This window comes from Actinoplanes sp. NPDC051494, from assembly GCF_044454705.1.
Lineage (GTDB): Bacteria > Actinomycetota > Actinomycetes > Mycobacteriales > Micromonosporaceae > Actinoplanes.
Genome location: NZ_JBITDZ010000001.1, coordinates 601,132 through 826,455, shown reverse-complemented (window position 1 = coordinate 826,455; position 225,324 = coordinate 601,132). Strand labels below are relative to the sequence as shown.

Annotated in this window: 215 protein-coding genes and 2 pseudogenes (1 of these 217 only partly in view); 131 read left to right on the top strand and 86 right to left on the bottom strand. The window is 70.8% G+C overall.

The genetic code is table 11. The annotated features are described in order from the left end of the window. From tsf to ACIA6A_RS03750, 6 genes are all read left to right on the top strand, one after another. Positions 1 to 691: the 3' portion of a translation elongation factor Ts gene (gene tsf / locus ACIA6A_RS03775; protein ID WP_396095848.1), read on the top strand. It extends 140 nt beyond the left edge of the window; only the last 691 of its 831 coding nucleotides appear in the window; its start codon lies off the left edge, out of view; the stop codon is at positions 689 to 691. A 101-nt stretch (positions 692 to 792) separates the two neighbouring features. Beyond that, positions 793 to 1,557 carry a UMP kinase gene (gene pyrH, locus ACIA6A_RS03770; RefSeq protein WP_396095847.1) on the top strand — a complete coding sequence of 255 codons (765 nt, stop codon included), beginning with the start codon at positions 793 to 795 and terminating at the stop codon, positions 1,555 to 1,557. Between the two features lie 56 nt (positions 1,558 to 1,613). After that, positions 1,614 to 2,171 carry a ribosome recycling factor gene (frr, locus tag ACIA6A_RS03765; protein WP_396095846.1) on the top strand — a complete coding sequence of 186 codons (558 nt, stop codon included), beginning with the start codon at positions 1,614 to 1,616 and terminating at the stop codon, positions 2,169 to 2,171. After that, positions 2,171 to 3,328, top strand: a complete 1,158-nt coding sequence (locus ACIA6A_RS03760; RefSeq protein ID WP_396095845.1) for a phosphatidate cytidylyltransferase — start codon at positions 2,171 to 2,173, stop codon at positions 3,326 to 3,328. Before frr ends, ACIA6A_RS03760 begins: the two co-directional genes overlap by 1 nt. A gap of 34 nt (positions 3,329 to 3,362) precedes the next feature. Beyond that, entirely contained in the window at positions 3,363 to 4,541 is a 1,179-nt protein-coding gene (rlmN, locus tag ACIA6A_RS03755; protein ID WP_396095844.1) for a 23S rRNA (adenine(2503)-C(2))-methyltransferase RlmN, read from the top strand. Positions 4,542 to 4,581: 40 nt separating this feature from the next. Continuing rightward, entirely contained in the window at positions 4,582 to 5,832 is a 1,251-nt protein-coding gene (locus ACIA6A_RS03750; RefSeq protein ID WP_396095843.1) for a DivIVA domain-containing protein, read from the top strand. A 71-nt stretch (positions 5,833 to 5,903) separates the two neighbouring features. Here ACIA6A_RS03750 and ACIA6A_RS03745 read toward each other — a convergent pair whose 3' ends face one another. Further along, a complete protein-coding gene (locus tag ACIA6A_RS03745) occupies positions 5,904 to 6,131 on the bottom strand; it encodes a DUF2631 domain-containing protein (RefSeq protein WP_396095842.1) in 228 nt (75 codons plus the stop codon). A 175-nt stretch (positions 6,132 to 6,306) separates the two neighbouring features. Here ACIA6A_RS03745 and ACIA6A_RS03740 point away from each other — a divergent pair, with 175 nt between their 5' ends. Beyond that, positions 6,307 to 7,854, top strand: a complete 1,548-nt coding sequence (locus tag ACIA6A_RS03740; RefSeq protein ID WP_396095841.1) for a Rieske 2Fe-2S domain-containing protein — start codon at positions 6,307 to 6,309, stop codon at positions 7,852 to 7,854. A gap of 527 nt (positions 7,855 to 8,381) precedes the next feature. Here the strand turns inward: ACIA6A_RS03740 and ACIA6A_RS03735 are convergent. Then, the gene (locus tag ACIA6A_RS03735) at positions 8,382 to 9,977 is read right to left on the bottom strand and encodes a phytoene desaturase family protein (RefSeq protein ID WP_396095840.1); all 1,596 of its coding nucleotides are present in this window, start codon (positions 9,975 to 9,977) and stop codon (positions 8,382 to 8,384) included. Positions 9,978 to 10,077: 100 nt separating this feature from the next. On the opposite strand from ACIA6A_RS03735, the pseudogene ACIA6A_RS03730 reads away from it, so the two are divergent. Further along, positions 10,078 to 12,033 (top strand): annotated as a pseudogene (locus ACIA6A_RS03730) (MMPL family transporter); the annotation flags it as partial. On the opposite strand, the gene ACIA6A_RS03725 reads toward ACIA6A_RS03730, so the two are convergent. After that, positions 12,032 to 12,964: a YhjD/YihY/BrkB family envelope integrity protein gene (locus ACIA6A_RS03725; protein ID WP_396095839.1), complete on the bottom strand. Its 933-nt coding sequence runs from the start codon at positions 12,962 to 12,964 to the stop codon at positions 12,032 to 12,034. The pseudogene ACIA6A_RS03730 and the gene ACIA6A_RS03725 overlap by 2 nt on opposite strands. A gap of 85 nt (positions 12,965 to 13,049) precedes the next feature. On the opposite strand from ACIA6A_RS03725, the gene dxr reads away from it, so the two are divergent. From dxr to ispG, 3 genes are read left to right on the top strand one after another with little or no spacing between them, the layout of a single operon-like run. Next, positions 13,050 to 14,261, top strand: coding sequence for a 1-deoxy-D-xylulose-5-phosphate reductoisomerase (gene dxr, locus ACIA6A_RS03720; RefSeq protein WP_396096440.1), 1,212 nt, complete (start codon positions 13,050 to 13,052; stop codon positions 14,259 to 14,261). Continuing rightward, positions 14,261 to 15,508, top strand: a complete 1,248-nt coding sequence (locus ACIA6A_RS03715; RefSeq protein WP_396095838.1) for a M50 family metallopeptidase — start codon at positions 14,261 to 14,263, stop codon at positions 15,506 to 15,508. The genes dxr and ACIA6A_RS03715 overlap by 1 nt, the downstream gene beginning before the upstream one ends. Before the next feature lie 7 nt (positions 15,509 to 15,515). After that, positions 15,516 to 16,688 carry a flavodoxin-dependent (E)-4-hydroxy-3-methylbut-2-enyl-diphosphate synthase gene (gene ispG, locus ACIA6A_RS03710; protein WP_396095837.1) on the top strand — a complete coding sequence of 391 codons (1,173 nt, stop codon included), beginning with the start codon at positions 15,516 to 15,518 and terminating at the stop codon, positions 16,686 to 16,688. A gap of 267 nt (positions 16,689 to 16,955) precedes the next feature. Here the strand turns inward: ispG and ACIA6A_RS03705 are convergent, their stop codons facing one another. Further along, on the bottom strand, positions 16,956 to 17,795 hold the full coding sequence (locus ACIA6A_RS03705; RefSeq protein WP_396095836.1) for a GNAT family N-acetyltransferase: 840 nt from the start codon (positions 17,793 to 17,795) through the stop codon (positions 16,956 to 16,958). 135 nt (positions 17,796 to 17,930) lie between these two features. Between ACIA6A_RS03705 and ACIA6A_RS03700 the strand changes: the two genes are divergently transcribed. Further along, positions 17,931 to 18,524, top strand: coding sequence for a PadR family transcriptional regulator (locus ACIA6A_RS03700; RefSeq protein WP_396095835.1), 594 nt, complete (start codon positions 17,931 to 17,933; stop codon positions 18,522 to 18,524). 48 nt (positions 18,525 to 18,572) lie between these two features. Here the strand turns inward: ACIA6A_RS03700 and ACIA6A_RS03695 are convergent, their stop codons facing one another. Continuing rightward, a complete protein-coding gene (locus tag ACIA6A_RS03695; protein WP_396096439.1) occupies positions 18,573 to 19,535 on the bottom strand; it encodes an LLM class F420-dependent oxidoreductase in 963 nt (320 codons plus the stop codon). A 212-nt stretch (positions 19,536 to 19,747) separates the two neighbouring features. Between ACIA6A_RS03695 and ACIA6A_RS03690 the strand changes: the two genes are divergently transcribed. From ACIA6A_RS03690 to ACIA6A_RS03680, 3 genes are read left to right on the top strand one after another with little or no spacing between them, the layout of a single operon-like run. Then, positions 19,748 to 20,428 carry an ATP-binding cassette domain-containing protein gene (locus ACIA6A_RS03690; RefSeq protein ID WP_396095834.1) on the top strand — a complete coding sequence of 227 codons (681 nt, stop codon included), beginning with the start codon at positions 19,748 to 19,750 and terminating at the stop codon, positions 20,426 to 20,428. Further along, positions 20,425 to 22,569 carry a YhgE/Pip family protein gene (locus ACIA6A_RS03685; protein ID WP_396095833.1) on the top strand — a complete coding sequence of 715 codons (2,145 nt, stop codon included), beginning with the start codon at positions 20,425 to 20,427 and terminating at the stop codon, positions 22,567 to 22,569. The genes ACIA6A_RS03690 and ACIA6A_RS03685 overlap by 4 nt, the downstream gene beginning before the upstream one ends. 5 nt (positions 22,570 to 22,574) lie before the next feature. Further along, entirely contained in the window at positions 22,575 to 23,162 is a 588-nt protein-coding gene (locus ACIA6A_RS03680; protein ID WP_396095832.1) for a TetR/AcrR family transcriptional regulator, read from the top strand. Positions 23,163 to 23,202: 40 nt separating this feature from the next. Here ACIA6A_RS03680 and ACIA6A_RS03675 read toward each other — a convergent pair whose 3' ends face one another. From ACIA6A_RS03675 to ACIA6A_RS03645, 7 genes are all read right to left on the bottom strand, one after another. Then, positions 23,203 to 24,270, bottom strand: a complete 1,068-nt coding sequence (locus ACIA6A_RS03675) for an ABC transporter permease (RefSeq protein ID WP_396095831.1) — start codon at positions 24,268 to 24,270, stop codon at positions 23,203 to 23,205. Next, complete coding sequence (locus tag ACIA6A_RS03670; protein WP_396095830.1) at positions 24,267 to 25,160, bottom strand: ABC transporter ATP-binding protein; 894 nt, start codon at positions 25,158 to 25,160, stop codon at positions 24,267 to 24,269. The genes ACIA6A_RS03675 and ACIA6A_RS03670 overlap by 4 nt, the downstream gene beginning before the upstream one ends. Positions 25,161 to 25,241: 81 nt before the next feature. Continuing rightward, positions 25,242 to 25,895 carry a response regulator gene (locus ACIA6A_RS03665; RefSeq protein WP_396095829.1) on the bottom strand — a complete coding sequence of 218 codons (654 nt, stop codon included), beginning with the start codon at positions 25,893 to 25,895 and terminating at the stop codon, positions 25,242 to 25,244. After that, positions 25,892 to 27,172 carry a sensor histidine kinase gene (locus tag ACIA6A_RS03660; protein WP_396095828.1) on the bottom strand — a complete coding sequence of 427 codons (1,281 nt, stop codon included), beginning with the start codon at positions 27,170 to 27,172 and terminating at the stop codon, positions 25,892 to 25,894. Before ACIA6A_RS03660 ends, ACIA6A_RS03665 begins: the two co-directional genes overlap by 4 nt. A gap of 26 nt (positions 27,173 to 27,198) precedes the next feature. Further along, complete coding sequence (gene yidC / locus ACIA6A_RS03655) at positions 27,199 to 28,038, bottom strand: membrane protein insertase YidC (RefSeq protein ID WP_396095827.1); 840 nt, start codon at positions 28,036 to 28,038, stop codon at positions 27,199 to 27,201. 86 nt (positions 28,039 to 28,124) lie between these two features. Beyond that, on the bottom strand, positions 28,125 to 28,406 hold the full coding sequence (locus tag ACIA6A_RS03650) for a DUF6412 domain-containing protein (RefSeq protein ID WP_396095826.1): 282 nt from the start codon (positions 28,404 to 28,406) through the stop codon (positions 28,125 to 28,127). 23 nt (positions 28,407 to 28,429) lie between these two features. Next, positions 28,430 to 29,107 (bottom strand): DUF998 domain-containing protein, encoded by a 678-nt coding sequence (locus tag ACIA6A_RS03645; protein WP_396095825.1) that lies wholly within the window; start codon positions 29,105 to 29,107, stop codon positions 28,430 to 28,432. A gap of 70 nt (positions 29,108 to 29,177) precedes the next feature. Here ACIA6A_RS03645 and ACIA6A_RS03640 point away from each other — a divergent pair, with 70 nt between their 5' ends. Further along, positions 29,178 to 29,999 (top strand): SDR family NAD(P)-dependent oxidoreductase, encoded by an 822-nt coding sequence (locus ACIA6A_RS03640; RefSeq protein WP_396096438.1) that lies wholly within the window; start codon positions 29,178 to 29,180, stop codon positions 29,997 to 29,999. Here ACIA6A_RS03640 and ACIA6A_RS03635 read toward each other — a convergent pair. After that, positions 29,996 to 30,319, bottom strand: coding sequence for a MerR family transcriptional regulator (locus tag ACIA6A_RS03635; protein WP_396095824.1), 324 nt, complete (start codon positions 30,317 to 30,319; stop codon positions 29,996 to 29,998). The two genes, ACIA6A_RS03640 and ACIA6A_RS03635, sit on opposite strands and share 4 nt — an antisense overlap. A gap of 428 nt (positions 30,320 to 30,747) precedes the next feature. Between ACIA6A_RS03635 and ACIA6A_RS03630 the strand changes: the two genes are divergently transcribed. The 6 genes from ACIA6A_RS03630 (at position 30,748) to ACIA6A_RS03605 (ending at position 38,110) form a co-directional block, all read left to right on the top strand. Next, a complete protein-coding gene (locus ACIA6A_RS03630) occupies positions 30,748 to 32,277 on the top strand; it encodes an amino acid permease (protein WP_396095823.1) in 1,530 nt (509 codons plus the stop codon). A 72-nt stretch (positions 32,278 to 32,349) separates the two neighbouring features. Further along, complete coding sequence (locus ACIA6A_RS03625; protein ID WP_396095822.1) at positions 32,350 to 33,696, top strand: glutamine synthetase family protein; 1,347 nt, start codon at positions 32,350 to 32,352, stop codon at positions 33,694 to 33,696. A gap of 36 nt (positions 33,697 to 33,732) precedes the next feature. Continuing rightward, complete coding sequence (locus ACIA6A_RS03620) at positions 33,733 to 35,094, top strand: aldehyde dehydrogenase family protein (protein WP_396095821.1); 1,362 nt, start codon at positions 33,733 to 33,735, stop codon at positions 35,092 to 35,094. A gap of 11 nt (positions 35,095 to 35,105) precedes the next feature. Further along, positions 35,106 to 35,870, top strand: a complete 765-nt coding sequence (locus tag ACIA6A_RS03615; RefSeq protein ID WP_396095820.1) for a 3-oxoacyl-ACP reductase — start codon at positions 35,106 to 35,108, stop codon at positions 35,868 to 35,870. 644 nt (positions 35,871 to 36,514) lie between these two features. Beyond that, on the top strand, positions 36,515 to 37,216 hold the full coding sequence (locus ACIA6A_RS03610; protein WP_396095819.1) for a gamma-glutamyl-gamma-aminobutyrate hydrolase family protein: 702 nt from the start codon (positions 36,515 to 36,517) through the stop codon (positions 37,214 to 37,216). Positions 37,217 to 37,354: 138 nt separating this feature from the next. After that, on the top strand, positions 37,355 to 38,110 hold the full coding sequence (locus ACIA6A_RS03605; RefSeq protein WP_396095818.1) for a gamma-glutamyl-gamma-aminobutyrate hydrolase family protein: 756 nt from the start codon (positions 37,355 to 37,357) through the stop codon (positions 38,108 to 38,110). Positions 38,111 to 38,123: 13 nt separating this feature from the next. Here ACIA6A_RS03605 and ACIA6A_RS03600 read toward each other — a convergent pair whose 3' ends face one another. Beyond that, positions 38,124 to 38,678 carry an HD domain-containing protein gene (locus ACIA6A_RS03600; RefSeq protein ID WP_396095817.1) on the bottom strand — a complete coding sequence of 185 codons (555 nt, stop codon included), beginning with the start codon at positions 38,676 to 38,678 and terminating at the stop codon, positions 38,124 to 38,126. Between the two features lie 99 nt (positions 38,679 to 38,777). Here ACIA6A_RS03600 and ACIA6A_RS03595 point away from each other — a divergent pair, with 99 nt between their 5' ends. The 3 genes from ACIA6A_RS03595 to ACIA6A_RS03585 all read left to right on the top strand — a co-directional run bounded on the left by ACIA6A_RS03595 (position 38,778) and on the right by ACIA6A_RS03585 (position 43,979). Beyond that, complete coding sequence (locus tag ACIA6A_RS03595; RefSeq protein ID WP_396095816.1) at positions 38,778 to 42,296, top strand: SpoIIE family protein phosphatase; 3,519 nt, start codon at positions 38,778 to 38,780, stop codon at positions 42,294 to 42,296. A 130-nt stretch (positions 42,297 to 42,426) separates the two neighbouring features. Beyond that, positions 42,427 to 43,284 (top strand): type I methionyl aminopeptidase, encoded by an 858-nt coding sequence (gene map, locus ACIA6A_RS03590; protein ID WP_396095815.1) that lies wholly within the window; start codon positions 42,427 to 42,429, stop codon positions 43,282 to 43,284. After that, entirely contained in the window at positions 43,281 to 43,979 is a 699-nt protein-coding gene (locus ACIA6A_RS03585) for a VIT1/CCC1 transporter family protein (RefSeq protein ID WP_396095814.1), read from the top strand. Before map ends, ACIA6A_RS03585 begins: the two co-directional genes overlap by 4 nt. Here the strand turns inward: ACIA6A_RS03585 and ACIA6A_RS03580 are convergent. Genes ACIA6A_RS03580 through ACIA6A_RS03565 form a run of 4 tightly spaced genes read right to left on the bottom strand, consistent with a single transcriptional unit; the run spans position 43,976 to position 45,401 of the window. After that, positions 43,976 to 44,341, bottom strand: coding sequence for a hypothetical protein (locus ACIA6A_RS03580; RefSeq protein WP_396095813.1), 366 nt, complete (start codon positions 44,339 to 44,341; stop codon positions 43,976 to 43,978). The genes ACIA6A_RS03585 and ACIA6A_RS03580 overlap by 4 nt on opposite strands. Before the next feature lie 6 nt (positions 44,342 to 44,347). After that, on the bottom strand, positions 44,348 to 44,521 hold the full coding sequence (locus tag ACIA6A_RS03575; protein ID WP_396095812.1) for a hypothetical protein: 174 nt from the start codon (positions 44,519 to 44,521) through the stop codon (positions 44,348 to 44,350). Positions 44,522 to 44,532: 11 nt separating this feature from the next. Next, entirely contained in the window at positions 44,533 to 44,955 is a 423-nt protein-coding gene (locus ACIA6A_RS03570) for a DUF4439 domain-containing protein (protein WP_396095811.1), read from the bottom strand. Continuing rightward, positions 44,952 to 45,401, bottom strand: a complete 450-nt coding sequence (locus ACIA6A_RS03565) for a hypothetical protein (protein WP_396095810.1) — start codon at positions 45,399 to 45,401, stop codon at positions 44,952 to 44,954. Before ACIA6A_RS03565 ends, ACIA6A_RS03570 begins: the two co-directional genes overlap by 4 nt. A gap of 259 nt (positions 45,402 to 45,660) precedes the next feature. Between ACIA6A_RS03565 and rimP the strand changes: the two genes are divergently transcribed. The 11 genes from rimP (at position 45,661) to truB (ending at position 56,590) form a co-directional block, all read left to right on the top strand. Then, the gene (gene rimP, locus ACIA6A_RS03560; RefSeq protein ID WP_396095809.1) at positions 45,661 to 46,332 is read left to right on the top strand and encodes a ribosome maturation factor RimP; all 672 of its coding nucleotides are present in this window, start codon (positions 45,661 to 45,663) and stop codon (positions 46,330 to 46,332) included. Continuing rightward, positions 46,329 to 47,345, top strand: coding sequence for a transcription termination factor NusA (gene nusA / locus ACIA6A_RS03555; protein WP_396095808.1), 1,017 nt, complete (start codon positions 46,329 to 46,331; stop codon positions 47,343 to 47,345). The genes rimP and nusA overlap by 4 nt, the downstream gene beginning before the upstream one ends. Positions 47,346 to 47,397: 52 nt before the next feature. Further along, positions 47,398 to 47,721: a YlxR family protein gene (locus ACIA6A_RS03550; protein ID WP_396095807.1), complete on the top strand. Its 324-nt coding sequence runs from the start codon at positions 47,398 to 47,400 to the stop codon at positions 47,719 to 47,721. A 93-nt stretch (positions 47,722 to 47,814) separates the two neighbouring features. Further along, positions 47,815 to 50,877, top strand: coding sequence for a translation initiation factor IF-2 (gene infB / locus ACIA6A_RS03545; RefSeq protein ID WP_396095806.1), 3,063 nt, complete (start codon positions 47,815 to 47,817; stop codon positions 50,875 to 50,877). A 66-nt stretch (positions 50,878 to 50,943) separates the two neighbouring features. Further along, positions 50,944 to 51,969: a TRM11 family SAM-dependent methyltransferase gene (locus tag ACIA6A_RS03540; RefSeq protein ID WP_396095805.1), complete on the top strand. Its 1,026-nt coding sequence runs from the start codon at positions 50,944 to 50,946 to the stop codon at positions 51,967 to 51,969. A gap of 33 nt (positions 51,970 to 52,002) precedes the next feature. Beyond that, entirely contained in the window at positions 52,003 to 52,302 is a 300-nt protein-coding gene (locus ACIA6A_RS03535) for a DUF503 domain-containing protein (protein WP_396095804.1), read from the top strand. A gap of 154 nt (positions 52,303 to 52,456) precedes the next feature. Beyond that, a complete protein-coding gene (gene rbfA, locus ACIA6A_RS03530; protein ID WP_396095803.1) occupies positions 52,457 to 52,921 on the top strand; it encodes a 30S ribosome-binding factor RbfA in 465 nt (154 codons plus the stop codon). Next, the gene (locus ACIA6A_RS03525) at positions 52,918 to 53,955 is read left to right on the top strand and encodes a bifunctional oligoribonuclease/PAP phosphatase NrnA (protein ID WP_396095802.1); all 1,038 of its coding nucleotides are present in this window, start codon (positions 52,918 to 52,920) and stop codon (positions 53,953 to 53,955) included. Before rbfA ends, ACIA6A_RS03525 begins: the two co-directional genes overlap by 4 nt. Positions 53,956 to 54,096: 141 nt before the next feature. After that, entirely contained in the window at positions 54,097 to 54,309 is a 213-nt protein-coding gene (locus tag ACIA6A_RS03520) for a hypothetical protein (protein WP_396095801.1), read from the top strand. A gap of 56 nt (positions 54,310 to 54,365) precedes the next feature. Beyond that, complete coding sequence (locus ACIA6A_RS03515; RefSeq protein ID WP_396095800.1) at positions 54,366 to 55,685, top strand: MATE family efflux transporter; 1,320 nt, start codon at positions 54,366 to 54,368, stop codon at positions 55,683 to 55,685. After that, positions 55,658 to 56,590 carry a tRNA pseudouridine(55) synthase TruB gene (truB, locus tag ACIA6A_RS03510; RefSeq protein ID WP_396096437.1) on the top strand — a complete coding sequence of 311 codons (933 nt, stop codon included), beginning with the start codon at positions 55,658 to 55,660 and terminating at the stop codon, positions 56,588 to 56,590. The genes ACIA6A_RS03515 and truB overlap by 28 nt, the downstream gene beginning before the upstream one ends. 27 nt (positions 56,591 to 56,617) lie before the next feature. Here truB and ACIA6A_RS03505 read toward each other — a convergent pair whose 3' ends face one another. Further along, entirely contained in the window at positions 56,618 to 57,025 is a 408-nt protein-coding gene (locus tag ACIA6A_RS03505) for a response regulator (protein ID WP_396095799.1), read from the bottom strand. Beyond that, positions 57,022 to 59,676, bottom strand: a complete 2,655-nt coding sequence (locus ACIA6A_RS03500; RefSeq protein ID WP_396095798.1) for a response regulator — start codon at positions 59,674 to 59,676, stop codon at positions 57,022 to 57,024. The genes ACIA6A_RS03505 and ACIA6A_RS03500 overlap by 4 nt, the downstream gene beginning before the upstream one ends. An 81-nt stretch (positions 59,677 to 59,757) precedes the next feature. On the opposite strand from ACIA6A_RS03500, the gene ACIA6A_RS03495 reads away from it, so the two are divergent. From ACIA6A_RS03495 to dapB, 6 genes are all read left to right on the top strand, one after another. Further along, a complete protein-coding gene (locus tag ACIA6A_RS03495; protein ID WP_396095797.1) occupies positions 59,758 to 60,681 on the top strand; it encodes a bifunctional riboflavin kinase/FAD synthetase in 924 nt (307 codons plus the stop codon). Between the two features lie 100 nt (positions 60,682 to 60,781). After that, complete coding sequence (gene rpsO, locus ACIA6A_RS03490) at positions 60,782 to 61,051, top strand: 30S ribosomal protein S15 (RefSeq protein WP_125807096.1); 270 nt, start codon at positions 60,782 to 60,784, stop codon at positions 61,049 to 61,051. A gap of 193 nt (positions 61,052 to 61,244) precedes the next feature. Then, the gene (locus ACIA6A_RS03485) at positions 61,245 to 63,572 is read left to right on the top strand and encodes a polyribonucleotide nucleotidyltransferase (protein WP_396095796.1); all 2,328 of its coding nucleotides are present in this window, start codon (positions 61,245 to 61,247) and stop codon (positions 63,570 to 63,572) included. A gap of 8 nt (positions 63,573 to 63,580) precedes the next feature. Further along, positions 63,581 to 64,918, top strand: a complete 1,338-nt coding sequence (locus ACIA6A_RS03480; protein ID WP_396095795.1) for a M16 family metallopeptidase — start codon at positions 63,581 to 63,583, stop codon at positions 64,916 to 64,918. 11 nt (positions 64,919 to 64,929) lie between these two features. Continuing rightward, complete coding sequence (locus ACIA6A_RS03475) at positions 64,930 to 65,904, top strand: phosphatase PAP2 family protein (RefSeq protein ID WP_396095794.1); 975 nt, start codon at positions 64,930 to 64,932, stop codon at positions 65,902 to 65,904. Further along, a complete protein-coding gene (dapB, locus tag ACIA6A_RS03470) occupies positions 65,901 to 66,647 on the top strand; it encodes a 4-hydroxy-tetrahydrodipicolinate reductase (protein ID WP_396095793.1) in 747 nt (248 codons plus the stop codon). The genes ACIA6A_RS03475 and dapB overlap by 4 nt, the downstream gene beginning before the upstream one ends. On the opposite strand, the gene ACIA6A_RS03465 is transcribed toward dapB, so the two are convergent. Then, a complete protein-coding gene (locus tag ACIA6A_RS03465; protein WP_396095792.1) occupies positions 66,644 to 67,213 on the bottom strand; it encodes a GNAT family N-acetyltransferase in 570 nt (189 codons plus the stop codon). The two genes, dapB and ACIA6A_RS03465, sit on opposite strands and share 4 nt — an antisense overlap. 67 nt (positions 67,214 to 67,280) lie before the next feature. On the opposite strand from ACIA6A_RS03465, the gene ACIA6A_RS03460 reads away from it, so the two are divergent. The 6 genes from ACIA6A_RS03460 (at position 67,281) to ACIA6A_RS03435 (ending at position 73,495) form a co-directional block, all read left to right on the top strand. Continuing rightward, positions 67,281 to 68,501, top strand: coding sequence for a winged helix-turn-helix domain-containing protein (locus ACIA6A_RS03460; RefSeq protein ID WP_396095791.1), 1,221 nt, complete (start codon positions 67,281 to 67,283; stop codon positions 68,499 to 68,501). 17 nt (positions 68,502 to 68,518) lie between these two features. Next, positions 68,519 to 69,043, top strand: a complete 525-nt coding sequence (locus tag ACIA6A_RS03455; protein WP_396095790.1) for a DUF2752 domain-containing protein — start codon at positions 68,519 to 68,521, stop codon at positions 69,041 to 69,043. Between the two features lie 50 nt (positions 69,044 to 69,093). Then, the gene (dapA, locus tag ACIA6A_RS03450; RefSeq protein ID WP_396095789.1) at positions 69,094 to 69,981 is read left to right on the top strand and encodes a 4-hydroxy-tetrahydrodipicolinate synthase; all 888 of its coding nucleotides are present in this window, start codon (positions 69,094 to 69,096) and stop codon (positions 69,979 to 69,981) included. A 17-nt stretch (positions 69,982 to 69,998) separates the two neighbouring features. After that, positions 69,999 to 71,687, top strand: coding sequence for a ribonuclease J (locus tag ACIA6A_RS03445; RefSeq protein ID WP_396095788.1), 1,689 nt, complete (start codon positions 69,999 to 70,001; stop codon positions 71,685 to 71,687). A 164-nt stretch (positions 71,688 to 71,851) separates the two neighbouring features. Further along, positions 71,852 to 73,066, top strand: coding sequence for a S1 family peptidase (locus ACIA6A_RS03440; RefSeq protein WP_396095787.1), 1,215 nt, complete (start codon positions 71,852 to 71,854; stop codon positions 73,064 to 73,066). 66 nt (positions 73,067 to 73,132) lie between these two features. After that, complete coding sequence (locus ACIA6A_RS03435; RefSeq protein WP_396095786.1) at positions 73,133 to 73,495, top strand: DUF2784 domain-containing protein; 363 nt, start codon at positions 73,133 to 73,135, stop codon at positions 73,493 to 73,495. Here the strand turns inward: ACIA6A_RS03435 and ACIA6A_RS03430 are convergent. Then, positions 73,466 to 73,882 (bottom strand): YbjN domain-containing protein, encoded by a 417-nt coding sequence (locus ACIA6A_RS03430; protein WP_396095785.1) that lies wholly within the window; start codon positions 73,880 to 73,882, stop codon positions 73,466 to 73,468. The two genes, ACIA6A_RS03435 and ACIA6A_RS03430, sit on opposite strands and share 30 nt — an antisense overlap. An 85-nt stretch (positions 73,883 to 73,967) precedes the next feature. Here ACIA6A_RS03430 and ACIA6A_RS03425 point away from each other — a divergent pair, with 85 nt between their 5' ends. From ACIA6A_RS03425 to ACIA6A_RS03395, 7 genes are all read left to right on the top strand, one after another. Further along, a complete protein-coding gene (locus ACIA6A_RS03425; RefSeq protein WP_396095784.1) occupies positions 73,968 to 76,496 on the top strand; it encodes a DNA translocase FtsK 4TM domain-containing protein in 2,529 nt (842 codons plus the stop codon). 137 nt (positions 76,497 to 76,633) lie between these two features. Continuing rightward, positions 76,634 to 78,136, top strand: coding sequence for a 30S ribosomal protein S12 methylthiotransferase RimO (gene rimO, locus ACIA6A_RS03420; protein WP_396095783.1), 1,503 nt, complete (start codon positions 76,634 to 76,636; stop codon positions 78,134 to 78,136). Next, positions 78,133 to 78,729: a CDP-diacylglycerol--glycerol-3-phosphate 3-phosphatidyltransferase gene (gene pgsA, locus ACIA6A_RS03415; RefSeq protein ID WP_396095782.1), complete on the top strand. Its 597-nt coding sequence runs from the start codon at positions 78,133 to 78,135 to the stop codon at positions 78,727 to 78,729. Before rimO ends, pgsA begins: the two co-directional genes overlap by 4 nt. Then, positions 78,726 to 79,202 (top strand): CinA family protein, encoded by a 477-nt coding sequence (locus ACIA6A_RS03410; protein WP_396095781.1) that lies wholly within the window; start codon positions 78,726 to 78,728, stop codon positions 79,200 to 79,202. Before pgsA ends, ACIA6A_RS03410 begins: the two co-directional genes overlap by 4 nt. A 191-nt stretch (positions 79,203 to 79,393) precedes the next feature. Further along, the gene (locus tag ACIA6A_RS03405) at positions 79,394 to 79,861 is read left to right on the top strand and encodes a helix-turn-helix domain-containing protein (protein ID WP_396095780.1); all 468 of its coding nucleotides are present in this window, start codon (positions 79,394 to 79,396) and stop codon (positions 79,859 to 79,861) included. A gap of 299 nt (positions 79,862 to 80,160) precedes the next feature. Then, a complete protein-coding gene (locus ACIA6A_RS03400) occupies positions 80,161 to 81,015 on the top strand; it encodes a PspA/IM30 family protein (RefSeq protein WP_396095779.1) in 855 nt (284 codons plus the stop codon). A 78-nt stretch (positions 81,016 to 81,093) separates the two neighbouring features. After that, a complete protein-coding gene (locus ACIA6A_RS03395; protein ID WP_396095778.1) occupies positions 81,094 to 81,855 on the top strand; it encodes a hypothetical protein in 762 nt (253 codons plus the stop codon). A 20-nt stretch (positions 81,856 to 81,875) separates the two neighbouring features. On the opposite strand, the gene ACIA6A_RS03390 is transcribed toward ACIA6A_RS03395, so the two are convergent. Continuing rightward, positions 81,876 to 82,661 carry a DNA-formamidopyrimidine glycosylase family protein gene (locus tag ACIA6A_RS03390; protein WP_396095777.1) on the bottom strand — a complete coding sequence of 262 codons (786 nt, stop codon included), beginning with the start codon at positions 82,659 to 82,661 and terminating at the stop codon, positions 81,876 to 81,878. 29 nt (positions 82,662 to 82,690) lie between these two features. Beyond that, a complete protein-coding gene (locus ACIA6A_RS03385) occupies positions 82,691 to 83,479 on the bottom strand; it encodes an S-adenosyl-l-methionine hydroxide adenosyltransferase family protein (RefSeq protein ID WP_396095776.1) in 789 nt (262 codons plus the stop codon). 83 nt (positions 83,480 to 83,562) lie between these two features. Between ACIA6A_RS03385 and ACIA6A_RS03380 the strand changes: the two genes are divergently transcribed. Further along, positions 83,563 to 84,492: a TIGR03560 family F420-dependent LLM class oxidoreductase gene (locus ACIA6A_RS03380; protein ID WP_396095775.1), complete on the top strand. Its 930-nt coding sequence runs from the start codon at positions 83,563 to 83,565 to the stop codon at positions 84,490 to 84,492. 60 nt (positions 84,493 to 84,552) lie between these two features. Then, a complete protein-coding gene (locus ACIA6A_RS03375) occupies positions 84,553 to 85,074 on the top strand; it encodes a GNAT family N-acetyltransferase (RefSeq protein WP_396095774.1) in 522 nt (173 codons plus the stop codon). Here ACIA6A_RS03375 and ACIA6A_RS03370 read toward each other — a convergent pair. Together ACIA6A_RS03370 and ACIA6A_RS03365 are read right to left on the bottom strand one after the other, a co-directional pair. Beyond that, positions 85,046 to 85,192, bottom strand: a complete 147-nt coding sequence (locus ACIA6A_RS03370; RefSeq protein WP_396095773.1) for a hypothetical protein — start codon at positions 85,190 to 85,192, stop codon at positions 85,046 to 85,048. The two genes, ACIA6A_RS03375 and ACIA6A_RS03370, sit on opposite strands and share 29 nt — an antisense overlap. 53 nt (positions 85,193 to 85,245) lie before the next feature. Next, positions 85,246 to 85,500 (bottom strand): annotated as a pseudogene (locus ACIA6A_RS03365) (transcriptional regulator); the annotation flags it as partial. A 424-nt stretch (positions 85,501 to 85,924) separates the two neighbouring features. Here ACIA6A_RS03365 and ACIA6A_RS03360 point away from each other — a divergent pair. Next, on the top strand, positions 85,925 to 86,419 hold the full coding sequence (locus ACIA6A_RS03360) for a zinc-binding dehydrogenase (protein ID WP_396095772.1): 495 nt from the start codon (positions 85,925 to 85,927) through the stop codon (positions 86,417 to 86,419). Here ACIA6A_RS03360 and ACIA6A_RS03355 read toward each other — a convergent pair whose 3' ends face one another. Continuing rightward, positions 86,420 to 90,958, bottom strand: a complete 4,539-nt coding sequence (locus ACIA6A_RS03355; protein WP_396095771.1) for an ATP-dependent helicase — start codon at positions 90,956 to 90,958, stop codon at positions 86,420 to 86,422. 118 nt (positions 90,959 to 91,076) lie between these two features. On the opposite strand from ACIA6A_RS03355, the gene ACIA6A_RS03350 reads away from it, so the two are divergent. The 8 genes from ACIA6A_RS03350 to ACIA6A_RS03315 all read left to right on the top strand — a co-directional run bounded on the left by ACIA6A_RS03350 (position 91,077) and on the right by ACIA6A_RS03315 (position 100,044). Continuing rightward, positions 91,077 to 91,910 (top strand): DUF4397 domain-containing protein, encoded by an 834-nt coding sequence (locus tag ACIA6A_RS03350; RefSeq protein ID WP_396095770.1) that lies wholly within the window; start codon positions 91,077 to 91,079, stop codon positions 91,908 to 91,910. Positions 91,911 to 92,071: 161 nt separating this feature from the next. Beyond that, positions 92,072 to 92,545: a class F sortase gene (locus tag ACIA6A_RS03345; protein ID WP_396095769.1), complete on the top strand. Its 474-nt coding sequence runs from the start codon at positions 92,072 to 92,074 to the stop codon at positions 92,543 to 92,545. Between the two features lie 25 nt (positions 92,546 to 92,570). Continuing rightward, entirely contained in the window at positions 92,571 to 94,409 is a 1,839-nt protein-coding gene (locus ACIA6A_RS03340) for a serine/threonine-protein kinase (RefSeq protein WP_396095768.1), read from the top strand. A 45-nt stretch (positions 94,410 to 94,454) separates the two neighbouring features. Then, complete coding sequence (locus tag ACIA6A_RS03335; RefSeq protein WP_396095767.1) at positions 94,455 to 95,969, top strand: M28 family peptidase; 1,515 nt, start codon at positions 94,455 to 94,457, stop codon at positions 95,967 to 95,969. A gap of 150 nt (positions 95,970 to 96,119) precedes the next feature. Next, positions 96,120 to 97,442, top strand: a complete 1,323-nt coding sequence (locus tag ACIA6A_RS03330) for a hemolysin family protein (RefSeq protein ID WP_396095766.1) — start codon at positions 96,120 to 96,122, stop codon at positions 97,440 to 97,442. Then, positions 97,439 to 98,506: a hemolysin family protein gene (locus ACIA6A_RS03325; protein ID WP_396095765.1), complete on the top strand. Its 1,068-nt coding sequence runs from the start codon at positions 97,439 to 97,441 to the stop codon at positions 98,504 to 98,506. The genes ACIA6A_RS03330 and ACIA6A_RS03325 overlap by 4 nt, the downstream gene beginning before the upstream one ends. 16 nt (positions 98,507 to 98,522) lie before the next feature. Continuing rightward, positions 98,523 to 99,278 (top strand): sporulation protein, encoded by a 756-nt coding sequence (locus ACIA6A_RS03320; RefSeq protein WP_396095764.1) that lies wholly within the window; start codon positions 98,523 to 98,525, stop codon positions 99,276 to 99,278. A gap of 304 nt (positions 99,279 to 99,582) precedes the next feature. Next, a complete protein-coding gene (locus ACIA6A_RS03315) occupies positions 99,583 to 100,044 on the top strand; it encodes a DoxX family protein (protein ID WP_396095763.1) in 462 nt (153 codons plus the stop codon). A gap of 33 nt (positions 100,045 to 100,077) precedes the next feature. Here ACIA6A_RS03315 and ACIA6A_RS03310 read toward each other — a convergent pair whose 3' ends face one another. Continuing rightward, a complete protein-coding gene (locus ACIA6A_RS03310) occupies positions 100,078 to 101,343 on the bottom strand; it encodes a bifunctional pyridoxamine 5'-phosphate oxidase family protein/GNAT family N-acetyltransferase (protein ID WP_396095762.1) in 1,266 nt (421 codons plus the stop codon). Between the two features lie 47 nt (positions 101,344 to 101,390). Between ACIA6A_RS03310 and ACIA6A_RS03305 the strand changes: the two genes are divergently transcribed. The 8 genes from ACIA6A_RS03305 (at position 101,391) to rny (ending at position 111,586) form a co-directional block, all read left to right on the top strand. Further along, a complete protein-coding gene (locus ACIA6A_RS03305) occupies positions 101,391 to 102,737 on the top strand; it encodes an aminotransferase class I/II-fold pyridoxal phosphate-dependent enzyme (protein WP_396095761.1) in 1,347 nt (448 codons plus the stop codon). 57 nt (positions 102,738 to 102,794) lie between these two features. Beyond that, positions 102,795 to 103,460 (top strand): UdgX family uracil-DNA binding protein, encoded by a 666-nt coding sequence (locus tag ACIA6A_RS03300; RefSeq protein ID WP_396095760.1) that lies wholly within the window; start codon positions 102,795 to 102,797, stop codon positions 103,458 to 103,460. A gap of 80 nt (positions 103,461 to 103,540) precedes the next feature. After that, complete coding sequence (locus tag ACIA6A_RS03295; protein WP_396095759.1) at positions 103,541 to 103,741, top strand: DUF3046 domain-containing protein; 201 nt, start codon at positions 103,541 to 103,543, stop codon at positions 103,739 to 103,741. A gap of 198 nt (positions 103,742 to 103,939) precedes the next feature. Next, the gene (recA, locus tag ACIA6A_RS03290) at positions 103,940 to 104,986 is read left to right on the top strand and encodes a recombinase RecA (RefSeq protein ID WP_396095758.1); all 1,047 of its coding nucleotides are present in this window, start codon (positions 103,940 to 103,942) and stop codon (positions 104,984 to 104,986) included. A gap of 214 nt (positions 104,987 to 105,200) precedes the next feature. Continuing rightward, complete coding sequence (locus tag ACIA6A_RS03285) at positions 105,201 to 105,983, top strand: regulatory protein RecX (protein ID WP_396095757.1); 783 nt, start codon at positions 105,201 to 105,203, stop codon at positions 105,981 to 105,983. A 1,237-nt stretch (positions 105,984 to 107,220) separates the two neighbouring features. After that, complete coding sequence (locus tag ACIA6A_RS03280) at positions 107,221 to 107,889, top strand: hypothetical protein (RefSeq protein ID WP_396095756.1); 669 nt, start codon at positions 107,221 to 107,223, stop codon at positions 107,887 to 107,889. Positions 107,890 to 108,753: 864 nt separating this feature from the next. After that, the gene (locus ACIA6A_RS03275) at positions 108,754 to 109,386 is read left to right on the top strand and encodes a hypothetical protein (protein ID WP_396095755.1); all 633 of its coding nucleotides are present in this window, start codon (positions 108,754 to 108,756) and stop codon (positions 109,384 to 109,386) included. A 508-nt stretch (positions 109,387 to 109,894) separates the two neighbouring features. Continuing rightward, positions 109,895 to 111,586, top strand: coding sequence for a ribonuclease Y (gene rny / locus ACIA6A_RS03270; RefSeq protein ID WP_396095754.1), 1,692 nt, complete (start codon positions 109,895 to 109,897; stop codon positions 111,584 to 111,586). Between the two features lie 54 nt (positions 111,587 to 111,640). Here rny and ACIA6A_RS03265 read toward each other — a convergent pair whose 3' ends face one another. The 4 genes from ACIA6A_RS03265 to ACIA6A_RS03250 form a co-directional block, all read right to left on the bottom strand. Next, complete coding sequence (locus ACIA6A_RS03265; RefSeq protein ID WP_396095753.1) at positions 111,641 to 112,534, bottom strand: amino acid ABC transporter permease; 894 nt, start codon at positions 112,532 to 112,534, stop codon at positions 111,641 to 111,643. After that, positions 112,531 to 113,205, bottom strand: coding sequence for an amino acid ABC transporter permease (locus ACIA6A_RS03260; protein ID WP_396095752.1), 675 nt, complete (start codon positions 113,203 to 113,205; stop codon positions 112,531 to 112,533). The genes ACIA6A_RS03265 and ACIA6A_RS03260 overlap by 4 nt, the downstream gene beginning before the upstream one ends. 83 nt (positions 113,206 to 113,288) lie before the next feature. Further along, positions 113,289 to 114,140: a glutamate ABC transporter substrate-binding protein gene (locus ACIA6A_RS03255; RefSeq protein ID WP_396095751.1), complete on the bottom strand. Its 852-nt coding sequence runs from the start codon at positions 114,138 to 114,140 to the stop codon at positions 113,289 to 113,291. Positions 114,141 to 114,220: 80 nt separating this feature from the next. Then, positions 114,221 to 114,967, bottom strand: coding sequence for an amino acid ABC transporter ATP-binding protein (locus tag ACIA6A_RS03250; protein ID WP_396095750.1), 747 nt, complete (start codon positions 114,965 to 114,967; stop codon positions 114,221 to 114,223). A gap of 140 nt (positions 114,968 to 115,107) precedes the next feature. Here ACIA6A_RS03250 and ACIA6A_RS03245 point away from each other — a divergent pair, with 140 nt between their 5' ends. The 3 genes from ACIA6A_RS03245 to ACIA6A_RS03235 are packed head-to-tail and all read left to right on the top strand — an operon-like array spanning position 115,108 to position 117,534. Next, positions 115,108 to 115,587: a hypothetical protein gene (locus ACIA6A_RS03245; RefSeq protein ID WP_396095749.1), complete on the top strand. Its 480-nt coding sequence runs from the start codon at positions 115,108 to 115,110 to the stop codon at positions 115,585 to 115,587. Beyond that, the gene (gene miaB, locus ACIA6A_RS03240) at positions 115,584 to 117,056 is read left to right on the top strand and encodes a tRNA (N6-isopentenyl adenosine(37)-C2)-methylthiotransferase MiaB (protein ID WP_396095748.1); all 1,473 of its coding nucleotides are present in this window, start codon (positions 115,584 to 115,586) and stop codon (positions 117,054 to 117,056) included. Before ACIA6A_RS03245 ends, miaB begins: the two co-directional genes overlap by 4 nt. A gap of 16 nt (positions 117,057 to 117,072) precedes the next feature. Beyond that, complete coding sequence (locus tag ACIA6A_RS03235) at positions 117,073 to 117,534, top strand: group II truncated hemoglobin (protein WP_396095747.1); 462 nt, start codon at positions 117,073 to 117,075, stop codon at positions 117,532 to 117,534. A gap of 60 nt (positions 117,535 to 117,594) precedes the next feature. On the opposite strand, the gene ACIA6A_RS03230 is transcribed toward ACIA6A_RS03235, so the two are convergent. Beyond that, entirely contained in the window at positions 117,595 to 118,803 is a 1,209-nt protein-coding gene (locus tag ACIA6A_RS03230; RefSeq protein ID WP_396095746.1) for a DUF349 domain-containing protein, read from the bottom strand. Between the two features lie 180 nt (positions 118,804 to 118,983). Here ACIA6A_RS03230 and miaA point away from each other — a divergent pair, with 180 nt between their 5' ends. From miaA to ACIA6A_RS03215, 3 genes are read left to right on the top strand one after another with little or no spacing between them, the layout of a single operon-like run. Then, on the top strand, positions 118,984 to 119,907 hold the full coding sequence (miaA, locus tag ACIA6A_RS03225; protein ID WP_396095745.1) for a tRNA (adenosine(37)-N6)-dimethylallyltransferase MiaA: 924 nt from the start codon (positions 118,984 to 118,986) through the stop codon (positions 119,905 to 119,907). An 8-nt stretch (positions 119,908 to 119,915) separates the two neighbouring features. Continuing rightward, positions 119,916 to 120,761, top strand: a complete 846-nt coding sequence (gene dapF / locus ACIA6A_RS03220) for a diaminopimelate epimerase (protein ID WP_396095744.1) — start codon at positions 119,916 to 119,918, stop codon at positions 120,759 to 120,761. Beyond that, positions 120,761 to 121,522, top strand: coding sequence for a glycerophosphodiester phosphodiesterase (locus ACIA6A_RS03215; RefSeq protein WP_396095743.1), 762 nt, complete (start codon positions 120,761 to 120,763; stop codon positions 121,520 to 121,522). Before dapF ends, ACIA6A_RS03215 begins: the two co-directional genes overlap by 1 nt. Here the strand turns inward: ACIA6A_RS03215 and ACIA6A_RS03210 are convergent. Further along, positions 121,483 to 122,946, bottom strand: coding sequence for an NAD-dependent malic enzyme (locus ACIA6A_RS03210; RefSeq protein ID WP_396095742.1), 1,464 nt, complete (start codon positions 122,944 to 122,946; stop codon positions 121,483 to 121,485). The genes ACIA6A_RS03215 and ACIA6A_RS03210 overlap by 40 nt on opposite strands. A gap of 172 nt (positions 122,947 to 123,118) precedes the next feature. On the opposite strand from ACIA6A_RS03210, the gene hflX reads away from it, so the two are divergent. Both hflX and ACIA6A_RS03200 read left to right on the top strand, forming a co-directional pair. Then, the gene (hflX, locus tag ACIA6A_RS03205) at positions 123,119 to 124,513 is read left to right on the top strand and encodes a GTPase HflX (RefSeq protein WP_396095741.1); all 1,395 of its coding nucleotides are present in this window, start codon (positions 123,119 to 123,121) and stop codon (positions 124,511 to 124,513) included. Positions 124,514 to 124,663: 150 nt separating this feature from the next. Beyond that, on the top strand, positions 124,664 to 127,048 hold the full coding sequence (locus ACIA6A_RS03200) for a hypothetical protein (RefSeq protein WP_396095740.1): 2,385 nt from the start codon (positions 124,664 to 124,666) through the stop codon (positions 127,046 to 127,048). Positions 127,049 to 127,621: 573 nt separating this feature from the next. Here ACIA6A_RS03200 and lexA read toward each other — a convergent pair. Then, positions 127,622 to 128,419, bottom strand: coding sequence for a transcriptional repressor LexA (lexA, locus tag ACIA6A_RS03195; protein WP_396095739.1), 798 nt, complete (start codon positions 128,417 to 128,419; stop codon positions 127,622 to 127,624). Positions 128,420 to 128,666: 247 nt separating this feature from the next. Between lexA and ACIA6A_RS03190 the strand changes: the two genes are divergently transcribed. The 3 genes from ACIA6A_RS03190 (at position 128,667) to ACIA6A_RS03180 (ending at position 134,034) form a co-directional block, all read left to right on the top strand. Further along, positions 128,667 to 129,014, top strand: coding sequence for a LysM peptidoglycan-binding domain-containing protein (locus ACIA6A_RS03190; protein ID WP_396095738.1), 348 nt, complete (start codon positions 128,667 to 128,669; stop codon positions 129,012 to 129,014). 994 nt (positions 129,015 to 130,008) lie between these two features. Beyond that, positions 130,009 to 130,536 carry a transcriptional regulator NrdR gene (nrdR, locus tag ACIA6A_RS03185; protein ID WP_396095737.1) on the top strand — a complete coding sequence of 176 codons (528 nt, stop codon included), beginning with the start codon at positions 130,009 to 130,011 and terminating at the stop codon, positions 130,534 to 130,536. A gap of 615 nt (positions 130,537 to 131,151) precedes the next feature. Further along, on the top strand, positions 131,152 to 134,034 hold the full coding sequence (locus ACIA6A_RS03180; RefSeq protein WP_396095736.1) for a vitamin B12-dependent ribonucleotide reductase: 2,883 nt from the start codon (positions 131,152 to 131,154) through the stop codon (positions 134,032 to 134,034). Positions 134,035 to 134,163: 129 nt separating this feature from the next. Here ACIA6A_RS03180 and ACIA6A_RS03175 read toward each other — a convergent pair whose 3' ends face one another. Then, positions 134,164 to 134,694, bottom strand: a complete 531-nt coding sequence (locus ACIA6A_RS03175) for a TIGR03086 family metal-binding protein (protein WP_396095735.1) — start codon at positions 134,692 to 134,694, stop codon at positions 134,164 to 134,166. A 30-nt stretch (positions 134,695 to 134,724) separates the two neighbouring features. Here ACIA6A_RS03175 and ACIA6A_RS03170 point away from each other — a divergent pair, with 30 nt between their 5' ends. After that, positions 134,725 to 136,290 (top strand): peptide-N4-asparagine amidase, encoded by a 1,566-nt coding sequence (locus tag ACIA6A_RS03170; RefSeq protein WP_396095734.1) that lies wholly within the window; start codon positions 134,725 to 134,727, stop codon positions 136,288 to 136,290. A 9-nt stretch (positions 136,291 to 136,299) separates the two neighbouring features. Beyond that, on the top strand, positions 136,300 to 137,484 hold the full coding sequence (locus ACIA6A_RS03165) for an MFS transporter (protein WP_396095733.1): 1,185 nt from the start codon (positions 136,300 to 136,302) through the stop codon (positions 137,482 to 137,484). An 837-nt stretch (positions 137,485 to 138,321) separates the two neighbouring features. Here ACIA6A_RS03165 and ACIA6A_RS03160 read toward each other — a convergent pair. Further along, positions 138,322 to 139,248 carry an alpha/beta fold hydrolase gene (locus ACIA6A_RS03160; protein WP_396095732.1) on the bottom strand — a complete coding sequence of 309 codons (927 nt, stop codon included), beginning with the start codon at positions 139,246 to 139,248 and terminating at the stop codon, positions 138,322 to 138,324. Next, positions 139,245 to 139,709: a hypothetical protein gene (locus ACIA6A_RS03155; RefSeq protein ID WP_396095731.1), complete on the bottom strand. Its 465-nt coding sequence runs from the start codon at positions 139,707 to 139,709 to the stop codon at positions 139,245 to 139,247. Before ACIA6A_RS03155 ends, ACIA6A_RS03160 begins: the two co-directional genes overlap by 4 nt. A 50-nt stretch (positions 139,710 to 139,759) precedes the next feature. Here ACIA6A_RS03155 and ACIA6A_RS03150 point away from each other — a divergent pair, with 50 nt between their 5' ends. Then, positions 139,760 to 139,993 carry a DUF5522 domain-containing protein gene (locus tag ACIA6A_RS03150; protein ID WP_396095730.1) on the top strand — a complete coding sequence of 78 codons (234 nt, stop codon included), beginning with the start codon at positions 139,760 to 139,762 and terminating at the stop codon, positions 139,991 to 139,993. Between the two features lie 65 nt (positions 139,994 to 140,058). After that, positions 140,059 to 140,616: a hypothetical protein gene (locus tag ACIA6A_RS03145; protein ID WP_396095729.1), complete on the top strand. Its 558-nt coding sequence runs from the start codon at positions 140,059 to 140,061 to the stop codon at positions 140,614 to 140,616. Between the two features lie 39 nt (positions 140,617 to 140,655). On the opposite strand, the gene ACIA6A_RS03140 is transcribed toward ACIA6A_RS03145, so the two are convergent. Next, positions 140,656 to 141,345 carry a metal-dependent transcriptional regulator gene (locus tag ACIA6A_RS03140; RefSeq protein ID WP_396095728.1) on the bottom strand — a complete coding sequence of 230 codons (690 nt, stop codon included), beginning with the start codon at positions 141,343 to 141,345 and terminating at the stop codon, positions 140,656 to 140,658. A gap of 209 nt (positions 141,346 to 141,554) precedes the next feature. Between ACIA6A_RS03140 and ACIA6A_RS03135 the strand changes: the two genes are divergently transcribed. From ACIA6A_RS03135 to ACIA6A_RS03125, 3 genes are all read left to right on the top strand, one after another. Further along, positions 141,555 to 142,739 carry an acetoin utilization protein AcuC gene (locus ACIA6A_RS03135; protein ID WP_396095727.1) on the top strand — a complete coding sequence of 395 codons (1,185 nt, stop codon included), beginning with the start codon at positions 141,555 to 141,557 and terminating at the stop codon, positions 142,737 to 142,739. Between the two features lie 5 nt (positions 142,740 to 142,744). Further along, positions 142,745 to 145,288: a GNAT family N-acetyltransferase gene (locus ACIA6A_RS03130; RefSeq protein WP_396095726.1), complete on the top strand. Its 2,544-nt coding sequence runs from the start codon at positions 142,745 to 142,747 to the stop codon at positions 145,286 to 145,288. A 128-nt stretch (positions 145,289 to 145,416) separates the two neighbouring features. Then, on the top strand, positions 145,417 to 146,208 hold the full coding sequence (locus ACIA6A_RS03125; protein ID WP_396095725.1) for a sulfite exporter TauE/SafE family protein: 792 nt from the start codon (positions 145,417 to 145,419) through the stop codon (positions 146,206 to 146,208). 57 nt (positions 146,209 to 146,265) lie between these two features. On the opposite strand, the gene sigB is transcribed toward ACIA6A_RS03125, so the two are convergent. Then, positions 146,266 to 147,222, bottom strand: a complete 957-nt coding sequence (gene sigB, locus ACIA6A_RS03120) for an RNA polymerase sigma factor SigB (RefSeq protein ID WP_396096435.1) — start codon at positions 147,220 to 147,222, stop codon at positions 146,266 to 146,268. A gap of 301 nt (positions 147,223 to 147,523) precedes the next feature. On the opposite strand from sigB, the gene ACIA6A_RS03115 reads away from it, so the two are divergent. Further along, positions 147,524 to 148,309 (top strand): sporulation protein, encoded by a 786-nt coding sequence (locus ACIA6A_RS03115; protein WP_396095724.1) that lies wholly within the window; start codon positions 147,524 to 147,526, stop codon positions 148,307 to 148,309. A gap of 6 nt (positions 148,310 to 148,315) precedes the next feature. On the opposite strand, the gene dtd is transcribed toward ACIA6A_RS03115, so the two are convergent. Genes dtd through ACIA6A_RS03095 form a run of 4 tightly spaced genes read right to left on the bottom strand, consistent with a single transcriptional unit; the run spans position 148,316 to position 152,071 of the window. Next, a complete protein-coding gene (gene dtd, locus ACIA6A_RS03110) occupies positions 148,316 to 148,738 on the bottom strand; it encodes a D-aminoacyl-tRNA deacylase (RefSeq protein WP_396095723.1) in 423 nt (140 codons plus the stop codon). Beyond that, the gene (locus ACIA6A_RS03105) at positions 148,735 to 149,370 is read right to left on the bottom strand and encodes a phosphotransferase (RefSeq protein WP_396095722.1); all 636 of its coding nucleotides are present in this window, start codon (positions 149,368 to 149,370) and stop codon (positions 148,735 to 148,737) included. The genes dtd and ACIA6A_RS03105 overlap by 4 nt, the downstream gene beginning before the upstream one ends. A gap of 14 nt (positions 149,371 to 149,384) precedes the next feature. Then, positions 149,385 to 149,684, bottom strand: coding sequence for a hypothetical protein (locus ACIA6A_RS03100; protein ID WP_396095721.1), 300 nt, complete (start codon positions 149,682 to 149,684; stop codon positions 149,385 to 149,387). Continuing rightward, positions 149,681 to 152,071, bottom strand: coding sequence for a putative bifunctional diguanylate cyclase/phosphodiesterase (locus tag ACIA6A_RS03095; RefSeq protein ID WP_396095720.1), 2,391 nt, complete (start codon positions 152,069 to 152,071; stop codon positions 149,681 to 149,683). The genes ACIA6A_RS03100 and ACIA6A_RS03095 overlap by 4 nt, the downstream gene beginning before the upstream one ends. 81 nt (positions 152,072 to 152,152) lie before the next feature. Between ACIA6A_RS03095 and ACIA6A_RS03090 the strand changes: the two genes are divergently transcribed. Further along, positions 152,153 to 152,731, top strand: coding sequence for an HhH-GPD-type base excision DNA repair protein (locus tag ACIA6A_RS03090; protein WP_396095719.1), 579 nt, complete (start codon positions 152,153 to 152,155; stop codon positions 152,729 to 152,731). Here the strand turns inward: ACIA6A_RS03090 and ACIA6A_RS03085 are convergent. Further along, positions 152,685 to 155,087: a putative bifunctional diguanylate cyclase/phosphodiesterase gene (locus ACIA6A_RS03085; protein ID WP_396095718.1), complete on the bottom strand. Its 2,403-nt coding sequence runs from the start codon at positions 155,085 to 155,087 to the stop codon at positions 152,685 to 152,687. The two genes, ACIA6A_RS03090 and ACIA6A_RS03085, sit on opposite strands and share 47 nt — an antisense overlap. A gap of 74 nt (positions 155,088 to 155,161) precedes the next feature. Here ACIA6A_RS03085 and ACIA6A_RS03080 point away from each other — a divergent pair, with 74 nt between their 5' ends. Then, positions 155,162 to 155,518 (top strand): DUF3099 domain-containing protein, encoded by a 357-nt coding sequence (locus ACIA6A_RS03080; protein WP_396096434.1) that lies wholly within the window; start codon positions 155,162 to 155,164, stop codon positions 155,516 to 155,518. Positions 155,519 to 155,522: 4 nt separating this feature from the next. Here the strand turns inward: ACIA6A_RS03080 and ACIA6A_RS03075 are convergent, their stop codons facing one another. Further along, positions 155,523 to 156,398, bottom strand: coding sequence for a carbohydrate kinase family protein (locus tag ACIA6A_RS03075; RefSeq protein ID WP_396095717.1), 876 nt, complete (start codon positions 156,396 to 156,398; stop codon positions 155,523 to 155,525). Between the two features lies 1 nt (position 156,399). Then, complete coding sequence (locus tag ACIA6A_RS03070; protein ID WP_396095716.1) at positions 156,400 to 157,392, bottom strand: pseudouridine-5'-phosphate glycosidase; 993 nt, start codon at positions 157,390 to 157,392, stop codon at positions 156,400 to 156,402. A gap of 125 nt (positions 157,393 to 157,517) precedes the next feature. On the opposite strand from ACIA6A_RS03070, the gene ACIA6A_RS03065 reads away from it, so the two are divergent. From ACIA6A_RS03065 to ACIA6A_RS03055, 3 genes are all read left to right on the top strand, one after another. After that, a complete protein-coding gene (locus ACIA6A_RS03065; protein ID WP_396095715.1) occupies positions 157,518 to 157,736 on the top strand; it encodes a DUF3039 domain-containing protein in 219 nt (72 codons plus the stop codon). 16 nt (positions 157,737 to 157,752) lie between these two features. Then, positions 157,753 to 158,367: a trimeric intracellular cation channel family protein gene (locus tag ACIA6A_RS03060; RefSeq protein WP_396095714.1), complete on the top strand. Its 615-nt coding sequence runs from the start codon at positions 157,753 to 157,755 to the stop codon at positions 158,365 to 158,367. Between the two features lie 95 nt (positions 158,368 to 158,462). Beyond that, positions 158,463 to 160,199 (top strand): DEAD/DEAH box helicase, encoded by a 1,737-nt coding sequence (locus ACIA6A_RS03055; protein ID WP_396095713.1) that lies wholly within the window; start codon positions 158,463 to 158,465, stop codon positions 160,197 to 160,199. Between the two features lie 777 nt (positions 160,200 to 160,976). Here the strand turns inward: ACIA6A_RS03055 and ACIA6A_RS03050 are convergent. Both ACIA6A_RS03050 and ACIA6A_RS03045 read right to left on the bottom strand, forming a co-directional pair. Continuing rightward, a complete protein-coding gene (locus ACIA6A_RS03050) occupies positions 160,977 to 161,216 on the bottom strand; it encodes a hypothetical protein (RefSeq protein WP_396095712.1) in 240 nt (79 codons plus the stop codon). A gap of 349 nt (positions 161,217 to 161,565) precedes the next feature. Further along, entirely contained in the window at positions 161,566 to 163,086 is a 1,521-nt protein-coding gene (locus ACIA6A_RS03045; protein ID WP_396095711.1) for an RNA polymerase sigma factor, read from the bottom strand. Between the two features lie 254 nt (positions 163,087 to 163,340). On the opposite strand from ACIA6A_RS03045, the gene ACIA6A_RS03040 reads away from it, so the two are divergent. Continuing rightward, positions 163,341 to 164,147: an inositol monophosphatase family protein gene (locus ACIA6A_RS03040; RefSeq protein ID WP_396095710.1), complete on the top strand. Its 807-nt coding sequence runs from the start codon at positions 163,341 to 163,343 to the stop codon at positions 164,145 to 164,147. A 33-nt stretch (positions 164,148 to 164,180) separates the two neighbouring features. Here ACIA6A_RS03040 and ACIA6A_RS03035 read toward each other — a convergent pair whose 3' ends face one another. After that, positions 164,181 to 164,720 carry a LytR C-terminal domain-containing protein gene (locus ACIA6A_RS03035; RefSeq protein ID WP_396095709.1) on the bottom strand — a complete coding sequence of 180 codons (540 nt, stop codon included), beginning with the start codon at positions 164,718 to 164,720 and terminating at the stop codon, positions 164,181 to 164,183. Between the two features lie 392 nt (positions 164,721 to 165,112). On the opposite strand from ACIA6A_RS03035, the gene ACIA6A_RS03030 reads away from it, so the two are divergent. Continuing rightward, positions 165,113 to 165,409: a DUF4193 domain-containing protein gene (locus ACIA6A_RS03030; RefSeq protein WP_396095708.1), complete on the top strand. Its 297-nt coding sequence runs from the start codon at positions 165,113 to 165,115 to the stop codon at positions 165,407 to 165,409. A gap of 130 nt (positions 165,410 to 165,539) precedes the next feature. Further along, on the top strand, positions 165,540 to 166,397 hold the full coding sequence (locus ACIA6A_RS03025; RefSeq protein ID WP_396095707.1) for a hypothetical protein: 858 nt from the start codon (positions 165,540 to 165,542) through the stop codon (positions 166,395 to 166,397). A 103-nt stretch (positions 166,398 to 166,500) separates the two neighbouring features. On the opposite strand, the gene ACIA6A_RS03020 is transcribed toward ACIA6A_RS03025, so the two are convergent. Then, positions 166,501 to 167,007 (bottom strand): DUF3093 domain-containing protein, encoded by a 507-nt coding sequence (locus tag ACIA6A_RS03020; protein WP_396096433.1) that lies wholly within the window; start codon positions 167,005 to 167,007, stop codon positions 166,501 to 166,503. Between the two features lie 86 nt (positions 167,008 to 167,093). Between ACIA6A_RS03020 and dut the strand changes: the two genes are divergently transcribed. The 4 genes from dut (at position 167,094) to ACIA6A_RS03000 (ending at position 169,573) form a co-directional block, all read left to right on the top strand. Then, complete coding sequence (gene dut / locus ACIA6A_RS03015) at positions 167,094 to 167,537, top strand: dUTP diphosphatase (RefSeq protein ID WP_396095706.1); 444 nt, start codon at positions 167,094 to 167,096, stop codon at positions 167,535 to 167,537. A 31-nt stretch (positions 167,538 to 167,568) separates the two neighbouring features. Then, the gene (locus ACIA6A_RS03010) at positions 167,569 to 168,306 is read left to right on the top strand and encodes a DUF3710 domain-containing protein (RefSeq protein WP_396095705.1); all 738 of its coding nucleotides are present in this window, start codon (positions 167,569 to 167,571) and stop codon (positions 168,304 to 168,306) included. 107 nt (positions 168,307 to 168,413) lie between these two features. After that, on the top strand, positions 168,414 to 168,794 hold the full coding sequence (locus tag ACIA6A_RS03005) for an OB-fold nucleic acid binding domain-containing protein (protein WP_396095704.1): 381 nt from the start codon (positions 168,414 to 168,416) through the stop codon (positions 168,792 to 168,794). Further along, positions 168,791 to 169,573, top strand: a complete 783-nt coding sequence (locus ACIA6A_RS03000) for a DUF3159 domain-containing protein (protein ID WP_396095703.1) — start codon at positions 168,791 to 168,793, stop codon at positions 169,571 to 169,573. The genes ACIA6A_RS03005 and ACIA6A_RS03000 overlap by 4 nt, the downstream gene beginning before the upstream one ends. 141 nt (positions 169,574 to 169,714) lie before the next feature. Here the strand turns inward: ACIA6A_RS03000 and ACIA6A_RS02995 are convergent, their stop codons facing one another. After that, positions 169,715 to 170,395 carry a potassium channel family protein gene (locus tag ACIA6A_RS02995; RefSeq protein ID WP_396096431.1) on the bottom strand — a complete coding sequence of 227 codons (681 nt, stop codon included), beginning with the start codon at positions 170,393 to 170,395 and terminating at the stop codon, positions 169,715 to 169,717. Next, complete coding sequence (locus tag ACIA6A_RS02990; RefSeq protein WP_396095702.1) at positions 170,392 to 171,057, bottom strand: potassium channel family protein; 666 nt, start codon at positions 171,055 to 171,057, stop codon at positions 170,392 to 170,394. Before ACIA6A_RS02990 ends, ACIA6A_RS02995 begins: the two co-directional genes overlap by 4 nt. A 112-nt stretch (positions 171,058 to 171,169) precedes the next feature. On the opposite strand from ACIA6A_RS02990, the gene ACIA6A_RS02985 reads away from it, so the two are divergent. The 10 genes from ACIA6A_RS02985 to ACIA6A_RS02940 all read left to right on the top strand — a co-directional run bounded on the left by ACIA6A_RS02985 (position 171,170) and on the right by ACIA6A_RS02940 (position 183,803). Beyond that, positions 171,170 to 173,206 carry an APC family permease gene (locus ACIA6A_RS02985; protein ID WP_396095701.1) on the top strand — a complete coding sequence of 679 codons (2,037 nt, stop codon included), beginning with the start codon at positions 171,170 to 171,172 and terminating at the stop codon, positions 173,204 to 173,206. After that, complete coding sequence (locus ACIA6A_RS02980) at positions 173,203 to 174,453, top strand: class I SAM-dependent RNA methyltransferase (protein ID WP_396095700.1); 1,251 nt, start codon at positions 173,203 to 173,205, stop codon at positions 174,451 to 174,453. Before ACIA6A_RS02985 ends, ACIA6A_RS02980 begins: the two co-directional genes overlap by 4 nt. 39 nt (positions 174,454 to 174,492) lie before the next feature. Continuing rightward, complete coding sequence (dxs, locus tag ACIA6A_RS02975) at positions 174,493 to 176,421, top strand: 1-deoxy-D-xylulose-5-phosphate synthase (protein ID WP_396095699.1); 1,929 nt, start codon at positions 174,493 to 174,495, stop codon at positions 176,419 to 176,421. A gap of 33 nt (positions 176,422 to 176,454) precedes the next feature. Continuing rightward, positions 176,455 to 177,774, top strand: a complete 1,320-nt coding sequence (locus tag ACIA6A_RS02970) for a PQQ-binding-like beta-propeller repeat protein (RefSeq protein ID WP_396095698.1) — start codon at positions 176,455 to 176,457, stop codon at positions 177,772 to 177,774. A gap of 7 nt (positions 177,775 to 177,781) precedes the next feature. Continuing rightward, a complete protein-coding gene (locus ACIA6A_RS02965; RefSeq protein WP_396095697.1) occupies positions 177,782 to 179,098 on the top strand; it encodes a PQQ-binding-like beta-propeller repeat protein in 1,317 nt (438 codons plus the stop codon). Positions 179,099 to 179,159: 61 nt separating this feature from the next. Then, positions 179,160 to 180,317 (top strand): hypothetical protein, encoded by a 1,158-nt coding sequence (locus tag ACIA6A_RS02960; RefSeq protein ID WP_396095696.1) that lies wholly within the window; start codon positions 179,160 to 179,162, stop codon positions 180,315 to 180,317. A gap of 74 nt (positions 180,318 to 180,391) precedes the next feature. After that, positions 180,392 to 181,072: a response regulator transcription factor gene (locus ACIA6A_RS02955; RefSeq protein WP_396095695.1), complete on the top strand. Its 681-nt coding sequence runs from the start codon at positions 180,392 to 180,394 to the stop codon at positions 181,070 to 181,072. After that, the gene (locus ACIA6A_RS02950) at positions 181,069 to 182,298 is read left to right on the top strand and encodes a sensor histidine kinase (RefSeq protein WP_396095694.1); all 1,230 of its coding nucleotides are present in this window, start codon (positions 181,069 to 181,071) and stop codon (positions 182,296 to 182,298) included. The genes ACIA6A_RS02955 and ACIA6A_RS02950 overlap by 4 nt, the downstream gene beginning before the upstream one ends. Positions 182,299 to 182,495: 197 nt before the next feature. After that, positions 182,496 to 182,891, top strand: a complete 396-nt coding sequence (locus ACIA6A_RS02945; protein WP_396095693.1) for a cell division protein SepF — start codon at positions 182,496 to 182,498, stop codon at positions 182,889 to 182,891. 39 nt (positions 182,892 to 182,930) lie between these two features. Then, complete coding sequence (locus tag ACIA6A_RS02940; RefSeq protein WP_396095692.1) at positions 182,931 to 183,803, top strand: SLATT domain-containing protein; 873 nt, start codon at positions 182,931 to 182,933, stop codon at positions 183,801 to 183,803. Positions 183,804 to 183,873: 70 nt separating this feature from the next. Here ACIA6A_RS02940 and ACIA6A_RS02935 read toward each other — a convergent pair whose 3' ends face one another. The 4 genes from ACIA6A_RS02935 to ACIA6A_RS02920 all read right to left on the bottom strand — a co-directional run bounded on the left by ACIA6A_RS02935 (position 183,874) and on the right by ACIA6A_RS02920 (position 189,805). After that, positions 183,874 to 184,926, bottom strand: coding sequence for a hypothetical protein (locus tag ACIA6A_RS02935; protein ID WP_396095691.1), 1,053 nt, complete (start codon positions 184,924 to 184,926; stop codon positions 183,874 to 183,876). Between the two features lie 158 nt (positions 184,927 to 185,084). Next, complete coding sequence (locus ACIA6A_RS02930) at positions 185,085 to 187,154, bottom strand: 3-hydroxyacyl-CoA dehydrogenase NAD-binding domain-containing protein (protein ID WP_396095690.1); 2,070 nt, start codon at positions 187,152 to 187,154, stop codon at positions 185,085 to 185,087. Continuing rightward, complete coding sequence (locus tag ACIA6A_RS02925) at positions 187,151 to 188,347, bottom strand: thiolase family protein (RefSeq protein ID WP_396095689.1); 1,197 nt, start codon at positions 188,345 to 188,347, stop codon at positions 187,151 to 187,153. Before ACIA6A_RS02925 ends, ACIA6A_RS02930 begins: the two co-directional genes overlap by 4 nt. 105 nt (positions 188,348 to 188,452) lie before the next feature. Next, positions 188,453 to 189,805, bottom strand: a complete 1,353-nt coding sequence (locus ACIA6A_RS02920; protein ID WP_396095688.1) for an HRDC domain-containing protein — start codon at positions 189,803 to 189,805, stop codon at positions 188,453 to 188,455. Between the two features lie 258 nt (positions 189,806 to 190,063). Here ACIA6A_RS02920 and ACIA6A_RS02915 point away from each other — a divergent pair, with 258 nt between their 5' ends. Further along, entirely contained in the window at positions 190,064 to 191,041 is a 978-nt protein-coding gene (locus tag ACIA6A_RS02915) for a S1C family serine protease (protein WP_396095687.1), read from the top strand. Between the two features lie 75 nt (positions 191,042 to 191,116). Here the strand turns inward: ACIA6A_RS02915 and ACIA6A_RS02910 are convergent, their stop codons facing one another. Beyond that, the gene (locus ACIA6A_RS02910) at positions 191,117 to 191,686 is read right to left on the bottom strand and encodes a DUF3000 domain-containing protein (protein WP_396095686.1); all 570 of its coding nucleotides are present in this window, start codon (positions 191,684 to 191,686) and stop codon (positions 191,117 to 191,119) included. An 86-nt stretch (positions 191,687 to 191,772) separates the two neighbouring features. Between ACIA6A_RS02910 and hemE the strand changes: the two genes are divergently transcribed. After that, positions 191,773 to 192,801 (top strand): uroporphyrinogen decarboxylase, encoded by a 1,029-nt coding sequence (gene hemE / locus ACIA6A_RS02905; RefSeq protein WP_396095685.1) that lies wholly within the window; start codon positions 191,773 to 191,775, stop codon positions 192,799 to 192,801. Here hemE and ACIA6A_RS02900 read toward each other — a convergent pair. The 6 genes from ACIA6A_RS02900 to ACIA6A_RS02875 all read right to left on the bottom strand — a co-directional run bounded on the left by ACIA6A_RS02900 (position 192,785) and on the right by ACIA6A_RS02875 (position 195,609). After that, on the bottom strand, positions 192,785 to 193,249 hold the full coding sequence (locus ACIA6A_RS02900; RefSeq protein WP_396095684.1) for a dihydrofolate reductase: 465 nt from the start codon (positions 193,247 to 193,249) through the stop codon (positions 192,785 to 192,787). The genes hemE and ACIA6A_RS02900 overlap by 17 nt on opposite strands. Beyond that, positions 193,246 to 194,043 (bottom strand): thymidylate synthase, encoded by a 798-nt coding sequence (locus tag ACIA6A_RS02895; protein ID WP_396095683.1) that lies wholly within the window; start codon positions 194,041 to 194,043, stop codon positions 193,246 to 193,248. The genes ACIA6A_RS02900 and ACIA6A_RS02895 overlap by 4 nt, the downstream gene beginning before the upstream one ends. A gap of 64 nt (positions 194,044 to 194,107) precedes the next feature. After that, positions 194,108 to 194,356, bottom strand: coding sequence for a hypothetical protein (locus ACIA6A_RS02890; RefSeq protein ID WP_396095682.1), 249 nt, complete (start codon positions 194,354 to 194,356; stop codon positions 194,108 to 194,110). A gap of 43 nt (positions 194,357 to 194,399) precedes the next feature. Then, the gene (locus ACIA6A_RS02885; RefSeq protein ID WP_396095681.1) at positions 194,400 to 194,606 is read right to left on the bottom strand and encodes a DUF397 domain-containing protein; all 207 of its coding nucleotides are present in this window, start codon (positions 194,604 to 194,606) and stop codon (positions 194,400 to 194,402) included. Between the two features lie 48 nt (positions 194,607 to 194,654). Further along, entirely contained in the window at positions 194,655 to 195,260 is a 606-nt protein-coding gene (wrbA, locus tag ACIA6A_RS02880) for an NAD(P)H:quinone oxidoreductase (protein WP_396095680.1), read from the bottom strand. Between the two features lie 73 nt (positions 195,261 to 195,333). Then, a complete protein-coding gene (locus ACIA6A_RS02875) occupies positions 195,334 to 195,609 on the bottom strand; it encodes an isoamylase early set domain-containing protein (RefSeq protein WP_396095679.1) in 276 nt (91 codons plus the stop codon). Positions 195,610 to 195,682: 73 nt separating this feature from the next. Between ACIA6A_RS02875 and ACIA6A_RS02870 the strand changes: the two genes are divergently transcribed. After that, complete coding sequence (locus ACIA6A_RS02870) at positions 195,683 to 196,126, top strand: GNAT family N-acetyltransferase (RefSeq protein WP_396095678.1); 444 nt, start codon at positions 195,683 to 195,685, stop codon at positions 196,124 to 196,126. Here ACIA6A_RS02870 and ACIA6A_RS02865 read toward each other — a convergent pair. After that, positions 196,123 to 196,572 carry a MarR family winged helix-turn-helix transcriptional regulator gene (locus tag ACIA6A_RS02865; protein WP_396095677.1) on the bottom strand — a complete coding sequence of 150 codons (450 nt, stop codon included), beginning with the start codon at positions 196,570 to 196,572 and terminating at the stop codon, positions 196,123 to 196,125. The two genes, ACIA6A_RS02870 and ACIA6A_RS02865, sit on opposite strands and share 4 nt — an antisense overlap. A gap of 84 nt (positions 196,573 to 196,656) precedes the next feature. On the opposite strand from ACIA6A_RS02865, the gene ACIA6A_RS02860 reads away from it, so the two are divergent. Continuing rightward, on the top strand, positions 196,657 to 197,523 hold the full coding sequence (locus ACIA6A_RS02860; protein WP_396095676.1) for an NAD-dependent epimerase/dehydratase family protein: 867 nt from the start codon (positions 196,657 to 196,659) through the stop codon (positions 197,521 to 197,523). A gap of 25 nt (positions 197,524 to 197,548) precedes the next feature. Here ACIA6A_RS02860 and hemQ read toward each other — a convergent pair whose 3' ends face one another. After that, positions 197,549 to 198,253, bottom strand: a complete 705-nt coding sequence (hemQ, locus tag ACIA6A_RS02855) for a hydrogen peroxide-dependent heme synthase (RefSeq protein WP_396095675.1) — start codon at positions 198,251 to 198,253, stop codon at positions 197,549 to 197,551. Next, positions 198,253 to 199,656, bottom strand: coding sequence for a protoporphyrinogen oxidase (gene hemG / locus ACIA6A_RS02850; RefSeq protein ID WP_396095674.1), 1,404 nt, complete (start codon positions 199,654 to 199,656; stop codon positions 198,253 to 198,255). Before hemG ends, hemQ begins: the two co-directional genes overlap by 1 nt. Positions 199,657 to 199,801: 145 nt before the next feature. Between hemG and ACIA6A_RS02845 the strand changes: the two genes are divergently transcribed. Beyond that, entirely contained in the window at positions 199,802 to 199,975 is a 174-nt protein-coding gene (locus ACIA6A_RS02845) for a hypothetical protein (protein ID WP_396095673.1), read from the top strand. Here ACIA6A_RS02845 and msrB read toward each other — a convergent pair. Continuing rightward, entirely contained in the window at positions 199,956 to 200,360 is a 405-nt protein-coding gene (gene msrB / locus ACIA6A_RS02840) for a peptide-methionine (R)-S-oxide reductase MsrB (RefSeq protein ID WP_396095672.1), read from the bottom strand. The two genes, ACIA6A_RS02845 and msrB, sit on opposite strands and share 20 nt — an antisense overlap. Before the next feature lie 68 nt (positions 200,361 to 200,428). On the opposite strand from msrB, the gene ACIA6A_RS02835 reads away from it, so the two are divergent. The 3 genes from ACIA6A_RS02835 to ligD all read left to right on the top strand — a co-directional run bounded on the left by ACIA6A_RS02835 (position 200,429) and on the right by ligD (position 202,558). Next, the gene (locus ACIA6A_RS02835) at positions 200,429 to 200,902 is read left to right on the top strand and encodes a hypothetical protein (RefSeq protein ID WP_396095671.1); all 474 of its coding nucleotides are present in this window, start codon (positions 200,429 to 200,431) and stop codon (positions 200,900 to 200,902) included. An 89-nt stretch (positions 200,903 to 200,991) separates the two neighbouring features. Continuing rightward, positions 200,992 to 201,468, top strand: coding sequence for an LPXTG cell wall anchor domain-containing protein (locus tag ACIA6A_RS02830; protein ID WP_396095670.1), 477 nt, complete (start codon positions 200,992 to 200,994; stop codon positions 201,466 to 201,468). Positions 201,469 to 201,535: 67 nt separating this feature from the next. After that, positions 201,536 to 202,558 carry a non-homologous end-joining DNA ligase gene (gene ligD / locus ACIA6A_RS02825; protein ID WP_396095669.1) on the top strand — a complete coding sequence of 341 codons (1,023 nt, stop codon included), beginning with the start codon at positions 201,536 to 201,538 and terminating at the stop codon, positions 202,556 to 202,558. Here ligD and ACIA6A_RS02820 read toward each other — a convergent pair. After that, complete coding sequence (locus ACIA6A_RS02820) at positions 202,548 to 203,027, bottom strand: GNAT family N-acetyltransferase (RefSeq protein ID WP_396095668.1); 480 nt, start codon at positions 203,025 to 203,027, stop codon at positions 202,548 to 202,550. The genes ligD and ACIA6A_RS02820 overlap by 11 nt on opposite strands. Between ACIA6A_RS02820 and ACIA6A_RS02815 the strand changes: the two genes are divergently transcribed. Then, positions 203,026 to 203,484, top strand: a complete 459-nt coding sequence (locus ACIA6A_RS02815; protein ID WP_396095667.1) for a potassium channel family protein — start codon at positions 203,026 to 203,028, stop codon at positions 203,482 to 203,484. The genes ACIA6A_RS02820 and ACIA6A_RS02815 overlap by 2 nt on opposite strands. On the opposite strand, the gene ACIA6A_RS02810 is transcribed toward ACIA6A_RS02815, so the two are convergent. Then, the gene (locus ACIA6A_RS02810) at positions 203,435 to 204,997 is read right to left on the bottom strand and encodes an alpha/beta hydrolase (protein ID WP_396095666.1); all 1,563 of its coding nucleotides are present in this window, start codon (positions 204,995 to 204,997) and stop codon (positions 203,435 to 203,437) included. The two genes, ACIA6A_RS02815 and ACIA6A_RS02810, sit on opposite strands and share 50 nt — an antisense overlap. Before the next feature lie 75 nt (positions 204,998 to 205,072). Between ACIA6A_RS02810 and ACIA6A_RS02805 the strand changes: the two genes are divergently transcribed. Together ACIA6A_RS02805 and ACIA6A_RS02800 are read left to right on the top strand one after the other, a co-directional pair. Further along, the gene (locus tag ACIA6A_RS02805; RefSeq protein ID WP_396095665.1) at positions 205,073 to 206,140 is read left to right on the top strand and encodes an ATP-dependent DNA ligase; all 1,068 of its coding nucleotides are present in this window, start codon (positions 205,073 to 205,075) and stop codon (positions 206,138 to 206,140) included. Positions 206,141 to 206,170: 30 nt separating this feature from the next. Further along, the gene (locus ACIA6A_RS02800; protein WP_396095664.1) at positions 206,171 to 207,121 is read left to right on the top strand and encodes an SDR family NAD(P)-dependent oxidoreductase; all 951 of its coding nucleotides are present in this window, start codon (positions 206,171 to 206,173) and stop codon (positions 207,119 to 207,121) included. Between the two features lie 66 nt (positions 207,122 to 207,187). On the opposite strand, the gene ACIA6A_RS02795 is transcribed toward ACIA6A_RS02800, so the two are convergent. Genes ACIA6A_RS02795 through ACIA6A_RS02785 form a run of 3 tightly spaced genes read right to left on the bottom strand, consistent with a single transcriptional unit; the run spans position 207,188 to position 209,000 of the window. Next, positions 207,188 to 207,874: a hypothetical protein gene (locus ACIA6A_RS02795; RefSeq protein WP_396095663.1), complete on the bottom strand. Its 687-nt coding sequence runs from the start codon at positions 207,872 to 207,874 to the stop codon at positions 207,188 to 207,190. After that, positions 207,871 to 208,680, bottom strand: a complete 810-nt coding sequence (locus ACIA6A_RS02790; RefSeq protein WP_396095662.1) for an ATP-binding cassette domain-containing protein — start codon at positions 208,678 to 208,680, stop codon at positions 207,871 to 207,873. The genes ACIA6A_RS02795 and ACIA6A_RS02790 overlap by 4 nt, the downstream gene beginning before the upstream one ends. After that, on the bottom strand, positions 208,677 to 209,000 hold the full coding sequence (locus ACIA6A_RS02785) for a PadR family transcriptional regulator (protein ID WP_396095661.1): 324 nt from the start codon (positions 208,998 to 209,000) through the stop codon (positions 208,677 to 208,679). Before ACIA6A_RS02785 ends, ACIA6A_RS02790 begins: the two co-directional genes overlap by 4 nt. Positions 209,001 to 209,089: 89 nt before the next feature. On the opposite strand from ACIA6A_RS02785, the gene ACIA6A_RS02780 reads away from it, so the two are divergent. Together ACIA6A_RS02780 and ACIA6A_RS02775 are read left to right on the top strand one after the other, a co-directional pair. Continuing rightward, positions 209,090 to 209,938 (top strand): MerR family transcriptional regulator, encoded by an 849-nt coding sequence (locus ACIA6A_RS02780; RefSeq protein ID WP_396095660.1) that lies wholly within the window; start codon positions 209,090 to 209,092, stop codon positions 209,936 to 209,938. Continuing rightward, positions 209,938 to 210,798: a transglutaminase domain-containing protein gene (locus ACIA6A_RS02775; RefSeq protein ID WP_396095659.1), complete on the top strand. Its 861-nt coding sequence runs from the start codon at positions 209,938 to 209,940 to the stop codon at positions 210,796 to 210,798. Before ACIA6A_RS02780 ends, ACIA6A_RS02775 begins: the two co-directional genes overlap by 1 nt. A 180-nt stretch (positions 210,799 to 210,978) precedes the next feature. Here ACIA6A_RS02775 and ACIA6A_RS02770 read toward each other — a convergent pair whose 3' ends face one another. Continuing rightward, positions 210,979 to 211,173: a hypothetical protein gene (locus ACIA6A_RS02770; RefSeq protein WP_396095658.1), complete on the bottom strand. Its 195-nt coding sequence runs from the start codon at positions 211,171 to 211,173 to the stop codon at positions 210,979 to 210,981. Positions 211,174 to 211,178: 5 nt separating this feature from the next. Continuing rightward, positions 211,179 to 211,760: a TetR/AcrR family transcriptional regulator gene (locus tag ACIA6A_RS02765; RefSeq protein WP_396095657.1), complete on the bottom strand. Its 582-nt coding sequence runs from the start codon at positions 211,758 to 211,760 to the stop codon at positions 211,179 to 211,181. 82 nt (positions 211,761 to 211,842) lie between these two features. Here ACIA6A_RS02765 and ACIA6A_RS02760 point away from each other — a divergent pair, with 82 nt between their 5' ends. Continuing rightward, a complete protein-coding gene (locus tag ACIA6A_RS02760) occupies positions 211,843 to 212,946 on the top strand; it encodes an NADH:flavin oxidoreductase (protein ID WP_396095656.1) in 1,104 nt (367 codons plus the stop codon). A gap of 17 nt (positions 212,947 to 212,963) precedes the next feature. Here the strand turns inward: ACIA6A_RS02760 and ACIA6A_RS02755 are convergent, their stop codons facing one another. The 5 genes from ACIA6A_RS02755 to ACIA6A_RS02735 are packed head-to-tail and all read right to left on the bottom strand — an operon-like array spanning position 212,964 to position 216,789. Further along, positions 212,964 to 213,341, bottom strand: coding sequence for a DUF3037 domain-containing protein (locus ACIA6A_RS02755; protein WP_396095655.1), 378 nt, complete (start codon positions 213,339 to 213,341; stop codon positions 212,964 to 212,966). Continuing rightward, the gene (locus ACIA6A_RS02750) at positions 213,338 to 214,084 is read right to left on the bottom strand and encodes a HipA family kinase (protein ID WP_396095654.1); all 747 of its coding nucleotides are present in this window, start codon (positions 214,082 to 214,084) and stop codon (positions 213,338 to 213,340) included. The genes ACIA6A_RS02755 and ACIA6A_RS02750 overlap by 4 nt, the downstream gene beginning before the upstream one ends. A 10-nt stretch (positions 214,085 to 214,094) precedes the next feature. After that, positions 214,095 to 214,631, bottom strand: coding sequence for a hypothetical protein (locus tag ACIA6A_RS02745; protein ID WP_396095653.1), 537 nt, complete (start codon positions 214,629 to 214,631; stop codon positions 214,095 to 214,097). Positions 214,632 to 214,676: 45 nt separating this feature from the next. Then, on the bottom strand, positions 214,677 to 216,161 hold the full coding sequence (locus ACIA6A_RS02740) for a deoxyguanosinetriphosphate triphosphohydrolase family protein (RefSeq protein WP_396095652.1): 1,485 nt from the start codon (positions 216,159 to 216,161) through the stop codon (positions 214,677 to 214,679). A 49-nt stretch (positions 216,162 to 216,210) separates the two neighbouring features. After that, the gene (locus ACIA6A_RS02735) at positions 216,211 to 216,789 is read right to left on the bottom strand and encodes a hypothetical protein (RefSeq protein WP_396095651.1); all 579 of its coding nucleotides are present in this window, start codon (positions 216,787 to 216,789) and stop codon (positions 216,211 to 216,213) included. Between the two features lie 94 nt (positions 216,790 to 216,883). On the opposite strand from ACIA6A_RS02735, the gene ACIA6A_RS02730 reads away from it, so the two are divergent. Further along, a complete protein-coding gene (locus ACIA6A_RS02730; RefSeq protein WP_396095650.1) occupies positions 216,884 to 218,008 on the top strand; it encodes an MBL fold metallo-hydrolase in 1,125 nt (374 codons plus the stop codon). A 294-nt stretch (positions 218,009 to 218,302) separates the two neighbouring features. Here ACIA6A_RS02730 and ACIA6A_RS02725 read toward each other — a convergent pair whose 3' ends face one another. The 3 genes from ACIA6A_RS02725 to ACIA6A_RS02715 form a co-directional block, all read right to left on the bottom strand. Beyond that, positions 218,303 to 218,533, bottom strand: coding sequence for a hypothetical protein (locus tag ACIA6A_RS02725; protein WP_396095649.1), 231 nt, complete (start codon positions 218,531 to 218,533; stop codon positions 218,303 to 218,305). Positions 218,534 to 218,649: 116 nt separating this feature from the next. After that, a complete protein-coding gene (locus ACIA6A_RS02720) occupies positions 218,650 to 219,561 on the bottom strand; it encodes a diacylglycerol/lipid kinase family protein (protein WP_396095648.1) in 912 nt (303 codons plus the stop codon). An 18-nt stretch (positions 219,562 to 219,579) separates the two neighbouring features. Continuing rightward, on the bottom strand, positions 219,580 to 220,158 hold the full coding sequence (locus ACIA6A_RS02715) for a GAF domain-containing protein (protein WP_396095647.1): 579 nt from the start codon (positions 220,156 to 220,158) through the stop codon (positions 219,580 to 219,582). Between the two features lie 149 nt (positions 220,159 to 220,307). Here ACIA6A_RS02715 and ACIA6A_RS02710 point away from each other — a divergent pair, with 149 nt between their 5' ends. After that, positions 220,308 to 221,216, top strand: coding sequence for a PfkB family carbohydrate kinase (locus ACIA6A_RS02710; protein WP_396095646.1), 909 nt, complete (start codon positions 220,308 to 220,310; stop codon positions 221,214 to 221,216). 160 nt (positions 221,217 to 221,376) lie between these two features. Here ACIA6A_RS02710 and ACIA6A_RS02705 read toward each other — a convergent pair whose 3' ends face one another. From ACIA6A_RS02705 to bioD, 3 genes are all read right to left on the bottom strand, one after another. Further along, positions 221,377 to 222,186, bottom strand: a complete 810-nt coding sequence (locus tag ACIA6A_RS02705) for a hypothetical protein (protein ID WP_396095645.1) — start codon at positions 222,184 to 222,186, stop codon at positions 221,377 to 221,379. A gap of 20 nt (positions 222,187 to 222,206) precedes the next feature. Then, positions 222,207 to 223,490, bottom strand: coding sequence for a hemolysin family protein (locus ACIA6A_RS02700; RefSeq protein WP_396096430.1), 1,284 nt, complete (start codon positions 223,488 to 223,490; stop codon positions 222,207 to 222,209). A 109-nt stretch (positions 223,491 to 223,599) separates the two neighbouring features. Then, positions 223,600 to 224,304 carry a dethiobiotin synthase gene (gene bioD / locus ACIA6A_RS02695; RefSeq protein WP_396096429.1) on the bottom strand — a complete coding sequence of 235 codons (705 nt, stop codon included), beginning with the start codon at positions 224,302 to 224,304 and terminating at the stop codon, positions 223,600 to 223,602. Between the last annotated feature and the right edge of the window lie 1,020 nt (positions 224,305 to 225,324).

The following is a 225,324-nucleotide window of genomic DNA, read 5'->3' as shown; positions in this document are numbered from 1 at the left end:
GGACGTCGGCAAGCGTGCCGGCCGGACGGCCGCCAACGGCATCGTCAGCCACTTCGGCAACGCGCTGCTCGAGCTCAACTGCGAGACCGACTTCGTCGCCAAGACCCCCGACTTCGTCGCGCTCGGCGCGCAGCTGGTCGAGCACGGCGTGCAGAACAAGCTCGCCGACGCCGCCGCGCTGCTCGCCTCGACGCTGGACGACGGCAAGTCCGTCGCCGACCTGATCCAGGACTTCTCCGCCAAGATCGGCGAGAAGATCGTGGTCAACCGCTTCGTCGAGCTCGACGGCACCGTCGCGGTGTACCTGCACCGCAAGGCGCAGGACCTGCCGCCGCAGGTCGGTGTCCTCGTGCAGTACACCGGCAAGACCGACGAGGCCGGCGACGACGACGCCCGCGCGGTCGGCATGCAGATCGCCGCGATGCGGCCGAAGTTCCTCACCCGCGAGGAGGTGCCCGCGGAGACCGTCGAGTCCGAGCGCAGCATCGCCGAGCAGACCGCTCGCGAAGAGGGCAAGCCCGAGCAGGCGCTGTCCAAGATCGTCGAGGGCCGGGTGAACTCCTTCTTCAAGGACTTCGTGCTGCTGGAGCAGCCGTCGGTCACCGACAACAAGAAGACGGTCAAGCAGGTCGCCACCGCAGCCGGCATCGAGGTCACGCGCTTCGTCCGGTTCGAGGTCGGCCAGGAGTAATCCAGCCACAGCGCACTGCGCGGGAGGTCGGGACGCGAGTCAAGCGCCCGGCCTCCCCGTCACATAAGGTCTCTTGTTAGCGAAGGAAGGGCGGGGTCGGCATGACTATGGTGACCGAACAGACTGCCACGGTGGGCGAGGTTCCCTCACCGCGGCCCGAACGGCCCAAGCGGGTCGTCCTCAAGCTCTCCGGCGAGGTCTTCGGCGGCGGAGCGGTAGGCGTCGACCCCGACGTCGTGCAAGGCATCGCCCGGCAGATCGCCACCGTCACCAGGCGCGGCGTGCAGGTCGCCGTGGTGGTCGGCGGGGGCAACTTCTTCCGTGGCGCGGAGCTGCAGAAGCGCGGCATGGACCGCAACCGTGCCGACTACATGGGCATGCTCGGCACCGTGATGAACTGTCTCGCCCTGCAGGATTTCCTCGAGAAGGAAGGCATCGAGACGCGGGTCCAGACCGCGATCACGATGGCCCAGGTCGCGGAGCCGTACATCCCGCTGCGCGCCATCCGTCACCTCGAGAAGGGCCGGGTCGTGATCTTCGGCGCCGGTGCCGGCATGCCGTATTTCTCGACCGACACGGTCACCGCTCAGCGGGCGCTGGAGATCCACGCGGATCTCGTGCTGATGAGCAAGAACGGTGTCGACGGTGTCTACACCGCGGACCCGCGGACCGACCCCGACGCCCGCAAGATCGAGCACATCACGTTCGCGGGTGTTCTCCAGAAGGGTCTGCGGGTCGCCGACCAGGCCGCTTTCAGTCTCTGCGAAGAGAACAACCTGCCGATGCTCGTCTTCGGGGCCCAGGGCGACGACACTATCGTTCGTGCCGTCAGCGGCGACAAGATCGGTACCTTGATCACCGCCTGATCCGCGCCACATCCACCACCGGTTGAGTTTTCTAGGAACAAGGAGGCGACGGAGCGGTGATCGACGAGATCCTCTTCGAGGCCGAAGAGAAGATGGAGAGCGCGGTCGAGCACGCCAAGGAGGAGTTCGCGGCGATTCGCACGGGCCGTGCCAACGCGGCGATGTTCGCCAAGATCGTCGTCGACTACTACGGTGCGCCGACCCCGGTGCCGCAGATGGCCTCCATCGGTGTGCCCGAGCCGCGCATGGTGATCGTCAAGCCTTACGACGCCTCCCAGATCGGCCCGATCGAGCGCGCTATCCGTGACTCCGACCTGGGTGTCAACCCCAACAACGAGGGCACGCAGCTGCGTATCCACCTCCCGCAGATGACGGAGGAGCGGCGCCGCGACATGATCAAGATCGCGCGCGGCAAGTCCGAGGAGGGCCGCGTCGCGATCCGCAACGTGCGGCGCAAGGCCAAGGAGCAGCTCGACCGCCTGGTCAAGGACGGCGAGACCGGCGAGGACGAGGGCCGCCGCGCCGAGAAGGAGCTGGACGACACCACGCAGCGGTACGTCGCCGTGGTCGATGAGCTGGTCAAGCACAAGGAAGCCGAGCTGCTCGAGGTCTGATGTCGTACCTCGAGCCCCGCGGTGGGCATCCCTCGACCGGTGGGAGTGCGTCCGGACCCTCCGACGCCCCGCACCCCTACGCCGGATACAACCCGCCCACCGAGCGGATCGTGGACCAGCCCGGTCGCGGCGCGCAAGCTCCGCGACCGGAAGATCTCTCCTGGGGTACGCCCGCAGCGGCACCGGGTCCCGCCGTGCCGGAGCCCGCTTGGGCGGCACCCGCGGCGGCCACCTCGACATCGCAGGCGGAGTGGGAGTTGACCACCGCGGAGGCCGCCGCCGAGGCCGTTCGTCGGGGGCCGGGCAAGCGCCGGGCGGGGCGCGACGGCAAACCGGCCAAGCCGAACGGTCGCGCGGGCCGCAACCTGCCCGCCGCGATCGCGGTCGGCACCGGCATGGTCCTGGTCGTGTTCGTGTCCCTGTTCGTCTGGCCGCCCGCGTTCCTCGGCGTGATCGGGGTCGCGGTCGGCGTCGGCATCTGGGAGATGGTCCGGGCGCTCAAGGCGGCCGGGGCGAACCCACCCCTGATCCCGTTGCTCGCCGGTGGCCTGCTGATGGCCGGACTGGCCTGGTTCGAGGGCCCTGATGCGCTTCAACTGGGACTGATCGCCACATTGCTGGCGACGCTCGTGTGGCGCTTCAGTGAGCACAAGGCCGGATTCCTGCGGGACATGGGCATCGCGGCGCTCATCACGGTGTACGTACCGCTGCTGCTCGGATTTGGTCTGTTGCTCGTCAAGCCGGACGACGGGGCTTCTCGCGTACTGTGCACGTTGCTCGCGGTTGTGCTTTCCGACACTGGTGGCTATGCCGCCGGGGTGTTCTTCGGCAAGCACCCGATGGCCCCGGCGATCAGCCCCAAGAAGTCGTGGGAAGGCTTCGGCGGGTCGGTCCTCGCCGCGTCGGCCGGCAGCTCACTGCTGCTCTATTTCCTGCTCGATGTCCCGTTCTACTGGGGTGCGCTGTTCGGTGCGGTGATCTCCGTCGCCGCTGTGATCGGCGATCTCGCCGAGTCGATGCTCAAGCGCGACATCAAGATCAAGGACATGAGCAACCTGCTTCCCGGGCACGGTGGCCTGATGGACCGGCTCGATTCGATCTTGTTCGCCGTCCCCGCGGCATACCTGCTGCTCTCGATCATCGCGCCGCCGGGGTAGGCATGTGTACCGGACGTGGGAGACTTGACAGGCCATGACGATTCTTCCGGTCATCCCGACCAGCCCCGACACCCCTGACGCGGTCAAGACGCGCCGCCGTCCCACCATGCCTCCGCGCCACTTCGCCGACCTGGACCTGGCCGGGCGCAAGGCCGCTGTGACCGAGCTCGGGCTGCCCGCGTTCCGTGCCAAGCAGCTCTCCACGCAGTATTACGGCCGCCTCGTGCGCGATCCCGAGGCGATGACCGACCTTCCGGCCGCCGCTCGTGAGCGGCTCGCCGGTGACCTCTTCCCCCCGCTGCTGACCCCTCAGCGCGAGATGGCCTGTGACGACGGCGCGACCCGCAAGACACTGTGGCGGCTGCACGACAACGCCATGGTCGAGAGCGTGCTGATGGGCTACCCCGACCGGATCACCGCCTGTGTCTCCAGCCAGGCGGGCTGCGGGATGGCGTGCCCCTTCTGCGCCACCGGCCAGGCCGGCCTCACCCGCAACCTCTCGGTCGCCGAGATCGTCGACCAGGTCGTGTATCTCGCCGGGGTGGCCGCCTCCGGCGCGGTCACCGGTTCCCCGCCGCGGTTGTCGCGGGTCGTGTTCATGGGCATGGGCGAGCCGCTGGCCAACTACCCCCGGGTGATCGAGGCGGTCCGCCGCCTCACCACACCCGCTCCGGAGGGGCTGGGGCTCTCACAACGGCACATCACCGTCTCCACCGTGGGGCTCGTGCCCGCTATGCGCCGGTTGATCGCCGAAGAGCTTCAGGTGACCCTTGCGCTGTCCCTGCATGCCCCCGATGATGATCTGCGCGACGAGCTGGTGCCCGTCAACCAGCGTTGGAAGGTGGCCGAGGTGCTCGATGCCGCGTTCGAGTACGCGGCGCGGACCGGGCGTCGGATCTCCATCGAATACGCCATGATCAGGGACGTGAACGATCAACCCTGGCGTGCCGACCTGCTTGGCAAGCTGCTTCGGGGCAAGCTGGCGCATGTGAACCTGATCCCGCTGAACCCGACGCCGGGCAGCAAGTGGGACGCCAGCCCGAAGCCGGTCGAGCGGGAGTTCGTCCGCCGGCTGCGCGAGGCCGGCGTGTCGACCACGGTCCGCGACACCCGGGGCCAGGAGATCGACGGTGCGTGCGGCCAGCTGGCCGCGAGTGAGCTCACGGCGGTGGACGCAGGCGGCTCCACCGCCGACGCGGAGGTGGCACGATGACTGGGCTCAGGACCCAGCGGACGCGAATTTGGGAGACGTTGTGACGAGTCAGGGGCAGCGTTTCCGCCGTCGCGCACTGCGCCGCGGCTACAAGGTGGACGAGGTCGACGCCTTCCTCGACCGGGTCGAAGCCACCCTCGCCGGTGAGCAGTCCGGCGCGCCCGTCGGTGCCCAGGAGGTGCACGACGTCGTCTTCCGCGTGCGCTTCGGCGGCTACGACGAGTGGCAGGTCGACCTGCACCTCGACCGCGTCGAGCGGCAGCTCGCCGAGTTCGAGGACCGCGGCGGCCGGCCCGCCGAGGCCCGCATGCAGCCCGACTCCCTGCGCGGTGGCCCCGACCCGATGCGCGGTGGACCCGAGCCGATGCGTGGCGGTCCTGACCCCATGCGTGGCGGTCCCGAGCCGATGCGTGGCGGCGTCGCCGAGCGGATGAACCCCGACCGCATGAGCCAGGCGATGGGCCGCAACGTCGCGCCGCCCACCGAGCGCCTGCAGGCGCCGGTGCGCGGGGACGACCGCCAGTTCGCGCAACAGGACCAGTACGCCCAGCACGATCAGTACGCGCCCCAGGACCAGTACGGCCGCGAGGACCAGTACGCGCCCCAGGACCAGTACGCACCGCAGGACCAGTACGCACCGCAGGATCAGTACGGGCGGGACCCGTACACGCAGGAAGAGCGCATGCAGCCGCAGCAGATGCAGCAGCGTCCGCCCATGCCCGCGCCCGACTCCTACGGTCGCTACGAGGAGCCCGGCTACGGCCAGCAGATGCCGCAGCGTCAGCAGCCGCAGGCCCCGCAGGCGTACGACACGGGCGGCTACGACCAGTTCGAGCCCGGCCGGCACGGCAAGTCCGAGATGACCAGCGAGATGCGCCTGCCCGAGCGCGGCGGTTTCGGTGGCCCGCCGATGAGTGGCCCGCCGATGAGTGGCGGCCCGGGCATGGGTGGCCAGCAGGTCAGCGGCCCGCCGATGGGTGGCGGTCCCGGCATGGGTGGTGGCCCCGGCATGGGTGGTGGCCCCGGCCCCGGCGGCAGCCCCGAACTCCAGCGGGTCGACCAGTTGCGCCGCACGTTCCAGCCGCGCCGGTTCGGCAGCGGCTACGACCCCGCACAGGTCGATGGGCTGTTCGCCGGCATCCTGCAGGCCATGACGGGACGCGGCCCGATGCCGGTTCCCGAGAACGAGCTCGACACGCTGCAGTTCGGGCTGGTTCCGGGTGGCTACTTCGAGGCCGAGGTCGACGCCGCGCTGCGCGAGGTCAAAGACATCCTGCTGCGCCGCCGCTGAGCGCGTACAGAAGCAGCAAGGCCCGCCCTCTCACGGAGAGGGCGGGCCTTTGTGCTGGGGTGACGCCGGTCTTAATGGTCTTCGGGCTTGAGGCCGTTGCGGCGCAGCACGACGTCGACGAGGACGACCAGGATCAGCGCCGCCGCGGAACCGATGAGGTACACGTTCTCCGTGTTGCCCTCGTGGTTACCCCACAGCATCAGGAGCAAGATGCCGGCGGTGACCAGGGCACCGGTCCGGGCCTGCCTGCGGTTGCCCGGCTTGAGCTGGTCAGGTGCGTACACCGGCTCTTCTGCCACGACTCGGTCCTCCTGAGGAAACGATCACTCTGAGCGCCTCCAGTCTCGCACGAGGCCCGCACGCCGGATCGGCAAGGCCCGGTTATCCACAGGGATGGGCCACCGCGCGCGCCGTCCTCAGCCGGACCCGGTACCTTCGAAGCCGTCGGATTTGGACAGCCGAGGGAGTAAAACGGTGCGGATCACGGGCACGGGCCACGCCAGCATGCGAATCGACACGGGCGCGGGCAGCATCCTGTGCGATCCGTGGGTCAACCCGGCGTTCTTCGCGTCGTGGTTCCCCTTCCCCGACAACTCCCTGCTCGACTGGGAGACGCTGGGTGACGTCGACTACCTCTACGTCTCCCACCTGCACCGGGACCACTTCGACGCGGCGCACCTCACGCAGTTCGTCAACAAGAAGGCGACGGTGCTCCTGCCGGAGTATCCGACCAGCCAGCTCGAGGACGAGCTGCGTGCCCTGGGCTTCACGAGCTTCCTGCGCACCAAGACCAACCAGGTGCACGAGCTCGACGGCGGCCTCAAGGTCATGATCCAGGCCCTGATCAGTCCGACCGACGGCCCGATCGGTGACTCCTCGCTCTGGGTCGAGCACGACGGCATCCGGGTGCTCAACCAGAACGACGCCCGCCCGTCCGACCTGTCCGTCTTCGCGGAGCTGGGCCACGTCCACGCCCACATGCTGCAGTTCTCCGGCGCCATCTGGTATCCGATGGTCTACGAGCTGCCCAACGCCGCCAAGACCGCGTTCGGCAAGCAGAAGCGGGACCGTCAGTTCGACCGCACCTGGCGCTACATCGACGACCTGAAGGCCGACCACGTCTTCCCGATCGCCGGCCCGCCGTGCTTCCTCGACGACGACCTGTGGCAGTTCAACGACATCCACGGCGACGAGGGCAACATCTTCCCCGACCAGTCGGTCTTCATGAGCGAGTACGCCAAGGTCGGCGGCACCAACGGCGTCGTCCTGCTGCCGGGCAGCGTGTCCGAGCTCACCACCGGGAGCATCGAGACCACGCACCCGACCGACGTCGACGAGTTCTTCGCCAACAAGACGGCCCACCTCGAGGAGATGCGCGAGCGCAAGGCCCCGATCATCGCAGCCGAGAAGGCCTCGTGGCGGCACCCCGAGATCGACGTCCTCGGCGCGCTCAAGAAGCGGATCGAGCCGCTGCTTGAGGAATCCATCTACATGGCCAAGGGCGTCGGCGGCCCGGTCCGCTTCGACCTGGTCAGCTACGACGGCGCCTCGGTCGAGTCGATCGTCGTCGACTTCCCCGGCAAGCAGGTCCGCCCCTACGCCGACGAGAAGGTCCGCTACCGCTTCCGCACCCAGCGCGAGCTGATCGAGCACCTCATCTTCATCGACGAGGGCGACTGGGTGAACTCTCTGTTCCTCTCCTGCCGTTTCTCCGCGGCCCGCATCGGTCAGTACAACGAGTTCGTCTACGCCTTCTTCAAGTGCCTCAGCGAGGAACGCCTCCAGTACGCCGAGGGCTGGTACGACGAGCACGAGAAGGAGGTCGAGGCCGAGGACACCCAGTTCGGCGACTGGACCGTCCAGCGCCGCTGCCCCCACCTCAAGGCCGACCTGAGCCGCTTCGGCATCGTGGACGGCAACGTCCTGACCTGCCAGCTCCACGGCTGGAAGTTCGACCTGCCCAGCGGCCGCTGCCTGACCAGCGTCGGCCACAAGATCCGAGCCGAGAAGACCGAATCCTGACGCGTACGGCGTAACGGGTTGAGCGTCGCACCCAGCGACAGACGACATCCGCCTCAGCCCGTTCGACGTCGCACAGCCTCATGCGAGCGCGAGGTGCGGCCTGAGCGCTTGCCCATGCCATGCCGGCCGAGCGGGAGGCCGGCGGTCTGGACGGCGCGCAGCCGGGCCGACGCCCGCGGTGGCCGCCCGCCCTCGCCCGCTCGCCCGCCCGCCCGCCCGCGCCCGCCCGCGCTTGCGTGGCGGCCCCGCGGTGGCGGTGGCAGCCCAGGCTTGCGCAGGCAGCCCACGCGGGGGCTGGAGGCTTTGCGGCCTGCGGTCGGGTTGGGCTTGGCGGCCCGCGCGTGCGTTGGGGCTCGGTGGCTGGCGGATCTGCTGGGAGCGCAGCAGTCCGCTGTTGGTCTGCCGGGTCCGGGCACTCGACGCTTGCTGCCTGGCCGCCGCGGGATTCCGGCCGCGGACCGGGCTGGTGGTCCGGCTGTTCGGGTGGGCGCTGCGGTCAGCTGGCTGGGCGGTTCTGAAGCTCGGTGTCAGCGGCCGAGGTCGGCCAGGATGCGCTGGGCCGCGTTGTGGCCGGCCGCTCCGATGACGCTGCCGGCGGGGTGGGCCCCGGCCGAGCCCGCGTAGAGGCCGTCGAGGCCGGTGGCGTACGGCATGCGGTCGTTGAAGGCCACCGTGTTGTCGACGTGGTGGATGTGGCCGCCGGTGATGCCGAAGTGTTTCTCGATCCCTGGCGGGGTCAGCGGCATGATGTCCGCCACCAGCGCGGATGTGCCGGGGGCGTAACGGTCGACGAGGTCCAGGAGCCGGGCGACGTAACCCGGCAACGCCTCGTCCCAGGTGGTGCCGTCGAGGGTGTACGGCACCGACTGGACGAACAACGCCGACGAGTGGTGGCCGTCGTCGTCCTGCAGGGACGGGTCGATGGTGGTGTGCAGATACCACTCGATGGTGGGCTCGTCGGGGAGGCGGCCCGCCTGGACGTCCGCCCACATGGCTCGCAGGGCCGCCATGGGGGAGTCGGTCTCGGCCAGGCCCGCGAGCCCCGCCGAGCCGGGCAGCAGGTGGATGGTCGATCCGAACGGGGACGGCGAGCCCGGCGGCAGGCAGGAGAAGGACGGCAGGCCGGACAGGGCCATGTTGAGCTTGAGCGTGGTGCCCGGGCGGCGGACGGACTCCATCCGATCGGTCAGCTGGGCGGGGAGAACTCCTGAGGGCACCAGCGACATCAGTTGGTACGGATCGCAGGCTCCCAGCACGACCCGCGCCGAGACCGAGCGGCCGTCGGCGAGCACCACACCGCTGGCGGCTCCCTGGTCCACGGTGACCGCGCTGACCGGCGTACCGGTGAAGATCTGGGCTCCGGCGGCCCGGGCGGCCGTGGCGAAGGTCTGAGAGACCGTGCCCATGCCGCCCTGGGCGATCATCCAGGTGCCGTCCGCGCCGGGCAGGCGGCACATGTTGTGGACGAGGAAGTTGTGACCGGTGCCCGGGTCGTCGGGGCCGGCGTTGAGGCCGGAGAGGCCGTCGGTCACGGCGTACATGCTCATCAGCAGTTCGCTCTTGAAGCCGAACCGGGCCAGGTAGTCGGCGACCGAACCGCGTACGAGATCGATGAAGGTGCTCTGGAGCTGCGGCCGGATGTAGCGGTCGGCGGTCTCCTCGACGGAGCCGGGCTCGCGCAGCCAGGCGGGCGCGAGGTCGGCGCGCAGTGCGGCGATCTCGACCTGGAGCGCTTCGTGGGCCGTGATGTCGCGGGGTGAGAAGAATTTCTTCATCTGGGCGCGGGTCGCGTCGCGGTCCGTCCCGAACAGCAGATAGGGCGAGCCGGGGCCGCCGGGTGTCGGCAGGAAGTAGTGCGGGTCGCGGCGCAGCACCGGGATGTCGACGTCGAGCGTTCGCAGCAGTTCGGGCGGCATGAGGCCGAGGAGGTAGGAACCGGTGGACTGGCCCAGCCCGGGGACTTTGGTGAACGGGTGTTCCGTGCGGGTGGCGCCGCCGAGCATGGCGGCGGCCTCGAGGACCACGACGGAGAGGCCGGCGCGGGCGAGCAGCACCGCGGAGACCAGGCCGTTGTGGCCCGAGCCGATGATCACAACGTCAGCACGCGACGGCAGAGCGTTCATGAGGGCCGACTTTAGCGCGCTCCTGGGCCACGCGTTCCCGGCTAAAAGGACTTATGAGACCGACTCGCGTGCCAGGCTTCCGACCGTGTAAGACAGACACGTGTTCGGTTGGTGGGGCAGAGCGGTCGTCCGGGCCCGTCGGTGGGTCCTCGGTGCTGCCTGCGTTCTTGTGGTCGCCGGTGCGACCTGGGGCGCGGGCGTTTTCGGCGCGCTCACCGGCGGGGGTTACGACGACCCCGGCAGTGAGTCGAATCGGGCCGCGGCGGCCATCGCGCGGGAGTTCGGTCGTAGTGACCCGGATCTCATCGTGCTGTGGTCCAGCGACGCGGAGACGGTCGACGATCCGACATTCCGGAGCGCCGTCGATGCCGCGATCGCCAGGATCGGGGCTCTCCCCGAGGTGGGGCAGGTCGTCGAGCCCATGGTGAGCACCGATCGGCGTGCCACCTTCGCCGGTGTTCAGCTGCGGGCGGACGACGAGGACGACAAGGTCGCCGCCTATCACCGCATCGAGCCGGAGCTGGCCGCGAGCGGGCTGACCACCGAGGTCGGCGGCCTGGTGGCGTTCACGGACGAGGCCAACACGCAGACCGAGAAGGACATCACCCGGGCGGAGATCTTCTCGTTGCCGGTGCTGTTCGTCCTGCTCGTGCTGATCTTCCGGGGGCTGGTCGCGGCGCTGTCGCCGCTGCTCATCGGCGGGATCGCGATCCTCGGGGCGTTCGTCGCCGTGCGGGCGCTGACCTATGTCACCGACATCAGCGTCTTCGCGATCAACGTGATCACCCTGCTCGGGCTCGGCATGGCGGTCGACTATTCGCTGTTCGTGGTCAGTCGATTCCGCGAGGAGCTGGCCCGGGGGCGGGATGTGCCGGCCGCCATCCGGGTCACGGTCGCGACGGCCGGTCGTACGGTCATGGTGTCGGGTCTCACGATCGTCCTGGCTCTCTCCAGCCTGTTGATCTTCCCGCAGCCGTTCCTGGGCGGCATGGCGATCGGTGGCATGGCCGCCGTGCTCGTCGCGATGCTGGCCGCCCTCACCGTCCTGCCGGCCGGGCTGTCCCTGCTCGGGCACCGGATCGACAAGCTGCGCATCCCCCTGCCCCGGCGCGAGCACCCGGAGGGTTCCGGCGCGTGGGCGCGGGTCGCGCGCAGCGTCATGAAACGACCCATCCTGTACGCGGTGAGCGTGCTCGTCGTCCTCGCGGCGTTCGCGGCGCCCTTCCTCAAGGTCGAGTTCGGTGGTTTCGACGAGCGCGTCCTGCCCGCCGGCAGCCCGGCCCGGGTCGTGGGGGAGCGGATCGCCGCGGAGTTCCCCGGTGGCGGCGAGAACCCGATCAGCGTCTTCCTCCAGGCGCCGGCCGACGGTCTGGCGGAGCGGATCGCCGCCCTGCCGGACGTCACGGGCGCGACCGTCACCGCGCAGCAAGGAGCGGCCTCGCTGATCACGGTCACGTACCCGGGCACACTCCCGGGCGCGGAGGCGCGCGAGATCGTCTCCGGGATCCGGCACCTCAACCCGGAGGCCTTGGTCGGTGGGCGCCCGGCGGTCGATCTCGATCTGCTGGACAGCCTCTCGGCCCGGCTGCCGTGGATGGCCCTGATCATGGCGGTCGCCACCATGGCGCTGCTCTTCCTCGCTTTCGGCTCGGTGCTGCTGCCGATCAAAGCGGTGCTGATGAACGCGGTCTCGATCGGGGCCTCGTTCGGCGTGGTCGTGTGGATCTTCCAGGACGGGCACCTCGAGGGGCTGCTGCGCTTCGAGTCGACCGGCTTCATCGAGCCCAGCAACATGATCCTGGTGCTGGCGGTGCTGTTCGGGCTGGCCACCGACTACGAGGTGTTCCTGCTCTCCCGCGTCCGCGAGGAATGGGATCGCACCGGGGACAACACCGCCGCGGTGGCGAGCGGCCTGCAGCACACCGGCGGCATCATCACGGCCGCCGCGCTGCTGCTCATCACCGTGGTCGCGGGCTTCGCCACCGGCGGGGTGACCGTCATCAAGACCATCGGCGTCGGCATGATCGTGGCCATCGTCGTGGACGCCACCCTGGTCAGGGCGCTGCTGGTGCCGGCGACGATGCGGCTGCTGGGCCGGTGGAACTGGTGGGCCCCGGGGCCTCTGGGCCGGTTGTATTCCCGCTACGGGATCCGTGAGGACCAGGAGTCCGATCTCGTGCGCGTCTAGCCCTCTGATAGGCGCTGGCGCTCTGCGTGGCCGCGTACCCGGCGAGCACGATCACGTGGAAGAGATACAGCCAGAGCCCGACCGCGACCGTGCCACCGATCTCGGTGAAACCGCCGAACGGCACCCCGAGATCGAGCGGCAGCGAGCAGAAGAGCACAAAGCCGTGCAGGAACCCGGAGAGGTTCGCGGCGGTGAACGAGCCGACCAGCACGGTCGACAGCCACTCGGGCCGGCCGGGCGCGACGCCGCGGTACACCCAGATCACCACGGGGGTCAGCACCAGCCAGGCGGCCAGGAACGACAGGACCACCCCGGCCACGGCGTACCACCCACCGCGTACCCAGAGGCCGCTGGTCACCGGCAGCGCCATGAACAGGCTGAGCAGCAGTGCCGGGGCGGCCGCCAGCAGGGGCAGCCAGAGCACCCGGCCGCGCCAGCCGACCAGGGACTCACCGGGTTCCCGCAGCGAGACGAAGGCCCGGCGCAGACCCTCGCCGTAGAGAGTGGCCGGCAGCAGGCTCGCCAGGGCCAGCATCGGGGTCAGGTGCAACCCCGCGTCGATGAGCCGCGCCAGGGCCTGCGGCGCCCCGATGGCATCCGGCAGGGCGTCGATCGTGCGCCCGGTGAGCCGGCGTACCCGGTCCGGCCCGGCGATCAGCCCGGTGATCCAGATGGCGAGCAACGCCACCGGGACCACCGCGATCCCGGAGTAGAACGTCACAGCGGCGGCGTGCAGCGCCAGGTCACGCCCCCGCAGTGGGCGAAACGGCAAGGCCAGGGTCCGGCGCAGATTACGCATGCGCCTCACATACCCCATGCCGGGTCATCCACAATCCGCCGTTGTCCACAGCCTCGGCTCCGGCGGCGTGCGGGCGTCCGGGAAGATGGCAGCCATGCGTGAGCTAGTCCTTCTAGGTTCCACCGGGTCCATCGGCACCCAGGCCATCGACATCGTCCGGCGCAACCCCGACCAGTTCCGGGTCGTTGCGGTCGGCGCCGGCGGGGGCAGCATCGAGCTGCTCGCCGCCCAGGCGCTCGAGCTGGGTGTCGACGTCGTCGGCGTGGCCCGGTCGAGTGCCGTCCAGGATCTGCAGCTGGCCTTCTACGCGGAGGCGCAGAAGCGGGGCTGGGCCACCGGGGACTTCAAGCTGCCCAAGATCGTCGCGGGGCCGGACGCGATGACCGAGCTCGCCCAGTGGCCCTGCGACGTCGTGCTCAACGGGGTGGTGGGGAGCCTCGGGCTGGCTCCCACGCTGGCGGCCCTGCGCGCCGGGCGGACCCTGGCCCTCGCGAACAAGGAATCGCTCGTGGCCGGCGGCCCGCTGGTCAAGGCCGCGATGACCCGGCCCGGGCAGATCGTGCCGGTCGACTCGGAGCACTCGGCGCTGGCCCAGTGCCTGCGCGGGGGCAGCGATCGGGAGGTGCGCCGCCTGGTGCTCACCGCCAGCGGGGGCGCTTTCCGTGACCGGCGGCGCAGCGAGTTGACGAACGTCACGCCGGAGGAGGCGCTCAAGCACCCGACCTGGGACATGGGCCCGGTTGTCACGATCAACTCCGCCACCATGGTGAACAAGGGGCTCGAGGTGATCGAGGCGCACGAGTTGTTCGACGTGCCGTACGACGACATCGCCGTGATGGTGCATCCGCAGTCGGTGCTGCACTCGCTCGTCGAGTTCACCGACGGTTCCACGCTCGCGCAGGCCAGCCCGCCCGACATGCGGCTGCCCATCGCCCTGGCGCTGGCCTGGCCCGACCGGGTGCCCGGCGCGGCCGCGGCCGTCGACTGGACGCTCGCGCACAATTGGGAGCTGCGTCCGCTCGACGCCGAGGCGTTCCCCGCGGTCGAGCTGGCCAAGGCCGCCGGGCGCGAGGGCAACTGCCGGCCCGCGGTCTACAACGCCGCGAACGAAGAGTGTGTGGCCGCGTTCGTCGCCGGTCGGCTACCTTTTCTGAGCATCGTCGACACAGTGGCGGCGGTGCTCGCGGCGGCCCCCGATTTCGGCCCACCGGGTACCGTCGACGAGGTGCTCGCCGCGGAGGCGTGGGCTCGGGCCCAGGCACAGCGGATGATCGTGACTGCGGCTGAAGGAGCCTGATGCTGTATTGGTTGGGAACGGCGGCGTTCGCGCTCGCGATCCTGATCTCGGTGAGCCTGCACGAGCTGGGTCACATGATCACGGCCAAGCGGTTCAACATGAAGGTCACGCAGTACTTCGTCGGCTTCGGCCCGACGATCTTCTCGTTCCACCGGGGTGAGACGGAGTACGGCCTCAAGGCCATCCCGCTCGGTGGTTTCTGCAAGATCGTGGGGATGACGCCGCAGGACGAGGACATCCTGCCCGAGGACCAGCCGCGTGCGATGTGGCGCTTCCCGGTGTGGAAGCGGACGATCGTGATGTCGGCGGGCTCCATCACCCACTTCATCCTCGCGGTCGTCGCCATCTGGTTCGCCGCGGTCTTCGTCGGTCTGCCGAACCCGGCACTGCCGACGACCGCCGCCGAGCAGCGGGCCATGCCCGCGATGGTCACGGTCGGTGACTGTGTGCAGACGGTGATCAACGAGGCCGGCTGCCAGGCGACCGATCCCAAGGCGCCGGCGGCCCTGGCCGGGCTGCAGGACGGTGACGTCATCACCCGCGTCGGCACCGCCACGATCCAGAACTACGGTCAGCTGACCGACGCGATCCGGGCACTGCCCGCCGGTCCGGTCGCGGTGGAATACACCCGTGCCGGTGCACCGCAGACCGCGACGGTCGACCTCGTCACCGCCGAGCGCACCCCGATCGACGACCCGGACGGGCCGGTGACCAAGGTCGCCGTCGCCGGCATCGGGCCGGACACCGACGAGCCGGCCCTGGTCACGTACGGGCCGGGTGGCGCGTTCGGAGCCACCGCGGACTACAGCTGGACCATCGTGAAGGGGTCGTTCGAGGCGCTCGGACGGATCCCCGAGAAGGTCCCCGCGCTCTGGAACTCCATCACCGGCGACGAGCGTGACCCCGACACCCCGATCAGTGTGGTCGGCGCCAGCCGGCTCGGCGGTGAAGCGATCGAGCGGGGTGTGCCCGAGGTCTTCCTCATGATCTTCATCTCGCTGAACATCTTCATCGGGCTCTTCAACCTGCTGCCGATCCTGCCGGTGGACGGCGGTCACATCGCGATCGCCTGGTTCGAACGCGCCCGTTCGTGGCTCTACGCCCGGCTGAAGAAGCCCGATCCCGGGCGTGTCGACTACTACAAGCTGATGCCGTTGACCTACGCCGTCATCCTTATCGGTGGCGCGTTCACGGTGCTGACGATCACCGCCGACGTCGTCAACCCGATCTCGATCTTCTCCAGGTGAGTGTGAAATGACCGCAATCAGTCTCGGCATGCCCGCAGTGCCCCCGCCCCCGCTGGCGCAGCGCCGGCAGAGCCGCCAGATCAACGTCGGCGGGGTCCTCGTCGGAGGTGGCGCGCCGGTCAGTGTCCAGTCCATGACCACGACGCTGACCTCGGACGTGAACGCGACCCTCCAGCAGATCGCCGAGCTCACCGCGTCCGGCTGCCAGATCGTCCGGGTCGCGGTGCCCTCCCAGGACGACGTCGAGGCGCTGCCCGCGATCGCCCGCAAGTCGCAGATCCCGGTGATCGCCGACATCCACTTCCAGCCGAAATACGTCTTCGCGGCGATCGACGCCGGCTGCGCGGCGGTCCGGGTCAACCCGGGCAACATCCGCCAGTTCGACGACAAGGTCAAGGAGATCGCCAAGGCGGCCTCCGCGACCGGCACCCCGATCCGGATCGGCGTCAACGCCGGCTCGCTCGACAAGCGGCTGCTGCAGAAGTACGGCAAGGCGACCGCTGAGGCGCTCGTCGAGTCGGCCCTCTGGGAATGCTCGCTGTTCGAGGAGCACGGCTTCCGCGACATCAAGATCTCGGTCAAGCACAACGACCCGGTCGTGATGATCCGCGCTTACCGTCTGCTCGCCGAGCAGTGCGACTACCCGCTGCACCTGGGCGTGACCGAGGCCGGTCCGGCGTTCCAGGGCACGATCAAGAGCGCGGTGGCGTTCGGTGCCCTGCTCGCCGAGGGCATCGGCGACACCATCCGGGTCTCCCTCTCGGCCCCGCCGGTCGAGGAGATCAAGGTCGGCCAGGGCATCCTCGAGTCCCTCGGGCTGCGCGAGCGCGGCCTCGAGATCGTCTCCTGCCCGTCCTGCGGGCGCGCCCAGGTCGACGTCTACACCCTCGCCGAGCAGGTCACGGCGGCGCTCGAGGGCTTCCCGGTGCCGCTGCGCGTCGCGGTCATGGGCTGCGTCGTGAACGGCCCGGGTGAGGCCCGCGAGGCCGACCTCGGGGTGGCGTCCGGCAACGGCAAGGGCCAGATCTTCGTCAAGGGCCAGGTCATCAAGACCGTCCCCGAGTCGATCATCGTGGAGACCCTGGTCGAGGAGGCCCTGCGCCTCGCCGACGAGATGGGCGCGGACCTGCCCGAGGAACTGCGGGACCTCGTCCCCGGCCCCCGGGTGACCGTGCACTGACCCGTACTCGTTTCGTTCAGCCCCGTCCGGTCCCCGGGCGGGGCTGAACGCGTTCCAGGCCCGGGACACGCCGGGCGCACAGGGCTTCCGCTGGGGCCCGGCTTTCGCCTGCGCGGGGGCCGGGCCGCGGTGATCCCGGACGCCAACCACGCTCAGAGCGGGAGGGCCGAGGGCGGAGGCCGACGTGGAGCAGGCCGCTCTTCCATCGGGGAGTCGGCTCAGAGCGGGCGGGGCTCAGAGCGGGCTGGGCTCAGGGGTGGGCTGGGCTCAGAACAGGACGGTGGCGAAGCTGCCCTGCTGGACGAATCCGCAGCGGGCGTAGACCCGGCGGGCGGGGGTGTTGTAGTCGTTCACGTAGAGGCTGACGGTTGGTGCGACCCGGCGGAGGGCGTCGCGGACGACGGCGGCCATCGCTGCGGCGGCCAGGCCTCGGCCGCGGTATTCCGGGTCCACCCAGACGCCCTGGACCTGGGTTGTGCGGCTGGTCACGATGGCCAGCTCGGCCTTGAAAACCACCCTGTCCCCGACGAATCGGGCGTACGCGCGCTTGCCCCGGACCAGCTCGGCGATGCGGCGCCGGTAGCCGCGGCCGCCGTCGTCGAGCAGGGGTGAGACTCCCACTTCCTCGGTGTACATGGATACCGCGGCTGGGAAGAGCTGATCCACCTCGGTCGACCGGACGAGCCGTACCTCCGGGTCGGGTGGGATGGGTGATTCCCGGTCGGCGACGAGCAGGGGCTGGTTGGGGCGTACGTCGCGGGCCGGGCCCCAGTGGCCGCCCAGGCGTTCCCACAGGTCGAGTACCGCCTCGGACCGGCCGATGATCGACGAGCAGATCCGGGGGTCGGCGCCGAGCAGCTCAGCGAAGGCCGCGACGGCCGGGGGAGTGGCGCACACCGGGACCAGGTGCGCACCGGACCAGCAGAGCGACTCGACGCGCCGGCCTGATCCGTACCCGTAGATGCGGCCGTCGGATCGCCACCAGTTGAGCCCATGGGCTGCCACACGCTCGGCGATCTGAGCGCCGGCGTACGGGTCTTGGTCGAGGATCCGCTCGACCGTGGCCCGCTCGGACTCCCCGAGTTGGCGGATGGGCACAGTCAGCACAGGTAACAGATTGCCAGATGCGGAGCGTCTGACACCCCACCCGCCCCGCCGGATCCAAAAACCTGCCTCGGGAGACTTGTCGTCGACACGTTGCCGATATATCGTCTAACTATCGACAACAGATCGGAGAAGATCATGAGGCACGAACACATGCGTCACTTGCACGAGGGTCGGATGCGCGGCTTCGGGTTCCCGCCCGGATTCCCGTTCGGTGGACCTGGGCGAGGCGGCTTCGGTGGCTGGGGTCCGGAAGGTCCCGGCGGCCCGCGAGGTCCCCGCCGCGGAGGCCGCGGCAGCCGGCCCAACGTCCGCCCGGCGCTGCTGGCGCTCCTGCTGGAGCGTCCGATGCACGGCTACGAGATGATCCAGGAGCTGGAGAGCCGCACGGGCGGCATCTGGCGCCCCAGCCCCGGCTCGGTCTATCCGACGCTGCAGCTGCTGGAGGACGAGGGGCTCATCGAGGCGGAGGCCACCGGCGGCCGCAAGCGTTTCACGCTCACCGAGGACGGGCGGGCGGAAGCGCAGACCGCGGCGGAGAACCCGCCCTGGGCGCAGTTCAGCGATGACACGATGTCGCAGGTCGCGGACTTCCGTGACGCAGCGGTCGGCATCATGGACGCCCTGCGCCAGGTCGGTTTCAACGGCACCCCGGAGCAGCGCCAGAAGGCGCTCGAGGTGCTGAACGAGACCAAGCGCAAGCTCTACGCCATCCTGGCCGACAGCGAGTGACCCACCTTGGCAGAAGGCGCACCCCGCAGGGGGTGCGCCTTTTTTGTTTCAGCGGCCGAGGGTGGCGATCAGTTCCTTGAGGGCGGTTGCCCCGCCGGCCTCGAGCTCGGGCGTGGGGAGCAGGGCCATGACCGGGACGGTGACCCCCGCGTCGGCGTACCGGGTGACGTGGGCCCGGCATTCCGCGGGGGTGCCGTGGACGATGAGGTCGTCGACCACCTCGTCGGGGATGGCGGCGAGGGCGGCTCGCCGGTCGCGTGCGGCCCAGGCTTTCCACATCGGGGCCAGGGCCGGTTCCCGGCCGAGCCAGCGATGGAACTCGGCGTACGCGGGGACCGTGAGGTAGGCGGCGATCATGCGCCGGCCGACCGTACGGGCGTAGTCGCGGTCGTCGGTGGGGCAGACGAAGATGCGGGCCACGATGTCGAAGTCGGGTTTGCCGGTCTTGGCCTCGCCGAGGGCCTGGGCGACGTCGGTGGCGGCGAGCCAGTTGAGGATCACCCCGTCGGCCTCGGCGGCGGCCAGCCGCAGCATCCCCGGTCGCAGCGCGGCGAGCAGGAGCTGCGGGGGCACCGCCGGCGGACGTTCGAGCCGGAAGCGCCGGACCTGGAACGTCTCGTAGGCCTCGTCGACCGTCTCGCCGGCCAGCGCCGCCCGCAGGAAGCGGAGCATGTCGCGGCTGCGGGCGAACGGCTGGGTGAACTCCGCCGCGTTCCAGTCGTGGACGACGACCGGGGACGAGGCGCCGATCCCCAGCTGGAAGCGGCCCGGTGCGGCGTCGGCCAGCGCGGCCGCGGTCATCGCCAGCAGGCCGGGGCCCCGGGTGAAGACCGGGGTGATCGCCGTGCCGAGCCGAGCCTCGGGCTCCCAGACCGAGGCGAGGGTCAGTGGGGTGAAGGCGTCGGCGCCGTTGACCTCACTGGACCAGAGGTCGGTGAACCCGGCCTGGCTCAGCGCCGCATAGACCGAAGCGTGCTCGGCCAGCGAAACCCCACTCAGCGGAACGGTCATGCCCCATCGCGTCACCATGCCCCCGATCCTGCCCTCTGCCGGAGGCCGGGTCCACCGGGGAAAGTGAGGTCCGCCACCCGATCCATCGATCGATGGACATCAGGAGTAAGTTTTTGAACTGACCAGTCAGTTTAAAGTGGGTGAACAGCATGCCGGTTCTGACCGCGAGCGGTGCGGGCGTCCGCCACCGCCGCCGATGGCTCTTCCGTGACGTGCACGTCGAGGCATCCCCGGGCGAGGTGGTCGCGATCGTCGGGCCGCCCGGCAGCGGACGCACCACGGTCCTGCTGGCGCTCGCCGGGCGATTCAAGCTCTCCGCCGGCCGCGTGGACCTCACGGGTGCCGCCGCGCTGGGCTATGTGCCCGATGTCTCCGAGCCGGAATCCGTGTTGACCGTCGCTGAACACCTCCGGGAAAGGCTTCTGCTGGTCGGCCGCAGCCCCGCCGCAGAGGTCGACTGGCACGGTCTCGATCCGGCGATGCGCGGTTTCGAGTTGAGCCCATTCCAGCGGCAGGTCCTGGGTCTGGTGCTGGCCCGCGTCGGGGATCCGCGGCTCATCGCGCTCGACGTCACCGACGAGGGCATGAACGCCGATGAGCGCGAGCGGCTCTGGGAGCTGATCGCCGAGGTGGCGGCCGGCGGTGCAGCGGTCCTGCTGACCGCCCGCGAACTCGACGAATCCCGGGTCTCGACAGTCATCAGACTCGGCGGCTCCGAGCCGGCCGAGCCGGTCCAGGTGGCCGAGCCGGTCCAGGTGGCCGGGCCGGGCGAGAGGGATGGCGTGGCCGGGCCGGGCGAGAGGGATGGCGTGGCCGGGCCGGGCGAGAGGGATGGCGTGGCCGGGCCGGGCGAGAGGGATGGCGTGGCCGGGGAGAAGGGTGCGAGGAAATGACGGGATTGTCCAGTGTGCGCTTGGCGGGCTATGAGCTGCGCCGATTCCTCCGCGGCCGGCTGCCGGTTGCCGCGCTCGTTGTCATCTGTGTGATCCCGCTGCTCTACGGCGCGCTGTATCTGTACGCGTTCTGGGATCCGTACGGGAAGCTCGATCATGTCCCGGCCGCGCTCGTGGTCGAGGACACCTCCGCCACGGCGACCGACGGCACGCAGGTGCACGCCGGGAAGGATCTTGCCGACAAGCTGATCGAGCGGGAGGTCTTCGACTGGCACGTGACCGATGCGGCCGGCGCGGAGAAGGGGCTGGCCGACGGGCGGTACCAGTTGTCGCTGCGGATCCCGGGTGACTTCTCCAGGAACCTGACGAGCGGGCCCGATCAGGATGCCACGCCGCGGCCCGCGCAGCTTGTCGTCGTCAACGACGATGCCACGAACTACCTTGCCGGCGTCTTCTCGCGGACCGCGTTCGAGGAGGTCCGGGCCGCCGCCGCGCAGTCCGCCCAGTCCGGGTACTTCGACAAGATGCTCATCGGGTTCACCGATCTGCAGTCGCAGACCGCGCAGGCCGCCGACGGTGCGAAGAAGATCGACAACGGGCTGGTCGACGCGGAGAACGGTGCCGGCAAGCTCACCGACGGGCTGTCGGACGCGGAGAACGGCGCCGGGCGGCTCTCGTCCGGGCTCGGGACGGCCGCGAAAGGTGCCGACGATCTCGCCGACGGGCTCGCGTCGCTGCAGGCGGGGGCGGCTCAGCTTGCCACGGGTACGCGGCAGGCGGCGGCCGGGGGACGGCAGCTCGCGACCACGGTAGATGCCGCCGCCGACAAGGTCGAACCGGTGCTGCGCCAGAACTCGAGACTCATCCAGGATGCCGCCGACCAGATCGCCGACGGCGCGGAGCTGCTCTCCCGCAACGTGAACCGGCTCGACGCCGCCGCCGATGCCGCGGTCGGCAACGCGACCCGGCTGCAGAAGTACCTCGACGGGCTGCCGGACGAGACGCCGGGGATCGCGCCGGCTCGCTCGTACGCGAAGCAGCTTGTGGTCGACGCGAAGCGGGTGCGGTCGACGATCGACGGCTCGGACCTGACCGCCCTGAGCAAGCGTCTCCGGGCTGTCTCCGCGGATGCGCGCAAGGTCGCCGCCGCCGCGCCTCGCCTCGCCGACGACGTCGCGGCGGCCCGGGCGAGTGTGGACAAGCTGGCGTCCGGGCTCGGTGACCTGGCAACCGGGGCCGAGAAGCTCGACAACGGCACGGCGGAGGCCGCGTCCGGCGCGCGGGACCTGCGGGGCGGGATCTTCCAGCTCGCGTCGGGGGCGCGGGAGCTCGACAACGGGCTCGGGACGCTCGAGAGCGGCGGCCGGCAGCTCGCCGGTGGGCTCGGTGACCTGCAGAACGGCGCGGCCAAGCTCGCGTCGGGGCTCAGTGACGGCGCCGGCGAGATCCCGTCCTACGGCGACGACCCGTCGAACCGGGCGGATCTGCTGAGCAACCCGGTGCAGCTCGATCGCACGGTCCGGCACCCGGCCGCGACGTACGGGGTGGGCTTCGCGCCGTACTTCCTGGCCCTGGCGCTGTGGGTGGGCGCGATGATCACGTACATGGTGCTGCGGCCGCTCAACCGGCGCTACATCGTGTCCGGTGCGCCCGCGTACCGGGTCGCACTGGCGGGTCTGCTGCCGGCGGTGGCGGTCGGTCTCGCGCAGGCCCTGCTGTTGTTCGTGGTGGTGGTCTTCACGCTCGGTCTCAGCCCGGTGCAGCCCGTGCTCACGCTGGCTCTGCTGATGGCGACCGCGACGGCGTTCGCGGCGATCATGCAACTGCTCGGTGCGGCGCTCGGACCGGCCGGCCGCATCCTCGCGCTGGCCCTGCTGATGCTGCAGCTCACCTCGTCGGGCGGCACCTATCCGGTGCAGACCACGCCGGGCTTCTTCCAGGCGATCCACCCGCTGCTGCCCATGACGTACGTGGTGCAGGCGCTCCGCCACGCGATCGACGGAGGCCCGGCGGGTACGGTGGTGACCGGCTTCCTGGCGCTGCTCGGGTACGGCCTCGGCGCGCTCGCGCTCACGGTCGTCATGGCGCACCGCAAGCGTCGCCTGACCCCGTCCGACCTGCATCCGGAGCTGGTGATCTGACAACCGTGGACGGCCGACGGCAGAGACGTCTGGAGACCCGCAACCGGCTGTACCAGGCCGCGGTGGAACTGATCGCCGAAAAAGGCTTCTCCGCCACCTCTGTCGACGACATCGCCCAGCGTGCCCGGGTCGCCAAGGGCACCATCTACTACAACTTCGGCTCCAAGACGATGCTGTTCGAGGGGCTGCTGAAGCACGGCATCGACCTGCTCACCGAGGCGTTCCGGGAGGCGGTGGAGGGTCTGCCGCCTCAGGAGGCGGTGGCCGCGCTGGTCCGCGCCGAGCTGGAGTACATCCGCAAGTACCAGGCGTTCGCGCAGCTGCTGCTCTCGGAGATGTGGCGGACGAACCGGGAGTGGCAGCAGACCCTGGTGCTGCTGCGGGAACGGGCCATCGGGGTGATCGCGGAGACCGTCCGGGCCGGCGTCGAGTCCGGTGACCTCCCGGACGACCTGGACGTGCGGGTGGCGTCGTCCGCGCTGTTCGGGGTGGGTCTGGTGGTCGCGGTCGACTGGCTGGTCTTCCAGCCGGAGCGCCCGATCGAGGACGTCGAGCAGTCGCTGCTGGCGATCGTCCGCCGCCGCGTCGCCTGACCCGGCTTTCCGGGGGCGACGCGGCGGGCTCACGGACGGGTCAGCTCGACGTCGAGCGGCTGCGCCAGGCGGTGGCGAACGAGGTACGCCCGTTGGTGCGCAGCAGGGAGCCCTCGTACACCCGGGCGCCGATCCAGAGGAACACCGCCGCGGAGGCCGCCAGGACCACCAGCGCCACCAGCGGTTCCCAGACCGCGGTGTCGCCGTTGAAGATCCGGACCGGCATGGCGATCGGCGACGAGAACGGCACGTAGGACAGGATCCGCATCACCGGGTCGTTGTCGGTGAGGAACAGCACCGCGAAGAACGGCAGCATGACCGCCATCTGCAGCGGGGTGGACGCTCCGGCGATGTCCTCCTGCCGGGCGGCGAGCGCGCCGACACCGGCCCACAGTGTCGCCAGCATGACGAAGCCGAGGACGAAGAACGGCAGGAACCAGCCGATCGCCGGGCCCACGAGGCTCACCACCTTGGTGTCGACGTCGGCGATCTGCATCCCGGCGAACGCCACCAGCGCGATCAGCGCGATCTGGCCGAACGCGAGCAGTGTCATCGCGGCCACCTTGCCGGCGAGCAGGGCGCGCACCGGGATGCTGGACACGAGGATCTCGACGATCCGGGTCTGTTTCTCCTCGGTGACGCTCTGGGCGATCTGCATGCCGAAGGTGAACGACGTGATGAAGAAGAGGAACGCCAGCGCGAACGGCACGACGAACTTGAGGAACGGGTCGATCGCGTCCGGGTCGAGCAGCTGTACGGGCGGTGCGACGCTGAGCGCCCCGACCACGTCGGAGGGCTCCTCGTCCAGGGCGAGCACCGTGGGCCCGGCCACCACGGCCGCGTCGACGTCGCCGTCACGGACGAGGCGTTCGGCCCCGGCGTCGTCGGTCGCCGGGGTGACCTCGAAGCCGGCCTGCTGCAGCGCGGCCGCCACGGTCGGGTCGGCGGCCGCGACGGTGGTGGCGCCGCCGCTGAGCACGGCCGGCAGCACGGTGCTGGCGATCGCGATGAACAGGAAGAACACGGTGCTGAAGATGAATGTCTTGTCGCGCAGCTTCACCCGTACCTCGCGGGCGGCGACCAGTCTGGCGGCGGCGAACGTGGTCACTGGTTGACCTCCCGGAAGATCTCGGTGAGCGAGGGGGACACGGGGCCGAACGCGTGGACCCGGCCACGGGCCAGGGCCGCGCGCAACACCTCCTGGTCGTCGGTGCCGGGCGCGAGGTCGAAGACCGCCTCGGCGCCGTCGAGGTCGATGAGCGTCAGGCCGGGCTGGTCGCGCAGCCAGCCCGCGTCGGTGTCGACCTCGATGCGGAACCGTGGCATCGCGTGGTCGGCCCGGAGCTGGTGGCGGCTGCCGGCGGCCCGGATCGTGCCGTCCGCGATGATCACCAGGTCGTCGCAGAGCCGTTCCACCACGTCGAGCTGGTGGCTGGAGAACAGCACCGGCGCCCCGGCCGCGGCCCGGTCGCGCAGCACGCCGAGCACGACGTCGACGGCGAGCGGGTCCAGGCCGGAGAACGGCTCGTCGAGCACGAGCACCTCGGGGTCGTGCACGAGGGCGGCGGCGATCTGCACCCGCTGCTGGTTACCGAGGGAGAGCTTCTCCACCGGTTCGCCGGCCCGTTCGGTGAGGCCGAGGCGTTCCAGCAGCGCGGCGGTGCCGGTGGCGGCCGCGGTGGCGGTCATGCCGTGCAGCCGTCCCAGGTAGACGATCTGGTCGGTGACGGTCATCTTCGGATAGAGGCCGCGTTCCTCGGGCATGTAGCCGAAGCGCTGTCGCAGCTCGCGGGTCAGCGGCCGGCCCTGCCAGCGCACCTCACCCGTGTCCGCGGCCAGCACGCCGAGCATGATGCGCATGGTGGTGGTCTTGCCGGCGCCGTTCGCCCCGACGAAACCGGTCATCCGTCCGGCGCCCACGTCGAACGAGACGTCCTTGAGCACCTGGCGGTCCCCGAAACTGCGGCTGACGGCGTCGACACTCAGCACGTTGGTCATACCCCAACGCTAGAGCTGATCTTGGTCGGCCGCGTCCGGCTCGCGAAGGACAAGCCTGGTCCTCCGCCAGGAGGACGACGGTCAGGGCAATCCGGGACGAACCACCCCGAGCTCGTACGCGAGCACGACCGCCTGGGTCCGGTCCCGCGCGCCGATCTTCATCAGGACCCGGCTCACATGCGTCTTCACGGTCGTCTCCCCGAGTCGCAGCGCCGTCGCGATCTCCGCGTTCGTCGCACCGCCGGCCAGTAGCACGAAGACCTCGTTCTCACGCGGGGTCAGGTCGTCGAGGCGGGCCGGGCGGTGCCGGGGTGACCCGGAGGTGGCGAACGTGGCGATCACCCGGCGGGTGACCGCGGGCGTCAGCAGCGCGTCCCCGGCGGCGACCACGCGTACGGCCTCGACCAGCTCCTCGGGCGTGCCGTTCTTGAGCAGGAACCCGCTGGCGCCGGCCTGCAGTGCGGCGAACAGGTAGTCGTCGCGGTCGAACGTGGTGAGGATCAGGACCGCGGGGCCGTTCTGCTCGGTGATCGCCCGGGTCGCGGTCAGACCGTCCATCCCGGGCATCTCGACGTCCATGAGGATGACGTCGGGCTGGAGCCGCCGGGCCAGGTCGACGGCCTGGTGCCCGTCGGAGGCCTCGCCCACGACCTCGATGTCGTCCTCGATCTCGAGGATGACCCGGAAACCGGTGCGGACCATCCGGTGGTCGTCGGCGAGCAGCACCCGGATCATCGGGCGTCCCCCGCGAGCTCGGTCCGGGCGATCGGCAGCCGGGCACGGACCCGGAAGCCACCGCCGGTGCGCCGGCCGCTCTCCAGCGTGCCGTCGTGCACGGCGACCCGTTCCCGCATCCCGATCAGCCCCATGCCCGTTCCGGTGCCCTGGCCGGCCGGTCCGGTCCCGTCGTCGGCGACGTCGACCTCCAGTTCCCCGGCGAGGTAGCGGACGCGGATGTCGACGGTGGTCGCGGACGCGTGCTTCAGGGTGTTGGTCACCGCTTCCTGCGCGATCCGGTACGCCGCCTGGGACACCGAATCGGGCACCGGGGCGGGGTCGCCGTACACCGCGTACCGGGCTTCGAGGCCGGCGCCGCGGACCCGGTCGGCCAGGCCTGCCATCCGGTCCAGGCCGGCCGCCGGGATGTTCTCGTCCGGCGGGCTGTCGGGGGAGCGCAGGGCGCCGAGCATGCGGCGCAGCTCGTCCACGGCGGTCCGGGCACCGTCCTCGACCGCCGACAACGCGGTGCGGGCCCGGTCCGGGTCCCGGTCCAGCACCCGACGGCAGGCCGACGCCTGGATGCCCATGACCGAGACGTGGTGGGCCACCACGTCATGCAGGTCACGGGCGATCCGGAGGCGTTCCTCGGCGACCGCCCGCCGCCCGGCCAGTTCCTGCGCGGCGAGGAGTTCTGCCGCCTGGACCTCGAGCTGGTGCTGACGGCGGGTGGAGTGCCAGATGGCCTCACCGAGCAGGTAGGCGAACCCGAACACCACCACATTCGCGGCGAGGGTGTGGATCAGCGTGGCGAGCAGCGGCGGCAGCTCACCCGAGGCGCCCTGGGGCTGATCGTCGATCAGGTGGTGCGAGATCGCCCAGGCGATGCCCAGCCACGAGAACATCGCCCCGATGATGACGAACCGGATGAGCTGGGACCGGCGGTGCTGCCGCCCCCACGCACCCAGCGTGTAGATCATCGCCAGCATGGCCCACGCGGTGACCTGCTGTTCCTGCACGCCACGCACCTGGGACCCGATGAACAGCGCCGCCATGATCAGCGCGACGGCGTCCGGCCACCGTCTGCGCACGCCCAACGGCAGGGTGAGCGCCAGCACCCAGACGACCTGTTCACCCGGGCCCGGCAGGTCTTCCGCGGCCAGGAGGCCGGCACTGCGGGCGAGGAACAGATTGAGTACGGCGAAAGCAGCCACCGCCACCCCGAGCGCCACGTCCCGGCGTTGTTGCCGGCGGGTGGGCCCGGGGCGCTGCCACCGCTCGTCCACAGATCGCATGGCTCGACGATCGCACGACGGCTGCCTCAGGTCAGGCCCGGGCCCGCGGGCTGGACGGCCGGGGCCGGCGGCGGATAGGCGTGCAGGATCCAGGTCTGCTGTCCCAGGGCGAACAGGTTCTGCGTCACCCAGTAGATGATCACGCCGAGCGGGAAGATCAGGCCGGAGATCAGCAGTGAGAACGGGATGCCGTACAGCATCAGGCGCTGGATCATGCGCTGCTGCGGGTCCTGCGCCCAGCCGGTCCGCAGGATCATCTGCCGGCTCGTCAGCCAGGTCGTCACGACCATGACGGCGATCAGCACCAGCGTCACCGCGCGCACGGTGCCGGCCTGGGCGCCGAGGACCTGCAACTGGGCCGCGCCCGAGCGGAACGTCGCCGCGATCGGGGCACCGAACAGCTCGGCGTGGGCGGCACTGTCGAACTGACCCAGCGTCCAGCCGTACAGGGTCCGGGCGTGTTCGCTGGTGATGCTCGGGCGCAGGTGGCGCAGCACGTGGAACAGGCCGATGAACACCGGGACCTGCACGAGCATCGGGATCAGGCTGGTGATCGGGTTGACGTTCTCCGAGCGGTAGAGCTCCATCGTCTCGCGCTGCAGAGCGGCCGGATCGCCGCGGTGCTTCTCCTGCAGCGCCTTCATGCGCGGTTGCAGCGCCTGCATGGCGCGCTGCGAACGGACCTGCTTGACCACGACCGGGAACAGCAGCACCCGGACGGTCAGCACCAGGAAGATGATGCCCAGCACCCAGGACCAGGAGGTGCCGAACGCGGTCGCCTCGCCCAGGAGCCGGTCCCAGGCGGCGTGCCAGAAGAGCAGGACGGCCGAGATGGCCGAGTAGACAAGCCCCATCAGTGAGCTCATGCGGATTTCCTTCGCGGATCGGACTGCGTGACGACAGGGACGGGTCATCAGCGGCCGGACTCAGCGATGGTGCAGCGGAGAGGTGCTCAGGCGGCCGCGAGGGCGCCTGTCGGTCCTCTCGGCCGGGTGCGGCCCGCGGCATCCGGGTCGCGGTGGCGGGGAACCCGGGTACGAGCGGCCCGCGCGTGCAGGCCGGCACCGGGAACCACGGCTTCCGTGGCGGTGGTCCGTCGCCCGGTGAGCGTCGCGGCGGCCAGCACAGCCATGAGCAGCACCGCACCGACAGCCCCGGTGCCCAGGAAGAGATCAGCGGAGTTCGCCCCGGTCAGCAGACCGACCAGGTGCCAGAACGCGGCGGACCAGAGCACACCGGAACTGTAACGCCTCAGCGCTATCGGCTCCGAACCGGATTTTTGTCTCGGTCCGCCTGCCGCGCCTCTTCGGCGGCCGGGGACAGGACGGTCAGCTGCGCCGCACCGGTCAGCCAGCTGACCGCGATCACCAGCACGACCCGTTCCAGGTACGCCCCGAGTGTTCCGCGTCCCACCAGCAGCATGGTCAGGGCCAGCGCGGCCCCGGACGGGACGATGAGGGCGGCGGACGCCGCGGCCAGCCGTCGCTGCGCCGGCCGGAATTCCGGTGACCAGGCGATCAGGGCCATCGCACCGGCGAGCAGGACCAGGCCGGCGACGGCGGCGGCGGAGTGCACGACGTCCGCCACGGTGGTCGGCTCGAACGGGGGCAGGGCGCACGTGGTGGCGCAGGGCACCACCGCGGAACCCGCCGCGAACACCGCGGCCGCTCCCAGCACCGGTGCGACCCGGCCGCTGAGATGCCGCAGAGCCCCGCCGAGCAGCGCAACCCCGCAGGCCAGGGCGATCAGTCCCCAGCGGTACGGGCTCGCGAGCGGCATCCCGGTGACCCCGGCCTCGCTGACGTAACCGGCCAGCCAGGAACCCGGCGCGGCGACCAGCCCGGCGAGCATCGTGACCGCACCGGCCGGGACCAGGAGCAGGGCGGCCACCGCGGCGAGCCGCCGAGTTCCCGGGGCGTTGGTCGGCTCAGGCATGGTCCCCACGCTAACCGGCGCCGTGACCTACGACGGCGGCCCGTGGTCGAATGATCGGATGAGCCGGACAGTGGTGATCACGGGAGCGAGCTCCGGCATCGGGCTCGCCGCGGCGGTCGCGATGGCGCGCGACGGTGACGAGGTCGTCCTGCTCGGTCGCGACCCCGGGCGGCTCCGGGCCGCGGTGGACCAGGTGCGCACGGCCGCCGGGCGCACCCCGGCCGCGTACCGGGCGGATTTCGCCGTGCTGGACGAGGTGCGCGAGGCCGGCCGCCGGGTGTCCGCCGAGCACGAGCGGATCCATGTGCTGGTCAACAACGCGGGCCGGCTCGCCCCCGCCGGCCGCCGCACCGTGGACGGGTTCGACCTGAGCCTGCAGACCAACCACCTGGGCGGGTTCCTGCTGGCGAACATGCTCACCGACCGGCTCCGGGCGGCGGCGACGGCGGACGAGCCCGCGCGCGTCGTCACCACCGGCTCCCTGGCCGAGGCCTGGGGCACGCTCGACGTCGCCCGCCCGGGCCGCCGGCAGTTCAGCCGGTGGCTGGCCTACGGGGCCGGGAAACAGGCGAATCTGCTGTTCACCGTCGAGGCGGCGCGGCGCTGGAGTCCGTACGGGATCGTGCCGACCTGTTTCTTCCCGGGTCTGATCCGCAGCGGTTTCGGTCTGAGCAGTCCGCTCTTCGCCCTGGGCCGGGTCCTGCCGATGGTGTTCCGCACCGCGGAGCAGGGGGCCGAGACGCTCCGCTGGCTCGCCGATGATCCGGCGGCGCTGGTGCCGGGCGGCTATTTCGCGTGGCGGCGGCCGTTCGCCGCGACCGGACGGTCGACGGATCCGGAGCGGGCCCGGCGGCTCTGGGACGCGAGTCTCGACGCGGTGGGCCTGTCCTAGGGGTGGGTCGTCGTCGGGATGTCGGCGTCGTCCTCGGGCGTGATGGTGCCGCCGAGCTCCAGGATGTGCCGGTGCGCCGCGGCCAGGCGGTCCTCCAGCGTGACGATGCGGCAGGCCGCGGCCAGCAGGGTGCCCTCGTCGAGCAGCTGGCGGACCCGGGCGGCCAGCTGGAGCTGGTGGCGGGAATACCGGCGGTGACCGCCGCCGGAGCGTTCCGGCTCGATCAGCCCGGCGGTGCCCAGGCTGCGCAGGAACGCGGGCGTCACGCCGATCATGCTCGCCGCCCGGCCCATGGTGTACGCCGGCCGGTCCGCGGACATGGTCCAGGGCCCCGGCGGGTAACCGGGGCCCTGGCTGTTCAATTCTGGTGCCGACCGCCGTCGGCTCGGTCATTCCGCCTGCGTGCCGCTAACGGATGGCCTGGGTGATGGGCATCGGCTGCGATCACCTCTCGTCGGGTCGGGGACGGTGCGATGACGCGTTGCTGCGGTATCTCGTCCTCCTTAACCAACACAGGTTCTGTACTGCTTGCCTGTCGGCGGTGCGTCGCCGACTCCCATGATGTTAGGCCGGTCACAGGCCGATTTCTAGAGTCGCCGCTGTAGATTTTTTGGACTATTCGGGCTCGTCGATGGAACTCACTCCAGCGCAATTAACCCTGTGCATTGACGGCCGTAACACAGCGGGTAGATCCTCATCGCACGGCAGTGGCCAAGGTCACCGCTGACCCTCGGTCTAGGGAGCCTTCATGAGTGCTGACCCTGTCCCCAGTACCGACGAAGAGCGCCTCGCGGAGCTCGGCTATGAGCAGGAACTACATCGCCGGCTGTCCGGGTTCTCGAACTTCGCGGTCTCCTTCTCCATCATCTCCGTCCTGGCCGGCGCCATCACGTCGTACGGGATCGCCATGACCGCCGGCGGACCGATCGCCATCACCCTCGGGTGGCTGTTCGTCGGTGTCATGGTCACTTTTGTCGCGCTCGCCATGGCGGAGGTCTGCTCCGCATACCCCACCGCGGGCGCGCTCTACTGGTGGGCCGCCGCGCTCGCCAAACGCAACAAGGCCGCCTGGGCGTGGTTCGTGGGGTGGTTCAACTTCCTCGGCGAGGTCGCGGTCACCGCCGCCATCGACTTCGGCGCCGCGATCACCACCGCCGCGTTCCTCAGCCTGAGCTTCGACATGGAGGTCACCACCGGGCGGACCTTCCTGATCTTCCTGGTCATCATCGTCGCGCACGGGCTGCTCAACACGTTCGGCGTGAACCTGGTCCGGATGCTCTCCGACGTGAGCGCGTGGTGGCACCTGATCGGGGTCGCGGTCATCGTCGGGGTGCTCGCCATCGTCCCCGACAGCCACAAGCCGATCTCGGAGGTCTTCTTCGAGGTCCGCAACGAGACCGGGTTCACCTTCGCGGGTGCGGGCGCTTACGCCGTACTCATCGGACTGTTGATGGCGCAGTACACCTACACCGGGTACGACGCCTCCGCGCACGTCGCCGAGGAGACCCACGACGCGGCGCGGGCGGCACCACGCGGCATCGTGATGTCCGTCGTGGTCTCGGTCATCGCCGGGTTCGTGCTGCTGGTCTCCATCACCTGGGCGATCCAGGACTACGACGCCCAGCGGACCACCGAGCTCGGCCTGCCGCCGGCCCAGATCTTCATCGACGCGGTCGGGCACGACCTCGGGACGGCTCTGCTGCTCATCTGCATGGTCGCCCAGTGGTTCTGCGGGATGGCCTCGGTCACGGCCAATTCCCGGATGGCGTACGCGTTCGCGCGCGACGGTGCGCTGCCCGGCTCGCGGCTGTGGAAGCAGGTCAACCCGCGCACGGGTACGCCCACCAACTCGATCTGGCTGTGTGTGACCATCAGCACTCTGCTGGTCCTGCCGTCGCTGTGGAACACGACCGCGTACCTCGCGGCGACGTCGATCGCGGTCATCGGCCTCTACATCGCGTACGTCGGCCCGGTGCTGCTGCGCCGGCTCAGCTCCGACTTCCAGCCCGGCCCGTGGAACCTCGGGAAGTGGAGCGCGCCGATCGGCTGGATCGCGATCGCCTGGGTGGTGCTCATCTGCGTGCTGTTCGTGCTGCCCACGGCCAGTCCGATCACCGCGGGCACGTTCAACTACACGATCGTGGCCGTGGCGGTCGTCGTCGGCGCCGCGACCGTCTGGTGGTTCGTCAGCGCCCGCAAGTGGTTCACCGGGCCGAAGCAGAACCTGATCGAAAAAGCCGCGCACGGCGAGCAGACCCTGCCTGCCCCACCGGAGTGATCTTTCGTCGCGGGGGCCGGGCGTTTCGCCCGGCCCCCGAAATCTGTCGGACCCCTGCGATAGGACTTCTCCATGGAACTCGAGGACCTCGACGTAGCCGTCGACAACGGCAGCATCGACACCGTCCTGCTCGCGCTCACCGACATGCAGGGCCGCTTGCAGGGCAAACGCCTGCACAGCCGCTACTTCATGGACGAGGTGGTCTCCGGTGGCAGTGAGGGCTGCAACTACCTGCTCGCCGTCGACGTCGACATGAACACCGTCGACGGCTACGCGATGTCGTCGTGGAACAGCGGTTACGGCGACTTCGTCATGAAGCCCGACTTCAGCACCCTGCGACCGGTCCCGTGGCAACCCGGCACGGCCATGGTCCTCGCCGACCTCGAGACCACGGACGGTCAGGCGGTCTACGCCTCGCCCCGGCAGATCCTGCGGCGCCAGCTCGATCGCCTCGCCGCGCACGGGCTCACCGCGTACGCGGGCACCGAACTTGAATTCGTCCTCTACAAGGACAGCTACGAGCAGGCGTGGGAGAAGAACTACCGCGACCTCACGCCGGCCAACCAGTACAACGTGGATTATTCGCTGCTCGGCACCGCCCGGGTCGAGCCGCTGCTGCGCCGCATCCGCAACGAGATGGCCGGCGCCGGGCTGGTGCCCGAGAGCGCCAAGGGCGAGTGCAACCTCGGCCAGCACGAGATCGCGTTCCGCTATGCCGACGCGCTCACCGCCGCGGACAACCACGTCGTCTACAAGAACGGCGCCAAGGAGATCGCCGCCCAGGAGGGCATGGCGCTGACGTTCATGGCCAAGCCGAACGCACGTGAGGGCAATTCGTGCCACATCCACTTCTCGCTGCGCGACGCCGACGGCCGTTCGGCGATGCTCGGTGACGGGCCCGCCCACCTGTCGGAGATCGGTCAGCAGGTGCTTGCCGGGCTGCTCGCCACGATGCGCGAGTTCAGCCTGCTGTTCGCCCCGAACATCAACTCCTACAAGCGCTATCAGCACGGGTCCTTCGCGCCGACCGCGCTGCGCTGGGGGGTCGACAACCGGACCTGCTCGCTGCGCATCGCCGGCCACGGCCAGGGCATGCGGGTGGAGAACCGGGTGCCCGGCGGCGACGTGAATCCCTACCTGGCCATCGCGGCGCTGATCGCGGGGGCGCTGCACGGGATCGAGAACGGTCTGTCGCTGGAGGAGGAGTTCCGGGGCAACGCGTATGACGACAGATCGGCGCCACGGGTCCCCACCACCCTGCGGGAGGCGCATGACCTGTGGGAGGTCGGGCCGGTCGCCGCGGCGGCGTTCGGTGCCGAGGTGGTGTCGCACTACGCGAACATGGCGAAGATCGAGTTGTCCGCCTTCGACGCCGCGGTCACCGACTGGGAATTGCGTCGCGGCTTCGAACGGCTGTGACGGCTCGGCGTGTGATGATCATCGGGGAGGTGGATCGTGGACAGCTTTGACGTGATCAATCCCGCGGACGCGACGGTGCTGCAGGCCGTACCCATGAACGGGACGGCCGAGACCGACGCCGCGATCGAGCGGGCGCAGCAGGCGTTCCTCTCCTGGCGGCAGGTCGCCCCGGGGGACCGGGCGAGGTTGCTGCGCCGCTTCGCAGCCGTGGTCGACGACCACCTCGAGGAGCTCGCCCAGCTGGAGGTGCGCAACGCCGGGCACACGATCGGCAACGCACGCTGGGAGGCGGGCAATGTCCGCGACGTCCTCGACTACTACGCCGCGGCGCCGGAACGGTTGACCGGCCGGCAGATCCCGGTGGCCGGCGGCCTCGACGTGACGTTCCACGAACCGCTCGGCGTCGTCGGCATCATCGTCCCCTGGAATTTCCCGATGCCGATCGCCGGCTGGGGATTCGCGCCCGCGCTCGCCGCCGGCAACACCGTCGTGCTCAAACCGGCCGAGCTGACGCCGCTCACCGCGCTCCGGCTCGGCGAGCTGGCCCTGGCGGCCGGGCTGCCGGAGCACGTGTTCACCGTCCTGCCCGGCCGCGGCGACGTGGTCGGGCAGCGGTTCGTCACCCACCCCGCGGTGCGCAAGGTGTGCTTCACCGGCTCCACCCGGGTCGGTAAATCCATCATGGCGGGCGCCGCCGACCAGGTGAAACGGGTGACACTCGAGCTGGGCGGCAAGAACGCCAACATCGTCTTCGCCGACGCCGACCTCGAGAAGGCCGCCGCGAGCGCCCCCGGCGGCGTCTTCGACAACGCCGGACAGGACTGCTGCGCCCGGTCCCGGTTGCTCGTCCAGGACTCCGTGTACGACAAGTTCCTCGCGTTGCTGGAGCCCGCCGTCACGTCCTTCCGCGTGCAGGATCCCGGGCTCGAGACCGCCGAGATGGGTCCGCTGATCTCGGCGGCGCACCGGGACAGGGTCGCGTCGTACACCACCGAGGCCGACGTGGCGTTCACCGGCGCGGCCCCCGGCGGCGACGGCTGGTGGTTCCCGCCCACGGTGCTGCTCGCGAAATCCACCAGCGACCGGCACTGGCGCGAGGAAGTCTTCGGGCCGGTGCTGTCGGTGCTGCCCTTCCGCGACGAGGCCGAGGCGATCGCCCTGGCCAACGACACCGAGTACGGCCTGTCCGGCTCCCTCTGGACCCGGGACCTGGGCCGGGCGTTGCGGGTGTCCCGCGGCGTCGACGCCGGCAACCTCAGCGTCAACTCGCACTCGTCGGTGCGCTACTGGACCCCGTTCGGCGGCATGAAACAGTCCGGGATCGGGCGCGAACTCGGCCCCGACGCGGTGCTGGGCTTCACCGACGTCAAGAACGTATTCATCTCAACCGAAAGCTGAGAGGGCCGGCTGTGGAGCGTTTGCAGGATCGGGTCGCGGTCATCACCGGGGCCGGGAGTGGCATCGGGCTGGCCACCGCCCGCCGGTTCGCGGCGGAAGGCGCCAAGGTCGTCTGCGTCGACATCTCGGAGGATGCCGGCAAAGCGATCGCCGACGAGGTGGGCGGCGAGTTCATCGTCTGCGACGTCAGCGACGAAGACTCGGTGAAAGCCCTGTTCGACGGCGTCGCCGAACGCCACGGCCGGGTCGACATCGCCTTCAACAACGCCGGCATCTCCCCACCCGACGACGACTCGATCCTGGTCACCGGCCTGGACGCCTGGGAACGGGTGCTCAAGGTCAACACGACCAGCGTCTTCTTCTGCTGCAAATACGCGATCCCGCACATGCAGCGCCAGGGCAAGGGCTCGATCATCAACACCGCGTCCTTCGTGGCCCTGCTCGGCGCGGCGACCTCCCAGATCGCATACACCGCGAGCAAGGGCGGAGTGCTGGCCATGACGAGGGAGTTGGGCGTCCAGTTCGCCCGCGAAGGCATCCGCATCAATGCCCTCTGCCCCGGCCCGGTCGCCACCCCGCTGCTGATGGACCTCTTCGCCAAAGACCCCGAACGAGCCGCCCGTCGCCTCGTCCACGTGCCGATGGGCCGCTTCGCCGAGCCGTCCGAGATCGCGGCGGCCGTAGCGTTCCTGGCCAGCGACGACGCGTCCTTCATGACAGCCTCCCAGTTCGTCGTCGACGGCGGCATCACCGGGGCGTACGTGACCCCGCTCTGACCGTGACCCGCGCTGACCGTGACTTCACACGGCTGTGGGAAGAATCTCGATTGTTTGTTTAGGACGATCAAGCGGCGGGCACCCGAAGTGAACGCTCCCCATAAAGGAGCGAAGGGGTCGAATCCTCGCCGACGCAAGCTTCGATCGCTGCGCAGGTGGGCAGCAAGGACCCGGGCGCGGCGTCAGCCCTGCAAAGGGCGGCGCCGCGCGCCCGTGTCGGTCTGGCGCCCGTGTCGGTCTGGCGCCCGTGTCGGTCTGGCGCCCGGGCCCGCGTTGGACCCGGCTCCGGGCGAAACCCTGGCGACGGTATACGGAATCGACCACATAACCGACCTCGAGGCCCTCGCGCCTTTGTTCGCTCGGCGCCCGCGTGCTGGCCCTCGCTCATTCCTTCCGGTGTCGCGCGATCCTTTCCTGCCGTTGTCCGGGTCATCGGCGTTGTGGCGTAGCGCGTTCTGGGGGCTTGGGTGCGGCCTCGGCGACGGCCGTGGATGGCTGCGGCGCGATGGGCGTTTTATCGCTGGTGCTTGCCCCCTGCGTAGGGCCCCTGCACAGGTGTATTGCTCGGGGTGGGCTCTGCTTGGCGTCCGGGACCGGGGAGTGGTTGGGCTTGATCTGAAGCGCTGAGTGGTTAGGTTGGGATGATGCGTCCGGTCATCGGTATCACCACCTATGTGGAGCCCGCGACGTGGGGGGTTTGGCATGATCTGCCCACCGCGCTCGTTCCGCAGGACTATGTTGCCGCGGTGACCGCAGCGGGTGGGCGTGCCCTGTTGATCCCGCCCGATGATGTCGATGCCGATGTGCTGGACCTGCTCGACGGGCTGTTGCTGTCGGGCGGCGCTGATCTTGAGCCGGAGCTCTACGGCGCCGAGCCGGGGCCGTTGACGGTCACCCGGCCTGAGCGGGATGCCGCGGAGATGCTTCTTGCCCGGGGTGCGCTGGCCCGGGATCTGCCCGTGCTGGGGGTGTGCCGGGGGATGCAGCTGCTCGTCGTCGCCGCCGGGGGGAGTCTGCACCAGCATCTTCCCGACGTGCTGGGGCATGAGGCACATCGACCGGAACCCGCTGTGTACGGGCGGCAGGAGATCACGTTCGTACCCGGAAGCCGGATCTCCGCCCTCATGGGTGCGGACCGCGAGGTTCGGTGCTATCACCATCAGGGTGTCGCCGATGCCGGGTCTCTGGCGGTCGGCGGCCGGGCCGGGGACGGGCTGGTCGAGGCGGTGGAAGACCCCGCCAAGAGGTTTGTCCTTGGCGTGCAGTGGCACCCTGAGGTGGTCCGGGACAAACGTATCTTCGGCGCTCTGGTGGCAGCCGCGGGGACGAGCGGCACCAACGGGTGAATGGCGTCGCCGCCGGGATTATCGCCGGGGCCGATGGCCTTGACGCCGGGTGAGAGCGACCGAAAGCCGGGATCGCGCTAAGGGTTCGCGATTCGTGGCCGATGTCGGAGATCTGGAGACCGAGGAGGATCGCACCGTATGCGCAGGCCCTTGATCGGACTGACCTCGTACGAGCAGAACGTCCAGTACAACGGCACTGACCTGCTGGCCGGCATGCTCCCCATGTCGTATGTCAAAGCCGTGCACGCGACCGGCGGCCGGGCTGTGCTGATCACGCCCGATGATCCTGGCACCGATGTCATCGAGTCGCTCGACGGCATCGTGTTCGCCGGGGGTGGGGACGTCGACCCGGCCAACTGGGGGGCCGCGCCGCACCCGGCCACGGAGGCGGACGTCGTACGGGATGTCTCCGAGCTGATGCTGATGCGGGCCGCGCTCGACGCCGGTCTCCCGGTGCTCGGAGTGTGCCGGGGTATGCAGCTCATGGCCGTGGCTACCGGTGGCTCGTTGCACCAGCATCTTCCCGACCTTGTCGGCCATGAGCGGCACCGGGCCGCTCCGGGCACCGACCCGCTCGCCGCGGACGCGTCCTCGTTCGGGCGGCATGACGTGGTGCTGCAGGAGGGGTCGGCGGCGCGGTTCCTGCTGGGGGAGCGGTTGACGGTCAACTCGTTCCATCATCAGGCGATCGATGATCCGGGCACGTTCACCGTCAGTGGCTGGTGCCCCGACGACCGGATCGTGGAGATCATCGAGGACCGGGACCGGGAGTTCGCGCTGGGCGTGCAGTGGCACCCGGAGCGCACCGGCGACCTGCGGGTCTTCGCCGCCCTGGCGCAAGCCGCGGCCACCCGGTCCGGCCTGAGCCTCAACCGCACCCAACTGGCCGCGTAAACGCGCGGTCGGGTCAGACGGGGTGGGAGTACTGGAAGGCGAGCCGCTGGTCGGCGTCGGTGACCAGGTCTCGCAGGATGTCGTCCAGCAAGAGAGACGGGGCGCCGCCGAGCTGGGCGGCCACGAGATCTTCGAGGTCGCGTACCCGGACGCCCTTCCAGATCTGGTCGGCGAGGCTGACCAGCAACTCTTCCAGGTCTGCGGACCCGTCCCAGGAGCCGTGGCCGCCGGCGAAACGGGCCAGGTCGGCCGGGACCCCGTACGAGATGAGCAGGTCTCGCCCCGCGGCCTCGTGCCGGCGGCCGGGTCGGGTGAGTTCTTCCGGGTGGATGGTCTTGCCGATGTCGTGGGTGGCCGCGCCGAACAGCGTCGCCGTGGTGTCGAAGTCCAGGTCGGGGCGGGCGCGGCCGAGCCGGTCGGTCAGTGACCAGGCCACGTCGTGGACGGCCCGCAGGTGGGCGCCGAGCCGGGCCGGTGCGTCCAGTGATCGCAGGAGTTCGGCGGCGAGCTCCGGCAGTGGCCGTAGGGACGATTCGGTCAGCGCCTGATCGAGGGCCGAGGTTGTCACGCCGGCAAGAGTAGCTACGGTTACGGGGCGAATCAGGCGGGCGCATCAGGCGGGGCGCATCAGCGCTGGGCGCATCAGGGCGGCGAGGATGGAGGACGCATGGATGACGTTCTGCCCCAGCTGCTCCGGACCGCCTTCGACCGGGGCGGCGAGATGGGCCGCCGGATGCGTGATCTCGACTGGGCCGCGACCCCGCTGGGTGATCCCGCGGGCTGGCCGGCCGAGCTGGTGCACGTGGTCGCGACGATGCTGGCGTCCCGGGCGCAGATCGTCATCTTCTGGGGGCCGGAATTCTGCACCCTCTACAACGATGCCTACATCCAGACGATGGGCAGCAAGCATCCCGATCATCTCGGCCGTCCGGGCCGCGAGATGTGGACCGAGGCGTGGGATGTGCTGCAGGGGTTCTTCGACCGTGTGGTCGAGGACGACGAGGCGTTCACCGCCGCCGATTTCCCGTTCCGGCTCGAACGTCACGGCTTTGCCGAAGAGACGTATTTCGACCTTTCGTATCAGCCGATCCGGCGTCCGGACGGTACGGCCGGCGGGGTGTTCTGCATCGTCAGTGACACCACCGGGCGGGTCCTGGCCGAGCGCCGCGCGCGGACGGTGAGCCGGCTCGCGTCCGAGCTGGCCGACGCTCCCGACGAGGCCACGCTCGGCGCCCAGGCGGCGCGGGTGCTCGCCGGGAATGCCGCCGATGTGCCGTTCGCAGCGCTCTACCTGGACGATCCCGGCGGCCTCACGCTTGTGGGGTCCTATGGCGAGCCACCGTCGGGGAGCTGGCCGTCGGTGCCGCCGGCGGACGCCCGGGTCCTGCCGGTGGGGCAAGGGACGCTCGTGGCGGGCGTCAGCCGTTTCCTGGCCATGGACGAGAAGTACCAGGACTTCCTAATCCTCGCCGCCGCGCAGATCTCCCGGGCGGTCACCCACCTGCGGGCGTACGAGCACGAACGCAAGCGGGCCGCGGAGCTGGCCGCGCTCGACGCGGCGAAGACGAACTTCTTCTCGAACGTCAGCCACGAGTTCCGGACTCCGTTGACATTGATCCTCGGCCCGCTGGAGGAACTGCTGGAGAGCGCGGGGCTCACCGCGGACCAGCGGGAACGCCTGGCTCCGATGCAGCGCAACGGGTTGCGCCTGCTGAAGCTGGTCAACACCGTGCTCGACTTCTCCCGCCTGGAGTCCGGGCGGATGCGGGCCGCCTACCGGGCCACCGACCTGGCCGAGTACACCGCGCGGCTGGCGAGCACGTTCCGGCCGGCCGCCGAGCGGGCCGGGTTGTCGCTGGTGGTCCGGTGTCCGCCGCTGTCCGGTCCGGTGCACGTCGACCGGGAGATGTGGGAGAAGATCGTCTTCAACCTGCTGTCCAACGCGGTCAAGTTCACCCCGGCCGGCACGATCACCGTCCGGCTGGGCGAGCGGCATGGCAGCGCGGTGCTCGAGGTCGAGGACACCGGTGTCGGCGTCACCGCCGCCGACCAGGGGTTGCTCTTCGATCGTTTCCACCGGGTCACCGGTTCCTGGTCGCGCAGCCACGAGGGTACGGGCATCGGCCTCGCCCTGGTCCGTGAGCTCGCCGAGCTGCACGCCGGCACGGCCACCGCCACCAGCGAGTCCGGTGCCGGCAGCACGTTCCAGATCACCATCCCGATGGGTACGGCGCATCTGGCCGCCGAACGGATCGTCGAGGAGACCGCCTCCCCGGTCCCCGTCGAGTCCGGGGTGTTCGTGGAGGAAGCGCACTGGTGGCTGGGTGAGAGCGAGCCCGATGCCGCCGGCCCGCTGCCGTCCGGTGGGGTGCGGCCCGCGCGCCGGGGACGGGTGCTGGTCGCCGACGACAACGCCGATCTGCGTGATCACGTGGTGCGGCTGCTCCGGCCGTACTGGGACGTCACGGCCGTGGTGGACGGCCAGGAGGCGCTCGACCGGGCCCGGGCCGAGGATTTCGATCTGGTGCTGACCGACGTCATGATGCCCCGCCTCGACGGGTTCGGCCTGATCAAGGCGTTGCGGGCCGACGAGCGGCTGCGGGAGCTGCCGATCCTGGTCCTGTCCGCCCGGGCCGGCGAGGAGTCCTCGGTCGAGGGTCTCGACGCGGGCGCCGATGACTACCTGATCAAGCCGTTCTCGGCGCGGGACCTGACCGCCCGGGTCCGGGTCAACCTGGAGCTGGGCCAGCTCCGGCGGCAGGTGATCAGCCGGTTGCGTGGGCTGGTCGACGCGGCCGCGGCGGTCAACACCGTGCGCACCACCGCCGAGGTGCTCGATGTCGCCGCCCGGCACGTCCGGGCGATGACCGGCGCGGGCCGGGTCGTGGTGACCGCGCCGGGGGCCCGGGCCGAGGTGGACGGTGGCGCGGCGGTCGCGGCGAAGCCGGGCGCGGTGCTGGCCCTGCCGGACACGTCCGGGGCGGCGCTGGGCGAGCTGAGCGTGTGGTCCGGCGAGTCCGGGCCGCCCGAGCCGGTGGTGCTGACCCAGCTGGCCCGGCTGATCGGGCTGCGGCTGGAGAACGCCCGGCTGTACGAGGCCGAGCACCGGATCGCGACCACGTTGCAGCACAGCATGTTGCCGCAGTCGCTGCCGAAGGTGCCCGGCGCGATCGTCGCGAGCCGTTACCTGCCGGGCAGCGGCGAGGCCGAGGTCGGCGGCGACTGGTACGACGTCATCGTCGTACCGGGTGATCAGCTGTTCCTGGTCATCGGCGACGTGGTGGGCAAGGGTGTGCAGGCCGCGGCCGTCATGGGGCAGCTGCGCAACGCGCTCCGCGCGTACATCCTGGAGGGTTTCGACTGCGGTGCTGCCCTGAGCCGCCTCAACCGGCTGGTCGACAACCTGGGCCGGCGGCAGTTCGCGACCGTCGTCTGTGTGCGTTTCGATCCGCGCACGCAGGAGCTGCACTATTCCTCGGCGGGTCATCCGCCGCCGGTGATCGCCGGTCCGGGTGAGGAGGGCGAGTTCCTCTACACCTCCGCGCTCGGGCCGCCGATCGGGGCGCTGGGCAATACGGAGTATCCGACCCTGCGGACCACGCTCACCCCGGGCCGCCGGCTGCTGCTGTACACCGATGGCCTGGTGGAGGACCGCCGGCAGGGCATCGACACCGGCCTCGCCGAGGTCCGTACCGATATCGCCGAGCCCGCCGACCATGTCGAGGATCTCTTGGACAACCTGCTCGGCAAGGCCGCCCAGCGGCCCCGCCGCGACGACATCGCGCTGCTGGCGCTGCAGGCCACCGAACCGCGGGAGTTCGTGCTGCGCCTGCCCGCCGACCCGACCCGGCTCAGTGTGCTGCGCCGCCGGCTCGAGGACTTCCTCACCGGCAACGACGTGCCGGAGAACGACATCTTCGACGTGATGGTGGCGGTGTCGGAGGCGGCGGCCAACGCCATCGAGCATCCGATCGACCCGGCCGAGCCGGTGATCTGCGTGGAGGTGTCGCTGGACGACGCCGCGATCACCGCGACGGTCCGTGACACCGGCCGGTGGCGACCGGCGACCGGGCCGGGTTTCCGGGGGCGCGGCCTGGAGCTGATCGGCGCGCTCTCCGAGCTGTCGGTGGACCGGTCGGAAGCGGGCACCTCGGTGACGCTGCGCAGGCTGATCAGCCGGGATTGAGCCAGGGCTGGGTGGTCAGCCCTGAGATGTCGAGCACACGGTGCACCTGGGGGGAGGGGACGACCTCCGGCGGCAAGAATCGACGCAAGCTCGGCTGAGGCGCCCGGGCCACCGGCGATAGGCTGGGGACATGACCGTTCGTGCCCCGCTGACCCCGGGAAAGTCCTCGCCATGGCGGGCGGTGCCGCCGCAGATCCCCCGCCCCGAGTACGTCGGCAAGAAGCGCCCGAAAGAGTGGCGCGGCTCGCACGTGCAGACGCCGGAGACGATCGAGAAGATGCGGGTCGCCGGCCGGCTCGCGGCGCAGGCCACCCAGCTCGCCGGTGAGCACTGCAAGCCGGGTGTCACCACGGACGAGATCGACCGGGTGGTGCACGAGTTCCTGGTCGACAACCACGCCTACCCGTCGACGCTGGGTTACAAGGGCTTCCCCAAGTCCAGCTGCACCTCGCTCAACGAGGTCATCTGCCACGGCATCCCGGACTCGACGGTGCTCGAGGACGGCGACATCATCAACGTCGACGTCACCGCGTTCATCGACGGCGTGCACGGCGACACCGACGCGACGTTCCTGGTCGGCGACGTCGCCGAGGAGAACAGGCTGCTCGTCGAGCGGACCCACGAGGCGATGATGCGGGGCATCCGGGCGGTGGCGCCGGGCCGGCCGATCAACGCGATCGGCCGGGTCATCGAGGCGTACGCCCGCCGGTTCGGCTACGGCGTGGTCCGCGACTTCACCGGCCACGGCATCGGCGAGACGTTCCACAGCGGGTTGTACATCCCGCACTACGACAACCCGCGGCTCGACGCGGTGATGGAAGAAGGCATGACCTTCACCATCGAACCGATGATCACCCTCGGCACCCATGAGTACGAGATGTGGGGCGACGGGTGGACGGTGGTCACCCGGGACCGGAAATGGACGGCCCAGTTCGAGCACACCCTGGTGGTGACCGAGGACGGGTACGAGATCCTGACCCTCCCGTGACGGCCGGCTACGCCGTGGAGCCCCACCACCACGCGGACGTCTCCGGTGGCTGGTTGCGCGCGGCCACCTTCGGCGCGATGGACGGGCTGGTCACCAACATCGCCCTGATCGCGGGCGTCGGGGGTGGCGGGGTGAGCCGGCACACCCTGATCCTCACCGGGGTGGCCGGGCTGGTCGCCGGCGCGATCTCGATGGGCATCGGCGAGTGGACCAGCGTCCGGACGCAGAACGACCAGGTCGCCGCCGAGCTCGCCAAGGAGCTGCGCGAGCTGCGGCTCAACCCGGACGGCGAGGCGGCCGAGCTGGTGGCGATGTGGACCGCCCGGGGGCTGCCCGAGGACCTGGCCCGGCAGGTCGCCGAGGTGCTCAAGCACCACCCGGAGCAGGCGCTGCGGGTGCACGCCCAGGAGGAGCTCGGCGTCGTCCCGGACGAGCTGCCCAGCCCGTGGACGGCCGCCTCGTCGTCGTTCGTGTGCTTCTCGGCCGGGGCAGTGATCCCGCTGCTCACGTACCTGCTGGGCTTCGATTCGCTGTGGCTGGCGCTGGCCGTCGGCGGCATCGGCCTGTTCACCGCCGGGGTGATCGTGGCCCGGTTCACCCGGCAGAGCTGGTGGCGCAGCGGCCTGCGGCAACTCCTGCTGGGCGCCGCCGCGGCCGCGGCGACCTACGGCATCGGCCTGCTCCTCACCGGTTAGTCCAGGAGCGCGCTCAGCGGGCCGTCGACCGGGCGGCCGCGGGCGGACAGTTCCGCGGCCTGGCTTCTCAGCACCGCGCCGAGCTCGGTCATGTCCGCGCCGGCCAGTCCGGTGCGTTTCACCGCGTCGGCCCGGCCGCGGAAGTACGTGCGGTCGAGCAGGCCCGCGACCAGCGCGGCGTGCAGCCGGGCCTCGGCCATCAGGACCAGCGCGGCGCCGGTCTCGTACCACTCGGCCAGCCGCCCGGCCCGGGTGTGCGCGGCCGACGCCAGGCACCAGTTGCGCCGGGCCGGGCCGCTGAATTCGGCGGGCCGGGCGGCGGCGAGTTTCGCCTGGTGGGCGTCGCGCTGGGTGGCGAACACCTGACGTTACGTGACGACCGACATGTTGATGTCGCTGCCGTCGGTGTCGTCGCCGTGGGCCATCGAGCCGTGCACGCCGATCGCCCTGATCTCGGCCGGCCAGCGCTTGAGCAGAACGTCCCGCAGCCGGGTGGCCAGGGACCATCGTGGGTTGGCCAGGTCGATCTCGTCCGGCGCCATGGCCTGATTGTTCAGGGCCGCCCGGGCCACGCCAAGGTCGCCGGGGTGACCGTGCCGAGCCGCCGCCACCGGGCCGCCCGGACCGCGGCGTCGGTCAGCGCGCTCAGCGCCGTCGCACGGTCGGTGTCCACGCTCACCGGCAGCACCGCCCGCCACGCCTGGGCGACGCCGTCCTCGACCTGGATCGCCAGCTTGCGGGCACTCTGCGGGTCGGTGACCTCGAACGGGAGCTGGTAACCGGCCGGCGCCGGGGCGGCGCTCGCCTTTAGCGCCGCGAGCCGCAGCACCAGCGCGTCGCGACGGTCGCGGTGGATCGCCTCGGCCGACCGGGCCTCGGTGATCTCGGTGCCGGCGGTCAACTTCACGCCCAATATCCCGTACGCGTAGATGGCCGCTTCTTCCGCGGCCAGCGCCGCGGTCATCCGGTCGCTCATCGCAGCGCCTCGGCGTGAGCGGCGCGGGCGGCGGCGATCGAGCCGGCCAGGGCGGCGCGTTCGGCCGGGGCGACCCGGCAGGCGGCTGTCGCGGTCTTCTGCGCGGCCTGTTCCGCCTTGCGCAGCTCGGCCACCGTGGACCCGGCCGATGCGGCGGGTGCGCTGGACGCGGCCGCCGGGGGCAGCGCCGCCCCGAACAGTCCCGCCAACTCCGCCGCGTGCTTGCGATGATTCCCGGCCAGCTCGGTGAGCAGGGCCGACCGTGCCGGATCGGCCGGCGCGGCCCGGTCGTACGAGGCGGCCAGCGCCAGCGCCTCGTCCAGCACCGGCTGCAGGGCGTCCGGTGGCGGGACCGGCTCGGGGTCGTCGTCGAACAGGCCGCAACCGGTGAGGGCGGCGAGGCCGGCGGCGCCCGCGGCCGTGCCCAGGAGCTGACGTCTTCGCACCCGGCCATCCAACACCATGGCTGCCCACCCGCGTGGTCCACCGCTGATCATCACGGTCCGTCCCGGTTCGGCGGCCGGGCCCCGGTCGCTGACCTGCACGTGGCACGGATTCGGTGCGGCGGCGGTCGGTGACCTCGTGCGGCGCGTTACGCTCTGCGTCAGCCTCCGGGGAATTGCCCCGGTGGCATGCCGGTGTTCCCGGCGATCGACCGGCGGGCGGTTCGCCACCCGTCGTACTCCAAAAGAAGGGTTGGGCCCGATGACGCAGCGTGATCGCGCCGGTGCCCGGCCGGTGAACCGTCGTTCCGGCGGTGGAGGCAAGCGTGAGGCCGCCGCGGAGACGCCGGCGCCCGCGGCACCGCGCATCGACCTGGTGGCCGCCCGGGCCCGGGTCCGCACGGTGATCGAGCCCGTCGTCGTCGCCGCCGGGTTCGACCTCGAAGAGGTGAATCTGTCGAGGGCGGGGCGCCGGCACGTGGTGCGGGTGCTCATCGACGCCGATGGTGGTATCGGTCTGGACGACGTCGCGTCGGTCTCGCGGGAGATCTCCGCGGCGCTCGACGCGGCCGAGGAGTCCGGCGCCGAGGTCGTCGCCGGGGAATACCAGCTGGAAGTGGGCTCGCCCGGTGTCGACCGGCCGCTGACCCTGCCCCGGCACTGGCGGCGCAACGCGGGGCGCCTGGTCACGGTCACGGTCGCGGGCAAGTCGCTGACCGGCCGGATCACCTCCGCCGACGAGTCCGGTGTCGTGCTGGACGTCAAGGGCAAGGCCACCACGGTCACGTTCGACGATCTCGGCCCCGGCAAGGTACAGATCGAGTTCAAGCGTCTGGACGAGGCCGTCTTCCCCGATGAGGACGAGGACGCCCCGGATGATGACGACGAAGATGATGATGATGACGACGAGGATGGGGAGGGCGAGGACAAATGAACATCGACCTCGCGGCGCTGCGCGCCCTGGAGCGCGAGCGGGAGATCCCGTTCGAGACGATCCTCGCGGCGATCGAGACCGCGCTGCTGACGGCTTACCGGCACACCGATGGCGCGGAGTCGCACGCCCGGGTGCAGATCGACCGTAAGAACGGCGCGGCGCTCGTCTACGCGCAGGAGCTGGACGCGGAGGGCACCCTCGTCCGGGAATGGGACGACACCCCTCACGACTTCGGGCGCATCGCCGCGATGACCGCCAAGCAGGTCATCCTGCAGCGGCTGCGCGAGGCGACCGACGAGGCCCACTTCGGTGAGTACGCGGGACGCGACGGTGACCTGATCACCGGCATCGTGCAGGCAGACGCCGCGCGGGCCGAGAAGGGCATCGTGATCGTCGACCTCGGCAAGATCGAGGCGGTGCTGCCGCAGGCCGAGCAGGTGCCCGGGGAGTCGTACGAGCACGGTTCGCGGATCCGGGCGATCGTGGTGCACGTGGCCAAGGGCTTCCGCGGGCCGCAGATCACCCTGTCGAGGTCGCACCCGGCACTGGTGAAGAAGCTCTTCGCGCTCGAGGTGCCGGAGATCGCCGACGGTGTGGTGGAGATCGCGGCGATCGCCCGTGAGGCTGGTCACCGTTCGAAGATCGCGGTGCGCTCGACCGTGCAGGGCGTGAACGCCAAGGGCGCCTGCATCGGCCCGATGGGGCAGCGGGTGCGCGCGGTCATGAGCGAGCTGCACGGCGAGAAGATTGACATCATCGACTGGTCCGACGACCCCGCCAAGTTTGTCGGAAACGCGCTCTCACCTGCGAAGGCACTGCGCGTCGAGGTCGTCGACCTGGCGGCCCGCGCGGCCCGCGTGGTGGTCCCCGACTTCCAGCTCTCGCTGGCGATCGGGCGCGAGGGGCAGAACGCCCGGCTCGCCGCCCGGCTGACCGGATGGCGCATCGACATCCGGCCCGACAACGAGCCGGCACCGGCCGCGGCGCGCGGCGCCGCGGAGACCGGAAGCTGACCGGATACGCGGGATCGGCGTGCGAGGAGTAGACTTTTCTGAGGCTGGCCCGATGCGAACGTGCATCGGCTGTCGCTTGCGCGCGCCAGCCACCGATCTGCTGCGGTTCGTCGCGGTCGGAGCGGGAGATGTTTTCCGGCTTCAACCCGATCCGAAACGTCGGCTGCCGGGTCGAGGAGCGCATTTGCACCTTGATCCGGCCTGCTTCGCGCAAGCGGAGCGGCGTCGCGCCTTCGGGCGTGCGTTGCGTCTCACCGGTGTTGCTGACACCGGCTTGCTTGCCGAGCACATCCGCACGGTCATGCCGCGCGGAACGACCGATGACAAGGCGTCGGCGCCTTCGTCACGACCCAGCAAGGTAGGACGACCGCAATGAGCACACGATGAAGTCCCTGAAATGACCAGGCTTCTAGTGCACGAGTGAGGTCGCTGCGGGTTTGGCTCGCACGACCTCAAAGTGAGGAGTGCAGTGCCAGGCAAGGCCCGCGTACACGAGCTCGCAAAGGAGCTCGGGGTCGACAGCAAGACCGTTCTCGCCAAGCTCAAAGAGATGGGCGAGTTCGTCAAATCCGCTTCCAGCACGGTTGAGGCCCCTGTGGCCCGCCGGCTGCGTGGAGCTCTCGACGCCGACACCAGTGGCGCTTCCGCGTCCGCTGCTCCGGCCCCGAGTGCCCCCGCGCCCAGCGCACCCCGTGCCAACCCGATGACCGCGCGGCCCCAGCCGCCGCGGCCCACGCCGGTTCCGGGGGCGCCCACCGCGGCACCCACGTCACCGGCTCCCACGCCGGGCGCCGCCGCGCGTCCCGGTCCGAAGCCGCCGGTTCCCGGCCGTCCCGGCCCCCGGCCGGGCCCGGTCGCCAAGCCGGCGAGCGCCCACGACATCGAGGTGGCGGCCGCCGAGGCCCGCGCTTCGGCCCTCAAAGCCGAGCAGGAGGCCGCGGTGAAGGCAGCTCAGGCTGCCCGTACCCGCGACGCCGAGCGCCGGGCGCAGCAGCCCCCGGCCGACCCCACCTCCCGCCCGCGTCCCGCGGGTCCGGGTCCTGGTTCGGTTCCGCCGCGTCCCGGTTCGCCGGCCGCGACGCGTCCCGCGCCGGGAGCGCCCGCGGCCCCCGGTGGCCGTCCGGCACCGGGCGGCAGCCCGCGTCCGCCGGCCCGTGGCCCGGGTAACAACCCCTTCGGCGTCTCCGGCGGTGGCGCAGGCCGTCCGTCTCCCGCGTCGATGCCCCGTCCCAACACGCCCGGCATGCCGCCGCGGCCGAGCCCGGCGTCCATGCCGCCGCGGCCCAGCCCCGCGTCCATGCCCTCGCAGCGTCCCGGCCGTCCGGCCGGACCCGGTGCGGGTCGTCCCGGCGGCCCCGGTGGCGCCGGCGGCGGTCGTGGTGGTCCCGGCGGCGGCGGTGGCGGTTTCCGTCCCGGTGGCGGCGGCGGTGCCGGTGGCGGTTTCCGTCCCGGTGGCGGCGGCGGTGCCGGTGCCGGCGGCGGTTACCGCGGCGGTCCCGGTGGTGGCGCTGGTGCCGGTGGCGGTTTCCGTCCCGGTGGCGGCGGTCCCGTCGGCGGTGCCCCCGGACGTCCGGGTGGTGGCGGTCGCGGTCGTGGCGGCGGTGCCGCGGGTGCCTTCGGGCGTCCCGGTGGCCGGCCGACGCGTGGCCGCAAGTCGAAGAAGCAGCGGCGTCAGGAGTTCGACAACCTGTCGGCTCCGCAGATGAGCTCGGGTGCTCCGCGCGGTCAGGGTCAGGAGATCCGGCTGTCGCGTGGCGCCTCGCTGTCCGACTTCGCCGACAAGATCAACGCGAACCCCGGTTCGCTGGTCCAGGAGATGTTCAACCTGGGCGAGATGGTCACGGCGACGCAGTCGTGCTCCGACGACACCCTGCTGCTGCTCGGTGAGCACCTCGGCTTCACGGTCTCGATCGTGAGCCCCGAGGACGAGGACCGTGAGCTGCTCGCGCAGTTCAACATCAACCTCGACGCCGAGGTCGCCAAGGACCGCCTGGTCGTCCGTCCGCCGGTCGTGACCGTCATGGGTCACGTCGACCACGGTAAGACCAAGCTGCTCGACGCGATCCGCAAGACCAACGTGGTCGCCGGCGAGGCGGGTGGCATCACCCAGCACATCGGTGCCTACCAGGTCTCGTTCGAGCACAACGGGGTCGACCGCGCGATCACCTTCCTGGACACCCCCGGTCACGAGGCGTTCACCGCCATGCGTGCCCGTGGTGCCCAGGCGACGGACATCGTGATCCTGGTCGTCGCGGCCGACGACGGCGTCATGCCGCAGACGGTCGAGGCGCTCAACCACGCGAAGGCCGCCGAGGTCCCGATCGTGGTCGCTGTCAACAAGATCGACAAGCAGGGTGCCAACCCGGACAAGGTTCGTCAGCAGCTGACGGACTACGGCCTGCTCGCCGAGGAGTACGGCGGCGACACGATGTTCGTGAACGTGGCCGCCAAGCCCGGGATCGGCATCGACGAGCTGCTCGAGGCCGTGCTGCTCACCGCCGACGCGTCGCTGGAGCTCACCGCTCCGATCGACGGACCGGCACAGGGCGTCGTGGTCGAGTCGCACCTGGACAAGGGCCGCGGTGCGGTCGCCACCGTCCTGGTGCACAAGGGCACGCTGCGGGCCGGCGACTCGATCGTGGCCGGTGGCGCGCACGGACGCGTCCGGGCCATGCTCGACGAGAACGGCAACACCGTGGCCGAGGCCGAGCCGGCTCGTCCGGTCCTGGTCCTGGGTCTCACCTCGGTTCCCGGCGCGGGCGACACGTTCCTCGCCGCCGAGGACGACCGCACGGTGCGGCAGATCGCCGAGCAGCGGCAGGCTCGCCGTCGTGCGGCGAGCTTCGCCAACTCGCGTGGCCGGGCCACTCTCGAGACGCTCATGGAGCAGCTCAAGGAGGGCGAGAAGACCTCGCTCACCCTGCTCATCAAGGGTGACTCCTCCGGTTCGGTGGAGGCTCTCGAGGACGCGCTGTTCAAGCTCGACATCCCGGAAGAGATCCAGCTCAAGGTCATCCACCGCGGCGTCGGTGCGATCACGGAGAGCGACGTCAACCTGGCGTCGGCCTCCTCCGACCAGACGGCGACGATCATCGGCTTCAACGTCCGGGCGTCGAACAAGGTCAAGGAGCTCGCCGACCGCGCCGGCGTGGAGATCCGCTACTACAGCGTGATCTACCAGGCCATCGAAGAAATCGAGGCAGCGCTCAAGGGCCTGCTCAAGCCGGAGTTCGAAGAGGTCGAGCAGGGCACGGCGGAGATCCGCGAGGTCTTCCGCTCGTCCAAGATCGGTCTCATCGCCGGTACGATCGTCCGGTCGGGCCTCATCAAGCGGAACTCCAAGGCGCGGGTCCTGCGCGAGGGTGTCGTCGTGGCGGAAAACGTCACGATCAACTCGCTGCGCCGCTTCAAGGACGACGCGACCGAGGTCCGCGAGGGCTTCGAGTGTGGTGTCACGTTCTCGGGCTTCGGCACGCCGCAGATCGGCGACGTGTTCGAGACCTTCGAGATGCGTGAGAAGCCGCGCGCATAAGGTAAAAGCGACATGAGAACGGCCCCCGGTGCATCAGCGCCGGGGGCCGTTGTCTTTACTACTCTGATGTCCCGCTACGCCCTGCTGCTCGCACCGTCCGCCAATCGTGTCTACGCCGACCAGGCCGGCCGCCTCTCCCTGGCCGAACTGGCCGCGTTCTCCCCGGTGCTCTCGGCCCCCGTCGCCGACCTGGAGGAGACCACGATCGGTGGCGTCGGCTACCTGACGTTCACCGGTGAGCTGACCCCGCGGGACGTGGCCTACCTGTCGAACCTGTCGGCCGGCTACGCGCTGTTCGAGCGCACCGCGGACGAGCTGCTGCGCCCGGTCACCCTCGAGCCGCTGGCCCGTTACGACAGCGACCTGATCACCATCCCGAAGTACGCGGGCAAGACCAACGAGCAGTTCACCAAGATGCTGCTCAACCTCACGGTGCTGGCCTCGGCCTCGGCGCCGCGGATGCTCGACGGCCACCTCACGGTCTGCGACCCGCTCGCGGGCCGTGGGACGACGCTCAACCAGGCGCTGATGTACGGCTACGACGCCCTGGGCGTGGAGATCGACGGCAAGGACGTCGAGGCCTACAAGCTCTTCCTGCAGACCTGGCTCAAGCGCAAAAGACTCAAGCACACCGCGGACCTCGTTCCGGTACGCCGCCAGGGGCGCAAAGCCGCCCGCCGGCTCGAGATCACGATGGCGGCGTCCAAGGAAGATCACAAAGCGGGCGACGTCCAGAAGCTGACGGTCCTCAACACCGACACCACCCAGCTCGACGGCCTGCTCAAGAACAACGTCGCGGACATCCTCGTCGCGGACCTGCCCTACGGCGTGGCCCACGGCAGCTACGACGACGAGGGCGGCATGTCCCGTCGCCCGCTCGACCTGCTCGAACGGGCGATGCCCGAGTGGGTCCGGGTGCTGCGCAAGGGCGGTGCCGTCGGCCTGTCCTGGAACACCAAGGTCGCCAAGCGTGAGCTCGCCGAGGACATCCTGCTGGCCAACGGCCTCGAGCTGGTCGAGCACGACAACCTCAGCCACCGCGTCGACCAGGGCATCGAGCGGGACGTGGTGGTGGCCCGGAAACCCGGCTGACCACCGTCCCCGCCGGGCGTAGAATCCTCGCCGATGTACACCGAAACCGCGGTATTCGACCTGCTCCTGCCCGGCGACTCGCAGTCCCTCAAGGCGAAGCGTTCCTATCTCCGGCCCATCATCGCCATGCTGCGAAAATTCGAGGTCAGCGTGGCCGAGGTGGGCCTGCACGACCTGCTGGGCCGGGCCCAGATCGGCGTGGCGGTGGTGGCGGCCGAGGCGGCCCAGGCCCGCGCGGTCCTCGACACCTGCGAGAACCAGGTGGCCGGCCGCCCCGAGATCGAGCTGCTCTCGGTGAAACGCCGCCTCTACGGCCGCGACGACGACGAGTAGGCCCCGGCCCGCCCGCCGGGCCTGTTGTGGCAGGTGGTGCGCTCCGGGTGCCGCCGTCGGGTGGTGCGGGCGGGGGTCCGCCGGCACCTGGGTACGCTCAACACGTAAGGCGGGGCCCAGATCCCCGTGGAACATGGTTGTCGGAGGTGGGCATATGTCGGATCCGGCCAAGACGCGACGGCACGCGGAGCGGATCAAGGAGCTGGTGGCCTCGCTGGTACGCGAGATCAAGGATCCCCGGCTCGGCATGCTGACCGTCACGGACGCCCGGATCACGGGCGACCTGCGCGACGCGCACGTCTACTACACGGTGCTCGGCGATCAGACCGAGCAGGCTTCGACCGCCGCGGCGCTGGAGAGCGCCAAGGGCATGCTGCGGACCCGGGTCGGGCACGCGTTGAAGCTGCGGCACTCGCCCAGCCTCACGTTCGTGCTGGACAACGTCCTGGACCACGCCAAGGAGATCGACGACCTGCTGGCCGCCGCGCGGCACCGGGACGCCGAGGTCCAGGCGCTGGCCGCCGGTAAGACGTTCGCCGGGGACGCCGACCCGTACAAGTCCGAGGACGACGAGGACGAGGCCGAGGACGAGCGAGTGGGCGCCGAGGAGACTCGGTGACCGACACGGTCGCCCGGCCGGTGCCGGGAGCCATCGCGGACGAGGACTGGGCCGCCGCGGTGGCCACGGTCCGCGAGTACGCGCCGGGTGGCCGTGTTCTGCTGATCTGCCACGTCAACCCGGACGGGGACGCGCTGGGCAGCATGCTGGGCTTCGCGCTGGGCCTGCGCCGGCTGGGCGTACACGATCTGCAGGCGACCTTCCCCGGTGAGTTCGAGGTGCCGGCGCCGTTCACCGCGATGCCCGGTCTTGATCTGCTGGTCGCCGCGGACGCGGTGACCACCGACCCGGATCTGGTGCTGGTCTTCGACGTGGCGGCCGAGTCCCGGATGGGGGCGCTGGCCGGCGTGCTGGACCGGGCCCGGGCGAGCGTGGTGCTCGATCATCACGCGTCGAACACCGGGTTCGGTGGGGTCCGGCTGGTCGATCCGGCGGCCGCGGCCACCTCGGTGGTGGTGGAGGAGCTGCTCGACCGGCTGGACGTGCCGCTCGACGCGGAGATCGCCGAGTGCCTCTACATCGCGCTGGCGACCGACACCGGTTCGTTCCGGTTCGACATGACCACGCCGCGGGTGCACGAGATGGCGGCGCGGTTGATCGCGACCGGGCTGCGCCCGGCGGAGATCTCCCGGCGGATCTTCGACAGCCGGCCGTTCGGGGCGATGAAGCTGTTCGCCGATGTGCTGGCGCGCGCGGAGCTGGAGCCCGGCGCCGCGGGCGGGCTCGGCATGGTGTGGACCTACGCGACGCTCGACGACCTGGCCCGGCACGGGCAGCGGCCCTACGTGCTGGACGCGCTGATCGATCCGGTGCGGTGTGTGGCCGAGGTCGACGTGTCGGTGGTCGTCAAGCAGGTGGCCGACGGCGAGTGGGCGGTGTCGTTGCGGAGCAAGGGCGCGGTCGACGTGAGCGCGGTCGCGGTCACTCTGGGTGGTGGGGGTCATCGGCTGGCCGCCGGATTCACCGGTCACGGAACTCCCAGTGAGGTAATCAAGACCCTCCGTGAGCAGCTGACCCCTGAGAAGCGCATCTAGCTGCGAATATCTCGTCGAAAGGCCGACCGTGAGGTCGGCCTTTCGCCTTTTCCGTCCCGGTTCCTGGGATCCACCCGACACAGTGCGGGACTGAACGCTAGTTTGGGTGAACGGGCATTTGGTTTTTGCACGGTCACGACCATGACCATCTGTGAGGCCTTGAGCCACCCGGGTCCACCCGCCCGGGGCGCGCGGCCCGTCACTCGTCCGGTGATCCCGGGCCGGTCCAGCGACACCCGTGATCTCTGGAAGGACCACCTGATGGCTGCCAAGCCGAAGCCCCAGAAGCCCGCCGACGACGCTCGCGAGCAACTCCGCCGCGCGCTGCAGACGTCGATGGACACGCGCCAGTAGGTAACTGCCTCTGACGCATTGCACTCCTTACGGTAGGGCGGGCATCATGACCGTTCATGAGCTCGTCCGCCGTGGCCACCGACCGCGCCCTCACCCGTCGCATCGCCGCGCTCGCCCTGCCCGCCCTCGTGGTGCTGGCCGCCGAGCCGCTGTATGTGCTCGTCGACACCGCTGTGGTCGGCCACCTCGGCCGGGTCCCGCTGGCCGCCGTCGCGGTCGGCGGCACGGTCATGTCGCTCGCCGTCTGGTTCGGCACGCTCATGGCGTACGGCACCACCGGCCGGGCCGCCCGCCGGTTCGGGGCCGGGGACCGGGCCGGTGCGGTCGCCGAGGGGGTCCAGGCGTCCTGGCTGGCGCTGGCCACCAGCGCGCTGCTGATGGCGTTCGCGCAGATCTTCGCGGGCCCGCTCACCCGGGTGCTGGCCGGCGATCCCGGAGCCGCCGCGGCGGCCGAGAGCTGGCTGCGCATCGCCGTGTTCGGCATCCCCGGGCTGCTGCTCGCCGCCGCCGGCAACGGCTGGATGCGCGGCGTGCAGGACACCCGCCGCCCGCTGTATTTCGTGCTCGGCGCCAACGTGCTCTCGGCGATCCTCTGCCCGCTGCTGGTCTACACCGCCGGCTGGGGGCTGATCGGGTCGGCGGTGGCCAACGTCGCCGCCCAGTCGGTCACCGGCGGCCTGTTCCTCTGGGCGATCATCCGCGAGCGGGCCCCGCTGCGGCCCGTGCCACGGGTGATCGGCAACCAGCTCGTGCTCGGTCGTGACCTGCTGATCCGCGGCGCCGCGTTCCAGGCGTGCTGGCTGTCCGCGACCGCGGTGGCCGCCCGGTTCGGGGTCGCGGCGCTCGGCGCCCACCAGATCGCGCTGCAGCTCTGGTTCTTCGCGGCGCTCGCGCTGGACGCCGTCGCGATCGCCGCCCAGTCGATGGTGGGCGCGGCGCTCGGCGCGGGCGACGAGCCGGCCGCCCGCGCGGTGGCCCGCCGGGTCACCCTCGTCGGCGGGATCTCGGGTGTCGCCTTCGCGGTGCTCGCCGCGGCCGGGGCCGGTGTCATCCCGGGCCTGTTCACCAGCGACCGGGCCGTGCACGACCAGGCGGCGGTCGTCTGGCCGTGGTTCGCGGGCATGCTGCCGTTCGCCGGGGTGGTGTACGCCCTCGACGGGGTGCTGATCGGCGCCGGCGACGTGGGCTACCTGCGCACGATGACCCTGCTGGGCGCGCTGGGCGGGTTCCTGCCGCTGATCTGGCTCGCGTACGCGTTCGACTGGGGTCTGCCCGGCATCTGGGCCGGGCTGGCGATGTTCACCCTGGTCCGGCTCGTGGCGCTGCTGCTGCGGTGGCGCGGATCGCGATGGGCGGTGGTGGGCGCGACCCGCTGAACCCCGTCTGGTTGGCTGGGGGCGTGGATGTCGACGGGCTCATCGTTGTGGACAAACCGGCCGGGATGACCTCCCATGACGTGGTCGCGCGGATCCGGCGCCTCGCCCGGACGCGCCGGGTGGGGCACGGTGGCACGCTCGACCCGATGGCCACCGGCGTGCTGATCATCGGGGTGAACAAGGCGACCCGGCTGCTCACGTACGTGATCGGGGCGCGCAAGAGCTATGCCGCCACGATCCGGCTGGGGCAGTCCACGGTCACCGACGACGCCGAGGGCGACGTGACCGCGACGGTGTCCGCCGCGGCGGTGACCGGGGAGTCGATCCGGTCCGCGCTGGCCGCCCGGGTCGGGGAGATCGACCAGGTGCCGAGCGCGGTGAGCGCGATCAAGGTCAACGGCGAGCGGGCCTACAAGCGGGTCCGCGACGGCGAGCAGGTCGAGCTGGCCGCGCGCCGGGTGACGATCTTCCAGCAGGACGTGCTCGACATCCGGCACGAGGGCGACGTCGTCGACATCGACGTCGAGGTGACCTGCTCGAGCGGCACCTACATCCGGGCCATCGCGCGAGATCTCGGCACCACGCTCGGCGTGGGCGGGCATCTCACCGCCCTGCGGCGCACGGCCGTGGGCGCCCTGACGCTGGCCGAGGCGGCGACCCTCGAGCAGCTGGAGGAGCGCGCGCCGGACGTGCTGTCGCTGCCGATGGCCCAGGCGGCGCGGCAGGCGTTCCCGCAGCGCGAGGCGACCGCGGACGAGGCCCGGGTGCTCAGCCACGGCGGCCCGCTCGAACCCGTGGGCATCGAGGGGCCGTACGCCGTCTTCGGTCCCGAGGGCAACGTGCTGGCCGTCGTCTCGGAGCGGGACGGGAAGGCCCGCGCCGAGATCGTGCTGGCCGCGGCTTGATCATGCTGGCCGCGGCGTGAGCCCCGGTCAGCGCTTGGACAGGTGCTCGGCGACGACGGCGACGAGGTCCGCCGCCGCGTAGGGCTTGTCCAGGAAGCCGTCGCACCCGGCCTCGAGTGCGGCGGCCCGGTCCTGCGGCAGCACGCTCGCGGTGACCGCGACCACGACCGGCTTGCGGCGCCCGGCCCCGACCTTGCCGGTGGCCAGTTCGCTCGCCAAGGTCAGCCCGTTGCCGTCGGGCAGGTTCATGTCCAGCAGCACGAGGTCGACGTCCTCGCTGCCCAGCTTGGTGCGCGCCACCGCGAGGCTGGACGCGTCCAGCACCTCGGCCTCGCGGACGGCGATGATCTCGGCCCGGGACAGCACGGCCTTGACCAGTGTGCGGTTCAGTTCCTCGTCCTCGACCAGCAGGATGCGCGGGCTCTCAGCCGTCACGGGTTCCCCTTCTCCACGTCGTCGTCCTCCGCCTCGCCGCGTACGCCCAGCAGCGGCCCGAGCTTGTCCGATCCGGCGCCCCCGGCCATCGCCGTGGCCACCACGCCCCCGGCCATGGCGGTCGCGACGAGGGAGGCCTCGCCCGCCGTCGCGGCCAGCCCGAGCACCGGCGTCTGCCGGGTGGACGGGTCCTGCTCCATCGCGGCCAGCATGCTGAACCCGTCGAGGGACGGCGACTGCATGTCGCAGACGATCAGGTCGAACTGGCCCTCGCGGCTCATCGCCAGCCCGTCGCGCCCGTCGGCGACCGCGACCACGTCGGCGCCGCCGGCCCGCAGGCCGTCCTCGATCGCCCGCCGGACGTCGTCGTCGTGGTCGACCACCAGCACCCGCGGCGCCGGTCGCACGGCCACCGAGCGGGCCAGCGCGCCGAGCAGCGCGGCCTGGTCGACCGGCTTCACGAAGTAGTCGTCGGCGCCCAGCGAGAGGCCCGCCTGCCGTTCGTCGATGATGGTGGCGAAGAAGACCGGGATCCCGGAGAGCCGGGAGTCGGCCTTGAGCCGGCGGATGACCTCGAAGCCGTCGATGCCGGGCAGCGCCACGTCCAGCACGATCGCGTCCGGCGGGTGGGCGCCCGCGGCGGTGAGCCCGGCCTCGCCCGATCCGGCCACGTCGACGTTGTAGCCGGCGTGCTCCAGCTGGGTCTGCAACAGCTCGGCCGACTGCGGGTCGTCCTCGACCAGCAGCACCCGGGGCCCCTCCACCGGCGTTGCCGAGGTCTGTGAGTGCACCACGGCCGCCGCGGGCAGCCGTACGGTGAAAGCACTGCCCTGACCCGGCGTCGAGACCACCGAGATCTCCCCGTCGTGGGCCTCGACGAGGCGCTTGGTCAGCGCCAGGCCGAGCCCGGTGCCGGCCCGCTGCCGGTCCGGGTCACCGACCTGCTGGAATTCCTCGAAGACCCGCTCGAGGTCCTCCGCGGCGATGCCGACGCCGGTGTCCGCGACGGTGACCAGCACGTGCTCGCCCGCCGGGGTGGTCGAGACGGTGAGCGTGCCACCCTCCGGGGTGAACTTGATCGCGTTGGAGAGCAGGTTCTCGACGATCTGCCGGAAGCGCACCCGGTCGGCGGTCGCGGTCACCGGCGTCAGGCCGGTCAGCACGGTCAGCGACTTCGTCATGGTCAGCGGCGAGAGACCGGTGATCAGCTCCTGGATCGCGCTGTCGACGCGCAGCGGGGCCAGGCGCAGCTCCAGCCGGCCGGCCTCCACCTTCGCCAGGTCCAGGATGTCGTTGATGAGCCCGAGCAGATGCCGGCCGCTGGTGTGGATGTGCTCGACCCAGTCGGCCGGGACCCGGCGCCGGTCGCCGTCCGGCTCCTCCTGCCGCATCAGGTCGCTGAAACCGATGATCGCGTTCAACGGGGTACGCAGCTCGTGGCTCATGTTCGCCAGGAACGCGCTCTTCGCCTGGCTGGCCCGGGTCAGCGCCTCCACCGAGACGCTCAGCTCGCTGGCGAGGCGCCGCTGGGCACTCAGCACGGCCTGGCGTTCGGCGAGTACCCCGGCCTGGCCGCCGAGCAGCGCGAACAGCCGCAGGTCGTCGTCGCTGAACAGGCTGCGGTGCCGATTGAACAGCAGCACCGCGCCCTCAGCGTCGGGCGGCACCGGCATGCTCAGCACGGTCACGAAGTCGTCACTGAGATCGTCGCCGAAGTGCTCCACGAGGGCGTTGCCACCCTCGCGCAATCGGGCGGGCCGGCCCGCCCGCATCAGCGCGGTCAGGTCGTCGAAGCCCAGTTCGTCGAGGGAACGGATGGTTGGTCCGGCATAGGCGATCGGTGACAGCAGTCCGTCGCTGCGCGGCATGAGTACGGACACCGCGTCGGCCCCGGTCTGCAGGCGCATCATGTCGGCATACGTCTGCCAGACCTCCTCGGCGGACTCGACGTGCGCCCGCAGCAGTCGTTCGGTGACCGACTGGGCGGTGGCGTCGGAGAAAGCCCTTCGCAGCCAGCGGGGCGGGGCGAAGGCGATCAGGTAGCCGAGACCGCAGACCAGGCCCAGCGCACGGTAGGCCTCCAGGTATCCGACATTGCGCGGGACGGCGCCGACGCCGAGCAGGGTGATCATGACGCCGAAGAGAATGGTGGTAGCGGCGGCGATGGCCAATCGCGCCCGATTGGCCCCGGTCCGGGTGCGGGCCTTGCTCCATAGCAGCCAGGCCGCTACCGCCTCGACCAGAACGAATCCACCGGCGGCGAGCATCCAGCGCCATCTGTCCACCATCGCATCGGTAGGCGCTGTGGATGTAGCCCTGAGCAGGGGGCCGATGGAGGCGAGATAGATCACCACTGAAGCCCAGGTGAGCCACTGCGGCACCCGTCGCAGCCTGGTCGCCAGGCGAAGCGTGAGGAAGGGCAGCGTGAACAGCAGAGCTTGTGTGATGACCGTCACCCACCGCGGTGGGGTTTCGACCCAGACCCGAACGCTGATGTGCGCGAACCAGACCGTGCAAGGCAAGAAGATCAGCGTCACATCGCGCTGCAGGGGATCGCGCCGTCGCAGGTAGCCGACCAGGGCCCGCGCGAAGAGGACCGCGAACATGGCTTCCGCTGCTAGCGGGACGAGCGAATTCAGGCCTTCTCTCATATCAGGACCAACTGTAGCGTTTCAGGCACTCGGGGAGACCGATACTCTTACGCCTGGTCCGACGCAGATGGGGAGGCGTGCATGCAGCGGTGGCGCGGCTATGAAGCGGTGCCCGGTGGATTCGGCCGGTCCGTGGTGACCATCGGCGTCTTCGACGGGGTGCACCGCGGCCATCAGGCGATCATCGGCCAGACCGTGAAGCGGGCCCGCGACCTCGGCCTGCAGTCGGTGGTGGTGACGTTCGACCCGCACCCGGCCGAGGTGGCGCGCCCGGGCTCGCACCCGGCCGTGCTCACCGAGCCGGTGCGCAAGGCGGAGCTGATCGAGCAGCTCGGCGTGGACGCGCTCTGTGTGGTGCCGTTCACCCCGGAGTTCTCCCGGCTCAGCCCCGAGGAGTTCGTGCACGACGTGCTGGTCGAGGCGCTGCACGCCACCGTCGTGGTCGAGGGGGACAACTTCCGCTTCGGGCACCGGGCCGCCGGTGATCTCGCGATGCTCGCCAAGCTCGGGCACACCTTCGGCTTCACGGTCGAGGAGCCGCCCCTGGTGGCCGAGGAGGGGCTGGTGTTCTCCTCCACGTACATCCGCAGTTGTGTCGACGCCGGGGACGTCGAGGCCGCGGCCGCCGCGCTGGGCCGGCCGCACAACCTGGGTGGCGTGGTGGTCCGTGGTGATCAGCGGGGCCGGGAGCTGGGATTCCCGACCGCCAACCTGATGTGTCACCGCTATGCGGCCATCCCGGCGGACGGCGTGTACGCGGCGTGGTTGCGGCGTGGCTCTGAGTTGTTGCGGGCGTCGGTCTCCATCGGCACGAATCCGACGTTCTCCGGCCGGGAGCGCCGGGTCGAGGCCTATGCGCTCGACTTCGACGCCGACATCTACGGCGAGCGGGTCGAGCTCGACTTCGTGGCCCATCTGCGTGAACAGCGGACATATACCGGCATCGAACCGTTGATCACCCAGATCAACGAGGACGTCGAGCGGACCCGCGAGCTGCTGCGCTGACCGACTGGTATTGTTGTGCGCATCTACGGTCTCGCCAGCCTGCCCGACGCCGCGGGCCGCGAGGATACCGATCAATCGGCAACACAGAATCACGGAGAACATGGCGCTCGATCAAGAGACCAAGACCAAGATCATGACCGAGTACGCGACGCTGGAAGGCGACACCGGTTCGCCCGAGGTCCAGGTCGCGATGCTCACCAAGCGGATCGCCGACCTCACCGAGCACCTCAAGGTGCACAAGCACGACCACCACAGCCGTCGTGGTCTGCTGCTGCTGGTGGGCCGTCGCCGCCGTCTGCTCAACTACGTGCACAAGAAGGACATCGCGCGCTACCGGACGCTCATCGAGCGTCTCGGCCTGCGCCGATAGGTTGACCCGCGGGGGAGTGGCCCACCTGGCCGCTCCCCCGAGCTTTACATCCGGACCCGCGCGGCTCACGCCGTCAGCACCGGTCCTCGGTAGTGGTTCCCAGGCCAATCTCCTGGGCACTTCGATCGAAGACCGGCTCACCTGAACCGCGCCAGCAGACCGCCGGGTCCTCGACGAAGGAGTTCCGCACCACATGACAGAGCACAACGCTCTCGGTACCGAATCTCGCACCGCAGTGATCGACAACGGGTCGTTCGGCACCCGTGAGATCACCTTCTCCACGGGTCGCCTGGCCAAGCAGGCCGGCGGCTCCGTCATCGTCCAGCTGGGCGAGACCACCGTCCTCTCGACCACCACGGCCAGCAAGCAGCCGAAGGAGCACTTCGACTTCTTCCCGCTGACGGTCGACGTCGAGGAGCGGATGTACGCCGCGGGCCGCATCCCCGGCTCGTTCTTCCGCCGTGAGGGCCGTCCCAGCGAGGACGCCATCCTCACGTGCCGCCTGATCGACCGGCCGCTGCGCCCGTCGTTCACCAAGGGCCTGCGCAACGAGGTCCAGGTCGTCGAGACCGTCCTCGCGCTCGACCCGCAGCACCCGTACGACGTTGTCGCCATGAACGGCGCCTCGATGTCGACCAAGCTCTCCGGCCTGCCGTTCAGCGGCCCGGTCGCCTCGACCCGCATCGCGCACATCGAGGGCCAGTGGGTCGCGTTCCCGACCCTCGAGGAGCTCGAGCGGGCCACCTTCGACATGGTCGTCGCCGGTCGCGTGACCGCTGACGGCGACGTCGCGATCATGATGGTCGAGGCCGAGGCCACCCCGCAGGCGGTCAAGCTGATCTCCGCCGGTGCCGCCGCGCCGACCGAGGAGGTCGTGGCCAGCGGCCTCGAGGCCGCCAAGCCCGCCCTCCGCGAGCTGTGCCGCGCGCAGAGCGAGCTGGCCGAGGTCGCCGCGAAGCCCGTCCAGGACTTCCCGGTCTTCCTCGACTACCAGGACGACATCTACTCCGCGGTCGTCGAGGCCGTTCGCGAGGAGACCGCCGAGGCCCTCAAGATCGCTGCCAAGCAGGAGCGCGAAGAGGCCCTCGACCGGGTCAAGGCCAAGGCGCACGAGCTGCTCGACGAGCGGTTCGAGGGTCGCGAGAAGGAGATCAGCGCGGCGTTCCGCTCGGTCACCAAGTCCGAGGTGCGCCAGCGCGTGCTGCGCGAGCAGGTCCGCATCGACGGCCGTGGCCCGCGTGACATCCGCCCGCTGACCGCCGAGGTCGGCATCCTCCCGCGGGTGCACGGCTCGGCGCTGTTCGAGCGCGGCGAGACCCAGATCATGGGTGTCACCACGCTGAACATGCTGCGCATGGAGCAGGCCCTGGACACCCTCGCCCCCGAGAAGTCCAAGCGCTACATGCACAACTACAACTTCCCGCCGTACTCCACCGGTGAGACCGGCCGGGTCGGTTCGCCGAAGCGCCGCGAGATCGGTCACGGCGCGCTGGCCGAGCGGGCCCTCGTGCCCGTGCTGCCGTCGCGCGAGGAGTTCCCGTACGCGATCCGCCAGGTCTCCGAGGCGCTGGGCTCCAACGGCTCCACGTCGATGGGCTCGGTCTGCGCCTCGACGCTGTCGCTGCTGGCCGCCGGTGTGCCGCTGAAGGCCCCGGTCGCGGGTATCGCCATGGGCCTCATCTCCGACGAGGTCGACGGCAAGACGCAGTACGTCGCGCTGACCGACATCCTCGGCGCCGAGGACGCGTTCGGTGACATGGACTTCAAGGTCGCCGGCACCAGCGAGTTCGTCACCGCGCTGCAGCTCGACACCAAGCTCGACGGCATCCCGTCGGACGTGCTCGCCGGTGCCCTGCAGCAGGCGCACGAGGCCCGCGCCACGATCCTCGAGGTCATGGTCGCGGCGATCGAGGCCCCGGCCACGATGAGCGACTACGCCCCGCGGGTCACCACGGTGAAGATCCCGGTCGACAAGATCGGCATGGTCATCGGCCCGAAGGGCCAGACGATCAACGCGATCCAGGACGAGACCGGCGCCGACATCTCCATCGAGGACGACGGCACGATCTACGTCGGCGCGACGAACGGCCCCTCGGCCGACGCCGCTGTCGAGCGGATCAACGCGATCGCCAACCCGACGCTGCCGAAGATGGGCGACAAGTTCCTCGGCACGGTCGTCAAGACCGCCGCGTTCGGCGCGTTCATCTCGCTGCTGCCCGGCCGGGACGGCCTGCTGCACATCTCCAAGGTGGGCGACGGCAAGCGGGTCGACAAGGTCGAGGACTTCCTCAACGTCGGCGACAAGGTCGAGGTCTCCATCGCGGACATCGACAACCGCGGCAAGATCTACCTCGACAAGGTCCGCCCCGAGGGCGCGGACGCTCCGGCGGCTCCGGCCGCCGAGGCGGCTGCCTCCGGTGACGACAAGCCCCGCGAGGAGCGCGCTCCCCGTGGTGGCGACCGCGCCGAGGGCGGCGAGCCGCGCCGCCGCCGGTCCCGCCCGAGCGGTGACCGGGGCTAATCCCTCACATGACAGCGAGTAAGACCCGCGGGCCGGCCGAAAGGCCGGCCCGCGCGGCTACCCAGACCTTGTTGGACGGCGTGCGCCGCACGGTTCTCCCGAGCGGCCTGCGCATCGTGACCGAGGCGATCCCCACCACCCGCAGTGCCGCTCTCGGCGTGTGGGTCCGGATCGGCTCCCGAGACGAGACGCCCGCGATGTCGGGTGCCTCCCACTTCCTCGAACACCTGCTCTTCAAGGGCACCGCGAAGCGCACCGCCCTCGACATCTCCGCGGAGATCGAGGCGGTCGGCGGCGAGACGAACGCCTTCACCACGAAGGAATACACCTGCTATTACGCGCGGGTGCTCGACGCCGATCTGCCGCTGGCCGTGGACGTCATGATGGACGCGGTCGCCAACTCGGTGCTCGCCCCGGCCGATGTCGAGACCGAGCGCGGCGTGATCCTCGAAGAGATCGCCATGCACGACGACGAGCCCGGTGACGAGGTGCACGACGTCTTCACCGAGGCGATCTTCGGTGCGGGCACCCCGCTCGGGAGGTTGATCTCCGGTACCGAGGAGACCATCACCCCGATGACCCGGACCCAGATCAACCGGTTCTACCGCAGCCGCTACAAGGCTCCGGAGATCGTCGTCACCGCGGCCGGCAACCTCGAGCACGCCAAGGTCGTCCGGCTGGTCCGGGCCGCGATCGCGGGCAGCCCGCTGGACAGCGCGGCCGACGACCCGGTACCACCGCGCAGGATCACCCGCAGCCGCATCCAGAAGCCCACGACGGTGATCCGCAACCGGGACACCGAGCAGGCCCACCTGGTTCTCGGCGGTGAGGGCATCCAGCGGGAGGACGACCGGCGGTTCGCGCTGGGCGTGCTCAACAACGTCCTCGGCGGTGGCATGTCGAGCCGGCTCTTCCAGGAGATCCGGGAGAAGCGCGGGCTCGCCTACTCGGTCTACTCCTACGGCACCCAGTACGCCGACGCCGGCCTGTTCGGCGTCTACGCGGGCTGCGCCCCCGGCAAAGCCGACGAGGTCCTCCGGCTGATCAGGGCCGAGCTGGCCGCGGTGGCGTCCGACGGCATCACCGCCGCCGAGCTGGCCCGGGGCAAGGGCATGGTCAAGGGTGCGTACGTCCTGGGTCTCGAGGACACCGGCTCGCGGATGAGCCGGCTGGCCAAGTCCGAGCTGCTGTACGGCGACCTGATGGGCGTCGATGAGCTGCTCGCCAAGGTCGACGCGGTCACCCTCGAGGAGACCAACGCGCTCGCCGCCGAGATTCTCGCCAAGCCGATGTCGCTGGCCGTTGTCGGGCCGTTCGACGACGGCGCGTTTTCGTCCGACCGCTAACCTGGGACCCCGTGACCGTCGTCAGCCCCCCACCACAGCCGTCCCTGGACGAGCCCACGGCCTCGAGCCGCAAGCGCCGGATCATCGGCATGTCCGTCTGGGCGGTGCTCTTCGCGGTCGGCACGTACTTCATCGGCGTGCCGACCAGCGATCCGCTCATCGCGTTCGGCTGGCTCTGGCTGGCCACCATCGCGTGGCGCAGCGATCGGCCGTGGCGCGAGCACCTGCGTTTCCTGCGCGACTGGCTGCCGATCTCGTTGCTGCTGGTCGTCTACAACGTCTCCCGCGGCTACGCCGACAACCTCTTCGCCCCGCATGTCTACGAGCTGATCCACGCGGACGAGGCGATGTTCGGCTGGGCCACCGGCGGCAAGGTCCCCACGGTCTGGCTCCAGGAACACCTTTATCGGCCCGACGTGGTGCAGTGGTGGGAGGTGGCGGTCTCCCTCGTCTACGTCTCGCACTTCCTCGCGGTGCCGACCGTCGGCGTGCTGCTCTGGCTGCGCAACCGGGAGCAGTGGGGCCGTTTCATGCGCCGCTGGTTCACGCTCAGCGTCGCCGGGCTCATCACGTACTTCCTGTACCCGGCCGCCCCGCCGTGGTGGGCGTCTCTCTACGGCCAGCTGCCCGACCATGTCGACCGCATCTCCACCAACGGGTGGAACGCCGTCGGCCTGCACAGTGCCGGCAACACGCTCAACGCCCTGCAGGTCGAGGCGTCCAACCCGGTCGCGGCCATGCCGTCGCTGCACACCGCGTACGCGATGATGGCTGTCGCGTTCTTCCTGCCCATGGTGGCCCGGCGCTGGTGGCCGCTGCTGCTGGCGTACCCGCTGGCGATGACGTTCACCCTGGTCTACTCCGGGGAGCACTACATCATCGACGTGCTGGTCGGCTGGGCCTACGTGGTCGGGGTCTTCGCCGCCGTGGGCTTCGGTGAGCGCTGGTGGGCCCGGCGCAGGGCGGCCGATAAGGTGACCGCGTGACGATCCGAGTAGGAGTTCTGGGAGCCCACGGACGGATGGGCTCCGAGGCGTGCAAGGCGGTCGGCGCGGCCACCGACCTCGACCTGGTGGCCACGATCACCCGGGGCGACAAGCTCGCCTCCGTGGCCGATGCCGGCGCCGAGGTGCTGGTCGACCTGACCACCCCCGACGCGGTCATGGACAACCTGGAATGGGCCATCGGCCGGGGCATCCACGTGGTGGTCGGGGTCAGTGGCTTCGACGAGCGGCGCCTCGGTCAGGTTCGCGGCTGGCTGTCGGCCGCGCCCGGCACCGGCGTGCTGATCGCCCCCAACTTCGGCATCGGCGCGGTGCTGATGATGCAGTTCGCGGCCCGCGCGGCCACGTTCTTCGAGTCCGCCGAGATCATCGAGCAGCACCACCCGCGCAAGCTCGACGCCCCCAGCGGCACGGCCTCCCACACCGCCCGGCTGATCGGCGCCGCCCGCGCCGAGGCGGGCCTCGGCCCGATGCCGGACGCCACCAAGGAGGAGATGTCCGGCGCCCGCGGCACGGAGATCGACGGGGTGCGCGTCCACGCGATCCGGGCGGCGGGTCTGGTGGCCCACCAGGAGGTCCTCTTCGGTACGCAGGGGGAGACGCTCACCATCCGCCACGACAGCCTGGACCGGTCGTCGTTCATGCCCGGCGTGCTGCTCGCCATCCGCGCGATCCAGGGGCGCCCCGGTCTCACCGTCGGCCTGGACCCCCTGCTCGAAGGTTAGGCGGTCTCCTGGTCGAGGCCCACGTGCAGGCGCAGCTGGTTGACCAGCATGTCGTCGACGTCGAGGGCTCGGCCGGCACCGTCGGGCTCCCAGCCGGACGACGCCAGGAACAGCTGCATGGGCTTGTCGGCGTCGTAGGCCCAGGCCACCGCGGAGGTGAAGGAATCCTCGCGCCACAGGTCGACGGTCGCCGCCAGCAGCCGGCTGCCGTGCCCGCGGCGCTGCCAGCGCGGCTCGACCAGCAGATCGGTGACCGCGGCGACGCCGTCGGCCAGGGGCGGCTCCTCCGGGGCGAGCGCCTGCTCGTCGGCCGGCCCGGCGGCGGCGAAACCGACCACGGTCTGCGCGCTCTCCGCCTGCTCGATCGCGATCAGCACCCGGTGCCGGGGCGACGGTGCCTTCTCGATCGCCTCGGCCCAGCCACGGGCCAGGAACGCCTCGTCGAGGTTGGCCAGCACGTGCGCCGGGAACAGCCGCCGATAGGCGGTGCGCCAGGTGGTGAGCTGGATGCGGGCGATCTCCGCGGCGTCCTCGGGACGGGCGGGACGGACAAAGCCGAGAGCCATGCCCGGGAGCCTACAGATCCACCTCGGACGCCATTTCTGTCGTACCCGTGGGATAGCGTCCCCGGCGATGGCTGTTCCCGAATCTCTCAGCGTCGCGCAGGCCCGTCGCATCACGCTGGCCGCGCAGGGCTTCACCGACCGCGCGCCAGGTGGCGCCACCGATCTGCGCCACCTGCGCCGCGTGCTGCGCCGGGTCCACCTGATCCAGATGGACTCGGTCAACGTGCTCCAGCGGGCGCACTACATGCCGCTCTACAGCCGCCTCGGGCCCTACGACCCGGCGCTGCTGGAGCGGGCCGCCTACCGCGACCCCCGGGAGCTCTTCGAGTTCTGGGGGCACGAGGCGTCCCTGATCACCACCGACCTGCAGCCGCTGTTCCGCTGGCGGATGGCCCGGGCGCGCGACCACGCGTGGGGCGGCATGGTGCGGATCGCCACCGAGCAGCCGGAGCTGGTCGCCCGGGTGCTCGGCGAGGTCCGCGACCGGGGGCCGGTCACCGCCGCCGAGATCGAGCACGACGTGCCGCGTACCAAAGATCACTGGGGCTGGAACTGGTCGGCGGTCAAACAGGCCCTCGAGTGGCTGTTCTACTCGGGCGAGATCACCGCGACGGAACGCACCTCGTCGTTCGCCCGGCGTTACGACCTCACCGAGCGGGTCCTGCCCCGCCGGATCGTCGACGCCCCGACGCCGTCCCCGCAGGATTCGTTCCGGGCGCTGGTCGAGCTCGCCGCCCGGTCCCTGGGTGTGGCGATGGAGCCGGAGCTGCGGGATTACTTCCGCCTGCCGGTGGCCGGAGCCAGGCGGGCGGTGGCCGAGCTGGTCGAGGACAAGGTGCTGCTCCCGGTGACCGTGCAGGGCTGGAGGGGCCCGTCCTACCTGCACCACCAGGCGGTCCTGCCCCGCTGGGTGCGCGCGGCGGCGCTGATCAGCCCGTTCGACCCGCTGATCTGGGAACGAGCCCGCACCGAGCGGTTGTTCGACATGAACTACCGCATCGAGATCTACGTCCCGGCGGCCCAGCGCCGCTACGGCTACTACGTCCTGCCGTTCCTGCTGGGCGACCGGTTCGCGGCCCGGCTCGACCTCAAGGCGGACCGCCGGGCCGGCGTCCTGCGGATCCCGGCGGCCTGGCTGGAGCCCGCGGCCGACCGCGAGGCGACCGCGGCGGCGCTGGCCGTCGAGCTCCGGCGTCTTGCCGCCTGGCTGGGTCTGACCGCCATCGCCCCGCCCGCCCGTGGTGACCTGGCCCCGGCCCTCGCCGAGGCGCTCACCACGGGCCCCTGAGGTGTACCGTGGCGGCCATGAGCGCTCCTGTGCAGTCGGAAGCGGAGCAGGCTGCCGCCTGGGAGGCCTACTACCAGCAGTATCCGCAGCACAAGCAGGACCGCGTCTCCCGCTTCATCGAGAGCAAGTGGCGCAGCTCCCCGCTCTGGGTGGCGCCCACGGCGATGCTGGTGTGCATGGCCGGCGCGGTCGGCTACACGCTGGCCAGCAACCCCGCGGCCGCCGACGCCGGTTCGGCGCCCACCTGTCTGCTGAAATACACCACCGGTTTCGTCTGTCCCGGCTGCGGTGGCACCCGGGCCGCCTGGTTCCTGCTGCACGGCGACATCCCGGCGGCGGCCCGCCACCACGCCCTGTTCGTCTTCGCCGTCCCGTTCCTCGTCTACATGTATGTGGCGTGGGCGGCCAAGCGGGTCTTCAAGTGGGACATCCCGCAGCTTTCGCTCTCCCCGGCGGTAGTCGGCACGTTCATGGCGCTCTGGGGCGTCTTCACGATCGCCCGCAACCTCCCCTGGGCCCCGTTCACGGCCCTCTACGTCTGACCCGGACGACCGAACCAGCCCCATAGACGGCAGTCCGATAAGTTAGGGGCATGACGCAACACCCCTTCGGCCGCCTGATCTCGGCCATGGTGACCCCGTTCGCCGCGGACGGCTCCCTGGATCTTGCCGGGGCGGCCACCCTGGCGACGTGGCTGGTCGACGAGCAGGGGCACGACGCACTCGTCATCAGCGGCACCGGTGGGGAATCCCCGACCACCAGCGACGCCGAGAAGGAGTCGCTGCTCCGGGCGGTCGTCGAGGCCGTGGGGGACCGGGCGCGGATCCTGGCCGGGGTCGGGACCAACAACACCACGCACACCGTCGAGCTGTCCCGGGCGGCCGAGAAGGCCGGCGCCGACGGACTGCTCGTGGTCACGCCCTACTACAACAAACCGCCGCAGGCCGGGCTGATCGCACACTTCACCGCGGTCGCCGGTGCGACCGGGCTGCCCATCCTGCTGTACGACATCCCGCACCGCTCGGGTGTGCCGATCGCGACCGAGACGCTGGTGCGGCTGGCCGAGCACCCGAACATCGTCGGGGTGAAGGACGCGAAGGGTGACATCGCCGCCACCGCCGACGTGCTGCGCCGCACCGACCTCGCCTACTACTCGGGCGAGGACTCCGCCACGCTGCCGTTGCTGTCGATCGGCGCGGCCGGCGTGATCGGGACCTCGACCCACTTCGTCGGCCCGCGGACCAAACAGATGATCCTGGCGTACGAGCGTGGCGACGTCGCCGAGGCGCTCGACCTGCACCGGCAGATGTTGCCGTTGTACACCGGGATCTTCCGCACCCAGGGCACGATCCTCGTGAAGGCCGGCCTGCGCGCCCTGGGGCTGCCCGCCGGCCCCGTGCGGCTGCCCCTGGCCGATGCCACCGACGCGGAAACGGACCAACTGCGCCAGGACGCCAAAGCGGCCGGCGTGGACCTCTGATAACCGGAAAGAAATAGATGAGCCAAGCGCACGTGGACCTTGATCCGCCCCCGCCGTTGCCGGAGGGCGCCCTGCGCGTCATGCCGCTCGGTGGCCTGGGCGCCATCGGCCGCAACATGACCGTCTACGAATTCAACGGCAAGCTGCTGGTGGTCGACTGCGGGGTGCTCTTCCCCGACGTGGAGCAGCCGGGCGTGGACCTGATCCTGCCCGACTTCACCCCCATCCTGGACCGGCTCGACGCGGTGCAGGCCATCGTGCTGACCCACGGGCACGAGGACCACATCGGCGCGGTGCCGTACCTCCTCGCCCACAAGCCGGACATCCCGCTGGTCGGTTCCGAGTTCACCCTGGCGCTGGTCGAGGCGAAACTGGCCGAGCGGCGGCTGGATCCGTACACGCTGACCGTCAAGGAAGGCCAGCGCGAGCGGATGGGTCCGTTCGAGCTCGAGTTCTTCGCGGTCAACCACTCGATCCCGGACGCGCTGGCGGTGGCCGTGCGCACGCCGGCCGGCCTGGTGCTGCACACCGGCGACTTCAAGATGGACCAGGTGCCGCTCGACGGGCGGATCACCGACCTGGCCGGGTTCGCGCGCCTCGGCGCCGAGGGCGTCGACCTGCTGCTGTCGGACTCGACGAACGCGGAGATCCCCGGGTTCGTGACACCGGAGCGCGACATCGGCCCGGTGCTCAACTCGATCTTCGGCAAGGCCACCGGCCGGGTCATCGTGGCGAGCTTCGCCTCCCACGTGCACCGGGTGCAGCAGGTTTTCGACGCCGCGTACGAATATGAGCGTAAAGTCGCCCTGATCGGCCGGTCGATGGTCCGCAACATGGGCATCGCCAAGGACCTGGGTCTGCTGCACATCCCCGACGGGATCCTGGTCAGCCTCGACGAGGCGACGCACCTGCCGCCGGACGAGATCGTCTTCATGTCGACCGGGTCGCAGGGCGAGCCGATGAGCGCGCTTGGCCGGATGTCGACCGGTGACCACCGGCACATCACGATCGAGCCCGGAGACACCGTGGTGCTGGCCAGCTCGCTGGTGCCCGGCAACGAGACGAGTGTCTACCGGGTGATCAACCAGCTGGCCCGGGCCGGTGCCACCGTCGTGCACAAGGACACCGCCAAGGTGCACGTCTCCGGGCACGCCCCGGCGGGTGAGCTGCTCTTCCTGCTCAACGTCGTGCGCCCGAGCAACCTGATGCCGGTGCACGGCGAGTGGCGGCACCTGCGCGCCCATGCCCGGCTGGGCATCGAGTCCGGCGTCGCGCCCGACCGGGTCGTGCTCTGCGAGGACGGCGACGTGGTGGACCTGGTCGAGGGTCACGCGCGGCACGTCGGCCGGGTGCCGAACCGCTATGTGTACGTCGACGGTCTCGCCGTGGGTGACGTCAGCGAGTCGCTGCTGACCGAGCGCAGGATACTGGGCGACGGCGGTTTCATCTCGGCCACCGTGGTGATCGACTCGGTCACCGGCAAGGTCGTCGGAGAGCCGACGGTGATGGCGAAGGGCTTCTCCGAGGACCCCGAGGCATTCAACCCGGTGATTCCGTTGCTGACCGCGGCACTGCACCGCTCGGCCGCCGAGGGCGTCACCGAGCCGCACCAGTTGCAGCAGGTCGTCCGCCGTACGGTGGGCCGCTGGGTCAACGACAAATACCGCCGGCGCCCGATGATCGTGCCGACCGTGGTCGAGGTTTGACCGCTTTTTGAACTGTTCGACGCTCACCCTCGTATCGATGAGCACGGTGCCGCCCCCACGGCACCGCGATGCGAGGGGAGTACCGAATGCAGCGGAGAACGGTCGTCGCGATGGCGGCGACGGTGACGGCGGTTGGTGCGGCAGTGGCTTTCACACTGCCCTCGATGGCGGGCACGAGCCCGTCCGGCACCGGCGTCACCCCGCAGAGCGACGGAGTGGCCCCCAAGCTGCTCGCCGCCATGAAACGCGATCTGGGACTCAGCGCCGAGGAGGCCACCGCCCGGATCAACCGGGCGGCGTGGGCCTCCGGGGTCGCCACCCAGCTGCGGGTCACGTCCGGGGACGCGTACGCGGGCTCCTGGCTCGGCGCTGACGGCACCACGCTGAACATCGGGATCACCGATGAGAGCCTGGCCGGCGCGGTCCGGGCCGCGGGTGCGCAGCCGAAGCTGGTCGAGCGCAGCGTCGCCGAGCTGGACAGCGCGAAGAAGGCCCTCGACGGCACCGCCACGAAGGCCGACAGCGACCTGCCCGGCTGGTATGTCGACGTGGCCGCGAACAAGGTGGTCGTCAAGGCGCTGGCCGGCGACACCGATCACGCGAAGGAACTGGCCGAGGACGCCGGCCTGCCCACGTCGGCGGTGAAGGTGGTGACCGTCAAGGAGGCCCCGCGCACCCTGGCGGACGTGGTCGGCGCTCAGCCGTACTTCATCGACCTGGACGGCGGCCAGGCCCGCTGCTCGATCGGGTTCGCGGTCGAGGGCGGTTTCGTCACCGCCGGGCACTGCGGCGCGGCGGGCACCGAGACCACCGACTTCGAGGGCCTCGACCAGGGTGTCGTCGCCGCCTCGGTCTTCCCCGGCGACGCCGACATGGGCTTCGTGCAGACCGGTGCGAACGTAGGCCTGCAGCCGTTCGTCGACGACTTCAAGAACAACGCGCTGCCGGTGGGCGGCAGCACCGAGGCGCCCGTCGGCGCGGCGGTGTGCCGGTCCGGCTCCACGACCGGCCTGTTCTGCGGGACGATCCTGGCGAAGAACGAGACGGTCAACTACCCGGAGGGCGCGGTCACCGGTCTCACCCGTACGGATGTCTGCGCCGAGGGTGGCGACTCCGGCGGCTCGTGGTTCTCGGGTGACCAGGCCCAGGGTGTGACGTCGGGTGGTTCCGGCGACTGCACGGTCGGCGGCGAGACGTTCTTCCAGCCGGTCACCGAGATCCTGGAGACCAACGACCTGACGCTGCTCACCACCACGGCCGGTGCCGGCGGCGGCGCGTCGACCCCGCCGGTCGAGGCGAGCACCGCCCCGCCCGCCGAGGCGACCACCCCGCCCGCGGACAACGGTGGTCACCACCACCGTCGCGGTCACCACCGGTAGACCGCCCAGGCACGCTGCCCGCGTAGGCCATCCTCCGTCCTACGCGGGCGGCGCTACCTTCGTACCGTGAGCTATCGGGTCTTGATCTTCCTCGCGGTGGGGGCGCACTTCGCGTTCCTGGCGTTCGGGATCTTCGGCGGCTTCCTCGCCTGGCGCTGGCGCAAACTTATCTGGGTGCAGGCCCTCGCCGCCCTGTGGCTGCTGGTGATCGTGGTGGCGAAGTTGTACTGCCCGCTGACCTGGGTCGAGGACCGCAGCCGGGAGAAACTGGGCCTGGCCCCGCTCGAGGGCGGCTTCCTCGACAACCACGCCGCCGGTGTCTTCTACCCGGCCGGCTACGAGTGGGTGGCGCAGCTCGTGGTCGCCGTGCTGATCCTGGTCTCCTGGACCGGTTACGTGCTACTTCAGCGCCGCGACCGCCTCGGCTAGCTCGACACCCGTCGCGATGCCGCAGATCATCACCTGGTCGAGCTGCTCCTGCGTGACGCCGTGCTCGAAGTCCGCACTGACCTCACCGACCACCCGCACCACGCCGTCGTCGTCGGTGTGCACGTAGGCCTTGGGCCAGAGCCGGTCGTGGTTCCAGGCGTTGCAGAACGCGTACAGGCTGGGCACGTCGTCGACGCTGAAATCGGGGTAGGTCAGGATGCGTACCTGGATGATCTCGCTCGCTTGACCGACCCGGAAGAAGTAGATCAGGCAGCTCTGCCAGTCGCCACGGATGTCACCGTCGTCGTCCGTGGCGTAGGCGAACTCCCGGGCCTTCAGGACCGCGGTGATCAACTCGTTGGTCAGGGGCTGCAGGGACACCGACATAACTTGATCTTAATCACCCGAAAAGTGAATCCGGGTCGCGGTGCGCCGCGCGTCCTCACGAGCGTGCCGGCGTTACGGTGATGTCATGGCGGGCCGTCCTCCTCCGGCGAGCCGGGGCCGTGCCGCGTCCAAGGGCGGCGCCGCCCCGACGCGTGCCCGGAAGCCGGCTCCGCAGAAATCTGTCCCCCGCAAAGCCGCGGCCGCACCCCGCGCCAGAGCCAAAAGTGCCACCCGTGCCCGGCCCAGCGTCGGCGCGGCGGTCGCCACCGGCCTCGGCCGGGGAGTCGGCGCCCTCTGGATGGGCGTGGCCGGCAGCGTCGGCTGGGCCGCCCGGGGCGTCGGGCGCCAGGCCGCGACCGCCCGCGAGATCGACCCCGAACACCGTCGCGACGGCGCCGGCCTGCTCATGCTCGGCCTGTCGATTCTGGTCGGGGTCGCGGTCTGGTCCGGTGGTGCCGGCCCGGTCGGCCGCCGGATCAGCGACGCGATGCACCTGTTCTTCGGCCGCCTGGGCGTCTTCATCCCGCTCCTGCTGCTGTACGGCGCCATCCGCCTGATGCGCAAACCGGCCGACCCGGAGCACCGGGGCCGCTCCCTGGTCGGCTGGTCCGCGCTGCTGGTCGCCATAGCGAGCCTGCTGCACATCGCCCAGGACACCAGGGACACGGTCGGCCTCGACGACGACGGCGGACTCATCGGGTACGCCGTGGGCGCCCTGCTCGAACGGGCGGTCACCGCGTGGGTGGCGGTGCCCCTGCTGATCCTGCTGTTCGTCTTCGGCCTGCTGGTGGTGACCGCGACCCCGATCAGCAAGGTCCCCGAACGGGTGCTGCTGCTCGGCGAGATGCTGTTCAACCGCTCGGCCACCCGGCCGATGCTGCCCGGGGCGGACCCGGCGCTGCCGGACCTCGACGAGGCCGAGCCCGGCGAGGAGCCGCAACGCCGCCGCCCGCCGCGCCGTCGGCAGGGCTCGCTGGCCGACATCGGGCTCGGTCCCGACGACGAGCCGCCGGTCGCCGAGGACGAGATCCTGCACGACACGGTGGCGCTGCCCCGGCTCCCCAAGGTCCCGGCGCGGCGCAAGGCCCCCGAGCACTCGCCGGTGCCGGTCGCGGCCGAGCAGCTGGAGATCAAGCCGGTGCCGGGGCAGTACACGCTGCCGCCGGCCGCGATGCTCGGCGCCGGTTCCGCGCCCAAGAGCCGGAGCAAGGCCAACGACGAGATCATGGCGAGCCTCACCGGCGTGTTCGAGCAGTTCCGGGTCGACGCCCAGGTCGTCGGCTTCACCCGGGGCCCGACGGTGACCCGCTACGAGGTCGAGGTCGGACCGGGCGTCAAGGTCGAGCGGATCACGCAGCTGTCGCGCAACATCGCGTACGCGGTGAAATCGCCCGATGTCCGGATCCTGTCCCCGATCCCCGGCAAGAGCGCGGTCGGCGTGGAGATCCCCAACACCGACCCGGAGAACGTGTCGCTGGGTGACGTGCTGCGCTCGCGGGCCGCCACCGCCGATCACCATCCGATGCTGGTCGCGCTCGGCAAGGACATCGAGGGCGGCTTCGTCGTGGCCAACATGGCCAAGATGCCGCACATCCTGATCGCGGGCGCCACCGGAGCCGGCAAGTCGTCCTGCCTCAACTCGCTGCTGGTCTCGGTCCTGACCCGCGCCACCCCGGACGAGGTGCGACTGCTCCTGGTCGACCCCAAGCGGGTGGAGATGACCGCGTACGAGGGCATCCCGCACCTCGTCACGCCGATCGTGACCAACCCCAAGAAGGCGGCCGACGCGCTCGAGTGGGTCGTCCGCGAGATGGACATGCGCTACGACGACCTCGCCGCCAACGGGGTACGCCACATCGACGACTTCAACCGCAAGGTCCGCAGCGGCGAGATCGTCGCGCCGCCGGGCAGCGAGCGGATCATGAAGCCGTACCCCTACCTCCTGGTGGTCATCGACGAGCTCGCCGACCTGATGATGGTCGCCCCGCGCGACGTCGAGGACTCCGTGGTGCGGATCACCCAGCTCGCCCGGGCCGCCGGCATCCACCTGGTCCTGGCCACCCAGCGGCCCTCGGTCGACGTGGTCACCGGCCTGATCAAGGCCAACGTCCCGTCCCGGCTCGCGTTCGCCACCAGCTCGCTCGCCGACTCCCGGGTCATCCTCGACCAGCCGGGCGCCGAGAAGCTCCTCGGCCGCGGCGACGGCCTGTTCCTGCCGATGGGTGCCTCCAAGCCGGTGCGCATCCAGGGCGCGTGGGTGGACGAGAAGGAGATCCACGACGTCGTCAAGTTCTGCAAGGACCAGCGCGAGCCCGAGTTCCGCGACGACGTCACCGCGCCGGCCGCGGCCAAGAAGAAGGACGTCGACGAGGAGATCGGCGACGACCTGGATGTGCTGCTCCAGGCGATCGACCTGGTCGTCACGTCGCAGTTCGGCTCGACCTCGATGCTGCAGCGCAAGCTGCGGGTGGGCTTCGCCAAGGCGGGCCGCCTGATGGACCTGATGGAGACCCGCGGCATCGTCGGCCCGTCCGAGGGCTCCAAGGCCCGCGAGGTGCTGATCAAGCCGGACGAGCTCGAGGAGACGTTGGCGACGCTCCGCCTGGACGACTGACCCGGCCCGCTTGCTCGCTCCCGCCCGCCCGCTTGCCCGCTCCCGCCTGGGAGAACGACCGTTCTTTCTTGCGGGCGGCGGGGTGGGGGGCCGAGCGGGGGACGCTGCTCCGCCGGGCGCCCGGTAACCTTGGCCGAGTGTCCGTGACTCCCGCTCCCCGCCGCGTTGCTCTGCTCACCCTCGGCTGTGCCCGTAACGAGGTCGACTCCGAGGAGCTCGCCGCGCGCCTCGACGCCGGGGGGTGGCAGGTCAGCACCGACGCCGAGGGCGCCGACGTGGTCGTCGTCAACACCTGCGGCTTCGTCGAGAAGGCCAAGCAGGACTCCATCGAGACGCTGCTCGCCGCCGCCGACACCGGGGCCAAGGTCGTCGCCGCCGGCTGCATGGCCGAGCGCTACGGCAAGGAGCTCGCCACGAGCCTGCCTGAGGCCGAGGCCGTCCTCGGCTTCGACGACTACACCGACATCGCCGCCCGGCTCGACAGCGTGATGGCGGGGGAGAAGTTCGCCTCGCACACCCCGCGCGACCGCCGCGAGCTGCTCCCGCTCACCCCGGTCGCCCGCCAGGCGGCCAAGGTCGTCGTCCCCGGGCACGCCACCGTCGACGAGCACACGCCGGCCCACCTGCGCCCGGTGCTGCGCCGCCGGCTCGACACCGGCCCGGTCGCCAGCCTCAAGCTCGCCAGCGGCTGCGACCGGCGCTGCGCGTTCTGCGCGATCCCGGCGTTCCGTGGCGCGTTCGTCTCCCGTGACCCGCAGGAGCTGCTGGCCGAGGCCGAGTGGCTGGCCAAGAGCGGTGTCCGCGAGCTCGTCCTCGTCAGCGAGAACAGCACGTCCTACGGCAAGGACCTCGGCGACCCGCGCGCGCTGGAGAAGCTCCTGCCCCAGCTCGCCGCCGTCGACGGCATCGTGCGGGTCCGGGCCAGCTACCTGCAGCCCGCCGAGACCCGGCCCGGCCTGGTCGAGGTCATCGCCAACACCCCCGGCGTCGCCGCGTACTACGACCTGTCGTTCCAGCACTCCAGCGAGCCCGTGCTGCGCCGGATGCGCCGGTTCGGCTCCACCGACCGGTTCCTCGAGCTGCTCGCCTCCGCCCGGGCCATGGCGCCCGACGCCGGTGCCCGGAGCAACTTCATCGTCGGCTTCCCCGGCGAGACGAAGCAGGACGTCGACGAGCTGGTGCGCTTCCTGAGCGAGGCCCGGCTCGACGCCATCGGCGTCTTCGACTACAGCGACGAGGACGGCACCGAGGCGGCCGGTCTGACCGGCAAGGTCCGCGAGGACACCATCAAGCGGCGGTACGCCCGGATCAGCGACCTCGCCGACGAACTGTGCGCCCAGCGGGCCGAGGACCGTCTCGGCAGCTTCGTCGAGGTCATGATCGACACGGTCGGCGACGGCGAGGTCGAGGGCCGCGCGGAGCACCAGGCCCCCGAGGTCGACGGCTCCACCACGCTCGTGTCCGGTGACGAGCAGGTCGACCTGGCCGCGCTGCGCCCCGGCGACCTGGTGCGGGCCCGGGTCACCGCCACCGAGGGCGTCGACCTCGTGGCCGTCCCGGTCGCCATGATCTCCGCCGCGCCCCAGGCCGTCTCGGCCCGCACGGTCACTCCCGCGTCGGTGTCCACGGCGGCGTCGTGACCGACGAGCCGGTGCCGGTCACGGCGGCGGTCCCCCGGCAGGTGCCGCTGAACAATCCGGCCAACCTGCTGACCGCCGTACGCATCGTCCTCGTCCCGGTCTTCGTGGTCTTCGTGGTGATCTCCACCATGACGGACCCGTCCTGGCGCATCGCCGCCTGCCTGACGTTCTGCGTGGCCTCGGCCACCGACTTCGCCGACGGCTGGATCGCCCGCCGCTACGAGCTGGTGACCGCGTTCGGCAAGGTCGCTGACCCGATCGCGGACAAGGCGCTCACCGGCAGCGCCCTGATCCTGCTCTCCGCGTACGACAAGCTGTCCTGGTGGATCACCGGCCTGATCCTGCTCCGCGAGTGGGGAGTGACGGCCCTGCGCTTCTGGGTGATCCGTTACGGCATCATCCCGGCCAGCCGGGGCGGCAAGCTCAAGACCGCGCTGCAGATCGGTGCCATCGCCTGGTTCCTCTGGCCGGTCCCCGGCCCGTTCGAGGTGGTCGGCACCGTCCTCATGCTGGCCGCCCTGCTGGTCACCATGATCACCGGCGTCGACTACGTCCTCCAGGCCCTGCGCCTGCGCCGGAGAGTCACGTCGTGACGACCCCGCTCGCCGCGGCGGAGGTCGCCGGGCTGCTCGCCGCCCGGGGCGAGACGCTCGCGGTCGCCGAGTCGCTGACCGGGGGGTTGCTGGCCGCGACGGTGGTCGAGGTGCCCGGGGTCAGCGCGGTGTTCCGGGGCGGTTTCGTCGTCTATGCGACAGATCTGAAGCACGCGCTGGCCGGGGTGCCGGCGGATCTGCTGGCCGAGCGTGGCCCGGTCGATCCGGACGTGGCTCAGGCCCTCGCCGAGGGGGCGCGGCAGCGCTGCGGCGCCGACTGGGGGGTGGCGACCACCGGGGTGGCCGGGCCCGATCCGCAGGGCGGCAAGCCGGTCGGCACGGTTTTTGTCGGAGTGGCGGGTGCCACTCATAAATTTGCGCGGGAGTTGTCGCTGACCGGTGACCGGGGTGACATCCGGCGCGCGGCGGTGCTGTCAGCGCTCGCCCTTCTCGGGGATGAGCTGCGCAAATAACACCGGGGAATCCGGCGGTCATCGTAAGTGTTGATGTCGGCGAATGAATAGTCACACCCGTCCCGCGGGCTGACGGCACTTCCCACCCGCCCCGGAATTCGGCGGGGCAGGATGTCGGCGTGGCCCGCAGCGGGTACGGTTGCGGGAAGCCTCCGGCGGTTGCCGGCGGCCCCGCCGCAGGAGGAGGTGCCATGGTCCTGCTACGCCGGGTTATCGGTGACGCACTTCGGGCGCGCCGGCAGGGTCAGCATCGCACTCTGCGTGAGGTGTCGACCGCCGCCAACGTCAGCCTTGGGTATCTCTCCGAGATCGAACGTGGCCAGAAGGAAGCGTCCAGCGAGCTGCTCGCCGCTATCTGTGAAGCTCTGGGTGCACGGCTTTCCGAGCTGCTCGGCGAGGTGAGCTCCACGCTCTCCCTCGCGGAGGGCATGGAGGGCGTGCTCGTGCCGGTCGAGTCGCAGGATTCCGCCGTCTCAGCGGACGCTGTCGCGGTCGGAACCCGCAAGGCCGCCGTCGCCGCGAAGGCCGCCGAGGCCGCCGCTGTGCGTCAGGTCTCCTCGGACGGCTCTGTCTCGGTCTCGGTCCGCCAGGACACGCCGCTCAAGGCGACCCTGCGCGCGACCCGCAAGCGTGATCGTGACGTCGTCTACGCCGCCTGATCCGCACCCCTACGCCGTCGTTTCGCACCCCCGTGGCCGTCAGGCCCGGGGGTGCGACGTTTTTCCACCCCGGATATGGTGCGGCGGGCACCAAGCTCCAGGTCCCGGCATCGCCGTAACAGCGTTTCCCGCGTAACCTCGATGGCGGGGGGTCCCCCGGTTAACCCTGAGATCCCCCCGAGGTCACGTGACGCCGGTGGCGTGGAGCTGACACGATGGAGCCCGCGCCATCGTGAAGACCCCTCGGGCCCGCGTCGGTGGTGCGTACGAAGCAGCGACATTGAGGGGATACCGCGGATATGGCGAACCCGTTCGTCAAGGGCTGGCGCTACATGATGGCGCTCTTCGGCGCGAAGATCGATGAATACGCCGATCCCAAGGTGCAGATCCAGCAGGCCATCGAGGACGCGCAACGCCAGCACCAGGCGCTCGTCCAGCAGGCCGCCGCTGTGATCGGCAACCAGCGGCAGCTGGAGATGAAGCTCTCCCGGCAGATGTCCGAGGTCGAGAAGCTGCAGGGCATGGCCCGGCAGGCGCTCGTCCTGGCGGACCGGGCCCGGTCCGGTGGCGACGAGGCCGAGGCGCAGAAGTACGAGTCGACCGCGCAGACCCTCGCCACCCAGCTCGTCTCCGGTGAGCAGGCGATGGAAGACCTGAAGACCCTGCACGACCAGGCGCTCGCCGCCGCCGGGCAGGCCCGCAACGCGGTGGAGCGCAACGCGACGGTGCTGCAGCAGCGCATCGCCGAGCGGTCCCGGCTGCTCAGCCAGCTCGAGCAGGCCAAGATGCAGGAGACGGTCGCCAAGTCGCTCGAGTCGATGTCGTCGCTCGCCGCGCCCGGCAACACCCCGTCCCTCGACGAGGTGCGCGACAAGATCGAGCAGCGGTATGCCAGCGCCATGGGGCGTGCGGAGCTCGCCGCCAACTCGGTCGAGGGCCGCATGCTCGAGGTGCAGCAGTCGAGCCTCGACATGGCCGGCTCCTCGCGCCTGGACCAGATCCGGGCCAGCATGTCCGGCGACAAGCTCGGTGGCACCCCGGCGCAGCCGGCCGTCGAGCAGGCCCCGGCCGGTGACCCGGCGAGCGTCGCCCGGCTCGACGAGATCCGGGCCAGCATGAACAGCAAGCGCGGGGACACCTCGGCCGCAGGCTGAGTGAGTGGGGCAGGCCCGGCCGGGACACGTGCCGGGCCCGCCCCGAAGTGCTCCGTCGAACGAAACGGGGAGCGGACGGTGGACGAGCGGACCAGATACTTCCGGCAGCTCAAGCGGCTGCGTGGCGCCGCCCGGCGGTGGAGCGTCATCGGTGGTGGGCTGACCGCCGCCACGGCCGTCCTCACGCCGTACGCGGGCATCGGTGTCGCCGACGCGGTCTGGGCCGCGTCCGCGGGGGCGTCCGTCGCCCTCGCGTGGTGGCGCTGGAGCGATCACCGCGAGCTCGCCGCCCTCCCGCCCCCGCCCGCACCGCCCGCGGTCCTGCCGGGCCAGCGCCTGGTCGCCGCGGTGGAACGGTTCCCGGCCGGCCGCCAGGTGGTCCAGGAGGTCCGCCGGCACCGGGACCGTTACGCGGTCCGCGGCTCGGCCGTCGCGCAGGCCTGGGACCGTCTCGACCGCGCCTCGACCACCCTCGTGGGTCTCGCCGGCCGGCTGACCGGCCCCGGCGAGGGCGCCCTGCTCGAAGCGACCGTGGCCGAGCAGTGGCTCCGCGACCTCGGCCAGCGCGTCGCCAGCGTCGAACGGGCCCTGCCGCTGACCCCGGCGGAACGCCGCGACGTCCTCGAGAAGTCCCACGAGAGCCTGGCGACCCAGTTCACCGACGGTGTCACGGCCTACGAACGCCTGGTCGCGGCGGCGGCGAGCTACGTCGCCGAGGACGGCCATCCCGCGGTCGGCACGCATCCGTCCCTGACCGGCCTCATCGACGCGACCGACCGCCTCCGCGGCATCGCCGAAGGCCTCTCCGAGCTCCGCCGCCCACCCACACCCGCCGCCTGACGAGCCGGCCGGGCAGATCTTCAGGGTTCGGGCTGGCAGCGGGGGCACCAGTACGTGACGCGGTCGTCGAGTTCTGCCTTGCGGATGGCGGTCGCGCAGCGTCGGCACGGCTGGGCGCGGCGTCCGTACGCGTAGCTGGTCTGGCCTCTGCGCAGTGAGCCCGTTGTCGTCTGGGTCCAGCGGCCGCGGTTCGAGGCGACGAGTTTCTGGGCGAGCGTGACCGTGCCGTGCAGGTCCTTGACGGCGTGCACCGGGGTCCAGGGCCAGAGACCGCGCAGGAACAGCGTCTCCGCCTTGTACAGGTTGCCGACCCCGGCGAGATTGCGCTGGTCGAGCAGGGCCTCCGCGATGGTGGTGTCCGGGTGGGCCTCGATCCGGCGGACCGCCTCGTCCGGGTCCCAGTCCGCGCCCAGCAGGTCCGGGCCGAGGTGCCCGACCAGGGTCTCCTCCTGCGACGTCGGGATCAGGGCGAGTTCGTGCAGGTGGAAGCCGACCGCGGCGGAGCGGGCGGTCTTGAGCGCCACCCGGATCAGGTGGGCGGGCCGGCCGGTCCAGCGTTCGCCGGGGGCGTAGGCGCGCCAGGCGCCGTCCATGCGCAGGTGGGAGTGCAGCGTCATGGCCCGGTCGTCGCGGGTGAGGCGGGTCAGCAGGTGTTTGCCGCGGCTCGCCGACTCCGCGACCGTCCAGCCCGCCAGGTCGGTGGTGGCGAGCTGGGGCACGCGGAAGTCGGATCCGGTGAGTACCTCACCGGTCAGCGCGCGTTCCAGGACGCGGGCGGTGTTCCAGACGGTGTCACCCTCGGGCATGTGTCCATCCTGCCCGGCCGGGACGTTTTCTAACGCTCGGCGATGCGGACCACGTCACCTGGGGTCACGGACAGCACCACGACGGCCCGGCCGCCGTTGACCGCGATCGCGACCCGGCCGGCCGAGTCCTGGAAGACGATGAGCTCGCCGGGTGCGGCGTCCCCGAACGTGTTCGCGAGGCGGGCCTTCACGCCGCCGGAGATGACCAGCTCCGGGCCGAGGCCGCTGAGCATGGAGCCGGCGGCCGCGAGCTGCACGTTGCCGAACCGGTCGACGGTGACCACCTCGGCCTCGATCCAGCCGTCACCGATCGCCACGACCGGGTCGGGGAGACGGACGACGGATGCCGGATCGACCGTACGGCCGGCGGCGGCCAGTGGCTCGCCCAGCGCGAGGTGCGCGGCGACGGGGGAGAAGATGTCGCGTCCGTGGAACGTGCGGGAGACATCGCCGAGGAACCAGTCCTCGTTGGTCAGCTCCACCACCTCGTCGATGCCGCCCAGGGCCTCCGCGGCCCAGATCAGCAGGCCGTTGTCCGGGCCGACGAGCAGGCCGCCGGGCGTGCCGACGGCGATCCCGCGGCGCTGGGTGCCCACTCCCGGGTCGACGACGGCGACGTGCACCGACGGCGGCAGGTGCGGCGCGGTCTGGGCCAGCACCGCGGCACCGCGGGCGACGTCGGCCGGCGGCACGTGATGTGTGACGTCGATGACACGTACGGCCGGGGCGTAGCGGCCGATCACCCCGTGGCAGGCAGCGGCAAAACCGTCGAAAGTGCCGTAGTCGGTGGTGAGGCTGATCCATCCATAGGTGCCCATGGTGAATCACGTTACTGCGCCGGCACGGTGAGTGTTCGCCGGGTCCCGCGAGCGCGCCGCTGATCTCTGGCATCGTTGGCGTCATGCGTCTCGTCATCTTCACCGAACCCCAGCAGGGCGCCACCTATGAGGACCTGCGCCGGCTGGCCCGGGTCACCGAGGACACCGGTTACGACGGTTTCTTCCGCTCGGACCACTACACGACCATGGGCGGCGACGGTCTGCCCGGCCCGACCGACGCGTGGACCACGCTCGCGGCGCTCGCTGTGCAGACGTCGCGGCTGCGGCTCGGCACGCTCGTCACCTCGGCGACGTTCCGGCTGCCCGGCCCGCTGGCCATCACCGTCGCGCAGGTCGACGAGATGAGCGGCGGCCGGGTCGAGCTCGGTCTCGGCGGCGGTTGGTACGAGTCGGAGCACACCGGCTACGGCATCCCGTTCCCGCCCCTCGGCGAGCGTTTCGACCGCCTCGAGGAGCAGCTGGAGATCGTCACCGGGCTCTGGACCACCCCGATCGGCGAGAAGTACAGCTTCGCCGGCAAGCACTACCAGCTCGTGGACTCGCCGGCGCTGCCGAAGCCGGTCCAGTCGCCCCGCCCGCCGATCATCGTCGGTGGCGCCGGCAAGAAGCGCACCCCGGCGCTCGCGGCCCGGTTCGCCGACGAGTTCAACACCCCGTTCGCCAAGATCGAGGACCTGCCGGCGATGTACCAGCGGGTCCGCGACGCCTCCACGGCGATCGGCCGGGAGACCCCGCCGGCGTTCTCCGCGGCGGCGGTGCTGTGCGTCGGTCGCGACGACGCCGAGGTGGCCCGCCGGGCGGCGGCGATCGGCCGCGAGGTCGGTGAGATGCGCGACAACGGCGGTATCGTCGGCACCCCGGATCAGGTCGTCGAGATCATCGGCCGGTATGCGGAGGCCGGCGCGACCCGGTTGTACCTCCAGGCCCTGGACCTGAGCGACCTCAACCACGTGGAGCTGGTGGCGACCGCGGTCGCCCCGCAGCTCGGCTGAGGCACGCGGCCCCGCCGGGGACTCGACCGGCGGGGCTTGTTCGCTTGTAAAGTCTGAGTCGTGGAGATTGTCACCTCACGGCTGACTTTGCGCCGCCCGCATCCGGCCGACATCGATGCCGTCTTCGCGATCCACCACGATCCCGAGGCCTGTCTGCACAATCCGTCGGACGCCCTCGCGACCCGGGCGGACGCGGAGGAGCTGTTCCGCCTGTGGGACGACCGCTGGCGCCGGCACGGCTTCGGCTACTGGACGGTGCGCGACCGCGAGTCCGGTGAGACCCTCGGTTTCTGCGGGCTCAAGGTGGTCCGCTTCCGCGACCGCGAGGTGCTCAACCTCTTCTACCGCCTGGCCCCGTCCGCCTGGGGTGCCGGCATCGCGACCGAGGCCGCGTCGGCGGTGGTCGCCTGGGCGGGTGAGCATCTGAGCGAGTGGACGATCCTGGCCCGGGTACGCCCGGAGAACCTCGCCTCCCAGAAGGTCGCGCTCCGGGCCGGCCTGACCCGCGCCGAGCACCTCGACGAACCCGGCGAGGACGGTCCCGACGAGATGTTCACGCTGCGCTGGCCGACAGCGCACTGAGGAGTGCGGCGGTCGCGTCGTCGGCGGGCAGGAAGGCCTCGAGCCGCAGCTCGGCCACGGTGACGTCGACGGCGGTGCCGAAAGGGGTGAGCGCGGTGATGAGACGCAGACGTGCCACGCCCACTCGGTCAGGTCGAGGATGCGCGGAGCCAGGCCATCCGGATGCAGCAGCAGCCGCGGCACGCTCACCGGGGCGTCCCGCAGCCAGGGGGCCACCTCGCGGGTGAGGGCGTGGAACGCGGTGTTGGTCATGACCAGGTCCGCGTGCCGGTCGACGACGACCGCCGGGTACGGCAGGTGGCCGGCCCGGATCCGCTCCAGGGCCGCCCGCACGGTGCGAAGTGGTGGATCTCCCAGCCCGCTCGCCGGGTAGACCGGGGCGAATCCCGTCGCCAGGAGCAGGGCGTTGCGTTCCCGCAGGGGCATGTCGAGGGACTCGGCCAGGCGCACGATCATCGACCGGCCGGGCGCCGACCGTCCTGTCCCGTCTCGATGAAGGTGACGTGGTGCCGGCGCGGACGGCGAGGTCGAGCCGGCGGCGCACCCGCCAATCACGCAGGACGCCGGCGAACGTTTCGGTGCTCACCCTGATATCTAGCGTCCCCGGGGCCGCCGGCGGACCGCACGCTCCACGGATGACCAGGAGCTATCGGCTGGGATCAGGCCGGCTGTCGGTGCACACCCACGAACCCCGCGATCCTGACGCCGGCGAGGTCGCCGTCGCGGTCCGCGCGGCCTCGCTCAGCTACCGCGAACTGTTGATCATGCGTGGGACGTATCCGCTGCCCGTGGCACCGACGTCATCCCGGTCTCCGACGGCGCCGGCGAGGTCGTCGCGGTCGGCGCGGGGGTGCGCCGAATCGCCGTGCGGCTGGCGAAACTGCTCGGCGCCCGGGTCATCGCGACGACCGGCCGCCACGACAAGGAAGCCCGCCTGCGCGCCCTCGGCGCGGACGACGTGGTGGACTACCGCACGACGCCGGACCGGGCGGCTGCCGTCCGGGACCTGACCGGCGGCCGGGGCGCCGACCGCATCGTGGGCACCGGGGGTGCCCCGGACCGGTCCTTCGCCGCGATCGCGCTCAGCGGGCAGATCGCCCTGGTCGGCTCCTGCTCCGGGGCCTGGCCGTCGATCGACACCGGCCGGCTCCTCGGTGCGGCGGCCACGCTCCGGACCCTTGCGGTGGGGAGCCGTGCTCAGTTCCTGGCGATGAACGACCTGATCACCGAGCACGGGCTCCGGCCGGTCATCGACCGCACGTTCGGCTTCGAGGAGGCCGCGGCGGCGTACCGGTACTACGAGTCGGCCGACCCGTTCGGCAACGTGGTGATCGAGATGCGGTGATCAGCCGCGGAGCCGCAGGCCGCGGGGGGTGGTGCGGAAGCCGGCCGCGGTCAGGGCGTCGCGCAGCGGGGACGCGTGGACCGATTCGCCGTCGGCCCGCTCCACCGACATCGGGCCGAGGGCTCCGGAGCGCACCGCTCCCGCCAGTGCCTGTCCCGCGGCCAGCAGGGACTCCGGGTCGTCGGTGTACGAAAGCAGGGTGCGGCCGCCCCGTTCGATGTAGAGGACGAGGTCTCCGGCGACGAGGACGACCAGGGCGCCGGCTTTGCGGCCGGCCCGGTGGCCGGTGGCCGGGGCGGGGGTGGCTCCGGTGTCGACGACGCGTTCCGGCCAGGGCAGGGCCGCGCCGTACGGGTTGGCCGGGTCGGTGGTGGCCAGGACCAGCGCGGTGGTGCCGGTGCGTTTGGTCAGCTCGGCGGGTTCGGCAAGGGCGCGGAGGCGATCGACCGCGCCCGGGACGGCGAACTGGGCCGCGCCGAGGCCCTCGACGAAGTAGCCGCGGCGGGCCGCTCCGCGTTCCTCGAGGGCGCCGAGGACCGGGTAGACCGCGGCGAAACCGCCCGGGTTGCCCTCGGCCATGACCGCGCCCCGGGTGACCACGCCGTGGCGTTCGAGCAGGAGGTCTGCCAGGGCGGCGGCCCGGCGGGTGGGATCGAGGTCGCGGGCGGGCAGGCGGGACCAGCGACCGGTCATCTGCAGGGGCCCGGTGCGCGACGGCATCGCGACCCGGCCGGGGCGGCGATATCGCGTCCTCGCCGGGGCGGCCTTGGCCTTGTGCGCGCCGCTGCCGCCGAGCAGGGCCCGCAGCGGGGCGAACGTGTCGTTGGTGAGGTGGCCGGCCCAGGTGAGATCCCAGACCGCGGCCGCGAGATCGGTGTCGTCGGTGGAGCCGGCGCGGTCGGACAGTGAGCGGAAGAACAGCGCCTGACCGTCCGCGAGGGTGTCGAGGACCGCCTGGTGCAGCGGGGTCAGGGCCAGCTCGTCGTCCGGGGGCGGGAGCAGCAGCGGGGCGCTGTCCGCGTAGGCGAGGGTGACCCAGCCGTCGCCGCCCGCGATGCTGCCGGAACCGGCCCACAGGACCTCGCCGCCGGCGCAGAGCTCGTCGAGCTGGGGTGCGGCGTAGTCGGCGACCCGGACCGGCAGGACGAGGCGTTCCCAGGCCGAGGCGGGCACCGCGATGCCCTGCAGCTGCTCGATCGCGGCCGCGACCGCGTCGACGCCGCGGGCGTTGCCGCCGATCTGGTGCCAGCGGGGCAGGAACGCGGCCAGCACCCGGGGTGCGACCGGCTCGATCTCTCGGCGCAGCGCGGCCAGCGAGCGGCGGCGCAGCAGGCGCAGGACCTCGGCGTCGCACCACTCACTGCCGGCTCCGCCGGGGGAGAACTCGCCGGAGACGACCCGGCCGGTGGCGCCGAGCCGTTTGAGGGCCTGTTCGACCACGAACACGCCCAGGCCGAACCGGGCCGCCGCGGTGGCCGCCGCGAACGGGCCGTGGGTACGCGCGTAGCGGGCCACCAGGTCGCCGAGCGGGTCGGTGACCGGCTCCAGGTAGGCCTCGGGGATGCCCACCGGCAGTGCGACGCCGAGCGCGTCGCGGTAGCGGCCGGCGTCCTCGATGCCGATCCAGCGCTCCTGGCCGGCGACCCGGACCCGGATCGCGCGTCGGTTGCCGGCCAGCTCGTCGGCCCAGGCCAGGTCGATCGAGCGGGCGGTCAGCTCGTCGGGGGCCAGGTCGCCGAGCAGCCGCAGCAGCTCGGCCACGTCCTCGGCGTCGCGCGGGGTGCGCTGGGTGGTGAGCCACTGCAGCTGGCTCTCGGTCTCGGCGACCACCGTCGGGTCGAGCAGCTCCCGCAGGTCGACCCGGCCGAGCAGCTCACCGAGCAGGGTCGAGTCGAGCGTCAGCGCGGCGGCCCGGCGCTCGGCCAGCGGCGCGTCGCCCTCGTAGAGGAACGCCCCGACGTACCCGAACAGCAGCGACCGGGCGAACGGCGAGGGCCGGGGCGTCTCCGTCTCGACCAGCCGCACCTTGCGGCCGGCGATCTCGCTCATCAGCGTCTTGAGCCCGGGCACGTCGAAGACGTCCTGCAGGCACTCGCGGGCGGCTTCGAGCGTGACCGGGAAGTCGGCGTACTCCCGGGCCACGTCGAGCAGCTGGGCCGAGCGCTGGCGCTGCTGCCACAGCGGCTGGCGGCGGCGGGGGTCCCGGCGGGGCAGCAGCAGGGAGCGGGCCGCGCATTCGCGGAAGCGGGAGGCGAACAGCGCCGACGTGCCCACCGACTCCTCGACGATCTGGGCGATCTCGTCGGGGTCGAACGCGACCAGGTCGGCGCCGGGCGGGTCCTCGGCGGTGTCCGGCAGCCGCACCACGATGCCGTCGTCGGACGGCATGACCTGGCCGTCCACGCCGTAGCGTTCGGAGAGCCGGCGGGCGATGGCCAGCGACCAGGGCGCGTTGACCTTGGCGCCGAGCACGCAGTGCACGGTCATCCGCCAGTCGCCGAGCTCGTCGCGGAAGCGTTCGACCACGATGGTCCGGTCGTCGGGCAGGTTGCGGGTGGCCTCGCGCTGTTCGCGCAGGTAGGCGACCAGGTTGTCGGCGGCCCACTCGTCCAGGCCGGACTCGCGCAGCGACGCGACGGCGTTCTCGTCGCCGGCCCGGGTCAGGCCGCGCAGCCGGGCGCCGATGGCCCGGCCGAGCTCGATCGGGCGGCCCAGCGAGTCGCCCTTCCAGAACGGCATCTTGGCCGGTGCCCCCGGGGCCGGCGAGACCAGCACCCGGTCGGGGGTGATGTCCTCGATGCGCCAGGAGGTGGAGCCGAGCAGGAACACGTCGCCGACCCGGGACTCGTAGACCATCTCCTCGTCGAGCTCGCCGACCCGGGAGGGCTTGGCCGAGCCGGCCAGGAAGACGCCGAACATGCCCCGGTCGGGGATGGTGCCGCCGCTGGTGACGGCGAGCCGCTGGGCGCCGGGTCGGCCGGTGAGCTGGTCGGTGGTGCGGTCCCAGACCAGGCGGGGACGCAGCTCGGCGAACGCGGTCGACGGGTAACGCCCGGACAGCATGTCGAGCACGGCGTGCAGGGCCGAATCGGGCAGCTCCGCGTACGGCGCGGACCGCCGGACCAGCGCGGCCAGCTCGTCGAGCTGCCACTCGTCGAGGGCTACCATGGCGACGATCTGCTGGGCCAGCACGTCGAGCGGGTTGCGCAGGTAGCGCAGCTCCTCGATCGCGCCCTCGCTCATCCGCTCGGCGACCACCGCGCAGGAGACCAGGTCACCGCGGTGCTTGGGGAACACCACACCCCGCGAGACCGCACCGACCTGGTGCCCGGCCCGGCCGATGCGCTGCAGACCCGCGGAGACCGACGGGGGCGCCTCGATCTGCACGACGAGGTCCACCGCGCCCATGTCGATGCCCAGCTCGAGGCTGGACGTGGCGACCACGGCCGGCAGCTGCCCGGATTTCAGTGCCTCCTCGATCTGTTTGCGCTCCTCGCGGGACACGCTGCCGTGGTGCGCGCGGGCCACGACCGGCGGCGCTCCGTCGGCTCCACCCGCCTGGGCCATGATCTGAGCGGGCGGTGAGGTGACCACGGGCGCCTCGGGCGCAAAGGCCAGCTCGTTGATGCGCGCGCACAGCCGCTCGGCCCCGCGCCGGGAGTTGGTGAAGACGATCGTGGACCGGTGCGACCGGATCAGATCGAGCACCCGCTCCTCGACGGCGGGCCAGATCGACGGCGAGTGCCGCCCGGCGCCCGGGTCGTCGGCATCGGTGTCGGGCACCTCGTCGAGACGGGTCATGTCCTCGACCGGGACCTGCACCGACACCTCGATGGTCTTGGTGCTCCGCGGCTGCACGATCTCGACGTCGTGGGCGCCGCCGAGGAACCGGGCGGTGTCCTCGATGGGCCGCACGGTGGCGGAGAGCCCGACCCGCTGCGCCGGCTGGGGGAGCAGGGCGTCGAGCCGCTCCAGCGAGAGCGCCAGGTGGGCGCCGCGCTTGGTGGCGGCGACCGCGTGCACCTCGTCGATGATCACCGTCTCGACCCCGCGCAGCGACTCCCGGGCGGCGGAGGTCAGCAGCAGGAACAGCGACTCGGGGGTGGTGATGAGGATGTCCGGCGGGGTCCGGGCGAAGCTGCGCCGCTCGTCCGCCGGGGTGTCGCCGGTGCGCATGCCCACGGTGATGTCCGGCGGCGGCACCCCGAGCCGGCCGGACGCCTGCCGGATGCCGGTCAGCGGGGCCCGCAGGTTGCGCTCGACGTCGACCGCCAGCGCTTTCAACGGGCTGATGTAGAGCACCCGGCAACGGTGTCTGGCCTCCTTCGGGACCGGCTCGTGGGCCAGCCGGTCGAGCGACCAGAGGAACGCGGCCAGCGTCTTGCCGGAGCCGGTCGGCGCCACGACCAGCGCGTTGCGCCCGGCGCCGATCGCCCGCCACGCCCCGGCCTGGGCCGCGGTGGGCGTGGCGAACGCGGCCCTGAACCACTCCCGGGTGGCCAGGCCGAACTGCTCCAGCACGTCCTTCACGCCCCCCATGGTGCCCCGGGGGTCTGACAAAAAACGGAGATCGAGCCGTCCGGACGGGCCATGGCGCCCGGCCGGTGACCTGAGACACATTGATGGGTGCCATCGAGCGCATCGACCAGGAGGCACCATGTTCCGCAGAACCATCGGCGCCGCGCTCGCGACCCTGACGGTGGTCGCGCTCCACGCGTCCCCGGCCCGGGCCGCGGACGCCGCCGGCTACGTGCGGCTCGCCCACTTGTCGCCGGACACGCCCGCCGTCGACGTCTACCTCAAGGCCGACTCCGGCACGGCGAAGGAGCAACGGTTCAACGGCGTCGCCTATGGCGCCATGTCCGATTACCTGCGGCTGCCGGTCGGCACGTATTCGGTCGCCATGCGGAAGTCGGGTGCTCCCGACACCAGCCCGCCGGTGCTCACCACCCAGGTCACGGTCGCGGCGGAGGGCGCGTACACGGTCGCCGGGGTGGGTCGTTACGCCGACCTCGGGCTGCGGGTGCTGCGCGACGACCTGAAGCCGCCGGGCGGCGACACTTCCAAGATCAGGATCATTCAGGCCTCGGTACGGGCACCCGTGCTCGATGTCGCCGGAGCCAACGGCCGCCCCATCGCCGACGGGGTCGCGTTCGCCACCACCACGGACTACCGGCAGGTCGACCCGGGCAAGTGGACGGTCCGGGTGCGGCCCAGCGGCGGTGGCACGACCAGCGATCTGCCCTGCACGCTCGGCGCCGGCAACGTGTACTCCCTGCTGGTGCTCGACGACAAGAGCGGCGGTCTCAAGCCCGAGCTGCACATCGACGCGGCCGGCACCGGCGAGGTGCCCCGGGGCGGCGTCGCGACCGGCCTCGGCGGCACCGCACCGCACGACGACCGGCTCGCCGCGATGCTGCTCACCGGCCTGGCCGCGGTGCTCGCGACCGGACTGGTGCTCGCGCTCCGGCGATTCCGGACGATCTCTTGACGGTACGCACAAAAGCGCTCGTCCCGGCCGGGATCGTGCTGGTCGCGGCGCTCGTGGCGGGCGTGGGGCACCTGTGGACACGGGAGCCTGCCGACGCACGGGACGGGACGCGAGCTCTGAGCGTACCGTCGGATCCTGCGGGGTTGCCTGGTCCTGGGGGGTTGCCTGATCCGTTCCGGACCGCGACGGCCGCGCCCAGCGGGCCACCCACGCGGTTGCGGGTCGCGGCCGCCGGCATCGACACCGCGCTGGAGGAATTGCATCTCGGCGCCGACGGTGAGCTCGTGCCGCCCCGCGGCGACCGGACCGCCGGCTGGTATGCCGAGGGTGCCGCGCCCGGCGATCGGGGTCCGGCCGTGCTCGCCGGGCACGTCGACTCCCGCAGCGGCCCGGCGGTCTTCTTCCGGCTGCGCGAGCTCGTGGCCGGCGACCGGATCGAGGTGGTCCGGGGCGGACGACCGCTCATGTTCACGGTGACCACGACAGCTTGGTACCCGAAGGACAACTTCCCCGCCGATCGGGTGTACGGGCCCACGCCCGACCGCCAACTAAGGTTGATCACCTGCGGCGGGGTGTTCGACCGGAGCCTGCGGTCCTATCGCGACAACCTCGTGGTCTACGCGGTGGCCGGGTGATCGTGGTACCCGCGGTGACCGTCCGGTGACTATCCTGGTGGACGACGACGGGTGGGGGCTGATGGTGGTCAGGGGGATGCTCGTCGCCGATCGGTATCGGCTCCACGAGCCGGTCGGCAGCGGCGGTATGGGCCGGGTGTGGCTGGCGCGTGACGAGATGCTCGACCGTGATGTCGCGGTCAAGGAGTTCGTCCCGCCGCAGTGGATGACCGACGCCGAGAAGGCCCGGCTCCGCGACCGCACCCTGCGCGAGGCCCGCAGCGCGGCCCGGCTCAACCATCCGCACGTGGTCCGGATCTACGACGTCGTGCACTCCGGCGGCCGTCCGTGGATCGTCATGGAATACGTCCCGTCCCGCTCGATGCACCAGGTGATCGGCGAGGACGGCCCCTACGACCCGCACGACGCCGCCCGGATCGGCCTGGACGTGCTGGCCGCGATCACCGCGGCGCACCGGGCCGGGGTGCTGCACCGCGACGTCAAACCGCACAACGTGCTCATCGGCCACGACGGCCGGGTGGTGCTCACCGACTTCGGCCTGGCCACGTTCGTCGACGACGGCTCGGTCACCGGCCCCGGCCTGGTGGTCGGCTCCCCGCAGTACGTCTCGCCGGAACGCGCCCGCGACGGCGCTTCCACCGTGGAGTCCGACCTGTGGTCGTTCGGCGCGACACTGTTCGCGGCGGTGGAGGGCCGGTCCCCGTTCGCCCGGGAGAACGCCATGGCCACGCTGACGGCACTGGCGACCGAGGAGCCGGACGCGCCGGTACGGGCCGGGCCGCTGACCCCGGTGCTGCTCGGCCTGCTGCGCCGCGAGCCCCTGGAACGCCTCTCCGCCGCCGAGGTGGAGTCGCGGCTCGCGGACCTGGCGGTGCTCCCCCCGCGTGGCCGCGCCACCGTGCCGGCCCCACGAAAGCCGGTGTCGCCCCTGGTCCCGCTGCCCTCCGCACCCGCGCCTTCCTCCGCACCCGCGCCTCCCTCCGGGCCTGCGCCTTCCTCCGGGCCTGCGCCTTCTTCGCGCGAGCCTGTGCTTTCCGCTGAGCCTGCGCCTTCCTCCGGGCCCCCGCGGCCTTCCGCGCCTGCGCCTTCTGCCGTGCCTGCTTCCCCGCCTGCGCCCGCGTCCTCGGCCCCGTCCAACCCGCGGTCGCGGGTCTTGCTGGCCGGGGCCGTTTCCCTCGTCCTGCTCGCGGTCGGGGGAGGGCTGTTGTGGACGCGCACCGGCGACCAGCGCTCATCCGCCGAGCCGTCATCGGCCGGGCTGTCATCGGCCGGGCCGTCATCGGTCGGGCCGATCTCCGCCGGGCCGTCATCGATGGCGCCGTCGTCGGGCACGGGCGGCAGTGCCGGCGGTTTCAGTCCGGTCGCCTGCCAGGACGAACCCGGCGCCGACCTGCCGCGCACCCCGCAGCGCAACGCTGAACGGCTCCGCGACGGCTGGGCGCTCTATGACGGATGGTCCTATTTCACGCGGGACGGGTTCCGGATCGCGGTTCCCGACGGCTGGACGTACGAGCAGGTCGGCACGACGCTCTGCTTCCGTGACCCGGACACCCCGCGGGTGCTCAGCGTGGATCCGGCGCGCAACCCCAAGGGTGACCCGGTCACCGCGTGCCGGGCCGAGGTCGACCGCCTCGCCCTGCCTGGCTACCGGGAGTACGGCCTGCACCGGGTCACGTCGCTGACCAGGGCCGCCGACTGGGAGTACGCCTGGTCCGACACCGGCACCCGCCGTCATGCGATCACCCGCTGGGTCGCGTCCGACGGCAAGGGCTACGCGTACGGACTGATGGCCCGCGACCTGGACTGGCCGGCCACGTTCGCGCTGTGGGGCCTGATCGTCAGCACGTTCGGCACCGAACCCTAGAAAATATGGCTCAAGCGGGATGACATATCGATCATTGTCTCTGCGATGCTCGGTCGAGTGAGAATATTTTCCCTGCTGGGCGCCACCGCCCTCCTGGTCACCACCGTCGCCGCCGCGCCCGCGCAGGCGGCCGTCCTCGCCGCCCCCGACATCTCCGTCACCAGCGTCAAGGGTCACCTGACGCAGTTGCAGTCGATCGCCACCGCCAACGGTGGCAACCGGGCCCACGGCCGGCCCGGGTACCTGGCCTCGGTCACGTACGTGAAAGGCCTGCTGGACGCCGCCGGTTTCCAGACCCAGCAGCAGTCCTTCACCTACAACGGTGCGACCGGGTACAACCTGATCGCCGACTGGCCCGGGGGCGACACCGGCGACACCCTCGTGGTCGGCGCCCACCTCGACAGCGTCACGGCCGGTCCCGGCATCAACGACAACGGTTCCGGCTCCGCGGCCAACCTCGAGGTCGCGCTCGCCGTCGCCCGCACCGGCTTCCAGCCGGCCAGGCACCTGCGTTTCGGCTGGTGGGGCGCCGAGGAGCTCGGGCTGCGCGGCTCCACCGCGTACGTGAACTCCCTGACCACCGCGCAGAAGGCGGCCATCGGTGGCTACCTGAACTTCGACATGGTCGGCTCGCCGAACCCGGGCTACTTCCTCTACGACGGCGACAACTCCGATGGCACCGGTTCCGGCCCCGGCCCGTCCGGCTCGGCCGAGATCGAGGACGTGCTGGAGGCGTACTTCACGTCGATCGGCGTCGCCACCCGCGGCACGGACTTCGACGGCCGTAGTGATTACGGTCCGTTCATCGCCGCCGGCATCCCCGCGGGTGGGATCTTCACCGGCGCGGAGGGCCGCAAGACCGCGGCCCAGGTCACCCTCTGGGGTGGTACGGCTACCGCGTTCGACCCCTGCTACCACGCGGCCTGCGACACGGTCACGAACATCAACGACACGGCGCTGAACCGCAACTCCGACGCGATCGCGAACGCGGTGTGGACCCTCGCCGCCGGGACGACCACCCCGCCGCCCACCGGTGTGTACTCGGACACCTTCGAGACCGCGACCGGCTGGACCGTGAACGCGGCCGGGACCGACACCGCCACGTCCGGTCGTTTCGAGCGCGGTGACCCGGCGGCCACCAGCTCCGGCGTCGCGACCCAGCTCGGCACCACCCCGAGCGGAACGTACGCGCTGGTCACGGGCGCTGCCGCCGGCGCGAGCGCGGGGGCCAACGACGTCGACGGGGGTACGACGACAGTCCGCTCCCCGGCGATCACCCTGCCCACCGGCACCCGGACCCTGTCGTTCTCCTGGTACCTCGCCCACCTCAGCAACGCGACGAGTGCCGACTACTTCCGCGTCCAGGTCGTCTCGGGCACCACGGCGACCACGGTCTTCTCCCAGGCCGCGGCCGCCAGTGACCGGGCGGCGGCGTGGCAGACCGCGTCGGTGAACCTGTCCGCGTACGCCGGGCAGAGCGTGCGCCTGCAGATCGAGGCGGCCGACACCGGCACCGCGAGCCTGATCGAGGCCGCCGTCGACAACGTCGTCATCAGCTGATCCGGGGGTTCCCGGGCGGCCTGCCCGTCCGGGAATCTCACAGCCCGTGTTCAGCGGACGCTGGTACCGTTTGCCGATGATCGGCAGTAGACAGCCGGGCTTGGCCCGGCTTTTCGTGTATCCAGTGTTTCCCTGTTCGCCGGGCCTTCCATGTTGATCCTGGTCGGCTTCCTCCTCGTCAGTGTTGTCACGGCCGTGACCGGCTATTTCGTGGCTCAGGAATTCGGATACGTAGCGGTCGACCGCGGACGCCTGCGCACCCAGGCAGACCAGGGCGACAAAGCCGCCGAACGAGCACTCAAAGTCACCGAACGGCTCTCTTTCGTCCTGTCCGGTGCCCAGCTCGGCATCACCGTCACCGCCCTGCTCGTCGGTTACGTCGCCGAGCCGTTCCTCGGTGAGGGCTTCGCCGAGCTGCTGGGCGTGACCGGCCTGCCCACCGGGGCGACCACCGCGCTCTCGGTGATCCTGGCCCTGCTCGTCGCCACCGTCGTCCAGATGGTGCTCGGCGAGCTCGCCCCCAAGAACTTCGCGATCGCCCGCCCCGAGACGCTGGCCAAGGCGCTCAGCCGGTCCACGCTGATGTACCTCGCCGTCTTCGGCCCGATCATCAAGCTCTTCGACCTTGCTGCGAACAAGCTGCTGCGGCGCGTCGGCATCGAGCCGATCGAGGAGCTCCCCGAGGGCGCGACCGAGGAGGATCTCGAGCAGATCATCGCCGAGTCCCGCAACGAGGGGCACCTCACCGTGGAGCTGTCGGCCCTGCTCGACCGCGGCCTCGACTTCCGCCGCCGGACCGCCTCCGAGGTGATGGTCCCGCGGGTCGACGTGCACGCGCTGCGGGCCACCGACCCGGCCGCGCGCGTCGTCGCGCTGCTGGACACCGGCCGGTCCCGCTTCCCGGTCCGGTCCGGCAACGAGGTCGACGAGATCATCGGTGTCGTGGGCATCGCTGACGTCCTCGCCGTCCCGCCCGCCGACCGCGCCACGGTGCTGGTCGGCGACCTGTGCGCGCCGGCGCTGTTCGTCCCGGCCTCGCTGCGCCTGCCGGCCGTGCTCGACCGGCTCCGCGGCGGCCACCGTCAGCTCGCCTGCGTCGTCGACGAGTACGGCGGCTTCGCGGGCATCATCACGCTCGAGGACATCGCCGAGGAACTCGTCGGCCCCATCCGCGACGAGGACGACCTCCCCGAGCCCTCCCCGACCCGGCAGGACGACGGTTCGTGGATCGTCCCGGCCCGCTGGCGCATCGACGAGGTCACCGATGCCACCGGCCTCGCCCTGCCCGAGGCCGACGAGTACGACACGGTGTCCGGCCTCGTGATGTCCCACCTCGGCCGCGTCCCGCAGGTCGGGGATTCGGTGTCGCTGGAGTCCGGCGCGGCGCTCGCGGTGCTGTCCGTGGCCCGGCACGTGCCCCAGTCCGTACGCATATCTGTCACTTCGTCCTCCTCGCCGGAGGTGTCCGCATGAGCACGACCTGGGCGGCGATCTGCTCCCTGCTGCTGCTGGCGGGCAACGCCTTCTTCGTGGCGGCCGAATTCGCCCTCGTGGCGAGCAAGCGCTACCGGCTCGAACACGCGGCGGCCGACGGCAGCCGGGCGGCCAAGGCGGCGCTCGAGGGCAGCCGCGAGCTGTCCATCATGCTGGCGGGCGCCCAGCTGGGCATCACGCTGTGCGCTCTCGGCCTCGGTGCCCTCGCCGAACCGGCCATCGAGCACCTCGTGCACCCGCTGCTGCACGGCATCGGCCTACCGGACGTCCCGAGCGAGATCATCGCGTTCCTGTTCGCCCTGATCCTGGTGACGTTCCTGCACCTCGTGATCGGCGAGATGATGCCCAAGTCGTGGGCCATCGCCGACCCGGAACGCTCGGCGACGCTGCTGGCGCTGCCGTTCCGCGGCTTCGTCCGCCTCGTCCACCCGGCCCTGGTCGCGCTGAACTGGATGGCCAACGCGGCGCTGCGCCCGTTCGGCGTGCACGCCCAGGACCAGCTCGCCCAGGCCCACGGCCCGGAGGAGATGCACATCCTCCTGGAACGCTCCCGGGCGGAAGGCCTGATCGGCGCGGAACAGACCGAATTGCTGACCAGCATGCTGAAACTCCAGGAGACGACCGTCTCGGACGTCCTCATCCCGGATGATCACCTGGTGACCATCACGCCGGCGTCCTCGGCGCTCGATATCGAGGCGGCCTCACTGCGCAGCGGGCGTTCCCGCCTCGCGGTCGTCGAGCCGTCCGCGTCGCCCGCCGGGACGGTGGTGGGCGTCGTGCACGTCCGCGACGCGGTCCGGGCGACCACGGCCGGCGGCGACGTCACCGCCGCGGACCTCATGGACCCGCCGTTCGTGCTGGAAGCCACCGTGACCGTGACGGACGCGGTGACCGCCATGCGCGGCGCCCGGGCCCAGCTGGCCATGGTCACCCGGGGTGGCTCCCGGGCCGGCTTCGTGGCCCTCGAGGACCTCCTCGAACAGGTCATCGGCGAATTCGACGACGAGACGGACCCGGTCCCGGTGGGCCGGCGCATGCGCTGAAAGAGGTGGCCGGGGGATGGTCTTCGAGAAGGTCAGGCGAGCGTTCGGCCTCGGTGGCCCGGCGGTCGCCACCGTCCTGACCACCCCCGGCACCTACCCGGGGACCCCGCTGATGGGAGCGGTCCGCCTTCAGGGCGGCGAGTACGACACCGAGGTGGAGACCATCGCGGTGGGCCTGGTGACCCGGGTGGAGGCCGAGGACGGCGACGCCCTCGTCGAATTCCACCGGGCCTGGGTGGCGGCGGGCTTCACGCTCGCGGCGGCCGAGCACCAGGACATCCCCTTCACGATCACCCCGCCCTGGGAAACCCCGCTCACCCACACCCACGGCGCACCCCTGGCCGGCATGAGCATGGGCCTGCGCACCGAACTGACCGCGGAACGCGACCCGGACCGCGGCGACGTGGACCTCATCGAGATCCACCCTCTCCCGCTCCAGGCCCAGGTCCTGCGGGAACTCGAAGCGCTGAACTTCCACTTCCGCCATGCCGACGTGGAACGGGGAGCCGTCTACGGCGTCCGCCAGGAGCTCCCGTTCTATCAGGAGATCGAGTTCATCCCGCCCCCGTCGTGGCGGCACGTCATGGACGAACTCGAACTGACCTTCATCACCGACCCCGACGGCGTCGAGGTCATCCTCGAGTTCGAGAAGCACGGCGGGCTCCTGAAGAAGGCCCAGGATTCGTACTCCCGCTTTCGCCTGCCCCACGAACCGACCGGCCAGGCCGACGTGATGGTGGCCCTGCGCGAAGCTCTTCCCCCGGTCGTCTGACCCGCGCTGTTCGTCCGGCCCGCGCTGACCCGCGCCGTTCCGTGCTGTGTTCCGGGCGTGACGGAATCCTCAGGAAACGTCCAGCCGGAAAGTGACGCCAGCGACACGCCTGGTGAACAGCGGTTCTAACCGGACCGAAATGACTTTTACGCGCCCCTGTTACAGATCTAAACCGATTAACGGTGATCCGACCCTTGAAGGTTGCGCCTTCAATCTATTAGCGTCCGTCTATCAAGCGTGGTCGACGCGGCTGTCCCCAAGCAGGGTGTCGACGTTTTCTTCCCCCCCTCGCAAGGAGTGACGCATGGACACCCACAGGTTCGCCGCACCGGTCTGGTCCGTCTTCCGGATCGTGATCGGCCTCTTGTTCAGCCTGCACGGCGCCGCGACGGTGTTCGGTCTCTTCGGCGGCGCCCAGGGCTCCGGCAAGGCGGTCGAGGTCGGCCTCTGGCCCAACTGGTACGCGGGTCTCATCCAGATCACCTGCGGCCTCCTCGTGATGATCGGGCTCTTCACCCGGCCGGCGGCGGTGCTGGCCTCCGGCTCGATGGCGTACGCCTACTTCGTGGTGCATCAGCCGGACGCCCTGATGCCCATCCAGAACGGTGGTGTGGCCCCCGCGCTCTACGCCTGGACGTTCCTCGTGATCGCCGTCCTCGGTGCCGGCCCCTGGTCGCTGGACGCCCTGATCCGCCGCCGTCCGGGAGTGCTCGCCACCACCGATGCCAAGGTCGGCGAGAAGGTCGCCGAGCCCGCCACCGCCTGACCCCGGCTCGCCCCTCGGCTGTGGCCCGCCAGCTCAGGCCGAGGGTGCCGGGGCGCCGGATCCCTGCCGGAGCCGGGCCGCCAGGCGGTCCCGGGCGGCGGGCCACTCGTCGGCCGTCATGGCGAACAGCACGGTGTCCCGCCAGGTGCCGTCGGGACGTAGCCGCTGCCGCCGGATGAGGCCGTCACGGCTTGCGCCCAGCCGGGCGATCGCTCGCTGGGACCTCTCGTTGCGAATGTCGGTGTACCAGAAGACCCGCTCGGCCCCCAGTACCTCGAAGGCGCGCTCCAGCAGCAGGAACTTGGCCTCGGTGTTAACCCCGCTGCGCCACCAGCGGCGCCCGATCATCGTGTGCCCGATGCCGAGGGACCGGTCGTTCTCGTTGACGTCGTGATAGCTCGTCATGCCGATGACCTCACCCGTGGCGGGATCGCACTGTGCCCAGGCGACCCGTGAGCCCTCCCAGCGCTGCCGCTCCGCGATCGCCACGTGCTCGGCCATCTGGGCCCGGGTCGCGGGGCGGCGCGACGGCAGGAACTGCCAGACCTCGTCGTCGGCGAGTGCCGTGAGCAACCCGTCCACGTGGGACGGCGCGAGCGGCTCCAGCGCGACGTGTTGCCCGCGCATCGGGGCGGCGGTCAGCCAGGGCGACGCCGGGGCCTGGGGGAGGTAGGCGGGCGGCGGGCCGCTCACCCCTTCCGCGGGTTCCGGTGGGCCCAGCACGCGGCGGAGGGGGAGGACCCCGGCCCAGTGCGGCAACGGGACGTCTTCCGGGTCGTCCACGACTCCGGCCGCTCTGACGCGTACCGAAACCTCGGTCAACGGCAGTGCCAGGACCGCTGTCGTCGCCAATTCCCGGGGTGTCGGCGGCCGGCTCTCGGCCGACCGGCCGGCGGCGGTCCGCTCGACCAGCGCGGTCATCGCGGTCTTCTTCTCCGTCTCGTCGGTGACGAGACGGGCCACGCCGAGCGCGACCAGCGACCGGTAGTTGGCACTGTGGTGGAACTGCGACCGGGCGAAGACGAGGCCGTCCAGCAGCGTCACGGACACGGCGACCCGGATCCCCTCGCCGCGGGCGGTGAGCCCGAGCCGGCTCCCGCTGGACGCGTGGAGGTAGATCGTGTCGGCGACGCGGACATGCAGCGTGGGCAGCACGCGCGGCTCACCGTCGACCACGAACGCCACGGAACAGTCATACGCCTGGTCCAGGATGGCGTGGGCGGCCTCGCGCTCGTAGAACATGCGCTCCCGGGCGCGGGTCGCGGTCGTGCGGGAGGTGGGTTCGTAGCGGCCGGTCATCGGAAGCCTCCTTGCCAGAAGCTTTGTGCTAGTACAAGATGGTTGTTGTGGCAGAACAATATCAGGTGACCGGCTCCACCGCCTCCTCGATCGTGGCCAGCATCGAGGCCGCGATCCTGCGCGGTGACTGGGTCAACGACGGCCCCCTTCCGCCGATCCGGAAGCTCGCCGACGTCCTGCACGTCAGCCCGGGCACGATCGCGAAGGCCTACCAGGACCTGCGGCACCGCGGTGTCGTCGAGACCGACGGCCGGCGCGGCACCCGGGTGCGGGCCCGGCCCGCCGTCACGGGCCCGCGCTCAGCTCTGCGCCGGCCCGCCCCGCCGGGCGCGACGGATCTCTCCCTCGGAGACCCCGACCTCAGGCTTCTGCCCGCTCTGGGCCCGCACCTGCGTGCGGTGTCCGAGGAGGTCGGCCCCCCTTGGGGGTATGCGGCGGCCGGCGCGATGCCCGAGTTGGCGGAAGAGGCACGCGCTCGGCTCGGAGCCGACGGGGTGCCGGTCGACGACGCGGTCATCGCGGTGACCAACGGCACCCTCGACGCCATGGAGCGCCTGCTGGTGACGCACCTGCGGCCCGGTGACCGGATCGGGGTCGAGGATCCGGGCTGGGCCAACCTGCTCGACCTGACAGCTGCCCTGGGTCTGTCCCCGGTGTCGATCGCCGTGGACGACGAGGGTCCGCTTCCCGGCAGCCTGGCCGAGGCGATCGCCGCCGGCGCCCATGCCGTCGTCATCACCGCCCGTGCGCAGAACCCGACCGGAGCCGCGATCAGTGAGCAGCGTGCGGTCGCTCTGCGTGCGGTGCTCGCCCGGCATCCCGAGGTGCTGCTCATCGAGGACGATCACGCGGCGGAGCTGTCGAGCGAGCCGCTGCACTGCCTCGGCGGCGTCACCACCTCGTGGGCGTTCATCCGCTCGGCGTCCAAACCGTTCGGGCCCGACCTGCGCATAGCGGTCATGGCCGGCGACGAGGCGACGATGGGCCGGGTGCTCGGTCGCCTGCGCATCGGCACCGGGTGGGTGTCCACGGTGATGCAGCGGCTGATGTTGAGACTCTGGCAGGTCCAGGACGTGACGGAACAGATCGCCGCCGCCGGCGGGAGCTACGACCGCCGCCGCCTCGCTCTGTCGCGGGCATTGTCCGATCGGGGGCTCGAGGTCCACGGTGCCACGGGCATCAACCTGTGGGTACGCGTTCCCGACGAGACCAGCGCCGTGACCGCGATGCGTGACGCCGGATGGGCGGTGGCCCCCGGCTCCATGTTCCGCCTCGTGTCCCCACCCGGTGTGCGCGTGACCATCAGCCCGCTCGACGACGACGGCGTGGAACCGTTCGCCGACGCCATGGCCGCCGCCGTCCAGCCGGCCGGGCTGGGGGCGCACAGCCGATGACCCCGTACGGGTGATGCCGCCGCGCGTGAGTCATCCCGAAGCGGGTAGAACGGTGCCATGCCGAGCACGGAAGCGCCCATCGGCGCACAGAAGTTCGTCCCCGAAGGCACTCGTGAGCTCGACGAGCTGAAGGCGGCCGCCGCCGGTTGCGAAGGCTGCGAGCTGCACGAGAACGCGACCCAGACGGTCTTCGGTCGTGGTGCGGCCTCCGCCCGGGTGGTCTTCGTGGGTGAGCAGCCGGGCGACATCGAGGACCAGAAGGGCCTGCCGTTCGTGGGGCCGGCCGGCCGGCTGCTGCGCGAGGCGGTCGACGCCGCCGGGATCGACGCGTCGAATGTGTACATCACGAACGCGGTCAAGCACTTCCGGTTCGAGCTGCGGGGCAGCCGTCGCATCCACCAGAGCCCCGGCCCGGCCCACATCGCGGCCTGCCGGCCGTGGCTCGTAGCCGAATTCGCCCTGCTCAAGCCCGAGATGGTCATCGTGCTGGGGGCGACGGCGGCGAAATCGCTGCTCGGTCCCGCGTTCCGGGTCACCCGGTCCCGGGGGCAGCTCATGCCGTGGCCCGCGTCGGCCCAGCACCCGGGGGACTTCCCGGCGGCGGACGTCCAGGCGCTTGCCACCATCCATCCGTCGGCGGTGCTGCGTGCCGATGACCGGGACGCCGCGTACAAAGGATTGGTCGACGACCTCAAAGTCGCCGCGGAGGCGCTGTCCCGATGATGGTGATGTATGTCTCAGGGAATAGTGGGGTGGGTGCCCGCGCGAATCGGTCGCATCCCCGTCGCGGGTAGGCTCGCCGTGTGCGGTTGACGGATTTCTGGCAGCGCCTCGAGCAGGCATTCGGCTCGGCGTATGCGCATAGCTTCGCCGCGGATCATGCCTTTTCGGACCTTGGCGGACGGACCATCGAGGAATCGTTCGCTCAGGGTGCTGACGTGGCTACTGTATGGCGCACAGTCGTGGCCGCCTACCCCGATCGAGTGCCCGCCAGGCTGCGCTGACTGCTGATTCGTACGCCTGTTCTGGCGTGTCGCTCGTCCTCGTACAAGTGTTCGGCTATTGTCCTCAGCGGCGTGGTCATCCACAGCTCACGACCGGGCGGCTGATTTATGTCAGACCCACCGTCTAGCGTGACCCGCGTGGTGAACAGAAGCTCAGCGGCGAAAACGCCTGGGAAGTCGAATACAGGGGTGGCGGACATGGTGGCAGGACCTGACAGGGACAAGGCGCTCGATCTAGCGCTTGCCCAGATCGACAAGCAGTTCGGCAAGGGCTCAGTGATGCGGCTCGGCGAGCGGCCGGTCGTGCAGACCGCCGTCATCCCGACCGGTTCCATCGCCCTGGACGTGGCTCTCGGTGTCGGCGGCCTGCCTCGTGGCCGTGTCATCGAGGTCTTCGGTCCCGAGTCGAGCGGTAAGACGACGGTCGCCCTGCACGCCGTGGCCAACGCCCAGCGCAACGGCGGTATCGCCGCCTTCATCGACGCGGAGCACGCGCTCGACCCCGAATACGCACGCAACCTCGGCGTCGACACCGACGCCCTGCTGGTGTCGCAGCCCGACACCGGTGAGCAGGCCCTCGAGATCGCGGACATGCTGATCCGCTCCGGCGCCCTCGACATCATCGTCATCGACTCGGTCGCCGCCCTCGTGCCGCGCGCCGAGATCGAGGGCGAGATGGGCGACAGCCACGTCGGTCTCCAGGCCCGCCTCATGAGCCAGGCCCTGCGGAAGATCACCGGTATTCTCAGCAACTCCGGCACGACCGCGATCTTCATCAACCAGCTCCGCGAGAAGATCGGCGTCATGTTCGGCTCGCCCGAGACCACGACCGGTGGCCGCGCGCTGAAGTTCTACTCCTCGGTCCGGCTCGACGTGCGCCGCATCGAGAGCCTCAAGGACGGCACCGACGTGGTCGGTAACCGCACCCGTGTCAAGGTCGTGAAGAACAAGGTCGCGGCCCCGTTCAAGCAGGCCGAGTTCGACATCATGTATGGCAAGGGCATCTCCCGCGAGGGCTCGCTCATCGATGTCGGCGTCGAGCAGAACATCATCCGCAAGTCCGGCGCCTGGTACACCTACGACGGTGACCAGCTGGGCCAGGGCAAGGAGAAGGCCCGCGAGTTCCTCAAGGAGAACCCGGACGTCGCGGCCGAGATCGAGAAGAAGATCCTGGAGAAGCTCGGCGTGGGCCAGACCACCGGCGACGCCGCCGGCGGCCCGGAGCTCCCCCCGGTCGACTTCTGACCGTCGCTCACCCCCGAGTGACCGGCCCCGTTCCTACCCGGGCCACCAACCGTCAGCCGCCCACCACGCCCGCTCCGCCGTCCTCCACGACGGCGGGGCCGGGCGGGCCACGGCAGCCCTTTCCTTCCCGGCCTGAGGCTGACCCGCGCCGCGATGACGGAACTGCATGACAGACCTGCATGACGGAACTGCCTGACAGGAAGGCGCTTCGGCGGTGGCGGGAAGACGTGGTGCCCGATCGGGCCGAGGCTGGGATGCGATCCCGCCCCGTGCCACCGATGAGAACTCGCCCGGCGACGAATCCCGGCGAGGAAGCGGACGGCGCAACAGCGGCCGCGGATCCTGGGGCACAGGTTCCGGGCCTGACGGCAGCCCTGCGGCGGGTGGCCCAGCGGCGGGTGGCTCTGCGGTGGGTGGCCCTGCGGCGGGCGGCGGCCGGTCCGCCGGTAACGAGCCGCCCCGGCCCGAGTCGGAGGTGGCCCGCGAGATCTGCCTGCGCCAGCTCGCCGTTCGCCCCCGCACCCGGCTGGAGCTGGCCAAAGTACTGGCCCGCAAGGAGATCTCCGAAGAGGTGATCGCCGAGGTTCTCGACCGGTACGACGAGGTCGGCATCATCGACGACGCGGCATTCGCCCGAGCCTGGGTGTCCACCCGCCACCACGGCCGAGGCCTCGCCCGGCGAGCACTCGCCAACGAGTTGCGGCAACGCGGAGTGGACGCCGAAGTGGCCACCGAAGCCCTCGAAAGCGTCGACGAAGACGCCGAGGCAACCACGGCCCGAGCCCTCGTCGACCGCAAGCTGCGCACCGCCCGAGGCACCCCCGACCAGATCTTCCGGCGCCTGGTCGGCATGCTCGCCCGCAAGGGCTACCCGGCAGGCATCGCCATCCGAGCAGTCAAGGACGCCCTGGCCGCCCGCGACGAGGAAGCAGCCGAATTCGCCGACCAGCTCGACCCCGACGCCCTCGACGATCTGGAAGACGGCGCCCTCAGCTGACCTCCGGCTTCCCCGTCCATCTGCCGCCCACTGCCCGGCCGCCCTAACCCCGCCCGTCCGGCCCCCGCCCGTCCGGCCCCCGCCCGTCCGGCCCCCGCCCGTCCGGCCCCCGCCCGTCCGGCCCCCGCCCGTCCGGCCCCCGCCCGTCCGGCCCCCATCCATCGCGGCCCGTTCGGCCCGTTCGGCGCGGCCGTTGCTCAGCCCGGCCCGTGCTCGACCCCGGCGTTACCCGCCTGGTCCGGTCGCCGTTTGCGCGGCGCGGCCTGGTCAACGTGCTTGACCCGATGTCGTCGGCCGGGTCCGGTCACCGTTCTGCCCGCCACCGCTCGGCGACCGTGCCCAGCTCGCCCAGCTCGCCCAGCTCGCCCAGCTCGCCCAGCTCGCCCAGCTCGCCCAGCTCGCCCAGCCTGACGCCGCCCGGCCTGACGCCGTCTGGTCCGGGGCTGTCCGACTGGTTGGCTGGTTCGGCGCTCGCGTTGGAGCGGATCGTGTTCGCGACGTAGGACGGCCGAGGTCGGCGGTTCGTGCCGGGTCGGTGTTCCCGCTCAGGTTGGCGGTTCTCGGCCGTCGTTACGGGGGCCGGTCGGGGATTTGGGACGGTCCATTGTGGGTTTCGGTGGCGACGTCGTTTCCTGCTGTGCCCGATCATGCCCTAATTGTTTGCCCGCGGATGGGGTGCTCGTTCGGGATTATGTGTCGGCCGACGCTTTGATAGCGGGCTCATACAGCCGTCAAGTGGATTCCGGGGCCGGTCCGTCGCCCCCGCTGGGGTGACCTGTGTGTGGCGGGCCGGTCGCGGGATTCGTGCCGTGGACAACGTTTTGGTTTCGATGCCATCTGCGCCTCGGGATGGTGGTCGGTGCTGGTGGGAGCGCTGCCGGTCCGCGCCGGAATGGCGGATTCGGTGCGGGCTGTCGTGGCCCGGTTACCTTCTGTCCAAAGCGTGGGCGTGAATGGCGGGGTCTTGAACGTCCGAATTTTGCCGTATTGTCAACGGTGGATGGAACGAACGCGTCCGTACCGGTAATCTAATGCCTCGGACCATAGGACTTCATGTCCTATGAGGACGTGAACAGTCTTGAGCACGGGGAGGAACATGCGAACCAATCGGCTCGCGCGCCGTCGTGGCGTGCGTGTGGCTGCGCGGCTCGGCATCATTGCCGGGGCCGTGGGCATTGCCGCTTTTGCGGGGGCTACCGCCGCTGCGGCTTCCACTATCCAGGGTGTCACGGGCGGTGTGATCGCGCTGGCGGAGCCGTCCGCCGACGCCGGCACCACCGAGGTCGAGGACCCGACGGACCCGGATCCGTCGCCCACGGTCGACGAGCCCGACGTTCCGGAAGAGCCCGAGACCCCGACGGAGCCTGAGACTCCCGAGGAGCCGGAGACTCCGACCGAGCCCGAGACTCCGACCGAGCCCGAGACCCCGACCGAGCCTGAGACTCCGGCGGAGCCCGAGACCCCGGCCAACCCGGGCGACGGTGGGACCACGACGCCGCCCAGTGACGGTGGCGAGGACACCCCCGGCGGTGGCGGCGGCGGTAACCCCGGCGACCCCACCACCGCGCCCCCGGCCGGCAACGGCGGTTCGAACAACGGCGGTTCGAACAACGGCGGTTCGAACAACGGCGGTTCGACCGGCGGTTCGAACAACGGCGGGTCCGGCAACAGCGGATCCGGTGACGGCAGTGGTTCCACCGGCAATGGTTCCACCGGCAGCGGCTCGACCGGTGGCGGTTCCACCGGCGGTTCGTCCTACGCCGGTGGCAGTGGCGGCAGTGCCGGTCTTCCGGTCACCGGTGCGGACGTCGTCACCGTCGCCGGTGTCGGCGCCGCGATCGCTGCGGGTGGTGTCGGCCTCGTCCTGGTGACGCGCCGTCGCCGCCCCCAGGAACTCGGGATCTGATACCGGGTTCAGCACCGTGACGATGGACCCGTGGCCGTTCTGGGCTGCGGGTCCATCGCTTTTGGTGGATCTTTCGGGGACCTTGCCGGACACAACCGGCTGGTAACCTGGAGCGTCGTGACAGACAACTCCCGCAGTGCCGGACCCGGCGACGTCCCCCTCCCCGAGGATGCCGCCGTGACCGACGCGCGCGGGGCAGGCAGCACCGGTCCGCACGGGGCCGGCACAGCACAGACAGTCGAGGGGATGGGTCCGGTGAGCGGTGCGGACCAGGGTTACGGAACGGCTCGGGGGAGTGACCCGGGGCCCGCGGGCGAGCCTCCGCAGCAGGGATACGGCCCGTTCAACCGGAGTGTGAGCGGGGTCCCCAGCTCGGGTGCGGGCGCTTACCCAGTCGATGGTGCGGGCCCGGTCGATGGTGCGGGCCCGGTCGATGGTGGGGAGCCGGTCGATGGCGCGGGTCAGTCGGTCGATGGCGCGGGCGCAGGCCCGGCGACTGAGTCCGTCGATCAGTATGGCTTGAGCACCGGCGGCAGCCACTATGCGTTCAGCACCTCGGCACCCCCCGCGACCGGTCGAGACACCGGACGGTTCGGTTTCGACGCCGCACCGGCCTCAGGCGCTCCGGCTTCAGGCGGCCCGGCGTATGGCGCTCCGGCTTCAGGCGGCCCGGCGTATGGCGCTCCGGCTTCAGGCGGTCCGGCGTATGGTGCTCCGGCCTCAGGTGGTCCGGCTTACGGTGCTCCGGCTTCGGGCGGCCCTGCGTACGGTGCTCCGGCTTACGGCGACCCGGTTTGCGGTGGCCCGGGTTTTGGCGGGCCGCGGATCGAGCCGACCCCGAAGCAGCCCAAGGGCAAGTTCGTCGTGCCCGCTCTCGCCGGTCTCGTCGCCGGCCTGGTGATTTTCGGTACGGGTGGCTGGTTCCTCGGCCGCGGCACCGCCCCCGACCCCGGAACGACCGTGGTCGCGCAGCCGTCGGCCAGCGCCGTCCCGAGTGTCGGGGCTTATGACCAGTTCCAGATCGCCAGCAACGGCCCGAGGTTCACCGGCCCGCTGGCCCCGCTGGGTGAGGGCTGGCTGAGCCGGCTCTCGAGCTGTTCCCGTAACGGGGAGAAGAGCGGCCCCAACGTGAACGCCGCCGCCGGTGAGAAGGCCCGGGTGCGCTGTGAGATGGACGCGATGAGCGTGATCTTCGTGGAGTACAACAGCACCGCGGACCGGGACAAGGCGCGGGTCACCACGCTCGGGCAGAACATCGAGGCCCGCAAGCTCACCACCGGGGTGGCGGAGCCTGTCGTGCAGCCCACCCCGACCCCCTCGGGGCGGGTCACCGGCAACTACGTCGAGTATGCATACCAGGTCAGCGGCCGTACGGTGGCCGGAATCTGGTGGGATGACAGTGCCACTCCGGTCGCCGCGTACGTCCTGGCGTACTGGAAAGAGGGTATCGGCCAGAAGTGGGATCCGTTGCGGGAGGTCTGGGCCCGCTACGCCTGAATTGCCCATAACGTTCGTGAGCAGGGCGTGAGCAAGTCTGTGCCGTACGTCCCATCCGGTGCCGAATCATGAGTCCTTGACCGAAGCGGCACTCGCGACCTAGCCTCGCGTTACCAAGGTTTGCACGACCACTGAAGGCTAAACGCACAACATAGATCGCATTACTTTTCTGCATCACTTCCGGATCGGGACGGTGTTCCCGGCGATGCCATCGCCGAATCGCCCCCTCGCGCCGGTGCGCCACCTTAGAACCAGGTCACCACGTCAGAGGAGGGCGGAAGCCACCCAACGACCCCGCCACCAGGCGGGACCAGCATCACCAGCGTCTCTCGTCGGCGACGATGTCTCCGCGCCGCTCCCAGCGGTGCCGGGTCACCCCGAGCCGTCGGTCGACTGCACCCGCGATCAGCCGCCTTTGGTCGGGCTTCCTTGTCGCGCTCCGCGTATGTGCAGAGCGCGGGACGAACGGCCGCAATCCTTGCGGCGCGGTGAAGGGAGAAGCGGCGAGATGACGGCCCTGGACTGGGTGCTCGTGGTAGCCATCGTCGTTCTCACCGCCCTGGTGGCAGCGGGCCTCTATGTCGGTTCGCGGGCGCTGCGCCACATGCAGAAGTCCCGGAGCGCCGACGAACAGACCAGAGAACAGGCAAACGCGAAGGCAGCCTCCGTACGCGCGGAAGCGGCCGCCGCCAAGGCCGAGGCGACCGCCGCCCGGGCCGAGGCGCGGCGGGTCCTGGAATCGGCGCACGAGGAAGCCGACACGATCCTCGAGCACGCGCATCGGCAGGCCGAGTCGGATGCCGAGCAGGTCCGCACCGCCGCCCGGCGCAGCGGCGAGCGTGAGGTCGCGCTGTTGAACGCGACCGTCAAGGAGCAGTCGGCCGAGGTCGAGCGGCGGGCCGGGCGGATCGACGAGCGGGAGCGGCAGCACGCCGAGGAGATCGAGCGACTGGTCGAGCGGGAGCGCCGGCTGGCGGCGATCGACACCGACCTGACGGCGCGCGAGTCCACCGTCAGCCGGCGCGAGGGTGAGCTGACCGAGGCCGAGCAGCAGCACCGCCGGGAGCTGGAGCGGATCGCCGGCCTGACCGGTGAGCAGGCCCGGACCGAGCTGATCGAGAGCATCGAGAGCCAGGCCAAGCGGGAGGCCGCGATCCTGGTCCGCGACGTCGAGAGCGAGGCCAAGCACACCGCCGACACCCGGGCCCGGCACATCGTCGTCGACGCCATCCAGCGGATCGCCAGCGAGCAGACCTCGGAGAGCGTGGTCAGCGTGCTGCATCTGCCGAGCGACGAGATGAAGGGCCGGATCATCGGCCGGGAGGGCCGCAACATCCGGGCGTTCGAGTCGGTGACCGGGGTCAACCTGATCATCGACGACACCCCGGAGGCGGTGCTGCTGTCCTGCTTCGATCCGGTACGCCGTGAGGTCGGTCGCCTGACGCTGGAGAAGCTGGTCCTCGACGGGCGGATCCACCCGCACCGCATCGAGGAGGTTTTCGAGAGCGCGAAGAACGAGGTCGACCGGCTGTGCGAGCGCGCCGCCGAGGAGGCCCTGGTCGACGTCGGGATCACCGACCTGCATCCGGAGCTGGCCACGCTGCTCGGCCGCCTGCGGTACAGGACCAGTTACGGGCAGAACGTCCTGAAGCATCTGGTCGAGACCGCCCACATCGCCGGCATCATGGCCGCTGAGCTGGGTCTTGATGTGGCCACGATGAAGCGGTGCGCGTTCCTGCACGACATCGGCAAGGCGCTCACCCACGAGGTCGAGGGCAGCCATGCGCTGATCGGTGCGGACCTGGCCCGCAAGTACGGCGAGTCCGACGACGTGGTGCACGCGATCGAGGCGCACCACAACGAGGTGCAGCCGCAGACCGTCGAGGCGGTGCTGACCCAGGCGGCGGATGCCTGCTCCGGAGGCCGGCCGGGGGCGCGGCGGGAGAGCTTGGAGGCGTACGTGAAACGCCTGGAGCGCATCGAGGAGATCGCCGGCGGCAAGCCGGGGGTGGAGAAGGTGTTCGCCATGCAGGCCGGCCGCGAGATCCGGGTGATGGTCCGCCCGGACGACGTCGACGACATCGGCGCCGCGGTCCTGGCCCGTGATGTGGCCAAGCAGATCGAGGAGGAGCTGACCTATCCCGGTCAGATCCGTGTCACCGTCGTCCGCGAGTCCCGGGTGACCGAACTCGCCCGATAGACGACCCGATAGACGAAAGGCCCGGCCGAGGCCGGGCCTTTCCATCAACCAGGATCAGTCGAGGGTGGCCGCGACCGCCGCGGAGTTGTCGGTGCCGTCCGCGACCGGCCCGACCGCGGTCGGGATGCGGGGTGCCTTGCCGGAGCGCCGGGTGCGCCGCTCCAGGAAGCCGGCGAGGAACGTCAGCGACGCGTTCAGGATGATGTAGATGATCACCGCGACGATGGCCGCCGCGACCGTGTTGCCGAAGTTGGCGCCGAGCGTGTTGACGCCGAGCTGGATGAGCTCGGTGTACGCGATGATGTAGCCGAGCGCGGTGTCCTTGACCAGCACGACGAGCTGGCTCACGATCACCGGCAGCATCGCGCGGGCGGCCTGCGGGACCAGGACCGTGCTCATGACCTGGCTCTTGATCATGCCGAGCGCGTACGCCGCCTCGCCCTGGCCGCGGGGCACCGATTTGATGCCGGCGCGGAACGCCTCGGCGAGCACCGAGCCGTTGTACAGCGTCAGCCCGATGACCACGGCCCAGAACGGCGGCATGGGCTCCTGGGTGAGGAACGGCACGCCGTAGAAGATGAAGAAGATCATCAGCAGCAGCGGGACGGCGCGGAAGAACTCCACGACGATGCCCGCCGGCACCCGGACCCACCAGTGGTCGGAGAGTCGGCCGACGGAGAAGAGCACGCCGAAGACCAGCGACAGCACCATGGCGACGGCCGCGGCCTTGACCGTGCCCCAGAGGCCCGGCAGGACGTACGCGGTCCAGGTCTCGGCCTCGAGGAACGGCTTCCACAGCGGCCCGGCCCACTGGCCCTTGGCGTCGAACTTGGTGTAGATCCACCACAGCAGCGCGACCAGGGCGATGCCGAAGACGATCGTCAGGACGAGGTTGCGGGCCTTGGCCCGGGGCCCCGGGTGGTCATAGAGGACCGCGTCCGCGCTCATCGCTTCACCGCCAGTCGGTTGGCCAGCCAGCCGAACGCGTAGCCGGTGGGGATCAGGACGACGGCGAACGTGCCGGCGAAGACGAGGAAGATCGAGATGACCGCGTCACCGTTGGCGTTGATGAGTTCCTTCATCGCCGACGAGGACTCCATCAGGCCGATGGTGCCGACGATGGTGGAGTTCTTGGCCAGCGCGATGAAGATGCTGCCCAGCGGTGCGACGACGGCCCGGCCGGCCTGCGGCAGGATGATCATCCGCAGCGTCTGCAGGAACGACATGCCGATCGCGCGGGCCGCCTCGGCCTGCCCGACGGGCACGGTGTTGATGCCGGAGCGGATCGCCTCGCACACGAACGCGGCGGTGTAGACCGAGAGGCCGATCACGCCGAGCCAGTAGTTGTTGAGGTTGATGTCGTCCGAGATCTCGAGGCCCAGCCCGGAGTACAGGCCGAAGTAGCAGAAGAACACGATCAGGGTGAGCGGCGTGTTCCGGAAGATGTTGACCCAGGCGGTGCCGAAGCCGCGCAGCACCGGGACGGGGGAGACCCGCATACCGGCGAGCAGCACGCCGAGCACCACGGAACCGACCGTGGCCGCGAGCGTGAGCTTCAGGATCCAGAGGAACCCGGTGGTGTACGTGTCGATGTTGGCTGGATCCGTGAAGACGTCCATCGCCCTCGCTTCCTCGTGGCGCCTGAGGGATTACAGAGGGGCGGGGCCGACGACGTGCCGGCCCCGCCCCGTCCGGAGAAAAATCAGCTGCAGTTCGTCAGCTTGGTGACATCGAGCGTGGGGGCAGCGGTGCCGCTCTTGCCGAGCGTGCTGTCCCAGGCCGCCTTGTACGAGCCGTCGGACGCGGCCGCCTTCAGGATCTCGTTGATCTTGTTGCAGCCCTCGGTGTCGGTCTTCTTGACACCGATGCCGTACGGCTCGTCGCTGAACTTCTTGCCGACGACCTTGAACTTGCCCGCGTACTGGTCCTGGGCGGCGTAGCCGGCGAGGATGATGTCGTCGGTCGTGACCGCGTCAACCGTGCCGTCGGCCAGCGCCTGCACGCACTTGGAGTACGAGTCGAACTGCTGGAGCTGCGCGTCCTTGTAGTCGGTCTGGATCCGCTTGGCCGGCGTGGAGCCGGAGACGGAGCAGACCTTCTTGCCGGCCAGTGCCTCGGGGCCGGTGATCGTCGACGCGGTCGGGACCAGCAGGTCCTGGCCGGCGATGTAGTACGGGCCGCCGAAGTTGACGACCTTCTTGCGCTCGTCGTTGATCGTGTAGGTCGCGATGACCACGTCGACCTGGCCCTGCTGGATGAAGGGCTCACGGTTGGCGGAGACCGTCGTCTTGTACTCGATGCCGGTCTCCGGCACGCCGAGCCCCTTGGCGACGATCTTCGCGATCTCGATGTCGAAACCGGCGTAGGTGCTGCCGGTCTGCAGGCCGAGGCCGGGCTGGTCGGCCTTCACGCCGAAGATCAGCTTCTTGTCGCTGCTGGCCTTGCCGACGATGCCGCTGGCCGAGTCCGACCCGCTGTCGTCCCCGCCACATGCTGCCGACGTCAGGGCCAGGGCGAACGCCCCAGCGATCGCTGCCATACGGGTGATGCGCATCGTCACGCTCCTCTTGCTGAAAAATTGCACAAATCTGCCACAACGGTTCGGTCGGAACAACGAGGTTCCGGATAGGACGTTCAGTGCGTGAGGATTTTTGAGAGGAAATCCTTCGCCCGGTCACTCTTCGGGCTGGCGAAGAACTCGGCCGGCGGGGCCTGCTCCACCAGCTGGCCGTCGGCCATGAAGACGACCCGGTCGGCCGCCGCCTTGGCGAAGCCCATCTCGTGGGTGACCACCACCATGGTCATGCCGTCGCGGGCCAGGGACGTCATGACGTCCAGGACCTCGCCGACCATCTCCGGGTCGAGCGCGCTGGTCGGCTCGTCGAACAGCAGCGCCTTGGGCTGCATGGCCAGCGCCCGCGCGATGGCGACCCGCTGCTGCTGACCGCCGGAGAGCTGGGCCGGGTACTTGTCGGCCTGGCTCGCGATGCCGACCCGTTCGAGCAGGCTCATCGCCCGCTCCCGGACCACCGGGGCCTTCTCGCGGCGCACCTTGACCGGACCCAGCATGACGTTCTGCAGGATGGTCTTGTGCGCGAAGAGGTTGAAGGACTGGAACACCATGCCGACCTCACTGCGCAGCCGGGCCAGTGCCTTGCCCTCCGCGGCCAGCGGTCGTCCGTCGAACGTGATCGTGCCGTTGTCGATCGGCTCGAGGCGGTTGATCGCACGGCAGAGCGTCGACTTGCCCGACCCCGACGGTCCGATCACGACGACCACCTCACCGCGCTGCACGGAAAGGCTGACATCCTGCAACACGTGCAGGGGGCCGAAGTGCTTGTTCACGCCTTCGAGGACGATGAGAGGCTCGCTCGTCGTCACCGTCTGACCACCGTCCTGTCTGTGGGTCTCACTCGGATGGGGTCACTCTATTGGCGCGGTTGTATCGGAACGCGCCGAGAATGGTCACGGAGCAGTAACACCGCAGATGCGGACCGGAAGGGATGTCCACGATGAGCGGTATGGCAGACAGCGACCCCGCGGACGGGCTATGGAGCTGGAGTGCCGCCGCGCACCTCGACGAGGCACTTGTCCACGCGGCTGTTTCCGGGGCGTTACAGCGACCGGTGACGACCATCGACGTCCCGGTCGACGGCGCGGTGCTCTGCGACGTCTGGCACGTCGGAGGCGATTTCCCCACCCTGATCGACTGCTATCTCGCTCCCGGCACGATCGCCGAGGCCACCATCGCCAGCGCCGTCGCGGTCCGGCTCGGCGTCGACGTCCTGCTTCCCGACGACACGTTCAACCCCACCCGATATGTACGCGCTGTGCCCGACGGTTCCCTGCACGCCGTGCACGTGGACGAGGTGGAGACCGATGACGGTACGGAGCGTCGTCACATCCGTGCGTGCACCGGGTCGGACCCGGGCTGTGCGACCGCCCCCGGCTGCTCCTCGTCAAGATGGAAGCCGGGGGACTACCCTGGTCAATTGCCATGACTGAGATGCCCCGCACCTACGACGTGCGCACCTACGGCTGCCAGATGAACGTGCACGACAGCGAGCGGATCTCCGGGTTGATGGAGGACGCGGGCTACGTCCGCGCCACCGACGCCGACGGAGCCGACATCGTGGTCTTCAACACGTGTGCCGTCCGGGAGAACGCCGACAACCGCCTGTACGGCAATCTCGGCCACCTGCGCCCCACGAAGCTGAAGAACCCCGCCATGCAGATCGCCGTCGGCGGCTGCCTCGCCCAGAAGGACCGCGGCGACATCGTCAAGCGCGCGCCCTGGGTCGACGTCGTCTTCGGCACCCACAACATCGGCTCGCTGCCGGCCCTGCTCGAACGCGCCCGGCACAACCAGGAGGCCGAGGTCGAGATCCTCGAGTCGCTCGAGGTCTTCCCGTCGACGCTGCCCACCAAGCGCGAGTCCACGTACGCGGGCTGGGTCTCGATCTCGGTGGGGTGCAACAACACCTGCACGTTCTGCATCGTGCCGTCGCTGCGTGGCAAGGAGAAGGACCGCCGGCCCGGCGAGATCCTGGCCGAGGTCGAGGCGCTCGCCAAGGAGGGCGTCCTGGAGGTCACCCTGCTCGGGCAGAACGTGAACTCCTACGGCGTCGAGTTCGGCGACCGGCTCGCGTTCGGCAAGCTGCTGCGCTCCACCGGTGCCGTCGAGGGCCTGGAGCGGGTCCGCTTCACCAGCCCGCACCCCAAGGACTTCACCGACGACGTGATCGCCGCGATGGCCGAGACGCCGAACGTCTGCCACTCGTTGCACATGCCGCTGCAGTCCGGCTCCGACCGGGTCCTGAAGGCCATGCGCCGCAGCTACCGCTCGGAGAAGTACCTCGGCATCATCGACAAGGTCCGCGCCGCGATGCCGGACGCCGCGATCACCACGGACATCATCGTGGGCTTCCCCGGCGAGACCGAGGAGGACTTCCAGCAGACCCTGGAGGTCGTGCGCCAGGCCCGCTTCTCCAGCGCGTTCACGTTCCAGTACAGCAAGCGTCCCGGCACCCCCGCCGCGACGATGGACGAGCAGCTGCCCAAGCAGGTCGTCCAGGAACGCTACGTGCGCCTGATCGAGGTGCTCGAGGAGATCAGCTGGGCCGAGAACAAGCGTCTCGTCGGCGAGAAGGTCGAGGTCCTGGTCGCGGTCGGTGAGGGCCGCAAGGACGAGCACACCGGCCGGCTCAGCGGCCGCGCCCGCGACGGCCGCCTGGTCCACTTCGCCACCGGCGGCACCACCCCCCGCCCCGGCGACGTGATCGAGACCGTCATCACGTACGCGGCCCCGCACCACCTCAACGCCGACGGCGACCCGCTCAGCCTGCGCCGCACCCGGGCCGGCGACGCGTTCGAGGCCGGCCGCACCCCCAAACTCCCCGGCGTCTCGCTGGGCCTGCCCAGCATCGGCGTCCCCGCGCCCCTTCCCGTAGTGGATGGTTGCGCCCTGTAAGTACTACGGTGTCCGGATGGGGGAGACACCGACGCTGTACGAATGGGCGGGCGGCACGGACGCCTTCGTCCGCCTGACCGAGGCCTTCTACGCCCGCGTGACCAAGGACGAGCTGCTGGGTCCGCTGTTCACCCGGATGGACCCGGAACACGCCCGCTACGTGGCGATCTGGCTGGCCGAGGTGTTCGGCGGCCCGCCCGCCTACACCGAGGAGCACGGCGGCTACCCGCACATGGTGGCCAAGCACATCGGCATGGCCATCACCGAGCCGCAGCGCCGCCGCTGGGTCAACCTCATCCAGGACGCCGCCGACGAGGCCGGCCTCCCGGACGACCCCGAGTTCCGTGCGGCCTTCCTCGGCTACATCGAGTGGGGCACCCGCCTGGCCCACCAGAATTCCCAGCCCGGCGCCGACGTGTTCACCGAGGCCCCGGTGCCGCACTGGGGCTGGGGAGTCGCCCCGCCGTACCAGGGCTGAGGGCCCGAAGACGAACGTGGCGCCCGGCGGGGTGCCGGGCGCCACGTGTCGGAAGAACCGTCAGCCGGCCTGCTCGGCCAGGGCCAGGAACTGCTTCTTGGCGGCGAGGGCCTTCTCGGCCTCCTTGACGCGCTTGGTGTCGCCGGCCGCCTGAGCGCGGGCCAGCTTCTCCTCGGCCTCGGCGACCTGGTCGCGCATCTGCTTGAGCAGCGGGTTGTCCTGGGGCGTGGTCTTGCGCCAGGCCGAGTCCATGGCGACCCGGACCCGTTCCTCCGCCGCCCGCCAGCGCCGGTCGAGGCCGGCGGTGGCCTCGCGGGGCACCCGGCCCGCGTCGTGCCAGGCGGCCTGGGCGTCGCGGAGCTTGTTCTGGGCTCCGCGCGGGTCCGCGTCGATGTCGAGTGCTTCGACCTCGGCGAGGATGGCCTGCTTGCGGTCGAGGTTGCCCTTGAACTCGGCGTCGCGGGCGGAGAAGACCTCGCTGCGGCGGGAGAAGAACGCGTCCTGAGCGGCCCGGAAGCGTTCCCAGAGCTTCTGCTCGGCTTCCTTGGACGCCCGGGGCGCTGCCTTCCAGTCGTTCATGAGGTCCTTGAGCCGGTTGGCGGTGGGGCCCCACTCGGTCGACTCGGAGAGCGTCTCCGCTTCCTTGACCAGGTCTTCCTTGGCGGTCTGCGCCTGCTTGCGCTGGCCGTCGAGGGTGGCGAAGTGCGCGCCGCGGCGGCGGGTGAAGCCGTCGCGGGCGGCCGCGAAGCGCTTCCACAGCTCGCCGTCGGTCTTCTTGTCGACGCCGCGGATGGTCTTCCACTCGTCGAGGATCTCTTTGAGGCGGTCGCCGGCGCTCTTCCAGCCGGTCGCGTCGGCGGCGATGGCCTCGGCTTCCTCGACCAGCGTGGTCTTGCGGGCGAGGGCCTCGGTACGGGCCACCTCGCGGGCGGCCTTGGCCTCGCCGGCCTTGGTGTCGGCCAGCTCGGTCAGCTTGTCGAGCCGGGTGCCGAGGCCGTCGATGTCCCCGACGACGTGTGCCTCGTCGAGGGTCGCCCGGATCCGCTTGACGCTGGTCAGCGAGTGCGACGCGTCGGCGGCGCCGGACTTGAGCCGGGCCTCCACGAGATCGACCTCGGTGACCAGGTCGGCGAAGCGCCGGGCGAAGTGCGCGAGGCCCTCCTCCGGCGTGCCGGCCTGCCAGGATCCGACCACCCGGTCGCCCTCGGCGGTCTTGACGTACACGGTGCCGTCGGCATCCACGCGCCCGAAGGTCGTCCAGTCGTTCATGAGCCCATCCTCAAAGTTTCTTCCCGGTGTCCCCGGCGTCGCTGCCTGGGACCGCCGCCGTCGTGCAGTCAATTGGGGGTGCAGTTCCATCGGCATTCTTTCTCGCGCATTGTCACAGGTCCAACCCGGTTCTGGGGAAGCGCCCACGGATGACCGTGACCAGCCCGTTACGGTGGCTCCGTGCCGTTGCTCCCACCCCCCGGAGTTGTCGCCGTCGTCGGGCCGACCGCCACCGGAAAGTCCGCCCTGAGTCTCGCCCTGGCCCATGAACTCGGCGGCGAGGTGGTGAACGCCGACTCGATGCAGCTCTATCGCGGGATGGACATCGGCACGGCGAAACTGTCCTCCGACGAGCGGGAAGACGTCCCGCACCACGTCCTCGACCTGTGGGACGTGACGGTCGCCGCGAGCGTCGCCGAGTATCAGGCGGTGGCCCGGGCCGCGGTCGACGAGATCGCCGCGCGGGGCCGCGTACCCCTGTTGGTCGGGGGGTCGGGTCTGTATGTCCGGGCCGTTCTGGAAGATTTCGAATTTCCTGGCACGGATCCCGCTATTCGGGAAAGGCTGGAGGCGGAACTCGCCGCGACGGGCCCCGCGCCGCTCTTCGCGCGGCTCCGGGAGGCCGATCCGGAGGCCGCCGCGAAGATCCTTCCGTCGAACGGGCGGCGGGTCGTGCGGGCGCTGGAGGTGATCGAGATGACCGGCCGGCCGTTCACCGCGAGCCTCCCGGCGCCCACGCCGTACTACGCGTCGGTGCAGATCGGTGTGGACCGGGACACCGCGGAGCTGGACCGGCGGATCGCCGAACGGGTGGATCTGATGTGGGACCAGGGCCTGCTGGACGAAGTGCGCAAGCTCGACGGCGAAGGCCTGCGAGAGGGGCGTACGGCCAGCCGGGCGCTCGGCTACCAGCAAGCGCTCGCCGAGCTCGACGGCGATCTGACCAGGGCGGACGCCAAGGACGAGACGGTCCGGGCGACCCGGCGGTTCGTCCGCCGGCAGCGGTCCTGGTTCAAGCGGGACCCGCGCGTCGTGTGGCTCGACGGCGCGGCGGACGACCTGACGGCAGCCGCGTTGGCGGTGGTGGGCGGCACTGCGCGATGATGGACCGCGTGTTGTTCACCAAGGGCCATGGCACCGGCAACGACTTCGTCATCCTTCCCGACCCGGACGGGGCGCTCGAGCTGACTCCGGCGCTCGTCGCCGCGCTCTGCGACCGCCACCGCGGCATCGGGGCGGACGGCGTGCTGCGCGTCGTGCGCAGCGCCAAGCACCCGGACGGTGCGGATCACGCCGCCGACGCCGAGTGGTTCATGGACTACTGGAACGCCGACGGGTCGTTCGCCGAGATGTGCGGCAACGGCGTGCGGGTCTTCACCCGCTACCTGCTCACCCACGATCTCGCGACGGCCGGCCCCGAGGGCCTTCCGATCGCGACGCGGTCCGGCGTCGTGGTCGCGGTCCCCGGCGGCGACCTGATCTCGGTGCATATGAGAACCCCCGAGGTGTACGCGGCGAGCACCGCGACCGTCGGCCCGCTGACGCTCCCGGGCATCGCGGTGAACTGCGGCAACCCGCACCTGGTCACCGGCCTGCACGACGGGGTCCGGCTCGGGGCGCTCGACCTGCACGTCGCCCCCGGCTTCGACCCGCACGTGTTCCCCGAGGGTGTCAACGTCGAGTTCACCTCGCCGGGGGAGCCGGTCGAGGGCGCCGACCTGCACGTGCACATGCGGGTCTACGAGCGCGGCTCCGCCGAGACGCTGTCCTGCGGTTCCGGGGCACTGGCCGTCGGTGCCGTGGCGCTGCGCGAGGCGCGCCGCTCCACCGGCACGGTCGCGGTCGACGTGCCGGGCGGCCGCCTGCTGGTCACGGCGGACGACGAGGGCCGCTGGTGGCTCGCCGGCCCGGCGGTGCTCGTGGCTACGGGCGAGGTCGACGTGCCCACCCTGATCTGATGCGCCCGCTGCACCGGGTGGCGCACCGGGGGTACTCCGCGGTCGCCCCGGAGAACACCCTGCCCGCGCTCGCCGCGGCGGTGCTGGCCGGGGCCACGTTCGTCGAGTTCGACGTGCGCACCACCGCCGACGGCGTGCCCGTGGTGATCCACGACCGCACGGTCGACCGGACCACGGACGGCTCCGGTCCGGTCGCCGGGCTGACCGCCGCCGAGATCACCGCACTGGACGCGGGCGGGTGGTTCTCCCCCGCGTACACCGGGATCGGGGTGCCGTTGTTGACCGAGGTCCTCGATGTGCTGGGCCCGGGCGACCCGGTGGAACTGCTCCTGGAGATCAAGCCCCCGGCGACGTCCGGGCAGGTCGCGGCGATCGTCGGGCAGGTCTCCGGCGCCGGTTTGCTGGGACGCACGGTGGTGCAGAGTTTCGACCCGGCCGTCCTGCGGCTGGTCGGCGAGGTGGCCCCGGAGATGCGCCGGGGGCTGCTGCGGGACGGTTTCGACGGCGCGCAGGTCGAGGTCGCCCGGGAGCTGGGTCTCGCCTACTGCAACCCGCGGCTGAACTCGGTGCTCGACGCACCGGGCACGGTGGCCGCGCTGGCCGCCGAGGGCGTCGCGGTGATGCCCTGGACGGCCAACGACGCCGCGCTCTGGCCCGGCCTGGTCGAGGCCGGTGTGGCCGGCTTGATCACCGACCACACCGGGGAACTGACCGGCTGGGCTCAGAACGTCTCTTCGGGCGCCTTGTCGAGCTCGGCCTGAGACATCGCCGCCGGGTTCGGCGGGGCCGGGTTGGTGCCCTTGACCGTCGCCCGGATCGCGGCGGCCACCGCCGGGGTGACCCGCGCGTCGAACACGCTCGGCACGATCACCGTCGGGTTGAGCTTGTCCTCGCCGACCACGTTCGCGATCGCCATGGCCGCGGCGAGCGCCATGTCCTCGGTGAACTCCTCGGCGCTGACGTCGAGCATGCCGCGGAAGACCCCGGGGAACGCCAGCACGTTGTTGATCTGGTTCGGCTGGTCGGAACGGCCGGTGGCGACGACCGCGGCGTGCTTGCGGGCCTCCCGCGGGTCGACCTCCGGGTCCGGGTTGGCCAGCGCGAACACGATCGACTTGTCCGCCATCTTGGCGATGTCGTCACCGGTGAGCAGGTTGGGCGCGCTGACGCCGATGAACACGTCCGCGCCGGCGATCGCGCCGGGCAGGTCACCGGAGTAGTTGTCCCGGTTCGTGTTCTCGGCGAGCCACTGCCAGGTCGGGTTCAGGTCGGCCATCCCGCGGTGCAGGGCGCCCTTGCGGTCGTACGCGACGATGTCGCCCACGCCCTGACGCAGCAGCAGCTTCATGATCGCGGTGCCGGCCGCCCCGGCGCCCGAGACGACGACCTTGACGTCGGCGAGGTTCTTGCCCACGACCCGCAGCGCGTTGGTGAGCGCGGCGAGCACACAGATGGCCGTACCGTGCTGGTCGTCGTGGAAGACCGGGATGTCGAGCAGCTCGCGCAGCCGCGCCTCGATCTCGAAGCACCGCGGCGCGGCGATGTCCTCCAGGTTGATCCCGCCGTAGGCGGGCGCGATCGCCTTGACAATGGCGACGATCTCGTCGGTGTCCTGGGTGTCCAGGACCACCGGCCAGGCGTCGACCCCGCCGAAGCGCTTGAAGAGGGCGGCTTTGCCCTCCATGACCGGCATGGCCGCGGCCGGGCCGATGTTGCCGAGGCCGAGCACGGCCGAGCCGTCGCTGACCACGGCGACCGTGTTGCGCTTGATCGTCAGGCGGCGGGCGTCGGCCGGGTTCTCGGCGATGGCCATGCAGACCCGCGCCACGCCCGGGGTGTACGCCCGGGAAAGTTCGTCGCGGTTGCGCAGCGCGACCTTCGACGACACCTCGATCTTGCCACCGAGGTGCAGGAGGAACGTGCGGTCCGAGACCTTGCGGACGTCGACGCCGTCCTGCTCCTCCAGGTTCTTGACGACCTGGTCGGCGTGCGAGGCGTCGGCGGTGTCGCAGGTGAGGTCGACGAGGACCCGGTTGGGGTCGGAGTCCACCACGTCGAGGGCCGTGACGATCGCGCCGGCCTCGCCTACACAGGTGGTGAGCCGGCCGATCGACGAGGCGTCGGCTGTCACGGCGATGCGGACAGTGATCGAGAATCCTGCGCTGGGCAGGCGGGTGGTCACCACGGATTTCCCTCCGTCGTTGGCGGGTGTGTACCCGCATTCTCGTCCTTGGGGAATACCGGCATCCAGCGCGGTGGTTACTCGTGAGTCAGACACTCTGCGACAACGCTCGGCTCCGTTATGTGGATGCGCCGGACACCTGGACGTGCCACGATCGGGCTGAGGAGGTCACCTTTTGCGAACTGAGCTTTTCGAACCCGACGTAACGACCGGTGAACTGGAACTCGAGGAACGGCACTCGCTGCGGCGCGTGGCCGGGCTGTCCACCGAGCTCACAGACGTCACCGAGGTCGAGTACAGGCAGCTGCGGCTCGAGCGGGTGGTCCTGGTCGGCGTCTGGACCGACGGCACCGTCGCCGACGCGGAGAACTCGCTCACCGAGCTCGCCGCGCTGGCCGAGACCGCCGGGTCCGAGGTGCTCGAGGGTCTCATCCAGCGCCGGAGCAAGCCCGACACGGCCACCTTCATCGGCCGCGGCAAGGTGGACGAGGTGCGTGACGTGGTCATCGCCACCGGCGCCGACACCGTGATCTGCGACGGCGAGCTGTCGCCCTCCCAGCTGCGCAACCTGGAGAAGGAGGTCAAGGTCAAGGTCGTCGACCGGACGGCACTGATCCTCGACATCTTCGCCCAGCACGCGAAGAGCAAGGAAGGCAAGGCGCAGGTCGAGCTGGCCCAGCTGCAGTACCTCCTCCCGCGACTGCGCGGCTGGGGTGACTCGCTGTCGCGTCAGGGCGGTGGCGCCGGCGGTGGATCCGGCGGCGGCGTGGGCACGCGTGGTCCCGGTGAGACCAAGATCGAGACCGACCGGCGGCGGATCAACATCCGCATCGCCAAGCTCCGGCGCGAGATCAAGGCCATGCGGACCGTACGCCAGACGAAGCGGTCCCGCCGCGCCAACAGCGGCGTGCCGGCCGTGGCGATCGCGGGCTACACCAACGCGGGCAAGTCCAGCGTGCTCAACCGGCTGACGTCGGCCGGTGTGCTGGTCGAGGACGCGCTGTTCGCCACGCTCGACCCGACCACCCGGCGCACCGCCGCGGAGGACGGGCGGGTCTTCACGCTCTCCGACACGGTCGGCTTCGTCCGGCACCTGCCGCACCAGATCGTCGAGGCGTTCCGCTCGACGCTCGAGGAGGTGGCGTTCGCCGACCTCGTCGTGCACGTGGTCGACGGCTCGCACGCCGACCCCGAGGGCCAGGTGTCCGCGGTCCGCGAGGTCCTCATGGAGGTCTCCGCCGACCAGATCCCCGAGCTGCTGGTGGTCAACAAGGTCGACGCGGCCGACGAGGAGACGCTGCTGCGGCTCAAGCGGGCCTGGCCCGACGCGGTCTTCGTCTCGGCCCACTCCGGCCTCGGCATCGACGAGCTGCACGCGGCGATCGCCCAGCGGCTCCCGCGCCCGGCGCTCGACATCCGGGTCCTGCTGCCCTACGACCGCGGCGACCTCGTGGCCCGGATCCACCGCCGCGGCCAGGTCCTGGAGACCCGGCACACCGACGAAGGATCCGAGCTTCGCGTACGGGTGGACGAGCACCTCGCCGCCGACCTGGCCGAGTTCCGCGTGTAGTCCCTTATGGAATAAACCGTGACGGGCGGTATGCGACACCGGTGCGCCGGGTGTCGCATCCGCCCGTTCTGTTGTCAGGCGTGGCGGTCTCGGGCCATCCTTGATCCACGCGTAACACCGGTACGGGACGCCGCATGCGACACTGATCGGATGCGGCGTCTCGTGTTCCCGATCATCATGGCCTCCGGGCTGGTGATGGCGGGTGCCGTTCCCGCCTCCGCCGAACCGGTCCCCGCGGCCACCACGGCGAAGGCTGCGGCCGGCAAGAAGGTGTGCAAGGTCACCGATCCGCTCCTCAACGAGCTTTCGGGCCTCGTGGCGACGGACAAGGGCTACGCCGTCATCAACGACGGCACCACCGACCCGGCGAAGAAGAAAGTGTTCTTCCTCGACGACGACTGCAAGATCGTCGACCGGCAGTCCTACGGTGGCAACGGCCCCCTCGACCCCGAGGACATGATCCTCTCGCCGAACGGCAAGACGCTCTGGATCGCCGACATCGGCGACAACGGCGTCCGCGCGAACCCGCCGAGCCCCCGCGAGCGCGGCATCGTCGTCTGGTCCATGCCCGTCGACGGCTCCGAGAAGGCCGAGCTGCACCGCCTGGCGTACCCCGACGGCGACGACCACGACGCCGAGGCGCTGCTCATCGACGGCGACGGCCTCCCGCTGATCGTCACCAAGGAGATCACCGGCCCGGCCCAGATCTACAAGCCGACCGCCAAGCTCAAGAAGGACAACGACAAGGGCGTCGAGCTGAAGAAGGTGGGCGAGATCACCCTCCCGCGCACCGACACCGCCGGCACCTCGTTCGCCCGCCTCGCCCAGGGCATCGTCACCGGCGGCGCGGTCGCTGAGGACGGCAAGAAGGTCGTCCTCCGCACGTACCTCGACGCCTTCGAATGGGACGTCCCCAACGGCGACGTGGTCGCGGCCCTCAAAGCCAAACCCCGCATCACCGGCCTGCCCAACGAGCCGTTCGGTGAGGCCATCGCCTACAGCGCGGACGGCAAGACCTTCGTCACGGTGTCCGACTTCGGCACCGTCAGCGACGACACGGCAAACTACCTCCGCAGCTACACCCCGGCCACCACGGTCGTCGAGCCCAAGGCAGACTCGGCCAAGGACGCCACCAAGGCCGCCGGCCCCAGCTGGTTCTCCGAACTCAGCCTCACCGACATCACCTACCTGGTGGGCGCGGTCGGCGTGATCGGCCTCCTCCTCGTCGGAGCGGGTGTCCTCGGCATCGTCAAGGCCCGCAAGAAGCGAGCCCTCGAACCGGACCCGGCCGACGACGACGATGACGACGACCTCCTCCCGGCCCCCAAGCCCAGCGACGCCGCAACCGAACTCCTGACCGTCGGAGGCCCCACCCGCCCCGGCTCAGCGGCCTACGCAGCCGCGGCGGCCGGAGCCGGAGCCGGCCCGGTCTACGGTGGCAAGCAGGCAGCAGCCCAGAAAGCCGGCGTCTACGGCGGAGCGGGCCGCACCCCCGCCACAGCCGCCGCCGGTCCCGCGGGCCCCACCGGTTCCGCCGGTCCCGCCGCAGGCCGTCCCGCAGCCCCCGGAGGCCGCCCCGGCGCACGATCCGGTGGACCTGGTGGTCCTGGTGTTGGTGGTCCTGGTGCTGGTGGTGCTGGATCCGCGGGTCCTGGTGCCGCTGCCGGCCCCGGTGTCGTCCCCGGCCGCCCGGGCGCCGCCCGCGCCGGTGGAGCCCAGCCGGGCCGCCCGAACGGCACCGCCCAGCCCGCTCGCCCCGCGCCGCCCGGTCGTCCGGCCGGTTCCGCTCAGCCGGGTCGTGCTGGTGGTGCCGCTCAGCCGGGCCGTCCCGCCGGTTCTGCGCAGCCGGGCCGTCCGGACGGTGCCGTACAGCCGGGCCGTCCCGCTGGTACCGCGCAGCCTGGTCGTCCCGCTGGTACCGCACAGCCGGGTCGTGCTGGTGGTGCCGCTCAGCCGGGCCGTCCCGCTGGTACCGCGCAGCCTGGTCGTCCCGCTGGTACCGCGCAGCCGGGCCGTCCCGCCGGTTCCGCTCAGCCGGGCCGTCCCGCTGGTACTGCTCAGCCGGGCCGTCCCGCTGGTACTGCTCAGCCGGGCCGTCCCGCTGGTACTGCTCAGCCAGGCCGTCCGGCCGGTTCCGCGCAGCCCGGTCGCCCAGCTGGTTCCGCTCAGCCGCCGCGTTCCGGTGGTCCTGCCCAGCCGGGTCGCCCCGCTGGTGCCGCGCAGCCCGCACGTCCGGGTGGGGCAGCCCCCACCGGTCGCCCTGCCGGCGGAGCCCAGCAGGGTCGCCCCACCGGTCCCGGCCACGCTCCCCGACCGCCGCAGGGCGCCCAGCCAGCCCGCGGAGCCCAGCCGGCACGTCCCGCACAGGGCGGTCAGCCCCCACGCGGAGCGGCCCAGCCTCCTCGGGGCGGCCAGCCCCAGCGAGGCGGCAACCCGCAGGGATCCGCCCGCCCCAGCGGAGGCGTCTACGGCGGCCAGCCCCGAGCCCCCCAGGGCCGTCCGGACAACCCCGGCCGCGGCCCCGAGGACCACTGACCCAGGAACGGTGAAGAGGCTGGATGCCCGCAAGGTATCCAGCCTCTTCGTCATTCCCGGCCCAGCGCCACGGTCACCGACGCCCACCTCGCCGTGCTGGCTGGGCCACGGTCTTGGCCTGCCCGTCGTCCTGGCCTGCCCGTCGTCCTGGCCTGCCCGTCGTCCTGGCTCGGCCGCGGTGCCGGTCTGCCTGCTGTGCCGGCGCCTGCCCGCCGTGCTGGTTCGGCCTGGCCTGGCCGCCGTGCTGGCTCGGCCTGGCTTGGCCGCGGTGCTGGCTCGGCCTGGCCTGGCCGCCGTGCTGGCTCGGCCTGGGCTGGCCGCGGTGCTGGCTCGGCCGCCGTGCTGGCCGCGGTGCTGGCTCGGCCGCCGTGTTGGCCTGCCCGTCGTCCTGGCTCGGCCGCCGTGCTGGCCAGGCCGTTGTCCTAGCTGGTGTGTGCGTCTGGCTGGCCGGTGTCCTGCGCGGCGGTGGTCCTTGGGCCGCAAAGCTCAACCGCAGCAGCACACGGACCGGCCCAGCGGCGCGGTGGACGCCTCGGTGGGCGGCTCCGGTAGGGCGGGCACGGCTGGCGCCGTTCAGACCCGGCGGAGGACCGCCACCACGCGGCCCATCACCACAGCGTCGTCGCCCGGGATGGGGTCGAAAGCCGGGTTGGCAGGCATGAGCCAGACATGCCCGTCACGCTGGCGGTAGCTCTTCACCGTCGCCTCACCATCGATCATCGCGGCCACGATGTCGCCCACGTTGGCCGAGGGCTGCTGACGGACCACGACCCAGTCGCCGTTGCAGATGGCCGCGTCGATCATCGAGTCGCCCTTGACCTCGAGCATGAAGACTTCGCCCTCGCCGACCAGCTCGCGCGGCAACGGGAAGAAATCCTCCACGGCCTGCTCCGCGAGGATCGGCCCGCCGGCGGCGATCCGGCCCAGCAGCGGAACGTACGCGGGGGCGGGCCGCGCCGAGCGCAACGTCTCGTCGTCGACCATCTCGCTGGGGGAGCGGACGTCCACCGCGCGGGGGCGGTTGGGGTCGCGTCGCAGGAAGCCCTTCTTCTCGAGTTCCTTCAGCTGGTAGGCCACGCTCGACGGGGAGACCAGGCCGACCGCCTCGCCGATCTCGCGGACGCTCGGCGGATAGCCGTAACGCTCGACCCAGTCCTTGATGAAGTCGAGGATGCGGCGTTGCCGCGCCGTCAGGTCCGCGGTGACCACGTCCGGGAACTGGCTGACCACCGGCGTGACCGAGCGCAGTTTCGGCGCGTCGGCGCTGTGGGCCCGGGCCGGAGTACGGCGGCGCATCGCGGCTTTCGCGCTCCCCGCCTCGGGCTTCGGGTCGTTCTGCTGTTGCCGGCTCGTCCGGTCGTCGGTCGACATGTCGGTCCTCCCTGTCGGCCAGTGCCACTCGGGCACGTGGTGCGCTCGCGGAGCCGGACACCCGCCGTGGGGATGACGTCTGCCCGGCTGACCCCTCTTGATGGAGAACCGTAATCGCGGGGTACGACAAATTCAAACATCTGTACGACTTTCTCGCGGCGTGTCGCTCCGAAGGACTCGACTTCCGTACGCCTGTTCTGATAGACCGTCGTACGGGCGTTCGATCGAACGCCCGTACGAAGAACGTATGCGAGGAAAGGAATATGCCGTGGTAGCCACCGGTGTGCGTCCGGCCCGGCCCGTCCCGTTGCGGCTGACACGACGCGGCAGGATCGTCGTCCTCGCCGTCCTTTTCCTGCTGGCTACGCTGGCCAGCGCAGTGTTGTGGACCACTGCTTCCCGGGCGGACGAAACCCCCACTGGACCCACCTCGACGGTCGTCGTGCAGCCGGACGACAGCTTGTGGTCGATAGCGGCGAGGGTTGCCCCCGACCGCTCCCGCGAGCGGGTCGTCCGCGAGATTCGCCACCTCAACGGCATCCCCGGCTCCGACATCTACGCCGGCGAAACGCTCGTCGTCCCGCCGCGAGGATGACGGCCGTAGCCCTCGCGGTGCGAACCCTGATCAATGGCCTCACCCCGCCCGCTGGGTTCGGCCGCGACGGAGACGATCCCCGGATCGCGGCTTGCCCGCCGCTTCCCGGTTGCCGTGAATGATCTCCCGGGTAGTGATGGCATGCGTGCTCGCGTTTCGCGGGTCATTCGTACTTCATTCGGACATCGTGCGCACTCGCCAAGCGCGGCGGCCGTCCGGAGGTGTCGCGCTGCTGACCACCCTCGCCTGCCCGTCGCCGTCGCCGCTTCCGTCGTCGTCCGCCGTCGTCGTCCGCCTGCCCGTCGCCGTCGTCCGCTGTCTGTTGGCTGGCGGTGTGCCGGCTGCTGTCGGCTGGTCAGTGGGCTTTGCTCGCCGGTGACGTGGGTGGGTTCGCCTGTGTGGCCGGCGCGGGGGAGTAGCTGCGGTTTGAGGGCTGAGTAAGCAGCAGCGGCTGGGGCGTCAGTAGCCAGGATCACCAAGGGTTTGCCGGGTGGGGTGGCGTCGGGTGCGGCGGGCCGGGCTCGCCGGGGATCGTCCGAGGGCTGCTGGCAGGCGGTGAACGGCAGGTCGGCGATGTCGTCGTTCATCCATGACCGTCGGGGTCCGTTGATAACGCCAAGAGGTTCGGGAGTGACCTTGATCAACTGGTTTCGGTGCTGGCCGTGACCGGTGCGGCACCCGTCGTGTTGAGGTAGAAAATACGGCGCGCCGACGCGCCGGTGAACTTGCGTCGGCGTCTGTCGCGGCATAACGTCAACCCCAACATCTAGTAGTTACAAGGGTGTAAGTCATCCACAGGTTGGGGTCGGGGCCCCGGGTCATCCACAGGTTCGTCCACAGGTTCGAGGCGGAAAATGATCACCTCGGGGCTGTCGTTCGGCGTGTCCGGGTGTTCTGGTTTCCGCGGTCCGCTGCCTGAGGTGATCAGCGACCCCGGTGACGACCAGACACTGACGGCCATGCGGCCTGAAGGCTCGGCGACAGGAGGATCACGGTGCGGTGTCCGTATTGCCGGCACGCGGATTCGCGTGTCGTCGACTCGCGTGAGGCCGATGACGGGCAGTTGATCCGTCGTCGTCGGTCGTGCACCGAGTGTGGCAAGCGGTTCACGACCGTTGAGGAGGCCGTTCTCGCGGTGGTGAAGCGGAGCGGTGTCACCGAGCCCTTCAGCCGGACGAAGATCATGAGTGGGGTGCGGAAGGCCTGCCAGGGCCGGCCCGTGGACGAGGACTCGATCGCGCTGCTCGCGCAGAAGGTCGAGGAGACCGTTCGGGCCAAGGGTGCGGCCGAGGTGCCCAGCCACGATGTGGGGCTGGCTATCCTCGTTCCGCTCCGGGAGCTGGATCAAGTGGCTTATCTGCGCTTCGCGAGTGTGTACAAGTCGTTCGACTCGCTCGACGAGTTCGAGCGCGAGATCTCGGAGCTGCGCGACGCCGCCACGAGCCCGGAGGCGGGCTTGCGGCACGTGGTCAGCACCAGATCCACGAGTCGCGCACCCAAGATCAACGACCGGTCGCCCTAGGCGGTCAAGGGCGGCACGGCCGGGCCACGGATAGCAAATGCGGGAGTGGACTCTGTTCGCTGGAGCGGGCGGGGGCCAGCGGCAGGGAATCGCGGCCGGGTGAGAGGCAGGCATGACCCGGCAGCGAGTGCCGGGGTCGGCGAAAGCACGGGACCCGGCGACAACCGGGGCCGAACGCGGAAGGCCGACGCGCTGACGCGGGCAGTCGGCAAGCGAAGGTCAGCACGCGGGCAGTCGGCAAGCGAAAGTCAGCACGCGGGCCGTTGGCAAGCGAAGGTCAGCACGCGGGCCGTCGGCAAGCGAAGGTCAGCACGCGGAAGTTCGGCGCGCGGACAGTTCGGTTCGCAGGAGTTTCGCAGGAGTTCGGCACGAGGAAAGACCGGTGCCGGGCGAGGGCGCGAGGGGCAACAGGGCTTGCAACACGGAAGCTGCAACACCGGCGCGAGTACTGCACCGCCGCCACGGGGCGCCGCGCGGTCCGGTTCGCTCACGGCGTACCGGAAGAGGGGTTTTGCCCCGAAAGGCTGGGAATGTTAGCGCGGCCGGAAGGTCGCGCCGTCGGAATTGGTGGGGTTGCGGTGGGGAAGCCGCGATCGTTCGAGGGGGAGCACGCACATGGCCGGTGACGGCATCACAGCAGGTCGGCAGCGCAGTCGCGCTGGTAACGGGGGCGCCACGGTCGGGGGGCTGCGCGTCGAGCGGGTCTGGACGACCGAGGGGGTCCACCCGTACGACGAGGTCGAGTGGGAGCGCCGCGACGTCGTCATGACGAACTGGCGGGACGGCTCGATCAACTTCGAGCAGCGTGGGGTCGAGTACCCGAGCACGTGGAGCGTCAACGCCGCCAACATCGTCACCACCAAGTACTTCCGGGGTGCGGTCGGCACGCCGGGGCGTGAGTGGTCGCTGAAGCAGCTCATCGACCGGGTCGTGAAGACCTACCGCAAGGCCGGCGACGAGCACAACTACTTCGCGAACCCGGCCGACGCCGAGGTGTTCGAGCACGAGCTGACCTGGATGCTGCTGCACCAGGTGTTCAGCTTCAACTCGCCGGTGTGGTTCAACGTGGGCACCACGAGCCCGCAGCAGGTCAGCGCGTGCTTCATCCTGTCGGTCGACGACTCGATGGACTCGATCCTGGACTGGTACAAGGAAGAGGGCCTGATCTTCAAGGGTGGCTCCGGTTCCGGCGTCAACCTGTCCCGGATCCGCTCTTCCCGTGAGCTGCTCTCCTCCGGTGGCACCGCCAGCGGCCCGGTCAGCTTCATGCGCGGCGCCGACGCCAGCGCCGGGACGATCAAGTCCGGCGGGGCGACCCGCCGCGCGGCCAAGATGGTCATCCTCGACGTCGATCACCCCGACATCGAGGAGTTCGTCACCACGAAGGCCCGCGAAGAGGACAAGATCCGGGCGCTGCGTGACGCCGGGTTCGACATGGACCTCGGCGGCAGCGACATCGTCTCCGTGCAGTACCAGAACGCCAACAACTCGGTCCGCGTCAGCGACGAGTTCATGCGGGCGGTCGACGAGGGCACCACGTTCGACCTCCGTGGCCGGCTGCACGGCGAGACGATCGAGAGCATCGACGCGCGCAAGCTGTTCACCGAGATCGCCAAGGCGGCGTGGGAGTGCGCCGACCCGGGCCTGCAGTACGACGACACGATCAACGACTGGCACACCAACCCGGAGACCGGCCGCATCACCGGGTCGAACCCGTGCTCGGAGTACATGTCGCTGGACGACTCGTCCTGCAATCTGGCCTCGCTGAACCTGATGAAGTTCCTCAAGGCCGACGGTGGCTTCGAGGTCGAGAAGTTCGTCCGGAGCGTCGAGTTCGTGATCACCGCCATGGAGATCTCGATCTCCTTCGCGGACTTCCCGACCCCGAAGATCGGTGAGACCACGCGGGCCTACCGCCAGCTCGGCATCGGGTACGCGAACCTGGGCGCCCTGCTCATGGCGACCGGCCACCCGTACGACTCGGAGTCGGGTCGCGGGGTCGCCGCCGCCATCACCTCGCTGATGACCGGTGTCGCCTACCGCCGCTCGGCCGAGATCGCCGGTGTGGTCGGCCCGTACGAGGGTTACGCCCGTAACGCCGACGCCCACAAGCGGGTCATGCGCAAGCACGCCGCCGCCAACGACGCGATCCGCCCGCAGGGTGACGTCGCGACCGCGCTGGTGAAGGAAGCCACGAAGCAGTGGCAGAACAACAACAAGATCGGTGACAAGAACGGCTGGCGCAACGCGCAGGCGTCCGTGCTCGCACCGACCGGCACCATCGGCCTGATGATGGACTGCGACACCACCGGCGTCGAGCCCGACCTGGCGCTGGTCAAGTTCAAGAAGCTCGTCGGCGGCGGCTCGATGCAGATCGTCAACCAGACGGTCCCGCGCGCGCTGCGCAGCCTCGGTTACCCCGAGGAGCAGGTCGAGGCGATCGTCGAGCACATCGCCGACCACGGCATCGTGGTCGACGCGCCCGGCCTCAAGCCGGAGCACTACGCGGTGTTCGACTGCGCGATGGGCGAGCGTTCGATCGCCCCGATGGGTCACGTCCGGATGATGGCGGCCGTCCAGCCGTTCATCTCGGGTGCGATCTCCAAGACGATCAACATGCCGGAGTCGGCGACCGTCGAGGACATCGAGAACGTGCACTTCCAGGGCTGGAAGCTGGGCCTGAAGGCGCTCGCGATCTACCGCGACAACTGCAAGGTCGGCCAGCCGCTGTCGGCGTCGAAGGGCAACAAGGCCAAGGCGGAAGCGCCGGTCGATGTGGTCGCCGAGGCCGAGAAGATCGTCGAAAAGATCATCGAGTACCGCCCGGTCCGCAAGCGCCTCCCCAAGAAGCGCACGTCGGAGACGGTGTCGTTCTCGGTCGCCGGTGCCGAGGGCTACCTCACCGCGTCGTCCTACCCGGACGGCGGCCTTGGCGAGGTCTTCCTGAAGATGTCGAAGCAGGGCTCGACCCTGGCCGGTGTCATGGACGCCTTCTCGGTGGCGATCTCGATAGGGCTGCAGTACGGCGTCCCGCTGGAGACGTTCGTCAGCAAGTTCACCAACATGCGCTTCGAGCCGGCCGGCATGACCGACGACTCGGACGTCCGCATGGCGGCGTCGGTGATGGACTACATCTTCCGTCGCCTCGCCCTGGACTTCCTGCCGTACGACACCCGCGCCGAGCTCGGCATCTTCACCGCCAAGGAGCGCGCCGCCCAGGTGCAGGCCGAGGCGGCCGCGGAAGCGGCGAACGTGTCCGAGGACCTGGCCTCCATGGCCGTGTCGGCGCCGGTCGTCAGCACCACCGCCCCGACCGCGGAGGTCCCGGCCGTGACCGAGACCGACAAGGCCAAGGCGCACTCGTCCACGGAGCTGCTGGAGATCGTCCTCGGCACGTCGGCGGACGCACCGCTGTGCTTCACCTGTGGCACCAAGATGCGCCCGGCCGGCAGCTGCTACGTCTGCGAGGGCTGCGGCTCGACCTCGGGCTGCAGCTGATCGATCGTCGATCGCACCCGTCGCTGATCGGCGGCGGGTGCGGTTGATTGCCGGAGGGATGCTCACCGCCGGCGAGGGGAAATGAGTAGATGAGGGGTCCGGCCACCGTCGGGCCCCTCATTGCTGTGGTCAGGCGGTCCACCGCGGATCGCGGCCGGTGAGGCCCAGGACCCGGTCCAGCGGCGGCGCGTCCGCGGCTACAGCGATCCTCGGGCCGTACGCGCCCATCTTCCGGCCCAGCTCCGCGGTCTTGGTCAGCTCCTCGTCCAGGTACGAGATCAGCGCCGGGTCCCACCGAACGGACCGGCCGGTCGCCTGCGCGAGATCCCAGCCGTGCAGCAGCACCTCGGCGAGGGCCATGGCGCCGATCATCGGGGCGGGCATCGGTGGCGCCTCGCCCATGGTGATCTCTCCCTCCCACGCGGACGGCTCGGAATACGCCTCGGTCAGCGCCGCGTAGCGCTCCTCGAGACTTCCGGAATCGGCTTCGGCACCGACAGCCGACGCGAGGTAGGCCGCTGTCCCGAGCATGTGCTCGAGCAACGTACGTACGGTGAAGTCGCCGCACGGTGTGGGCAGGTCGAGCTGGTCCGGGGTCACTGCCCGGACCACCGCGATCGGCGGCTCGACGGCCGTGGTCATGAGGTCGTAGTCCCGCATGAAGACCGAGAATACGCGGAGCGTGATCAATTGTGGGCGGCCGGTAACCTGCCGGAAACCACCAAGATCGTCGATATTTGCCATGATGACTGCGTGCAGATCCTCGCAGCCGCAGCCGCGGTGCTCACCCTGATCAGCGGTCCCACCCCGCCCGCCGAGTTCGGCAGCGACTGGGACGATCCCCGGACCGCGGCCCCGCCCGTCACCGCCCCGCACGCCCCGAGCTGCTCCACGACGATTGTGGACACCGAATTCCGGGACTTCACGCCGTACCGATCGAATTATGAACCGGTTTGCAAAGGTCCTTGGCAGAAGGTCGTTCTTCGGCTGGAGGGGTCGGTCGCCGGGCGGCAATACGACCGGCTCGGCTATCTGACCGTCGGCGGCGTGACCGTGTTCAAGACCTCGACCCCGGAACCGTCCGTCGACGGCATCACCTGGTCGGTCGAGAAGGATCTCACCGAGTATTCGGCGCTGCTGGCGAAGCCGCAGCCGATCGAGATGCTGATCGGCAACGTCGTAGACGACACCTACACCGGCATTCTCGACGTCACGGTGAAGCTCACTTTTTATCGCGGGAAAGCGCCTGTCGCGCCGGATGTTCTGCCGTTGGGTCAGGCCATTCCCCGCAACACCGAAAAGCTCTTCGCCGATGTGTACGCGACGGGTTCCGGCGGTGGCTGTGAAGAGTTCTGGTATCTGACCGTGCCGGACGATGTCGCGTATTCCTGCCTGGCCGACGACGGGCCCTACCGCGAGGTCCAGATCACGATCGACGGCCGCGTCGCCGGCATCGCCGCACCCTATCCGCACATTTACACCGGCGGATGGTCGAACCCGTTCATGTGGTACGTCCTCCCGGCGCCGCGCGCGTTCGACATCCAGCCGATCCGTTACGACCTCACGCCGTTCGCGGGTCTGCTCACCGACGGCAAGGTGCACGACATCACGGTGGATGTGGTCGGCGTGCCCGAGGGGCAGTCCGGCTGGGACGTGCCGACAGCGCTGCTGGCCTGGCGGGACGCCGGGTCCAAGCAGGTCACCGGCAAACTGCTCGGCACCACCGCGACCCCGCTGCGCAACAACTCCACGTATGCGGCGCCGACCCTGACGACCACGGGCGGTCACTCGCTTGCGGTCACCGGTTACGTCGACACGTCGCATGGGCGGGTCACCACGACCGTCGGCCGCACCGTCGCCAACACCAGCACGCACACCTGGAACGCCGACGAGACCCAGGACGCCCTCGACGCGGTCTGGACCGACACCTCGCGGACCACGGTCACCGCGGGCCGGTCCCGGCCGTCCACCACGACCATCAGCCGCCGGTACGCCCTGGACGGCGCCGTCACCATCGACAGCGACAACCGCCTGACCACCACGATCTCGCTCACCGACGCGGTCACCAAACCAGGCAGGAAGATCCTCGACACGTACGAGGGAGAGGCGTCCTGGCTGCTCGGCGTGCCCCGGGATCAGCGGCACGCAACCGGCGTCTCCACCGAGCGCTACCGCGTGTGGCAGCCCGGCCCGGACTACGACCACACGATCCGGGTCGTGAACGGCACGGTGGTGATCGATCGCTTTAACGGTTAAGTTGAGGCGATGAGCCCGGGAGTGCGTGCCGCGAAGATCGCCGTGGCGGTCACCTTCGCCACCAACGGCGTCGCCTTCGCCGGCTGGCTCGCCCGGGCCCCCGCCGTCCGCGACGACCTCGGCCTGTCGTCCGCCGGCCTCGGCCTGCTCCTGCTCTGCCTCTCCGGGGCGGCCGTGGCGGCGATCCCGCTGTCCGGCCCGATCGTGCAACGCCTCGGCGCCGCCCGCACGGTCCTCATCGGCAGCATGTCAGTGGTGGCCGGACTGCTCGGGCTCGGCGCCGGGGCGGCTCTGGGCTCGGTGCCGGTGGCGGGCCTCGGCCTGCTCCTGATCGGCCTCGGCAACAGCATGTGGGACGTCGCGATGAACGTCGAGGGCGCCGCCGTCGAACGCCACCTCGGCCGCACCATCATGCCCCGCTTCCACGCCGCCTTCAGCCTGGGCACGGTCGCCGGCGCGGGCCTCAGTGCCCTCGCAGCCCACCTCGGCATCTCGGTGACCGCCCAGGTGTCGGTGACGGCGGTCCTCGCCGCGGTGGCGTCGCTGCTGACGATCCGCTACTTCCTGCCCGTACACCCCGTCCCCGAGGGCGACCACCCCGGCGGCCGCGTCCGCGACGCCTGGCGGGAACCCCGCACCATCCTCATCGGCGTCACCCTCCTGGGCTTCGGCTTCACCGAGGGCGCGGCCAACGACTGGCTGGCGATCACCCTGGTCGACGGCTACCACGCCTCGGAGACGGTGGGAGCGATCGGCTTCGGCTTCTTCGTGACAGCCATGACCCTCGGACGCCTCTTCGGCGGCGTCATCATCGAACGCTGGGGCCGGGTAGCGGGCCTGCGGGCAACCGCCCTGGTGGCCCTGGCGGGTCTCCTGCTGGTCGTGTCCGGCATCGGCACCCCGGCGGTCCTGGCCGGAGCCCTCCTCTGGGGAGCCGGCGCATCCCTGGGCTTCCCCATCGGCATGAGCGCGGCCGCCGACGACCCGCTGCGAGCGGCCATCCGGGTCTCGGTGGCCGGCTCGATCGGCTACGGTGCGTTCCTGGCCGGCCCACCCCTGATCGGCCTGCTCGCCGAACACTTCGGCCCGCTCCGGGCCCTGCTGGTGGTCCTCATCGCCATCGCCCTGGGCCTGATCGGAGCCGGCGCAACCCGCCCCCTGCCATCCACCACCCCGGTCCCCACCGCCGACTAGCCGAGGCGTAAGCCCGCAGCCCGCAGCCCGCAGCCCTCGGCCCGCAGCCCGCAGCCCGCAGCCCTCGGCCCGCAGCCCGCAGCCCTCGGCCCGCAGCCCGCAGCCCTCGGCCCGCAGCCCTCGGCCCGCAGCCCGCAGCTCTCGGCCCGTAGCCCGCCACCTCCAGCCGTGCCTGGGGTACCAGCTTGCGGTCCGTCAGCTCCAGCCCTGCAGCTCCAACCCTGCAGCTCCAGCTTGCGGAGCCATCTCGCGGCCTGCCAACTCCAGCCGGCAGCGCCAGCCGCGGTCCGCAAGCTCCAGCCCCTGCGTGCACTGCCGGCCGGCGGCCCGACAGCGCCAGCCGTAGCCCGGCGTGAATCGCCGTTCGCCAGACGCTGCTCCGGTCCATCGGCCGCCTAACTAAGCCCGCAAGATCGAGCCACCAAAGCGGGGCCAGCTCGGTCGGCTGGGCCAGCCCGGCCCGGTCAGCTCGCCCGGCCCGGCCCGGCCCGGCCCGGTTCGGTTCGGTTCGGCTCGGCCCGGTTCGGCCCGGTTCGGCCCGGCCTGGCCCGGTTCGGCCTGGCCCGGTTCGGCCTGGCCCGGTCGGCTTGGCTCGGCCCAGTCGGCTCGCTCGCTCAGTCGGCCGCAACTCGGTCGGCGCGCCCGGCCCAGTCGGCGTATCCAGATCGGTTTAACCGATTAGCGCCACTTTATTGCCATCGGAGGGGTCGTGCGATGGCGCAAATCGGCCGAAACGTCACTTCGGGCTAGCGTCGGTCATGCCGCATCATCTACGTCTCGCCCACCCTCGTCCGGCTGCGGAAAAGCCTGCGTTTCGCTGTGGCCGCGGGGTACAGGTCAAGCTCCGCGGGTGGCCCCGCGCAGGAAGTCGCTGATCAGGGACGCCAGGAAGTCGGGCTGCTCGAGGGGCATGGCGTGGGTGGCGTTCTCGAGCGAGAAGTAGTGCAGCCGGGGGTTGGCCTTGGCCGCCGCCTCGGCCTCGTCGAGCAGGTGGCGGCGGTGGGCGGCGTAGAGGTCGGCGAACGGTTCCTGGGCCGGCATGTTCCGGGTGGCCAGCACCGTCAGCGTGGGGGTCGGGGTCGTGGTGTAGACCGGGCCGAGGTCGATGTCGTTCATCAGGGTTCGCATGGTGGCGGTGGTGGCCGGGTCCGGGCGGACCGTGGTCTTGCCGTCCTTGCTGACCACGTTGCGGCGGAAGCCCTCGATCCAGATCTTTTCGTTGGCTCCCGCGTCCCGGGCGGCCGCTCGCTGGCGTTCCACGAGGTCCGGGAGGTCAGCCGTCGGGAAGGTGTGGCCGATGGCGGCCTGCATCGCGTCGAAGGTCGCGGTCAGGCGGGCGAGTTCGGCGGTTGCCTTCTCCGGGTCGAGGCCGGGCAGCTGGCCGGGCCGGGTGGGCGGGGGGTTGCCGTCGAGGTTGACCACGCCGGGTGACTCGGGGTGGCGCTGGCCCCAGAGGGTGGCGAGCATGCCGCCGAAGGAGTGGCCGACGACCGCGGGTGGGCGGTCGAGTTCCATCTGCACGGTCACCGCCGCGAGGTCGCCGAGGCCGGCGTCCCAGGTCCAGGCGCCGTCGCCGGAGCGGCCGTGGCCCCGGAGGTCGAGGGTGATCACCCGGTGGTGGGGGCGCAGGGCGCGGGCGAGGCCGGTGAGGTGGGCGAGGTTGGCGCCGGCGCCGTGCAGCAGGAGCAGGGGCGGGTGGTCGCCGCCGAAGTCGCGGATGGCGATGGGCAGCTCGCCCGCGTCGATGAGGCGGTCGTTGATCATGATGGGTCTCCCTGTGCCTGCCGTAAGCGGCGGCGGACGGCTTCCGACGGCACGCCGCCGTCGGGGTGCCGGGGGAGTTTTCCCCGGCGGACAAGGTCGTGCACGCCCTGGCGGGTGATGCCGAGCATCGCTCCCGCGGTGGCGTAGGAGACGGTCTCGGCGCTGGGGTGCCCGACGCGGGTCGCGACGGTGCGGCCCAGCGGTGTCCACCACCAGTCGACCGGGGGGTCGAACGCCCGGTCGCCCGGGTAGAGCGTCATGACCAGCCGCATCGCCGCGGTCGCCGCTGACCGGTCGTCGCCGTCGCGCAGGGTGGTGGCCCAGCGGTCGGCGCGGTGGCGCACCAGGCTCCGCAGCGCGTCGACGGCGTCGTCACCCTCGAGGAGGATTTCCAGGGGGTCGAGCAGCCGGATGTCGAGCAGTCTGACGATCTGCTCGACAAGCGGATCGGGCGCGGTCACCGACCCATCTTGACACACTTCGTCAAGTAGTCGCGAGGTAAGGTGGTGTCGTGGACGAATTGGCCCCGCGCCCCCTCACGGAGCCGCATCCCAGCCGGCTCGCGCCCGATCATCCGCGCCGCGCCGAGATCCTGGCCGCGCATGCCGCCGCACTCGACGCCGGTCAGGCGGGCTATCCCGATCCGGTGTCGGGGCTGTTCGTGCTGACCGCAGGCTTCCTCGCTCGCCGCGGCACCTGTTGCGGACGGGGCTGCCGTCACTGTCCGTACATCAATAATGTCTGAGCCGGACTTTCGTCAGCGGCCCGATCCCCAGTAAGTTGCTCCCGAAATATTCGGGAGGACAACCGGTGCGCACGCGTCTCTTCGCCCTCGGCGCCACAGTGGCGCTGCTCTCTCTCGCGGGCTGCTCGGACGAGCAGGCCGACACCGGGCCGGTTCTTCCCCCGGTGCAGGTCGTCCAGCTGCCGGCGGCCTCCGCGGGCGGTGCCTGCATCCTCTGGGACTACGAGTTCATCGAAGAGATGATCGGCGTCACGTTCGAGGTCGCCGCCGCCGGTCAGGTGGACGACACCTCGACCTGCGTGGTGCAGACCACCAAGGGTGACTGGCCGTATCTGTCGTTCTCCGTGGTGGAGAGCACCAAGGCCGACGCCGACCTGTTCGTCGACGAGCGGATGCCCGCCAAGGCGACCAAGCTCAAGGGCCTGGGCGAGGCGGGTTACCGCCAGGTCAGCAAGGCCAAGGGCGATCGTGGCCCGATCGTCGAGATCGCCTGGCTGAGCGAGGCGGCGCAGCTGCAGACCCTGCGGTACACGTTCGAGAAGTCGGCGAAGAGCGCGGACGTCAAGAAGATGGAGTCGAAGCTGCTCGACCTCGCCAAGGGCATGGACACCACGAACGGCTGACCGCCGCGAGCCGAAAGCCCGCGGCGGGGGACCGGACGCTCAGTGCGCGTCGACGAACACGCGCGAAGCGACCTCGCGCGGCAACCTGATCTTGTCGCCGGACCGGTCGATGGTGACGCCGTCCCGCTCCTGGGCGACGGTCACGGTCGCACCCGGGTCGATGCCGGCGGCGTGCAGCTGACGGAGCACGCCGGCGTTGGTCTGGACGCTCTCGCAGATGCGGCTCACCACGACGCTGCCGCTCAGCCCGGGGAACGCGAGGTTGCGCTCACCGAGACCGACCGGCGTGACGACGCTCTCCTGCGACGGCGGGCCGAGGACCTCGAGACCGGGGATCGGATTCCCGTACGGCGAGCGGGTCGGCCGGTTGAGCAGCTCGTAGACCTTGCGCTCCACGGCGTCGCTCATGACGTGCTCCCAGCGGCAGGCCTCCTCGTGGGCCTCCTCGTAGGGCATGCCGATGACGTTGACCAGCAGCAGCTCGGCGAGGCGGTGCTTGCGCATGACCGCGACCGCGGCGACGCGCCCCTCCTCGGTCAGCACCAGGTGCCGGTCGTTCTCCACGGTGAGCAGCCCGTCGCGCTCCATCCGGGCGACCGTCTGGCTGACCGTCGGACCGCTCTGGTGCAGGCGCTCGGCGATCCGGGCCCGCAGCGGCGGCACGCCTTCTTCTTCGAGCTCGAGGATCGTGCGCAGGTACATCTCGGTGGTATCGACGAGATCATTCACGGTGTGGCCCTCCCAGCAGCGATATTACCTCGCAGCCGGGGGTTGACATCGCGCCGACGAGGTGGGTCACCAGACCTTACCGGAACGGGGGGACATCCACGGGCTCGGACGGTACGGGTGGACCCGGACAATGGCGGCATCTGCGAGTTGTCCCAGGCGCGGGCATCGATCGTGGGATCGTGTCGGACCCCCGTGGCAGAGTGGCTGCCATGGCGGACGGGACGACGGCAATCGTGTGGGACGAGGCGCTCCTCGAGTACGACATGGGTGATCATCCGCTCAACCCGGTGCGGGTCGAGCTGACCATCGCCCTGGCCCGTGAGCTCGGCGTGCTCGACCGGCCCGGGGTGCGCATGGTGACGCCCACGCCGGCCGACGACGCCGCGCTCACCCGGATCCACCGGCCCGACTATCTCGACGCGGTCCGGCAGGCCCCCGGTGACCCGTTCTTCCGGGGCTGGGGGCTCAACACCGTCGACAACCCGGTCTTCGACAACATGCACGAGGCCTCGGCGTGGATCTGCGGCGCTTCCATCGCGGCCGCCGAGGCGGTCTGGTCGGGCGCGGCGACGCGCGCGGTCAACGTGGCCGGTGGGCTGCATCACGCGATGCCCGCCCGCGCGTCCGGCTTCTGCGTCTACAACGATCCGGCCGTGGCCATCGCCCGCCTGCTCGACCAGGGTGCCGAGCGCATCGCGTACGTCGACATCGACGTGCACCACGGCGACGGGGTGCAGACGGCGTTCTACGACGATCCGCGGGTCCTGACCGTCAGCCTGCACGAGACGCCCCTGGCGCTCTTCCCCGGCACCGGTTACCCCGACGAGACCGGCGGCCCGGGGGCGGAGGGCACCGCGGTCAACCTCGCCCTGCCGCCGACCACCGGTGACGCCGGCTGGCTGCGGGCGTTCCACGCGGTCGTCCCCTCGGTGGTACGCGCGTTCCGGCCGCAGGTCCTGTTCACCCAGTGCGGCGCCGACTCGCACCGGCTCGACCCGCTCGCCGACCTGAGACTGTCCGTCGACGGTCAGCGGGCCGCCTACATCGCGTTGCGCGCGCTGGCCGACGAGGTGTGCGGCGGCCGCTGGGTCGCCACCGGCGGCGGGGGGTACGCGCTGGTCGAGGTCGTGCCCCGGGCCTGGACGCACCTGCTGGCGGTGGCGACCGGCGACCCCCTCGACCCGGCCACCCCGACGCCGCCCACCTGGCGCAAGCTGGCCGCCGACCGCCGGCCGGACGCGGAGGTCCCGGTCTCGCTGACCGACGGCACGCCGCCGCCGGTCGAGCGCTGGGCGCCGGGCACCACGCCGGACCCGGTGGACAAGGCGATCATGGCGACCCGGCTGGCGGTCCTCCCGCTGCACGGGCTCGACCCGCACGACGGCCGGGACTGACGACCATGGACCGGGAAGCGGACGTTCTCCTCTCCGACGGCAGCGCCGTGCATCTGCGCCGGATCCGGCCCGACGACGCGGCCGGCATCGTCGATTTCCACTCGCGGATGAGCGACCGTACCCGCTATCTGCGCTATTTCTCGCCCTATCCCCGCATCCCGGAACGCGACCTCGAACGCTTCGTCAACGTCGACCACCGCGACCGGGAGGCGTTCGTCATCGTCTCCGGGCGGCGGATCCGCGCCGTCGGGCGCTACGAACGGCTCGGCCCCGGATCGCCGGAGGCCGAGGTGGCGTTCGTGGTCGAGGACGCCCACCAGGGCCGCGGCATCGGCCCGGTGCTGCTCGAACACCTCGCCGACGCCGCCCGCGAGCAGGGCATCCAGCAGTTCGTGGCGGAGGTGCTCCCGCAGAACAGCGGGATGCTGCGGGTCTTCAGCGACATCGGCTACCAGGTGCAGCGCAAATACGCCGACGGCGTGGTGCACCTCAGCTTCCCGATCGCCCCGACCGAGAAGTCCCGCGAGGTGCAGGAGACCCGCGAGCAGCGCACCGAGGCCAGGTCGATCGCGCGCATGCTGCATCCACGAGGCATTGCCGTGTACGGCGCGAGCGCCAGCGGCCAGGGCATCGGTGCCGCGCTGCTGGCTCATCTGCGCGACGGCGGATACCCCGGCACGATCGTCCCCGTGCACCGCAGCGCCGAGCGGGTGGCGGGGCTCGTCGCCTTCCGCCGGGCGGCCGACGCCGGTGCCGCGGTTGATGTCGCGCTCATCGCCGTACCCCCCGAAGGGGTTGCCTCCGCGGTGGCCGACGCCGACGAAGCCGGTGCGAGCAGCCTGGTCGTCGTCTCGGCCGGCTTCGCGGAAGCCGGCGCGCAAGGCGTGCTCGCCCAGCGGGAGCTGATCGACGCGGCCCACGCGGCGGGCATGCGGGTGGTGGGCCCCAACTGTCTGGGAGTGGCCAACACCGACCCTTCGGTACGCCTGAACGCCACGCTCGCGCCACGGCTGCCCGCCGCCGGCCGGGTGGGGTTCTTCAGCCAGTCCGGCGCGCTCGGGGTGGCGCTGCTGGCCCAGGCCGAGCGGCGGGGCCTGGGGCTGTCCAGCTTCGTGTCGGCCGGCAACCGCGCGGACGTCTCCGGCAACGACCTCCTGCAGTACTGGCAGGACGATCCCGGCACCGACGCCGTCCTGCTCTACTTGGAGACGTTCGGCAACCCCCGCAAGTTCGCCCGGCTCGCCCGGCGGATGAGCCGGGTCAAACCGGTCGTCGCGGTCGCCTCCGCCACCCGTCCGCCCGGGCTCGCCGGCGACCTCCCCGGGCCCGACACCAGGGCGGTCACCGCGCTCTTCGCCCGCTCCGGCGTCATCCGGGTCGACACGGTCGCGGAGCTCTTCGACGTCGGTGTCCTGCTCGCCCACCAGCCACTGCCCGCCGGCCGCCGGGTCGCGGTGGTCGGCAACTCCTCGGCGCTGTCCGGCCTGGCGGTGGCCGCCTGCCGTGCCAACGGCCTCACCGTCGCGGAGGGATACCCGCACGACATCAGCCCTCAGGCCGGCGCCCACGACCTGGCGGACGCGCTGGCCGACGCCGCGGTCGACGACCGGGTGGACGCCCTCGTGGTGGTGTTCGCGCCCCCGCTGCCGGGCCAGCTCCCCGACGAGGACGCCGACTTCGCGGTGGCGCTGAGCAGTGTCGCGCTGGCCGGTGAGAAACCGACCGTCGCGATGTTCCTGCTCGGCGACCTGCCGTCCACGGTGCCGTCCTACCCGTCGGTCGAGGAGGCGGTCCGGGCCCTCGGCCGGGTCGCCACCTACGCCGAATGGTTGCGCCGGCCCCCCGGTGTGATGCCGGAGCTGTCGGGCGTGGACCCGGACGCCGCCGCCGACAGCCCACCGGCCGACCTGCTCGCCGCGTACGGCATCCGGGTCGAACCCTCGACCTCGGCCACCTCGGTCGAGGAAGCCGTGGCCGCCGCCGACACGCTGGGTTACCCGGTCGCGCTGAAAGCCGCCGGGGGAGCGCTGCGGCACCGCATCGACCTCGGCGCGGTCCGGCTGGCCCTCGGCGGCGAGGACGCGGTCCGGGCCGCCTACCGCGACCTGGCGGCGTCGTTCGGCCCGCACGTCCTGGTCCAGTCCATGGTCGCCCCCGGCGTCGCCTGCACCGTCGACGTGGTCGAGGACCCGGCCTTCGGCCCGGTCGTCGGCTTCGGCCTGGGCGGCGTGGCCAGCGAACTCCTCGGCGACCGGGCCTGGCGGGCAGCCCCGCTCACCGACCGGGCGGCCGCGGCCCTGGTCGACGAACCCCGCGCGGCGCCCCTGCTGCACGGCTACCGAGGCTCCGAACCGGTCGACCGCGAAGCCCTGATCGACCTCCTCCTGCGGGTGGGCCGCCTGGCCGACGAACACCCCCGGATCCGGGCCCTGTCGCTGAACCCGGTCCTTGCCCGCCCCGACGGCTACGCGATCCTGCACGCCTCGGTGGAGACCGGCACCCCCGGCGCCCGCCTCGACTCCGGCCCCCGCCGCCTGCGCAGCGCCTGATGCCCCGCGCCGATCGGTGGCGGAGGAGGCCACCCGAGCATGGTCGGCGGGTGAGTACGAGCAGATGTGGCGCAACATTTGCTCGCTACTGTGGCAATCATGATCAGCGCGGCGCCGGACTGTGATCGATGACCTGGCAGACGGGCCTCACCGGCTTTCTCGCCGGGCTGCTGATCTCCGTGGTCACCTCACCCGCCGGGGTATCCGGCGCCGTGTTCCTGCTCCCGGTCCAGCTCAGCATCCTGCATGTCCCCAGCCCAGCCGTCACGCCCACCAACCTGTTGTTCAACGTCGTAGCCGCCCCCGGCGCTCTGGCGCGCTACCGCCGCAACGGCCAGCTCAACGGGCCACTCACCCGGCTCCTGATCGCCGGCACCGTCCCCGGGGTCATCCTCGGCGCGATCATCCGGGTCTTCGCTGTCCCCGGCCCGCAGGTGTTCCGCCTCGTGGCGGCCGCAGTGCTGTTCCCGCTCGGCCTCTGGCTCACCGGTCGAGCCCTGCGCCCAGCAACGCCTGACCGGCCGTCGCTGTCGCGGCGCACCACTGTCGGCCTCAGCCTCGTCACCGGCGCCGTCGGCGGCATCTACGGCATCGGCGGCGGTTCCCTTCTCGGCCCGATCCTCGCCGGGCGCGGCACACCGATGAGCCGGATCGCCCCCGCCGCCCTCGCCGCCACGTTCGTGACGTCTCTGGCCGGAGCCGGGACCTACGGCGTCCTGGCGCTCACCACCGGCGGCGACATAGCCCCGCACTGGACCCTCGGCCTGCTCTGCGGAGCCGGCGGACTCATCGGCGGCTACCTCGGAGCCCGGCTCCAACCCCATCTGCCGGAACGGGCGCTGCGACTACTCCTCGGAGCTCTCGCCACCGCCCTCGCCGCGCTCTACCTGATCCAAGGTCTTCAGCCCCAAGCTCGTTGAGGGGCGACACGGCGAAGGCCGGCCCGGGAAAGGGGCCGGCCTTCGTGGTCGGGAACGTCAGCTGGCGTACGCCTCCAGGCGGGAGGTCCGCTGCGGGTCGCGCAGCTTGGACATCGTCACCTTCTCGATCTGGCGGATGCGCTCGCGGCTCAGGCCGAACTCGCGGCCGACCTCGTCGAGGGTGCGCTGGCGGCCGTCGTCCAGGCCGAAGCGGAGGCGGATGACCGCGGACTCGCGCTCGGACAGCGTCGCGAGCACGATCTCGACCTCGTTGCGCAGCTCGCCCCGGCCGGCGCTGGCACCCGGGTCGACGTCGGGGCCGACCGCCGCGACGAAGTCACCGAGGGCGCTCTCGCCGTCCTCGCCGACCGCCTGGTCGAGGCTGACCGGCTCGCGGTCGTAGGAGATGAGCTCGATGATCTGGAACTCGGGCACGCCCATCGCGACGGCGATCTCGGCCACGTTCGGCTCGCGGCCGAGGCTGGTGGCGAGGTCACGGCGGGCCCGGACCATGCGGTTGACCTGCTCGACCATGTGCACCGGGATGCGGATGGTGCGGGCCTGGTCGGCCATGGCGCGGGTGATGGCCTGGCGGATCCACCAGGTGGCGTACGTGGAGAACTTGTAGCCCTTGGTGTAGTCGAACTTCTCCACTGCGCGGATCAGACCGAGGTTGCCTTCCTGGATGAGGTCCAGGAACGCCATGCCACGACCCGTGTAGCGCTTCGCGATGCTGACCACCAGGCGCAGGTTGGCCTCGAGCAGGTGGTTCTTCGCGGCCCGGCCCTCGGCCATGATGATGTGGAGCAGGGGAGCGAGGTCGTCGCCGGCCCCGGGGAGCTTCTCCTCGGCGTAGAGGCCCGCCTCGATCCGCTTGGAGAGCTGCACCTCCTCGACCGCGGTCAGGAGCTTGGTCCGGCCGATGCCGTTGAGGTACGCGCGGACCAGGTCCGCGGAGACGCCGCGCTCGTCGGTGGCGTCCAGGTCGGCCTGGGGCTCGACACCGTCAGCCATGATGTTCTCGACGGCCGTAACCGTCGTGGACTCTTTCGCCTTCATCTCCAGGACCACCTTTCAGTCCCCTCCCCCGCGTTCACCAAGTCGTGCGTTCCCCCAGCGGTATTCCGCGCCGGTGATCAAAGTTTGGACCGGGGGACGTTAAGCGGAGGTGAGGCAGCCGTCCACGTGGCATGAATCAGGGAGAACCCTGAGGCCTGGGCGCCCGAATCCGAGGGACATTTCCGACTCATTGCTATTCCGTTTACCTTGTTCGAGCCCGGTAATCTGCGAATGAGACAGGTGACGAGGAGGTCCGGTGGTCTTCAAGCGGTTGATGCAGGCAATGGGTGTGGGCGGTCCGTCGGTCGAGACCGTGCTCGCGAACCCGAACTGCCGTCCGGGGGGATACCTGGAGGGGCAGGTGCACGTCATCGGCGGCGAGCACCCCGTCGATGTCGAATATGTCGCGGTCGGGCTGCTGACCCGGGTCGAGGTCGAGAGCGGCGACGGCGAGTACAACACCGACCAGGAATTCCACCGGCAGCGATTGACCGGTTCCTTCAAGCTCGACGCGGGGGCCCGCTACGACGTCCCCTTCCGCTTCGACGTGCCGTGGGAAACCCCGATCACCGAGGTGTACGGGCAGCATCTGCACGGCATGACGATGGGGCTGCGTACCGAACTCGAAGTGGCCCGCGCGGTCGACAAGGGTGACCTGGACGCGGTGAACGTGCATCCGCTGCCGGCCCAGGAGCGCATCCTCGACGCCTTCCTGCGGCTGGGTTTCCGGTTCAGCCGGGCCGACGTGGAGCGCGGCCGGGTGTATGGCGTGCAGCAGCAGCTGCCGTTCTACCAGGAGATCGAGTTCCACCCGCCGTCGCAGTACGCGAGCGGCATCAGTCAGCTCGAGGTGACGTTCCTCCCGACGCCGCACCAGCTCCAGGTGGTGCTGGAAATCGACAAGCGCGGCGGGCTGTTCACCGAGGGCCACGACGCGTTCGGCCGTTTCGACGTCGACTACACCACCGTCGACCAGGTCGACTGGACCGCACAGCTCAACAACTGGCTGCAGCAGTCCGCTCAGCGCCGCGGCTTCTTCTAGAGGCTTCTAGAGGTCCAGCAGGACGGTTCGCGGGCCCTCGTTCACGCTCTCGACGAGCATGTGGGTCCGGAACCGGCCGGTCTCGACCGTCGCGCCCCGTTCGCGCAACGCCGTCACGAACGCGGTGACGAGCGGTTCGGCCCGCTCGGCGGGGGCGGCGGCGGACCAGGTCGGGCGCCGGCCCTTGCGCGCGTCGCCGTACAGCGTGAATTGACTGACCACCAGCAGCGGCGCACCCGCGTCGGCAGCGGAGAGCTCCCCGTCCAGGATGCGCATGTCGTGGACCTTGCGGGCCAGCGTCTGCGCGATCGCCTCGGTGTCGGTGTGCGTGACGCCGACGAACACCAGCAGCCCGGCGTCGATCCTGCCGACCACGTCCTCGCCGACTGTGACGCTCGCCCGGCTGACGGTCTGCACCAGTGCTCTCACCGGCGTACCAGCTCCGCCGCGATCACTAGGTTGCCGATCTCGCCGGGAGTCAGGGTGTCCACCTGGCGGCGGCGCAGAGCCACCGCCCCGTCGAGCATCCGGCGGGGGTCACCGGGCGCGGCGGCCAGGAAGGCGGGCGCCACCGCGGCGGCCAGCGCGGCCACCGGGTGATGCCAGAGCGACACCTCGGCGAGGATCAGGGCGGTGAGCGCGGTGTCGAGGTCCGGGTCACCGGGCCGCACGTTGCACCAGTCGATCACCACCGGCCCGCGCGCGGTCAGCAGCACGTTGTCCGGGTGCAGATCCAGGTGCAGGATGCTGCTCCCGGCCGGGGTGCCGGGCCACGGCGGCAGCTCGTGCAGCCGCCGGTGCAGGTCGGCCAGCAGCTCCGCGACCTCGGTGGGGGAGAGGCCGGCGGCGGCCAGGGTCGGCCCGTCGAGGCGTTCCATGATCAGGTCGGGCCCGGCGGCGTCGAAGACCTCGGGCACCGGGTAGCCGAGGCCGGCGAGGTAACGCATCGCGTCCGCCTCGCCGCGCACGTCGGCCTCGCGCCGGTAGCGGCGCAGCACCCGGCGCTCGTCGAGCGCATAGACGTCGGCCTCCCGGCCGGAGGCCAGCAGCGGACCGGTCATCGGCCCAAGATACGTCAGTCGTTCGGTTCCATGGAGCCGGTGCCCGCGTCGCCGGTGGTGGTCGGCGCGATGCCCTTGCCGTGGCGCGCGTGCGGACGGAAGCTGTTCGGCCCGGCGGTGCCACCGGTCGTGGTCATGATGCCGCCCTGCGCCGGGGGCGGTCCGCCGTTGACGAGCTGCTCCGGGTCGGTGCCGGCCGCGTACGTGCTCGACAGGCCGGCCTCCTCGTCACCCTTCTCGGGGCGGGGGACGGTGGGCTCGTCCAGCACGCCGTCGCCGTAGTCACCGTTGCTGAAGTCCTTGATGTCGCTCATGGCCGGACTGGATGCCCGTCGAGCACGGTGGCAAACCCTTCGAGCTCGGCGGCCGGGCGCGGGGGTGCGTACAGATAGCCCTGGCCGGTGTCGCAACCCAGCTCGCGCAGTTCCTTGGCCTGGGCCGGGGTCTCGATGCCCTCGGCGATCGTGGTGAGGTGCAGCGCCTGGCTGAGCCGCAGCACCGCCTCGGTGACCGCGGCGCCCTCCGGGGTGCCGTTCAGCTCGTTCACGAAACTACGGTCGATCTTGAGGATGTCCACCGGCATCCGGGTCAGGTAGTGCAGCGAGGAATACCCGGTGCCGAAATCGTCGATGGCGATGCGGATGCCGTACGACCGCAGCTCGCGCAGCGCCGGGATGCCGGCCGTCTCGTCGACGATGACCGACTCGGTCACCTCGAGCACCAGTTTCGACGGGTCCAGGCCGGTGCGCCGCAGCACGGCGAGGACGTCGTGCACGATCGTCGGTTCCTGCAGCTGCCGCGGCGACATGTTGACGCTCACGTAGCGCACGTCCCACTCCCGCGCTTGCCGGCAGGCCTGGTCGAGCACCCACAACCCGATCGCGTTGATGGAGCCGTTGCGCTCGGCCAGCGCGATGAAGCGGTCCGGCGGCACGTTGCCGTGCCTGGGGTGCCGCCAGCGCAGCAGCGTCTCGGCGGCGACCGGCCGGCCGTTGTCGAGGTCGACGATGGGCTGGTACACGACGTGCAGTTCGCCCCGCTCCAGCGCCACCGACACGTCGTCACCCAGTGCGGCGTCCGCGGACCGGCGGTCGATCATCGATGGGTCGTGCACCGCCAGATTGTGCGAGCCGGTGCGCTTCGCGTGGTACATCGCCACGTCGGCGCGGCGCTGCAACTCCTTGGCGGTGTCGCCGGGCCGGACGGCGGTCACGCCGATGCTGGCCCGGATCGGCAGGGTGTCCTCGCCGATCCGCACCGGGTTGCCCGCGGCCGCGGTGAGGATGCGCTGCGCCACGGTGAGGGCGTGCGACTCGTCCGGTACGTCGGCGAGCAGCACCACGAACTCGTCGCCACCGATGCGGGCCACCACGTCCTCGGTGCGCACCGAGTCGAGCAGGAGCCGGCTGAACTCGGTGAGGACCAGGTCACCGGCGTCGTGCCCGTACACATCGTTGATCGGTTTGAAGCCGTTGAGGTCGATCAGGAGCAGGCCGATCCGCTTGTCGCCGCGCAGCTCGGTGCCGAGGCGGACGTCCAGCGCGGTGCGGTTGGCCAGGCCGGTGAGCGGATCGTGCAGGGCGAGACGTTCCAGCTCGTCCTCGCGCTCCCGCAGCTGCCGCTCGACCTCCTGCCGGCGCCGGATGTCCCCGCGCAGCGCGGCGGTGGCGTGCTCGACCTGCGTCAGTGCCCGGTTGCGCGCGGTGACCAGGACCGTGACCAGTGCCGTGACCAGCAGGGTGACCAGGGCGCCACCGCCGGCCGCGATGGTGTCCATCCGCCGTTCCGAGGCGCTGAGCAGCCCCACGGTGGGCCGGATCGTGAGGCGCCACTCGCGGTTGCTGACGAACACGGTGCGCTGCCGGACCAGGCTGGACGTGGTGTCCGGGACGCCGACCTTGACGATCGACAGGTCGGTGCCGGACACGTGCTCGAACAGGTCGACGCTCACCGCCTGCTCGGTCTGCTCGGCGATGCTCTCGTGCAGGAAGTCGGTCAGGTGCACACCCATGACGACCCAGCCGCGCAGGTCGCCCTTGCGGCCGTCGAGACCCTTGCCGTAGACCGGCAGCGTGATCGCGAACGACATCTGCTGCTGAGCCTGCGGCAGACTGCGGTCCTTGAGCAGGATGTACGCCTTGCTGACCGTCATCGTCCCGGTCTGCCGGGCGCTCGTGAGAGCCTCCATCGGCTCCGCGGCGTTGGTCATGTCGGTGCCGTCCCGGCCTGGCACGCCGTCGAAGGCCCGGCTGAAGACGACGAAGCTGTGCTCGTCGACCCCCGCGGCAGGATCCAGCACCAGACCGTCGGCGCCCCGGGCCCGCCAGTAGCGCTGCACGGCGGGCACCTCGGCGGTGGTGGCCGGCACCATGAACGCCACATAGCTGGCGCCCGGCAGTCGTACCCCGCTGAGCCCCGCGGTGATCGTGGTGAAGGCGTTGCGGTCCATGTCGTTCTGCGCGTTGATCCCGCCGGCGAGGTCCGCCAGCGCGTCGCTGTAATGCTGCACCTCGTCGAGGACCGCCCGGCACACCAGCGTGGTGTAGTCGTCCATCGCCCGATCGGCGTTGTGGCTCTCCGACCGGTGCACCATGATCGTGGCGAGCGCGGTCCCACCGGCCCCGGAGAGCAGCACGAGCAGCACGAGGGCCAACCCGAACCATCGCCGCCGCCGAACCGAGGCCTCCGTCACAACCAGCACGATCGGTATCCACCCCGGCGACCTGACGATTTCCGGCCGTACTCACCGCACCCGCGCACCTCAGGCATTGCAAAATGAGGCATGACGTTTTCGCTGCCGATCGCACCCGAGGCGAACGAGCTCCTCGACCGGGACCCGCTGGCCCTGCTGATCGGCATGGTGCTCGACCAGCAGATCCCCCTGGAGAAGGCGTTCAGTTCGCCGTACGTGCTGGCGCAGCGGCTCGGGCACGCGCCGACCGCCGAGGAGCTGGCCGGGTTCGATCCGGAGGCGCTGGTGGCGATCTTCGCTCAGCCGCCGGCTCTGCACCGGTTCCCGAAGGCGATGGCCGCCCGGGTGCAGGAGGTGTGCCGGGTGCTGGTCGGCAGCTACGAGGGCGAGGCCGTACGTCTGTGGCAGGACGCCGCCGACGGCAAGGAACTGGTCAAGCGGATCGCCGCGTTGCCCGGATTCGGGAAGCAGAAGTCGCAGATCTTCGCCGCGCTGCTCGGTAAGCGGTACGGCGTCCAGCCGGCCGGGTGGCGCTCGGCCGCCGGGGCGTACGGGGAGGAAGGTTCGCACCGGTCGGTCGCCGACATCGTCGACGCCGAGTCGCTGGGCAAGGTGCGGGCGTTCAAGAAGGAGATGAAGGCGGCGGCGAGGAGTGCGCCAGCACGGTGAGCGCCTCGTCGGCCGGCAGCGGCTTCGCGAACAGGTAGCCCTGGCCGATGCCGCAGCCGAGCAGTTGCAGCTCGGCGGCCTGCGCCGTGGTCTCGATGCCCTCGGCCACCGTGGTCAGGTGCAGGGCGTGACTGAGGCGCAGGATGGCCTCGGTGATGCCGGCGCCCTCGGGGGTGCCGTTGAGCTCCGCCACGAAGCTGCGGTCGATCTTGAGGATGTCGACCGGGAGCCGGGTCAGGTAGTGCAGCGAGGAGTACCCGGTGCCGAAATCGTCGATGGCGATGCGGATGCCGTGACTGCGGAACGCGGCCAGCATCGCGATCGCCTCCACGTCGTCGACCAGGGCCGATTCGGTGATCTCCAGGACCAGCCGGGCCGGGGCGAGGCCGGTGCGGCCGAGCACCGTCAGGACGTCCCGGACCAGGGTCGGCTCGCGCAGCTGCCGCGGTGACAGGTTGACGCTGGCGTACAGCTCGTCGCCCCACGCGACCACCTGGCGGCAGGCCTCCTCGAGGACGGCGAGGCCGATGGCACCGATCACGCCGGTGCGTTCGGCGATCGGGATGAACCGGGTGGGGGAGACCATGCCGAGGTACGGGTGTTCCCAGCGGACCAGCGCCTCCACCCCGAGCGGCCGGCCGTCGGCGAGGTCCACCAGCGGCTGGTAGAGCACCGTCAGCTCGCCCTGCTCGACGGCGTGCGCCAGATCCTCACCGAGCTGGGCGTCGGCGGCCCGCTGATCGGACATCGACGGGTCGTGCACCCGTACGCCGTGGGTGCCGAGGTGTTTGGCCTCGTACATCGCGATGTCGGCGCGGCGCATCAGCTCCTTCGGGGAGTCCTGCTCGCGGGCGGTGGTGACGCCGATGCTCGCGCGGATCGCGACGAGGTCGTCGCCCAGCCGCACCGGTGTGCCGCCCGCGGCGGCCAGGATGCGCTGGGCGGTCGTGGTGGCCAGCTCGGCGTCCGGCACGTCGGTGAGCAGCACCACGAACTCGTCCCCGCCGATCCGCGCGGCCACGTCGCTGTCGCGGACCGTGCCGCCGAGGATCTCCGCGAACCGGGTCAGCACGATGTCGCCGGCCGCGTGCCCGTACGCGTCGTTGACCAGCTTGAAGTCGTCGAGGTCGATGAGCAGCAGCGCGATGTCGGTCCGGGCCCCGGCCACCGCGGCCAGCCGGGCGTCGAGGCCGGCCCGGTTGGCGAGCCCGGTGAGCGGGTCCTCCAGGGCCATCCGCTGCAGCTCCTGCTCCCGCTGCCGCAGCCGGTCCTCGATCTCCTGCCGGCGTTCGATGTCCTCGCGCAGCGCGGCGGTGGCGGCGTCGACCTTGCTCATCGCCCGGTTCCGGGCGAAGGCGAGCAGGCCGACCAGCGCCATGGCCAGCACCGTGATCAGGACGGCGACCACGAACGTGGATCCCACGATGCCCCGGTCGGTCTCCTGCAGCAGCTTGCCGGTCGGGCGTACCCGTAACTGCCAGGTGTGCAGCCCGGCCCCGATGGTGGTCCGGCGGTCCAGCCGGGCCGGCGCCCCCCGATCGGCGTCGCCGACCTCGGCGACGACGCGCCCGGAGGAGCTGGACGGGTCCGACAGGGTGGCCGCGACCGCGCCGTGGGCCTGGGTGAGCAGCGTCTGTTCGAGCAGGTCCCGGCCGTGCACACCCATGGTGAGCCAGCCGCGGAACGTGCCGCCCTGGAAGTACACCGGGACGGCCAGGACGAACGACTGCTGCTGCTCGGTGATGGGCAGATCGCGGTCGGCGATCAGGACGAACGACCGGCTCACCGCGAGTCCGCCCAGGGTGCGGGCGTCGTTCAGGGCCTCCGCCGGTTCGGGCAGCGAGGTCAGGTCCCGGCCGGGGTCGATCGCCCGGCCGCCGAACGAACGGCTGAAGATCACGAACTTGTGCTCGATCCCGGTGCCCACCGGCACCAGGTCGAGACCGGTGGCACCCTTGCCCCGCCAGTAGTCCTGCAGCGAACCCACGCCGTCGTCCGGCACGGAGACCACGAACGCCAGCGAGGACGCACCGGGCAGCCGCCGGTTGCTCACCCGGGTGGTGATCCACGAGAAGTCGCCCGAGGTCAGATCGCTCTGCGCGCCCAGCGCGGTCGCCACGTCGGCGAGCGTGTCGCCGTACCGCTGGATCTCGGTGGTGATGGCCCGGCTCAGATCGGTCGTGTAACGGTCCATGAGCTGGGCCGCGTAGCGCTGCTCGGCCTGCCGGGCGTTGCGGGTGGCGAACGTCGTGGTGATGCCGCCGATCAGCGCGACGGCGAGGACGAGTGCGATGCCCGCCCAGCGCCGCCGTTTGAGGATCACGGTCATCGACGGCACATCCTGATGATCGGTCACGGGACGGTCCGCTGAAGCTTAAGGGGCGCTGCGTCGATATTGGTCAGCATGCCGAGTGCGGTGCAAGGATGAGGATTGTGAAGAAGCAGCCGGAGCGGCCAGTCCTGATCACGAACGCCGCCCGCAGCCAGGAAGATCAGCTCCGTAGCCGCCAGATCCGCTACGTCACCATGATGGGCATCCGATCGCTCTGCCTGATCCTCGGCGCGATCCTGATCAGCGTCCAGCCCCCGCTGTTACCGCTCTGGTTGATCCTCTGCGTCGCCGGCATGGTCATCCTGCCCTGGCTCGCGGTCATGATCGCCAACGACCGCCCGCCGAAGAGCCGGGCCAACCCCGCCGCCCCGCAGCCCCAGCAGCACACCCCGACCGTGCTGGAGCAGCGCAGCGACGAGGAGATCAAGCACCGGACCATCGACGTCGAGCCCTGAAGGTCTAAGGACGGGCACCGATCCGCTGTACGGCCGCCGCGCCGAGTGCGGCACCGGCTTCGAGCGCGGCTCCCGGCCCGGCGCCGCCCAACCACGCGGTGAGCAGGCCCGCGGCGAACGCGTCACCCGCACCGGTCGGATCGAGCGACGGTACGCGGACCGCGGCCGACGTGTGTGCCGTCCCGTCCCGGGAGCCCCAGACCGACCCGTGCGCGCCGCGTTTGACGACCACGGTGCCGGCGAACGCGCTCAGCCGGCGTGACTGGTCGCCCGGATCGCCCGGCCCGGCCAGGACGTCCGCTTCGTCGGCGTTGCAGAACAGCAGGTCGATGCCGCGTACCAGATCGAGGAACTCGCCCACCTCCCGCAAGGGGGCCGCCGAGGCCGCGTCGACGCTGGTCGTCAGACCCCGCTCCCGGGCCGCCTCGAGTGCGGCCAGCCCACCCGGCCGTGACCCCGCGTGCAGCAGGGCATAACCGGAAAGATGCAGGTGTACGGCGTCCGGGGCGGCCTGCACCGCGGCCCGCACGTCCTGCGGGTCGAGCAGCAGCGCCGCACCCCGATCGGTGATCATCGTGCGTTCGTCGGCGTTCGTCAGCACCACGATGCTGCCGGTCGCCGCCCCCGCGTGGTGCCGCACGGCACACCGCACGCCCTGCTCGGTGAGCTCCGCCACCCGCTCGCGGCCGGCGGGATCGTCCCCCACCGCCGCGATCAGCGTCACCTCCGAACCGGCGTGGGCCAGCCAGGCGGCGGTGTTCGCCGCCTGGCCACCCCCGCCGATCCGGACCGTCGCCTCGGTGTCCGACCCGGCCGCCAGCGGGCTGGACCGGACCACGAGAACGTCGGTGACCAGGTCACCGACGACGATGACAGCCATCTCAGCCGGGCAGGCTGAAGCCGAGCGCGGCGTGCGCCGGGGTGGCCGCCGCCGCGATCCGCGCCGCGAGCGCCGCGTTGCGCAGGATGATCCGGACGTTGACCTCCAGGCTCTTGCCGTCCGTGCTGCTGTGGAAGTGCGACAGCAGGAACGGCGTGACCGCCTTGCCGGTCACCCCGTGCCTGGCCAGCAACGACAGGCCCTCGGCCAGGGTGTGGTCGTGCAGCGCCGGGTCGAGCTGCTCGTCGGTGGGCAGCGGGTTGCCCAGCACCAGCGCACCCGCGCCGGCACCGTGGTCGGCCCGGGCCGCCATGACCGCGGCGATCTGCTCGGGGGAGTCGAGCTGCCAGTCGACGTCGAAGCCGCCGTCGGTGATGAAGAACCCGGGGAAGCGGTGGGTGCCGTAGCCCGCGACGGCCACGCCCAGCGTCTCCAGCCGCTCCAGGGTCGCGCCGACGTCGAGGATCGACTTCACCCCGGCACAGACCACGACGATGGGGGTACGGGCGAGGGCGGTCAGGTCCGCGGACTCGTCGAACGTGGCATTCGCCTCCCGGTGCACCCCGCCCAGCCCACCGGTCGCGAACACCCCGATCCCGGCGGCCGCGGCGACGGCACTGGTCGCGGCGACCGTGGTGGCCCCGTCGGCGCCGGTGGCGGCCGCGATGGCCAGGTCGCGCACGGAGAGCTTCGCCACACCCTCAGCGGACGCCAGGTGCTCGATCTGGTGGTCCTCCAGGCCGACGACGAGCTCGCCGCCGATCATGCCGATCGTGGCGGGCACGGCGCCGTTGTCGCGGACGGTCTGCTCGATCTCCCGGGCGACCCGCAGGTTGTCCGGGTGGGGCAGGCCGTGCGAGATGATGGTGCTCTCCAGCGCCACCACCGGACGACCGTCTCGGCGGGCCCGTGCCACGTGCTCGCCGTAACGGATGCTGAAGCGGCCCAACTGCCGCGTGGAATCGGTCACGATCGCAACGGTACGGCCCTTCATCGGCCCGTTGTCGTTGGACCGACCCGGCGTGAGGTGTCAGACTTGCTGGTTGGAGGTTCTGCCGCTCAGCCGGGGGGCACGCGGCGGCACTCCAGAGACTTCTTCACTTACGAGAGGCAGATGCCGTGACCACGCAGATCCTCGAGCGCCCGGAGACCCAGGACGCCGACACCGGGCCTGAGATGTTCCACTACGTGCGCAAGGAGAAGATCGCGGAGAGCGCGGTCATGGGCACCTACGTGGTGGCCCTGTGCGGGGACAAGTTCCCGGTGACCAAGACGCCGAAGCCCGGCTCGCCGGTGTGTCCGGCGTGCAAGGAAATCTACGAGGCCATGCAGCACTGATCAGGAGAAACGTTCTGTGACGGGAAGCTACAGTCTGCTCGTCGCGGACCTGATCGGCGTCGCGGTCTTCGCGGCGTCCGGCGCCGGGGCGGCGGTCGCCAAGCGGCTCGACCTGTTCGGCGTCGCGTTCGTCGGCTTCGTCGCGGCGCTCGGCGGCGGCATCATGCGCGATCTCGTGATCGGCGCGGTGCCGCCGCTGGCGTTTGCCGACTGGCGCTACGCGATCACGGCCGTGGCGGCCTCGCTCGCCGTGTTCTGGCTGCACCCGCAGCTCAACCGGCTCCGCCGCACGGTCCTGACGCTCGACGCCGCCGGTCTGGGCCTGTTCACGGTCACCGGCACGCTCAAAGCCCTCGCGGCCGGCGTCCCCCCGGTGGGGGCCTGTCTCGTGGGAATGCTCACGGCGATCGGTGGTGGCCTGGCCCGCGACCTGCTCACCGCGGAGATCCCCGCGGTCCTGCGGCGTGACATCTACGCGATCGTGGCACTCGGCGGCGCGGTCGCGGTTACGGTGCTGAGCTGGTTCAACGTCGCCGACGTGGTCACCCTGGCCGCCGCGGCGGCGGGCATCACCGGGGTACGCCTCGTGGCGCTGCACCGCCGCTGGTCGGCTCCGGTAGCCGTGCCGTAGCCCCGGGTGACGGCCGCTCGCGGCTATGATCGGGGTTGCCTCTGCGGCTCGTTCGCAGGGGCTTTCTTGTTGTTCACTGAGGGGATCGTCGCAGCTTGAGCCCGTCGTTGCCGAACCTGGAAACCTTCCCGTCGCTGCGAGACTGGCAGCGCAAGGCCCTGGTCAAATACCTGCGCAAACGGTCCCCCGATTTCATGGCGGTGGCCACCCCCGGCGCGGGCAAGACGACCTTCGCCCTGCGCATCGCCGCCGAGCTGCTCAACGACGGCACCGTCGAAGCCGTCACCGTGGTCTGCCCCACCGAGCACCTGAAGACCCAGTGGGCGTCCGCGGCCGCCCGGGTCGGTATCCAGCTCGACCCCGCGTTCAAGAACGCCGACGTGCACAGCTCCCGCGACTTCCACGGCGCCGTCATCACGTACGCCCAGGTCGGCATGGCCCCGGCGGTCCACCGCCGGCGCACCATGACCCGCCCCACCATGGTCATCCTCGACGAGATCCACCACGCCGGCGACTCCCGCACCTGGGGCGACGGCGTCAAGCAGGCCTTCGACGAGGCCGAACGCCGCCTGATGCTGACCGGCACCCCGTTCCGCTCCGACGACAACCCCATCCCGTTCGTCGAGTACGAACGCGGCCAGGACGGCCTGCAGCGCTCCCGCTCCGACTCGGTCTACGGCTACAGCGACGCCCTGCACGACCGGGTCGTCCGCCCGGTGATTTTCCTCGCCTACTCCGGCGAGACCCGCTGGCGCACCAGCGCCGGCGACGAACTCGCGGCCCGCCTCGGTGAACCCATGACCAAGGACCTCGTCGCCCAGGCCTGGCGCACGGCCCTCGACCACCGCGGCGACTGGATGCCCCAGGTCCTGCGAGCCGCCGACGCCCGCCTCTCCCGCCTGCGCTCCCACGGCATGGTCGACGCCGGCGGCCTGGTCATCGCCAGCGACCAGCAGACCGCCCGCGCCTACGCCAAACTCCTCGACACCATCACCGGCGAAAAAGCCGTGATCGTCCTCTCCGACGACCAGGGCGCCTCGGCCCGCATCGCCGAATTCGCCCTCTCCGAGCAGCGCTGGATGGTCGCGGTCCGGATGGTGTCCGAAGGCGTGGACATCCCCCGGCTCGCGGTCGGCGTCTATGCCACGAGCGCCTCGACCCCCCTGTACTTCGCCCAGGCGATCGGCCGCTTCGTGCGAGCCCGCGTCCCCGGCGAGACGGCCACGGTCTTCGTACCCAGCGTCCCGCACCTGCTGGGTCTGGCCAGTGAGATGGAAGCCCAGCGCGACCACATCCTCGGCGCCCCCAAGGACCCCGACGGCCTGGACGACGAGCTCCTGGAACGGGCCCAGAAGGCGGAGAACGCCGAGGGAGAGCTCGAGAAGCACTTCGAGGCCCTCTCCGCGACGGCCGAACTCGACCAGGTCATCTACGACGGAGCATCCTTCGGTACGGGAGCCCGCACCGGCTCCCCCGAGGAGGAGGAATACCTAGGATTGCCCGGTCTGCTCAGCCCGGACCAGGTGGCGGCGCTGCTCACCAAACGCCAGTCGGACCAGATCGCGGCCCAGAAACGAGCAACCCAGGCCACGGCGGCGGCAACCAAGGACACGGTCCCGACCCCCCGCGAGCCGGTCATCCTGAGCGCGGGCGAACGCCGGGTGGCCCTGCGCCGGCAACTCAACACCCTGGTCGCATCCCACCACCACCGAACCAACCTCCCGCACGGCAAAATCCACGCCGAACTCCGCCGCCTCTGTGGTGGGCCGCCCTCGGCCCAGGCCACCATCGAACAACTCGAAGAACGCATCGCCACCATCCAGACCATGTAGCCCCAGCTCGCGCGCCCTCACCCTGGAGAGGCTCAGCCTGGAGGGCGTCAGCCCGCGTGGCCCGTCCGTGAGGTCCTCAGCTCGCGCTGTGTTGGTCCAGCCTGCGCCCTGACTCAGCCTGCGGACGCTCAGCCCGTGCCGATCCGTCCGCGTCGGTCTCGTCGCGTTGGCCTCGTCCGTGCTGGCTTAGCCGTGGCCCTCCGTGCGTGCTGTTCCGTGCCAGCTCAGCCTCTCGCTCCATGCGCGCTGTTTCCCGCCCGTACCAGCTCAGTTCGTGGGCTCTGTCGACCTGCTGGCATACTCCGTGACGGATTCGCGATGATTGTGCTATTTCTACCTGTCGCTACACCGAGCATGGTCGCCGTGCGGGCTGAGCCCACGCTTTCCTCAGTCCGCCGAATGCCCCAGATTGCGCGCAGACCTGTTGCACGACTGCCGTCCGCACGTCAACACGCTGCCCGCACCGGTCCATATGCCGTGCCAGCTCACGCTGCTGGCCCGCCCACACCACTGTGCTGGCCTGCCCGCCGAGTTTCCTTCGGCTGGTACTGGTGGGCGCAACCCCGGCCGCCCAACGGCGGTCATGGTGGCGGCATCCACGCAAACAGAACCTACGGAACATTTACGCAGGTTCCGTTCAGGATCACCGGGTCGAGCAGCACGTTCAGCTCACCCGTACCATCCTCGACCGAGGTTTTTGCACCGGAATCGAGGGAAATTCAGGCACAGGAAAAGGGCGTCCCCACACCGGGACGCCCTTTGATGCCTGTTCGGGGGTTAGTTGGAGTTGGACATCATGTCCGCGCCTCGCCACGTGAATTCTGGCTCGGCCTTGTATTGCACCGCGATCTTCACGAGGTCTTCGGCGTACCTGTTGGCGTGGTGTCCGCAGAACACCAGCTCACTTCCACCAGCCAGGGTCAGACGGAGCTTCCCGGCTGCATTGCAGCGGTCGCACCGTTCATCGGCTGCTGTTCCGGCCACGCTTCCCGCCGGCGGCGTGAGAGTCGGGGTCATCGCCTTCCTCCTCTGGTCGTCACCGATGAACATGTTCCTCGGCTACCGTTCACCCATCGTGCAACACCCTTGGCCGTTGCAGCCTTCCCACGGTGCCCCAGGGGGACCCAAGTCACACGTGGTCCGGCTAGTCTGCCGTGCCCCAAGAGTGCCACGTCAACGATCACTTCTGCACAACGGTCTGGTCACCACTCAAGGATGTACGGCTAGTGACCAAAAGGGCACGCATAGTTGACGGCGGGGCTTGGTATCCAGTATTGATCAAGGTGTACGTGCCTAGGCCGTGCCGGGGGCCGGACACAGAACCGCGCGAAAGGGATGTGCGATCCCCTCCGCGCGGTGTGGTGCGTCAGTCCAGGTAGTCGCGCAGGACCTGGGAGCGCGACGGGTGCCGCAGCTTGGACATCGTCTTCGACTCGATCTGGCGGATCCGCTCGCGGGTCACGCCGTAGACCTGGCCGATCTCGTCCAGCGTGCGGGGCTGACCGTCGGTGAGGCCGAAGCGGAGCCGGACCACGCCGGCTTCGCGCTCGGAGAGCGTCTGCAGGACCTGCTGGAGCTGGTCCTGGAGCAGCGAGAACGAGACCGCGTCGACGGCCACGACCGCTTCGCTGTCCTCGATGAAGTCGCCGAGCTGGCTGTCGCCCTCGTCACCGATGGTCTGGTCGAGCGAGATGGGCTCCCGGGCGTACTGCTGGATCTCCAGCACCTTCTCCGGGGTGATGTCCATCTCCTTGGCGAGCTCCTCCGGGGTGGGCTCGCGGCCCAGGTCCTGGAGCAGCTCACGCTGGATGCGGCCGAGCTTGTTGATGACCTCGACCATGTGCACCGGGATGCGGATGGTGCGGGCCTGGTCGGCCATGGCGCGGGTGATGGCCTGGCGGATCCACCAGGTGGCGTACGTGGAGAACTTGTAGCCCTTGGTGTAGTCGAACTTCTCCACCGCGCGGATGAGGCCGAGGTTGCCTTCCTGGATGAGGTCCAGGAACGCCATGCCACGGCCGGTGTAGCGCTTGGCCAGTGACACCACGAGGCGCAGGTTGGCCTCGAGCAGGTGGTTCTTGGCGCGCTCGCCGTCGCGGGTGATCCACTTGAGGTCCCGCTCGAAGTTGCGCTCGAGCTTCTCCTCGCCCTCCTCGATGGCGCGCAGACGCTCGGCGGCGTAGAGGCCGGCCTCGATCCGCTTGGCGAGCTCGACCTCCTGCTCCGCGTTGAGGAGGGGGACCTTGCCGATCTGCTTGAGGTAGGCGCGGACCGAGTCGGCCGAGGCGGTGAGCTCGGCGTCGCGGCGTGCCTGCTTGAGCGCCTCCGACTCCTCGTCGTCCCACTCGAAGTCGCCGTCGGTGGCCGAGCTGGCGGCGTCGGTGGCGGCGGCCTGGACCATGGCGGCCGGCTCCTCCACCACGACGTCCTCGACCGTGGCAGCGAGTTCCTCGGGGGAGATCTCGCCGTCCTCGCCGGGCTTGCCGGCCTTCGCGGGGCCGGTCGCCTTCTTGGCCGGGCCGGCGGCCTTCTTGGCGGGTGCCTTCTTGGCGACGCCGTCGGCCGGGGGCCGCGGTGCGGCGGGGGCGGCCTTCTTCGCCGGGGCGCGGGTCGCCTTGGCGGTGGTGGCCTTGGAGGCCGGGGTGGCGGCACGGGCAGCGGACACCCGGCGGCGGGTGGTGCTGGCCGAACCGTCGACGACGACAGTCACGCCCGCGTCGACGAGCGCGCGCAGGATCTTCTTGGCCTGGGCCGGAGTCACCTCGGCGGCCTCGACCGTCTGCACGACCTGCGCCGACGTGACCTGCCCACCCGCACCCTGCGCGTGGGCGATCAGGGCCTCGGTGAGAGAGCGAACGTCGGCACCGGTCTGGTGGGCTTCTGTCACGAATGACCTTCCGGAGGGCGATGAAACACGGCCATGGGCCCAGCGCAGCACAGGGCGAAACGAGGCTGGCCGGTGTGGTGTGGGAGCCCCCGGGACGCGGACTGGCTTGCGGGCGGTCGTCCGTGAAGCGCGGGCAGGGATGAATTGTAGCGCCGTGCGGCGAGATCCTCCCGCCGCAGCGCGCCGCAGGGGGTCGCCGACCTCACTTCGGGCGCCGGGCGGAAGAATGGTAGCCGCTGAAAGGGCGGTGTGTAGTGGCTGAGAATCCCGGGGACTTGCTGGCGCTCGCGGTGCGGATCGCGCGGGAGGCGGCCCTGACCGCCCGGCGCATGCGGACCGGTGCGATCACGGAGGTCGAGACCAAGAGCACCGACACCGACGTGGTCACGGCCGCGGACAAGGCGGTCGAGCGCCAGGTGGTCGAGGCGCTGCGGGCCGAGCGGCCGGACGACGCCGTCCTGGGCGAGGAGTACGGCGCCAGCACCGAGGCCCGTACCGGTGGCGTCCGCTGGATCCTGGATCCCATCGACGGCACGGTCAATTATCTGTACGGGCTCCCGCAGTACGCCGTCTCGCTGGCCGCGGAGGTCGACGGTGTCGTGGTCGCCGGCGTGGTGCACAACCCGGTGACCGGCGACGAGTGGACGGCGACCCGGGGCGGCGGCGCGTGGCGTGGTGACCGGCGGCTCAGCGGCTCCGCCCGGACCACCCTGGACCAGGCGCTGGTGGCGACGGGTTTCGGCTACGACGCGGCCCGCCGGGCACATCAGGGCGTGGTTGTCGCCGGATTGTTGCCTCAGGTGCGCGACATCCGCCGGTTCGGGGCGGCCTCACTGGACCTCTGCATGGCGGCGGAGGGGAGTGTGGACGCGTACTACGAGAAGGGCCTCAATCCCTGGGACCATGCCGCGGGCGGCCTGATCGCCACGGAGGCGGGTCTGCGGGTGTCCGGGCTGGACGGTGCACCCGCCGGCGGGGAGATGCTCGTAGCGGCGCCTCAGGCCCTCTTCCCGGCCCTGCACGACGCGCTCGTCAAACTCGACGCCGCCGGCGGCGCTTAAAAACGCACCAGGCGCAAAATCGGTCGGCCGGGCTCAGGCGTCCTTCTTGGCCGGAGCGAGGCAGGCGCCCGGGGGGACCACCGGCTCGCCGAGCTCCACCAGCGACTGGTTGACCTCGGTGGTCGTGGCGAGCTGCTGGAACTGGCTGCCGATCACGATGTCGACCACCGCGCCCTTGCGCTTGGCGTTGTACTGCGGGTCGGCCTGGTTCAGGAAGTAGGCCCGCAGCAGCCAGGCCGAGCCAACCGCCTCGGGGCCGTACCGCATGACCGCGACGCCGTCGACCTTCTTGTTGTCCTCGGCGGGCTTCTGGGTCTTGAAGCGGCGGTTCTTGAACTCGTTGGTCACGTTGTCAGCCAGGCCGGGCTGGTCGGTTCCGTTGAGGACCTTGATCGTGACCTGCTGGGGATCGTCGGGCAGGGTCACGTCGGCGGTCACCGAGCCGTCCGGGCAGCCGCCACCGGCCACATCGCCGCCCTGGGTATCGCGGACCAGCGCGACCACGACGAAGACCACAGCGGCGACAGCGAGGACACCGACGACCACGAGGGCTCGGACGCGCGCGAAGCTCATGGGGCAGGCTCTCCCGGGTGTTCAGGTCGGCAAGGCGCCGTCCCAGCGACGGACGCGGTCTCGGGTGAGGTTAGCGTCTGGCCGGGACGCACGCGGAAACAGGGAAAGACTCCGGCGCGCCGACGATGATCCACGGCCTTGTGCCCCTACTTTGATGTCGCCTCAGTCACATCGGGAACAATTGGCTGCCCGCGGGCGTACAACCCTGATCCGAGGGGGGTAACGTGCCGCGTCTGCCGAGGCAGTTTCACGAGGGGGTGGGGGCGCCTCGGCGGAATGGTGTTCCCTGTAGACCGGGCCAGGGGAGAAAAGTCCGTCAGACCGGGAACCGAAACGCCGTCGCGGGCGTTACTTACGCCAAGTGACACATCGATACAGGAGAGTGAAATCCGATGGCCACCGACTACGACGCTCCGCGTCGCGATGAGGTCGACCTCGGCGAGGACAGCCTCGAGGAACTCAAGGCCCGCCGCGCCGATTCGCAATCGGGCGCAGTGGATGTCGACGAGGTCGAGGTCGCGGAGAGCTTCGAGCTCCCCGGCGCCGATCTGGCCGACGAGGAACTCACCGTCAAGGTCCTGCCCATGCAGACCGATGAGTTCCGCTGTGCTCGCTGTTTCCTCGTGCATCACCGCAGCCAGCTGGCCGCGGAACGCAACGGGGATCTGATCTGCCGCGAGTGTGCCTGACCGGCGCACCCGCAGCAGTTGCCGTAACCCGGCCGTCACCGTGCGGCCGGGCGCCGGGTGAGCTGTGTGCCCATCTGCTTTTGTGGGTATGTGGTTCCACCGACGGCAGACAAACGGGAGGTCGACCATCATGAGCCGCCCAGACGAGAACTCGGTACCGACCGCAGAGCCGGGGCCTGAGCTGATCGAGGTCGACCGGGCTTCGGACGAGCACGAACAGAGCAAGGAACTGGTCCGTACGCGGGAGCAGGTCACGGACGCCGAACTGGGCGCGACCGTGGCCGAGCTGACCGCGGACGACCTTGCCCCCGACAAACGGCGCCGCCTGCTGGCCCGCCTCGTGGGTGAGGTCCGCGCGCGTGGGCTGGGCCAGCTGTTCCGGCCCCGGGCCGCGATGCGCTGGATGGCCGACGCGGTATCCGACGTCGCCCCGCACGTGCCGGTGCGCGACGCCGAGACGCTGCGCCGCCACTTCCCCGGCCTCGACGACGACGAGCTGGCCGAACGACTGGTCCGCAACGCGGCCCGGGCGACGGCCGGGATCGGTGCCGCCGGTGGCGGGGTCGCCTCGCTCGAATGGGTCGCGACGCCGACCCTGCTCTCCGCGCCGGTGCTGCTGGCCGCGGAGACGGTCGCGGTGGTCTCGGTGGAGATCAAGCTCATCGGAGAACTGCACGAGGTGTACGGCCGGCCGGTCGAGGGCACCGCCGGGCAGAAGGCCATGTCGCTGGTGCAGGCCTGGTCCGGGCAGCGAGGGGTCAATCCGCTGGTGCCCGGTGTCGGGGTCGCCTCGGTCCTGGGCACGGCCGCCCGCAAGGAGCTGCAGAGCACGCTCCTGCGCCGGTTCGGGCGCAATCTGACCACGCTGGGACCGATGCTGACCGGCGCGGCCGTGGCGAGCTACCTCAACCGCCGCGCGACCCGGTCCCTCGGCGAGAACCTGATCAAGGACCTGCGCAAGAAGCGTCCTTCCATCGGCCGCAAGTAGCGACAAATCGCCTGCGGGCGGTGAGCACCGGAAGCCGGGCCTCGATCGGCCCGGCTTTCGCCATGCCCGCACGCGGTCGGGGTGGCCGGGCCGGGCGGGGTGGTCAGGCGTTGCGCTTGGCGGCGAGCAGGGCGGTCGCCAGCTCGACCGGGTGGCGGCTGCTGATCACCCAGAACGGGGTCGGGTCCTGCGGGTCGTCGAGGACGACCTGGACCGCGCCGCCGATCCAGGGGCGCTGGATGACGAAGGCCAGCGGGTGGGCGGCCACGCCGAGGATCTCGCGTTTGCCGTCCGCGTCGAGGGCCACCACGTCGGAGATCGCCGACAGCGGCAGGCGGGCGTCGTCGACCTGGAGCTCGGCCGGCTGGAGCTCGGCCGGGGTCACGGTCACCCGGATGCGGCCCAGCCACCAGGGCCAGAGCAGCGAGAGCGGGAGCAGGACCGCGAACGGCACCCAGGCCCGCAGGCCCTGGCTGCCCATCCAGATCTCCGCCGCGAGCAGGGCGCCGACGCCCAGCCCGACCGGCCACATCCACCAGGGTGCGCGCAGCCGCTCGGAATACGCGGCCGGGACCGCCGTGCGGGTGGAGGGCTCGGATGTCACCCTGATGAGGGTACGGCGCGCCTCCGTCCACGCCCAAGGCAGGATGGCAGGGTTGGTGCCGCTGATCCTCCCTCGACCTCAAGGATTTCGTCTTGGACATCCAGGTCCGCCTCCTCGATCCCGACCTGCCGGTCCCGGCCTATTCGCACCCGGGTGACGCCGGCGCGGATCTGTACGCGGCCGAGAGCGTCGAGATCGCCCCGGGGGAGCGGGCGCCGGTCCGCACCGGGCTGGCGATCGCGCTTCCGGAGGGGTATGTAGGGCTGGTGCACCCGCGTTCGGGTCTCGCGGCCAAGCTGGGTGTCACGGTGCTGAACGCGCCCGGTACGGTCGACGCCGGTTACCGGGGTGAGATCCTCGTCGTGCTGATCAACCACGATCGGGCGAACACGGTGAAGATCTCTCGTGGCGACCGGATCGCTCAGCTGGTCGTCCAGCGGGTCGAGCGGGCGGTCTTCCACGTCGTCGACGAGCTCTCCGACACATCGCGGGGAGCGGGCGGGCACGGCTCGACCGGCGGGCACACCGCCCTGTAGTTCCAAGCCAGATCGGGAAGGTGGCAAGCAGATGTTCTCCCGCAAGCGCGGAGGCCCGCGGCACGTACGCCCGGATGACGCGCCCCAGTCCTCGGCGCTCGCCCAGAGCATGGGTGATCTCCCGCCGGCACCTGAATTCGGGCCGTGGGACAGCGCGCAGGCGCCCGGCGATGTCCAGCTCCTGGACCTGGGCAGCCTGCGGATCCCGGCGCTCGAGGGTATCGAGGTGCGGGTGCAGGCCAACCCGGACGGCGGTGTCGAGCAGATCGTTCTCGTGCACGAGAACAGCGCTCTTCAGCTCGGTGTCTTCGCGGCGCCGCGCTCCGAGGGGATCTGGGACGAGGTGCGCGAGGAGATCGCCGGTTCGATGACGGCCGACGGAGCCGCGCCGCGCGAGTTCGACGGCCCGTACGGCGTGGAGCTGGCCGCCCGGGTCAACACCCCGGACGGTCCGGCCGATGTGCGGTTCGTGGGCGTGGACGGGCCGCGGTGGATGCTGCGCGCGCTGTTCCAGGGTCAGGCCGCGGCCGACCGGCAGCACGAGGGTGTGCTGGGCGAGTGCCTGCGCGGTGTCGTGGTGGTCCGGGACAACGAGGCCCGGCCGGTCCGTGAGGCGCTGCCGTTGCGGCTCCCCAAGGAGATGGCCGAGGCGGCCGCACAGCAGGACCACTCGGGTCACGATCACTCGGGTCACGATCATTCCGGTCACGACCACGCGCACCACGACCATGATCACGATCATGGGACCAACGGGCGCCACGCCCACTGATCGAAAAGGCACCCGGGTGACGTGGATCACCCGGGTGCTTCCGGCGTACGGTGGAGTTGCCCGCCGGCGTCTGTCCCGGCTTGCCTGACAAGAGGTGTCACGGGGTCATGACTACCGATGAGCGCACCACCGGCCTGCGCCGCTTCTTCGAGCGGCTGACCGCCTCCGACGAGGAGATGGACGCCCAGGAGCTGCAGCGAGACAGTGCCAAATGCGGGGCGATGCCGGCCGGCCAGTGTCACCGCGGCCAGCTCGTCTCGGTGTCGGGGCGGCTACGGACGGTGGCATACACTCCCCGGACCAACCTGCCCACCCTCGAGGCCGACCTGTACGACGGCAGCGACGTGGTTACGCTCGTGTTCCTGGGCCGGCGCTCGATCGTCGGCATCGAACCGGGCCGTCAGCTGACCGCGCGCGGCCGGGTCGCGATCCGGGACGAACGCAAGGTCATCTATAACCCGTACTACGAGCTGGAGGCGCCCCGGTGACACCCGGCAACGACCCTGGGCACGCCGCCCACGAGACGGTAGGCGACCGGGTCGCTGAGGAAGTCGTCGAGGAACTCGACCTGCACCCGGTGAAAGTGCCGGACGAGGACGAGCCCATCCCCTCGATGAGCGTGCAGATCTCCGAGCAGCTCGGCGGGGTCCGCGGTCTCATCGAGTCCAGCGTGCCGGTGCTCGCGTTCGTCCTGCTCAACGTCCTGCTCGGGGACACCGTCCTCGGCCTGGAGAAGAAGACCGCGCTCTACTGGGCGATCGGCGGCAGCGTGGGCTCGGCCCTGGCCATCGGCGCCTACCGGCTGGCCCGCAAGGAGCCGGTCCGGCACGCGGTCAACGGCGTGTTCGGTATCGCGGTCGGCGCCTACCTGGCCTGGCGCACCGGCGACGCCAAGAATTTCTACCTCCCCGGCATCCTGCTCACACTCGGCCAGGTGGTCGTCCTGATCGGCTCGGTCGTGGTCCGCAGGCCCATCATCGGGTACGTGTGGGGCGTGCTCGCGAACGGCGGCAAGCACGACTGGTTCCACAACCAGCGCCTGTTCCGGACATTCCAGTGGCTCACCCTGGTCTGGGCGGTGTCGCTGTTCGTCCGCGCCGGCGTGCAGGGCTGGCTCTACCTCGCCGACGAGGCCAACGCCATCGGCCTGGTCCGGGTCCTGATCAGCTGGCCCATCTACGCGGCGACGTTCGCCTACACCGCATGGGCCGTGCACCGGGTCACCGCCGCCCAGGCCGCCGAAGCCGAGACCGCTGAGGCGCCGTAGCGGGTTTGCCGGGTGACCACTCACGCAGAATGAAGGCGCCGGGTGGCCGTTCTGGCGCCGCCGGGCGCCTGGCCGGCCGGGGCCGGCCTCGACGGGAGTTGCGGTCCGCACCCACCACCCAGATGCGACAGCGTTGGTGGTTTATCCGATCTCCGCGGCCTTGCCCAGCACGACGGCCCGGACCGCGTCCTCGACCTCGGCCGTGCAGATGAAGATCAGCTCGTCGCCGGCTTCCAGGGGGTCGTCGGGGGTGGGGACCAGGACGCGCTTGCCGCGCAGGATCGCCACCAGGGCCGAGTCGCGGGGCATGGGGACCGCTCGGACCGGCTGGCCGACGTAGGGCGCGTTGGCCGGCAGGGTGATCTCGACGAGGTTGGCCTCGCCCTGACGGAACGTCATGAGGCGGACGAGATCGCCGACGGTGACCGCTTCCTCGACGAGGGCGGCCATCAGGCGGGGCTTGCTCACCGAGACGTCGACGCCCCACTGTTCGGTGAAGAGCCATTCGTTCTCGGCGCGGTTGACCCGGGCGACGACCCGGCTGACCGCGAACTCGGTCTTGGCCAGCAGGGAGCAGACGAGGTTGGCCTTGTCGTCACCGGTGGCCGCGATGACCACGTCGCAGCCCGCGACGTCGGCCTCCTCGAGGCTGCTGACCTCGCAGGCGTCGGCGAGGATCCATTCCGCTTCGGGTACGCGCTCCGGGCGCAACTGGTTGGGCATGCGCTCGATCAGCATGACCTGGTGGCCGTTGCCGATGAGTTCCTGGGCGATGGAGCGGCCGACGTTGCCGGCGCCCGCGATGGCGATGCGCATGGTCAGTGGCCCCCCGGCTCGGCGCCCGCGGCCGCCGCGAGCACGTTCTCGACGATGTCGTCGGTGACCACGACGAAGACCTGGTCACCGTCCTGCAGCACGGTGCTGGCGGTGGCGAGCGAGCCGATGCCGAAGCGCATGAGATACGCCACCCGGGCGCCGGTGCCGTCCTCCAGCGCCTTGATCGTGCGCCCCACCCAGTCGCGGTGCAAGGGCGCCTCGACGATCGACACCGCGCTGGTCGGGTCGCGGAAGACCTCGACGGTGCCCTCGGGGACGAGGTGGCGCACCATCCGGTCGGCGGCCCAGCGGATCGTGGCGACCGTGGGGATGCCGAGGCGTTCGTAGACCTGGGCCCGGCGGGCGTCGTAGATGCGGGCGACGACCCGGGCGACGCCGAAGTTCTCGCGGGCGAGCCGGGCCGAGATGATGTTCGAGTTGTCGCCGCTGGACACCGCGGCGAACGCGTCCGCCCGCTCGATGCCGGCCTCGCGCAGGACGTCGCGGTCGAAGCCGATGCCGGTGACGGTCGTGCCGCCGAATTCGGCGCCGAGCCGCCGGAAAGCGTCGGCATTGCGGTCGATGATCGCGACGGAGTGGCCGCGCGAGTCGAGTTTGTGCGCGAGCGTCGAACCGAGTCGCCCGCACCCCATGATCACCACGTGCACTGTCTCGCGCCTCTCCGGTGGATGAGTACAGGCAGAGCGTGCCATGCCCGCGCGACGGCCGCTGGCCGGGGCGCCCGGCGGCGTGGCGTGGACAGCCGTACGCTTGGCGCTTGTGGCGAGTTCGACGTCCCTAGCGAAGCGGTTGCTGCTCGGCAGACCGTTCCGATCCGACAAGTTGCAGCACACGTTGCTGCCGAAGCGGATCGCGCTGCCCGTGTTCGCGTCGGACGCGCTGTCGAGCGTGGCCTACGCCCCCGACGAGATCCTGCTGACGCTCTCCATCGCCGGCGCCACCGCGTTCGCGATCTCCCCGTGGATCACCCTGGCCGTCGCGGTCGTGATGGTCACGGTGGTGGCGAGTTACCGGCAGAACGTGCACGCCTACCCGTCCGGCGGTGGTGACTACGAGGTCGCGACCGTCAACCTCGGACCCCGGTTCGGGGTGGCGGTGGCCAGCGCCCTGCTGGTCGACTACATCCTCACGGTGGCGGTGTCGGTCAGCGCCGGCGTCGGCAACCTCGGCTCGGTGGTGCCGTTCGTCGCCGAGCACAAGATCGGCATCGCGATCGCCGCGATCGCGGTGCTGACCGCGCTCAACCTGCGCGGGCTGCGGGAGTCGGGCACCGCGTTCGCCGTCCCGACGTACGCGTTCATCGTGCTGATGCTGGGCCTGATCGTCACCGGCCTGGTGCGGGTCTACCTGCTCGGTGACGATCTCCAGGCGCCCAGTGCCGATCTGGTGATCGACGCCGAGGAACACCATCTGAGCAGCTTCGCGTTCGTGTTCCTGATGCTGCGCACGTTCTCCTCCGGGTGTGCCGCGCTGACCGGGGTCGAGGCCATCTCCAACGGGGTGCCCGCGTTCAAGCCGCCCAAGAGCAAGAACGCGGCGACCACGCTGCTGCTGCTCGGCGGCATCGCGATCGTGATGCTGGTCGGCATCGTGCTGCTGGCCAACAAGACCCACCTGCAGTTCGTCGAGAGTGCCACGCAGATCATCGGCGGCCCGCCGGACTACGTGCAGAAGACGGTCGTCGCCCAGCTCGGCGAGACGGTCTTCGGGCCGGGCTCGGTGCTGCTGTACATGCTCGGCGCGGTCACCGCCCTGATCCTGTTCCTGGCCGCGAACACCGCGTTCAACGGCTTCCCGGTGCTGGGCTCGATCCTGGCGCAGGACCGTTACCTGCCGCGTCAGCTGCACACCCGCGGCGACCGGCTCGCGTTCAGCAACGGCATCCTGTTCCTGGCCATCGCCGCGATCGTGCTGGTCATCGCGTTCGACGCCGAGGTGACCCGGCTGATCCAGCTGTACATCGTGGGCGTGTTCGTGTCGTTCACGCTGTCGCAGGCCGGGATGATCCGGCACTGGAACAGGCTGTTGCGGACCCAGCGGGATCCGCTCAAGCGCCGGCAGATGCACCGCTCCCGGGGCATCAACACCGTCGGCATGGCGCTCACCGGCGCGGTGCTGATCGTCGTGCTCATCACGAAGTTCCTGCTCGGGGCGTGGATCGCGATCGCCGCGATGATCTTCATCTACGCTCTGATGCTGGGCATCCGCAAGCATTACACCCGGGTGGCCGAGGAGCTGGAGCCCACCGAGGAGCGCCCGGTGCTGCCGTCGCGCAACCACGCGGTGGTGCTGGTCAGCAAGGTGCATCAGCCGACCCTGCGGGCGCTGGCGTACGCGCAGGCCACCCGGCCGGACACGCTGACCGCGCTGACGGTCAACGTGGACGACAAGGACACCCGCAAGATCCAGTCGGAGTGGGAGCGGCGGCAGATCCCGGTGCAGCTGACCGTCGTGGACTCGCCGTACCGCGAGATCACCCGCCCGATCATCGATTTCGTCAAGGACATGCAGCGCGGCTCGCCCCGCGACGTGGTGACCGTGTTCGTGCCCGAGTACGTCGTCGGTCGTTGGTGGGAGAACCTGCTGCACAACCAGAGCGCGCTGCGGATCAAGGGCCGGCTGCTGTTCGAGCCGGGCGTGATGGTCACCAGCGTGCCGTGGCAGCTGCGCTCCAGCCAGGACCGTGACCTGGAACGTTTCGACCGGGGTCTGAGCAGCGCGCCGCGCCGCGGCCCCCGGACCCGGGTGCCGGCCGCACCGCCGCCACCGGCGTCCACCGATGAAGGGAAGAAATGACCACCGAGCTTGTCGAGGGTGACCGTGTCGAGTTGACGATCGGGGCCCCGGCGCACGGCGGGCACTGCGTCGCCCGGATCGGCGGCGAGCACGGCCAGGTCGTCTTCGTCCGGCACACGCTGCCGGGCGAGCGGGTCACCGCCGAGATCACCGAGCTGCACAAGGGCTGGCTGCGCGCCGACGCGGTGACCGTGCACGAGGCGTCGCCGGACCGGGTCGAGCCGCCCTGCCCGTGGTCCGGCCCGGACCTCTGCGGTGGCTGCGACCTGCAGCACGTCGCCCCGGACGCCCAGCTCGACTGGAAGACCGAGGTGGTGACCAGCCTGCTCACCCGGATGGCCGGGCTGAGCGACGACAAGATCAAATCCTTGGGGGTACGCGTCCAGCCGCTCCCCGGTGGCCCGCTGGGCTGGCGCTCGCGGGTGCGCTACGCGGTGGACGCCATGGACCGGCCCGGCCTGCTCAAGCACCGCTCGCACGAAGTCGTGCCGGTGGACCGCTGCCGGATCGCGCACCCCGCCCTGCAGAGCCTCGACGTGACCGCGCGCACCTGGCCGGAGGCGTCCGCGATCGAGGTCGTCGCGTCCACCGGTGGCGACGTGGTGGTGCAGGCCCGGGCCACCGCCGACTCGGTCGGTGACTCGCTGCTCGACGAGGGGTACGGCACCTCCCCGGAAGGCACCCCCGAGGTCCGCGAGGTGGCCGCCGGGCGGGAGTGGCAGGTCCGCGCCGACGGCTTCTGGCAGATCCACCCCGCCGCGGCGGACACGCTGGTCAACGCGGTTCTGGAGCTGCTCGACCCGAAGCCCGGTGAGACGTCCTGGGACCTGTACGGCGGGGCCGGCCTGTTCGCGGCGGCGCTGAGCGCGCGCACCTCGGCCCGCACGATCGTGGTGGAGTCCTCGCCGGGCGGCGTCGTCGCGGCCCGGCGCAACCTGGCCGACCTGCCCGGCGTCGAGGTCGTCGCCGCGAAGGTCGACGTGGCGTTCACCCGGCGGCGCATCGCCGGCCCGGTCGACCTGGTGGTACTGGACCCGCCGCGCACCGGGGCCGGTGGCAAGGTCGTCCGCGCGCTGGTCGAGGCCGCGCCGCGCGCGATCGCGTACGTGGCCTGCGACCCGGCCGCTCTCGCCCGGGACCTCAAGACGTTCGCCGGGCTCGGCTGGGAAGTCGCTGAGCTGCGTGCTTTCGACTGTTTCCCGATGACCCAGCACGTGGAGTGCGTGGCGCTGGTGGTTCCGGCGTAAGGGGTGCGCACGGGCGCGGGCCCGATAGAATGGCGCCTCATGAGCGAGCGCAGTGATCAGACGACGTCCGGTGGTCTCCTCAGCGGCATCAAGGAGCCCGGTGACCTCAAGCGTTTGAGCCCTGAACAGCTCACGCTGCTTGCCGCGGAGATCCGTGACTTCCTGGTCGCGAAGGTGTCGCGCACCGGGGGACACCTCGGGCCCAACCTCGGTGTGGTGGAGACCACCCTCGCGCTGCACCGGGTCTTCGACTCGCCGCGCGACCGGGTGCTCTTCGACACCGGCCACCAGGCGTACGTGCACAAGATCGTGACCGGCCGGCAGGACGGGTTCGACATGCTGCGCCAGCGTGGTGGCCTGTCGGGCTACCCCAGCCGGGCCGAGAGCGAGCACGACCTCATCGAGAACTCGCACGCCTCGACCGCGCTGTCGTACGCGGACGGCCTCTCCAAGGCCTTCACGCTGCGCCGTGAGGACCGTCACGTGGTCGCGGTCGTCGGGGACGGCGCGCTGACCGGCGGCATGTGCTGGGAGGCGCTCAACAACATCGCCGCCGCGAAGAACAAGCTGGTCATCGTCGTCAACGACAACGGCCGCTCGTACGCGCCGACGATCGGCGGTCTCGCCGACCACCTCTCCACGCTGCGCCTCAACCCGGGCTATGAGCGGGTGCTCGACCTGGTCAAGAACGCGCTGGGCTCGACCCCGGTGGTGGGCAAGCCGGCGTTCGAGGTGCTGCACGCGGTCAAGCGCGGCATCAAGGACGCGGTCAGCCCGCAGCCGATGTTCGAGGACCTCGGTATCAAGTACATCGGCCCGATCGACGGGCACGACGTCGAGGCCATGGAGTCGGCGCTGCGCCGGGCCAAGGGCTTCAACGCGCCGGTCATCGTGCACGCGGTGACCCGCAAGGGCTTCGGTTACCGGCCCGCCGAGGACGACGAGGCCGACAACTTCCACGGTCCGGGCGCTTTCGATCCGCAGACCGGTGCGCTCACCGCCAAGCCATCCGTCAAGTGGACCCAGGTCTTCGCCGACGAGCTGGTCACCATCGCGGGCGAGCGGCCCGACATCGTGGGCATCACCGCCGCGATGGCCGAGCCGACCGGCATCGCCGCGCTGGCCAAGAAGTACCCCGAGCGGGTGTACGACGTGGGCATCGCCGAGCAGCACGCCGCCACCTCGGCCGCCGGGCTGGCCATGGGCGGGCTGCACCCGGTCGTCGCCGTCTACGCGACGTTCCTCAACCGGGCGTTCGACCAGGTACTGCTCGACGTCGCGATGCACGGGCTGCCGGTCACATTCGTGCTGGACCGGGCCGGGATCACCGGTCCCGACGGGCCGAGCCACTACGGCATCTGGGACATGAGCGTGTTCGGCACCGTCCCGGGTCTGCGCATCGCCGCCCCCCGCGACGCCGCCACCCTGCGCGAGGAGCTGCGCGAGGCGGTCGCCGTTGAGGACGGCCCGACGATCGTGCGGTTCCCGACCGGCTCGGTCAACGCCGACCTCCCGGCCCTGCGCCGGGTCGGCCCGATCGATGTGCTGCGCGAGGGTGAGCGCAAGGACGTCCTGCTGGTCGCGGTGGGCGCGTTCGCCAAGCTGGGCCTGGAGGTCGCCGACCGGATCGCCGAGCAGGGCTACGACGTCACCGTGGTGGACCCGCGCTGGGTGCGCCCGGTGCCGATCGAGCTGGCCGGTCTGGCCGGCGGGCACGGTCTGGTGGTCACGCTCGAGGACGGCATCCGGGCCGGTGGTGTCGGCGACGCGGTGGCGAGCATGCTGCGCCACGCCGAGGTCGACGTCCCGCTGCGCACGCTGGGCGTGCCGGCCGGGTTCCACGAGCACGGCACCCGCGCCGAGATCCTCGCCGCGCTCGGCCTGACCGCGCAGGACATCTCCCGCGACATCACCGGCTGGGTCTCGCGCGTCCAGGACGCGGATGCGGAGCGCCAGACCGCGCCGTGAGCATTTTCGTTATCTAGCCGTTATCTTTGAGGCATGGCGGCGGAGACGTTCGACGGCACGACGGTGGTCATCGATCTCGGCCTGGCCCGGGGGGAACCCGACGGGTATTCCTCCCCGGGCCGCGTGCCGGCCCCGGGCTGGCTCGCCCCGGCCCTGATCGCGGTGCTGGTGCTGCTCTGCCCGGCCGCGTCCGCCGCCCCACCGCCACCGGCCCTGGACCCGGTCCTCACCGTCCCGGTCGGCCCGGCCGACCCGTTCACGATCACCGACGACGGCAGCCTGCTGGCCCAGAGCCTCGGCACCCTCGTGTCATACGACCTCGCCGACGGCCGGACCCGGTGGCAGACCGGCTCGGAAGCGCCCACGTACCGCCTCAACACCGGCGGCGGGCTCCTGCTGATCCGCTCGGTCGTGGCCGGCCTGCGCAGCGACCCCGTCACCCGGGCCCTCTCGCTCGACGACGGCACCGCCCGGTGGCGCCGGGCCGACAACGTCATGACCGTGGCCGGGTCGCCGACCCTGCTGGCCGTCTCCAGCGTGCGCAGCGTCACCGGACCCGGCCGCCGGGTGCAGCGGTCGATCGACGCGGTCGACCCGGTGACCGGCCGCACCCGCTGGGCGGTGCCCGTGCCGTCCACCGCCGTGCTGCTCGGCGTGCCCGGCCCCGGCGACGACGGCGCCCGCATGCTGCTCGTGCACGACAACCACACCGCCGCCGTGCACGACCTCGTCACCGGTGCGCGGCTCGTGACCGGTGAACTCCCGGCCGCCGACTACGGCCCCGACAACCCGGTCGTCTCCGGCGGCCTGGTGCTGCTTCGGCACCCCACCCCGGGCGGGCGGGTCGTCTCCGCCTACGACCCCGGCACCCTGCGCCGGGTCTGGACCCGCCCGGCCGGCTTCGCGTTCGGGATCACCTCCTGCGGCCGGCTCTCGTGCCTGACCGGGCCCGACGGGGTGCGCGCGGTCGACCCGGCCGACGGCACCCAGCGCTGGTTCCGCCCCGGATGGCGCGGCGTCGAGCAACGCGGCACGTTCCTCGTCGCGACCGGCACCGAGGCCGGCGAGAACGAGCTGGTCGGGCTCGCCGATCCGGACACCGGCGCGCTGCTCACCGACCTGCACGGGTGGCGGCCGGTGCCGGGCAGCGGCGGCGACCACCTGCTGGTGACCCGGGGTGCCGGCACCGATGGTCGTACCATGGTCGCGGTCGCCGCCCCCGGCGACACCCAGCCCCGGATCCTCGCCGATCTCCCGGCCGGCACCGGTGACTGCCGGTCCGTCCCCGGGCGGCTCGCCTGCCGCACCGCCTCCGGCGAGCTCGTGGTCTGGGCGTACCCGCCGAGAGGATGACGACCGCGTGGCGCTGATCGAGCTGAGCCCCGAGGAGACCACGGCTCAGCCCGGCCCCGGCGGACTGCCCCCGGCGTACGTCTACCGCCGCCTCGGCCTGCTGCTGGGCGCGCTCCTGGTCCTCGTGCTCGGTGGCGCCGCACCGCCGCAGTCGCTGCTCTGGCGGCACGTGGCGTTCCTGCCGCTCCGCGACGCCGACTTCACCGCCGGCGACGGGCAGGTCTACGCCCTGGACTTCACCACCGACCCGCCCACGATCAAGGCGTGGTCCGGCCGGACCGGACGCGAACTCTGGGAGATCTCCGGGCCGGCCGCCGCCGACGGGCCGTACGCGATCAACGCGCGGATCCCCGGCCTGGTGCTGGTCAACGTGCGCCGGTCCACGACCGTGCTGGACAGCCGCACCGGTACGGCCCTCTGGAACTCCACCACCCAGCTCACGCCGCTCGGCACCGGCACCGGGCTGATCACCACCGAGCGCTTCCGGCCCGGCACCGAATACGACCAGGAATCCGGCGACCCGGGCATCCTGTACGGCACGTCCAGCGACGTCCTGCACACCGAACCGGCCCTGAGCACCACCCTGCGCGGGGTCGACCTGCGTACCGGGCGCGAACTCTGGACCACCACGGTGCCCGGCTCGATCTCCACCTCGTGGTCCGGCACCGCCCTGGTGGTGTTCTCCAGCGACCGGATCGCCGTCCGCTCCCCGTCGACCGGCGCGGTCCTGCGCGAACGGCGACTGGACAGCGACACCGCCGGTCAGGTGTGGGCGGAGACCGTCGGCCCGGTCGTGCTGCTGCACCACGGTGCCTACGGCGAGGACGAACAGATCGTCGCGTACTCCCTCGACACCCTCGACGAGATCTGGCAGCAGGAACAGCCGGACTCCGAGGGCAGCTCGTTCGGCTGCACCGGGATGCCGTGCCTGCGCAGCCGCGACGACCTCGCCGTGCTCGACCCCGGCTCCGGCGCGGTGCGGTGGCGCACCGACGGCACCGTCGACCTCGAGGCGTTCGGCGACGCCGTCCTGCAGGTGCAGGCGGCCGGCGACCCGCGGGCCGTCGTCGACCGGCGGACCGGCCGCACGCTGGTCGACCTGGAGCGCTGGACCATCTCCACCCCGCTGCCGGACGACCGCGGCCTGCTGCTGATGCGGGCCGAGGCCGGGGCCGGCCTGGTGCTGGGCGTGCTGCCGACCGGGGGCACCCAGGTCCAGCTGCTCGGCCGGGTGCCCGGCGGCACGGTTCCGTGCCGCGCGGACACCGACGTCGTCGTCTGCCAGGGCGATTCCGGGGTCGACCTCTTCCGCTACCTGAGCTGACGCTTTCAGCGCCTTCTGAACGCTTGGCCACCCGCTGCCGATCCTCGCGGACAATGACGGCGTGATCGAGCTCGGCGATCCGGCGCTCACACCCGTGCCGGCCGCACGCCGGCCCGGTGGCATCAGGAAACCGCTGGCCGCTGTCACCCTCGGGCTCCTGGCGCTGCTCGGAGGCGCTGTCCCGCACCCGCGCCCGCCCGCGGTGACCGTGGTGGCCGCCCGGCTCGGCGAGTCCACGTTCGTCGAACGCGACCGGCTGCACATCGTCAGCGGCACCGGATACCAGGCGAGCGGGCCACGGGAACGGACCGTCAGCACCTACTCCCTGCCCGGCGGGCGGCTGCTGTTCCGCAGCACGGTCGCGCTCAGCGGCACGGTCTACCAGGTCACCTCGTCGGGGCGGACGCTGCTGGTGTCGTACCAGGTCGGCACCGTCGGCACCGAGGAGACGACGGCGGCGGTCATGGCCGGCACCCGGCAGGAGCTGTGGCGGGTCCCGGCCCTGCTGCTCACCGTCTCCCCGGACGGCGCCTCGGCCCTGCTGCTGCACCGCGCCGGCAACCTGCCCGGCGACGTCACCTGGCTCGGCCTCACCCTCGGCACCGGGCAACGGCGCTGGTCCCTGACCCAGCCCGTGGCCGGCTACACCACCGCGGCCGCCTACACCGGTGGATTCCCGCGCCGGCTCGTGACGGTCACCGTGGACGGTCACATCGAGGTGCACGACACGGTCACCGGCCGGGCCGTCGCGACCGCCGACGTGCCCGCGCCCGTCGAATGGTCCCGCCGTGGCGTCACCGCGTGGCCCGCCGGTGACCTGGTGCTGGTCGGCGGCGCGGGCGGGGTCACCGCGTACGCGCTGAGCGATCTCGCCCTGCGCTGGACCGGGGCGCTGGACCTCGCCGGCCGCTGGATCCAGCCCGACTGCGCGGGCGCGGTCTGCCTCATCGGGTACCGGGCCGGCATCCAGGTCGTCGACCCGGTCGACGGGGCACCCCGCTGGTCCAGCGAACGCTGGACCTCCGCCGTCCCGGTCGGCCCGGTGCTGCTGGTGACCGGCGGCGGGGGCATGGAGGCCCGGTACCCGCTCGCGGTCGTCGACCCGGCCACCGGCACCCTGCTCGCCGACTTCGGCCACTGGCGCGTCGTCAGCGACGTCCGCCCCGACGTCCTCGTCTGCCGCAGAACTGACGCGTCGGTGGCCATCTGGCCTCTGTAATCTCTCACTCACAGCCCCTTTACGTGGTACCGGGGAAGCTGGGCCGGGGGCTGACACTTCGGAAGGACCCGCGGGTGCGCGTGCTGGTGGTGGAAGACGAGCGGAACATGTGCGACGCGATCGCGCGGGGGCTGCGTCGTAAGGGCATGGCGGTCGACGTCGCGTACGACGGGCTGACCGGCCATGAGATGGCGTACGTGACCCGGTACGACGTCGTCGTGCTGGACCGCGACCTGCCGGGCATGCACGGCGACGAGATCTGTGCCGCGCTGGTCGCCTCGGGCGCGCTGACCCGGGTGCTGATGCTGACCGCCAGCGGGACGGTCGCCGACCGGGTCGAGGGCCTGCAGCTCGGCGCCGACGACTACCTGCCCAAGCCGTTCGCGTTCGACGAACTGGTGGCCCGGGTCCAGGCGCTCGGCCGGCGGGCGACCCCGGCCGCGCCGCCCGTGCTGACCGTCGGTGACCTCGTGCTCGACCAGACCCGGCGGGTGGTGACCCGCGGGGGAGCGCCGATCGATCTGACGAACAAGGAATTCGGCGTGCTCGAAGAGCTGATCAAGGCGCGTGGTGGCGTGGTGTCGAGCGAGGAGCTGCTGGAACGCGTCTGGGACGCCAACACGGACCCGTTCACCACGACCGTACGCGTGACCGTCATGACCCTGCGCAAGAAGGTCGGCGACCCGCCGCTCATCGAGACCGTCGTCGGCTCCGGATACCGGGTACCCGAACCGGTCGTGGTGACCCCCTCATGACGGTCTACGCCTCCAAGCGGGAACGGCTGCGGTTGCGGCCGACCCTGCGCCTGCGGCTGACCCTGCTCAACGGCATCCTGCTCGTCGGCGCCGGGGCGATCCTGGTGCTGCTCGCCTGGCTGCTGGTCGGCGACGCCCTGCACCCCTCGGACAAGCTGCGCCCCGGCACCCAGGTGGTGCTCTCCAACGGCGACCGCCTCGACGCGCTGACCTGGCAGACCCAGCTCGTCGACCAGGCCTCCCAGGAACTGCTGATCAAAGGCCTGATCGCCCTCGTGGCCATCGGCATCATCGGCATCGCGGGCGCCTACGCGGTGGCCGGCCGGGCGCTACGGCCGTTGCACAACGTGACCGCGACCGCCCGCCGTCTCGGCGAGGAAACCCTCGACGAACGGATCCGCTACTCCGGCGCCGACGACGAGGTGGCCGAGCTGGCCCGCACGTTCGACGCCATGCTGGACCGGCTGGCCGGCGCGTTCGAATCCCAGAAACGCTTCGTGGCCAACGCCTCCCACGAACTGCGCACCCCGCTGGCCGTCATGCGCACCGAGATCGACGTCACCCTGAGCGACGACGAGGCCGACGTCGCGGAATACCGCCGGATGGCCAAAGTGGTCCGCAACGCCTCGGAACGCGCCAACGGCCTCGTCGACGCGCTGCTCGTGCTGGCCCGCAGCGAAGCCCAGTCCGGCCGCCGCCTGGTCCGCAAGGTCCCGGCCGACCTCGCGACCAGCGTCCACAACGCCCTGTCCGCGGTCAAGAAGGAAGCCGAACGCCTCAAACTCGACGTCACCACCGACCTGCAGACCGCGAACGTGGTCGGCGACCCGAGCCTGCTGGACCGCCTCGCCGGCAACCTCATCGAGAACGCGATCCGCTACAACCACCTGATGGGCAAGCTCTGGCTCCGCACCGAGAGCGCGAACGGCCACGCCCGCCTCATCGTCGGCAACACCGGCTTCGAGGTCGACCCGGCCGACGTCCCCGGCCTGTTCGAACCGTTCCGCCGCGGCGGCTGGGAACGCACCGGCTCCCGCGGCTCCGGCCTGGGCCTGTCCATCGTCCGAGCGGTCTGCGACGCCCACGGCGGCACGGTCTCCGCGATCGCCCAGCCCGGCGGCGGCCTGGAGGTCACCGTGAGCCTCCCGGCAGCCGACACCACCCCGGTGGTAGCGGCGACAGCAACGGTCCCGCGGGCCAAGGGCCCGGCTGTAGCCCCCAGCTGATCCCGCTGAGTCGTGCTGTGACTCAGTAGCGTTATCGCATAGCTGACAGGTCTGGGAAGGTGGCCGTCCACTATCGTTTGTGGACGGTTCCCGCGAGCGCGGGAAACGGGTGACGCCAAGAAAGCGGCAGCAGCTCGTCGATGAACTTTTCTACGGTCAATTCCTGGGCTGATGTCCTATTTCTAGCTATTTCTAGCGTGACCTTGTTGCTGCTTGTCCTGCAGCTGAGGAGCAAGGGTCCGCCGATCCGGCGGGTGCGCCGTGAGATCGAGCGACCATTCATGGGCGGTGCCCGGCTGGATGCTGCCGTCAATGACGCCGTGGCGATGAATGAGTTCGTCGTGGGCACTGATCTGGGACTGGGCCGGACGGTGGGGCGGATGCATCAGGTCGCTCCCGTCCAGTATCGGCGGGCGGCTGAGGAGATAAGTCGGTTCTACGGCCAGGGCTGGGCGGTCTCGGTGGATCTCGGTCGCGTGGAGACCGGCGAGGCTGCGCGAATCGCTGACTTCTGCTCGGGCCTGGTGACCGGGTCCTCCGGGTGGGTTCTGCGAGCAGCGGAAACGGTGATCATTTTGGTCCCCGGGCAGTGACTAGTCCATTTATCGGTCCAAGGTTGCAGTGGTGAGGTCATGAGCGCGGCAGACGACGAAATTCGGGTAATCACGCAGAAGATCCGGGAGACCGAGAGTGCTCTCGCGCTTGCTCGGGGCCGGCGGAAATGGTCGAACCTGTCGCTGGTTTTCGGGCCGCTGCTTCTTCTCGTTCTCTACGGTATGTGGTGGGTGCCTTGGGTTCCGGAGCGGCTGAGGACAGCGATCTACATCCCGGCCATCCCAGTTGCCCTGGGTTTCTGTATTGCCGCTGTTGTGTTGAAGTTGCGACCTGGGTATCCGGTGCGCAACGCCAACGGTCGACCTCTCGTGGACAAGGGCGAATTTCCCTGGCAGCGTCGACGTCACTTTCGCACCGAGAATGATCTCGAGCTGGATCTGGCCCGGCAGCGGGACGAGAGAAAACACCTGCTGGCCCGAAACGACACATCGTCGAAGGTCCGGCGCATCGGTTACAAGGACGACGCGTACAACGACATCGACGAGATGCGTTCGGAAAGCAAATGGTATCGAGCTGTAAACAACTATCTGCAGGGCATTCTCATCGTGGGTTCCCTGGCGGCGACCGGGGCCACCGGATTGTTAGGGGAGGTGCCTGTCCTCCGATGGGTCGCCTTCGGGTTGACTGCTGCGGTGGGCATCGCCAGCGGCTTCATGGGCTACTTCAAATATAAGGAAAGAAGCTTCTACCTGCAGCAGACGGCAGATGCCATCGAGAGCGAATGGGATGCTGTCGAGATCGGCGTCGGCAGGTACAAGAGGTTCAGCGGCAACGAGGACGAGGCCCTGGCGGAGTTCGTCGAGGAAGTCCACCGCCTGAAGAACGAGCAGAAGAAGCGCCAGCAGAATCTTGAGCAGCCGCCGGACAGCAAGAGCGTGTCCGACCAGTAGCGGCAGGTATGAATTCGGGTCCTGCGGAGAGCTTCCTCCGCAGGACCCGAATTCATGGTCAACTATCCCGTTAGTTTGACTTCTTCTCGACCTGCGCGCGGAGCTTGGGGAATTCGGCCTTCGCGGACTTCATGGTCTTGAAGTAGAAAATCACCCAGCCGATACTGCCCTCGTCGGCCCAGCCGCACATGATCAGGTCGGCGCCGCCCGCCGCGCCCTTGCCGCATTTGGCTGTGCCACCCAGGTCGCCGGTGCCGGCCTCGGTGATGTCGGTCAGCTTGAGGCCACCGATGCCCGCCCCGAGGAACGTGTTCTCGAGTTCGGTCTCCGGGTCGGCGATCTCGGCGGCGGCCGCGGCGACGATGATGATGTCCTGGTCGGCCGGGGTGCCGTACAGGGCGCCGACCGTCTCGGTGGCGTCCGGGACCTCCTTGAGGCCCTCTTCCAGCTGGTCGGCCGCGCCCTCGAACTGCGGGTCCGTCAGCTTCGGGCGTCCGCCCAGGGTCTTGGGCTCGACCACGGTGATGGTCGACGAGGAGGAGTCCTCGGTCGGGTCCGTCGTCGGGACCGTGGTGTCGGTGGTCGGGCGCGTGGTGGGTGCGGCCGAGGAGATCGCGTCGGCGACCTTGTCGGAGGTGTTGCGGGCCACCAGGACGATCGCGGTGACGCCGCCGACGCAGAGGACCAGGACCACGGCGATCGAGATCAGGATGATCGGCAGGGCCCGGGACTTCTTCTTCGGCGGGGCGCCGAACGGTGGGGCACCGAGCGGGGCGGCACCCGGGTAACCCGGCTGCTGGCCGTAGCCGGTCTGCTGACCGTAGTCGGGCTGGGGCGGGTAGCCCGGGGGCACCGAGGTCGGCACGTCGGGGTTGGGCTGGCCGTACGGCTGCCCGGAGGTGGGCTGCCCGCCATAAGACGGCTGCTCGGGCTGAGATCCGTATGGCGGCTGCGAACCGTAAGGCGGCTGCGAGCCGTACGGGGGCTGCGAACCGTACGGGGGCTGGGAGCCGTAGGGCGGCTGCGAACCCTGGGGCGGCTGAGAGCCATAGGGCTGACCCGAGCCGGGCTGGTTGTAGGGCTCGCCGTCCGGGTAGGGCGGCTGGTTGGGCGGCTGGGACATCAACGCTCCATGAGATCGACTACGGCACGTGGCAGCTTAGTCGCACTGAGCTTGCCCTGTGTTCCCCTGTTCTGCGGAGCATGGCAGACCGAACGGCCGGGAAACGCCGGATGCCCCCTACGCCTGAGCTGGGAAGGGGGCATCCGGTTCGCTTGCGGTCAGGCCGGGAGGCTTGCGACTCCCCGGGGCAGGAACCGCTTTCCGGTCACTCTTTCGGAGGTGCCGCTGCGGTCGAGGTACGGCGTGACGCCACCGAGGTGGAACGGCCAGCCCGCACCGAGGATCATGCACAGGTCGATGTCCTGCGCCTCGGCCACGACGCCCTCGTCCAGCATGAGGCGGATCTCCTCGGCCAGCGCGTCGAGCGCCTTCGTGCGTACCTCATCGGCGGTCAACGGCGTGTCGCCGGCGTCGATGAGCTCGACCACCGCGGGGTTGATCTCGTCGTCGGCCATCAGCGGGAGGCCCGCCTCGACGATCCTGGCCAGGTTCGGCGACGAGGCGAAGCGGTCCGGGTAGGCCGCGTGCAGCGTCTCGCCGACGTGGTAGGCCACCGCCGGGCCGACGAGCTGGAGCAGCGCGATCGGGCGCATGGGCAGGCCCAGCGGGTCGAGTGCCGAGTCGACGACCGACAGCGGGGTGCCGGCGTCGATGGCGGTGAAGACCTCGCTGGTGAAGCGGGTCAGCAGCCGGTTGACCACGAACGCCGGGGCGTCCTTGACCAGCACGGACGACTTGCGCAGTTCCTTGCCGACCGCGAACGCGGTGGCCAGCGTGGCGTCGTCGGTGCGCTCGCCCTTGATGATCTCCAGGAGCGGGAGTACGGCCACCGGGTTGAAGAAGTGGAAGCCGACGACCCGCTCGGGGTGTTCGAGGTCGGCGGCCATGTCGGTCACCGACAGCGACGAGGTGTTGGTCGCCAGGATCGCGTCGGGTGCGACGATCTTCTCCAGCTCGGCCCAGATCTGCTTCTTGAGCTCGAGGTTCTCGAAGACGGCCTCGATGACGAACTCGGCGCCGGCGAACGCGGACTTGTCGACCGAGCCGCTGACCAGGCCGCGCAGTTTCGCCGCGGTGCCCTCGTCGAGCCGGCCCTTGGACGCCAGCTTGGCGATCTGGCCGTGGACGTACTCGACGCCCTTGTCGACCCGGGTCTGGTCGAGGTCGGTGAGCACCACCGGCACCTGGAGGCGACGGGCGAAGAGCAACGCCAGCTGGGAGGCCATGAGACCGGCGCCGACGATGCCGACCTTGGTGACCTTGCGGGCCAGACCCTTGTCCGGTACGCCTACCGGGCGCTTCGCGCGGCGCTGGACCAGGTCGAACGCGTACAGGCTGGCCCGGGACTCGTCGCCCATGATCAGGTCGGCGAGCGCCTGGGTCTCGGCGGCGGTGCCGTCCTCGAACGTCGCCTCCTTGGCCAGCGCGAGCAGCTCGAGCGCCTTGTTGGCGGACGGGACAGCGCCGTGCAGCCGCTCGTCGAGCTGCTGCTTCGCGAAGAAGAGCACGCCCTCCCACATGTCCTTGTCGACCTCGGGGCGCTCCACGGTCACGGAACCCTGGACCACGCCGGCGGCCCATTCGAGCGAGCGCTCCAGGAAGTCGGCCGGCTCGAACAGCACGTCGGCGACGCCCAGCTCGCGGGCCTGCTTCGGGCGCAGCACCTTCTGGGTGAGCGGGTTCTGCAGGATGACCTGCGCCGCCCCGGGCACGCCGATCAGGTTGGGCAGCAGCTGGCTGCCGCCCCAGCCGGGGACCAGGCCGATCGCGACCTCGGGCAGGCCCAGGGCCGCCGCGCCGCCGGAGACCGTGCGGTAGTGGCAGTGCAGGGAGACCTCGAGGCCACCGCCGAGCGCCGCGCCGTTGATGAACGCGAACGTCGGGATCGCTGAGTTCTTGAGACGCGCGAAGACCCGATGGCCCAGCTCGCCGAGGGCTACCGCCTGGTCGCGCTGGGTGATGAACGGCATGCCGGTGATGTCGGCGCCGACACAGAAGATGTACGGCTTGCCGGTCAGCGCGATGAACGCCGGCTCCGCCTCGGTGGCCTTGGTGATCGCCTCGTCCAGCGACGCCAGCCCGGCCGGCCCGAAACTGTTCGGTTTCTTGTAGTCGAGGCCGTTGTCCAGCGTGATGAGCGCGGCGGGCTTGTCCAGCCCGGGTACGCGTACCAGCCGGACGAGGGCCTTGGTCACGACCTCGTTGGGGTAGTCCGGGAGCGCCGTCACTTGTCGTTTCCTTCCCAGTGGGGGTTCTCCCAGATGACCGTTCCGCCCATGCCGATGCCGATGCACATGGCGTTGATGCCGTAGCGGACCTCGGGGTGCTCCGCGAAGTGCCGGGCCAGCTGCGTCATCAGCCGCACGCCGGAGGAGGCGAGCGGGTGGCCGATGGCGATCGCGCCGCCCCACGGGTTGACCCGGGGGTCGTCGTCCGCGATGCCGTAGTGGTCGAGGAACGCCAGCACCTGCACGGCGAACGCCTCGTTCAGCTCGAACAGGCCGATGTCGTCGATGGTGAGCCCGGCGAGGCGCAGGGCACGCTCGGTCGACGGGATCGGGCCGTACCCCATGATCTCGGGCTCGACGCCGACGAAACCGTAGGAGACCAGCCGCATCGCGATCGGCAGGCCGAGCTCGCGGGCGGTCTCCTCGTCGGCCAGCAGGGCCGCGGTGGCGCCGTCGTTGAGGCCCGCCGCGTTGCCGGCGGTGACCTTGCCGTGCGGGCGGAACGGGGTCTTCAGGGTGGCGAGCTTCTCCATCGAGGTCTCGCGGGGCGCCTCGTCGACCGTGGCCAGGCCCCAGCCCTGCTCGGCGCTGCGGATCGCCACCGGCACCATGTCGGGCTGCAGCTTGCCGTTCGCGTACGCCTTGGCCGTCTTCTCCTGCGAGGCGAGGCCGTACGCGTCGACGCGCTCCTTGGTGATGGTCGGCAGCCGGTCGTGCAGGTTCTCGGCGGTGCTGCCCATGACCAGCGCGGACGGGTCGACGAGCTTCTCGGCCAGGATCCGCGGGTTGGGGTCGACGCCCTCACCCATCGGGTGGTGGCCCATGTGCTCGACGCCGCCCGCGATGGCGACGTCGTAGGCGCCCATGGCGATGCCGCCGGCGACGTTGGTCACCGCGGTCATGGCGCCGGCGCACATCCGGTCGATGGCGTAGCCGGGCACGGTCTTGGGCAGGCCGGAGAGCAGGGCGGCGGTACGGCCGATGGTCAGGCCCTGGTCGCCGGTCTGGGTGGTGGCCGCGATCGCGACCTCGTCCACCTTCTCGGGCGGGAGCTGCGGGTTGCGGCGCATCAGCTCACGGATGCAACGGATGACCAGATCGTCGGCACGGGTCTCGGCGTACATGCCGCCGGCCTTGCCGAACGGGGTGCGGACGCCGTCGACGAAGACGACCTCGCGACTTACTCGGGGCACAACGAGCCTCCTTGCAGGCGTGAACCCAGGGCGTTGACACGGCAATGTTACTCGCCGGTAAGTACCCGGGGCCACCCGCTCGGGAAACCGATTCGTAACCTCGGCTCAGGCCTCCGGCAGGACCGTGGCGATCTGCTCCGCGATCAGGCCGATCTGCCACTCCCGGGCCCCGAAACCGCGCAGCACGTCGCCGACCGTCGCGGCGGTGACCTCGGCCGGCGGCGACCAGGCCAGCCGGCGGATGAAGTCCGGGCTGATCAGGTTCTCCGGCGGGAGGGTGTGCGACTCGGCGGTGGCGATCACGACCTGACGGCAGCGCTGCAGCCGGGCCGCCGCGACCGGATCGCGTTCCGCCCAGCGGTGCGGCGGGGGCGGGCCCTCGACCGGCTGGTTGACCGGCAGCTCCTCGTCGCCGAGCGTGCGGGCGACATCCAGCGCGTCCAGCCAGACCCGGGCGAGGCGGCGCACCGAACGGCCACCGAAGCCGGGCAGGCCCAGCAGCGCGCGCTCCTCCTTGGGGTCCAGCTCGGCCGCGGCGATGATCGCCGAGTCGGGCAGGACCCGGCCCGGCGCCGAGTCGCGCCGCGAGGCGACCCCGTCGCGGGCGTACCAGAGGGCGCGGACCCGGGACTGGGCGCGGGCACCACGGACACGGTGTATTCCGGAGGTCCGGCGCCAGGGGTCGGGGCGGGTGCGCGGGGGCCGGTCGGCGCTCGCCACCAGGGCGGCGAACTCCTCGGCGGCCCACTCGGCCTTGCCCTGGTTCTCGAGCTCGGTGGCGAGCAGGTCCCGCAGGTCGGTGAGCAGCTCGACGTCGAGCGCCGCGTAGGTCAGCCACGACTCGGGCAGCGGGCGGGTGGACCAGTCCGCGGCCGAGTGGTGCTTCTCCAGCGAGTAGCCCAGGAGCTGCTCGGTGAGCGCGGCCAGCCCGACCCGCTCGAACCCGGCGAGGCGGGCGGCGAGCTCGGTGTCGAACAGCTTGCGGGGCTTCATGCCGATCTCGGCCAGGCACGCGAGGTCCTGGCTGGCGGCGTGCAGCACCCACTCGGTGTCGGCCAGCGCCTCGTCGAGCGTGTGCAGGTCGTCCAGCGGCATCGGATCGATCAGCACCGTGCCGGCGCCCTCGCGGCGCAGCTGGATCAGATAGGCGCGCTGGGTGTAGCGGTATCCGGACGCGCGCTCGGCGTCGACGGCGACCGGACCGGTGCCGGCGGCCATCCGCGCGACGATCTCGGCCAGCTCGGCGGCGGTCTCCACCGGCTGCGGCGTGCCGTCACGGGGCGCGATGAGGGGGATGGAAGTGCGGACAGGCTCGGCGTCGAGCTCCGCTGGAGCAGCGGTCTCGGCAGCGAGCGCAGGGTCGGGACCGCCAGACGTCGGGTCGGGCGGCACTTCGTGCGGTCCGTCTTGTGCGTGGTCCGGCGCGTCCCGACGGCGCAGGGGTGCATCGTCGGTCACACCGTAACCGTACGGGGGTACCCACCCATGCGTGTGCAGCCGGGTACCGGCGCGTCGGCGCTCGATCGACTTCCCTGGCAAAACCCTGGCGAAAAAGCCTCCCCGAGACCCGTCCGCGGAGCCGTTTCGTTCGTACTACCCACCGGAGCGTCGAGTATTCGGGAGTTGCTGCATGACCGACCGCACCGAGCATCACCCGCCGGTAGCCGGCGACGGCCGTGGGGGCGAGGGCCAGGAGGGCATGCGAAGGATGGCACAGTGACCACCGCCTACGACCCTTTCGGGGTGCCGGGCCAGCGCCGGGCGCCACAGGACCCGCTGCTGAGCCTGCCCGACCACCCGTCCGGCGAGTGGGCGACGGCCGCCCGGCCCGCGGCACCCCCGCCGCGCATAGGGCATCCGCGGCCCGCCCGCCGCGAGCCGGGGCCCTACCTGGCCTCGTCCGCCGGCGGTGCGCCGTACGCGCTGGTCAGTGAGCCGGTCGAGCCCCGGCGCCGCGGCCGGGCGATGCCCACGCTGCTGGCGCTGGTGCTGCTCGGCGGCGGTGGATTCCTGGCCTGGCGCCTCGAACGGGCCGACACCCGGCTGACCGCGCAGATCAGCGCGTCGCAGCAACAGGCGACCGCACTCGCCGACCGCGCCGAGAAGCTGGAGAAGAAGCTAGCCGGGGTCTTCGACCCGGAGGCCATCTCGTCGTCGGTGCTGCCGAGTGTCTTCCGGGTCCGGGCCGGCAACTTCACGGGTACGGCGTTCGCGGTCGGCGACCCGGACGGGAACCAGACCGACCTGCTCACGAACTACCACGTGGTGGAGTCCGTGTGGGAGGCCGGCGACAAGAAGATCTTCCTGGAACGCGGCAAGGACGAGCTGGCCGCCACGATCGTCAAGGTCAGCAAGGGCAAGGACATCGCCCTGCTGCGGACCAGCAAGAAGATCGCCGGGCTCGAGGTCGCCAAGGAGACCGTGAAGCCGGGCCAGCAGGTCGTGGTGGTGGGCACCCCGCTGGGCCTCGAGGACACGGTCACCACGGGTGTGGTCAGCGCGTACCGGCCGGACGACTCCGACGGGCCGTCGATCCAGTTCGACGCCCCGATCAACCCGGGCAACTCCGGCGGGCCGGTGGTCAACAGCGCGGACGAGGTCATCGGGCTGGCCACCGCGAAGGCCCGGGACGCCGAGGGCATCGGCTTGGCCGTACCGATCAAGACCGCCTGTGACACCTTCGACGTGTGCTGATCGCTGATCCTTTTCGGCGGATGCCCGCCCGGGGAGTGGGACGCCGCTGCCCCCGCCGGCGGGCGGGGCGCCGGATCAGGGAGCCGAGGCACGCTGCCGGTTGAACGACGTGACGCCGGGTGGGGGCAGGCCCGCCGTCGAGGCCAGCATCGTGCACCAGCCCTGCAGGTGGGCGCCCAGGTCGTCGGAGGTCGGCGTCCAGGAGGCTCGCATCTCCAGGTCGGCGGTCGGGAGCGGGCCGGCCAGCTCACCGAACCGGGTCGACGCGGTCTGGGTGATCGTGCCGCCGATCGCGGTGTAGGCCGCGGCGTGCTGTTCCAGGCCGTCGGTGAGCCAGGTCCAGGCGACCGCGGGCAGCAGCGGATCGCCGGCCAGGTCGGACTCCAGCTCGGCGGTGATGAGGGTCACCAGCCGCAGGTTGCCCCGCCAGGCCTCGTGCCCGTCGGGGTCGTGCAGCAGGATCAGCCGGCCGCTCGCCACCTCTTCGCCGTCGCGCAGCACCGAGGCGGTGAGCGCGAAGGCGTACGGTGCCAGCCGCTGCGGCGCGGCGGCCTCTTCCAGGAGGATCTCGTCACGCGGAGCAGCGGCCCGTAACCCGGACACAGCGCGGGTGAACGCCTCGGGTGCAGCGGACGTAGGCGCCATAGAAGGAAGGGTATGCCGATCACTGCCTTGTGAACGTGCGCGGCGCGCCGCACGCTCCCGTTCACTCACGTGGCACGATGTCGCGGGTGAGCAACTCTCCCGCCGACTCCGCCCTCGTCCGTGCCTGTCGGGGCCTGGAGGTTCCCCGGACCCCGGTCTGGTTCATGCGTCAGGCCGGCCGGTCCCTGCCGGAATACCGCAAGATCCGCGCGGGGGTCGGGATGCTGGAGTCCTGCCGCCGCCCCGATCTGGTCACCGAGATCACGCTGCAGCCGGTGCGCCGGCACGACGTCGACGCGGCGATCCTGTTCAGCGACATCGTGGTGCCGCTCGCGGCGGCCGGGATCGACCTGGACATCGTCGCCGGGACCGGGCCGGTGGTGGCCGAGCCGATCCGCACCGCCGCCGACGTGGCCCGGGTGCGGCCGCTCACCCCGGCCGACGTGGACTATGTCGCCGAGGCGGTGCGGCTGCTGCTGCCCGAGCTGGGCGCGACGCCGCTGATCGGGTTCGCCGGGGCGCCGTTCACCCTGGCCAGCTACCTGATCGAGGGCGGACCGTCCAGGACCTACCTCAAGACCAAGGCGATGATGTACGGCGAGCCGCAGCTGTGGCACGACCTGCTCAGCCGCCTGGCCGACATCACGCTGACGTTCCTGCGCGTGCAGGTGGCGGCGGGGGTGAGTGCGGTGCAGCTGTTCGACTCGTGGGCCGGCGCGCTGTCGGAGGCGGATTACCGCGAGTTCGTCATGCCGCATTCGGCGCGGGTGCTGAGCGGGCTGGAGTCGGCCGGCGTGCCGCGGATCCACTTCGGTGTCGGCACGGCGGTGCTGCTGGAGGCGATGGGCGAGGCGGGTGCGGACGTCGTGGGCGTCGACTGGCGCACCCCGATGGACCGCGCGGCGGCGATCGTCGGCCCGGGCCACTCGCTGCAGGGCAACCTGGACCCGGCGATCCTGTTCGCGCCGTGGGAGGTCGTCGAGCGGGAGGCCCGCCGGGTGCTCGAGCAGGGCAGGGCCGCCCGCGGGCACGTCTTCAACCTCGGCCACGGCGTCATGCCGGAGACCGACCCCGGCGTGCTGACCCGCCTGGTGGAGCTTATCCACTCCGTGTGAGGTCCTCCACGACGTACTGTTCAGCGACCTGAGTCCCGGTGACCTCCCATTCCGGGCCCAGCTCGGGGGCGAAGGTGTCACCGTCGACGGCCAGGTCGATCCGGGTACGCACGAGGTGGCCGGCGTGGGGGAGCAGGGCGGCGTAGACCTCGGCACCGCCCATCACCCAGAAGTCGTCGTGCCGCGCGAGCAGCTCGTCGATCGATCCCAGCACCTCGGCCCCCGCGGCACTCCAGCCGGTGCGGCGGGTCAGGACCACGTTGCGGCGCCCCGGCAGCGGCCGCACCTTCTCGGGCAGCGACTCCCAGGTGGCCCGGCCCATGACGACGGTGGCGCCCATCGTGCGCTCCCGGAACGTCTTCTGCTCGCCGGGGATCCGCCACGGGATCTCACCCCGGGCGCCGATCACCCGCCCCTGGGCCTCGGCCCAGATCATGTGGATCGTCATACCGCGACCGGCGCCCGCAGAGCCGGATGGTGCTGGTAGTTCTCGAGCGTGAAGTCCTCGAACCGGTAGTCGAACAGCGAGGGCGCGGGAGCCAGCTTCAGGGTGGGGAGCTCGTACGCGTCCCGGGTGAGCTGTTCGCGGACCTGCTCGACGTGGTTGGAGTAGACGTGACAGTCGCCGCCGACCCAGACGAAGTCGCCGGGGATCAGGCCGGTCTGCGCCGCGATCAGGTGGGTCAGCAGCGCGTAGCTGGCGATGTTGAACGGCACGCCGAGGAACATGTCGGCGCTGCGCTGGTACAGCTGGCAGGAGAGCCGGCCGTCCGCGACGTAGAACTGGAACATCGCGTGGCAGGGCGCGAGGGCCATCTCGGGCAGCTGGGCGACGTTCCACGCCGACACGATCATGCGGCGGGAGTCGGGGTCGCGCTTCAGCGTGGCGAGCAGGTCGGTGATCTGGTCGGTGTGGCCGCCGTCCGGGGTGGGCCAGGAGCGCCACTGCTTGCCGTACACCGGGCCCAGCTCGCCGTTGCCGTCGGCCCACTCGTCCCAGATGGTGACGCCCTGCTCGCGCAGCCACTGGACGTTGCTGTCGCCGCGCAGGAACCACAGCAGCTCGACCGCGACCGACTTGAAGTGCACCCGCTTCGTGGTGACCAGCGGGAAGCCCTTGGACAGGTCGTAGCGCAGGCGCTCGCCGAAGAGGCTGACCGTGCCCGTACCGGTGCGGTCCGCCTTGGGTGTGCCGGTCTCGAGGACGCGGCGCAGCAGCTCTTCGTACTGGGTGTCGGCCATGGCGACACGGTAATACGCCGCGCCGCCCCTGGCCGCTGAGGGCCGGGGCGGCGCGGGTCACACGTCAGCGGGACCAAGCGTCGCTCATCGCGGAGATCTGCTGGTTGAGCTGGGCGAGGTCGCCGTTGGACTCTTCCTTGCGGGGTGCCTCGGCGGTGAAGCCGAGCTGCGTGCCGAGCATTTGCCAGCGGTCGAACAGGATCGCCTCGATCAGGACGTCCTTGACGTCCTCGTGGGCGCCCTCCAGCTCCTTGACGGCAGCCTCGTACCGCTCCACTTTCTTGAGGAGCTCAGAACCATCGTAGTTGCTCATGGGGCAACCGTACGTTAAGTGAAGCTTGTTCGGGTTGATATCGCTACAGGTCGAATTCACCGTCTTTGGCGCCCCCGACGAAGGCGTCCCACTCGGCCGGCGTGAAGAAGAGCACATCGCCCTCCGGGTGGCGGGAGTCCCGCACCGCCACCCCGTTGTCGAGCAACGCGACCTCCACGGCCGCGTCCTCGGACGTCGCACTGCGGCGCCACACGGCACCGGTCAGATCTGACTCAAACTTCTTAACCACGGCGCACAGTGTGCCAGCACCGCCGAAACACTCACCCTTTAGTGGTGCTCAGTCCTTGAGCTTGGCCGCGATGGTGATGATCCGGGTGGCCAGGTGGTCGAGGGCCGCGGTCACCTCGTCGGGGACCGGGGCGTCGTTGGTCGCGCCGGTGACGTGCGAGACGCCGTACGGGTTGCCGTCGGCGAACTTCAACGGGTCGGTGTAGCCGGGCGGCACGATGACGCCGCCGAAGTGGTAGATCGAGTTGTAGAGCGCCAGCAGGGTCGACTCCTGGCCGCCGTGCGCGGTCTGGCTGGCGGTGAAGCCCGCGTACGCCTTGTTCGCCAGCAGGCCCTGGCCCCACTGGGCGCCGAGCGTGTCGAGGTACTGCTTGAGCTGGCTCGCCACGTTGCCGTAGCGGGTCGGGGTGCCCAGCAGTACCGCGTCGGCCCACACGATGTCGTCCGCGGTGGCCTTCGGCTCGTTCTTGGTCCGGTCGAAGTGCTGGCTCCAGGCCGTGTTGGAGGCGATGGCCTCCTCCGGGGCGAGTTCGGCGACCTGGCGCAGCCGCACCTCGGCCCCGGCCTTCTCGCCGGCCTGCTGGAGTCGTTCCGCCATGCCGTGGATCGTGCCGGTGGACGAGTAGTAGATGATCGCCAGCTTCACATTCGCCACGAGAACCCCTCTGGTAGTTGTTTGCAACGTCAACTAACCCTAGGAGCGTTCCCGTGCGGGGGAGGGTGAAACGTCAGAGAAGCAACTCGCTGCCGTGCGGCCCGACGCCGTCGGCGTGCTCGTCGTCCATCCAGACGCCGTCGCTGGCGAGGTAGCGGAACTGGTAGTGACCCGGGTCCAGTCGCAGCGTCACCGTGCGGGTGCCGTCCCGGCGGTCCTTGAGCTCGTGCAGCCCCGGCTCCCAGCCGTTGAACGTGCCGACCACGCTGACGGTCCCCGCCGGAGCGCCCTTGGGCAGGCAGAACGTCACCCGGGTCTTGTTGCCGAACAGCTTGCTCCGCTTGATCATCTTTACTCCCGGACGATGCTCTCCTATGAGGACAACGCCAGAGGATACGAGAAGTCACGCGTAAAATCTGCGGATGCCTTCCGAGATCCACGTCTCCTCGTTCGCCGATCTGGACGTCCACACGCTGTACGCCATCCTCAAGCTGCGGGTCGACGTCTTCGTGGTCGAGCAGAAGTGCCCGTACCCGGACCTCGACGGGCGCGACACCGAGCCGGCCACACGGCACGTATGGCTGTCGGAGGGCGACGAGATCCTGGCCTACCTGCGCGTCCTCGACGACGGCGACGTCCGGCGGATCGGGCGCGTCATCGCCGCCCCGGCCGCACGCAAGGGCGGTCACGCGAGCCGGCTCATGGAGCACGCGCTCACCCTGGTCGGCGACCGGCCGAGCGTGCTGGACTCCCAGTCGTACGCGGCGGGTTTCTATGCCCGGTTCGGTTTCGAGGTCGCCGGTCCGGAATTCCTCGAGGACGACATCCCGCACGTCCCGATGCGCCGACCCGGGCAGAACGCCTAGGCGCTGTCGGCTATCCGTTCGAGTGCCACGCCGACCGCCTCGCGGTGGGCGGGGTCGACGAGGTCGAGGACCCGGCGGCGGGCGATGGCCACGTGGTGCGCGTCGGCCTCGCGCTGGCGGCGCAGGCCCGCGTCGCTGAGCAACGCCACCGAGCTGCGGGCGTCCCCCTCGGAACGCTGTTTGCTGAGCAGGCCGTGGCTCGCCAGGTGGTCGGCGACCCGGCTGATCCGGCTGGCGGAGAGGCCGGTCGCGGCGGCGAGGTCGGTCATCCGCATCCGCCGGTCGGGGGTGCGGGCGAGGCTGTACAACACCGCGTACTCGGTCATCGACAGCCCGGTGGCCTTGACCATGTCGGCGTCGAGGGTCCGCGGCAGCAGGTGGACCGCGCGGCCGAGCGAGGCCCAGAGCAGTTCGTCGGCGGCGTTCAGGCTGGTCGGCTCGGTCACAGGGCCATCCTCTTGCCTGAAGCGTGCGTGCGCAAGCATTATTAGCTTGCGTGCGCACGCACGCATATGGTCGGGAGGAACGACATGAAGGTTCTTGTCATCGGAGCGACCGGTTACGCCGGCCACCGCATCGCCACCGCCCTGCGCCGCCGGGGTCACGACGTCACCGGGCTCACCCGGGACCTTGCCGGGGCCGGCGCCCGGGCTCTGGCCGCCGCCGAGATCCGGCCGGTCGCGGGCGAGCTCGCCGACCCCGCGGGTTACCGGGAACACCTGTGGGACGCCGACGTGGTCGTGCACACCGCGATGGACTACGCCGACCCGGCCGGCAGCGACCGCGCCCTCATCGCCGAACTCGTCGCGGCGCCCCGGCACCTCGTCTACACGACCGGGATCTCGCTGCACGGCCGGGTGGACACCCCGGAGCTGGACGAGGAGTCACCGTCGAGCCCGGACAACCCGCTGCACTTCCGATACCAGCTGGAACGGGAACTGATCGCCTCCGGGCTCCCGCACACGATCGTGCGCCCCGCGTTCCTGTACGGCCACGACTCCCGGACCTCCCAGCTCGGACGCTGGTTCGCCGCGCCCCGGTTCGTGGGGGACAAGGACAAGCGGTGGTCCTTCGTGCACGTCGACGACCTCGCCGAGGCGTACGTGCGGATCGTCGAACGTGCGGACGCGCCGCTCGGTGACATCTTCGTGATCGGGGAGGAGAACCCGCCGCCGGCGCTGGAGGTGTTCACCGCGGCGTTCCGGGCCGCCGGGCACGCCGGCGAGGTCACCGTGCACCCGATCAGCCCGGAGGAGTGGCTGGAGCAGGCGGCCGACCAGGACGAACGGGTCAACAGTGCCAAGGCCCGCCGCGAACTCGGCTGGACGCCCCGGCACGCCGGCCCGATCGCCGGCATGGCCACGTACTACGCCGCGTGGCAGGCCGCCAATGCCTGACGTGACCGGCGGCTGACGACGTTCTTTACGGCAGGGCGGTGACGATCTCGGCGACCGAGCGGCGGCGGCCCGTGTAGAACGGGACCTCCTCGCGTACGTGCAGGCGGGCGCGGGACGGGCGCAGGTCACGCATCAGGTCGACGATGCGATGCAGCTCGTCGGCCTCGAACGCCAGGATCCACTCGTAGTCGCCGAGCGCGAACGACGCGACCGTGTTCGCCCGCACGTCCGGGTAGCCGCGGGCCATCCGGCCGTGCTCGGCGAGCATGGCGCGGCGCTCCTCGTCGGGCAGCAGATACCACTCGTAGGAACGGACGAACGGGTAGACGCAGATGTAGGGGTGTGCCTCCTCGCCGGCCAGGAACGCCGGCAGGTGGCTCTTGTTGAACTCGGCCGGGCGGTGCAGCGCCATCTGGGACCACACCGGTTCCAGGTGGCGGCCCAGGGCGGTGCGGCGGAACAATCCGTACGCGTCCTGCAGCGCGTCCGACGAGCTCGAGTGCCACCAGACGAGGATGTCGGCGTCGGCGCGCAGACCGGAGACGTCGTAGGTGCCGCGGACCGTGACGTCCTTGCCGTCGAGCTGCTCGAACAGCGAGTCGACCTCGCCGGCCAGCTCGTCGCGCAACGCGGGCAGCGGCGTGGTGGCCTTGAAGACCGACCACATGGTGTACCGGATCGTGGCGTTCAGCTCGTTGATCCGGGCGGCGTTGCTCTGCGGCTCGCTCATCAGTCCTCCAGGTGTTTCAGGATGTCATCGGCGGCGGCCTCACCGCTGGCCACACAGGCGGGTACGCCGACACCGTCGAACGCGGCCCCGGCCAGCGCGAGGCCGGGATGGTCGTGCAGGGCCGCCCGGGCGAGGGCGACGCGGTCGAGGTGCCCGGGGGTGTACTGCGGGAGCCCGCCGCCCCAGCGCTGCACCCACATCGCGGCCGGCGGGGGCAGCTCGGCGCCGATCAACCGGCCCAGCTCGGCGTGCGCGGTGGCGGCCAGCACGGCGTCGTCGTACTGCAGTCGCTGCTCCTCGCCGTCGCGGCCGAGGGAGACGCGCACGACCACCGGGCCGTCCGCGCGGTCCAGGTTCGTCCATTTGCGTGTGACGAACGTGGCCGCCTTGACCAGCGTGCCCTCGCTCGGCGGCACGAGGAAGCCGGAGAGGCCGGGCAGCGCGGTGCCGGTGGGCAGCGCGAACGAGGCCAGCACGACGCTCGCGTAGGACAGCGTCTCGACCTCGGCGGCGGCGGAGAGGTCGACGCCGGCGAGCAGCCGGGCGGCCGGGGCGGCGGGCACGGCCAGCACCACGGCGTCGACGTCGTCGGTCTGCGGGGCGGGCACCGGGCCGAGCAGCAGCCGCCAGCCGTGCGCGGTGCGGATCAGCTCGCGCACCGGCAGGCCCAGGCTGATCCGGGCGCCGGACGCGGTGGCGGCGGCGCCGATCAGGCTGCTCATGCCGCCGGCCGGGGCGGCGAAGACCGGGCGCCCGGGAACGCGTACCGAAGCGGCCTGAGCGGCCCGGACCGCACCGGCGAGGGTGTGTTCGACGCGGGCCGTGCGGGCCAGCGCGGGCATCGTGGTGGCCAGCGAGAGCCGGTCGGCCCGGCCCGCGTAGACCCCGCCGAGCATCGGGTCGACCAGGCGGTCGGCGACCTCGTCGCCGAACCGGGACCGGACCAGGTCGCCGACGGAGATGTCCGCTCCGGCGGCGAGCAGTGGGTGGCCCTCGTCGCGGTCGGCGCCCGCCGCGACGGTGGCGACCGGACCGAGGGCGCTGAGGTCGCCGGGCACCCCGATCAGCGTGCCGGCCGGCACCTTCTCGAGCTTGCCGCCGATCGCGAGCGCGGCGGGGACGGGCGCCGGGTGCACGAGGGAGTCGCCGAGGCCGAGTCGCCGGGCGAAGCGGACCGCCGCGGACTCGGTGCCGTCGGGGGCGCTCATCAGCATCGACTCGGCGCCGCGCTCGACCTGGGTGCCCGCGATCTCGCCGGTGCGCAGCTTGCCACCGAGGCGGCCGGACATCTCGTACACGATGATCTCGGTGTCGGCCGGGGCCCGGTCGCGGACACGCACCGCGGCGGCCAGTCCGGCGATCCCGCCGCCGATCACCGCTACCCGCTTTCGCACGGTCCCCACCCTGTCAGGTCGCGGCGTCCGGTGGCCACCGGGGTCGTTCGATGTGAGCGGCACGTCAATGATCTTGTCGTGATCCGGCCCGGCGGGGCAGGGTCGAAGGTCCCGCCGGGGGCATTACTCTCGGCGCATGGACTATCAGGTTTCTGTGACCGTTGAACAGTTGGCCGAGTGGTACATGCGCCTCAAGGGACTCGCGGACGCCCACCACGGGCACGCCACCGGGGATCATCTCAAGGACCTCGCCCAGGAGGTCTACGAGATGGTCCCCTCGGAGTGGTGGGCGACGCAGCCCGATCCGATTACTTCGGGTCGAGGGTGATCGACAGGCTGTTCACGCAGTGCCGGGTGTTCTTCGGCGTCATCATCTCGCCCTTGAACACGTGGCCCAGGTGGCCGTCGCAGCGTGCGCACCGGATCTCCGTGCGCACCATGCCGCCACTGTAGTCGTCGATCTCCTTCACGGCTCCCGGGATGGCGTCGTCGAACGACGGCCAGCCGCAGTGGGAGTCGAACTTGGTGTCGCTGGGGTACAGCTCCGCGCCGCAGCCCCGGCACTTGTACATGCCCTCGGTCTTGGTGTTCACGTACTCACCGGACCAGGGTCGCTCCGTGCCCGCGAGGCGCAGCACGCGGAACTCATCGGCTGTCAGGCGGACCTTCCACTCATCCTCGGTGGTCGGCACGGTTGTCTCTTCGGTTGCCATACCCCAACGGTACGTCGGGCCGCACGTGTGGTGCGGCTTCCCGCTCTCCCAGGGCCGTTGAGCTGGGCATGGAAGCAGCGCTCTTCCGGCCGACCTGGCAGCAGGCACTCGGTCGCGGTCTCTATCTGGGTGCGGTCACCGCCGTCGTCCTGATCACCACGTCGGTGATCCTCGCGACGGCCGGGTTCGTCGCGCCACCGGTCTGGATGTGGCCGCTGCTGGCCGTCGGGACGCCGGCCGCCGGTGCCCTGGCCGGTCTGCTGGTGCGTCCGCGATTCGGTACGGAGCTCGGCGCGGACGGCATCCGCACCGTCACGCTGTTCGGTGCCGCGGTCGAACCGTGGAGCTCGGTCGTCGATCTGCGGGCCGAACGCCGGGGTGCCCGCACGGTCGTCTCCGTCTATCTGGACTCCGGGTCGAGCGTGCAGCTCCAGGCCCCGTACAGCGGGGAGCTCTTCGCCGCTGACCCCCAGTTCGAGCTCAAGGTCTTCGCGCTGTCCCACCAGTGGCGCAGCCACAGGTTCGGGGGTGTTCCAACGTGATGAACCGGGGCGCTACGTGCATATCGGACGAGAAACGCTAAACTCCACCGGACCAATGCCCTAAAACGCTACAGAACGGAATTCTCCTCATGAGTTTCACGCGCCGGTTGGCCGCGGGTCTGCCCGTGGCCGGCGTCATCGCCTTCGCCGCACTCGCTCTCACCGGAGCGCCCGCCGCGGCGACCGGTGACGAGGCCGCGACCCGGGTCAACCTCCCCGTGGTCATGACCACCCCGTCCTGCGCCTCCGAGGAGCGCGGCGAGGACTGCGGCTACGGCTACGGCTCCGCGGCCCCGACCGACAGCCCCACCACGACGCCGACCCGCGGCGGCAGCGGCTACGGAAGCGAGGCCCCGACCACGGCGCCGACCCCGAGCGCCAGCGTGGACACGGTCTCCCCGACGCCGTCGGTCTCCCCGACCACCGGTAGGGGCGTCAGCCCCGACAACGAATCGCCCCACCTGCCGGTGACCGGTGCCCCGATGGGCCTGATCGTCGCGGTCGGCGCGGTCCTGATCGCCGGTGGCGCGGGCGCTGTCTACGCCAGCCGCCGTCGCAACGCCTGACGATCCGCATCCGCGACACGGCCGCTCTCCCCCGCACCGGGGGAGGGCGGCCGTTATCGTCGTTGGCATGGCAGCTTCCCGGTCGCCCGCCGAAGAGATCGAGGTCGCGGGCCGGCCCGTCCGCCTCAGCAGCCCCGACAAGGTCGTCTTCCCGCAGCAGGGGTACACGAAGCGGGACGTCTTCGAGTACTACCTCGCCGTCGGCGACGGCATCATGCGCGCCCTGCACGACCGGCCCACCACGCTGCAACGCTTCCCCGACGGGCTCGACGGGGAGACGTTCTTCCAGAAACGCATCCCCACCCGCGGCGTGCCACCCTGGATCGAGACCGCGACCATCACGTTCCCCAGCGGGCGTACGGCCGACGAGCTGTGCCCGGCCGACCTCGCGCACGTGGCCTGGGCCGCCCAGATGGGCACGATCGTGTTCCACCCGTGGCCGGTCCGGGGCGCCGCCGCCGAGCACCCCGACGAACTGCGCATCGACCTGGACCCGCAGCCCGGCAACGACTTCGGCGACGTGGTCCGGACCGCCGGGGTGGTCCGCGAGGTGCTCGCCGACCTCGGCTGGCAGGGATACCCCAAGACCTCCGGCGGCCGGGGCGTGCACGTCTACGCACGGATCCGCCCGCAATGGTCGTTCGTCGAGGTCCGCCGGGCCGCGATCGCGCTGGCCCGGGAGGTGGAACGACGCGACCCCGACCGGATCACCACCTCGTGGTGGAAGGAGGAACGCGGACAGCGGGTCTTCCTCGACTACAACCAGATGGCCCGGGACCGGACCATCGCCTGCGCGTACTCGCTGCGCGCCAACGCCCGGGCCACCGTCTCGACGCCGGTCACCTGGGACGAGCTCACCGCGGTGGAACCCGACGACTTCGACCTGCGCACGGTGCCCGCCCGGATCGCCACGGTGGGGGATCCGCACGCCGGGATCGACGACATCGCGTACGACCTGACGCCGTTGCTGGAATGGTCCGCCCGCGACGAGAAGGCGGGGCAGGGGGACCTGCCGTACCCGCCCGACCACCCCAAGATGCCGGGCGAGCCGATGCGGGTCCAGCCGTCCCGGGCCCGTACTAAAGATTGATCTTGAAGCCTTCGTGCGAGGCGGCGAAGCCCAGCCGGTCGTAGAACCGGTGGGCGTCGGCGCGGCGCTTGTCGGTGGTCAGCTGGGCCAGCCCGCACCCCCGCTCCCGGCCCCGCTCCAGGACCCACCGGATCAGGTCACCGCCGAGACCCCGTCCCCGCAGGCCGGAATGGATCCGCACCGCCTCGATGGTCATCCGCTCCGAGCCGCCGCGGCTCAGCGACGGGGTGAACGTCAACTGACAGGTGCCCACCACCTCGCCACCGGCCTCGGCCACGATCAGCTCGTTGCGCGGATCCGCGTCGATCGCCTCGAACGCCGCCCAGTAACGGGCATCGGAGGCCTCGGTCTCCCTGGTCCGGCCGATGTCGTCGTCGGCCAGCAGGGTGAGCACGGCTGGAAGGTCGGCTCTGGTTGCGATCCGGAAGGTCGGTTCATTCACCGGCCAAGGTTGACACAGTGGGCTCATGCGGAAGCTGCTCGCGCCGTTCCGAGGCGTCTACCGGGGACTTGTCTATCTCGCGAACTCTCCACGGACGTTGATCCTGTCGTACCTGATGCTGATCGTCGTCTGTGGTGTGCTGTACCACTTCTTCGAGGAGGGGGCGACGTTCGGCGACTCGATGTGGTGGGCGGTCGTCACCGCGTCGACCGTCGGTTACGGCGACATCTCACCCGAGACCTGGCAGGGCCGCGTGATGGCGGCCCTGCTCATCTCGATCATGGTGCTGATCGTGGTGCCGCTGATCACGGCGCACTTCGCCAGCAAGCTCATCGTCGACGAGGACGCGTTCGGTCACGAGGAGCAGGAGGAACTCAAACAGAACCTGCGCCTGGTCCGCCGGCTCCTGGAGGAACTGGCCGAACGCGACGGCGTCACTTCGCCGGGCAGCGCAGCCCCACCTGCGGCACCTGGAGATCGATGAGGTACTTGTCGACCGCGTCCCGGATGCACGAGGTGCTCGGATACGCGGTGTGACCCTCACCCTCCCAGGTCAGGACCTGCCCGGTGCCGAGCATCGAAGCAAGTTCGGCGGTGTTCTCGTACGGCGTGGCGGGGTCGCCGGTCGTGCCCACCACCACGATCGGCGGGGCGCCGGTGGCCGCGCCGGTCGGGTACGGATCCCGCTTCGCCGGCCAGAACGCGCACGACAGCATGCCGATCGCCATCGAAGCGCCGAACAACGGATATTTGGTACGCCACTCGGACTGCAACTGGCGGACCCGGTCCACGGTCAGCGTCTCGCTCGAGTCCGCGCAGTTGACCGCGTAGTTCGCGTCGAACAGGTTGGAGTACGTGCCGTCCGGCTTCCGGTCGGCATACGCGTCGGCCAGTTTGAAGACGCCCTCCGGGTCACCACCGCGCAGGCCGTCGAGCGCGCGGGCCAGCGGCAGCCAGGACGTCTCGGTGTACAGCGACGAGATCACCGACAGGAAGATCCAGCCGGCGGTGGCCTCCCGCCCGTCCGCACCCCGCAACGGCGACGCGTCGGCCTTGGCCATCGCATCCGTGACGGCCTTGCGCGGGTCGTCGGCGATCGGGCAGCGCGCCCCCTGCGCCTTGCACCAGGCGGTGAAGTTCGTGAACGCCCGCTCGAAGCCCTTGGCCTGGGTCTCCGAGGAGTCGACCATGTCCTGCTTCGGGTCGACCGCGCCGTCGAGCACCAGCGCCCGGATCTTGTCCGGGTAGAGCTGGGCGTACGTCGCGCCGAGCAACGTCCCGTACGAGAATCCGAGGTAGGTCATCTTCTCGTCGCCGACCGCGGTGCGCAGCGCGTCCATGTCCCGGGCGGCCTGCTCGGTGCTGAAATTGGCGAGCTTGTCGCCGTACTTCTGGCCGCAGTCCTGCGCGATCTTCTGATTCAGCGCGACGACCTCCTGGAACTCCGCGTCCGACTCCGGGTCCGGTTGCATCCCGAACGACGCGTCCTGGTCGGCGTTGCTGATGCACTTCACCGGACTGGACCGGCCCACGCCGCGCGGATCGAAGCCGATCAGGTCGAACTTGTCGGTGATCTCGGTGGGCAGGCCACCGAACGTCTGCCCGTACGACAGGTAGACCGCGGTGTCGATGCCGGAACCACCCGGACCCCCGGGGTTGATCAGCAGCGAACCGGTGCGGGCGGTCTGCCGGTCCGACCGGATCCGGATCATCGCGACCTCGTACGTCTCACCGCTCTGCGGGTTGTTCCAGTCCTGCGGCACGGCGACGGACGCGCAGTCGTACGTCATCCCGGACGCACCCTGGCCGACCAGGTCGGTGGGCACCTCGGGGCACGCGGTCCACTGCGCCTGGGTGCCCGGCACGGCGGGCGGCGCGCTGCCACCGACGGTGGGCGCGGCGTCGTCGTCCTCGGGCGCGAAGACCGGCAGCGTGCAACCGGCGGTCACGACGACCGCCGCGACCAGGGAGGCTACGACCAGGCGGGGGGTACGCATGCACCCAGCCTACGTTTTCTGAAGATCTCGGCGCGTGGGGCGGTGCGGATCCCGGGCACGGGGGACGATGCCGGTATGGAGTTGCCGATCAACCCGCCCGTCAAGCCGATGCTCGCCAAGCCGGTCGCGGACATCCCGCCGGGCCAGTGCTACGAGCCCAAATGGGACGGCTTCCGCTCGATCATCTTCCGGGACGGCCCCGAGGTGGAGATCGGCAGCCGCAACGAGAAGCCGATGACCCGCTATTTCCCCGAGGTGGTGGCGGCGGTCCTCGCCAACTTCCCGGACCGGGCGGTCATCGACGGCGAGATCATCGTCGCCGACACCGCCCGCAACACCCTCGACTTCGAGGCACTGCAGCAACGCATCCACCCGGCGGCCAGCCGGGTCACACTGCTCGCGGGGACCACTCCGGCCAGTTTCGTCGCGTTCGACCTGCTCGCGCTCGGCGACGAGGACCTCACGGACCGCCCGTTCATCGAGCGCCGGGAAATGCTCGACCGGGCCCTCGCGGCGGCGGCCCCGCCGATCCACACCACCCCCATCACCCGCGACGAGCCGACCGCCCAGCGCTGGTTCGCCGAGTTCGAGGGCGCCGGTCTCGACGGGCTCATCGCCAAGGACCCCGGCCTCACCTATCAGCCGGACAAACGGGTCATGACGAAGATCAAGCACAAGCGCACCGCGGACTGTGTCGTGGCCGGCTACCGCCTGCACAAGTCCGGCGCCGACCGGATCGGCTCACTGCTGCTCGGCCTCTTCGACGACAGCGGCACGCTGGCCTCCGTGGGGGTCATCGGGGCCTTCCCGATGGCCGTGCGCCAGGAACTCTTCGCCGACCTGCAGCCCCTGGTCACGACGTTCGAGGGCCACCCCTGGAACTGGGCCGCCCACGAGAGCGGCGAGCGCACCCCGCGCCGCAACGAGCAGAGCCGGTGGAACGCGGGCAAGGACCTGTCGTTCGTCCCGTTGCGCCCGGAACGCGTGGTCGAGGTCCGCTACGACTACATGGAGGGGGTGCGTTTCCGGCACACGGCCCAGTTCGAACGCTGGCGCCCGGACCGGACCCCGGAGTCGTGCACCTACGCCCAATTGGAGCGCCCGGTCCGCTTCAACCTCGCCGATGTGCTGACGAGTGACTGACCGGCGTCCGGCGGGGTAGAGAGCTGTCCCATGACGTCACGTGTAGTGGTTCTCACCGGTGGGTCCAGCGGGATCGGCAGAGCCGCCGCGCTGGCGTTCGCGGCCCGCGGCGACAAGGTCGTGCTCGCCGCCCGGGGCATCGCCGACCTGGAGAGGGTCGCGGCCGACTGCGGCGGCTCAGCCCTGGTGGTCCCCACCGACGTGACCGTACGAGCCGAGGTGGAGGACCTGGCCGACGCCGCGGTGGACGCTTTCGGACGCATCGACGTGTGGGCCGACTCCGCCGCTGTCATGGCTTACGGCCGTTTCGAGGACCTCCCCCCGCACATCTTCGACAAGACGGTCACCACCGATCTGCTGGGCCCGGCGAACGTGGCCCGCGCGGCCCTGCGGGTCTTCCGGGCACAGGGCCACGGCACGCTGATCATGTGCAGCTCGCTGCTCGCCCACATCACCGCCCCCTGGATGTCGGCCTACGTGACCGCCAAATGGGGCCAGCGCGGTCTGCTGCGCACGCTGCGCCAGGAAACCCGCGACGCCCCGGACATCCACGTCTGCGAACTCATCCCGGGCAGCGTGAACACCCCCATCTACACCAGCGCGGCGAACTACGCGGGCTTCGTGGGCCGCCCGCCCCCGCCCGTGGACAGCGCCGCCCGGATGGGCGCGGCCGTCGTCCGCCTCGCCGACCGCCCCCGGCGCTCCCTGTCGGTCGGAGCGGTCAACCTCGTCACCGAGTTCGGCTTCACCGCCCTGCCACCCGTCTTCGACGCCCTGGTCGGCCCCCTGATGAGCCGTTTCGGCCTGGCCCGGCGCCCCACCCCGCCCGGCACCGGCAACGTCCTCGGCCCGGCCCCCCGGACCGAGGGTGGCCCGCTGCGCCTCGGCCGGTCCGTCCTGGGCGCCGGCATCGGCCTGACCGCGGCCGCCGCTGCCCTGGCTCTGCGCCAGCGTCAAACGCGCTCCTCCTCCCGTCCCTGACCCGCTGCACGTCCAGCCGCGGCTGCACCTCCAGCCGCGGCTGCGGCTCGGCTTCTGGCTGCGGCTTCATGCCATCGCGAGGTGGGGCCTGCGCCGGAGGCGGATCGTGGAGCTCACCGCGACCACGGTGAGCAACAAGGCCAGGGTGATCGCCGCGTGGACACAGCCGTCCACCACGTGATCGGGGCCGGCGGCACTCTCGATCGCATAGACCCCGATCTCGCGTGAGAACCAGAACGGCAGCACATGCGCGACGGCCAGCTCCGGGTCGAGAAGCATCTGCATCATGACCACGGTGAGCAGCACGAGCATGCCCTCCAGCTCACGCGGCAGCAGCGCGCTCACCGCCAGCCCCAATGGTGCGGCCACCGTCACGGTCAGCACGAACATCAGCATGACCGGACCCTGCCGCACCTCATTCAGATCGAACCGGATCAGCAGCGTGTAGGGGACGGACAGCACCAGCCCGACGAACCACAGAGCGACGAGCCGGCCCAGGTAGAGCTGGTGTGTCGCATAGCCGGAGAGCCGTAACCGGGGCTCGATGGCCCGCGCCGCGCTCCCGGCGAACAGCGCCGCAGTGCTCAGCGTGAACCCGACCCCGAGCGACACGAACCGCACCGACTGCCAGTAGGCCTCGCCCCGGCGCGCGTAATAGAACGCCAGCGGCAGCAGTGCCAGCAGCACCAGCACCGACCGGCGCCGCACGATCTCCCTCAGCGCCATCTCCGAGACCGTCAGAGTGCGGTTCACCGGTCGCTCCCCGGGGTCAGGTCGAGCACGGTGTCGGCACGGTCGAGCTCGTCGAGCCGGTGGGTCACCACGACCACGGCCTTGCCGGCGTCGGGCCATTGCCACACCTGCTGCCAGAAATCGAGATAGCTGCCGTTGTCGAACCCCTGATAGGGCTCGTCGAGCAGCAACACGTCGGGATCCCCGAGCCCGGCCAGGACCAGATTGAGCTTCTGCCGGGTCCCGCCGGAGAGCTCCCGGGCCACCCCGGACCGCATCGCGCCCGGCCAGTCGAGGGCCGCGGCCGCCGACCGGCCTTGTGCCCTGGCCTCGGTACGCGAAGAGCCGCGTCCCGCCCCGACCAGCGCAAAATGCTCGTCGGGGGTCAGGAACCCGGCGGTGCCACCGTCCTGCGGGCAGTAGCCGATCGTCCCCCGGACCCGGACCTGCCCCGCGTCGGGAGAGATCAGCCCGGCGCAGATCTGCAGGAGGGTGCTCTTGCCGCACCCGTTCGCCCCGATGATCGCCACGGCCTCGCCCGCTCGCACCGTCAGGTCGACCCTGTCCAGCACCGTCCTGCGGGCATACCTCTTGGTGATGCCGGCCGCCTCCAGCCTGACCCCGCCTGCCCTGGGCCTGGCCGGGACCGCACCGCGCAAGCTGTCGACCACGGTGACGGCGTAGACGGCGGGTGGCCCGAAGACCTGCAGCGGGGGCCGGCCGCTGTCACGCAGGTGCGCGGCGGCCTCGGCCACGACACCCGACGGGTCGACCCTGCGGCGGCGCAACTCGGCCGCGAAGGCGGCGAGCCAGTCATCTACGTTCACGGAGCCTCCATGATGGCGTTGACGTTGCTCACGAACACAGCCCAGTCGGCGGAAGCCGTCCGCAGCATGGCGATGCCGTCGTCGCTGAGCCGGTAATACTTGCGGGCGGGTCCGCCCGAGCCGTCGCGCCAGTCCGCGACGACCAGGCCGAGCCGTTCCAGCCGGAGCAGGACGGGATAGAGCGTGCCCCCGGCGATCGGGCCGAGGCCGCCTTCTTCCAGCCGCTGACCGATCTCGTAGCCGTAGGACTCGCCACCGGTCAGCGCGCCGAGCACGCAGAGATCGAGCACCCCTCTCAACCATTGCTGCCTCCGATCCACGCTGGACAAGGTAGCACCACTACCTAGTCGCCGGCTTTCTTTGATTTCCATCTTGATTCGGCCCTTGGGGCCGGGTGCAAACTCGCCCCATGAACCGCAGCGACATCTGGCTGACGACCGGGGAGTTCGGTCGACGATCCGGTCTTTCGATCAAGGCACTCCGTCTCTACGACACCTCGGGGCTGCTCACGCCGGCCCAGGTCAACCCGACCAGCCACCGTCGGCGCTACGCCGTCGACCAGCTCGAACGCGCCCGGCGGATCAGCCTGCTCCGCGGCCTCGGCATGCCTCCGGCGATGGTGGCCGAGGTGCTCGCGGGCAGCGACGCCGAGGGGATCGCCCACCTGGATCGGTGGTGGGCCGGCCAGGAGCAGGCGTTCGAGATCCGTCGCAGCAGCATCGGCTGGACCCGCACCCGCCTGTTGGCCGGCGACAGCTCCGAGCCCGGTTACGACATCCGTCGCCGCTTCGTCCCGGCGACCAAGATCGCATCGGTGCGCCGGGAGACCGACCAGCACGACCTGCTCGACACCATCCAGCGCGGGGAGTATGAGATCCGCACCGTGCTCCAGGCATCCGGCGCCCGGATGACGGCGGAGCGCTGGGTGATCTACCACGGCTTCGTCACCCCGGAGAGCATCGCGCCGATCGAGATCTGCGTCCCCTGCACCGGAGCGGTCGAGCCGGCGTGGGACGTGGCCATCCGGGTCGAGCCCGCCCAGGACCAGGTCTACGCGACCGTCACCCGGGACGACTGCTTCTACCCGCGCGTCATGCACGCCTACGCGGCTGTCGAGGCCCACGTCACGGCCGCCGCCCTGCCTGTGACAGCCCCACCACGCGAGATCTACGTCAACTACTGGAGCGACATCGCCGGCACCGACCCGTTCGCCTACGTCGCGCAACCCGTCTTCGACCAGACCGCTGAGGAGTCCTGATGGATCACACCCGCCAGACCGCGTTCTCCGACCCGCGCGAGTTCGCCGGCCTGCTCGCCGCGTTGCCGGCTGACGCCCCGTCACTGGCCGCGGCCGTCCGGAACCTGATCGTCCACTACCGGGCCTCGGGCATCGACTTCCCCGCGGATCGCGTGATCGAGATCGACAGCCGGTGGGTCGACCGCCTCATCGGCCACGATCAGGAGAGGTTTCCGGGCTCGCTGCTGGAGCCCCGGGCCGAGGAGGATCGCATCGTCGCCTGCTGCCGTGACTACACCCTGCTGAGCGTGGCAGCATTGCGCCTGCACGGCATCCCGGCCCGCAGCCGGGTGGGCTTCGCCGACTACGTCGACCCGGCGTTCCACGTCGACCACGTCATCACCGAGTGGTGGGACGGCACCCGCTGGCGTGGTCTGGACACCCAGATCGACCCGTCCGGCGGATATCCGGTCGACCCCCACGACGTGCCACTCGCCCCGGGCGGCCTGGTGCCGGCCTCCCGCGTCTGGACGGCGTATCGGCGCGGTGAGATCGATGTGGAGACCTACGGCGTCGGTGCCGGCACCGATTTCCGCGGTGCCTGGTTCGTCCGCAACTACGTCATCCAGGAGCTCGCCCACCGCTACGGCGACGAACTCCTCTTGTGGGACACCTTCGGCGCCCAGTCCCTCGAACTCGACGGCGACCTCACCCTGATCGACGAGGTGGCGGCGCTGCTCACCAAGGCGGACACCGGCGACGAGACCGCGGACCGCAAGCTCGAGCAGTGGTATCACGCCGACGACCGTCTCCACCCGGGCCGCACCATCACCAGCTACTCCCCACGAGGCCCGGTCACCGACGTGGATCTCCTGCGATGACCGGCCCCGACCCCGTCCACCCCGTCCTGCTGATCCCATCCCGGCCTGCGCTCCCGCCGGCGAGCTGGTCGCGGCGGCCGGCGTCTGGCCTGTGCGGAACGCCGGGACGACATCATTTTGCCGCCAGCGGGAACCAGTAGTTGACCGTTGGCCCCTGGGTGGCGAGAGTGGCTCCGGCGTTCATGAACGCGGTGAGCAGGCCGCGGCCGATGCCGCGGTTCCGTTCGGGTGCCGCGACCTCGAGGTGATGGAGGTACCGCAGATGAGGGCGCCCGGCGTCCGGCTGAAACGCGCGGCTCCGGCGGCCTCGCCGGTGACCTGCAGTACGGCGCGATCGAACAGCGCCGGGTTGCCCTGAGTGATCTGCGTGACCATCGCCGTCAGGACAGGGATTCCTGATGGACGGCGCGGAGGCCGTCCAGGGTGATCTGGGCCGTGCGGCGCCAGGTGCCGGGGCGGCACTTCTCGGTGATCTGCACGGTCGCGCTGAGGGCGTGCAGCATCAGCTGGAGGTCGCCGGGGGTGACGCCGGGACGGACGAGACCGGCCTGCTGGGCTCTGACCAGGAGCTCCGCCATGATGGCGGCCAGCTCCGCGGTGTCCTCGTCGGAGCGCCCGATCGCCATGGAGTCCATCAGCGGCCGTTGGCGGGCGCAGCCGGCCAGGGCGGAATAGAAGAATCCGGTCAACGCGATCCAGGGGTCCTCCGCGGCGGCCGCGGTGGCGCGGGCCGACGTCGCCCAGCTGGTGAACTGTTCGTGCAGGACCTCGGTGACCAGGTCTTCCTTGGCCGGGAAGTGACGATAGAGCGTGCCCATGCCGACGCCGGCCCGGCGGGCGATCTCACGGACGTCGACCCCGCCGCCGTGCTCCCGGATGGCGGTGTGGGCGGCGGCGACGATCGCCTCACGGTTGCGCGCGGCATCCTTGCGGAGGGGCCGGGGTGCTACCGGGGCTGTCATGGGGCCAAGTCTAACCGGAGCGCGTGCTACGTTTTTGCGGAGCAACTGTTCCGCTTACCGTCGGTATGACCGGAGGACGACCGTGAACCCTCTCTTCCGCCCCTTCGACCTGGCCGGGCTCGCGCTGCCGAACCGGATCGTGATGGCCCCGATGACCCGGCAGTTCTCCCCGGGTGGGGTGCCTGGGCAGGACGTCGTCGACTACTACACGCGGCGCGCCGCCGGTGGGGTCGGGCTGATCGTCACCGAGGGCACCTACGTCGATCATCCGTCGGCCGGCACCAGCAGCCGGGTGCCGCGCTTCTACGGCGACGAAGCGCTGGCCGGGTGGAAGCGGGTGGTCGACTCCGTGCACGCTGCCGGCGGACGCATCATGCCGCAGCTGTGGCACGTCGGCGCCACCCGCAAGGCCGGCCGCGGCCCGGTCCCCGAGGCGCCGGTCGCCGGGCCGTCCGGGCTGGCCCTGGACGGCACCGAACTGCCCGGTCCGGACAGTGTGCTCACCCTGTCCGACCTGGACGACATCATCGCCGCGTTCGCCGGCGCCGCCCGTGCCGCCCGCGAGGCGGGTTTCGACGGGGTCGAGCTGCACGGTGCCCACGGTTACCTGATCGACCAGTTCCTGTGGTCACGCACCAACAAGCGCACCGACGGTTACGGCGGCGACCCCGTCACCCGGGCCCGGTTCGCGGCGGAGGTGACGGCTGCCGTCCGCGCGGCGGTCGGCCCGTCGTTCCCGGTGATCTTCCGGATGTCCCAGTGGAAGAGCGGAGCCTACGACGCCAAGCTCGCCGACGACCCGCAGACGCTGGAGAACGTGCTCACCCCGCTCATCGAGGCGGGTGCCGACGCCTTCCACGCCTCGACCCGGCGCTACTGGCAGCCCGAGTTCGAGGGTTCGGACCTCAACCTCGCCGGCTGGGTCAAGAAGCTCACCGGCCACCCGGTGATCACGGTCGGTTCGGTGGGCCTGGACGTGGTCTTCACCACGTCGCTGGCCGGCGAGGGAATCCCGTCCCGCACCGAGATCGGCCCCCTGCTGGACCGCCTCGAGCGCGACGAGTTCGACCTGGTCGCGGTCGGCCGCTCGCTGATCGCCGACCCTGACTGGCCGGCCAAGATCCGTGACGGCCGCACCGAGGAGATCATCGCCTACCAGAACGGCATGCTCGCCCAGCTCCACTGACGAGGCCGGCGGGTGGGTCAGTGGACCAGGAGTTCCAGCAGGCGGTCCAGTTCGGTGGCCGGGTCCTCGGCCAGGCCCATGTGGACCGGGCCGGCCTGGAGGATCGTGCTTCGGGGGGCCACCATCCAGCGGAAGCGTTCGCCCTGTTTCATGGCCCGGGCCGCGCCGCCGTCGGCCCCGCCGGCGCACGTGACCTCCCAGGATTTCAGGGCTGCCCGGATCCCGTCGAGGTCGGCGTTGGGGTCGAGGGCCAGCAGGCGGGCCTCGTGGAGGTGGGTGCGGGCGGCCAGGAAGTCCCGGCGGTGGGAGTAGAGAACCACGCCCACGTTGATCAGCTCTCCGCGCTCCATGCGGGGGACCGCTCGGATGATCGCGTACTCGTACGGCGTTCTCATACCGGCAGCCAGGGTGCCGGGTCCGCCGCGCGGGCGAGCAGGTGGTCCTTGTAGGCGGTTCGGGCGGCGTCGGCGGACGCGAAGTCGAACTCGGCCAGCCACTGGTCCGGGACCAGGTCGAGGACCTCGTCCAACAGGCTCGCGGTCAGCTGCGGCAGGAGGTCCGCCGCGGCTGCGGGCAGGGCCGTCGCGTACGGCTTGAGCACATGGTCGTCCCATTTGTAGGGCCGGTGGACCACGGCTGCGGCCCGCGGCCAGTTGTGGTGGAAGTAGAGCGTGGCGCCGTGGTCGATGAGCCAGAGCTCGCCGTGCCAGATCAGCAGGTTGGGGTTCCGCCAGCTGCGGTCGACGTTCTCCACGAAGGCGTCGAAGACGAGGGTTCGGGAGGCGAGCTCGGCTTCGATCGGGTGCGCGACCGGGTCGTAGCCGAGCGCTCCGGGCAGGTAGTCCATGCCCAGGTTGGCGCCGGCGCTGGCCTTGATGAGCTCTTGGACCTCCTCGTCGGGCTCGGCCCGGGCGACGACCGGGTCGAGCTCCATGACGACGAGTTCCGGGACGGGCAGGCCCAGGCGGCGGGCCAGTTCCCCGGAGATGACCTCGGCGACCAGGGCTTTGGGGCCTTGGCCGGCGCCGCGGAACTTCACGACGTACGTTCCGAGGTTTTCCGCTTCGACGATGCCGGGCAGTGACCCGCCCTCGCGCAGCGGCGTGACGTAGCGGACGGCGGTGAGGTCGGGCAGCACCCGATGAACCTTACTGAGGGCCCTTACGGCGCAGGTCCTCGACCTTGGTCATGGCGTCGCGCAGCTCGGTGAGCCACTCCTCGGAGTGTTCGCCGACGAGGCGGACGCACCAGGCCAGGGCCTCGGAGCGGCTGCGGGCGACGCCCGAGTCGACGAGCGTGTCGAGGACCTGGCGTTCGGGCTGGCGCAGCCGGGTCATGACCGGTGCGGACAGGTGGGTGAACAGGTCCTCGCTGTCGCCGCACCGCACGCCCCAGCTGACTTTGCGCTGGTAGCGGTGCTCGACCTGGAGGGCGACCTTGATCCGGGCGTCGCGGGTGTCCTCGCGGAACTGGTGGATGCGGCCGGCCTGGGCGGCGGCCTTGTCGGCGTCGGTGGCGTCGGCGGCGAGGTCGGGGGCCGGCACCCGGCCCCAGATGATGATCTCGTCGCGGTCGATGACGGCCTGCGGCGGCTCGGTGAACCAGCCGTCGTGCACCGCGCCGGTGATCCAGGCGGCGGCGTCGTCGGCGGCCGGGGGTTCGGTCCGTGCTCCTGAGATGCGCATGATTACATGCTTACACCGTTGCGCCGGCAACACCACCACGTCCGCTCAGAGCACAAAAGCATCGGTCCAGAGCTGTCGGGTACGGCCGGAGAGCGCATCCATCAACGCCACCGCTTGACTGTCGGTCAGTGCCGCCACGTAGTCGATGACCGCCCGGCCACGGGCCCGCGAGATCCGGTCCGGGGTGCCCTCGGGCAATTCCTGCTCGCCGAGTTCCACCAGGTCACGGATCCGGGCGGGCAGCCGCTGGGCCTCGTCCGGGTCGGCCAGCCAGGCCAGCAGCGCCTCCACCAGCGACGCCAGCAACCGGGCCTGGCCACGCTGGTGCAACGCCAGGTCGGGCCGGGCCAGCACGAACCTGTTCTGGACGAACTTGAGGACCTGCACCTCGTGCCACTGGGCCGGGGCGAGCAGGGCGTGCCCCGAGCGCACCGCGGGGGTCTCGGTCACCTCGATCGAGTCGACCAGCCGCTTGGTCCACGTCGCGGAGAACGCCGCCACCTGGGCCTCCGCCGCCAGGGAGCCGTCGAACGGGGCGCTGAGCAGACCGTCGACGAGCTCCGCGCGTACCTGCTCGACCGCCGCCGCGAAGGCATCGTCATCAGCCACCCACCCGTCCTTGCGATGCAGCTGGCGGCGCAGCACCTCGATCGCGCTGCCGGTCCGGCGCTGGTCCAGGTCCTCGTCCGGCGTGCCGGAATAGGAGGTGCGCTGCCAGGCCATCAGCTCCGCGGCCACCGCACCCTGCTGCAACACGCCGACACGGTGCACATCCTCAAGATCATGGATCGCGTACGCGATGTCGTCGGCCGTGTCCATCACCGAGGCCTCCGGCGTCTGCTGCCAGTCCGCCACCCGCCCGGCGAACGGCAGACGCGCCTGGACCATGTCCTCGACCTCGGTCGAATACGCGCTGAACTTGAGCGACCCGCCGTCCGGGTCGTCCGCGGGCGCCGACGCCCCGCGCGGCGGCGGATCCATCAGGCGCGGGTGCGGGGTGGGGAACGTCCGCCGGGTCCACGGGTACTTGAGGATCGCCGCGCGGGTGGCGGCGGTCAGGTTCAGCCCGATCGTGGACTGGCCGCGGATCTCCGTGCTGGTCACGATCCGGTAGGACTGGGCGTTGCCCTCGAAACCGTCGCGCAGCCGCAGCCGCTGGCGGGCCAGGTTGTCGAGCACGCGTTCGCCCAGGTGACCGAACGGCGGGTGACCCAGATCATGGGCGAGCGCCGCCGCCTCCACCACGTCCGGGTCGCATCCGCCGAGTTTTTCAAGCGTGTCCGCGTACCGAAGCAGAAGTTTCTCGGCGATCGCCCGCGCGACCGACGCGACCTTGAGACTGTGGGTGAGCCGGTTGTGCACCAGCAGGCCGGCCCCGCCCGGGCTGATCACCTGGGTGACCCCGCCGAGCCGGGCGAAGAACGGTGAACTGACGATCCGGTCGCGGTCGACGCGGAAGGGGCTGGTGGCGAGGTCGCCGGGGGCGACAAGACCGTCACCGAACAAGCGCCGGGCGCGTGGATCATCCATGCGCCCGACGCTATTACATCGGGACAGCGGAGCTGCGGCTACATGGAGGTCAGCGAGACTGCAGGGCGTCCAGCGCCACGGCCATCGCGGCGATCAGGCGCCGGTCGAGCTGCGGGTCGTGGATCGTGACGATGTACTTGTCGCGCAGGCCCCACTTCTTGACCACGGAGAACGCCGGACGGTCACCCGCCAGGAACTCGAAGTGGTACGGCAACCAGGACAGCGAGTCGACGAAACGGCGCAGGATCGCGACCGTCAGGTTGGTCTCCCGGCCGATCATCTCGGTGTATCCGGGCTGCTCGAGGTGCCACGTGGAACGCAGCAGCGATTCCTTGAAGTTCTTGCGGAACAGGCCGATAGGGGTACCGGAGGCGTCCGTGACGTCGTAGGTGGCACCCAGGTCCATGACCTGCCGCGCCTTGAAGCCCAGGACAGGAGTGGTCTTCTTGTCGTCGGTGTAAAGGGTGACCTGCTCCTTGAACGCCATCCGCTTCTGCTGGGCGAACGCGAGGATGCCGGCCTCGGAGCCGTCGGGGGCGACAGCGTGGACCTCGTACTGATTGACCATCAGGCGCACACGCTGGCGCACGATGAGTTGCTGCTGGGTCTGGAGGGTGTCGACAGTCACGGCGGGCAGTGTGACATATCCCCGACGGTGGCGCGGGATCGTGCGGACGGCCAAACTTGCAAGTCGGGACAGAATTGACACGGAGGAACCGCGCATGGCGAAACAGGCAGACGGCCGCAAGCGGCGCAAGGGTGCATGGGTCGCCCTCGCGCTGGGTGCCGCGGCGGTATGGGCCGCTCACGACATCCCGCTGCAGATCGGCTCACGCAAGATCGGCAAGCGCGCCGACGGTCAGCGCGGCGAACGCTACCGCCGGTCCGCACAGTTCTCCGACGGCAAGTTCCGCAACACCCTGCCGGCCACCGAGGTCACCCCGGCCTCGATGCCCCGCATCCTCGCCGCGACCCTGACCGGCCGCGAGGCCCGCCACCCGCACGGCCCGATCCCGGTACTCACCCCGGAAACGGGCGGCGACGGCCTCTACGTCACCTGGTACGGCCACTCGTCCGCGATGATCGAGATCGAGGGCCGCCGCGTCCTGGTCGACCCGGTGTGGAGCGAACGCTGCTCCCCGTCACGCCTCCAGGGCCCCAAGCGCCTGCACGAGCCGCCGGTGGCGTTGCGCGAACTCCCGCCGATCGACGCCGTGATCATCTCGCACGACCACTACGACCACCTCGACATGGAGACGATCCGGCACCTCGTCGACCTGCAGGCCGCCCCGTTCCTGGTGCCGCTCGGCATCGGCGCGCACCTCGAACGCTGGGGCGTCCCGCCGACCCGCATCATCGAACTCGACTGGGACGAGCGGGCCACGGTCGCGGGCATCGAATTCATCGCCACACCGGCCCGGCACTTCTCCGGCCGCGGATTCAGCCGCGACGAGACACTCTGGGCATCCTGGGTGATCAACGGTCCCACGCGTAAAGCTTTCTACTCGGGCGACACCGGTTACTTCCCCGGCTTCGCCGAGATCGGCGAGCAGCACGGCCCGTTCGACGTCAGCCTGGTCCAGATCGGCGCGTACGGCGACGCGTGGCCGGACATCCACATGCTCCCCGAGGACGGCGTGGCAACCCACGTCGACGTCCAGGGAGGCTTGATGATCCCGGTCCACTGGGCCACCTTCAACCTGGCCCTGCACGACTGGCCGGAACCGGCCGACCGGGCCTGGCGAGAAGCCAAGGCCCGAGACGTCAAACTGGCCATCCCCCGCCCCGGCGAACGCGTCGACGTGGACAACCCACCCCCGGTCGACGGCTGGTGGCAGCAGCTCTGACCACGCTCGGGTTCGGCTTCGGCCGGCCTCGGGCTCGGCTGCTGAGCTCGACCTCGGCAGGTCCGATCAAAGCTCACTTCCGGTCGGGCGTCAGCCCAGAACGACCGTTCTTTCTCGCTCCAGCGTCGTACGTTCCGAGAAAGAACGGTCGTTCTCGCGGTTGAGGCAACGGCATCCGCAACGGCCCCCATCCCACGGCGAGAAAGAACGGTCGTTCTCGTGGTGGGGTGCAAAGGGCGATCTGCGATGTGCCCCGCTCGGTCGGCGAGATTTCGGATGGGCTGAGCCGCGCGGTCAGTGGGCGGCGTTGTAGGCGGCGACAATGAAGGTGGTCAGCAGGAAGAGGCCGCCCAGGATCAGTGGCCGGGCCAGGCCCCAGAACATCTTGCGCTTGCCGGGGATGTCGCGCCGCGCTGCGCGCAGGTCCCGGAATGCCGCGTGGGTGCGGCCCACTCGGTAGCCGATCATGAGGATTGATGCCGCGGTGAGGACCGTGGCGACGCCTACTACGGGGTGGTACGTCATGCGAACCCCCTGGAGATGCGTAGCGAGCCCTCAGTGTGGGTGCGCGAAAGATGCATTTCCAGGGGATTAACAGTAGATAAGGTGATTATCCGCCACCTATCGCCCGGCGGTCGCTGTCAGCTTTCCGATCGTTGCCGGGGGACGCAGACCTTGACCGCGCCCGGGGCCACCTCGACGCGGATCTTTTTCACCGCCGTGCGGGAGCCGCCGTCCAGTTCGTAGGTGAGCGGCTCGCGGAGCTTCACGTCGATCCGCCGGGCCCGGGTCATGTGGACGAACGGGGAGTCGTCGGAGCGGCCGACCGCCATTCTGCCCATGGTGCGGGCCCATTCGGCGGCGTTGCGGGCGGTTGCCACGCCGACGTCCAGCCAACCGTCGTCCGGTTTGGCGTCGTCGAACGCGTTGATGCCGCCGGTGATCCGGCTGACGTTGCCGACGAGGACACAGCTGGCCTCCTCGTTGAACCAGTCTGTGCCGTCCACCTTGATCTTTGCCTGCGGGGTGGGGCCGTCGAGGTGGCGCAAGCCCGTCCACACGTACGAGAGCTTGCCCATCCGGTCTTTCAGTTTGCCGTCGGCGTCCTGGATCATGGCGCCGTCGAAGCCGATGCCGGCCATCACGGCGAAGTGCTCGCCGTTGAAGACGCCCAGGTCGAGCTTGTGCCGCTCGCCGTGGAACGCGTTCTGGACGGCTCCGGGCAGGTCGGCCGGCACGCCGAGGTTGGTCGCCAGCAGGTTGGCGGTCCCGGCCGGGATGATGCCGACCGGGATCTTCGCCCCGTCCCCGGTGGCGGCCAGGGTGTCGAGGGTGCGCTGCACGAGACCGTCGCCACCCCAGACCACGAGCAGGTCAGGCGCTTTCCGTACGGCCTTGCGCACCTGCTTGGGCGCCTTTTTGCTCTTCGGCACCTCGTACCAGAAGAGTTCGTCGACGCCCTCGTCCGAGATGAGCCGGCGCAATTCGTCGAGCCCACCGCCGAGGGTTTTGCGCTGATGGGCGATGACGGCGACTTTCCGGGGGGTCCGCATGGACCGCCGCAATACCCGTCAGGACACGCTCTCACGCATGCGCTGCTCCGCGGCGGCGCTACGGATGACCATGAGTCGCAGTTCCAGTTCGTCGGAGACCATCGATGCGAGGTGTTCCAATGCGGTCAGCTGCCGCTGGGTCGCCTCACGCGGCTTGTCGTCGATCACGTTGACGGTGCCCAGCCGGTAGCCGTCGTGGGTGCGGATCGGCGCCGCCGCGTAGAACCGCAGGCCGAGGTCGCCGCGGACCAGCGGATGTTCCAGCGTGCGGGGGTCCACCGCGGCGTTGTTGATCACGTAGACGTCATCCTGGGCGATCACCGACGCGCACAGTCCGGGTTCCTTGCCGATCTCGCGGACGCCGGTCAGGCCCTGGCAGGCGGCCAGCCACACCCGGTCCTGCTCGACCAGCGAGACGGTGGAGATCGGCGTGTTGAAGATGGCACCGGCGACGAACGCGATCCGGTCGTACGCGTCCTCGACCGGCTGATCCACCAGCCGGTAGCGCCGCACGGCGTCGAGCCGGCGTCGTTCCTCAGGGCTGACGTTGTCCAGATACTCGTAGGCACCACCCGATACCGGGCTGCTGTTGGTCACGAGGAACCCCCTCACTCAAACGATCGCTCACGGTCACTGTGAGCCTAGTGAGCGGGCCGGGTGGCTCCGCAATGGTTGAGCCCACCTAATTCAGCCGGTAGGTCGGTGCGAACCGGAATGTCGCACAAACTGTCGGGTAGTAGGTCGCTGTGAAACAGCCGGTAGCCGCCGTTGTGGGTCAGCTCGCACGCGACCTCGTCCTCTCCGTCCATGCCGTGCCCGAGGCCGGCGACGCCGCGGACGCGGCGGATCGCCGGGAACAACTGGGCGGGAAGGGCGCCAACCAGGCGGTAGGCCTGGCCCAGTTGGGCGTACGACCGGAGCTCGTCGCGGTCGCCGGTGACGACCTGATCGGTGACCATCTGCTCGGGCAGGCGCGCGCCGACGGGATCGGCACCGCCGGGGTCGTCCGGCGTCCCGGCACGCTGACCGGGCTGATCGTGGAACTGCTCGACGACGAGGGCTATTGGCGTTACGTACAGCATCTGCCCACCGAGCTCCTCCTCACCGACCGTGACGTGGAGGACGCACGGGCCGTGATTGCCGGTGCGGACGCCGTACTCGTCCAGTTGCGCCAACCGGCCGTCGCAGCGCTCGCCGCCGCCCGGATCGGCCGCGAAGCGGGCGCGTTGACCGTGCTCGACGGCGCACCCGGCGACCTCCGCGACGACCTGCTCGCCACCGCCGACGTGCTGCGGGCCGACGCCCGGGAGGCCGAGATCCTGCTCGGCGCCCGCCCGACCCCCGGCAACGCTCGCGACCTGCTCGACAAGGGACCGTCGCTGCTCGCGCTCGGCCTCGACGACGGCAACCTGTTCATCTGGCGCGACGGGCACCTGCTGCTGCCCCTGACCCACGAGAAGGTCGCCGACACGACTGGCAGCGGCGACGCGTTCACGGCCTCGCTCACCGCCGCACTGCTGCGCGGGGAGGACTACCCGACGGCGGCCCGCTGGGCGGTGGCCGCGTCCGGGGTGACCGTCCGGCACCCCGGCGCACGCCCGGACCTGCGGATGGACGAGCTGGCCGAGCGGGTCTGCGAGCTCGCCGGGGAGTGAGATCGGGCCCGCGGAGCCGTGGGTGGTCCGGGAGACGGTCTCGCACGCGACGGGCCCCGTCGCCGCGATCCGCTACAAGCTGCAGGTGACAGTCAGTCGTCCGAGGGGGCCCGCCGTTTCGCGATCCAGCGGACCAGGAAGACGAAGCCGAAGGCGAAGACTACGGACACCGTGTTGGCGGTGGTGGAGCTGAGAAAACGGCTGAGCTGGGGGAGGACAGCGCACCGGCGAAGGCTACCCCGGCGCCGGTGAACAGGAAGGGCGGGCTCACCCCGAACTCCTTCATGGCGGCGACCATCCAGGAGCCGGGCGTACGCTGCGCATGCAGGCCGAACGTGCCGAGTGCCCCGGCCACGACCGCGACCACCAGTCCGATGATCAGATCTGGTACACCGCCCATCGGGATCAGCGACGTTTCGTACCGGCTGGTGACGGTGAGGGTGATGTCGGCCATCCCGAACGCGCCGACCAGCAGGCTGAAACCGAACGCGATCGCCAGGCCGGACAGCATGATCACCGGGTCGGAGAAGACCACGCCGGTCAGGCCGAGCAAGGAGACGCTGAACAGGAGCACGGACAGGAGTGCGCCGTACGCCGCGCCCGCGTCGCGCCGTCCTTCGACGACCCCCCAGCCCAGGGCGAAGTCGGAGAGCCAGACGGCGAACACCACGATCAGCGCGTGGTACGCGAGCAGGGCCGCCACGATCAGCCAGCCCCGGCCGACCCCGCCCCAGCCTGCCCGGCCCCGCCGGGCGAGGACGAGCGGGGTGTGCAGCAGCGCACCGGCCAGCTGGAAAGCCGTGCTCAGCACCAGGATGAGGTAGCCCTCGGTGCGCACGTTCTCCCGCCAGGACGCCCACGGCTCACCCGCGTCGGCGAGCCGGAACGCGTACACCGTGGCGACGACACCGGCGGCGATCGCGAGCACGAGGGCCACGCCACGGGCAGTGAACGAGGTCAGCAGACGCATCGCAAGATCATAAGTTCAGGTCACGTCCGCGCGGTGTCCCGTTCCTCGCCGTTCGTGGCGCGCAACCGCACGCTGGTGATCGCCCGGCCGGTCACCTCGACGACCTCCGCGGTGAACTCGGGCAGCGTGACGACCTCACCCGGGTCCGTGGGGATGTGCCCCAGCGACGCCAGCACCTTGCCCGCGATCGTGGTGTAGTCACCGTCGTCCGGTCCGTTGCCGTCGAAGCCGATGTCCGGCAGATCATGGATGGGGAACGAGCCGGGCAGCAGCAACGCGCCGTCCGGCTCGGTCACCACCGCCTCCACGTCCCGGTCGGTCTCGTCGTAGATCTCCCCGACGATCTCCTCGACCAGATCCTCCATGGTGACGATGCCGTCGATCGCACCCCGCTCGTCCACCACCAGGGCCAGCTGCGCGCGTTCCGAGCGCATCTGGCGCATCGCGTCGGAGACCCGCAACGTCTCGGGCAGGAACAACCCCGGCCGGGTCAGCGCGTCCACCGGCCCGTCCGCGTGGACCAGATCCCGCAGATGCACCACACCGATCACATCGTCCAGTCCGGCCCGGCCGACCACCGGCGCCCGGGAGTGACCACCCGCGATCAGCGACGCCAGGGCTTTCGGCGCGGGCAGACCGGTGGCCAGCGTCAGCACGTCGCGCCGCGGCACCAGGATCTCGCGCAGGATCCGGTCGGCGATCTCGAACGCCCCGGAGATGATGGTCCGCTGCTCCGCCGAGAAATCCCGCTGAGCGGCGACCATGTCGCGGATCTCCTCGGTGCTGACCTCCTCGCGCTTGGCCCGCGGATCGCCGCCGGCCATCCGCACCACGACATCCGTCGCCGAACTCAACAACCAGATCGCGGGACGCGAGACCATCGACAGCAGGTCCAGCGGGCGGGCCACCAGAAGAGCCCATCCCTCCGTACGTTGCATCGCGATCCGTTTCGGAGCTAGCTCCCCGACCACCAGCGTGACGAACGTGAGCGCGATCGTCACCAGCACGATCGACGCGGGCCGGGCGCCCGCCCCGAGAAACCCGAGCGGCGCGACCAACGGCTCCGAAAGCGACACGGCGGCCGCCGCGGAAGCCAGGAACCCGGCCAGCGTGATACCGATCTGGATGGTCGCCAGGAACCGGTTCGGATCCCGGGTGAGCTGTTTCAGGATCCGCCCGGACGGCGAAACCCGCTCGAGTTTCTGCACCTGACTGTCACGCAGCGACACCAACGCCATCTCGCTGCCGGAGAAGGCGGCGTTCACCAATACGAGCACCAGCACGAGCACGACCTGCCCGCCTATGCCATCCACGACAGTTCCCGCCCCTCGGCGTACGGATCCCGAGACCCACACGCTAACGACAGACGGTTACGGTCGCGCGACGCCAGGCGGAAAACCCGCCATCCGATCTTTATCCGGCTTCTTCCGCCCAGACCCGCCAATCATCGAGTACGCCGTACAGGGCCGGGGTGAGCCACCCCGGAGCCGACCGCTGGAACACCCCGGGCTCGATCCGCCCCGCGCCGGCCGGCAGCGCACCGACCAGGTGCGGCACCAGCTCGGTCAGGTTCGCCCAGTGCACCAGCTCCGGCTCCATGGGCCACGCCCCGACCACGACTTTCGCGGTCACCCCCCGGCGTTCCAGCGCCTCCAGCGTCAGAGCGGTGTGGTTCAACGTCCCCAACCCGGCCCGCGACACCACGATCGTCGGCACACCCAATGTGGTCGCCAGATCCGCCATCGTCCACGGCTCCCCGGACGGCCGCACCCCCATCGGCGTCAGCACCCCACCGGAGCCCTCCACCAACACAAGATCATGCTTGGCCGCCTCGTCCCGGACCGCGTCGACAACCGCATAAAGTTCCAGCGGCTTCATCCCGGCAACCCGCGCCGCGGCCAGCGGAGCCAACGGCTCGGGGTAGGAAGCCAGCGTCCGGCAGGTGTGCGGAGCCGCCAGCCGGCTGATCCGATCGGTGTCGGAGAGCCCACCCACCGCCCCGGCCTGCCCCGGCTTGAGCACGGCGACTCGCAGCCCGGCAGCTTGAGCGGAAGCGGCGACAGCCGACGTGACCAACGTCTTGCCCACCCCGGCGTCGGTCCCGGTGACCAACACGATCCCCCGCCACTCCCCAGCCTCCGCAGGCCGAGCGGTAGCCCGAGCGGCGCCGGCCGGCCTCTCATCCCCGGACCCCGAACGCCCCCTGGACCCAGCTTGGCTCGTCCCAGCACCATCCGCCACGGTGCTGCCTGGTCCTGGTTTACCTGGTTCCGCGCTCCCGGGCGCGGCATCATCGTGGGCAGGGGAGGAAGGCCCAGGACCACTGGGCTCAGGCGCAGTCTCACCGGGCGCAGTCTCACCGGGCTCGGTCGTACCAGGCTCGGTCGTGCCAGGCTCGGTCGTGCCAGGCTCGGTCGTGCTGGGCGAGGTCGTGCCAGGCTCGGTCGTGCTGGGCACCGTCTCGTCAGGCGCGGTCCTATCGGGAACCGGCTCATCGGGCGTGGTCCTGGCAGGAACCGTTTCATCGGGCGCAGGCCCGTCAGGCACCGGCGTAGCGGCGGGCTCCGGGTCGTCGAGCGCTGGGTTGCCAGGCCTCGGGTCGCCGGTCGCTGGGTCGCTGGTCGCTGGGTCGCTGGTCGCCGGACTGGACGGTGTCGGATTGCCGGGTGTTGGGCCGTCCGGCACCGGTGAGACCGGCGCGGGACCTGCTGGCCGCGGACTTGCCGGCCCCGGACTTGCTGGCCCCGGACGTCCCGGTGCAGCCGCGGGATCAGCCGGCGACGGGTCGATCAGCGGGAAACCGGTGCGCGCAGGCCCGCCCGGTGCCGGGCTGTCCGGCTCAGCCTTACCCGGCTCAGCCCTGTCCGGGTTGGTCTCGCCCGGGAGCGGCCCGCCCGGCTCGGTCTCACTCGGGCCGGTCCTGTCCGGCTCGGTCCTGTCCGGCTCGGTCCTGTCCGGGTCGCTCGTTCCCGGGTCGCTCGTTCCCGGCCCGGGCTCGCCAGGGATCGGGCTTCCCGGGCCGGTCTCGTCCGGCTTGGTCTCGCCCGGTTCGGTCTCGCCCGGCTCGGTCTGACCCGGCTCGGTCTCGCCGGGGATTGGCCTGCCCGGTGTCGGAAGGGCCGGGACAGCCCTGTTCGG

What these genes read in the sequence shown, in the direction of transcription:
- ACIA6A_RS03385 (WP_396095776.1), bottom strand. Translation starts at nt 83,479, where the DNA reads ATGGGCACCTATGGATGGATCAGCCTCACCACCGACTACGGCACTTTC.
- ACIA6A_RS02860 (WP_396095676.1), top strand. Translation starts at nt 196,657, where the DNA reads ATGAAGGTTCTTGTCATCGGAGCGACCGGTTACGCCGGCCACCGCATC.
- ACIA6A_RS03265 (WP_396095753.1), bottom strand. Translation starts at nt 112,534, where the DNA reads ATGAGCGCGGACGCGGTCCTCTATGACCACCCGGGGCCCCGGGCCAAG.
- ACIA6A_RS03610 (WP_396095819.1), top strand. Translation starts at nt 36,515, where the DNA reads ATGCGTCCGGTCATCGGTATCACCACCTATGTGGAGCCCGCGACGTGG.
- hemQ (WP_396095675.1), bottom strand. Translation starts at nt 198,253, where the DNA reads ATGAGCGAGCCGCAGAGCAACGCCGCCCGGATCAACGAGCTGAACGCC.
- ACIA6A_RS03300 (WP_396095760.1), top strand. Translation starts at nt 102,795, where the DNA reads ATGCCGAGCACGGAAGCGCCCATCGGCGCACAGAAGTTCGTCCCCGAA.
- ACIA6A_RS02765 (WP_396095657.1), bottom strand. Translation starts at nt 211,760, where the DNA reads ATGACAGCCCCGGTAGCACCCCGGCCCCTCCGCAAGGATGCCGCGCGC.
- ACIA6A_RS03135 (WP_396095727.1), top strand. Translation starts at nt 141,555, where the DNA reads ATGGCGGACGGGACGACGGCAATCGTGTGGGACGAGGCGCTCCTCGAG.
- ACIA6A_RS03535 (WP_396095804.1), top strand. Translation starts at nt 52,003, where the DNA reads ATGTACACCGAAACCGCGGTATTCGACCTGCTCCTGCCCGGCGACTCG.
- ACIA6A_RS02890 (WP_396095682.1), bottom strand. Translation starts at nt 194,356, where the DNA reads ATGAGCAACTACGATGGTTCTGAGCTCCTCAAGAAAGTGGAGCGGTAC.
- rbfA (WP_396095803.1), top strand. Translation starts at nt 52,457, where the DNA reads ATGTCGGATCCGGCCAAGACGCGACGGCACGCGGAGCGGATCAAGGAG.
- ACIA6A_RS03605 (WP_396095818.1), top strand. Translation starts at nt 37,355, where the DNA reads ATGCGCAGGCCCTTGATCGGACTGACCTCGTACGAGCAGAACGTCCAG.
- ACIA6A_RS03230 (WP_396095746.1), bottom strand. Translation starts at nt 118,803, where the DNA reads ATGAACGACTGGACGACCTTCGGGCGCGTGGATGCCGACGGCACCGTG.
- ACIA6A_RS03160 (WP_396095732.1), bottom strand. Translation starts at nt 139,248, where the DNA reads ATGATCAACGACCGCCTCATCGACGCGGGCGAGCTGCCCATCGCCATC.
- ACIA6A_RS03455 (WP_396095790.1), top strand. Translation starts at nt 68,519, where the DNA reads ATGAGCGCTCCTGTGCAGTCGGAAGCGGAGCAGGCTGCCGCCTGGGAG.
- ACIA6A_RS03460 (WP_396095791.1), top strand. Translation starts at nt 67,281, where the DNA reads ATGGCTGTTCCCGAATCTCTCAGCGTCGCGCAGGCCCGTCGCATCACG.
- ACIA6A_RS03215 (WP_396095743.1), top strand. Translation starts at nt 120,761, where the DNA reads ATGCGCCCGCTGCACCGGGTGGCGCACCGGGGGTACTCCGCGGTCGCC.
- ACIA6A_RS03725 (WP_396095839.1), bottom strand. Translation starts at nt 12,964, where the DNA reads ATGCGTAATCTGCGCCGGACCCTGGCCTTGCCGTTTCGCCCACTGCGG.
- pyrH (WP_396095847.1), top strand. Translation starts at nt 793, where the DNA reads ATGACTATGGTGACCGAACAGACTGCCACGGTGGGCGAGGTTCCCTCA.
- ACIA6A_RS02820 (WP_396095668.1), bottom strand. Translation starts at nt 203,027, where the DNA reads ATGAGCCCACTGTGTCAACCTTGGCCGGTGAATGAACCGACCTTCCGG.
- ligD (WP_396095669.1), top strand. Translation starts at nt 201,536, where the DNA reads ATGGCAGCTTCCCGGTCGCCCGCCGAAGAGATCGAGGTCGCGGGCCGG.
- dxs (WP_396095699.1), top strand. Translation starts at nt 174,493, where the DNA reads ATGAGCGAGCGCAGTGATCAGACGACGTCCGGTGGTCTCCTCAGCGGC.
- ACIA6A_RS03495 (WP_396095797.1), top strand. Translation starts at nt 59,758, where the DNA reads ATGCAGCGGTGGCGCGGCTATGAAGCGGTGCCCGGTGGATTCGGCCGG.
- ACIA6A_RS02810 (WP_396095666.1), bottom strand. Translation starts at nt 204,997, where the DNA reads ATGCGTACCCCCCGCCTGGTCGTAGCCTCCCTGGTCGCGGCGGTCGTC.
- ACIA6A_RS03465 (WP_396095792.1), bottom strand. Translation starts at nt 67,213, where the DNA reads ATGGCTCTCGGCTTTGTCCGTCCCGCCCGTCCCGAGGACGCCGCGGAG.
- truB (WP_396096437.1), top strand. Translation starts at nt 55,658, where the DNA reads ATGGGCGGTGGTGGGCGCGACCCGCTGAACCCCGTCTGGTTGGCTGGG.
- ACIA6A_RS02740 (WP_396095652.1), bottom strand. Translation starts at nt 216,161, where the DNA reads ATGGATGATCCACGCGCCCGGCGCTTGTTCGGTGACGGTCTTGTCGCC.
- recA (WP_396095758.1), top strand. Translation starts at nt 103,940, where the DNA reads ATGGTGGCAGGACCTGACAGGGACAAGGCGCTCGATCTAGCGCTTGCC.
- ACIA6A_RS03685 (WP_396095833.1), top strand. Translation starts at nt 20,425, where the DNA reads ATGACGGGATTGTCCAGTGTGCGCTTGGCGGGCTATGAGCTGCGCCGA.
- ACIA6A_RS03320 (WP_396095764.1), top strand. Translation starts at nt 98,523, where the DNA reads ATGGTCTTCGAGAAGGTCAGGCGAGCGTTCGGCCTCGGTGGCCCGGCG.
- ACIA6A_RS02895 (WP_396095683.1), bottom strand. Translation starts at nt 194,043, where the DNA reads ATGGCCGACACCCAGTACGAAGAGCTGCTGCGCCGCGTCCTCGAGACC.
- ACIA6A_RS02970 (WP_396095698.1), top strand. Translation starts at nt 176,455, where the DNA reads ATGGCGGCGGAGACGTTCGACGGCACGACGGTGGTCATCGATCTCGGC.
- ACIA6A_RS02950 (WP_396095694.1), top strand. Translation starts at nt 181,069, where the DNA reads ATGACGGTCTACGCCTCCAAGCGGGAACGGCTGCGGTTGCGGCCGACC.
- ACIA6A_RS03425 (WP_396095784.1), top strand. Translation starts at nt 73,968, where the DNA reads ATGGCGGGCCGTCCTCCTCCGGCGAGCCGGGGCCGTGCCGCGTCCAAG.
- ACIA6A_RS03665 (WP_396095829.1), bottom strand. Translation starts at nt 25,895, where the DNA reads ATGATCCGGGTGCTGCTCGCCGACGACCACCGGATGGTCCGCACCGGT.
- ACIA6A_RS02780 (WP_396095660.1), top strand. Translation starts at nt 209,090, where the DNA reads ATGAACCGCAGCGACATCTGGCTGACGACCGGGGAGTTCGGTCGACGA.
- ACIA6A_RS03190 (WP_396095738.1), top strand. Translation starts at nt 128,667, where the DNA reads ATGCGAGGAAAGGAATATGCCGTGGTAGCCACCGGTGTGCGTCCGGCC.
- miaB (WP_396095748.1), top strand. Translation starts at nt 115,584, where the DNA reads ATGACTGAGATGCCCCGCACCTACGACGTGCGCACCTACGGCTGCCAG.
- ACIA6A_RS03520 (WP_396095801.1), top strand. Translation starts at nt 54,097, where the DNA reads ATGACCATCTGTGAGGCCTTGAGCCACCCGGGTCCACCCGCCCGGGGC.
- ACIA6A_RS03715 (WP_396095838.1), top strand. Translation starts at nt 14,261, where the DNA reads ATGCTGTATTGGTTGGGAACGGCGGCGTTCGCGCTCGCGATCCTGATC.
- ACIA6A_RS03660 (WP_396095828.1), bottom strand. Translation starts at nt 27,172, where the DNA reads ATGCGATCTGTGGACGAGCGGTGGCAGCGCCCCGGGCCCACCCGCCGG.
- ACIA6A_RS03760 (WP_396095845.1), top strand. Translation starts at nt 2,171, where the DNA reads ATGTCGTACCTCGAGCCCCGCGGTGGGCATCCCTCGACCGGTGGGAGT.
- ACIA6A_RS03245 (WP_396095749.1), top strand. Translation starts at nt 115,108, where the DNA reads ATGGCAGACAGCGACCCCGCGGACGGGCTATGGAGCTGGAGTGCCGCC.
- ACIA6A_RS03050 (WP_396095712.1), bottom strand. Translation starts at nt 161,216, where the DNA reads ATGACCCCGACTCTCACGCCGCCGGCGGGAAGCGTGGCCGGAACAGCA.
- ACIA6A_RS03330 (WP_396095766.1), top strand. Translation starts at nt 96,120, where the DNA reads ATGTTGATCCTGGTCGGCTTCCTCCTCGTCAGTGTTGTCACGGCCGTG.
- rlmN (WP_396095844.1), top strand. Translation starts at nt 3,363, where the DNA reads ATGACGATTCTTCCGGTCATCCCGACCAGCCCCGACACCCCTGACGCG.
- ACIA6A_RS03325 (WP_396095765.1), top strand. Translation starts at nt 97,439, where the DNA reads ATGAGCACGACCTGGGCGGCGATCTGCTCCCTGCTGCTGCTGGCGGGC.
- ACIA6A_RS03025 (WP_396095707.1), top strand. Translation starts at nt 165,540, where the DNA reads ATGAGCCGCCCAGACGAGAACTCGGTACCGACCGCAGAGCCGGGGCCT.
- ACIA6A_RS03235 (WP_396095747.1), top strand. Translation starts at nt 117,073, where the DNA reads ATGGGGGAGACACCGACGCTGTACGAATGGGCGGGCGGCACGGACGCC.
- ACIA6A_RS03315 (WP_396095763.1), top strand. Translation starts at nt 99,583, where the DNA reads ATGGACACCCACAGGTTCGCCGCACCGGTCTGGTCCGTCTTCCGGATC.
- ACIA6A_RS02805 (WP_396095665.1), top strand. Translation starts at nt 205,073, where the DNA reads ATGGAGTTGCCGATCAACCCGCCCGTCAAGCCGATGCTCGCCAAGCCG.
- ACIA6A_RS03380 (WP_396095775.1), top strand. Translation starts at nt 83,563, where the DNA reads ATGCGTCTCGTCATCTTCACCGAACCCCAGCAGGGCGCCACCTATGAG.
- ACIA6A_RS02770 (WP_396095658.1), bottom strand. Translation starts at nt 211,173, where the DNA reads ATGGTCACGCAGATCACTCAGGGCAACCCGGCGCTGTTCGATCGCGCC.
- ACIA6A_RS02705 (WP_396095645.1), bottom strand. Translation starts at nt 222,186, where the DNA reads ATGCGTCTGCTGACCTCGTTCACTGCCCGTGGCGTGGCCCTCGTGCTC.
- ACIA6A_RS03075 (WP_396095717.1), bottom strand. Translation starts at nt 156,398, where the DNA reads ATGGCTGTCATCGTCGTCGGTGACCTGGTCACCGACGTTCTCGTGGTC.
- ACIA6A_RS03165 (WP_396095733.1), top strand. Translation starts at nt 136,300, where the DNA reads ATGAGCCCGGGAGTGCGTGCCGCGAAGATCGCCGTGGCGGTCACCTTC.
- ACIA6A_RS03125 (WP_396095725.1), top strand. Translation starts at nt 145,417, where the DNA reads ATGACCTGGCAGACGGGCCTCACCGGCTTTCTCGCCGGGCTGCTGATC.
- lexA (WP_396095739.1), bottom strand. Translation starts at nt 128,419, where the DNA reads ATGTCGACCGACGACCGGACGAGCCGGCAACAGCAGAACGACCCGAAG.
- ispG (WP_396095837.1), top strand. Translation starts at nt 15,516, where the DNA reads ATGACCGCAATCAGTCTCGGCATGCCCGCAGTGCCCCCGCCCCCGCTG.
- ACIA6A_RS03310 (WP_396095762.1), bottom strand. Translation starts at nt 101,343, where the DNA reads ATGACCGGCCGCTACGAACCCACCTCCCGCACGACCGCGACCCGCGCC.
- ACIA6A_RS03260 (WP_396095752.1), bottom strand. Translation starts at nt 113,205, where the DNA reads ATGGACGTCTTCACGGATCCAGCCAACATCGACACGTACACCACCGGG.
- ACIA6A_RS03010 (WP_396095705.1), top strand. Translation starts at nt 167,569, where the DNA reads ATGTTCTCCCGCAAGCGCGGAGGCCCGCGGCACGTACGCCCGGATGAC.
- map (WP_396095815.1), top strand. Translation starts at nt 42,427, where the DNA reads ATGACCGTTCGTGCCCCGCTGACCCCGGGAAAGTCCTCGCCATGGCGG.
- ACIA6A_RS02900 (WP_396095684.1), bottom strand. Translation starts at nt 193,249, where the DNA reads ATGACGATCCACATGATCTGGGCCGAGGCCCAGGGGCGGGTGATCGGC.
- rpsO (WP_125807096.1), top strand. Translation starts at nt 60,782, where the DNA reads ATGGCGCTCGATCAAGAGACCAAGACCAAGATCATGACCGAGTACGCG.
- sigB (WP_396096435.1), bottom strand. Translation starts at nt 147,222, where the DNA reads ATGGCTGACGGTGTCGAGCCCCAGGCCGACCTGGACGCCACCGACGAG.
- ACIA6A_RS03070 (WP_396095716.1), bottom strand. Translation starts at nt 157,392, where the DNA reads ATGAAGGGCCGTACCGTTGCGATCGTGACCGATTCCACGCGGCAGTTG.
- dxr (WP_396096440.1), top strand. Translation starts at nt 13,050, where the DNA reads ATGGCAGCCATGCGTGAGCTAGTCCTTCTAGGTTCCACCGGGTCCATC.
- ACIA6A_RS02870 (WP_396095678.1), top strand. Translation starts at nt 195,683, where the DNA reads ATGCCTTCCGAGATCCACGTCTCCTCGTTCGCCGATCTGGACGTCCAC.
- ACIA6A_RS03355 (WP_396095771.1), bottom strand. Translation starts at nt 90,958, where the DNA reads ATGGGGGGCGTGAAGGACGTGCTGGAGCAGTTCGGCCTGGCCACCCGG.
- dapA (WP_396095789.1), top strand. Translation starts at nt 69,094, where the DNA reads ATGACGCAACACCCCTTCGGCCGCCTGATCTCGGCCATGGTGACCCCG.
- ACIA6A_RS03735 (WP_396095840.1), bottom strand. Translation starts at nt 9,977, where the DNA reads ATGAACGCTCTGCCGTCGCGTGCTGACGTTGTGATCATCGGCTCGGGC.
- ACIA6A_RS03595 (WP_396095816.1), top strand. Translation starts at nt 38,778, where the DNA reads ATGGATGACGTTCTGCCCCAGCTGCTCCGGACCGCCTTCGACCGGGGC.
- ACIA6A_RS03625 (WP_396095822.1), top strand. Translation starts at nt 32,350, where the DNA reads ATGGAACTCGAGGACCTCGACGTAGCCGTCGACAACGGCAGCATCGAC.
- ACIA6A_RS03500 (WP_396095798.1), bottom strand. Translation starts at nt 59,676, where the DNA reads ATGAGAGAAGGCCTGAATTCGCTCGTCCCGCTAGCAGCGGAAGCCATG.
- ACIA6A_RS03695 (WP_396096439.1), bottom strand. Translation starts at nt 19,535, where the DNA reads ATGACCGTTCCGCTGAGTGGGGTTTCGCTGGCCGAGCACGCTTCGGTC.
- ACIA6A_RS03200 (WP_396095740.1), top strand. Translation starts at nt 124,664, where the DNA reads ATGCGGCGTCTCGTGTTCCCGATCATCATGGCCTCCGGGCTGGTGATG.
- ACIA6A_RS02755 (WP_396095655.1), bottom strand. Translation starts at nt 213,341, where the DNA reads ATGAGAACGCCGTACGAGTACGCGATCATCCGAGCGGTCCCCCGCATG.
- msrB (WP_396095672.1), bottom strand. Translation starts at nt 200,360, where the DNA reads ATGGCAACCGAAGAGACAACCGTGCCGACCACCGAGGATGAGTGGAAG.
- ACIA6A_RS02800 (WP_396095664.1), top strand. Translation starts at nt 206,171, where the DNA reads ATGACGTCACGTGTAGTGGTTCTCACCGGTGGGTCCAGCGGGATCGGC.
- ACIA6A_RS03440 (WP_396095787.1), top strand. Translation starts at nt 71,852, where the DNA reads ATGGCGGGCACGAGCCCGTCCGGCACCGGCGTCACCCCGCAGAGCGAC.
- ACIA6A_RS03575 (WP_396095812.1), bottom strand. Translation starts at nt 44,521, where the DNA reads ATGGCGCCGGACGAGATCGACCTGGCCAACCCACGATGGTCCCTGGCC.
- ACIA6A_RS03090 (WP_396095719.1), top strand. Translation starts at nt 152,153, where the DNA reads ATGACGTTTTCGCTGCCGATCGCACCCGAGGCGAACGAGCTCCTCGAC.
- ACIA6A_RS03540 (WP_396095805.1), top strand. Translation starts at nt 50,944, where the DNA reads ATGTCCCGCTACGCCCTGCTGCTCGCACCGTCCGCCAATCGTGTCTAC.
- ACIA6A_RS02875 (WP_396095679.1), bottom strand. Translation starts at nt 195,609, where the DNA reads ATGATCAAGCGGAGCAAGCTGTTCGGCAACAAGACCCGGGTGACGTTC.
- ACIA6A_RS03400 (WP_396095779.1), top strand. Translation starts at nt 80,161, where the DNA reads ATGGCGAACCCGTTCGTCAAGGGCTGGCGCTACATGATGGCGCTCTTC.
- ACIA6A_RS02730 (WP_396095650.1), top strand. Translation starts at nt 216,884, where the DNA reads ATGGCGAAACAGGCAGACGGCCGCAAGCGGCGCAAGGGTGCATGGGTC.
- ACIA6A_RS03390 (WP_396095777.1), bottom strand. Translation starts at nt 82,661, where the DNA reads ATGCCCGAGGGTGACACCGTCTGGAACACCGCCCGCGTCCTGGAACGC.
- ACIA6A_RS02830 (WP_396095670.1), top strand. Translation starts at nt 200,992, where the DNA reads ATGAGTTTCACGCGCCGGTTGGCCGCGGGTCTGCCCGTGGCCGGCGTC.
- ACIA6A_RS03350 (WP_396095770.1), top strand. Translation starts at nt 91,077, where the DNA reads ATGTTCCGCAGAACCATCGGCGCCGCGCTCGCGACCCTGACGGTGGTC.
- ACIA6A_RS03255 (WP_396095751.1), bottom strand. Translation starts at nt 114,140, where the DNA reads ATGCGCATCACCCGTATGGCAGCGATCGCTGGGGCGTTCGCCCTGGCC.
- ACIA6A_RS03105 (WP_396095722.1), bottom strand. Translation starts at nt 149,370, where the DNA reads ATGACCGGTCCGCTGCTGGCCTCCGGCCGGGAGGCCGACGTCTATGCG.
- ACIA6A_RS03570 (WP_396095811.1), bottom strand. Translation starts at nt 44,955, where the DNA reads ATGAGCGACCGGATGACCGCGGCGCTGGCCGCGGAAGAAGCGGCCATC.
- ACIA6A_RS03180 (WP_396095736.1), top strand. Translation starts at nt 131,152, where the DNA reads ATGGCCGGTGACGGCATCACAGCAGGTCGGCAGCGCAGTCGCGCTGGT.
- ACIA6A_RS03480 (WP_396095795.1), top strand. Translation starts at nt 63,581, where the DNA reads ATGACAGCGAGTAAGACCCGCGGGCCGGCCGAAAGGCCGGCCCGCGCG.
- ACIA6A_RS03100 (WP_396095721.1), bottom strand. Translation starts at nt 149,684, where the DNA reads ATGAGCGACATCAAGGACTTCAGCAACGGTGACTACGGCGACGGCGTG.
- ACIA6A_RS02980 (WP_396095700.1), top strand. Translation starts at nt 173,203, where the DNA reads ATGACCACCGAGCTTGTCGAGGGTGACCGTGTCGAGTTGACGATCGGG.
- ACIA6A_RS03630 (WP_396095823.1), top strand. Translation starts at nt 30,748, where the DNA reads ATGAGTGCTGACCCTGTCCCCAGTACCGACGAAGAGCGCCTCGCGGAG.
- ACIA6A_RS03700 (WP_396095835.1), top strand. Translation starts at nt 17,931, where the DNA reads ATGAGGCACGAACACATGCGTCACTTGCACGAGGGTCGGATGCGCGGC.
- ACIA6A_RS03485 (WP_396095796.1), top strand. Translation starts at nt 61,245, where the DNA reads ATGACAGAGCACAACGCTCTCGGTACCGAATCTCGCACCGCAGTGATC.
- yidC (WP_396095827.1), bottom strand. Translation starts at nt 28,038, where the DNA reads ATGAGCTCACTGATGGGGCTTGTCTACTCGGCCATCTCGGCCGTCCTG.
- ACIA6A_RS02720 (WP_396095648.1), bottom strand. Translation starts at nt 219,561, where the DNA reads ATGCGGACCCCCCGGAAAGTCGCCGTCATCGCCCATCAGCGCAAAACC.
- ACIA6A_RS03445 (WP_396095788.1), top strand. Translation starts at nt 69,999, where the DNA reads ATGAGCCAAGCGCACGTGGACCTTGATCCGCCCCCGCCGTTGCCGGAG.
- ACIA6A_RS02940 (WP_396095692.1), top strand. Translation starts at nt 182,931, where the DNA reads ATGAGCGCGGCAGACGACGAAATTCGGGTAATCACGCAGAAGATCCGG.
- ACIA6A_RS03405 (WP_396095780.1), top strand. Translation starts at nt 79,394, where the DNA reads ATGGTCCTGCTACGCCGGGTTATCGGTGACGCACTTCGGGCGCGCCGG.
- ACIA6A_RS03335 (WP_396095767.1), top strand. Translation starts at nt 94,455, where the DNA reads ATGCTCGGTCGAGTGAGAATATTTTCCCTGCTGGGCGCCACCGCCCTC.
- ACIA6A_RS02815 (WP_396095667.1), top strand. Translation starts at nt 203,026, where the DNA reads ATGCGGAAGCTGCTCGCGCCGTTCCGAGGCGTCTACCGGGGACTTGTC.
- ACIA6A_RS03175 (WP_396095735.1), bottom strand. Translation starts at nt 134,694, where the DNA reads ATGCGGGACTACGACCTCATGACCACGGCCGTCGAGCCGCCGATCGCG.
- ACIA6A_RS03550 (WP_396095807.1), top strand. Translation starts at nt 47,398, where the DNA reads ATGCGAACGTGCATCGGCTGTCGCTTGCGCGCGCCAGCCACCGATCTG.
- nusA (WP_396095808.1), top strand. Translation starts at nt 46,329, where the DNA reads ATGAACATCGACCTCGCGGCGCTGCGCGCCCTGGAGCGCGAGCGGGAG.
- ACIA6A_RS02935 (WP_396095691.1), bottom strand. Translation starts at nt 184,926, where the DNA reads ATGTCCCAGCCGCCCAACCAGCCGCCCTACCCGGACGGCGAGCCCTAC.
- rny (WP_396095754.1), top strand. Translation starts at nt 109,895, where the DNA reads ATGACGGCCCTGGACTGGGTGCTCGTGGTAGCCATCGTCGTTCTCACC.
- ACIA6A_RS02910 (WP_396095686.1), bottom strand. Translation starts at nt 191,686, where the DNA reads ATGGCGCCTACGTCCGCTGCACCCGAGGCGTTCACCCGCGCTGTGTCC.
- ACIA6A_RS02745 (WP_396095653.1), bottom strand. Translation starts at nt 214,631, where the DNA reads ATGCGCATCTCAGGAGCACGGACCGAACCCCCGGCCGCCGACGACGCC.
- ACIA6A_RS03130 (WP_396095726.1), top strand. Translation starts at nt 142,745, where the DNA reads ATGGACCGGGAAGCGGACGTTCTCCTCTCCGACGGCAGCGCCGTGCAT.
- ACIA6A_RS03515 (WP_396095800.1), top strand. Translation starts at nt 54,366, where the DNA reads ATGAGCTCGTCCGCCGTGGCCACCGACCGCGCCCTCACCCGTCGCATC.
- ACIA6A_RS03645 (WP_396095825.1), bottom strand. Translation starts at nt 29,107, where the DNA reads ATGCCTGAGCCGACCAACGCCCCGGGAACTCGGCGGCTCGCCGCGGTG.
- ACIA6A_RS02725 (WP_396095649.1), bottom strand. Translation starts at nt 218,533, where the DNA reads ATGACGTACCACCCCGTAGTAGGCGTCGCCACGGTCCTCACCGCGGCA.
- ACIA6A_RS03635 (WP_396095824.1), bottom strand. Translation starts at nt 30,319, where the DNA reads ATGTCCGCGGACCGGCCGGCGTACACCATGGGCCGGGCGGCGAGCATG.
- ACIA6A_RS03005 (WP_396095704.1), top strand. Translation starts at nt 168,414, where the DNA reads ATGACTACCGATGAGCGCACCACCGGCCTGCGCCGCTTCTTCGAGCGG.
- ACIA6A_RS02775 (WP_396095659.1), top strand. Translation starts at nt 209,938, where the DNA reads ATGGATCACACCCGCCAGACCGCGTTCTCCGACCCGCGCGAGTTCGCC.
- ACIA6A_RS03430 (WP_396095785.1), bottom strand. Translation starts at nt 73,882, where the DNA reads ATGTCGGTGTCCCTGCAGCCCCTGACCAACGAGTTGATCACCGCGGTC.
- rimP (WP_396095809.1), top strand. Translation starts at nt 45,661, where the DNA reads ATGACGCAGCGTGATCGCGCCGGTGCCCGGCCGGTGAACCGTCGTTCC.
- ACIA6A_RS03030 (WP_396095708.1), top strand. Translation starts at nt 165,113, where the DNA reads ATGGCCACCGACTACGACGCTCCGCGTCGCGATGAGGTCGACCTCGGC.
- ACIA6A_RS03670 (WP_396095830.1), bottom strand. Translation starts at nt 25,160, where the DNA reads ATGACCAACGTGCTGAGTGTCGACGCCGTCAGCCGCAGTTTCGGGGAC.
- ACIA6A_RS03035 (WP_396095709.1), bottom strand. Translation starts at nt 164,720, where the DNA reads ATGAGCTTCGCGCGCGTCCGAGCCCTCGTGGTCGTCGGTGTCCTCGCT.
- ACIA6A_RS02835 (WP_396095671.1), top strand. Translation starts at nt 200,429, where the DNA reads ATGGAAGCAGCGCTCTTCCGGCCGACCTGGCAGCAGGCACTCGGTCGC.